The 230686-nt window shown below is 53.7% G+C and carries 199 protein-coding genes, 3 tRNA genes, 1 other RNA gene, 7 pseudogenes and 1 other annotated feature (2 of these 211 only partly in view); of the genes and pseudogenes, 98 read left to right on the top strand and 112 right to left on the bottom strand.

From position 1 onward, the window contains the following. Nucleotides 1–1721: the 5' portion of a transketolase gene (gene tkt, locus VRC33_RS10725; RefSeq protein WP_338563669.1), read on the bottom strand. The gene continues 277 nt to the left of window position 1, outside the view; 1721 of the gene's 1998 nt are visible here — the first part of the coding sequence; its start codon is at nt 1719–1721; the stop codon falls past the left edge of the window. A gap of 488 nt (nt 1722–2209) precedes the next feature. On the opposite strand from tkt, the gene VRC33_RS10720 reads away from it, so the two are divergent. The 4 genes from VRC33_RS10720 (at nt 2210) to VRC33_RS10705 (ending at nt 6798) form a co-directional block, all read left to right on the top strand. Further along, nucleotides 2210–2944 carry a GntR family transcriptional regulator gene (locus tag VRC33_RS10720; protein ID WP_338563666.1) on the top strand — a complete coding sequence of 245 codons (735 nt, stop codon included), beginning with the start codon at nt 2210–2212 and terminating at the stop codon, nt 2942–2944. A gap of 115 nt (nt 2945–3059) precedes the next feature. Beyond that, a complete protein-coding gene (locus VRC33_RS10715; protein WP_338564247.1) occupies nt 3060–4445 on the top strand; it encodes a glycoside hydrolase family 10 protein in 1386 nt (461 codons plus the stop codon). Between the two features lie 308 nt (nt 4446–4753). Then, nucleotides 4754–6094 carry an MFS transporter gene (locus VRC33_RS10710; protein WP_338563664.1) on the top strand — a complete coding sequence of 447 codons (1341 nt, stop codon included), beginning with the start codon at nt 4754–4756 and terminating at the stop codon, nt 6092–6094. Nucleotides 6095–6435: 341 nt separating this feature from the next. After that, complete coding sequence (locus VRC33_RS10705) at nt 6436–6798, top strand: hypothetical protein (protein ID WP_338563662.1); 363 nt, start codon at nt 6436–6438, stop codon at nt 6796–6798. 155 nt (nt 6799–6953) lie between these two features. Here the strand turns inward: VRC33_RS10705 and VRC33_RS10700 are convergent, their stop codons facing one another. Together VRC33_RS10700 and VRC33_RS10695 are read right to left on the bottom strand one after the other, a co-directional pair. Then, nucleotides 6954–7898 (bottom strand): hydroxyacid dehydrogenase, encoded by a 945-nt coding sequence (locus VRC33_RS10700; RefSeq protein WP_338564245.1) that lies wholly within the window; start codon nt 7896–7898, stop codon nt 6954–6956. Beyond that, nucleotides 7898–8590: an RraA family protein gene (locus tag VRC33_RS10695; RefSeq protein WP_338567654.1), complete on the bottom strand. Its 693-nt coding sequence runs from the start codon at nt 8588–8590 to the stop codon at nt 7898–7900. Before VRC33_RS10695 ends, VRC33_RS10700 begins: the two co-directional genes overlap by 1 nt. A 170-nt stretch (nt 8591–8760) precedes the next feature. Between VRC33_RS10695 and VRC33_RS10690 the strand changes: the two genes are divergently transcribed. Further along, complete coding sequence (locus VRC33_RS10690) at nt 8761–9480, top strand: IclR family transcriptional regulator (RefSeq protein WP_338563660.1); 720 nt, start codon at nt 8761–8763, stop codon at nt 9478–9480. A 151-nt stretch (nt 9481–9631) separates the two neighbouring features. Beyond that, nucleotides 9632–10696, top strand: a complete 1065-nt coding sequence (gene uxuA / locus VRC33_RS10685; RefSeq protein WP_338563657.1) for a mannonate dehydratase — start codon at nt 9632–9634, stop codon at nt 10694–10696. Nucleotides 10697–10792: 96 nt separating this feature from the next. Here uxuA and tssD read toward each other — a convergent pair whose 3' ends face one another. From tssD to VRC33_RS10670, 3 genes are read right to left on the bottom strand one after another with little or no spacing between them, the layout of a single operon-like run. Then, nucleotides 10793–11284 carry a type VI secretion system tube protein TssD gene (tssD, locus tag VRC33_RS10680; protein WP_338563655.1) on the bottom strand — a complete coding sequence of 164 codons (492 nt, stop codon included), beginning with the start codon at nt 11282–11284 and terminating at the stop codon, nt 10793–10795. A 1-nt stretch (nt 11285) separates the two neighbouring features. Next, the gene (locus VRC33_RS10675) at nt 11286–11549 is read right to left on the bottom strand and encodes a hypothetical protein (RefSeq protein ID WP_338567652.1); all 264 of its coding nucleotides are present in this window, start codon (nt 11547–11549) and stop codon (nt 11286–11288) included. Continuing rightward, nucleotides 11527–12045 (bottom strand): DUF2778 domain-containing protein, encoded by a 519-nt coding sequence (locus VRC33_RS10670; RefSeq protein ID WP_338563651.1) that lies wholly within the window; start codon nt 12043–12045, stop codon nt 11527–11529. Before VRC33_RS10670 ends, VRC33_RS10675 begins: the two co-directional genes overlap by 23 nt. A 64-nt stretch (nt 12046–12109) precedes the next feature. On the opposite strand from VRC33_RS10670, the pseudogene VRC33_RS10665 reads away from it, so the two are divergent. Further along, nucleotides 12110–12337: pseudogene (locus VRC33_RS10665) on the top strand (DUF4172 domain-containing protein); the annotation flags it as partial. 80 nt (nt 12338–12417) lie between these two features. On the opposite strand, the gene VRC33_RS10660 reads toward VRC33_RS10665, so the two are convergent. Next, the gene (locus VRC33_RS10660; RefSeq protein ID WP_338563649.1) at nt 12418–13053 is read right to left on the bottom strand and encodes a TetR/AcrR family transcriptional regulator; all 636 of its coding nucleotides are present in this window, start codon (nt 13051–13053) and stop codon (nt 12418–12420) included. 266 nt (nt 13054–13319) lie between these two features. Between VRC33_RS10660 and VRC33_RS10655 the strand changes: the two genes are divergently transcribed. From VRC33_RS10655 to VRC33_RS10635, 5 genes are all read left to right on the top strand, one after another. Beyond that, nucleotides 13320–14471 (top strand): Gfo/Idh/MocA family oxidoreductase, encoded by a 1152-nt coding sequence (locus VRC33_RS10655; protein ID WP_338563647.1) that lies wholly within the window; start codon nt 13320–13322, stop codon nt 14469–14471. Nucleotides 14472–14483: 12 nt separating this feature from the next. Further along, the gene (locus tag VRC33_RS10650; protein ID WP_338563644.1) at nt 14484–14735 is read left to right on the top strand and encodes a hypothetical protein; all 252 of its coding nucleotides are present in this window, start codon (nt 14484–14486) and stop codon (nt 14733–14735) included. After that, nucleotides 14693–15316 (top strand): sugar phosphate isomerase/epimerase family protein, encoded by a 624-nt coding sequence (locus tag VRC33_RS10645; RefSeq protein WP_338563641.1) that lies wholly within the window; start codon nt 14693–14695, stop codon nt 15314–15316. The genes VRC33_RS10650 and VRC33_RS10645 overlap by 43 nt, the downstream gene beginning before the upstream one ends. A 63-nt stretch (nt 15317–15379) precedes the next feature. Further along, entirely contained in the window at nt 15380–16621 is a 1242-nt protein-coding gene (locus VRC33_RS10640; protein ID WP_338563638.1) for an MFS transporter, read from the top strand. Between the two features lie 16 nt (nt 16622–16637). Beyond that, entirely contained in the window at nt 16638–17807 is a 1170-nt protein-coding gene (locus tag VRC33_RS10635; protein ID WP_338563636.1) for a dihydrodipicolinate synthase family protein, read from the top strand. 78 nt (nt 17808–17885) lie between these two features. On the opposite strand, the gene VRC33_RS10630 is transcribed toward VRC33_RS10635, so the two are convergent. Genes VRC33_RS10630 through VRC33_RS10605 form a run of 6 tightly spaced genes read right to left on the bottom strand, consistent with a single transcriptional unit; the run spans nt 17886 to nt 25230 of the window. Then, nucleotides 17886–19469 (bottom strand): cytochrome c, encoded by a 1584-nt coding sequence (locus VRC33_RS10630; RefSeq protein WP_338563633.1) that lies wholly within the window; start codon nt 19467–19469, stop codon nt 17886–17888. Next, nucleotides 19462–21066 (bottom strand): GMC family oxidoreductase, encoded by a 1605-nt coding sequence (locus VRC33_RS10625; RefSeq protein ID WP_338563631.1) that lies wholly within the window; start codon nt 21064–21066, stop codon nt 19462–19464. Before VRC33_RS10625 ends, VRC33_RS10630 begins: the two co-directional genes overlap by 8 nt. 17 nt (nt 21067–21083) lie before the next feature. Further along, entirely contained in the window at nt 21084–21587 is a 504-nt protein-coding gene (locus VRC33_RS10620; protein WP_338563629.1) for a sugar dehydrogenase complex small subunit, read from the bottom strand. Between the two features lie 55 nt (nt 21588–21642). Next, nucleotides 21643–23040, bottom strand: a complete 1398-nt coding sequence (locus VRC33_RS10615) for a cytochrome c (protein WP_338563627.1) — start codon at nt 23038–23040, stop codon at nt 21643–21645. Beyond that, nucleotides 23040–24668: a GMC family oxidoreductase gene (locus VRC33_RS10610; RefSeq protein WP_338563623.1), complete on the bottom strand. Its 1629-nt coding sequence runs from the start codon at nt 24666–24668 to the stop codon at nt 23040–23042. Before VRC33_RS10610 ends, VRC33_RS10615 begins: the two co-directional genes overlap by 1 nt. Nucleotides 24669–24690: 22 nt before the next feature. Further along, entirely contained in the window at nt 24691–25230 is a 540-nt protein-coding gene (locus VRC33_RS10605) for a sugar dehydrogenase complex small subunit (protein WP_338563620.1), read from the bottom strand. A 581-nt stretch (nt 25231–25811) separates the two neighbouring features. Here VRC33_RS10605 and VRC33_RS10600 point away from each other — a divergent pair. Both VRC33_RS10600 and VRC33_RS10595 read left to right on the top strand, forming a co-directional pair. Beyond that, nucleotides 25812–27198 (top strand): annotated as a pseudogene (locus tag VRC33_RS10600) (diaminobutyrate--2-oxoglutarate transaminase). A 14-nt stretch (nt 27199–27212) separates the two neighbouring features. Beyond that, complete coding sequence (locus VRC33_RS10595; RefSeq protein ID WP_338563615.1) at nt 27213–28682, top strand: aspartate aminotransferase family protein; 1470 nt, start codon at nt 27213–27215, stop codon at nt 28680–28682. 220 nt (nt 28683–28902) lie between these two features. On the opposite strand, the gene VRC33_RS10590 is transcribed toward VRC33_RS10595, so the two are convergent. From VRC33_RS10590 to VRC33_RS10575, 4 genes are all read right to left on the bottom strand, one after another. Next, a complete protein-coding gene (locus VRC33_RS10590) occupies nt 28903–29589 on the bottom strand; it encodes a DUF2931 family protein (RefSeq protein ID WP_338563613.1) in 687 nt (228 codons plus the stop codon). Nucleotides 29590–29599: 10 nt separating this feature from the next. Next, nucleotides 29600–30898 carry a DUF2235 domain-containing protein gene (locus tag VRC33_RS10585; RefSeq protein WP_338563611.1) on the bottom strand — a complete coding sequence of 433 codons (1299 nt, stop codon included), beginning with the start codon at nt 30896–30898 and terminating at the stop codon, nt 29600–29602. Beyond that, entirely contained in the window at nt 30899–31288 is a 390-nt protein-coding gene (locus VRC33_RS10580) for a hypothetical protein (protein ID WP_338563609.1), read from the bottom strand. 100 nt (nt 31289–31388) lie between these two features. After that, the gene (locus VRC33_RS10575; RefSeq protein WP_338563607.1) at nt 31389–34508 is read right to left on the bottom strand and encodes an efflux RND transporter permease subunit; all 3120 of its coding nucleotides are present in this window, start codon (nt 34506–34508) and stop codon (nt 31389–31391) included. A gap of 281 nt (nt 34509–34789) precedes the next feature. Between VRC33_RS10575 and VRC33_RS10570 the strand changes: the two genes are divergently transcribed. After that, complete coding sequence (locus VRC33_RS10570) at nt 34790–36739, top strand: TonB-dependent receptor (RefSeq protein WP_338576996.1); 1950 nt, start codon at nt 34790–34792, stop codon at nt 36737–36739. Here VRC33_RS10570 and VRC33_RS10565 read toward each other — a convergent pair. Both VRC33_RS10565 and VRC33_RS10560 read right to left on the bottom strand, forming a co-directional pair. Then, entirely contained in the window at nt 36723–38108 is a 1386-nt protein-coding gene (locus VRC33_RS10565) for a HAMP domain-containing sensor histidine kinase (protein WP_338563602.1), read from the bottom strand. The genes VRC33_RS10570 and VRC33_RS10565 overlap by 17 nt on opposite strands. After that, complete coding sequence (locus tag VRC33_RS10560) at nt 38108–38839, bottom strand: response regulator transcription factor (protein ID WP_338563600.1); 732 nt, start codon at nt 38837–38839, stop codon at nt 38108–38110. Before VRC33_RS10560 ends, VRC33_RS10565 begins: the two co-directional genes overlap by 1 nt. A 338-nt stretch (nt 38840–39177) precedes the next feature. Between VRC33_RS10560 and VRC33_RS10555 the strand changes: the two genes are divergently transcribed. Next, the gene (locus VRC33_RS10555) at nt 39178–40131 is read left to right on the top strand and encodes a hypothetical protein (RefSeq protein ID WP_338563599.1); all 954 of its coding nucleotides are present in this window, start codon (nt 39178–39180) and stop codon (nt 40129–40131) included. A 170-nt stretch (nt 40132–40301) separates the two neighbouring features. On the opposite strand, the gene VRC33_RS10550 is transcribed toward VRC33_RS10555, so the two are convergent. Then, nucleotides 40302–41327: an LLM class flavin-dependent oxidoreductase gene (locus VRC33_RS10550; protein ID WP_338563598.1), complete on the bottom strand. Its 1026-nt coding sequence runs from the start codon at nt 41325–41327 to the stop codon at nt 40302–40304. A gap of 415 nt (nt 41328–41742) precedes the next feature. On the opposite strand from VRC33_RS10550, the gene VRC33_RS10545 reads away from it, so the two are divergent. The 3 genes and pseudogenes from VRC33_RS10545 to VRC33_RS10535 all read left to right on the top strand — a co-directional run bounded on the left by VRC33_RS10545 (nt 41743) and on the right by VRC33_RS10535 (nt 44874). Beyond that, entirely contained in the window at nt 41743–42096 is a 354-nt protein-coding gene (locus VRC33_RS10545; protein WP_338563595.1) for a hypothetical protein, read from the top strand. Nucleotides 42097–42241: 145 nt separating this feature from the next. Beyond that, a pseudogene (locus VRC33_RS10540) lies at nt 42242–44061 on the top strand (glycoside hydrolase family 15 protein). Nucleotides 44062–44092: 31 nt separating this feature from the next. After that, nucleotides 44093–44874, top strand: a pseudogene (locus VRC33_RS10535) (OBAP family protein). 6 nt (nt 44875–44880) lie between these two features. Here VRC33_RS10535 and VRC33_RS10530 read toward each other — a convergent pair. Together VRC33_RS10530 and VRC33_RS10525 are read right to left on the bottom strand one after the other, a co-directional pair. Continuing rightward, on the bottom strand, nt 44881–46221 hold the full coding sequence (locus VRC33_RS10530) for an LLM class flavin-dependent oxidoreductase (RefSeq protein WP_338563593.1): 1341 nt from the start codon (nt 46219–46221) through the stop codon (nt 44881–44883). Between the two features lie 9 nt (nt 46222–46230). Beyond that, a complete protein-coding gene (locus VRC33_RS10525; protein WP_338563591.1) occupies nt 46231–47214 on the bottom strand; it encodes an LLM class flavin-dependent oxidoreductase in 984 nt (327 codons plus the stop codon). 241 nt (nt 47215–47455) lie between these two features. Between VRC33_RS10525 and VRC33_RS10520 the strand changes: the two genes are divergently transcribed. The 5 genes from VRC33_RS10520 to VRC33_RS10500 all read left to right on the top strand — a co-directional run bounded on the left by VRC33_RS10520 (nt 47456) and on the right by VRC33_RS10500 (nt 51751). After that, nucleotides 47456–48379, top strand: a complete 924-nt coding sequence (locus tag VRC33_RS10520; protein ID WP_338563589.1) for an ABC transporter substrate-binding protein — start codon at nt 47456–47458, stop codon at nt 48377–48379. Between the two features lie 15 nt (nt 48380–48394). After that, nucleotides 48395–48907: a GNAT family N-acetyltransferase gene (locus tag VRC33_RS10515; protein WP_338563586.1), complete on the top strand. Its 513-nt coding sequence runs from the start codon at nt 48395–48397 to the stop codon at nt 48905–48907. A gap of 10 nt (nt 48908–48917) precedes the next feature. After that, on the top strand, nt 48918–49826 hold the full coding sequence (locus VRC33_RS10510) for an amino acid ABC transporter permease (protein ID WP_338563584.1): 909 nt from the start codon (nt 48918–48920) through the stop codon (nt 49824–49826). A gap of 17 nt (nt 49827–49843) precedes the next feature. Beyond that, the gene (locus VRC33_RS10505) at nt 49844–50686 is read left to right on the top strand and encodes an amino acid ABC transporter ATP-binding protein (protein WP_338564243.1); all 843 of its coding nucleotides are present in this window, start codon (nt 49844–49846) and stop codon (nt 50684–50686) included. Between the two features lie 108 nt (nt 50687–50794). After that, complete coding sequence (locus tag VRC33_RS10500; protein ID WP_338564809.1) at nt 50795–51751, top strand: sulfonate ABC transporter substrate-binding protein; 957 nt, start codon at nt 50795–50797, stop codon at nt 51749–51751. Between the two features lie 90 nt (nt 51752–51841). Here the strand turns inward: VRC33_RS10500 and VRC33_RS10495 are convergent, their stop codons facing one another. From VRC33_RS10495 to VRC33_RS10480, 4 genes are all read right to left on the bottom strand, one after another. Continuing rightward, nucleotides 51842–52885, bottom strand: coding sequence for an acyltransferase family protein (locus VRC33_RS10495; RefSeq protein WP_338563582.1), 1044 nt, complete (start codon nt 52883–52885; stop codon nt 51842–51844). A 274-nt stretch (nt 52886–53159) separates the two neighbouring features. Next, a complete protein-coding gene (locus VRC33_RS10490; protein ID WP_338567638.1) occupies nt 53160–54353 on the bottom strand; it encodes a zinc-dependent alcohol dehydrogenase in 1194 nt (397 codons plus the stop codon). 83 nt (nt 54354–54436) lie between these two features. Then, complete coding sequence (locus tag VRC33_RS10485) at nt 54437–55345, bottom strand: SDR family oxidoreductase (protein WP_338564241.1); 909 nt, start codon at nt 55343–55345, stop codon at nt 54437–54439. 185 nt (nt 55346–55530) lie between these two features. After that, nucleotides 55531–56394: an MBL fold metallo-hydrolase gene (locus VRC33_RS10480; RefSeq protein WP_338563581.1), complete on the bottom strand. Its 864-nt coding sequence runs from the start codon at nt 56392–56394 to the stop codon at nt 55531–55533. Between the two features lie 512 nt (nt 56395–56906). Here VRC33_RS10480 and VRC33_RS10475 point away from each other — a divergent pair. The 5 genes from VRC33_RS10475 (at nt 56907) to VRC33_RS10455 (ending at nt 63472) form a co-directional block, all read left to right on the top strand. Next, the gene (locus VRC33_RS10475) at nt 56907–57125 is read left to right on the top strand and encodes a KGG domain-containing protein (protein WP_338564237.1); all 219 of its coding nucleotides are present in this window, start codon (nt 56907–56909) and stop codon (nt 57123–57125) included. 595 nt (nt 57126–57720) lie between these two features. Further along, entirely contained in the window at nt 57721–60693 is a 2973-nt protein-coding gene (gene fdhF / locus VRC33_RS10470) for a formate dehydrogenase subunit alpha (protein ID WP_338563578.1), read from the top strand. Continuing rightward, nucleotides 60693–61175 carry a DUF1641 domain-containing protein gene (locus tag VRC33_RS10465; protein ID WP_338563576.1) on the top strand — a complete coding sequence of 161 codons (483 nt, stop codon included), beginning with the start codon at nt 60693–60695 and terminating at the stop codon, nt 61173–61175. The genes fdhF and VRC33_RS10465 overlap by 1 nt, the downstream gene beginning before the upstream one ends. Then, nucleotides 61168–62532 carry a cytochrome ubiquinol oxidase subunit I gene (locus VRC33_RS10460; RefSeq protein ID WP_338576994.1) on the top strand — a complete coding sequence of 455 codons (1365 nt, stop codon included), beginning with the start codon at nt 61168–61170 and terminating at the stop codon, nt 62530–62532. The genes VRC33_RS10465 and VRC33_RS10460 overlap by 8 nt, the downstream gene beginning before the upstream one ends. Next, complete coding sequence (locus tag VRC33_RS10455) at nt 62525–63472, top strand: cytochrome d ubiquinol oxidase subunit II (RefSeq protein ID WP_338563567.1); 948 nt, start codon at nt 62525–62527, stop codon at nt 63470–63472. The genes VRC33_RS10460 and VRC33_RS10455 overlap by 8 nt, the downstream gene beginning before the upstream one ends. A 132-nt stretch (nt 63473–63604) precedes the next feature. Here VRC33_RS10455 and VRC33_RS10450 read toward each other — a convergent pair whose 3' ends face one another. Further along, on the bottom strand, nt 63605–63997 hold the full coding sequence (locus tag VRC33_RS10450; RefSeq protein WP_338563564.1) for a NirD/YgiW/YdeI family stress tolerance protein: 393 nt from the start codon (nt 63995–63997) through the stop codon (nt 63605–63607). Nucleotides 63998–64322: 325 nt separating this feature from the next. Here VRC33_RS10450 and VRC33_RS10445 point away from each other — a divergent pair, with 325 nt between their 5' ends. Beyond that, nucleotides 64323–65330 carry a putative FMN-dependent luciferase-like monooxygenase gene (locus tag VRC33_RS10445; RefSeq protein ID WP_338564799.1) on the top strand — a complete coding sequence of 336 codons (1008 nt, stop codon included), beginning with the start codon at nt 64323–64325 and terminating at the stop codon, nt 65328–65330. A 43-nt stretch (nt 65331–65373) separates the two neighbouring features. Here the strand turns inward: VRC33_RS10445 and VRC33_RS10440 are convergent, their stop codons facing one another. After that, nucleotides 65374–65583: a DUF2767 family protein gene (locus tag VRC33_RS10440; protein WP_338563561.1), complete on the bottom strand. Its 210-nt coding sequence runs from the start codon at nt 65581–65583 to the stop codon at nt 65374–65376. A gap of 349 nt (nt 65584–65932) precedes the next feature. Here VRC33_RS10440 and VRC33_RS10435 point away from each other — a divergent pair, with 349 nt between their 5' ends. Next, a complete protein-coding gene (locus VRC33_RS10435; RefSeq protein WP_338563558.1) occupies nt 65933–66826 on the top strand; it encodes an SDR family oxidoreductase in 894 nt (297 codons plus the stop codon). A gap of 27 nt (nt 66827–66853) precedes the next feature. Then, a complete protein-coding gene (locus VRC33_RS10430) occupies nt 66854–69001 on the top strand; it encodes a glycoside hydrolase family 3 C-terminal domain-containing protein (RefSeq protein ID WP_338563555.1) in 2148 nt (715 codons plus the stop codon). 29 nt (nt 69002–69030) lie between these two features. On the opposite strand, the gene VRC33_RS10425 is transcribed toward VRC33_RS10430, so the two are convergent. Together VRC33_RS10425 and VRC33_RS10420 are read right to left on the bottom strand one after the other, a co-directional pair. Next, nucleotides 69031–69732, bottom strand: a complete 702-nt coding sequence (locus VRC33_RS10425; RefSeq protein WP_338563552.1) for an N-acetylmannosamine-6-phosphate 2-epimerase — start codon at nt 69730–69732, stop codon at nt 69031–69033. Beyond that, nucleotides 69729–71291, bottom strand: coding sequence for a PTS transporter subunit EIIC (locus tag VRC33_RS10420; RefSeq protein ID WP_338563549.1), 1563 nt, complete (start codon nt 71289–71291; stop codon nt 69729–69731). Before VRC33_RS10420 ends, VRC33_RS10425 begins: the two co-directional genes overlap by 4 nt. Nucleotides 71292–71464: 173 nt before the next feature. Between VRC33_RS10420 and VRC33_RS10415 the strand changes: the two genes are divergently transcribed. The 7 genes from VRC33_RS10415 to VRC33_RS10385 all read left to right on the top strand — a co-directional run bounded on the left by VRC33_RS10415 (nt 71465) and on the right by VRC33_RS10385 (nt 77608). Then, nucleotides 71465–72295, top strand: a complete 831-nt coding sequence (locus VRC33_RS10415; protein WP_338563547.1) for a MurR/RpiR family transcriptional regulator — start codon at nt 71465–71467, stop codon at nt 72293–72295. 196 nt (nt 72296–72491) lie between these two features. Then, nucleotides 72492–73532, top strand: a complete 1041-nt coding sequence (idnD, locus tag VRC33_RS10410) for an L-idonate 5-dehydrogenase (RefSeq protein ID WP_338563544.1) — start codon at nt 72492–72494, stop codon at nt 73530–73532. A gap of 842 nt (nt 73533–74374) precedes the next feature. Next, nucleotides 74375–74851, top strand: a complete 477-nt coding sequence (locus tag VRC33_RS10405) for a ferritin-like domain-containing protein (RefSeq protein ID WP_338563541.1) — start codon at nt 74375–74377, stop codon at nt 74849–74851. Between the two features lie 90 nt (nt 74852–74941). Next, nucleotides 74942–75448 carry a DUF892 family protein gene (locus tag VRC33_RS10400; protein ID WP_338563538.1) on the top strand — a complete coding sequence of 169 codons (507 nt, stop codon included), beginning with the start codon at nt 74942–74944 and terminating at the stop codon, nt 75446–75448. A gap of 68 nt (nt 75449–75516) precedes the next feature. Continuing rightward, on the top strand, nt 75517–76428 hold the full coding sequence (locus VRC33_RS10395; protein ID WP_338563535.1) for a manganese catalase family protein: 912 nt from the start codon (nt 75517–75519) through the stop codon (nt 76426–76428). Nucleotides 76429–76476: 48 nt separating this feature from the next. Further along, a complete protein-coding gene (locus VRC33_RS10390; RefSeq protein ID WP_338563533.1) occupies nt 76477–76704 on the top strand; it encodes a hypothetical protein in 228 nt (75 codons plus the stop codon). 232 nt (nt 76705–76936) lie between these two features. Further along, on the top strand, nt 76937–77608 hold the full coding sequence (locus VRC33_RS10385) for an SDR family oxidoreductase (protein ID WP_338563530.1): 672 nt from the start codon (nt 76937–76939) through the stop codon (nt 77606–77608). 125 nt (nt 77609–77733) lie between these two features. Here VRC33_RS10385 and VRC33_RS10380 read toward each other — a convergent pair whose 3' ends face one another. From VRC33_RS10380 to VRC33_RS10370, 3 genes are all read right to left on the bottom strand, one after another. After that, nucleotides 77734–78936, bottom strand: coding sequence for a sugar transporter (locus tag VRC33_RS10380; protein ID WP_338563528.1), 1203 nt, complete (start codon nt 78934–78936; stop codon nt 77734–77736). Nucleotides 78937–79284: 348 nt separating this feature from the next. Further along, entirely contained in the window at nt 79285–81678 is a 2394-nt protein-coding gene (locus tag VRC33_RS10375; protein ID WP_338563524.1) for a membrane-bound PQQ-dependent dehydrogenase, glucose/quinate/shikimate family, read from the bottom strand. Nucleotides 81679–81914: 236 nt separating this feature from the next. Further along, nucleotides 81915–83081, bottom strand: coding sequence for a glycosyltransferase family 4 protein (locus VRC33_RS10370; RefSeq protein WP_338563521.1), 1167 nt, complete (start codon nt 83079–83081; stop codon nt 81915–81917). A gap of 564 nt (nt 83082–83645) precedes the next feature. Here VRC33_RS10370 and VRC33_RS10365 point away from each other — a divergent pair. Next, nucleotides 83646–84671: a glycosyltransferase gene (locus VRC33_RS10365; protein WP_338563518.1), complete on the top strand. Its 1026-nt coding sequence runs from the start codon at nt 83646–83648 to the stop codon at nt 84669–84671. A gap of 72 nt (nt 84672–84743) precedes the next feature. Here the strand turns inward: VRC33_RS10365 and VRC33_RS10360 are convergent, their stop codons facing one another. The 7 genes and pseudogenes from VRC33_RS10360 to VRC33_RS10330 all read right to left on the bottom strand — a co-directional run bounded on the left by VRC33_RS10360 (nt 84744) and on the right by VRC33_RS10330 (nt 92112). Continuing rightward, the gene (locus tag VRC33_RS10360; protein WP_338563516.1) at nt 84744–86411 is read right to left on the bottom strand and encodes a methyl-accepting chemotaxis protein; all 1668 of its coding nucleotides are present in this window, start codon (nt 86409–86411) and stop codon (nt 84744–84746) included. Between the two features lie 315 nt (nt 86412–86726). Beyond that, entirely contained in the window at nt 86727–87260 is a 534-nt protein-coding gene (locus tag VRC33_RS10355) for a PadR family transcriptional regulator (RefSeq protein WP_338563514.1), read from the bottom strand. A gap of 65 nt (nt 87261–87325) precedes the next feature. After that, nucleotides 87326–88120, bottom strand: coding sequence for a siderophore-interacting protein (locus VRC33_RS10350; RefSeq protein WP_338564235.1), 795 nt, complete (start codon nt 88118–88120; stop codon nt 87326–87328). Between the two features lie 124 nt (nt 88121–88244). After that, nucleotides 88245–89558: a sorbosone dehydrogenase family protein gene (locus tag VRC33_RS10345; protein WP_338563512.1), complete on the bottom strand. Its 1314-nt coding sequence runs from the start codon at nt 89556–89558 to the stop codon at nt 88245–88247. Next, nucleotides 89558–89992: a DUF2231 domain-containing protein gene (locus VRC33_RS10340; RefSeq protein WP_338563510.1), complete on the bottom strand. Its 435-nt coding sequence runs from the start codon at nt 89990–89992 to the stop codon at nt 89558–89560. The genes VRC33_RS10345 and VRC33_RS10340 overlap by 1 nt, the downstream gene beginning before the upstream one ends. 129 nt (nt 89993–90121) lie before the next feature. Further along, nucleotides 90122–90546, bottom strand: a pseudogene (locus tag VRC33_RS10335) (DCC1-like thiol-disulfide oxidoreductase family protein). A gap of 192 nt (nt 90547–90738) precedes the next feature. Further along, nucleotides 90739–92112 carry an NAD-dependent succinate-semialdehyde dehydrogenase gene (locus VRC33_RS10330; RefSeq protein ID WP_338563508.1) on the bottom strand — a complete coding sequence of 458 codons (1374 nt, stop codon included), beginning with the start codon at nt 92110–92112 and terminating at the stop codon, nt 90739–90741. A gap of 130 nt (nt 92113–92242) precedes the next feature. Between VRC33_RS10330 and VRC33_RS10325 the strand changes: the two genes are divergently transcribed. Next, nucleotides 92243–93103: a LysR substrate-binding domain-containing protein gene (locus tag VRC33_RS10325; protein ID WP_338563507.1), complete on the top strand. Its 861-nt coding sequence runs from the start codon at nt 92243–92245 to the stop codon at nt 93101–93103. Nucleotides 93104–93315: 212 nt separating this feature from the next. Here the strand turns inward: VRC33_RS10325 and fabV are convergent, their stop codons facing one another. Next, entirely contained in the window at nt 93316–94512 is a 1197-nt protein-coding gene (gene fabV, locus VRC33_RS10320; protein WP_338563503.1) for an enoyl-ACP reductase FabV, read from the bottom strand. Between the two features lie 206 nt (nt 94513–94718). Beyond that, nucleotides 94719–96377, bottom strand: a complete 1659-nt coding sequence (gene eptB, locus VRC33_RS10315) for a kdo(2)-lipid A phosphoethanolamine 7''-transferase (RefSeq protein WP_338563501.1) — start codon at nt 96375–96377, stop codon at nt 94719–94721. Nucleotides 96378–96894: 517 nt separating this feature from the next. Between eptB and VRC33_RS10310 the strand changes: the two genes are divergently transcribed. Then, nucleotides 96895–98169 (top strand): Glu/Leu/Phe/Val dehydrogenase, encoded by a 1275-nt coding sequence (locus VRC33_RS10310; RefSeq protein WP_338563499.1) that lies wholly within the window; start codon nt 96895–96897, stop codon nt 98167–98169. Between the two features lie 96 nt (nt 98170–98265). Here the strand turns inward: VRC33_RS10310 and VRC33_RS10305 are convergent, their stop codons facing one another. The 3 genes from VRC33_RS10305 to VRC33_RS10295 form a co-directional block, all read right to left on the bottom strand. Beyond that, on the bottom strand, nt 98266–98685 hold the full coding sequence (locus VRC33_RS10305; RefSeq protein ID WP_338563497.1) for a hypothetical protein: 420 nt from the start codon (nt 98683–98685) through the stop codon (nt 98266–98268). A 118-nt stretch (nt 98686–98803) separates the two neighbouring features. Then, nucleotides 98804–99250 (bottom strand): DUF441 domain-containing protein, encoded by a 447-nt coding sequence (locus tag VRC33_RS10300; protein ID WP_338563495.1) that lies wholly within the window; start codon nt 99248–99250, stop codon nt 98804–98806. Between the two features lie 84 nt (nt 99251–99334). Further along, nucleotides 99335–99970, bottom strand: a complete 636-nt coding sequence (locus VRC33_RS10295) for an aspartate/glutamate racemase family protein (protein WP_338563494.1) — start codon at nt 99968–99970, stop codon at nt 99335–99337. A gap of 248 nt (nt 99971–100218) precedes the next feature. Between VRC33_RS10295 and hpxO the strand changes: the two genes are divergently transcribed. Continuing rightward, entirely contained in the window at nt 100219–101376 is a 1158-nt protein-coding gene (gene hpxO, locus VRC33_RS10290; RefSeq protein WP_338563492.1) for an FAD-dependent urate hydroxylase HpxO, read from the top strand. Between the two features lie 153 nt (nt 101377–101529). On the opposite strand, the gene dcp is transcribed toward hpxO, so the two are convergent. The 5 genes from dcp to guaD are packed head-to-tail and all read right to left on the bottom strand — an operon-like array spanning nt 101530 to nt 109518. Beyond that, nucleotides 101530–103569: a peptidyl-dipeptidase Dcp gene (gene dcp, locus VRC33_RS10285; protein WP_338567630.1), complete on the bottom strand. Its 2040-nt coding sequence runs from the start codon at nt 103567–103569 to the stop codon at nt 101530–101532. A 59-nt stretch (nt 103570–103628) separates the two neighbouring features. Then, entirely contained in the window at nt 103629–104402 is a 774-nt protein-coding gene (gene xdhC, locus VRC33_RS10280; RefSeq protein ID WP_338563490.1) for a xanthine dehydrogenase accessory protein XdhC, read from the bottom strand. Next, complete coding sequence (gene xdhB / locus VRC33_RS10275) at nt 104392–106758, bottom strand: xanthine dehydrogenase molybdopterin binding subunit (RefSeq protein WP_338563488.1); 2367 nt, start codon at nt 106756–106758, stop codon at nt 104392–104394. Before xdhB ends, xdhC begins: the two co-directional genes overlap by 11 nt. Then, nucleotides 106748–108190: a xanthine dehydrogenase small subunit gene (gene xdhA / locus VRC33_RS10270; RefSeq protein ID WP_338563485.1), complete on the bottom strand. Its 1443-nt coding sequence runs from the start codon at nt 108188–108190 to the stop codon at nt 106748–106750. The genes xdhB and xdhA overlap by 11 nt, the downstream gene beginning before the upstream one ends. Then, nucleotides 108187–109518 (bottom strand): guanine deaminase, encoded by a 1332-nt coding sequence (guaD, locus tag VRC33_RS10265; protein ID WP_338563483.1) that lies wholly within the window; start codon nt 109516–109518, stop codon nt 108187–108189. The genes xdhA and guaD overlap by 4 nt, the downstream gene beginning before the upstream one ends. A 400-nt stretch (nt 109519–109918) precedes the next feature. Here guaD and ydfG point away from each other — a divergent pair, with 400 nt between their 5' ends. Then, nucleotides 109919–110665, top strand: coding sequence for a bifunctional NADP-dependent 3-hydroxy acid dehydrogenase/3-hydroxypropionate dehydrogenase YdfG (gene ydfG / locus VRC33_RS10260; protein WP_338563481.1), 747 nt, complete (start codon nt 109919–109921; stop codon nt 110663–110665). An 84-nt stretch (nt 110666–110749) separates the two neighbouring features. Here the strand turns inward: ydfG and VRC33_RS10255 are convergent, their stop codons facing one another. Then, nucleotides 110750–111082, bottom strand: coding sequence for a YnfA family protein (locus VRC33_RS10255; RefSeq protein ID WP_338563478.1), 333 nt, complete (start codon nt 111080–111082; stop codon nt 110750–110752). Between the two features lie 129 nt (nt 111083–111211). Between VRC33_RS10255 and VRC33_RS10250 the strand changes: the two genes are divergently transcribed. Together VRC33_RS10250 and VRC33_RS10245 are read left to right on the top strand one after the other, a co-directional pair. Next, nucleotides 111212–111559, top strand: a complete 348-nt coding sequence (locus VRC33_RS10250; protein WP_338563475.1) for a DUF1283 family protein — start codon at nt 111212–111214, stop codon at nt 111557–111559. A gap of 60 nt (nt 111560–111619) precedes the next feature. Then, entirely contained in the window at nt 111620–111913 is a 294-nt protein-coding gene (locus VRC33_RS10245) for a DUF1161 domain-containing protein (protein ID WP_338563472.1), read from the top strand. Nucleotides 111914–111963: 50 nt separating this feature from the next. On the opposite strand, the gene VRC33_RS10240 is transcribed toward VRC33_RS10245, so the two are convergent. Then, nucleotides 111964–113418 carry an MDR family MFS transporter gene (locus tag VRC33_RS10240; RefSeq protein ID WP_338563470.1) on the bottom strand — a complete coding sequence of 485 codons (1455 nt, stop codon included), beginning with the start codon at nt 113416–113418 and terminating at the stop codon, nt 111964–111966. A gap of 329 nt (nt 113419–113747) precedes the next feature. On the opposite strand from VRC33_RS10240, the gene VRC33_RS10235 reads away from it, so the two are divergent. The 4 genes from VRC33_RS10235 to osmV all read left to right on the top strand — a co-directional run bounded on the left by VRC33_RS10235 (nt 113748) and on the right by osmV (nt 117205). Next, nucleotides 113748–114461, top strand: a complete 714-nt coding sequence (locus VRC33_RS10235) for an ABC transporter permease (protein WP_338563468.1) — start codon at nt 113748–113750, stop codon at nt 114459–114461. Between the two features lie 90 nt (nt 114462–114551). Beyond that, complete coding sequence (locus VRC33_RS10230; RefSeq protein ID WP_338564233.1) at nt 114552–115409, top strand: glycine betaine ABC transporter substrate-binding protein; 858 nt, start codon at nt 114552–114554, stop codon at nt 115407–115409. Nucleotides 115410–115418: 9 nt separating this feature from the next. After that, nucleotides 115419–116066 carry an osmoprotectant ABC transporter permease OsmW gene (osmW, locus tag VRC33_RS10225; RefSeq protein ID WP_338563466.1) on the top strand — a complete coding sequence of 216 codons (648 nt, stop codon included), beginning with the start codon at nt 115419–115421 and terminating at the stop codon, nt 116064–116066. Continuing rightward, entirely contained in the window at nt 116066–117205 is a 1140-nt protein-coding gene (osmV, locus tag VRC33_RS10220; protein WP_338563463.1) for an osmoprotectant ABC transporter ATP-binding protein OsmV, read from the top strand. Before osmW ends, osmV begins: the two co-directional genes overlap by 1 nt. Nucleotides 117206–117252: 47 nt before the next feature. On the opposite strand, the gene bioD is transcribed toward osmV, so the two are convergent. From bioD to VRC33_RS10205, 3 genes are all read right to left on the bottom strand, one after another. Continuing rightward, a complete protein-coding gene (gene bioD, locus VRC33_RS10215; RefSeq protein ID WP_338563460.1) occupies nt 117253–117921 on the bottom strand; it encodes a dethiobiotin synthase in 669 nt (222 codons plus the stop codon). Between the two features lie 126 nt (nt 117922–118047). Beyond that, a complete protein-coding gene (locus tag VRC33_RS10210) occupies nt 118048–119265 on the bottom strand; it encodes an ROK family protein (protein WP_338563458.1) in 1218 nt (405 codons plus the stop codon). 117 nt (nt 119266–119382) lie between these two features. Then, nucleotides 119383–120294, bottom strand: coding sequence for a LysR substrate-binding domain-containing protein (locus tag VRC33_RS10205; protein WP_338563455.1), 912 nt, complete (start codon nt 120292–120294; stop codon nt 119383–119385). 93 nt (nt 120295–120387) lie between these two features. Between VRC33_RS10205 and VRC33_RS10200 the strand changes: the two genes are divergently transcribed. Continuing rightward, a complete protein-coding gene (locus tag VRC33_RS10200; protein WP_338563453.1) occupies nt 120388–121641 on the top strand; it encodes an MFS transporter in 1254 nt (417 codons plus the stop codon). A 31-nt stretch (nt 121642–121672) separates the two neighbouring features. On the opposite strand, the gene msrA is transcribed toward VRC33_RS10200, so the two are convergent. Both msrA and VRC33_RS10190 read right to left on the bottom strand, forming a co-directional pair. Next, nucleotides 121673–122203 carry a peptide-methionine (S)-S-oxide reductase MsrA gene (gene msrA, locus VRC33_RS10195; RefSeq protein ID WP_338563451.1) on the bottom strand — a complete coding sequence of 177 codons (531 nt, stop codon included), beginning with the start codon at nt 122201–122203 and terminating at the stop codon, nt 121673–121675. 30 nt (nt 122204–122233) lie between these two features. Continuing rightward, complete coding sequence (locus VRC33_RS10190) at nt 122234–122875, bottom strand: TetR/AcrR family transcriptional regulator (RefSeq protein WP_338563448.1); 642 nt, start codon at nt 122873–122875, stop codon at nt 122234–122236. Between the two features lie 302 nt (nt 122876–123177). Here VRC33_RS10190 and VRC33_RS10185 point away from each other — a divergent pair, with 302 nt between their 5' ends. Further along, entirely contained in the window at nt 123178–123432 is a 255-nt protein-coding gene (locus VRC33_RS10185) for a YdgH/BhsA/McbA-like domain containing protein (protein ID WP_338563446.1), read from the top strand. 530 nt (nt 123433–123962) lie between these two features. Then, a complete protein-coding gene (locus tag VRC33_RS10180) occupies nt 123963–126005 on the top strand; it encodes a choline transporter (protein WP_338563444.1) in 2043 nt (680 codons plus the stop codon). Between the two features lie 46 nt (nt 126006–126051). On the opposite strand, the gene VRC33_RS10175 is transcribed toward VRC33_RS10180, so the two are convergent. After that, the gene (locus VRC33_RS10175; RefSeq protein ID WP_338563442.1) at nt 126052–127122 is read right to left on the bottom strand and encodes an AbrB family transcriptional regulator; all 1071 of its coding nucleotides are present in this window, start codon (nt 127120–127122) and stop codon (nt 126052–126054) included. Between the two features lie 536 nt (nt 127123–127658). Between VRC33_RS10175 and VRC33_RS10170 the strand changes: the two genes are divergently transcribed. Both VRC33_RS10170 and tus read left to right on the top strand, forming a co-directional pair. Then, nucleotides 127659–128060 (top strand): H-NS family nucleoid-associated regulatory protein, encoded by a 402-nt coding sequence (locus tag VRC33_RS10170; RefSeq protein ID WP_306212757.1) that lies wholly within the window; start codon nt 127659–127661, stop codon nt 128058–128060. Nucleotides 128061–128214: 154 nt separating this feature from the next. Continuing rightward, on the top strand, nt 128215–129141 hold the full coding sequence (gene tus, locus VRC33_RS10165; protein WP_338563435.1) for a DNA replication terminus site-binding protein: 927 nt from the start codon (nt 128215–128217) through the stop codon (nt 129139–129141). Nucleotides 129142–129200: 59 nt separating this feature from the next. Here the strand turns inward: tus and fumC are convergent, their stop codons facing one another. Then, on the bottom strand, nt 129201–130598 hold the full coding sequence (gene fumC / locus VRC33_RS10160) for a class II fumarate hydratase (protein ID WP_338563433.1): 1398 nt from the start codon (nt 130596–130598) through the stop codon (nt 129201–129203). Between the two features lie 199 nt (nt 130599–130797). On the opposite strand from fumC, the gene manA reads away from it, so the two are divergent. Next, nucleotides 130798–131988, top strand: a complete 1191-nt coding sequence (gene manA, locus VRC33_RS10155) for a mannose-6-phosphate isomerase (RefSeq protein ID WP_338563431.1) — start codon at nt 130798–130800, stop codon at nt 131986–131988. 124 nt (nt 131989–132112) lie between these two features. Further along, nucleotides 132113–133612, top strand: a complete 1500-nt coding sequence (locus tag VRC33_RS10150) for a YdgA family protein (RefSeq protein ID WP_338563429.1) — start codon at nt 132113–132115, stop codon at nt 133610–133612. A 41-nt stretch (nt 133613–133653) separates the two neighbouring features. Here the strand turns inward: VRC33_RS10150 and malI are convergent. Then, nucleotides 133654–134683, bottom strand: a pseudogene (gene malI, locus VRC33_RS10145) (Mal regulon transcriptional regulator MalI). 195 nt (nt 134684–134878) lie between these two features. Here malI and malX point away from each other — a divergent pair. The 3 genes from malX (at nt 134879) to add (ending at nt 138820) form a co-directional block, all read left to right on the top strand. After that, the gene (malX, locus tag VRC33_RS10140; RefSeq protein ID WP_338563426.1) at nt 134879–136465 is read left to right on the top strand and encodes a maltose/glucose-specific PTS transporter subunit IIBC; all 1587 of its coding nucleotides are present in this window, start codon (nt 134879–134881) and stop codon (nt 136463–136465) included. Between the two features lie 75 nt (nt 136466–136540). Next, nucleotides 136541–137719 (top strand): MalY/PatB family protein, encoded by a 1179-nt coding sequence (locus tag VRC33_RS10135; protein ID WP_338576991.1) that lies wholly within the window; start codon nt 136541–136543, stop codon nt 137717–137719. 102 nt (nt 137720–137821) lie between these two features. Next, on the top strand, nt 137822–138820 hold the full coding sequence (add, locus tag VRC33_RS10130; protein WP_338563424.1) for an adenosine deaminase: 999 nt from the start codon (nt 137822–137824) through the stop codon (nt 138818–138820). A gap of 79 nt (nt 138821–138899) precedes the next feature. Here the strand turns inward: add and VRC33_RS10125 are convergent, their stop codons facing one another. The 5 genes from VRC33_RS10125 to VRC33_RS10105 form a co-directional block, all read right to left on the bottom strand. Further along, the gene (locus VRC33_RS10125) at nt 138900–139940 is read right to left on the bottom strand and encodes an oxidoreductase (RefSeq protein WP_338563423.1); all 1041 of its coding nucleotides are present in this window, start codon (nt 139938–139940) and stop codon (nt 138900–138902) included. Nucleotides 139941–140028: 88 nt separating this feature from the next. Next, a complete protein-coding gene (gene araC / locus VRC33_RS10120; RefSeq protein ID WP_338563422.1) occupies nt 140029–140946 on the bottom strand; it encodes an arabinose operon transcriptional regulator AraC in 918 nt (305 codons plus the stop codon). 12 nt (nt 140947–140958) lie between these two features. Next, the gene (gene araH / locus VRC33_RS10115; RefSeq protein WP_338563418.1) at nt 140959–141948 is read right to left on the bottom strand and encodes an L-arabinose ABC transporter permease AraH; all 990 of its coding nucleotides are present in this window, start codon (nt 141946–141948) and stop codon (nt 140959–140961) included. Between the two features lie 16 nt (nt 141949–141964). Then, nucleotides 141965–143488 (bottom strand): L-arabinose ABC transporter ATP-binding protein AraG, encoded by a 1524-nt coding sequence (araG, locus tag VRC33_RS10110; RefSeq protein WP_338563415.1) that lies wholly within the window; start codon nt 143486–143488, stop codon nt 141965–141967. 67 nt (nt 143489–143555) lie between these two features. Beyond that, nucleotides 143556–144539: an arabinose ABC transporter substrate-binding protein gene (locus VRC33_RS10105; RefSeq protein ID WP_338563413.1), complete on the bottom strand. Its 984-nt coding sequence runs from the start codon at nt 144537–144539 to the stop codon at nt 143556–143558. A 364-nt stretch (nt 144540–144903) separates the two neighbouring features. Between VRC33_RS10105 and VRC33_RS10100 the strand changes: the two genes are divergently transcribed. Together VRC33_RS10100 and araA are read left to right on the top strand one after the other, a co-directional pair. Then, nucleotides 144904–146601, top strand: a complete 1698-nt coding sequence (locus tag VRC33_RS10100; RefSeq protein ID WP_338563409.1) for a ribulokinase — start codon at nt 144904–144906, stop codon at nt 146599–146601. Continuing rightward, on the top strand, nt 146598–148103 hold the full coding sequence (gene araA, locus VRC33_RS10095) for an L-arabinose isomerase (protein ID WP_338563405.1): 1506 nt from the start codon (nt 146598–146600) through the stop codon (nt 148101–148103). The genes VRC33_RS10100 and araA overlap by 4 nt, the downstream gene beginning before the upstream one ends. A gap of 812 nt (nt 148104–148915) precedes the next feature. On the opposite strand, the gene yjfF is transcribed toward araA, so the two are convergent. The 4 genes from yjfF to ytfQ are packed head-to-tail and all read right to left on the bottom strand — an operon-like array spanning nt 148916 to nt 153444. After that, nucleotides 148916–149902, bottom strand: coding sequence for a galactofuranose ABC transporter, permease protein YjfF (gene yjfF / locus VRC33_RS10090; RefSeq protein WP_338563402.1), 987 nt, complete (start codon nt 149900–149902; stop codon nt 148916–148918). Beyond that, the gene (gene ytfT / locus VRC33_RS10085; protein WP_338564231.1) at nt 149895–150878 is read right to left on the bottom strand and encodes a galactofuranose ABC transporter, ATP-binding protein YtfT; all 984 of its coding nucleotides are present in this window, start codon (nt 150876–150878) and stop codon (nt 149895–149897) included. The genes yjfF and ytfT overlap by 8 nt, the downstream gene beginning before the upstream one ends. A 28-nt stretch (nt 150879–150906) precedes the next feature. Continuing rightward, nucleotides 150907–152433 carry a galactofuranose ABC transporter, ATP-binding protein YtfR gene (gene ytfR / locus VRC33_RS10080; RefSeq protein ID WP_338576990.1) on the bottom strand — a complete coding sequence of 509 codons (1527 nt, stop codon included), beginning with the start codon at nt 152431–152433 and terminating at the stop codon, nt 150907–150909. A gap of 54 nt (nt 152434–152487) precedes the next feature. After that, the gene (gene ytfQ, locus VRC33_RS10075) at nt 152488–153444 is read right to left on the bottom strand and encodes a galactofuranose ABC transporter, galactofuranose-binding protein YtfQ (RefSeq protein WP_338563396.1); all 957 of its coding nucleotides are present in this window, start codon (nt 153442–153444) and stop codon (nt 152488–152490) included. A gap of 496 nt (nt 153445–153940) precedes the next feature. On the opposite strand from ytfQ, the gene ydgT reads away from it, so the two are divergent. The 9 genes from ydgT (at nt 153941) to nth (ending at nt 161857) form a co-directional block, all read left to right on the top strand. Next, nucleotides 153941–154156: a transcription modulator YdgT gene (gene ydgT, locus VRC33_RS10070; RefSeq protein WP_338563393.1), complete on the top strand. Its 216-nt coding sequence runs from the start codon at nt 153941–153943 to the stop codon at nt 154154–154156. Between the two features lie 104 nt (nt 154157–154260). Next, nucleotides 154261–154701 carry a DUF2569 domain-containing protein gene (locus tag VRC33_RS10065; protein WP_338563390.1) on the top strand — a complete coding sequence of 147 codons (441 nt, stop codon included), beginning with the start codon at nt 154261–154263 and terminating at the stop codon, nt 154699–154701. 299 nt (nt 154702–155000) lie between these two features. Continuing rightward, nucleotides 155001–155582: an electron transport complex subunit RsxA gene (rsxA, locus tag VRC33_RS10060; protein WP_034895270.1), complete on the top strand. Its 582-nt coding sequence runs from the start codon at nt 155001–155003 to the stop codon at nt 155580–155582. Then, a complete protein-coding gene (gene rsxB, locus VRC33_RS10055; RefSeq protein WP_338563387.1) occupies nt 155582–156157 on the top strand; it encodes an electron transport complex subunit RsxB in 576 nt (191 codons plus the stop codon). Before rsxA ends, rsxB begins: the two co-directional genes overlap by 1 nt. Then, entirely contained in the window at nt 156150–158843 is a 2694-nt protein-coding gene (rsxC, locus tag VRC33_RS10050; RefSeq protein WP_338563385.1) for an electron transport complex subunit RsxC, read from the top strand. The genes rsxB and rsxC overlap by 8 nt, the downstream gene beginning before the upstream one ends. Next, the gene (gene rsxD / locus VRC33_RS10045) at nt 158844–159905 is read left to right on the top strand and encodes an electron transport complex subunit RsxD (RefSeq protein WP_338563383.1); all 1062 of its coding nucleotides are present in this window, start codon (nt 158844–158846) and stop codon (nt 159903–159905) included. Beyond that, a complete protein-coding gene (rsxG, locus tag VRC33_RS10040) occupies nt 159905–160534 on the top strand; it encodes an electron transport complex subunit RsxG (RefSeq protein ID WP_338563381.1) in 630 nt (209 codons plus the stop codon). Before rsxD ends, rsxG begins: the two co-directional genes overlap by 1 nt. Beyond that, nucleotides 160527–161228 (top strand): electron transport complex subunit E, encoded by a 702-nt coding sequence (locus tag VRC33_RS10035; RefSeq protein ID WP_338563378.1) that lies wholly within the window; start codon nt 160527–160529, stop codon nt 161226–161228. The genes rsxG and VRC33_RS10035 overlap by 8 nt, the downstream gene beginning before the upstream one ends. Continuing rightward, nucleotides 161225–161857 carry an endonuclease III gene (gene nth / locus VRC33_RS10030; protein ID WP_338563376.1) on the top strand — a complete coding sequence of 211 codons (633 nt, stop codon included), beginning with the start codon at nt 161225–161227 and terminating at the stop codon, nt 161855–161857. Before VRC33_RS10035 ends, nth begins: the two co-directional genes overlap by 4 nt. 137 nt (nt 161858–161994) lie before the next feature. Here the strand turns inward: nth and betA are convergent, their stop codons facing one another. From betA to betI, 3 genes are all read right to left on the bottom strand, one after another. Next, nucleotides 161995–163665 (bottom strand): choline dehydrogenase, encoded by a 1671-nt coding sequence (gene betA / locus VRC33_RS10025; RefSeq protein ID WP_338563374.1) that lies wholly within the window; start codon nt 163663–163665, stop codon nt 161995–161997. 65 nt (nt 163666–163730) lie between these two features. Further along, nucleotides 163731–165188, bottom strand: coding sequence for a betaine-aldehyde dehydrogenase (gene betB, locus VRC33_RS10020; protein ID WP_338564228.1), 1458 nt, complete (start codon nt 165186–165188; stop codon nt 163731–163733). Between the two features lie 26 nt (nt 165189–165214). Further along, nucleotides 165215–165811, bottom strand: a complete 597-nt coding sequence (gene betI, locus VRC33_RS10015; RefSeq protein ID WP_338563371.1) for a transcriptional regulator BetI — start codon at nt 165809–165811, stop codon at nt 165215–165217. A gap of 659 nt (nt 165812–166470) precedes the next feature. Here betI and dtpA point away from each other — a divergent pair. After that, nucleotides 166471–167964, top strand: coding sequence for a dipeptide/tripeptide permease DtpA (gene dtpA, locus VRC33_RS10010; protein ID WP_338563369.1), 1494 nt, complete (start codon nt 166471–166473; stop codon nt 167962–167964). Between the two features lie 52 nt (nt 167965–168016). Here the strand turns inward: dtpA and VRC33_RS10005 are convergent, their stop codons facing one another. Continuing rightward, the gene (locus VRC33_RS10005) at nt 168017–168901 is read right to left on the bottom strand and encodes a pyridoxamine 5'-phosphate oxidase family protein (RefSeq protein WP_338563367.1); all 885 of its coding nucleotides are present in this window, start codon (nt 168899–168901) and stop codon (nt 168017–168019) included. A gap of 2 nt (nt 168902–168903) precedes the next feature. Then, entirely contained in the window at nt 168904–169521 is a 618-nt protein-coding gene (locus VRC33_RS10000) for a glutathione S-transferase (RefSeq protein ID WP_338563364.1), read from the bottom strand. A 96-nt stretch (nt 169522–169617) separates the two neighbouring features. Here VRC33_RS10000 and VRC33_RS09995 point away from each other — a divergent pair, with 96 nt between their 5' ends. Together VRC33_RS09995 and gstA are read left to right on the top strand one after the other, a co-directional pair. Next, a complete protein-coding gene (locus VRC33_RS09995) occupies nt 169618–170526 on the top strand; it encodes a LysR family transcriptional regulator (protein WP_338563361.1) in 909 nt (302 codons plus the stop codon). A 109-nt stretch (nt 170527–170635) separates the two neighbouring features. Further along, a complete protein-coding gene (gene gstA, locus VRC33_RS09990; protein WP_338563358.1) occupies nt 170636–171259 on the top strand; it encodes a glutathione transferase GstA in 624 nt (207 codons plus the stop codon). Nucleotides 171260–171480: 221 nt separating this feature from the next. Here the strand turns inward: gstA and pdxY are convergent, their stop codons facing one another. From pdxY to anmK, 5 genes and pseudogenes are all read right to left on the bottom strand, one after another. Further along, the gene (pdxY, locus tag VRC33_RS09985) at nt 171481–172341 is read right to left on the bottom strand and encodes a pyridoxal kinase PdxY (protein ID WP_338563356.1); all 861 of its coding nucleotides are present in this window, start codon (nt 172339–172341) and stop codon (nt 171481–171483) included. Nucleotides 172342–172404: 63 nt separating this feature from the next. Beyond that, complete coding sequence (tyrS, locus tag VRC33_RS09980) at nt 172405–173679, bottom strand: tyrosine--tRNA ligase (protein WP_338563354.1); 1275 nt, start codon at nt 173677–173679, stop codon at nt 172405–172407. Nucleotides 173680–173814: 135 nt separating this feature from the next. Next, on the bottom strand, nt 173815–174471 hold the full coding sequence (pdxH, locus tag VRC33_RS09975) for a pyridoxamine 5'-phosphate oxidase (RefSeq protein ID WP_338563351.1): 657 nt from the start codon (nt 174469–174471) through the stop codon (nt 173815–173817). A 63-nt stretch (nt 174472–174534) separates the two neighbouring features. Further along, entirely contained in the window at nt 174535–174846 is a 312-nt protein-coding gene (locus VRC33_RS09970) for an MliC family protein (protein WP_338563348.1), read from the bottom strand. A gap of 16 nt (nt 174847–174862) precedes the next feature. Then, nucleotides 174863–175929: pseudogene (gene anmK / locus VRC33_RS09965) on the bottom strand (anhydro-N-acetylmuramic acid kinase). 336 nt (nt 175930–176265) lie between these two features. On the opposite strand from anmK, the gene slyB reads away from it, so the two are divergent. Next, nucleotides 176266–176733 (top strand): outer membrane lipoprotein SlyB, encoded by a 468-nt coding sequence (slyB, locus tag VRC33_RS09960; RefSeq protein WP_338563343.1) that lies wholly within the window; start codon nt 176266–176268, stop codon nt 176731–176733. A gap of 32 nt (nt 176734–176765) precedes the next feature. Here the strand turns inward: slyB and slyA are convergent, their stop codons facing one another. Beyond that, nucleotides 176766–177209 carry a transcriptional regulator SlyA gene (slyA, locus tag VRC33_RS09955; protein WP_338563340.1) on the bottom strand — a complete coding sequence of 148 codons (444 nt, stop codon included), beginning with the start codon at nt 177207–177209 and terminating at the stop codon, nt 176766–176768. Nucleotides 177210–177336: 127 nt separating this feature from the next. Here slyA and VRC33_RS09950 point away from each other — a divergent pair, with 127 nt between their 5' ends. From VRC33_RS09950 to VRC33_RS09940, 3 genes are read left to right on the top strand one after another with little or no spacing between them, the layout of a single operon-like run. After that, nucleotides 177337–177573, top strand: coding sequence for a DUF1656 domain-containing protein (locus VRC33_RS09950; protein ID WP_338563337.1), 237 nt, complete (start codon nt 177337–177339; stop codon nt 177571–177573). Between the two features lie 4 nt (nt 177574–177577). Further along, the gene (locus VRC33_RS09945; RefSeq protein ID WP_338563335.1) at nt 177578–178435 is read left to right on the top strand and encodes an HlyD family secretion protein; all 858 of its coding nucleotides are present in this window, start codon (nt 177578–177580) and stop codon (nt 178433–178435) included. Continuing rightward, nucleotides 178432–180453, top strand: a complete 2022-nt coding sequence (locus VRC33_RS09940) for an FUSC family protein (RefSeq protein WP_338563333.1) — start codon at nt 178432–178434, stop codon at nt 180451–180453. Before VRC33_RS09945 ends, VRC33_RS09940 begins: the two co-directional genes overlap by 4 nt. A gap of 5 nt (nt 180454–180458) precedes the next feature. Here VRC33_RS09940 and sodC read toward each other — a convergent pair whose 3' ends face one another. Next, entirely contained in the window at nt 180459–180977 is a 519-nt protein-coding gene (sodC, locus tag VRC33_RS09935) for a superoxide dismutase [Cu-Zn] SodC (RefSeq protein WP_338563330.1), read from the bottom strand. 125 nt (nt 180978–181102) lie between these two features. Then, nucleotides 181103–181342 carry a DUF1289 domain-containing protein gene (locus VRC33_RS09930; protein ID WP_338563329.1) on the bottom strand — a complete coding sequence of 80 codons (240 nt, stop codon included), beginning with the start codon at nt 181340–181342 and terminating at the stop codon, nt 181103–181105. 225 nt (nt 181343–181567) lie between these two features. Between VRC33_RS09930 and eptA the strand changes: the two genes are divergently transcribed. From eptA to rnt, 5 genes are all read left to right on the top strand, one after another. Beyond that, complete coding sequence (eptA, locus tag VRC33_RS09925) at nt 181568–183199, top strand: phosphoethanolamine transferase EptA (RefSeq protein ID WP_338563328.1); 1632 nt, start codon at nt 181568–181570, stop codon at nt 183197–183199. Between the two features lie 46 nt (nt 183200–183245). Next, complete coding sequence (locus VRC33_RS09920) at nt 183246–183839, top strand: TetR/AcrR family transcriptional regulator (RefSeq protein WP_338563325.1); 594 nt, start codon at nt 183246–183248, stop codon at nt 183837–183839. Nucleotides 183840–183882: 43 nt separating this feature from the next. After that, nucleotides 183883–184986: an alkene reductase gene (locus VRC33_RS09915; RefSeq protein WP_338563323.1), complete on the top strand. Its 1104-nt coding sequence runs from the start codon at nt 183883–183885 to the stop codon at nt 184984–184986. Between the two features lie 164 nt (nt 184987–185150). Further along, on the top strand, nt 185151–185558 hold the full coding sequence (gloA, locus tag VRC33_RS09910; RefSeq protein WP_338563320.1) for a lactoylglutathione lyase: 408 nt from the start codon (nt 185151–185153) through the stop codon (nt 185556–185558). 100 nt (nt 185559–185658) lie between these two features. Beyond that, nucleotides 185659–186318: a ribonuclease T gene (gene rnt / locus VRC33_RS09905; RefSeq protein ID WP_338563317.1), complete on the top strand. Its 660-nt coding sequence runs from the start codon at nt 185659–185661 to the stop codon at nt 186316–186318. A 46-nt stretch (nt 186319–186364) separates the two neighbouring features. Here rnt and VRC33_RS09900 read toward each other — a convergent pair whose 3' ends face one another. After that, complete coding sequence (locus tag VRC33_RS09900) at nt 186365–186703, bottom strand: Grx4 family monothiol glutaredoxin (RefSeq protein WP_338563315.1); 339 nt, start codon at nt 186701–186703, stop codon at nt 186365–186367. 370 nt (nt 186704–187073) lie between these two features. Here VRC33_RS09900 and VRC33_RS09895 point away from each other — a divergent pair, with 370 nt between their 5' ends. Then, nucleotides 187074–187895, top strand: a complete 822-nt coding sequence (locus VRC33_RS09895) for a C40 family peptidase (protein WP_338563313.1) — start codon at nt 187074–187076, stop codon at nt 187893–187895. A gap of 39 nt (nt 187896–187934) precedes the next feature. On the opposite strand, the gene VRC33_RS09890 is transcribed toward VRC33_RS09895, so the two are convergent. Next, complete coding sequence (locus tag VRC33_RS09890; RefSeq protein WP_338563310.1) at nt 187935–188024, bottom strand: YnhF family membrane protein; 90 nt, start codon at nt 188022–188024, stop codon at nt 187935–187937. Nucleotides 188025–188307: 283 nt separating this feature from the next. On the opposite strand from VRC33_RS09890, the gene purR reads away from it, so the two are divergent. After that, on the top strand, nt 188308–189333 hold the full coding sequence (gene purR / locus VRC33_RS09885) for an HTH-type transcriptional repressor PurR (protein ID WP_338563308.1): 1026 nt from the start codon (nt 188308–188310) through the stop codon (nt 189331–189333). On the opposite strand, the gene punR is transcribed toward purR, so the two are convergent. Beyond that, complete coding sequence (punR, locus tag VRC33_RS09880; RefSeq protein ID WP_338563306.1) at nt 189330–190262, bottom strand: DNA-binding transcriptional activator PunR; 933 nt, start codon at nt 190260–190262, stop codon at nt 189330–189332. The two genes, purR and punR, sit on opposite strands and share 4 nt — an antisense overlap. Nucleotides 190263–190374: 112 nt before the next feature. Here punR and punC point away from each other — a divergent pair, with 112 nt between their 5' ends. Together punC and cfa are read left to right on the top strand one after the other, a co-directional pair. After that, nucleotides 190375–191565 (top strand): purine nucleoside transporter PunC, encoded by a 1191-nt coding sequence (gene punC, locus VRC33_RS09875; RefSeq protein ID WP_338563303.1) that lies wholly within the window; start codon nt 190375–190377, stop codon nt 191563–191565. Nucleotides 191566–191859: 294 nt separating this feature from the next. Next, nucleotides 191860–193008, top strand: coding sequence for a cyclopropane fatty acyl phospholipid synthase (gene cfa / locus VRC33_RS09870; RefSeq protein ID WP_338563301.1), 1149 nt, complete (start codon nt 191860–191862; stop codon nt 193006–193008). Between the two features lie 46 nt (nt 193009–193054). Here the strand turns inward: cfa and VRC33_RS09865 are convergent, their stop codons facing one another. Next, the gene (locus tag VRC33_RS09865; RefSeq protein ID WP_338563298.1) at nt 193055–193705 is read right to left on the bottom strand and encodes a riboflavin synthase subunit alpha; all 651 of its coding nucleotides are present in this window, start codon (nt 193703–193705) and stop codon (nt 193055–193057) included. A 231-nt stretch (nt 193706–193936) separates the two neighbouring features. Here VRC33_RS09865 and VRC33_RS09860 point away from each other — a divergent pair, with 231 nt between their 5' ends. From VRC33_RS09860 to VRC33_RS09835, 6 genes are all read left to right on the top strand, one after another. Then, nucleotides 193937–195310, top strand: a complete 1374-nt coding sequence (locus tag VRC33_RS09860) for an MATE family efflux transporter (RefSeq protein ID WP_338563295.1) — start codon at nt 193937–193939, stop codon at nt 195308–195310. 151 nt (nt 195311–195461) lie between these two features. Further along, nucleotides 195462–195538 (top strand) — tRNA-Val (locus VRC33_RS09855). Nucleotides 195539–195542: 4 nt separating this feature from the next. Continuing rightward, nucleotides 195543–195619, top strand: a tRNA-Val gene (locus VRC33_RS09850). Nucleotides 195620–195627: 8 nt separating this feature from the next. Then, nucleotides 195628–195704 (top strand) — tRNA-Val (locus VRC33_RS09845). 378 nt (nt 195705–196082) lie between these two features. Beyond that, on the top strand, nt 196083–197495 hold the full coding sequence (gene pykF, locus VRC33_RS09840; RefSeq protein ID WP_338563293.1) for a pyruvate kinase PykF: 1413 nt from the start codon (nt 196083–196085) through the stop codon (nt 197493–197495). 305 nt (nt 197496–197800) lie between these two features. Beyond that, nucleotides 197801–198037, top strand: coding sequence for a major outer membrane lipoprotein (locus VRC33_RS09835; protein WP_013201929.1), 237 nt, complete (start codon nt 197801–197803; stop codon nt 198035–198037). 203 nt (nt 198038–198240) lie between these two features. On the opposite strand, the gene VRC33_RS09830 is transcribed toward VRC33_RS09835, so the two are convergent. From VRC33_RS09830 to sufA, 7 genes are all read right to left on the bottom strand, one after another. Next, nucleotides 198241–199275: a L,D-transpeptidase family protein gene (locus VRC33_RS09830; protein WP_338563289.1), complete on the bottom strand. Its 1035-nt coding sequence runs from the start codon at nt 199273–199275 to the stop codon at nt 198241–198243. 71 nt (nt 199276–199346) lie between these two features. After that, entirely contained in the window at nt 199347–199769 is a 423-nt protein-coding gene (gene sufE, locus VRC33_RS09825) for a cysteine desulfuration protein SufE (protein WP_338563287.1), read from the bottom strand. 27 nt (nt 199770–199796) lie between these two features. Further along, nucleotides 199797–201017: a cysteine desulfurase SufS gene (sufS, locus tag VRC33_RS09820; protein WP_338563284.1), complete on the bottom strand. Its 1221-nt coding sequence runs from the start codon at nt 201015–201017 to the stop codon at nt 199797–199799. Beyond that, nucleotides 201014–202291 carry a Fe-S cluster assembly protein SufD gene (sufD, locus tag VRC33_RS09815; RefSeq protein ID WP_338563282.1) on the bottom strand — a complete coding sequence of 426 codons (1278 nt, stop codon included), beginning with the start codon at nt 202289–202291 and terminating at the stop codon, nt 201014–201016. The genes sufS and sufD overlap by 4 nt, the downstream gene beginning before the upstream one ends. Continuing rightward, the gene (sufC, locus tag VRC33_RS09810) at nt 202266–203012 is read right to left on the bottom strand and encodes a Fe-S cluster assembly ATPase SufC (RefSeq protein WP_338563279.1); all 747 of its coding nucleotides are present in this window, start codon (nt 203010–203012) and stop codon (nt 202266–202268) included. Before sufC ends, sufD begins: the two co-directional genes overlap by 26 nt. 56 nt (nt 203013–203068) lie before the next feature. Continuing rightward, on the bottom strand, nt 203069–204562 hold the full coding sequence (gene sufB, locus VRC33_RS09805; RefSeq protein ID WP_338563275.1) for a Fe-S cluster assembly protein SufB: 1494 nt from the start codon (nt 204560–204562) through the stop codon (nt 203069–203071). Nucleotides 204563–204567: 5 nt separating this feature from the next. Then, nucleotides 204568–204942: a Fe-S cluster assembly scaffold SufA gene (gene sufA, locus VRC33_RS09800; RefSeq protein ID WP_338564787.1), complete on the bottom strand. Its 375-nt coding sequence runs from the start codon at nt 204940–204942 to the stop codon at nt 204568–204570. A 390-nt stretch (nt 204943–205332) separates the two neighbouring features. On the opposite strand from sufA, the gene VRC33_RS09795 reads away from it, so the two are divergent. Next, nucleotides 205333–205737, top strand: coding sequence for a hypothetical protein (locus tag VRC33_RS09795; protein ID WP_338563272.1), 405 nt, complete (start codon nt 205333–205335; stop codon nt 205735–205737). A 39-nt stretch (nt 205738–205776) separates the two neighbouring features. On the opposite strand, the gene VRC33_RS09790 is transcribed toward VRC33_RS09795, so the two are convergent. Both VRC33_RS09790 and VRC33_RS09785 read right to left on the bottom strand, forming a co-directional pair. After that, nucleotides 205777–206205, bottom strand: coding sequence for a hotdog fold thioesterase (locus VRC33_RS09790; RefSeq protein ID WP_338563269.1), 429 nt, complete (start codon nt 206203–206205; stop codon nt 205777–205779). Beyond that, entirely contained in the window at nt 206205–209258 is a 3054-nt protein-coding gene (locus VRC33_RS09785; RefSeq protein ID WP_338563267.1) for an FAD-binding and (Fe-S)-binding domain-containing protein, read from the bottom strand. Before VRC33_RS09785 ends, VRC33_RS09790 begins: the two co-directional genes overlap by 1 nt. Before the next feature lie 223 nt (nt 209259–209481). Between VRC33_RS09785 and ydiK the strand changes: the two genes are divergently transcribed. Both ydiK and rprA read left to right on the top strand, forming a co-directional pair. Continuing rightward, nucleotides 209482–210600 carry an AI-2E family transporter YdiK gene (gene ydiK, locus VRC33_RS09780; protein WP_338563265.1) on the top strand — a complete coding sequence of 373 codons (1119 nt, stop codon included), beginning with the start codon at nt 209482–209484 and terminating at the stop codon, nt 210598–210600. A 256-nt stretch (nt 210601–210856) separates the two neighbouring features. After that, nucleotides 210857–210966, top strand: an RNA gene (gene rprA / locus VRC33_RS09775) — antisense sRNA RprA. Between the two features lie 62 nt (nt 210967–211028). Here rprA and ppsA read toward each other — a convergent pair. Next, entirely contained in the window at nt 211029–213410 is a 2382-nt protein-coding gene (ppsA, locus tag VRC33_RS09770; RefSeq protein WP_338563262.1) for a phosphoenolpyruvate synthase, read from the bottom strand. A 462-nt stretch (nt 213411–213872) separates the two neighbouring features. On the opposite strand from ppsA, the gene VRC33_RS09765 reads away from it, so the two are divergent. Together VRC33_RS09765 and VRC33_RS09760 are read left to right on the top strand one after the other, a co-directional pair. Continuing rightward, entirely contained in the window at nt 213873–214706 is an 834-nt protein-coding gene (locus VRC33_RS09765) for a pyruvate, water dikinase regulatory protein (RefSeq protein WP_338563259.1), read from the top strand. 131 nt (nt 214707–214837) lie between these two features. Beyond that, nucleotides 214838–215884 (top strand): 3-deoxy-7-phosphoheptulonate synthase, encoded by a 1047-nt coding sequence (locus VRC33_RS09760; protein WP_338563256.1) that lies wholly within the window; start codon nt 214838–214840, stop codon nt 215882–215884. Between the two features lie 319 nt (nt 215885–216203). Here the strand turns inward: VRC33_RS09760 and VRC33_RS09755 are convergent, their stop codons facing one another. From VRC33_RS09755 to VRC33_RS09680, 16 genes are all read right to left on the bottom strand, one after another. Beyond that, nucleotides 216204–217643: a YdiU family protein gene (locus VRC33_RS09755; protein ID WP_338563254.1), complete on the bottom strand. Its 1440-nt coding sequence runs from the start codon at nt 217641–217643 to the stop codon at nt 216204–216206. Nucleotides 217644–217734: 91 nt separating this feature from the next. Further along, entirely contained in the window at nt 217735–218475 is a 741-nt protein-coding gene (locus tag VRC33_RS09750) for an EAL domain-containing protein (protein WP_338563252.1), read from the bottom strand. Nucleotides 218476–218868: 393 nt separating this feature from the next. Further along, nucleotides 218869–219327, bottom strand: a complete 459-nt coding sequence (locus VRC33_RS09745) for an NlpC/P60 family protein (RefSeq protein WP_338563249.1) — start codon at nt 219325–219327, stop codon at nt 218869–218871. A 71-nt stretch (nt 219328–219398) separates the two neighbouring features. Further along, nucleotides 219399–220139 (bottom strand): vitamin B12 ABC transporter ATP-binding protein BtuD, encoded by a 741-nt coding sequence (btuD, locus tag VRC33_RS09740; RefSeq protein WP_338563246.1) that lies wholly within the window; start codon nt 220137–220139, stop codon nt 219399–219401. Further along, nucleotides 220140–220685 carry a glutathione peroxidase gene (locus VRC33_RS09735; protein WP_338563243.1) on the bottom strand — a complete coding sequence of 182 codons (546 nt, stop codon included), beginning with the start codon at nt 220683–220685 and terminating at the stop codon, nt 220140–220142. It lies immediately after the preceding gene. Nucleotides 220686–220726: 41 nt separating this feature from the next. Further along, the gene (gene btuC / locus VRC33_RS09730) at nt 220727–221710 is read right to left on the bottom strand and encodes a vitamin B12 ABC transporter permease BtuC (RefSeq protein ID WP_338563241.1); all 984 of its coding nucleotides are present in this window, start codon (nt 221708–221710) and stop codon (nt 220727–220729) included. Between the two features lie 55 nt (nt 221711–221765). Then, nucleotides 221766–222065: an integration host factor subunit alpha gene (ihfA, locus tag VRC33_RS09725; RefSeq protein WP_004157378.1), complete on the bottom strand. Its 300-nt coding sequence runs from the start codon at nt 222063–222065 to the stop codon at nt 221766–221768. A 4-nt stretch (nt 222066–222069) separates the two neighbouring features. Continuing rightward, a complete protein-coding gene (pheT, locus tag VRC33_RS09720; RefSeq protein ID WP_338563238.1) occupies nt 222070–224457 on the bottom strand; it encodes a phenylalanine--tRNA ligase subunit beta in 2388 nt (795 codons plus the stop codon). A 15-nt stretch (nt 224458–224472) separates the two neighbouring features. Beyond that, nucleotides 224473–225456 carry a phenylalanine--tRNA ligase subunit alpha gene (pheS, locus tag VRC33_RS09715; RefSeq protein WP_338563235.1) on the bottom strand — a complete coding sequence of 328 codons (984 nt, stop codon included), beginning with the start codon at nt 225454–225456 and terminating at the stop codon, nt 224473–224475. An 80-nt stretch (nt 225457–225536) separates the two neighbouring features. Further along, nucleotides 225537–225661 (bottom strand) — a sequence feature (Phe leader region). Further along, on the bottom strand, nt 225612–225656 hold the full coding sequence (gene pheM / locus VRC33_RS09710) for a pheST operon leader peptide PheM (protein ID WP_001386830.1): 45 nt from the start codon (nt 225654–225656) through the stop codon (nt 225612–225614). (Overlaps the previous feature by 45 nt.) An 81-nt stretch (nt 225662–225742) precedes the next feature. Continuing rightward, entirely contained in the window at nt 225743–226099 is a 357-nt protein-coding gene (gene rplT / locus VRC33_RS09705) for a 50S ribosomal protein L20 (RefSeq protein ID WP_338563233.1), read from the bottom strand. A gap of 38 nt (nt 226100–226137) precedes the next feature. Then, nucleotides 226138–226335: a 50S ribosomal protein L35 gene (gene rpmI / locus VRC33_RS09700; protein WP_338563230.1), complete on the bottom strand. Its 198-nt coding sequence runs from the start codon at nt 226333–226335 to the stop codon at nt 226138–226140. A 90-nt stretch (nt 226336–226425) separates the two neighbouring features. Next, nucleotides 226426–226977 carry a translation initiation factor IF-3 gene (gene infC, locus VRC33_RS09695; protein WP_338564226.1) on the bottom strand — a complete coding sequence of 184 codons (552 nt, stop codon included), beginning with the start codon at nt 226975–226977 and terminating at the stop codon, nt 226426–226428. Nucleotides 226978–226980: 3 nt separating this feature from the next. Next, nucleotides 226981–228909, bottom strand: coding sequence for a threonine--tRNA ligase (gene thrS, locus VRC33_RS09690; protein WP_338563227.1), 1929 nt, complete (start codon nt 228907–228909; stop codon nt 226981–226983). Between the two features lie 269 nt (nt 228910–229178). Beyond that, entirely contained in the window at nt 229179–230561 is a 1383-nt protein-coding gene (locus VRC33_RS09685) for a TolC family protein (RefSeq protein WP_338563226.1), read from the bottom strand. After that, a protein-coding gene (locus tag VRC33_RS09680; protein WP_338563224.1) for a hypothetical protein crosses the window boundary here: on the bottom strand, nt 230558–230686 show its 3' portion. The gene runs 768 nt beyond the window's last position; 129 of the gene's 897 nt are visible here — the last part of the coding sequence; its start codon lies off the right edge, out of view; the stop codon is at nt 230558–230560. The genes VRC33_RS09685 and VRC33_RS09680 overlap by 4 nt, the downstream gene beginning before the upstream one ends.

The following is a 230686-nucleotide window of genomic DNA, read 5'->3' as shown; positions in this document are numbered from 1 at the left end:
TCTTCTTTCAGCGCTGCCGCGGTAGCCACGACCAGCTCCACTTCAGAACCTGAAGAGATCAGCAGGATTTCAGGTTGTTGTTCGCAGTCGATCAATACATAACCCCCACGCGCAATATTCGCAAGCTGGACTGGCGTGCGGGGTTGCTGTTCCAACGGTTGACGGGTAAGGATCAATGCCGTCGGCCCATCTTTACGCTCTACCGCCTGCTGCCAGGAAACGGCCACCTCTACCTGATCGCAGCCACGCCAGGTTTCCATATTAGGCGTCAGACGCAGAGAGGCCAGTTGCTCCACCGGCTGATGCGTGGGGCCATCTTCACCCAGTCCGATAGTGTCATGGGTATAGACAAATACGGTGCGGATTTTCATCAGCGCCGCCATGCGCACGGCGTTACGGGCATATTCCATAAACATCAGGAAGGTGCCGCCGTAAGGGATAAAGCCGCCGTGCAGCGCCAGACCATTCATAATGGCTGACATGCCGAACTCACGGACGCCGTAAGAGATATAATTCCCGTGCGGCTGTTCAGCGCTGAAATCGACAGAATTCTGGTGGCGCGTAAGGTTTGAAGGAGAAAGATCGGCCGATCCCCCCATCAGTTCAGGAAGCAGAGTGGAGAACTGGTTCAGGCATTTCTGGCTGACCTGACGGGTAGCCAGGTTTGCAGGATTGGCCTGCAGCTTCGCGATGTACTGATCCATCTCTTCACTCCAGCTATCAGGCAGTTCCCCGCTCATCCGGCGGGTAAACTCTGCCGCCAGTTCCGGCCATTCCTGCTGATAACCCGCGAAAAGTTCGCTCCATTGCTGCTCATTGCTGGCACCCTGTTCGGTAGCATCCCACTCTTTATAAATATCAGCGGGGATCTCGAAGGCTTTATAAGGCCAGCTAAGCTCTTTACGCACCAGAGCCACTTCGTCTGCACCCAGCGCTGAACCGTGGCTTTCATGGCTGTTGGCTTTGTTGGGTGAGCCAAAACCAATGACGGTTTTGCAGCACAGCAGGCTGGGTTTGTCAGTTACCGCTTTTGCTTCACGTACTGCGGCATCAACCTGATCAGCGTTATGACCATCAATGCCTTCGATCACATGCCAGCCATAAGCGCGGAAGCGTGCAGCGGTATCTTCTGAGAACCAACCTTCTACGTGGCCATCAATGGAGATGCCGTTATCGTCCCAGACGGCAATCAGCTTGCCGAGCTGTAAGGTCCCGGCCAGGCTGCACGCCTCATGGGAGATACCCTCCATCAGACAGCCATCCCCCATAAACAGCCAGGTGTGATGATCGACAATGTCAAAAGCGGGTTTATTAAACTGAGCCGCCAGCGCTTTCTCTGCAATCGCCATCCCTACCGCATTAGCGATGCCCTGCCCTAATGGTCCGGTAGTGGTTTCAATACCGGGGGTATAGCCATATTCCGGATGCCCCGGCGTGCGGGCATGGAGCTGACGAAACGCACGGATATCATCCATAGTCACGTCATAGCCGGTCAGGTGCAGCAGTGAATAAACCAGCATAGAGCCATGACCGTTGGACTGAACGTAACGGTCGCGATTGGACCACTGCGGATTCTTAGGGTTGTGACGAAGATGGTGACGCCAGATCACCTCTGCAATATCGGCCATCCCCATAGGGGCACCGGGGTGGCCGGAATTGGCCTGCTGAATAGCATCAATGCTAAGAAATCGAATGGCGTTGGCTAGATCTTTCCGGGTCATTATTTCTCTCTCTTAATCATTGTCTGCTTCAATTTGAGGTTTATTCAGGCGGCTTATGAGCCCTGAACATGTCTACACATACCCTGGCGTGTAGCGGGTGCTGCACTGCATAACTGGCTGTATTGCATCGTGATGGTCAGAAACGCCATTTCTCAGGCCTTCGGCATCATAGAAATTAAAGCCTTTATATACATGCTATTAAAACAACGTGCTGGCAACTTTACTACCGAATCATCTGCAGAAAGTGCTTAATTCCTTCACGTCTAGACAGCTTTAAGGTGTATAGTCATCTGGATGATGAACCTGGACGTGTAGAGATACAACCTGTAAAGTGCAAATTGCGCTGGACAGGGTCAACGGGAGTGCAAATTCGTTAACTTGATCACATCTCAGGCGCTCTGAGAGGTATTGATAACGCAAAGTCAGGCATACCTGTGCAGGCAGGGCTGAACCAGGCCCCTTTTATACAATTGGCGGGAAGAAAGCAGATGGTCGATGGCATCACAGAGAAGCAGAAAGAGGTTGTGGAATACATCCTCAGCAAAATCAAAAATGAAAGCCTCCTGCCGGGAGACAAGCTGGATACTGAGATTGCTATCGCCAAAAACATTGGGATCACCCGCGCCACCGTGCGTGAAGCTACGCGTATTCTGATTGAACAGCAGAGGATCTACCGGGTGAAAGGCTCCGGGCTTTTTGTGGGTTCCATCGGAATAAGTAACCAGTCGGGGAGATTCCATGCCCTCTCGCCTTTTGATTATCAGGCCCAGAAACACGGTTATAAAGGCGTCAGGAAGGTCATCTCTGTCAGCATTATGAAAGTCCCCTCGCCTGATATGGCGCAGGCGCTCCGCATCAAGAACAGTGACCAGGTGTATAAAATCTTACGCCTGATGTGCTTTGATGATATCCCGGTGGCGCTGGAGCATGTCCATCTGCCGGTAAGCCTGTTCAGCAGTATGGAGTTCAGCAAACTGGAAATATCGAAATACTCTTACCTTGAGCAGCTTACCGGTAAAAAAATCCAGCGCAGGGACCAAAATCTGACGGCAATCAACCTGACCGATCCTGATATTCTGCTTTTACTTAATCTGACGGAGAATGATGCCGTTCTGGAGATCAATGAAACCGTTTATCTGGACGATGAAACGCCCTGCGAGGTGAATATAGCGGTGATCAATACCCGGCTTTTCCCGTTGAGACAGAACTCGCAAAGGCCCTGACCCCGGCGGCCTTTACCCACGTAAGGCCGCTGCTGTTCTTCTGAGAGATTGACTTACGGTCTGATAAGAAGAGAATGTTTCTTTTTACGCATCTGCCTGAAAAAGGACATTTCTCATCGCCAGTTTCCCTCGCTTACCTGCTGTTTCCGCAGCCCTGAAATCTGGCGGACTGATTGTCGCTGCGCTTTTGCTTGCCCACTGCGCTTCAGAGCCACCGAAATCGCTGGTCACGCCGGTTACCCCTGTTGTTAAAGCCCCGCTTCCGGTCAAACCTCAGCCGGCCCATCAGCCGGTGCGTGGCGTCTGGTTGACCACCGTTTCCCGTCTGGACTGGCCACCGGTCTCATCCGTGAATATCAGCTCCCCGGCCCTTCGCATTAACCGGCAGCAGCAGGCGCTGAAAGACAAACTGGATAAGCTTAAAAGTCTCGGTATTAATACGGTGTTCTTCCAGGTGAAACCCGATGGCACCGCGCTGTGGTCATCCAAAATCCTGCCGTGGTCAGATATGATGACGGGCAATATCGGTGAAAACCCGGGCTATGATCCGCTGCAATTTATGCTGGATGAAGCGCACAAGCGGGGAATGAAAGTGCATGCCTGGTTTAATCCCTACCGGGTGTCAGTCAATACCAGACCCTCCACCGTTGCCGAACTCAATCGCACCCTGTCGTTAAATCCTGCCAGCGTCTATGTGCTGCACCGCGACTGGATCCGTACCTCAGGTAACCGCTTTGTACTGGACCCCGGCATCCCGGAGGCCAGGGACTGGATCACCAGCATCGTGGCTGAAGTTGTTGCCAACTACCCTGTGGATGGCGTGCAGTTTGATGACTATTTCTATACCGACTCGCCTGACTCCGCCCTTAACGACAACCAGACATGGAAAAAGTATGGCCAGGGATATAGCTCAAAAGCGGACTGGCGGCGTCATAATACGCAGCAGCTGATTGCCCAGGTTTCCCGCACTATCAAACAGCTTAAACCGGATGTTGAATTTGGCGTCAGCCCGTCTGGCGTATGGCGTAACATTTCTCACGATCCGGCAGGTTCAGAAACCCGTGGCGCGGCAGCTTATGATGAATCCTTTGCCGATACCCGTGGCTGGGTGCAACAGGGCCTGCTGGATTATATTGCCCCGCAGCTTTACTGGCCCTTTTCGCGTGATGCAGCCCGCTACGATGTGCTGGCAAACTGGTGGGCGAACGCGGTCAAAAACACCCACACCCGTCTCTATATCGGGATTGCGCTGTATAAAATTGGTGAACCTTCCAGGGTGGAACCTGACTGGATGATCAAAGGTGGCGTGCCCGAACTACAGAAACAGCTCGATTTAAATGACGCCCTGCCACAAATCAACGGCACGATTTTATTCAGAGAAGATTACCTCAACCAGCCCCAGACTCAGGAAGCGGTCGGCTATCTTCAAAGCCGTTGGGGAAACCCTACAGCTGAACAAAACGAGGATTTGCATGGCGATGCTGGAAAGCCTGGGGATTGAGTTAGTGGACTGAATTCTATTATGCAGCAGAAAGGCTTCTGCCGCTGACCATCGTTTCCCCCTCATCAGCCAGTCTGGCCTAAAGACTGGCTGGTACCCCCTCTGAAAGTAATAAACCCTCTGCAAATCACATAACAGACCAATGAACACAACAAATCTGTGACATTTAACACAACACTCTCACAATCATTTGGCGCAGATGACCGTTAAAAAGGATACTAATTTCACTGTGTACATCATAGTTTTACACAGTAAAACAGGCGGCTTTTTTTTCGGGTTGCATGCAACATTTAAATGTGGGGAACATCATGTCTGAAAAATTTCATGACAGCTCATCGGGCACTGATATAGAGCAGGAGACGGTAAAACGGGTTACCTGGCGGATCTTGCCTTTCCTTATCGTCTGCTATCTGATTGCCATCATCGATCGTGGCAATATCGGCATGGCTTCGTTACAGATGAACGAAGATCTGGGCCTCTCTAAAGCGGTGTTTGGATTTGCCAGTAGCTTATTCTTTATCGGCTATTTCATTTTTGAAGTCCCCAGTAATCTCGCCATGCAAAAAGTGGGCGCTAAAATCTGGATCTCACGCATCATGGTCAGCTGGGGCATTGTTTCAGTCTGCACCGCTTTTGTTGAAAGCGCCCAGATGCTCTATGTCCTGCGTTTTTTACTGGGTGCCGCCGAGGCAGGATTTTTCCCCGGCGTCATTCTCTATCTGACTTACTGGATCCCAGGTAAATACCGCGCACGCGTCATCGCTACTTTTATGGTTGCGATTCCAGCCGCTAACTTTATTGGCTCCCCCATTTCTGGCGCCATTCTTTCGATGGACGGCTGGTTTGGTTTACGTGGCTGGCACTGGTTATTTATCCTTGAAGGCATCCCTGCTGTTATCCTGGGCATTGCCGCCTTCTTCGTGCTCAGCAATCGTCCTGAAAACGCCACATGGCTGACTAAGCCGCAAAGAGAGTGGTTAAGTAACAAAATCGCTGAAGAAAACGCTTCACGTAAAGCTATTGGTCATATCTCACTGTGGCAGTTATTACGCCACAAACATATCTGGGTGATGGCACTGATCTACGCTGGCGCTTCTGCCGCAGGCTCCACGCTGAGCGTCTGGTCGCCACAGTTACTAAAATCCTTTGGTCTGGATAACTTTACTACCGGTCTTGTGAATGCCATTCCTTATGGTCTGGCTTCTGTGCTGATGATTGTCTGGGGACGCAGTTCAGATCGCACCGGCGAACGCCGCTGGCATACAGCACTGACCCTGTTCCTGATTTCGGCTGGCTTACTGTCTGCCTTCGTTCTGCAATCACTGGCTGGCAGCGTGATTATCCTGTCGATGATTCTGGTCGGAGCGTATTCAATGAAAGGCCCGTTCTGGGCACTGGCATCCGGCTGGCTTTCTTCCTCCACAGCGGCCGCAGGACTGGCCGCCATTGGTGCCATGGCTAACCTTATCGGAGGGGGATTGATGGTCAACGTTTACGGCATGATCAACGAACGTACTGGCAGCCATGCGCTGGCCATGCTCCCTCTCGCGGTGCTTTGTCTGGCAGGCGGCATTAGCGTACTGGTAATGGGAAGAAAAAAGGCCGTTAATATGGAGATCAAAAAGTCAGTTACCAGCACGGGCAAATAACGCTTCTTTACTACGTCTGTTGCAGAGGCCCCGGCATTCAGTGCAGGGCCTTTTTTCCAGCAGAGTAATGCTCCCACGGCCAGCGGACTCGGCTCTGCTGAGCAACTTTTCATAAACGCTCTCTGAACCTGCCAACAGGGTTAATATGATCGGATATCCTGAAGAAGAATCAGGGTAACCAGTCTGACTACCAGCAGGCGTTAACCAACCTGAGGCTGTACAGAGCTATTCTCAGCTTTTGTCTGATTCGGAGATCCGATCGCCTGATTTTAGTGGCTCATGAGAGATAAAAATGATTATCATTCGATAAGATTATCTAATCAAATGAAAGGGAATTTGTGATGCGCAGGATTTTGAAGATAGCTTCTGGATTAATTTTTGGACTCATCGTTGTAATGAGTCTGTGCGTACTGGCTTTATACATTGATATACGTCTGGGTTATAAGGCTGATGTGAAAGCCTGTCCGAACGTTAAACCTTCTGAAGCAATAGCGGCTGTCATCCGGGATGTCATCCGTCCCACCAATCAGGTCTTTGCGAAGTATCACTTATCTGCGAATGATGTCTCAGTTAATCTTAACGAAGTTCAGATCGGACCATCTGCAATACTGGTGCCTTTCCGCATCTCAAAAGCGCCCCAACGAGAATTTTTCGGCATGCCGCGCTGCTCAGTGCTGTCCAACATTGAATATGCTTCAGATTAAATAGCTTGATGTGCCTACAGAGGGTTATAAACAGATAGCTGCCCGCATCAATGATCCACCGCTACGCCAGTAATGTGTAGACCAGTCATCACGGCCGTGTTTGACGGAGATATTCACGCATGAGTCAATGCTGCGGGCCTTTCTTTAGTCAAACTTCATCCAGCGTTTACGGTGTCACTGGCTTCCAGCGTTTGAACAACATTGCTGGCGGCAACCGTGCCCATTTTCACATAAGAGTTATCGCTTACCCCGGCAATATGGGGTGAGAGGATCACGTTATCTACTGACTGCCAGAGATGTGGCGCTTCAAGAGGCTCCTGACTGAAACTGTCCAGAGCTGCCCAGCTAAGCGTGCCATTGTTCAGCGCCCGGACCAGAGCCTCGTCATCGATAAGTCCTCCGCGCGCCGTGTTGATCAGAATGGCCCCCTTTTTGAAGTGGGCCAGCAGCGAATCATCGATCATTTTCCTGTTTTGATTTGTCAGGGGGCAGTGAAGCGAGACAACATCAGACTGAGTAAGCAGATCGCTTAGCTGCTCTGCCACGCCACATTCTGCCGGGAAGCTTTTCGCCCAGGGATCATAAGCGATGACATTCATCCCCATGGCGCGGCCAATAGTGGCCACACGGGTGCCAATTGCTCCCAATCCTATCAGTCCAAGCGTTCGTCCTTCCAGCTCCAGTGATTTGTGTCTGGACTTATCCCAGTGTCCCTCACGTAAACGCCTGTCCAGAGGGATAACGGATTTTGCACAGGCCAGAATCATCGCCCAGGTATGCTCAGCAACGGCCGCTGCGTTAGCACCCGGAGCCGATTTAACACCGATATTACGTGCTGCTGCGGCTTGCTGATCTATGACATCTGTTCCACTGCCATGCTTAGAGATCACACGAAGTGACGGAGCGGCATCCATGATTTGCGCGCTGATTTTGCCGTATCGTACAATGATCGCTATAGGATCGTATTTTTTGCATAGTTGGATCAGGTCAGCTTCACCGGGCTGTTTCCCGGCGAAAATCAACTGATAGCCCTGTAATAGCTCAACGGCTTCTTCAGCTAAATCGCTGCCCGTTACCAGAATATAACGTTGCTCAACCATCACAGAGTTTCTCCTGATTTCAGCATACCCGCGTTGCGTAAAGCCTCTTCAAGCCATCCGGGACGAAGATTCCCCTCTTTAATAGCTGCTATCCGGCGAGTTTCGCTATCAAGTTTTTTCTGCGCCAGCTCAAGGACAGCAGCCACCTCATCACGGGGAATGATCACCACGCCATCGCAGTCAGCAACCACCAGATCGCCTGGTTCTACCGAAGCGCCTGCAACAGAGAGGGGGGAATTAACCCGGCCAGGTATGGCTTTAGTGGGGCCACAAGGATTCAGGCCTGCCGAAAAGACCGGAAACTTATTGGCAATCAGGGCGTCTGCATCCCTTACCGCACCATCAATAATGATGCCTGCTATCCCAGATGCCTGTGCCTGAGTTGTCATGATTTCACCAATCAACGCGCAGCTCAGGTCGCCTTTGCCATCCACCACAATCACGTCGCCAGGCTGAGCAATAGCCAGAGCGGCATGGATCGCCAGATTATCACCGGGACGCACTTCCACCGTGATCGCAGGACCAGCCACCTTCATCTCAGGGGAAACGGGTTTAATACGGCCATGTAAGGTGCCTCTTCTTCCCGCGACATCGGCAAGAATGGCAGCCTGAAACAGTGACGCCTGACGAATATGCTCTGCCGGCACGCGGGACACAGTACGATTGATAAACGGTTTTTCCTGAGCTGACATAGAGGACCTCACATTGTTTTACTCCGTACAACCATGTTGTACAATACGAAACTACTATATCTTTGCTCCGGCGGTATTTGCCAGTGTTAAGACTTTGTTTGTGATGTAAACACGATGTGACTCACATTTTTCAGGTAGACTTTGACCCGGTTTACACAAGGAGAAAGAGAATGGGAAACGAGGGCGTAATAGCCGTTGAGAAGGCGCTGTCTTTACTGGACTGTTTTAAACCTGGGGAAGAGAGCCTGTCGCTGACTACGTTATCTCAGCTCTCTGGCTATCATAAGACCACGGTTTACCGGCTGATGAATTCACTGGAGAGAATGGGCTACGTGGTACGCCATGAAAACGCAGCCTATACGCTGGGGCCACGCCTGCTCTATCTGGGCAAGCTTTATGAACAATCTTTCCATCTGGCAAGCATCGTTCAACCCGAGTTGCATGCCCTTGCCACAGCCACAGGTGAAAGTGCCAGCTGGTATGTGATTGATAATGGCCAGCGCCTGTGCCTGTTCCGCGCAGAGTCATCTGAAGGACTGCGTCACACGCGTTTGCCCGGAACCTATTTCCCTCTTGATAACTCTGCCATTGGCCAGGTTCTGAGGCACTGGGGAACGGATGAACAACTTTTCGATCGCAGTCCCCCTCTTCCTCTGTTCAGTTCTGGTGCCCGCGATCCGCACATTGCTGCCTTTGCCTTACCGGTTTTTGGCAATGATGAGAAACTGGTGGCGGCCCTGGCGCTGACGGGTCCCTCATCCCGACTGACTCCTGAGCGCAGTAATGAGGAGATCACCGCTCAGATGTTAAAGGCAGCCAGCAAACTTTCGCTGCAACTTGGTGCCAGTAAGGCGTTCTGCGATCGGTTTTATTCTGAACATTTTGCCTGAGATTCTGCCAGCCAGAAATTGCCTTTTCCCTGACGGCTAAAACAGCGTCAGGGAGAGTTTCTGTGACCCCCATCACCCCAATCTGCAGCGAGCTGGGTATACTGGTATGGTAGACTACCAGATAACCTGTTCAGTATAGCGAGATGACAGTATGCAAATGACAATGCGTTGGTTTGGGCCAGAAGAGGACAAAATTCCACTGGAGCACTTTCGTCAGGTTCCCGGTGTGGAGGGGGTGGTAGGGGCCCTTTATGATGTGCCGGTCGGTGAAGTCTGGCCAAAAGATAAAATTCAAAAACTGGTGGGTCAGGCTCAGGCGGCCGGGCTGACCATGGAAGTGATTGAGAGCGTCAATATTCATGACGCGATCAAAATTGGCAACGAGAGCCGCGATCGCTATATCGCCAACTATCAGCAGACCATTCGTCACCTCGCCGAAGCGGGTGTTAAGGTGATTTGTTATAACTTCATGCCGGTATTTGACTGGATGAAGACGGACATGAATTATGTCCTTCCGGACGGCTCCCTGACCATGGCGTTTGAGAAGAAGGGGATCGACAAAAGCCTTGATGAAGTTGTTAAAGAAGTTCTGGAAAACTCAAACGGCTTTGCCCTGCCCGGCTGGGAGCCAGAGCGCCTGGCGAAAGTGCAGGATCTGTTTGCACAATATAAAGACGTGGATGACAACAAACTGCGTGAAAACCTGGCTTACTTCCTGAAAGCGGTGATCCCGGTCTGTGAAGAAGTCGGCGTTAAAATGGCTATCCATCCCGATGATCCACCTTATTCTATTTTCGGCTTGCCGCGCGTGGTAAAAAACCGCGACGACCTGGACTGGATCTGTAATGCAGTGGATTCAGAAGCCAACGGTATTACTTTGTGCACCGGCTCGATTGCAGAAGATCCGGAAAATGATGTTTACGCTATTCTGGCTGAATTCTCGCGCCGCAACCGCATTCATTTCGCCCATGTGCGAAATATCAAAATTATTAAAGACAAAGATTTTTACGAGTCAGCGCATCCAACACAATATGGCTCGCTGAATATGTATAAAGTGATCAAATCCCTGCATGATAACGGCTTCGATGGCTATATCCGTCCCGATCATGGCCGCTTCATCTGGGGCGAGACTGGCCGTCCCGGCTATGGTCTGTATGACCGCGCCTTAGGCGTAACCTATCTTATGGGTTTGTGGGAAGCCGTCAGTAATCAGTAAATTCTCAGGGCGGGAAATTGTTCCCGCCCTGGTTATACTCTTTATACTACTCGAAAATATCAGGGATTATCAGAGAGCAGATGTCCCTCCTTATATTTAAGCGGTAGGGCGTTCGTTCCATGCATCTGAATGCTGGATATTTCCATCTACAATGCGCCATGTGATTTTTTCATACTGTAAGCTGATACTCTCGACGTGGTTCATCTTATCGTTGCCCGCTAATTTCACATTCGGTACACCACAATTAACGCTTGTAACCTTTACGCTTTCCAACAACACGTTGTAATAGCAAACTTCCTGCCCGGCATCATTGATATGGTAGAATCGAATTTCAGCGCTTTCAAGCGTCTGCCCAGTTGTAGCAGCTTTATAGAGGTAAGGTGTAGAGCTATCGACTTCCTTCTCTATCATCATGGAAGAGTGCTGTCGGGTGCCGGTTATCTTCCCATTGGCATTATCAACCGGCAGGTTAATTCCATGACTCAGGCCAATAATCTCAATGCTTCCTTCACGATCCTGAATATCTACAGAACCCTTAATGTCTGCACCGCCATCGTCTTTTAGCCACATATATGGAGGGATTGGCATTTCATTTTTTCCTTATTTTTTTGATTAAATCCATCGTTATTAAGTAAATAATTATGGTGATAGTCGTCACGCATGTAACATCAATGTAAAAATAAGCGTCATACATTGATTCAGCATTCACATCGCCGCTAATTGTCTGGGCAAGCAAGCCTGCAAAATCGCGATTGATATAAATTTCAGGACTGCCAACGGTTCGAGCCACGGCAAGCATGAGAAGTAAGAATATAGCGATTTTTATAGCCCTACGGGCAAGTGTTCGAGCCACTGGCAACGACCTCAATCCAGCCCAGAGCCATAAGGGAACGCATGCAGGGAACTGGCATCGGGGATGTGTTAAGTAAAGCATTACGGATTCGCGCAAAGTCCGTATTATGAGCAATCGTTATACACCCTTCTGACAGTACGCCTGGATGAAGTCTGAATAACCCACGATAAATACCCTTTATCCATGTGCCGTCGTCAATGCCCCAATCATCTTTATATAGAGCAAACCATTCATCGCGGCTAAATTCAGCCCCATAACGCACTTTATTCCATGTGTCCTGAATTTCAGCTTTTCGCTTTGAGAAAAAACCACCAGATCCACGCTCAACAATCCAATATTTACCAGGAGGGAGTGGACCATCGCCTTTGATAGCACCGCAGGCACCTTTATTCCTGTAAACACCATTACCAGAAAAAGCCATAAAGACGCCTACGCCATAAAGTTCAAAAGGAGCGTAATCAGCACCATTCAGAACCATTTTTCCTTGTAACGCCATAAACCACCTTTATCCTTAAAGTTTGCATGGTTTATGATACAGAAAAATAAATTTATGCACTATTTTAAGTCCTGAACAAACCAAAGTGGTGAACCGCCTGCTTGAAGGCGGCGAACAGGGATTTGAGGAGGGCATCAACGCCAGTCAGTATCAGAAAGTGGCAAAAGTCAGTAAAGCCACGGCAACCCGTCACCTGGCTGACCTGCTGCAGAAAGGCTGCATTGAGAAACTGGAAGGCGGCGGACGGAGTACCCGTTATCGAATAGCAAAAATCAACACTGCTGAAAAGTGACAACGTCACATCGGTTACCTTCCGAATTTTATGCCTTGTTGCCTGAGGCAGTTATCCCCTGATTTTCGCCCTGCTCCCTCTCAGGGCTTAATCCAGGCGGCGATACACTCTTTCATCACCCGTAAACGTTCGTCCAGCGCGGCTTTTTCGCCGAGGTCTTTCTGGTAGAGAATCGACAGGGTCGACTGGTTAATCAGATAAAAGAAACCTAATGCAGAGATATTGATATTCAGTTGCATCACATCGATATCTGCGCGGACATTCCCCTCCTGCCGGCCTCGCTCCAGCAGTGCCTGAGTAATGCCGATCCAGCTCTGGTTAATCTGCACCGTAACCTCAGAACCTTTGAGATGACGGGCCTTGAGCTGATTTTCGCTGTTAAGAAGCCGGATAAATTCAGGATTTTTCAGATAGTAGTGCCAGGTGAATTCAACCAGTTTCAGGATCGCTTCGCTGGCCGGAATAGCGTCCAGAGACAGGGCCGCTTCATGCTCGCGGATATCACGGTAGGCATCTTCCAGCACGCGGGTAAACAGAACGTCTTTATTGGTGAAGTAATAGTAGATGAGCTGCTTATTAGCCTCAGCACGCAGGGCGATGCTGTCCACTCTTGCGCCATCAAACCCCTTCTCAGCAAACTCAGCACGCGCCGCCTCAAGAATGCGCACCTGCTTATCTGCCGACTCGTTTTTATCCTTAACACGCCTGGTAGCCAAACCGGATCCCCTGATTTTATCGACTTTTCTCAGCATTATAGTGCCTCATTTCACAGGTAACACAAGGCGGATAATTTTTTCAACCAACTAGTTGGTTATGTGAAACCGATCAAAGTCAAAATTGAAACCGCGCTCTATAGTGAGTTTATCAACTACCTGGTTGAATGATTATTACCCACTCCCGGTCTGTGGGGCTGAGACAATCTGCGTTATGTGGTTTGACTCACAAACTCCCTGACTGACCCACTCTACTGCGAGGCGATTAAATGGCTCAGATTCCAGTTGGCATTATCATGCATGGCGTTACCGGACGAATGGGGAAAAACCAGCATCTGATTCGATCGATTGTGCAAATCCGGCAACAGGGCGGCGTGCAACTGGCCAACGGTGACCGCCTGATGCCCGACCCCATTCTCATTGGTCGTAACGCAGAGAAAATCGCCGCGCTGGCGGAAGAATTTGGCATCACCCGCTGGGGGACCAGCATTGATGAAGCGCTGGATAATCCTCATGACATCATCTTTTTCGATGCCGCCACTACCCAGGCACGCCCTGCTCTGTTGAAAAAAGCCATCAGCAAAGGCAAGCACGTTTACAGCGAAAAGCCGGTGGCGATGGGGCTGGATGAGGCGTTGGATCTCTACCATTTTGCCCGTGAAAAAGGCATCTGCCACGGCGTGGTTCAGGACAAACTTTGGCTGCCGGGTTTGCAGAAGCTCAGGCTGCTTAATGAATCCGGCTTTTTTGGCAAAGTGCTCTCTGTGCGGGGTGAGTTCGGTTACTGGGTGTTTGAGGGTAATCTTCAGCCAACTCAGCGCCCTTCCTGGAACTACCGCAGTGAGGATGGCGGCGGCATCATTCTGGATATGATTTGTCACTGGCGCTATGTGATCGACAATTTGTTCGGGGATATCAAAAGCCTCAGCTGTATTGGCGCCACCCATATCCCTGCGCGCTGGGATGAAGAACATAAACCTTATCAGGCCACTGCCGACGATGCCGTTTATGCCACTTTCGAACTGCACAACGGAGCCATAGTGCAGATCAACAGCTCATGGTGCGTGCGGGTCCGGCGTGACGATCTGGTGACTTTCCAGGTGGATGGCATCAACGGCTCTGCGGTCGCCGGGCTGACAGACTGCTTCACCCAGGCCAGCGTAAACACCCCCAAACCCGTCTGGAACCCGGACGTGCGCCAGACCCATAACTTTTTCGAAGACTGGGCGGAAGTGCCAGACACGCAGCACTATGACAACGCTTTTAAAGTGCAGTGGGAACTCTTCCTGCGCCATGTCTGGGGCGAAGGCGACTACCGCTGGGGCCTGCTGGAAGGGGCGAAAGGATTGCAACTGGTCGATCTGGCATTAAAAAGCTGGAAAGAGCGTCGCTGGATTGATGTGCCATCGCTGGAACGCTAAGGGGAACACCAGATGAACCATCCCGATCCGCAAAAACTCTCGATCAATACGGCAACCCTGCGCCAGCAATGGGATCTGCGGCAGATTATCGAAGGCTGCGTCCGTCATGAAATCCGTGGCATTTCACCCTGGCGGGATCAGGTCGCCGCCCTGGGCCTTAAAGAAACCGCGCGGCTGATCCGCCAGCATCAGCTCAGGGTAACCGGTTACTGTCGGGGGGCATGTTCCCGGCCGTTACCGCTGAGCAACGGCAGACCAGACTGAACGATAACTTCCGGGCCGTAGACGAGGCTCTGGAATTAGGCGCGGCCTGCCTGGTATTGGTTGTGGGCGGATTACCGGCGGGGTCAAAAGACCTTAACGGCACGCGCCAGCAGGTACGGGACGGCTTAAGTGCCCTGCTGGAATATTCCCGCCCGCTGGGGATGCCACTGGCCATTGAACCGCTTCACCCGATGTATGCCGCCGACCGCGCCTGCGTAAATACGCTGAAACAGGCCAACGATCTTTGTGACGAACTGGGTGATGAGGGGCTGGGGATCGCTGTCGACCTTTATCACACCTGGTGGGATGCCGATTTTCACCGTGAAATTGCCCGTGCGGGCCTGAAGCGCCTGCTGGCCTTTCATATCTGCGACTGGCTCAACCCCACGCAGGATATGCTGGAAGATCGCGGCATGATGGGCGACGGCGTAATAGATATCCGCGGTTTTCGTCAGGCCGTGGAAGCCCAGGGCTACACCGGTTTTCATGAAGTTGAAATTTTCTCCCGCCTTAACTGGTGGACTAAAGACCCCGATCAGGTGCTGCTGACCTGCAAAGCACGCCACCTTGAGCACGGTTAACATCATCCTGCTTATCAAGCCGAAAAGCTGTTTTCGTCGGTCAAGAGACATGTCGAGGAAGAGATGAATACAGATACCCGAAAAATGATCCTGGTGACCGTGCTCTGCGGGCTGGGTTACATGATGTACTCCGTTGACCGCATGACGGTCTCTTCAGCAATAGGGCTGATAGCCCCGGAATTTGGTCTGGGCAAAGGTGAGAGCGGCATCATCCTCTCCTCGTTCTTCTTTGGTTTTATTCTCTTTCTGTTTATCGCCGGAATTATTGCCGACAGACTCAGCGGCAAGCCGGTATTGATCCTCGGCCTGATGCTGTTCTCAGTAGCCACCCTGCTTACCGGCGTGGCGGGTAGCCTCTCCAGCCTGATTTTTTATCGGGTGATGACCGGGGTTGGCGAAGGGATTTTCTGGCCTGCCGCCTCGCTGGAGGTGGCGAACGTCACCAGTGAAAAACAGCGCACCACGGTGATGTCGCTCTACTGGATGGGCTATCCGATTGGGGGTTTCCTTGGCACCTGGATGGGCGCAATGCTCGGGCCGGTATTTGGCTGGCGGGTGGTGTTCTACGTTGCCGGTGCAATGGGGATTCTGGTGGCGATCCTTTATGCCGTACTGGTGAAAAACGATCGCAAACCGGCTCAGCTTGCCGCACGTCAGGCCGCAGAAAAAGTGCCGCTGCGCACGCTGTTCCACCATGCGCCGGTGATGATGATGGCCCTCTACTATTTTGTGCTGCTGGCCGGCTGGTGGATCGTGCTGCTGTGGGCACCTTCTTATCTGATGCAGGTTAAAAATTTGTCGATAGGAATGGCAGGCACCATTGCCAGCCTGCTGGGGCTGACCGGCGCACTGGGGGGCTTCCTGTTGGGCCGCTACTGTGACAAAGGGGACTTTCTCCGCCGCAGGAATATTTTGATGGTGATAACCATTGCCAGCGGGCTGTTGATGGCGGCTATGGCAATCAACCTCTCGGTGCCGCTGGTGGTGATGCTGGTGATGCTGTTGGGTTTTCTGGGCTACCCCATCACCCCCATAGTTCTGTCGGTAACGGCGGAGCTGGTTCCGCCTTCACTGCGCGGTTCGGCTATCGGATTTGTGATGAATATGGGCATGGCCGCCGGAGGCATCTCGCCAATCCTCGCCGGGTATCTGGCGCAGCACTACAGCCTGCAACCTGTCTGGCTCGCCGCAGCGGCGGTGATCCTTTGCAGCAGTTTCGTCCTGCTGGGCGTGCGTAAAGTGCCGGTTACCACAGCCAGTAAAGCGGGTGAGCCGCTACCCCAGGGCCATCTTGTAAAGCATTAACTCAGAGGAAGCTGCTATGACCATCAGCAATAAAGTGCGTTTATTAGACAGTCACGGAAATCCCTACAGCTACGTGGTAAAAGGGGAACGAAGCTGGAGTGTGCCACATAAACCCGTGTTTAACCGTCGCGTATTTGCCGCCGCTCATGTGGTGTCCGATCCTGCACGGATGCAAAACCCCCTGACGGATAAGGCCATCGACTGGGACGCGACGCTGGAGTATCGCCGCCACCTGATGTCGCTGGGCTTTGGCGTGGCCGAAGCGATGGACACCGCCCAGCGGGGAATGGGGCTGGACTGGGCCACCAGCCTGCAATTGATCCAGCGCAGCGTGGAACAGGCGAAAGATTTTCCCGGAATGCGTGTTGCCAGCGGCGCAGGGACCGATCATCTGACCGACTTCAGCGGCCTGACAGTGGACGATGTGATTGCTGCCTATGAACTCCAGATCGCCGCCATTGAGGCCTGTGGCGGCAGCATTATCCTGATGGCCAGCCGGGCGCTGGCCGCCATTGCCAAAGGCCCGGAGGATTACATCCGGGTTTATGACACCGTTTTACGCCAGGTGAAGCAGCCGGTGATCCTGCACTGGCTGGGAGATATGTTTGATCCGGCATTACGGGGCTACTGGGGTGAGGAGCAGATCCATAGCGCGATGGAAATTTGCCTGGCGGTAATCCGTAATAATGAGGCGAAAATCGACGGTATAAAAATTTCGCTGCTGGATAAGGATCGTGAAATTGAGATGCGCCGTCAGTTGCCAGCCTCGGTGAAAATGTATACCGGCGATGATTTTAATTATCCTGAACTGATTGCCGGTGACAGCCAGGGCTATTCTCACGCGCTGCTGGGGATTCTGGATGCGATAGCCCCGGCGGCGGCGGCGGCCCTTCATGCGCTGGCTCAGGGAGATAAGGATCGTTATCATCAAATTCTTGCGCCTGGCTTGCCGCTGGCACGGCATATTTTTGCCAGCCCGACGCAGTATTACAAATCCGGTATCGTGTTTCTGGCCTGGCTGAACGGCCACCAGCGGCATTTTACTATGCTGGGCGGAATGCAAAGTGCACGCAGCCTTACGCATTACTGCGAGCTGTTCCGTCTGGCCGACGAGGCGGGACTGCTGGAGAATGTTGATGTAGCGTCAGAGAGGATCTGGCTGTTGGCAAAGCTGCACGGGATTTAAAGGTATCCCTCCGCTTTACGATGAAAGCGGAGGGGGATTGTAATTCCTGCGATTCTGCACCCAGCGCAGAGATGTCGTTTAGCGCCGACGGCGCCACCACCAAACTGCTAATGCGAGGATGACGACTATCGCGCCCACCATCCCACCCTGGGCCAGCAGTAACAGCGGCGAAGGATCGCCACCCTTACGTAATGCCTTAACCCGTTCCGGGGTGATGCGCACTTTACTGTGGCCGAAATCCTCCATCAGGTAGTTAGTGACCTGGGCAATCTGGCTGTCGGTCAGTTCCCGATCGAAGCCGATCATCCCCTGCCCCTTTTCGGGCCAGACGCCCTGCAGCACCGCCATCGCCACGTTATCTGCCACAGGCTTATCCAGCACCGGGTGGCCTTTCAGCGCAGGCAAGCCGTTAAGTCCCTGCCCCTCCAGATTGTGGCAGGCCGCGCAGTTATTACGGTAGACGCGCTCGCCTTCACTCATCCGGGACAGGGCACGGGGCGTATCGTCACCGGTTATCAGCACGGGGGCGGGAGCCCGCGCGGACCGCTTATCCGCCTGAGCCTGAGCCTGAGCCTGAGCCTGAGCCTGAGCCTGAGCCTGAGCCTGAGCCTGAGCCTGAGCAGTGGAGGCTACCCCGTCCAGAGCTGGCGTGCTGGTCTGCTTTGCCGCTGACGTTACAGCTCCGGCCTGCTCTGGCTCAGCACTCCCTTCTGGCAGAAGATAGGCGACTATCGCCTGGCGATCGTCTGGCGTCATGCGCGCAAAGCTTTTGTCGATCGCTTCCAGCATCGGGCCGCCTGCCGTTGCACCATTATCCGCATGGCCCGTAGCCAGATAAGCCGCCAGATTCTCGCGCGTCCAGCGCTGCCTGGTCTGCAAGGCCGCAGCGGTGATAGCCGGTGCAAACCAGGTGCCGAGAGAAGCGCCCTGCAGGTTTTGCTTCTGCTGCTCCGCCATCAGGAAGTTTCTTGGCGTGTGGCAGGTGCTGCAGTGGGTTAATCCTTCCACCAGATAAGCGCCACGGTTCCACTCTGCCGACTGCGAGGGATCGGGCGTAAAGGGTTTGGCATCCAGGAACAGCAGATTCCAGGCCGCCATGCTGAAACGCAGGTTAAACGGAAACGGCAGATCGGTTTTTTCCGGCTGCGCATCTGAAGGTTTCACACCCTGCATAAAGTAAGCGTAAAGCGCGGAGACATCGCTGTCGGTGAGCCGGGCATAAGCGGTGTAAGGCATCGCGGGATAGAGGTTTGCCCCATCGGCACGAACACCTTTGCGCAGCGCATCCGCAAACTGCTGCTCGCTGTAGTGACCAATGCCTGCCGTGGCGGAGGGCGTAATATTGGTGCTGAAAATGGTGCCCAGCGGGCTGGCGATGGCGTGCCCGCCGCTGAACGGCGCTTTGCCTTCCTGAGAGTGACAGGCCCCGCAATCGCCCGCCGTAGCCAGATATTCACCGCGCCTGATCAGATCGAGGTTCTTATCCGTAGGGCCATTATCAACCTGGCTTGCAGACTGGTCACTGTGAACCTGATGCCCGGTCTGACTGACTTGCAGGCCATTTTTAGCCGTGACCTCCTGACCCTCAGCAAACGCCAGAGAGTGATTCAGACTCAGAATCAATGCGCTGAGAGGAAGTACGCATCTCAGTAAATTACCCATGCTGCGTCTCCTGCAGGATTTTGTCTGCGGTGCGCAGCGCCAGGGCCATCGCGGTCAGCGTCACGTTGCAGGTGCCGACCGTTGGCATCACGCCCGTGCCCACCATAAAGAGGTTTTCATGATCGTGAGCGCGGCCCCAGGCATCGGTAACACTGGTTGCCGGATCCAGCCCCATCGAAAGCGTGCCGGTGATGTGCTGACGGTTAGAGAACTTGCCACTTTTGCTGTGTTTGATATTAGTGGCACCGAGTTTTGCTGCGATGGCGTCATAGCATTCGCGGGTTTTCTCCGTGCCGCGGATAACATAGTCATCCACATTCCAGAACAGCGCAGGCGTGGGCAAGCCCAGCGGATCTCTGTTTTTGCTGAGCGTGACCCGGTTAGCCGGATCGGGTAGCTGCTCCAGCGCATTTTTGATGCTGAGGCGACGGGCTGCCCGGAAGCGGATCTGCTCCTCAAGCTTGCGGCCAAAGAAGCCCTCTGCCAGCGCTTCTTTGGTCACCGACGCCACCTGTGAAGCGTTAGAGATATCGATGCGGAAAGGCGAATGCTCGCGGCGGAAATCACCGTCGCGGAACTGACCAATAGAGCACGGGCTGACCGGCCCACGGCCTGGCCAGATCTCTTCATCCACATCGAAAGTCACCCCGATGGCGGGATGGTCACAGAGATTACGCCCCACGTTGTCATGGCTGTTGGCAATGCCCTGCGGGAAGCGATCGCTGACCGACATCAGCAGCAGCTTAGGGGTTTCGATAGCATTGGCGGCCAGCACGAAGGTTTCAGCGGTGACACGGTGGCTGACCTTGTTCCAGTCGTAGTAGTTTGCCGCAACAATCTTGCCCTGGCTGTCATGTTCAAGCTGATACACCACCGCTTCAGTGATGATCTGCACGCCGCTGGCTTCCGCTTCCTGTGCGGCCAGTCCGCCGTGATATTGCGCATCGATGGGGCACACCGGCATACAGTTGTTATTGCCGCAACAGGCGGGACGCCCGTCATAACTGCGGCTGTTGCGCCCGGTGCTGTCATCCAGCACGGTAAAGTCAGGAGCCAGACGGGCGGTAACCCGCTGTTGCAGCCAGGAAGCAGGAACCCGCTCCATAGGATAAGGCTTGCTGCGGGGCGAGCCGTTATCCGGCGATCCTCCCACCCCGGCAATCACTTCGGCCTGATAGTAATAGTCTTCCAGGTCCTGATAGCCAATGGGCCAGTCTTTGCCCACGCCATACGCGGAATGCTGACGGAAATCATTCGGCACAAAACGCCAGAGCTGCGCCGCCCAGTGCCAGCTGGTGCCGCCAAACATCCTGATGTACTGCGCGTTAAACGGATGTGGGCCAACCTGTTCTAAATAGTCGTTTGGCTCAGGCGTGTAGCGCGGGTGCGGCGCAAGAGGCGAAAACGGATAGGGCGACATAAAATCGGATTTAAAAGCGGATTCGCGGAAACGCTCAACCAGCTGGTCGCGCCCCACTTTCGGGCCGGATTCCAGCAGCAGTACGGATTTACCGGCTCTCGCCAGGCGGGTGGCCAGCAGCGACCCGTTCACGCCCGCGCCAATCACCACCACATCGGCAGTTCTGTTCTTATTCATCAAATGACTCTTTTTATTCAGGGCTGTTCAGCCCAGCTACCACAGGCACCGTAAGAGAAGCCCGGCGGAACCAGTTTGTCTTTCACCAGCTGGCTGGCAAGCGTGCTGGTATAGGTGACATACAGCGCTTTGTTACCTTTACCCACCACGCCGTTGTACCAGCCCGCCAGAATCGCTTTCGCCAGGGTTTCGCCAATGGCATCGCTTTTCGGGAACTGCAACCGATCCTGCTCTAACAGGTCTGGCTGGTTATGCAGCAGCGCCTTTAGCTGGCTCAGACCGACAATGAAATTTTTCTGCGTCAGGTTCAGCGCATAAAAGAGGGCGGCTCCCACCGTCTCGTTCAGGTGTGCCTGCTGCGTCAACTGCGAGGAGAGCTGCATAAAGTCAGCCAGCGCGGCCGCTCTGGGCCTGGGCTGGGCTGCGTTAAGTGCTGGAAGCGGCATCAGGTGCCCGGCAGCGCTGGTCACGGCGATCAGCCCCACCATTTTCAGCACGCCACGGCGTGAATAGTGCTTCATGTTTCTTTTCCGGTAGTCAGAGTCGCCAGCGAACCGGCGACGAAGTAAAGGGGGATCACGCAACAGCCTTGCGGCGTTTACGCCGCCAGAGGAGGTAGCCCACCAGGCCAGCCGCCGCCAGCGCGGCCACCGCCACGCCAGCCTGCGCCATCAGCACCAGCGGTGATGTCGCTCCACCTCGCCGGATATCGGCAACCTGGCTGGCAGTAACGGTGACGCTGGCATTGCCATACTTCTGCAAAATCCAGTTCGACAGCGTAGCCACCTGCTGATCATCAAGGTGATTCAGCGCTTCAGGCTGCCCGCCAAAAGGAGGCATAAACACGTCGCCCTCCGCCGTTTCGCGCTTCACGCCAAACAAAATGGTGGCGATCAGGTTTGAAGGGTTGTTTTCAGCGGTGGCGCTGTTGTGGAACAGGCTGGGATAGAAGCCATCAGCCGTTCCCTGCGCGCTGCTGCCATGACAGGAAGCACAGTTGCCGGAGAAGAGTCGTGCACCTTCATCAGGGGTGGGAGCAGCAAAAGCATCGCCACGGAATGCGACCAGATTATTGCCCGGCTTGCCCTGTCCGAAACGGGAGCTGCCCGCAGCCTGAGTTGTGTTGCCCTGCACGCTGCCGAGGTAGTCGGCAATCGCCGAAAGATCCTCAGCTGAAAGGTGCTGGAAGCTGTGGCTGATGGCTTCCGCCATGCTGCCTGCGGCCTGGGCTTTGCCCGCCAGACGGCCAGTGCGCAGATAGGTGACCAGATCCTGCTGCGACCACTCTCCAATGCCGCTGACCGGACTGGCGGTGATATCCGGTGCAAACCAGGCGCCCACCTGCGCCCCGCTGTAGGCTTCGTCCTGTTTTTCCTGCATCAGGAAACCACGGGGCGTGTGGCAGGTACTGCAATGGGCGGCCCCCTCCACCAGATAACGTCCCCGGTTCCAGCTTGCGGACTGCGAGGCATCAGGCGTGTAGCCGGGCGATTTCAGGAACATCGCATTCCAGAACATCATCGAAAAACGCAGGTTCAGCGGGAACGGCAGATGGGTTTCTTTAGTGGGTTCATCCACTGCTTTCACCCCGCTCATAAAGTAAACATACAGCGCATGAATATCTTCATCGGTCAGCGTGGCGTAGGCGGTATAGGGCATCGCCGGATAGAGATTCGCCCCGTCGGCCCGCACGCCTTTTCGCAGCGCATCGGCAAACTGCTGCTCGCTGTAATGGCCGATACCTGCGGTTTTTGACGGTGTGATATTGGTGGCGACGATCTCACCCACCGGCGATGCAATCGCGTTGCCGCCCGCAAAAGGTTTAGCTGCAGAGCCGGTGTGGCAGGCAGTACAGTCTGAGGCCACGGCCAGATACTCGCCTTTTTTCAGCAGTGCCGCCTCGTCATCGGCGCTGGCGGCCGGACCGCACAGCATTAACAGGGCGATCAGGCCGAGCTTCGTTTTCAGCTTCATCACACCGCCCTCGCCTGTTTAACGATCGCATCGGCAGCTTTAAACGCCAGCGCCGTCATGGTCAGCGTGCTGTTGCCACAGGCGGTGCTCGCCATCGCACCGCCGCCAGGCAAAAACAGGTTGGGATGATCGTGCGCGCGGCAGTCAGCATCCACTACCGAGCTGGCCGGATCGTTGCCCATAATGGTGCCGCCCATGATGTGTTTACTCTGGTTAAACTGGCTGGAGAATTTCTTCTCTGTCGCGCCCATCGCCGCGGCAATTTTATGAGCAATCGGCATTGAGTAGTTTTTCAGCGAGCGGCGCACATAGTCCCCCACGTCATAGTGGATGGCCGGTTTCGGCAGGCCGAGCCAGTCTTTTTTATCGGATAACGTCAGGCGGTTGTTGGCGTCCGGCAGGATCTCATGGGCCAGCACGATATCGGCGGTGCAGGCGGTCATCCGCCGGATCTCTTCATCCAGCGCTTTGCCCACCAGCCCTTTCTTCAGCGCGCCAAAAGTCACAAAGCGGTTGCGGGCGAAGTTATTGAAACGGAAATAGGCACCGGCATGTTCTGAACGGAAATCCCCCTGCGAGGTTTCCATAATGCCGCTGTTGACCACCGGGCCAACGCCTGCCCAGTAAGGCTCTTCCAGCGTGACGGTCATGGTGATCTGCGGATGGTCCATCATATTGCGGCCCACCTGATCGGAACGGTTGGCGATGCCGTTGGGATTGCGGGAATCTGCCGACATCAGCAGCAGTTTCGGGGTTTCCAGGCCGTTACAGGCAACGATAAACAGCTTGCCGCTGACGCGATGACTCTGTTTATGCTGGTCGTAATAATGTACCGCTTCGATATGGTTCTGCTGATTGGTTTCAATGCGCCAGACCACCGCATTGTCGCGGATGACGGCTCCCTTAGCCTCCAGCCGTGACAGCGCGGTTGAGGCATCGTACTTAGCCCCGACCGGGCAAACCGGCACACAATTGTTATTGGCGCAGCATGCCGGACGGTCGTCATAAGAGGTGCCGCTGTTACGTGCCTGAGCGGTGGGAATGTTGTGCAGGCCTAGCTGCTCTTTCACGACCTGGGTAAAGCGTGCTTCGCCCGGCCCAAACGGCAGTGCGGGCATAGGGTAAGGTCTGGATCGTAAAGGAGGCCACTGTAAAGCGGGATCGTCAGGGCCGCAAATGCCCAGCTTGTATTCCGCACGGGCGTAATAAGGCTCCAGGGTGTCGTACTCAAAGGCCCAGTCGCGCCCCACGCCGTAGCGCGTGCGTAGTTGCATATCCGCCGGGGTCAGACGCCAGCAGGTGCCCGCCCAGTGCCAGGTCGATCCGCCGGCATAACGCACGTAGCTCTGGGCATAAGAGTCTTCACCGCTGAGTTGCAGATAGCCTTTGCCGGGCCCCGCAGGTTCAGGATGAGGTGCCCACTCGCGCGAGGGATAGCATTCTATAGGATTCGCTTTCGCGCCCAGCGGCAGGTTGCGGTAATTTTCAACGATTTCAGCGCGGGAAACGCGCGGACCAGCTTCCAGCATCAATACCGGAATACCGGCATCCAGCAGTTGTTCAGCGATCACCACACCGACCACGCCGGTGCCAACGATCACCACAGGTGACTGAGAAGGGGCTGTCATAATTTATCTTCTTATAGGGGATTCAGAATGTCGGTAGCGGAAGAACCGGTGTGTTGATGCGTTGCCAGTTATTGGGACCACTGATGCCATAAGAGGGAATGGTGATCGTATCCAGCGTTGTCTGCCAGGTCAGCGCCTGCTCAAAGGCAAAGCTTTTTGCAGCGCGGGTAGGTTCAAGGCTGCCGGTGTACCAGCCAAAGATGATCTTGTGCGCCAGATCCTGGAGTTCCCCCTGCGGAATAGCCGGGAAAAAGTCCTCCACGATCCGGGCGTTGTGGGCACGGGCGATGGCAATCAGCTGGTTAAGGTTATCCGGCAGTCCCTTCTCTTGCGCGGCAAGCAGCCGGAGCATACGTTGCCCTACCGCCTCATCAAGTTGATGATTTACCAGCAGTCGTGAGAGCTGCATAAAAGGGGTGAAGTGTTCAGAAGCGTCTGCCAGGGCAAAGCGAGGCAATACGGAAGTCATCACCCCACCGGCCATGATAACGGCACCCGCGAGTAAAACCTGGCGACGACTTAGCTGAACGTTTCCTGAAGAAGGTTCATTAGAATTACGCATGGTATATCCCTGACTGTTCACATAGCTCAAAACCACCCGGCTGGCGGGGGTAGACATCAATTTTTAGTTTTAATCAGCCTGAAACGCACCGCACTACCATACTAAACGGCATGCTGGCGTCGCTCATAATCACACAGGTTACTATCTTAATAAACAGTTTTTAAACAAAACCTATACAAGAAAGCGAATGTTTGTTAATGAAATTCAACAGGAATGTTACTGAACAAAAAGGCGTGGGCGAATTAGCGGGATATTTGCCGGCTCGTTTTAAAAACTTATGCAGGCATTTTAAATAAGCGCTGAAGGTTTTAATGCAGCCTGCTTTCACGGCGGAAAGGGACTAAAAAGTGCTAAATATCAGTAGGCCACGGCCAATCCCACCCTTTAGTCAGGACATGATTGATTAATTACTCAACAACCCTATGATTCCTATAGAAAAAATGTTAGCAAAACTTAACAAAATTAATCATTGAGCTCGGGCGTGAAAAGTCCTATATTGGGCGCGCTTTTATACAGAGTTGCTACTTTTTTAACCACATTTTCAACCTGGGCGTAACAGACCCCCAGGTTGTAGGAGAGATATGATGACGGATAAAGTCCGTATTGACACTTCAGTTGCGAATTCTTCACATGCCAACAATGAAACCTATTTAGCCAGACAGGCTGAATTTGAATCGAATGTCAGAAGTTATCCCCGTAAGTTACCCTTTGCTATCGCTAAAGCGAATGGCGTATGGATTACCGACGTTGAGAACAATAGTTATCTCGACTGCCTTGCCGGTGCGGGAACGCTGGCTTTAGGACATAACCATCCGGATGTCCTGGAAAGTATTCAAAGTGTCATTACCAGCGGCTTGCCGTTACATACTCTCGATCTGACCACGCCATTGAAAGATGCGTTCTCAGAATACCTGCTCTCTTTATTGCCTGGTCAGGGCAAAGAGTACTGCCTTCAGTTCACCGGCCCTTCCGGCGCCGATGCGGTTGAAGCAGCCCTGAAACTGGCTAAAAAGCACACCGGCCGTACCAGCGTAATCAGCTTCTCCGGCGGCTATCACGGTATGACGCATGGCGCGCTGGCAGTAACAGGTAACCTCTCTCCTAAAGAAGCCGTTAACGGCATGATGCCGGAAGTGCAGTTTATGCCTTACCCGCATCTCTACCGCTGCCCGATGGGCATTGGCGGTGAAGCCGGCGTAAAAGCGCACAGCTACTACTTCGAAAACCTGATCAACGACGTTGAAAGCGGCGTTCGTAAACCTGCTGCGGTGATCCTGGAAGCCGTTCAGGGTGAAGGCGGCGTCAACCCGGCGCTCGGCCGAGTGGCTGCAACGCATCCGTAAAGTGACTCAGGAACACGGCATTCTGCTGATCCTTGACGAAGTTCAGGCTGGCTTTGCCCGTTCAGGCAAATTCTTCGCCTTCGAGCACGCCGGTATCGAGCCAGACATCATCGTGATGTCTAAAGCTGTAGGCGGCGGTCTGCCACTGGCTGTTCTGGGTATCAAAAAGCAGTTCGATGCCTGGGAGCCAGGTCACCACACCGGTACTTTCCGTGGCAACCAGCTGGCGATGGCGACCGGCCTGACCACGCTGAAGCACCTGAAAGAGAACAATATTGCCGATAAAGTGGCCGAAAAAGGCGCATGGCTGACCAGCCAGCTGGTCGCCATGCAGAAACGCTTCCCGGTTATTGGTAACGTGCGCGGCCCGGGTCTGATGATCGGTATTGAGATTGTTAAGCCAGAGCTGCCGCAGGATCACATGGGTTGTCACCCGGCTGACGGTCAGCTTTCTGCTCTGCTGCAGAAAAAATGCTTTGAGTCTGGTCTGATCCTGGAGCGCGGTGGTCGCAACGGTTGCGTTCTGCGCCTGTTGCCTTCCCTGCTGATCACTCAGGAAGAGATGGCTGTGTTCCTGGATAAATTTGAAAACGCCCTGCTTGCTGCTGGCGTGAAACCTGTCTGAACGGAGTGTCATTGATGTCCAGGGAAAACCCTATTCTGTCTGCTTCTGCGCAAAGCACGGAAGCCTATAAGCAGGCCATTGAGCAGAGTAGCCAGGCCGTGGTGCAGTGGCTGCAACAACCCGAGATGTATCAGGGCAAATCTGTTGCGGAGCTGCGCGAACGTATCACGCTGGATTTCAATCCTCAGGGCCTGGGTAACCAGGCCGCTATTGAGCGTGCCATTGAGTATTTCCTCAAAGACAGCCTGTCGGTGCATCACCCGCAGTGCGTGGCTCATCTGCACTGCCCAAGCCTGGTGATCAGCCAGGCGGCTGAGGTGTTGATCAACGCCACCAACCAGAGCATGGACTCCTGGGATCAAAGCCCTTCTGCCACCATCATTGAGATGAAGCTGATTGAATGGCTGCGTGCTCAGGTAGGCTTCCAGGCTGGCGATGCAGGCGTGTTCACCAGCGGCGGCACTCAGAGCAATCTGATGGGCCTGATGCTGGCGCGTGACGCCTTCTTTGCCCGTCAGGGACACTCGATCCAGCAGGATGGCCTGATCGGCAATCTGCGGAAGATTAAAGTGTTCTGTTCTGAGCACGCTCACTTCTCCGTGCAGAAGAACATGGCGTTGCTGGGTCTGGGCTATCAGTCGGTGACTCTGGTGAAAACCGATGAGTTTGCGCGGATGGATCTCAACGATCTCACTGAGAAACTGGCGGCGGCGAAAGCCAACGGCGAACAGGTTCTGGCGATTGTTGCCACAGCGGGAACAACCGATGCCGGTGCTATCGATCCGCTGCGGGCTATTGCCGGGCTGGCTGCAGCCCAGGATATCTGGGTGCATGTGGATGCAGCCTGGGGCGGCGCGCTGCTGATGTCTGAGAAATATCGTCATTATCTGGACGGTATTGAGCTGGTGGATTCCATCACCCTGGACTTCCACAAGCAGTTCTTCCAGACCATCAGCTGTGGCGCGTTCCTGCTGAAAGAAACCCGTCACTACGAGCTGATGCGTTATCAGGCGGCCTACCTGAACTCCGAGTTTGATGAAGCTCAGGGCGTGCCGAATCTGGTGTCCAAATCGCTGCAAACCACCCGCCGTTTCGATGCGTTAAAATTGTGGATGGGCCTGGAAGCACTGGGCCAGAAGCAGTACGCAGAGATCATCGATCACGGCGTTACTCTGGCGCAGGAAGTGGCAGAATATGTGACTTCACGGCCTTCGCTGGAGCTGGTGATGAAGCCGCAGCTGGCGAGCGTGCTGTTCCGTTTCCGTGCGGAAAACGCGGCGATGGATAATGCGGCTGTGGCTTTGCTTAACCAACGTATTGGTGATGCGCTGCTGGATTCCGGCAAGGCGAACGTGGGCGTGACTGAATCAGATGGCATCACCTGTCTGAAAGTGACCCTGCTGAACCCAACCGTGACTCTGGAGGATATCAAAGTCCTGCTGTCACTGGTTGAAAGCACCGGTCAGAGCCTGCTTCAGGCTTAAGCCACCTGCCCTGCAAACTGAACAGAAAAGCCGGTAACTTTGTTACCGGCTTTTTTTATTACCCGAAGCCAGCCCAATTCCACCGCATATGGTCTGCATGTATGATGCCCCTGCATATTGATATGACCGTGCTTGAGCGGTGGTTTGTTTACAGAGCCGGAGATGGCGCCCGAAAAAAAGATTTCAAGAAGACCCTTTTAATTTTGATGATCGTTATGCCTTACCACTCACCGTAAGGATAGGTTTTGCCCTTGATGAACCCGGATGTTTTTCCATAATAAACATATCCGTTAGGGTGCTTCGTTACCCCCTTACAAATCAGCATATCATTCCCCGTCATGGTGGACAGCCTGACAGGGCGCTGGAGGGCTACTGGATTACGGTTGTCCTTCAGCCATATTCTGACTTTCCCTCCAGGGGCCAGACCAATAATCATTTTGTTTCGGTAATACGTTTTTCCCGGACGCCAGGTATCAGGATAGGCAGCAAGCATCTGCTGCCAGGTATCCCGGCTGAACCAGATCTCCGTCTCATACGCTTTCTTGTCGATAACTGAGTCCCAGCACACCGTCATCCTGACCGGCAGCGCCTTACCGATATTAAAGTTGGCGGGAAAACCACCCACGCGCTCGCTCCATGCTCCCACGCTGCCCTGGCTGGGTTCGGTTGGATCAAGTCGCCGAAAGATACTCTCCCGGATATCCCCGTCTTCCAGATATACCTGCGTCACCAGTGCAGGCAGGTTAACGGGATAGAAAAAATTGAATTCCCAGTGATCATAAGGCAGCTTCTGGCCCCACTGCTTCACATCGTCCCCTAACAGCGTCTTCACGCCTGCCCGGCGGTCATGGCAGCCGGCAAGCAGCATTACCCCCAGCGCGGCCACCATCAGCTGTAATCGCCTCATCCCTGCCTCCTCAGAAAAAACCGTCCAGTGCGTCCGCGTTCGCACGCGCCCGGTCTTCCCACTGCTGCTGGTCGTCCATCCGCCATACCGTCCGCCCCCATCCCCTGCCCGGTGCCATAGGCCACACGAAAGAGCGCTCATTCGTCGGCTCAGAGTGATTTCGCAGAAAAACCTCCCCCGTTGACGGACTCACCCACAGACTCAGGTCGGAGTCGATATTCCAGTTCGCCGAACAGTGCAGGTAACGACCAATGATGTGCATTTCGTCGGCGGTAAAACTTAGCGGCTCACCTCCTCGTCGTACGGCACGGCCCTGTGCTATCGCTTTATCGCACAGGGGAAGCAGTTCCGCAGGGAGGGATGTGTCTGGGTTTTGCGGATCGATATCCCCGAACATAACACCAGCGTCCTGCGCCGCATCCAGCATCACCCGCATGCACACCTTTTCCCAGTCGTTCGGCACCGCTTTCCGCGTCATGAACACCGCCGCCCCGGCCTTTTTCTCAAAAAGAAACGCGCGCGCCTTGTCCCGGTTGACCAGCGGCCACGAAATCATTTTCGTCACCACCTCACCGTGCGGCATCAGGTACCTCAACACCGGAAGCGAATACAGCACCTGGCGCATCTTCTCCGCCTGACGGTACACTGCCGTCTGCGTCTCGTCCGCGCTGTCGCGTATCACCTCAAAATCCGGCATCGTCAGCAGCGAAATCTCATCCTCCACCGCGTTGTAGCCCCCGCCGATGTCCGAGTGTACGCCCGGCAGCGCAAGCTCCGGCCACATTCCTCTGATGCTGTTCAGGCTGAAGTTATACCGGCACTCGTGCATCGCGCTTATCTGAAACACCTTCTGCGCAACGGAGGGCCGCAGCTCCAGGTTTACGCCGGGATTACTACGCCCGTTGAGGTCGTAGAAGTTCAGCAGGCTGCCGATAGCGGCTACCGTGTCAAACAGCCCCAGAAACCGTACCTCTCCGGCGGCCTTTCCGTGGTGTCCCGCCATGCCCAGCCCTTTGTTTATCGCCGCCGCTATCGCGCCGTCCTGGTTCATCACCCGGTTGGCAAAGTGGCGGGCCGCCGCCGCCCCGCGGCTGAACCCGAACACGTCAAACTGCACCTTCGCGATCGCCACCTCTGTGCGATTAACGTCGATGAAGTCCTTAAGCGTCTTGCTGATTTTATCCAGAGCCTCATCGGTCTTCGTCACCACCCCCTCAAACTGCCTGATGAGGCTGCTGCCCAGCGCCATCCCCAGCACCGAGTCGCTTTCCCCGTCCGCCGTTCCGATGCCGCACACGTAGGCTTTCACCTATGCCTCTTTCTCGCTGTTTTTGAGTTCATTATGCTGCTGGTAAAGATCGAATAGTCGGGAAATATTGGTGGGACCGCCCTGCCAGCTTGAATTACCCAGCCCCTTTTCAAACCGTTTCTCAAATTCCGCGCACGCTTTTGCCCGCGCCTCATCCACCAGGTCGGCACAGTGGGCATACGCCAGCCGCAGGTCATTTGAGTTAGCACGGTTGTTACCCGTACCGTCAAAGAACACGCCAACCGTCAACGTAACGCCCCTGACCGGCACCTTCCGGCACTGAACGACTTTTTCGGTGCACTGAACGCTGGTCCGGTGAGTGTTTTCACCAATAATGTCATACCGGTAATAGCCGGTATCGCCCGGTGTTGCTTGATCGTCTGTGGTCATAAAATCCCTTTTTTATCGCTCAGTACCAGATCATCCCTGGTTGGAAGCAAGCCTGATGATGCAGCCTGTACGTTCGCGTACAGGCTGCATCTTTGCACTGCTACTTTTTAGTTTGTTGCTTTGAGGAGTGATGCCGCGTTAAGTAGCGCTTCACCAGAACAAAGAACAGCGGGACGAAGAACAAAGCCAGCACCGTTCCGGCCAGCGTGCCGCCAATAATACCAGTGCCGATGGCAATACGGCTGTTAGCACCCGCACCGGTTGCTACAGCAAGCGGAACCACGCCTGCAATAAACGCCAGTGAGGTCATCATGATCGGACGCAGACGCGTTCGGGCCGCCTGAAGCGCCGCAGCACTCAGTGAACGTCCCTGCTTCACCGCATCCTCCGCAAATTCAATAATCAGAATCGCGTTCTTTGAGGTCAGCCCCACGGTAGTGAGCAAAGCCACCTGGAAATAGATGTCGTTGCTCAGCCCACGCAGCGCTATCGCCAGCACCGTTCCCAGCACGCCCAGCGGAACGGCCAGCAGCACGGAGAACGGTACGGACCAGCTCTCATACAGCGCGGCCAGGCAGAGGAACACGACCAGTACCGAAATAGCGTAAAGCGCGGTTGACTGACCGCCAGCCTGCTTCTCCTGCAACGAAAGCCCGCTCCATGCGCCTGTGGTGCCAGCAGGTAAGGCATTTGCCAGCTGTTCCATCGTCGTCATGGCGTCACCGGAGCTGTAACCTTCGGCATTCTGACCCTGAATTTCATAGGATGCAGAGCCGTTATACCGGTTAAGACTTTCCGGCCCCATCGTCCAGCGCGTCGTTGCAAAAGCAGAGAACGGCGTCATGCCCCCTTCGCTGTTGCGAACAAACCATTTGTCGAGGTCGGCTGGTGCAGAGCGGTATTCGCTGTCACCCTGAACATAAACACGCTTCACGCGGCCACGGTCGATAAAGTCATTGATATAGGCCCCGCCCCAGGCGCTGGTCAGCGTGTCGGTCACGTCATCCAGCTGCAGCCCCAGCGCAACCGCTTTATTGGTGTCGATATCAATCTGAAGCTGTGGCGTCTGCGGCAGGATATTGGCCCGCACGCCAGAGAGTACCGGACTCTGCGAAGCCTGCTGCAACAGCCGATCGCGCAGGCTCTCCAGTTCGCCTCTCGTGGTGCCGCCGCTGGCCAGCAGTTCATAGGTAAAGCCATTGTTCTGGCCCAGACCTGGCACAGAAGGCGGCGTCAGCGCGAAGATCTGCGCATCCCGGATGCCTGAAAGTGCAACCGTAGCGCGGGCGGCTATCGCTTCGGCTGAGTTTTCTCTCCCTGCTCGCTGGTCCCAGTTTTTAAGCTTGATAAAAGCCATGCCAGCATTCTGAGCAGCCCCGCTGAAGTTAAAGCCGTTGATGGTGAACACGACGTCGATATTCTCTTTCTCTTCCGTGAGGAACCAGTCAACAATCTGCTTATTTACTGCCTCGGTTCTGCTGGCGGTAGCGCCCGCCGGAAGCGTTGCCTGAAGCATGATGCTGCCCTGATCCTCTGTCGGCAAAAAGCTGCCCGGCAGGCGGGTAAACATCACAAACAGCATCAGCCCCAAAGCGGCATAAATTGAGACCATAATCAGCGGGCGGCGCAGCGTGCTGAGCACCTTATGGCGATACTTACGCTCTGTCGCCTCATAAAAGCGGTTAAACCCGCCGAAAAACCCTGTCCGGTGCGGCTTAACGGGCTTCAATAACATGCCGCAAAGCGCGGGCGTTAACGTCAGCGCCACCAGCACGGAAAAGGCCATAGCGGCAATGATCGTGACGGAAAACTGCCGGTAAATTACCCCGGTGGAACCCGCAAAGAACGCCATCGGCAGAAACACCGCTGAAAGTACCAGCGCGATAGCCACCAGCGCGCCGGAAATCTCTTTCATCGACTTTTCTGTGGCCTCCCTGGCGGGCAACCCCTCGTCATGCATGATGCGCTCGACGTTTTCCACCACCACAATCGCATCATCCACCAGCAAGCCGATCGCCAGTACCATCGCAAACAGGGTCAATGTATTGATGGTATAGCCGCACAGTGCCAGTACGCCAAAGGTTCCCAGTAACACTACGGGAACCGCCAGTGCCGGGATCAGCGTCGCCCGAAGATTCTGCAGGAACAGATACATCACCACCACCACCAGCGCGATCGCTTCAATCAGGGTAATGACCACATCTTCTACGGAAATTTTTATAAAGTCGGTGCTGTCGAGCGCATAGGCAATTTCATAGCCGGCTGGCATGGAGTGCCTGTACTCTTCGACCTTCTGTTTTACCAGCGTCGCTGCATCCAGTGCATTCGCCCCCGGAGCCAGCATCACGCCGATACCTGCGGCAGGATGACCGTTGAGGCGCGTGGTCATATCATAGGATTCACCGCCCAGCTCAACCCTTGCCACATCGCCCACCCGGACGATCGCGCCGCTCTTATCGCTTTTGATAATGATGTTACGGAACTCATCCGGCGTTTGCAGGCGTGACTGCGCGCGGACGGTGGCAGTAAGCTGCTGATTTTCTGGCGAAGGAAGCCCGCCGATTTTCCCGGCTGAAACCTGAATATTCTGAGAGCGGATCGCCGTGGTCACATCGGAAGGCTGTAGCGCGTAGGCATTGAGTTTAAACGGATCAAGCCAGATACGCATGGCGTACTGCCCGCCAAACACCTGGATATCGCCCACCCCTTCGATCCTGGCGAGCGGCTCCTGCATATTACTGACCAGCCAGTCCCCGATGTCGGTGCTGTTGCTTTTACCGCTGGTGTCGTACAGCCCCATAACCAGTAAAAAGTTTGACTGCGATTTGGTGACCGTCACACCAAGCTGCTGAACTTCACTGGGCAACCGGGTAAGCGCCTGCTGAACTTTGTTTTGCACCTGCACCTGAGCCGTATCCGGATCGGTGCCCTGGCTGAAGGTCACCGTTACCGTCACATTGCCCTGTGAGCTGCTGCTGGAAGTGAAATAGAGCAGATTATCCAGGCCGGTAAGCTGTTGCTCAATGACCTGGGTAACGCTGTTTTCCAGCGTCTCTGCTGATGCGCCGGTATAAGAGGCGCTGATACTGACCGACGGCGGCGCCACGTCAGGGTATTGTTCAACGGGTAACAAGGTGATGGAAAGCGCGCCAAGCAGCATAACCAAAATGGCAATGACCCAGGCAAAGACCGGGCGATAAATAAAAAAGTGAGAAAACATCAGGTGCCTGTTCCTTTTATCGGGCGGGTACAAATTCTGCATTCCTGCAGGTTAATTCATGCGTTCCAAAAACACCGGGGAGGGGAAATTTATAGCGCAGCGACAACCCGGTGCTAAATTTTCGCCAAAATGGCTGGCCTCAATTCTGCCACTAAATCTGCTTTTCTGTACTAAATACCTTTCATGTATGCCGGTATCCAGCCTGAAAACCTGTCTCACTTTGTCCAATATTTACTGATGCGGATGAGTATTATTCGCGTTTTTAAACACGGACGACCGACATGACCGCTTCCCCCCTTAAGCTTCGTACCCTGGCTGAACTGATCGGCCTTGCCCTGCTCTTTCCCGCTGTCGCCCTGGCCGAAGAGCCGGAACCTCAACAGGAGACAATGGTGGTGACCGCCACCGGTTATGAGCAGCGTATTGAGGATGCTCCCGCTTCCGTTACCGTCATCCCCGGTGAAGAGCTGCGTAAAAGATCTGTGCAAAACCTCGGTGACGCGCTGCGCGATGTGGAAGGTGTGGTGGTGAACGGTGCGGCTAATGAAAATGATATCTCTGTTCGCGGCATGCCCGGCGATTACACTCTTCTGCTGGTGGATGGCAAGCGTCAGGGCGGTCGTGACTCCCGCGTCAATGGCAATGCCGGTTACGAACAGAGCTTCGTTCCTCCCGCTGCGGCCATTGAGCGCATTGAGGTGATTCGTGGCCCGATGTCTTCGCTGTACGGTTCGGATGCCATCGGCGGTGTCATTAACATCATCACCCGCAAAGTCTCAAAATCCTGGGGCGGAACGCTCTCCTGGGACTACTCCGCACGCCAGCATCGCGATCAGGGTAACGCCAGTAACTCTCAGTTTTTCCTGAACGGGCCGCTGGTTGACGATCTGCTCGGGCTCCAGCTCTGGGGCCGCTATCTTAATCGCCAGGGCGATGAGAATGTGCAGGAGACCAACGGCTTTACTCAGGCCGATCATAAAGACATCACCGCCCGCCTGGCCTTTACGCCGGATGCGCAACAGGACTATCTGCTGGAAGCAGGTGCCAGCCGCCTGAAAAATGGTGACGGGTTGAGCGCCAACTGGGCAACGCGTGAACAGAAAAATAACCGCGATCACTGGTCACTGTCACACGAAGGGCGCTGGGACTGGGCGACCTCCAGCCTGGCTTTTTCTCAGGAAAAAACCAGCCGTGAAGGGCTGGCAAGCGCCAGCCAGACCGATGTGCTGGGCCGTAAACCCACCATCAAAAACAGCGTGTTTGATGCCAAACTGGTGATCCCTACCCTCTATAACATCACGACGGTGGGCGCACAGTGGCAGGAAAATGAGCTTAAAGACTGGAATCAGGGGGACGGCACCCGCGAAGATCATCGCTACAGCGTGGTGCAGAGAGCGCTGTTTATGGAAGATGAGTGGCGGCTGGCGGAATCTTTTACCCTGACTGGCGGCCTGCGGCTGGATAACCACGAGCAATACGGTAATCACTACAGTCCACGGCTTTACGGCACCTGGTATGTCACGGATGAGTGGACGGTAAAAGGCGGCGTGGCACGAGGGTTTAAAGCGCCGGAAATCCGGGCGGTTATTGATGGCTATGCCGTGCTGCGTCGTAATACCTGGGCCATGCTCGGGAATCCGGATCTTAAACCTGAAACCAGCACCAATTATGAACTTTCCGCCATGTGGTCAAACCGGGATGACCTCTCAGCCAGCGCCACGGTCTTTTACAATGACTTCAAAGACAAACTCTCAACGCTGACCACCACCGACCGCTGGAACGGCTATCTGGTGATGGAAAGGATCAACATCGACGAAGCCGTGATCAAAGGGGCTGAACTGACCGGTAGCTGGCAGATCGCGCCGGCACTCTCGCTGAAAGGCAATTACACCTTTATCGACTCGGAACAGAGAAGCGGCACCAATTCCGGCGCGCCACTGGCGCTGACGCCAAAACATAAGGCGAGCGTTAAATCGGAGTGGGAGGTCACCGGCGATACGCAGTTGTGGGCTTCAGCAAATTATTACGGCAAAGAATATGGCACCACCGTCAGTGAAGAACCGGCCCCGGATTACATTACGGCGGATATTGGGGTCTCCCACAAGTTGACCCGCACCGTCACGTTAAACGGCGCGGTCTATAACCTGGGCGACAAACGTCTGGATGATGAAACCTATGGCACGGTGAACTACGGGCGAACCTTCTGGGGCGGTATCAGCATTGATTTCTGATGCCATCCGGCAGTAACACCACGGCACAAAGACCGGCGGGCGGGCGATTTTCCAGCGTCAGCTCGCCCCCGTGGGCATGAATGCAGGCGCGGGCAATGGATAAGCCCAGGCCAAGGCCGCCTCCGGAAGTGACGGATTGATTCAGCCGTTGTTCGCCGAAGCGGACGAAAGGTTCGAACGCCTGAAGAAGATTTTCGGCAGCGATACCCGGCCCGTGATCCAGAACCTCAATGCAAATTCCCTCTGGCAGGCTGGTCAGCACCAGAGTGGCGTCGCCCGCATAGGCCAGCGCATTATCAATCAGATTTCCCAGCGCCCTTTTCAGGGCCAGTGGACGGCAAATAATCTCTGTCTGTTCCGGCCCCTGCCAGCTTACCGCTTTGCCCTGTAACCGGTATCTTCGAACCATCTCCGCTAACATCAGGCTTAGCGAACAGCGCTGTGAACACTCCTGGCTGCTTTCGCCCCGGATAAAGTTCAGCGTTTCACTGACCATCGCACGGAGATCGTTCAGGCTTTCCAGCATATCCTCACGCGTCTGCCCGGCTTCCAGCAGCTCCACCTGAAGTCTTAACTCGGTGAGAGGGGTATTGAGATCGTGGCTCATTGCGGCCAGCATTCCGGTACGGCTTTCAATGTGCCGCGCCAGCCTGATCTGCATCAGATTAAAAGAACGGGTCAGATCGCGGGCTTCACTGGGCCCGGTAAGCGGCAGCGGGGTTGTCCACTCGCCGCGGCTTAACCGGTCAGTGGCGACCGCCAGCGTTCTGATTGGCCGGACTACCCGGAAGATAAAGAAGATGCTGATCAGGATCAGCGGCACGCTGGCTACCGGAAGCGACCACGAAAGCAGGCGGCCCCACTCATAGGCCTGGATCACCGGCTGAACCCCATTGAGAAAGCGACCGTCGGGCAGCTTCACGCTGCTGCGCAGACGCAGAGGAGACCAGCGTGAGGCGCTGAACACTGAGCTGCGGGCCAGACCGCCATCGGTGCGCTCCAGTTGCATGGTGACCAGGGTTGCAGAGGACAAGGCAAGCTGGCGCATGAGTTCCTCTCTTAACTGGCGCTCTTCGCTTCGCAGGGCAAAAGCCGGGACTTCAGGATCCTTTGCCAGCCAGAACCGCGCTCCATCCTCACGTTGTTCAGTGAGTCCGGGCAACTCATCCGCAGAAGAGAGCTGTCGTGCCATCTGATACGCCACGCTCAGCCGCTCCACGGCCAGCGATCTTGAAAGGGGATGCAGTAAACTGCCGGTCAGTTGCGTGCCGGTCACGGCTATCAGATTAGCCAGCAGTAACGCCACCAGCAGCAGCAACACCAGTTGTGCGACCATCTGACGTGGCCAGAATTTTTTCACCAGATCCATTATGCAACCTTAACCTCTGAGACCAGCGAATAGCCTTCTCCCCAGACGGTGATAAGCAGCATCTTATCCGGCAGCAATTGCAGCAGTTTGGTCCTCAGGCGGCTCACCTGCCGGTCAATGGCACGGTCAAAGACCTCATTACCCGGCGTAATACATTTGTCGATCAGGATTTCTCTGCTGAGCACGGTGTGAGGATGGTCAAGAAAGGCCGTCAGGAATTTGCCTTCCATCGTGCTGAGCAGCCTCTCTTCCCCTGTGTGGTGGGTCAGCCTGCGCGAGGCGGGGTCAAAGCTGAGGCCGGAGAAAGCGTAGTTGCGCACCGGTAAGGCAGAAGGCGCTGCAAGGGTGTTTTGCCCCGCTCTGCGTAATACGCTCTGAATACGGGCTAACAATTCCCGCGGCTCAAAGGGCTTGACCACATAGTCATCGGCACCGTAGTCCAGTCCGGCAATCCGGTCGGCAACCGTGTCCCTGGCCGTCAGCAATATCACAGGTGTTTTACTGCGGCGTTGAATTTGTTGGCAGAGCACCATGCCATCGCCATCTGGCAACATCACGTCCAGCACGATCAAATCAAAAGGCCTTGCGCGCAACATCAGCCACAGTGTTTCGGCGTTTTCAGCCGTCAGCACGGTGTAGCCCTGGCGACGCAGCCAGACAGCCAGCGGTTCACGAATTTTGCGGTGGTCATCAACCACCAGAAGATGAACAGGAGCAACCCTCTCCTTCATACCGGTATTACTCCCTGAAAACTTACGGAAAACAGACTATTTTTTTCATTTTACCGACGGCTAATTTACCTTATTTGAGAATGAGATTCATCTGCCTTCAGGACTGTTGGGGCCTGGGCAGTAGCGATCCCTATGTTGGGCGTTGGCAAAGCCTGAATTCGGAACCAGCAGAAGGTATAACCAAGGGCGCTGGAAAACATAACTGCTGGATAATCAGGCGCTGCAGGGCAAGAGCACATCCTGATAATTTTTGAGAACAACCCTAACGTTTAACTGCTGTTTATCCCGGGTCAGTAACGGTAAAATGGTCCCTTCAAAGCATTGCAGGATAGCGAGGTATGATGTCTTATCGTTTCACCCTGGCCGCGGTAACGGCCGCCATTACGCTCACCGGCTGCGCAAAACAGCAGACCTCGAGCGATCAGCCTGAAAACTATTTTCAGGGTCCATCGCAAATAACGGTATCACATGTGGTTACCCGTGCTGATGATGGGTCCGATATCTTTCTGACTATTGATGGTAATGACGCGGGCCCGCTGATTGCCGGTCAGTCTAATCAGATCAGCGTGCCTGCGGGAAAACATAAGGTGGGGGGCTATGCTGCCACCATGCTTGGCCTGGGTCGGGTGACTATTGAGCCGGTAGAGATCACCACTAAACCCGGTGAACTGACGCAGGTAGCCTATTCGGTGACCAAGACCAAGCCGGTATTTGTGAATGAAGGGGTCACTAAGCTCCCTGTTAAGCCAAAACCGGCACCGGAACCTGTTCAACCGGAAGCCCCGGCAGAAGCCAGTCAAAATGCGGCAACCGTTCAGGCGACACCGGGCGACAGCATAAGCGTGGCATCAGCTAATACTCCGCAGAGCACGTCCGTGACAACGTCACCTGCTGCTGCAACGACTGACAGCACTCAGGCTGCCTCGGGCGAAGTCATTCAGCGGGGAACCACGGCATCCGGAACCACGCAGCCGGCCACTACGACCACTGAGACTACCCAGAGCACCACCCAGCCGACTACGACTGAAACTACCCAGAGCACCACCCAGCCAACTACGACTGACACAACTCAGAGCACCACTCAGCCAACTACGACTGACACAACTCAGAGCACCACTCAGCCAACTACGACTGACACGACTCAGAGCACCACTCAGCCGACTACGACTGACACGACTCAGAGCACCACTCAGCCGACTACGACTGAAACTACTCAGAGCACCACCCAGTCGACGACGACTGAGACGACTCAGAGTTCAGCTACAGACAGCACCTCTACCGACGCCCAGTAGTCGGAAAGCGAGAATCCTCCTTTGCGGTGTCGGGAATCAGTCACTCCCGGCACCGGCTATTCGCCATGACAGGCAGCCATCCCCTGCCCTGAAAGGTGCCTTTCCTGCAAATTTTGCTTCATCTGCGCCAGCGCCAGGCTGGCGCATTATCACCGCAGCAGCAAACAGCTTTAGTCGCGCCAGCCCAGTGCTGGCGCAACATGTTTCAGGATACTTTCCATTACATGCGCACAGTAGTCGACGCCAAGCTGGTTCGGGATGGTCAACAGCAGCGTATCTGCTTCAGCAATCGCTTCGTCTTTGGCTAACTGCGCAATCAGCGCTTCTGGTTCAGCGGCATAGCTGCGGCCAAAGATAGCCCGGGTCTTCTCATCCAGATAGCCGATCTGATCGCCACCTTCACGGCTCGAACCAAAATAAGCGCGATCTGTTGCGTTCATCAAAGCAAAAATGCTGCGGCTGACCGAAACGCGCGGTGTACGTGTGTGCCCTGCTTCCTGCCAGGCTGCACGGTAAGCACGGATCTGCTTAGCCTGCTGAATATGGAAAGGCTCGCCGGTTTCATCATCTTTCAGCGTCGAACTTTGCAGATTCATCCCCAGTTTTGCAGCCCAGACAGCCGTTGCATCGGAGCCGGAACCCCACCAGATGCGATCGCGAAGCCCGGCAGAAAAAGGTTCCGGCCTCAGCAGGCCGGGAGGGTTAGGAAACATTGGCTGCGGGTTCGGTTTGGCAAAACCTTCGCCCTTCAGCACCTCCAGCAATCTCTCGGTATGACGACGCCCCATATCCGCATCGCTTTCCCCTGCCTGCGGTTCATAGCCAAAGTAGCGCCAGCCTTCCACCACCTGTTCCGGTGACCCCCGGCTGATCCCCAGTTGCAGCCTGCCGCCACTGATCAGATCGGCAACGCCCGCATCCTCCGCCATATAGAGCGGGTTCTCATAGCGCATGTCGATCACGCCGGTGCCAATTTCAATGCGGCTGGTTTTTGCGCCTACGGCGGCCAGCAGAGGAAACGGCGCGCTGAGCTGGCGGGCGAAGTGATGCACGCGGAAATAGGCGCCATCTGCGCCCAGTTCTTCGGCTGCAACGGCAAGATCGATGGATTGCAACAGCGCATCAGCCGCAGACTGCGTGGCCGACTGCGGTGAAGGCGTCCAGTGACCAAATGAGAGAAATCCAATATTTTTCATCCCGGTACCTTAATGATTGAGAGAGATCGAATCGACCCGGTAAGCATGAAACGAAATCAGGCTGGGCTGCAACTAATTACTGTTTCACGATTTTATAAAGCCTTGGCTGTAAAGCTGGCGGCTGTGCTTCAGGGCACTCTGCCCCCCCTGTGCCTGAAAGCGTTTCCACAGAAGAATCTGATTACCGTATTAAAGACCGAAATTAACTGGACTAAAGCTGAGGTTAAATTACAATCAGCAAAAAACAGAGCCTGTGGCAGACGCAAACGTTTACGCAGCGCATCTGTGCTCTCTTCGTCTTAGTTATCCAGTTGCCGGATTGTGCCGGTTTTATCAGGGAATTGCGCCAGTGCCTGGTTTTGCAGAGGAGTCTGCCCATTGCACTTCTGATAAAATGCTCTTTTCCCGGTGAAATATGGATAAAAATAACTTTTTCACTCGACTGGCGAGGTGGCCGCGGATCGTCTTCACTGACGTACAGATCCTGGCTATTCCGGCTGATAACTCACGCCTTTCCCCTCATGAGCTCTACGTTCGTGACCGATCCGAACCGCCCGCGCGGCTTTTTATCTGTCACCTGGCTAAAGAGGCTGATTTGATGAGGGTTGAACGCACCTACCAGCTCTGGCTGGAGGAATATACCCGGCCACAACCCGCAGTAGCGGAAAGAGCTGACAGCTCGCTGTATCCTCCCCAGCCAGCTCACCTTCTTCTCTCCCCTAAAAGAGCGCTGCCGGACCCCGTACAGGCGGTCTTCTTCAGCCGTTAATCTCCGCATCGGCGGGAAAAATTGTAAATATTATCTATACTTATCACTTGTTTCGGATTTGCGCTCTGCTGAAGCCTGAAGGCCGTTGCCATTGCAACGGCCTTTACAGCCGGCGTATGACTTTCCCTGATAAGGATGATGCCAGGTGGAAAATAAAACCTACCACTCCCCCTTCGCCAGGACGGCTATGCCGGACTCGGTGATTATGCCGCTATTGGTGAAGGCCGCTCGGTGGCGCTGATTGCACCGGATGGATCAATCGACTGGTGGTGCGCACCCAATCTTGACTCTCCCCCTCTTTTTGACCGGGTGCTGGATAAAGAGATCGGCGGCTACTTTCAGCTTGAGCCCGAACTGCCTTATACCGTAAAGCGTAAGTACCGTGAGGACAGCAACGTCCTTGAAACGCGGTTTGAAACCGCCACCGGCTCGATCCTGATCACCGAATCGATCAACAGCACGCTGGCTGGCCGTCTTCCCTGGAGTGAGCTGGCACGGCGCATTGAAGGCGTTGAAGGTCATGTGGTGGTAAACCTGCGTTTACGCCTGGGAACGGCAGCAGAAACCCGCTCTCCGTGGCTGGCAGATACCGAAAAAGGCAACGTCTTTCATGTCGCCGATTTGATGGCGATGCTCAGAACCAGTGAAGATATCGAACTGAGCCATTTTGATGATGAACAGGTGATCGGTCAGCTGATTACGGCACCTGGCTCAAGGTCGCTGGTCGCATTGCTGGCCACTGAAAAAGAGCCGCTGGCGGTACCGGAACTCGCCTCCATTGATCAGAGGATCGAAACCAGCCATCTTGCCTGGTGTGACTGGGTAAACAGTCTGAGTTACGACGGGTTGTACCCTCTGCACGTAAAGCGTTCCGCCCTGTCTCTGAAATTTCTCTGGTACTCGCCAACCGGTGCGCTTGCGGCGGCAGCCACCAGCTCTCTGCCAGAAGGTCTGGAGAGTGGGAAAAATTACGATTATCGCTACGCCTGGGTGCGGGATGCCTGTCTGATCATCAAATCCTTTGTGTTCCTCGGCGCGCTGGAAGACTGCAAGGCCGCTTTCTCCTGGCTGACCCACACTATTATCCGGCACGGCGTCAAACTTCGGGCCTGCTACACCCTGGAGGGCGGTCTGGTACCGGAAGAGCGTCTGATCCCCCTTGAGGGGTACAAGGGCGCACAGCCGGTACGGGTTGGCAACAACGCCCGCGATCAGATTCAGTTAAGTATGTACGGAGATATGCTGGCCGTTGCGCAGCGGTTTATTGAGGCTGGTCACGTACTGGATATCGCCACTTCCCGCATGCTGGGCGAGCTGGCTAACTGCTGTGCCGATCACTGGCGGCAGAAAGATTCCGGCATCTGGGAACTGCCTGAAGAGCAGCACTATACTCACTCGAAAATGGCCTGCTGGCTGGCGCTGGATCGGGCTGTGGCGATGGCGCAGAGCAAGCATATTGAACCCACCTGGCTGGGACGCTGGCAAAGGGAGCGGGATCGCATCCGCGACTGGATAGAAACTCACTGCTGGTCTGAGAGTAAACAGGCTTACCTGTTTTATGTCGGCAGCGAGGATCAACTGGATGCTTCTGTCGCCCTGGTTCATCACTATGGCAACAGCGTTAACCCCCAGCGGATGCTCTCCACCTATGAGGCTATTCTGCGGGAGCTGGGTCGCGGCACGCCGATGCTCTATCGCTACAGCGGCGTGGAGAAAGAGGAAAGCACCTTTGTGGCCTGCGCTTTCTGGCTGGTTGAGGCCTGGGCCTCAATGGGTGAAGTCACCCGCGCGGAGCAGGCTATGGAAGCGATCCTCAGCACGCTGTGTGACCAGGGCAACGTGGAGATATTCAATGAGATGTTTGATGTACGAACTCAGGACTGGTACGGCAATCTGCCTCAGGGGCTCAGCCATCTGGCACTGATCTGTGCCGCGCAGGCGGTATCTGACGCGAAAACCCAATAAGGAACCTCACGTGACTGGTAAATTGACCCTGATGGGCCTGGTTTCTCTGGCCCTGCTGACCGGCTGTAATGCCAACAACTCTTCCACCGATGTTAAGGCTCCGGGTGCGCCCACGTCCACGGGGATGAAAGTGCTGGATACCGGTGCTGATGCCCTGCAGTCCAGGCCGCCGATAGAGGCCATTAACGCCTATCTGGATGGTTTTCATTTCTATGACGGCGATAAGAATGGTCAGATGGAAGCTCACCATTATGTCACCGTATTGAATGAAGATGTGATGCAGGCGGTGATCTACGACGGCAATACGCGGGATGCGCATCTGATGGGCGTTGAATATATCATCAGCGCGCGTCTGTTCCGCACGCTGCCTCCGGAAGAGAAAAAGCTCTGGCACAGCCACCGTTATGAGGTGAAATCGGGATCGCTGATCGCGCCGGGCCTTCCTGCTGCGGCGGAACATGCGCTGATGACGCGCCTCTCTACCACCTATGGTAAAACCTGGCATACCTGGCACACCGATCGCGATAAAACCCTGCCGCTGGGCATTCCGGCTCTGATGATGGGCTTTACCCAGGATGGTCAGCTGGATCCCCGGCTGCTGGCTGACCGCGACCGCCGGTTTAAAGTGGATACCCGCGAAATCCGCAAATCGCGCGAGGATATCCCTGTTGAACCGGTGCTGAAAGGCGCAGATGCCTGGCAACAAGGCCAGACAATTCAACTGCGCCGGACGGAGGGGGTGGCGAGCATGCACACGGTGCCACCGGCTTTGGCACTTCCGAGCAGACTAAAAGCGGCAAGATTCCTGAATAAGGACGATCACTCAGCCAGCGCTTCGGGGCTGGCTGATTCGGTTTCCGTTACAGTGTAACGGTTAGCCCGGAATGGAATAGCCAGCCTGCCACGCAGAGTCGTTTCTGTTGAAGGCTGCCAGTAACCCCGTTCCGCCAGGATCGGCAGAACCTGGGTAGTGATATCCTCCAGCGCCTCCACCAGCACCGGCCCGCTGATAATAAAGCCACTGGCTCCTCCCTGCTCCACCCATCGGATAAAGGTCTCCGCAACCTGCTGCGGCGTGCCAAAGAATTCGCCTCTTGGCAGCGTTGTTTCAAAAGCGATTTGCCTCAGCGTCACGCCCTGCTCTTTTGCCCGCCGTTTGATGCTGTCGGTGGTTGAGCGGAAGGTGTTTTGCCCCAGCTCGCCCAGTTCCGGGAATGGCCCGTCGAGCGGATACTGGCTGAAATCATGGTGGTCAAAGAATCTGCCGAGATAGGCCAGCGCATCTTCTTCTGAGATCAGCGACAGCAGATACTGATATTTTTCTTCCGCTTCTTCTGGCGTTTTCCCGACGATCGGGCTGATACCGGGGAAAATACCCGGCACATCCCGGTGATTTTTACCGGCTTCTGCCTGTAATCTGGTGGCATAAAGCCGGGCCTCTTCCAGCGTGCGGGCATTGGTAAAGACCGCCTCAGCGGTTTTGCCTGCCAGCGCTATACCGGTATCGGAAGCACCGGCCTGGAAAATCACCGGCTGGCCCTGAGGAGAACGCTGGATATTTAACGGCCCTTCCACCGAGAAGAATTTCCCCTGATGGTTGAGCTTGTGCAGTTTCGCCGCATCAAAGAACACCCCGCTCTGACGATCGCGGATAAACGCATCATCCTCCCAGGAATCCCACAGCCCCTGCACCACGCCGATATACTCTTCCGCAATCTGGTAACGCAGCGCGTGTTCCGGATGATCCTTGCCGAAATTTTTGGAAGATCCGGCCAGCGGTGATGTCACCACATTCCAGCCCGCCCGGCCATTACTGATGTTATCTAACGAGGCGAGCTGCCTGGCGACGGTAAAGGGATCGCTGTAGGAAGTTGAAATTGTGCCGGCCAGCCCGATCTTATGCGTCACTGAAGCCAGTGCTGACAACAGCGCAATGGGTTCAAAACGGTTAAGAAAATGCGGCAGGGATTTTTCATTGATATGCAGCCCGTCCGCCACGAACAGAAAATCAAACTGCGCCGCTTCGGCCCGCTGGGCCAGATCGGTGAAGTAGCGGAAGTTAACGCTGGCATCAGCCGGCGCTTTCTCATGTCTCCAGGCGTTCATGTGCCCGCCTGCACCGTGCAGCATCAGGCCAAGTTTTATCGGGGTAGCACTCATAACATCTCCTTACTGCTGGTTGGCCAGCAATGCAATCGAACGCAGACGCAGCTCAGGATCGACCAGAGGCGTATGCAGAATAAATTCGCTGACGTTCAGACGCTGGTGCAGGGAAGCCAGACGTTGATGGACCTGGCTGGCGGTGCCGTGCAGGACGCTCAGCGCCTGCTTTTCTATCCGTGCATCGCTGGCACCGGACTGACGTACAAAAGCTTCAGCCTGTTCAGGAGTGCCCACGGTGACGTGCTTTTCGCCCAGGATCACGCGGTAGTTATGCTGTTCAGCGACCAGCGATGCCGCCTCTTCCTGAGTCTCTGCGGCCAGCGCAGCCAGGCTTATCACGGCCTTGCCCTGCCCGCTGGCGTACTCATGGTAGGCCAGTACGGATTCGGTCATCACCTCTTCAGAGGTGGCAATAAATCCGGCGAACACGAAGTGCCAGCCCAGGGTTGCCGCCAGCTTTGCGCTCTCTTTACTGGCACCCAGTAAAAATCGCTGTGGCGGCTGAGTGGGCGCCGGTAAGGCACGGGCTTCCAGACCCTGTGGATCGGGCTCTGTCGGGTTCAGATAGTGGGTAAGTTGAGCAAGTTGCCCGGCAAAATCATCCCGTTGTCCGCCTGACGAACCCCGCAAGGCCTGAGTGGAGAGAGGCAGACCGCCAGGCGCCTTGCCGACGCCAAGATCCACACGGCCGGGTGCCAGGGAGGCCAGCAGATGGAAATTCTCCGCCACTTTATAAGGGCTGTAATGCTGGAGCATCACGCCGCCCGAACCGATCCGCAGCCTGCTGGTCTGGGCCAGCAGCCAGGCAATCAGCACCTCCGGGGAGCTGCCTGCCAGCCGGTCGCTGTTGTGATGCTCAGAGACCCAAAGCCGGTGATACCCCAACCGCTCTGCCTCACGGGCAAAATTCAGCGTGGCTACCAGCGCCTGCTCCGGCGTCTGCCCCTCAGCCAGGGGACTTTGATCTAATAAGCTCAGTTGGTATGGCATTCAGGCTTTCCTTATTCAGTATTCAGCGAGAATTTCACAGTTCACGCCTGCAACTAAATAGAAAATCCGTCTTAGCATTGCAGCCTGGCAAATATCAGGTTCTTAATGTTTCCAGCTTATTTATCCCCACCGCCATTTGTTATTTCGCCCTTTGGTTATTTGTTTTTGTTGTTTTACTTCACCCTGGCCATCCGGAATAGTGCAGGCAGATTAAGTCGGTATAACAGGGACATAAAATAATATGATGAATAGCACAGGTTTCACCCCGCTCGCGCTGTTGCTGGCCCTCGCTGGCACGGCACAGGCCGCGCCGGGCATCGATTTAATAGCGAATGAGACACCGGTTCATGCACCGAAGAGTGACAAAGCAGCGGCGTTAATCCCGGCTGGATTTAAATTTGTCGAGCCCGGAACACTCACTGTCGCTACCGCCGTATTAGGCAGCGCACCGCCTTTTGGTCTGTTTGCCAGAGACAATAAAACGGTGATTGGCAGTGAAGCGGATATTGCCCGTCTGGTAGCTGACGGACTGGGGCTGAAATTAAAAATCGTCCCTTCATCCTGGGAGGACTGGCCTCTTGGCGTGGCTTCCGGAAAATATGATGCGGCAATTTACAATATTACCGTCACTAAAGAGCGTAAGGCGCGTTTTGACTTTGCCACCTACCGCCAGGACACGCTGGGCTTCTACGTGAAATCCACCAGCAAAATCACCAAAATTGATTCGGCAGCGGATATTGCCGGTAAGCGCATCATTGTCGGTTCCGGCACCAATCAGGAAGCGATCCTGCTGGAGTGGGACAAACAGAATCAGGCTAAAGGCTTGCCGCCGCTGCAACCGCTCTATGTGACGGACGATGCGGCCTCCACGCTGGCAATCCAGTCTGGCCGCGCAGATGCCACCTTCGGCCCTAACGTTACCGGAGCTTATAAAGCCAAACTGACCGGCACCACCCGGCTGGTCGGCGTGGTAGCCGGTGGCTGGCCTAAAACCGCCAACATTGCCGTGACCCTGAAAAAAGATAACGGGCTGGTGAATGCCGTGCAGGCCTCACTGGACAGCGCTATCGCCAGCGGCAGCTATCTGCAGGTGCTGGATCGCTGGGGAGAAAGCGTGGAGAAAATTGCCCAATCCCAGATTAACCCGCCGGGCCTCGGCGACTGATAACCGGAGACTCTGATGAGCGAAGATATCTTTATTCATACCCGCCCCGACGATCCCCTGATTGAGCCCATTCTTGACGGCCTGTTTGCCGAGTACCGGGATCGTTATGGCGACTATTTCGGGCATCAGGAAGAGGAGCCGCTGGGGCTTTATGCCCCGCCACAGGGGGCGTTTATCGTGCTGCTGAGGCACGAGACGCCAATCGCTATGGGGGCTTTTAAGCGTTACGACGCTGAAACCGCCGAGTTGAAGCGGATCTGGACTCACCGCTCCATGCGCCGTCAGGGACTTGCTCAGAGGGTGCTGCTGGAGCTGGAGCGGCTGGCGCTGCTTCAGGGTTATCAGCAACTTTTTCTGACCACCGGTTTTCGTCAGCCAGAGGCCGTGAGGCTCTATCTCTCTCACGGGTATCAGCCGCAGTTCGATACCTCACTGGATCCTGAGCATTATTCCCGGCCCCCTTTTGATGGCCGGTTACCCTTTACCAAAACCCTGACCATTAACAGCCCTGTGAAATGCAGCGCCTGAGGAATCAGCCATGAGCCACCTTTCCTCCCCAGAGGCCGGGCACCCCCGGCTGAAAGTGGTGCCCGCCCGCTATCCATTTCGGCTCGCCGGGGCGCTGTTCTCGCTGTTTATCCTGCTGGGGATTATTGAGTCTGTCGCCACCAATGCCCGCTGGGAATGGGGCGTATTTGCCCACTATTTCTTTGACCCGGCGATCCTGAGCGGCCTGGGGAAAACCCTGTTGTTGACGCTGCTGGGCACCCTTTTTGGCACCCTGATCGGCACTGCTCTGGCCCTCGCCCGCCTGTCCCAATCCTGGCTGCTGAATGCGCTGGCCTGGGGCTATATCTGGCTGTTCCGTTCCCTGCCGTTACTGCTGGTGCTGATCATCCTTTATAACTTCTCTTACCTTTATGACTCGCTCTCTCTGGGCATTCCGTTCACGTCCGTGACCTTTTTCAGTCATGCCACTACCGACCTGCTGGATCAGTTTTCGGTCGCCGTGCTGGGGCTGTCGCTGGTGCAGGGTGCTTACACAGCAGAAATCATCCGTGGCGGCATTGCAGGCGTTGAACAGGGGCAGCATGAAGCGGCAGCGGCGCTTGGTCTGCCACCGCATCGCAGGACGTTTCGCATCATCCTGCCGCAGGCGCTACGTGCGATCCTGCCCACCGGCTTTAATGAAGTGATCAGCCTCGCTAAAGGCACCTCGATTGTGTATGTGCTGTCGATGCCGGAACTCTTTTACACCGTGCAGGTGCTCTATAACCGTACCCAGCAGGTGATCCCCCTGCTGATGGTCGCCAGCATCTGGTATCTGCTGATCACCACCGTACTTTCCATTCTGCAGCACTATGTGGAACGTTACTTTTCCCGTGGTGTGGTGCGCCAGTCTTCCCCTCGCCGCTTTACCCTGTTTCGCCGCGCGGCGCGTGCCTGACCCCTGAGGAGTTAATGATGTCCGAAGCCATTGAACTGTATCCACAGCATGCCTCTGTTCACAGCACCTCCCGGCATCCGCATCCGGATACCGAAGCCCGTCAGGGACGGATTGAAATCAGCAACATCAGCAAGCGTTATGGCAGTTTTACCGCGCTGGACGATGTCAGCCTGACCATTGAGCCAGGCACGGTCACGGTGATCCTGGGGCCTTCCGGCTCAGGGAAATCCACCCTGTTGAGAACCATCAATCACCTTGAACGCGTGGATGAGGGGTTTATCCAGATTGATGGCGACTATGTGGGTTACCGGCGCAAAGGTGACCAGCTGTATGAGTTAAAAGAGCGCGCCATTCTTAAACAGCGCATTCAGGTGGGCTATGTCTTCCAGAACTTTAACCTGTTCCCCCATATGACCGTGCTTGAGAACATTATTGAAGCGCCGGTGGTTCATGGTTTGCTGACCCGAAAACAGGCCATTGAGCGGGCTTATGCGCTGCTGGAAACCGTAGGGCTGCGCGAGAAAGTGCACGCCTGGCCGCGCGAACTCTCAGGGGGCCAGCAGCAGCGGATTGCCATCGCCCGTGCGCTGGCGCTTAATCCTAAAGTGATGCTGTTTGATGAGCCGACCTCAGCATTGGATCCCGAACTGGTGGGTGAAGTGCTGGAGGTGATCAATAAGCTGGCCCGCTCCGGGGTGACGCTGGTGGTGGTCACGCACGAGATAGGCTTTGCCCGGCAGGTGGCCGACCGTGTGGTGTTTATGGTCGATGGAAAAGTTGTGGAATCTGGCAGCGCTGAAGAGGTTCTCAGCCGCCCTGCCCATCAACGCACGCGCCGTTTTCTGGAGCGGGTTCTCTGAGGCAGGCTGCATGAATATTTCAGCTAAGCTTATGATTATTCGTCGCTAAGCGCTTTTGCCGGTATTTGCTATGTTGCATCAACCTCCATTGTTGCTCAGGGAAATATCATGAAAAAGGTTCTGCTTAGCGGCCTGATTGCCGCTGTACTCTCCGGTTCCATCACACCTGCAATGGCCGAAGACGCGCCAAAAACCGTGAATATTGGTTTTCAGAAAGCCAATATTTTTGCGTTACTGAAGTATCGGGGGACGCTGGATGCGGAGTTCAAAAAACAGGGAATTTCCGTGCGCTGGGTGGAATTTCCCGCCGGGCCGCAGATGCTGGAAGGACTGAATGTCGGCAGTATTGATTTAGCCGCCACCGGTGACGCACCACCGACTTTTGCTCAGGCTGCGCAGGCCGATCTGGTCTATCTGGCGCACTCTCCGGCGAACCCTGAAACCGAAGCGATTGTGGTGCCAGAAAACTCACCCATCCATAACGTGGCCGATCTCAAAGGTAAACGTGTGGCGTTGAATAAAGGCTCGGACGTCAATTACCTGCTGGTCAGCGCGCTGGAAAAGGCCGGGCTGAGTTACAAAGATATCACCCCCGTCTATCTCCCCCCTGCTGATGCCCGTGCCGCTTTCCAGCGTGGCGCGGTGGATGCCTGGGTAATCTGGGACCCCTACTACGCGGAGGTGGAAACCAATGCCAAAGCTCGCCTGGTGAAAAACGCCGAAGGTCTGGTCCCGCACTACACCTTCTATCTGGCGAGCCGCAAATTTGCCGATACTTATCCGCAGACGGCTAAACAGGTTGTTGATCAGCTCGGCACGCTGAGTGACTGGGCCAACAAAAACCCGGCTGAAGCTGCCAGAATCTTATCCGCATCGACCGGACTGCCGCAGCCAATCTGGCAACATGCGCTGGATCGTATGCCGTTTGGGGCGGAAAGAATGACGCCGGAAGTGTTCAGCGAGCAGCAAAAGCTGGCGGATAAGTTTACCCAGATCGGCCTGCTGCCGGTAAAAGTGAACGTCAGCAGTGCAACCTGGTCGCTGGATAAGCAACAGCTAAAATAGGGAGCAGTAAGCCTTTGCTTACACGGTCACCCCCACACACGGCGGGGGTGACTGAACAGGACGATTTAGTATCCCCGGTATGGCTTTCTGCTAGGCCAGTCCCAACAGGCGTGACATGGAGTGGCTTTTTTTGATCAGCATCGAGAGTAAGAAACTCAGCACTATATTGAGCAGCACCGCGTAGGTTAAAAAGAGCACGGGATCCTTTGATAAAGCACTTTCACTCCAGACCCACCCTAAAAAAATTAGAATCGGCAGATGCGTTAAATAGAAAGGCAACGCCAGCTTCGATAAGGCTGATATGGCAGGGCTGTCTTTTATTTTAAGATTTTTGAAGGTGTAAAAAATAGCCAGGCACATGGCCAGAACTGCCACCACCCTGCTCAGGCTTAACGCTAATTTCATCTGACCTTCAAAAATAACGCTGCAAAGGTACCAGATAAAATAGATCGCAGATAACGCCAGAGCACTTCGTGCAGAAATATCTTTATTAAGAAAGTACAAAATCATACCAGTAAAAAAGTAAGGCGTGTACTGGATAAGATTAATTAACTCGGTCAGATCCAGTATCAGGGATGGCAGAGTATTACTCGCTACTTTGCTTATCACCACGCATGCACAGTTTACTGCCGCAAAAAGAGCGAAGATGCCGATCCAGCTCCACCGGTTAAGGTGCTGAGCCAGCCCCGATATGCCTCGTGTTATCCTGGCAGGGGAAGACATCAGCAGCAGGCTTAACTGGCAGAGCACCACCAGGAACCACAGGTGCTTGTAGCTCAGGTAATCAGACAGATCGGTGTCTTCGAACAAAAAATACATTTCTAATGCAATCAGGGGCAACGTAATTAAACCTGCAAGCAGCGTTGGCTTAATCAGTTTTTTCTTTCTGCTTTCGACAAAATGTTGTGGGCCTTTTTTAGTGATAATTAAAGCGGAAAAAAAGCCGGAGATAATAAAAAACAATCCCATTCTGAAAGGGTGCGTGAGATTGAGAAGATCAACTACAGATTCGTTTCGTTGCAGCTGGTAGTCAAATCCCCACGCTCCGCTATAGAGCATAGATGCATGGAAGGTGGGACCAAAGATCATAATAACAGATCGTAAAAGATCAAGACCGTTAAGCCTGCTGTTCATTTTTAGTAAACTTATAGTGGGAAGGACAAGCTATTATCAGGCAATCCCCACGCCTCTTCAATTAGCCAATATCTGAAAAAAAACAGACTGTCCGGCTCTTATTTTACTTAGTTCAATATCAAAGGTTAATTAACCCTTAGCCTGGCCAATTAGTGGCTATTACAATACCCGCCGCAACATGATGTTACTGACTGTTTTAGTTACTCTCTTTATCCTGAAGAGATGCACCTGAACCGGAGAGTTCAGGTGCGGTATTGCTTATGCAGAAAGAGACTCAGAATGTCGCTTCTTCAGACCGCATACCCGGTACCAGAATGACTTTACGGCACTCTTCCTGGCGCTTTTCGAAGATTTCATACCCGCGCGCGGCTTCCGACAGCGGCAGGTGGTGGGTAACGATCTCTTCCGGTTTAAGATGGCCACTTTCGATCAGTGCCAGTAACTCCGGCAGATAAGCATGCACATGCGTCTGGCCCATTTTGAACGTCAGCCCTTTATCGAAAGCATCACCAAACAGGAATCCATGAATAAAGCCGGCATAAACGCCCGGCACGCTAACGATGCCCCCACGCCTTACCGCGGCAATGCACTGACGCAGGGCCTTACCGCTGCTTCCCTCTATTTTCAGCGTGCTTAATACGGTCTCCGTCAGGCTGCCTTTCGCTTCAAATCCTACCGCATCAATTACCGCATCCACGCCACGGTGTCCGGTTGTATTGTCGATAATCCAGGCAGCAGGATCGTCATTCTGGTCAAAATTAATGGGGATGACGCCGTAGCACTGGCGGGCAAATTCCAGCCGGTAGTCATTGTGGTCAATCATGAAAATCTGCTCTGCACCGGCCAGCCGGGCACAGGCTGCACTCAAAAGACCGACCGGACCCGCACCAAAAATCGCCACGCTGGAGCCCTGCTTCACCTCCGCGTTTTTAACGGCCTGCCACGCGGTGGGGAGAATATCGGAAAGGAACAGGACTTTTTCATCAGGCAGGAAATCGGGCACTTTAAAGGGGCCGGTGTTGGCTTTCGGCACCCGGACATATTCCGCCTGCCCGCCCGGTATCCCACCATAGAGTTTACTGAAGCCAAAGAGCGCGGCCGGTGGGGTGATATTTTTTTTGTTAAGGATAGCCCCTCTGCCGCTGTTGGTGTTTTCGCAGGCGGCGTACTGGCTGAGATGGCAGAAGAAACAGTCACCGCAGGCTATTACAAAAGGGATAACGACCCGATCGCCTTTGGCGACTGCGGTCACGTCACGACCCGCTTCCACCACTTCGCCCATAAACTCATGGCCAAAGATATCGCCGTGGCCGGTGCCCGGGATTTTTCCACGAAAAAGATGCAGATCTGAGCCACAAATGGCCGTGGCGGTGACGCGGAGAATGATATCGTCTGAGGCTTCAATAGTGGGATCGGGCATCGTATCGACGCTGACTTTATGTGGGCCATGATAGGTTAAGGCTTTCATGTTTAAGCTCCAGAGGGTCAGAGAGAGGGCAATCACTCCCTGAAGTTGTGAAATCCTGAGGGAGTGAGCTTATAAAAAGTAAATTACAACGTACCCGTGCCGCCGTCAGAGCACCAAACCTGGCCGGAACAGTAGCTGGTTTCACTGGAAGCCAGGGTTACGTAGAGCGCGGCTATCTCGGCCGGTTGACCAGGACGGCCCAGCGGTGCCTGAGCGCCAAATTGCTCCAGCTTCTCCTGGGGTTGACCGCCACAGGCCTGCAATACCGTCCAGTAAGGCCCGGGGGCTATGGCATTAACACGGATCCCTTCAGGTGCCAGTTGTTGGGCCAGCGATTTGGTAAAAGCGGCAATACAGGCTTTGGTCTGGGCATAATCCAGCAGCGTTTCACTGGGCTGGTAGGCTTGTACAGAAGAGGTGTTGATGATTGATGCACCGCGGGGCAGCAGGTCCAGCGCGGCCTTGGTGATCCAGAACATGGCATAAACGTTTGTTTTGAAGGTGGCATCAAAATCTTCAGTAGAGAGGTCTCTTATCGACTCCCGGAACTGCTGACGACCGGCATTATTCACCAGGATGTCCATCCCGCCGAGTTCTTCCCCAGCTTGTCTGACGAGCTGCTGACAAAAAGCTTCCTCACGAATATCACCCGGGATGGCTACGGCCTTGCGCCCTTCAGCGCGAATAAGCTCAATCACTTCACGGGCATCTTCTTCCTCTTCAGGCAGGTAATTAATGGCAACGTCAGCCCCTTCACGGGCGAACGCTATAGCCGCTGCCCGACCAATCCCTGAGTCACCGCCGGTAATCAGGGCCTTCCGCCCCTGCAGACGACCGCTGCCCTTGTAAGAGGTTTCACCATGATCCGGACGGGGAACCAGTTTTGACGCAAGACCGGGGAACGGCTGCTTCTGTCGGTCGAATGGTGGCTTTGGATAATCTGCTGGTGAAATGCTGTTTTGCGAAGCCAGAATATCATTGTTGCTGCTCATCATTATCTCCTCGGAATTATGCGGTCTGGTTCTCAAGCATAGGACAGATTCAGGCTTTTCATCCAGGCGATGAATATTGATTGCCTGTTTATCTCTCTCCTTTGCTTTATAAAAAGATAAAAATCGACCGGTAGAAGCGTCCCCTGTTTTTAGAATGCGCGGTTTATTTCATTTATTATCCGCGATTACTGACCCTGATTTGAGCCAGCGGATGAAAAGGGATGAAGAGAGGCCATCTGTTTTAACTCCAGAGCATCATGACTGCAAAAAAGCGCGATCTCAGCACCATGCTGCCCGGAGAGTTCACGCAGACGTTGCTGGTTACGCCTTCTGGCCTGGTTATCCATTGCCATCATCCACTGATAAAAGCGCAGCCCGGGGGTGCAATGATGGTTGTCCGCCTCTTTTTCACCGCGATAAAACCAGGCGTCGCCACCATGAAGCAGCCAGCCGGTACTGGTCTGGATGGCGATACCTGCATGGCCCAGAGTATGCCCAGCCAGAGGGATCATAACTATTTCAGGGGGCAGCCCTTTTAACGCCGTGACCGCATCAAAACCGAACCATTTTTCACCGGCAGCCTGATATCCCACCCAGCCTGATGTGGCTCCCCACTGGCCCGGCCGATAGCGTGAACGCGTAAGCCAGCTATGACGCTGCCGGGAGGTATCAATTTCGCGCTGCATAAGATGAATTTGCGCCTGCGGGAAATCGCTGAGGCCCCCGGCATGATCAAAATCGAGATGAGTCAGAATAATATGCCGCACGTCAGAGGCGTTGAACCCCAGTGCCTGAATCTGTGATAAAGCGGTCAGTGAGCGATCGTACTGAATATTATTCATTATCTTAAAGAACGTCGCGATTCGACTCCCGGCGGGTCTGAGATCTTCACTGCCAAATCCCGTATCGACCAGTACCAGGCCGTGGCTCGCTGTTTCAATAAGCAGGCAGTGACAGACCAGATGAGCTTTAAGGCCTTTACTGAACCCGTCATATAACGCCCCGCCATAGGGGCACATACAGCCACAATTGAGATGGTGTACTTTCACGATGTCTCCTCAGAAATTCATAACGTCATTAATAAGCCTGAATAAGCTTATGCACGGTTGGCACAGCCTACGGGTGGGCACTCGCCCTGAAGAAATAATTATGCGAACCTGGTCACAATTAGCGGTAAAAAAAAGCGAATACTAAATAAAGGCTGGCCGCCCTGAAAAAATCAGGGGTATAAAAAACACTCCCCCAATAAAGCGGGCGTGTTTTATAGTTCAATGATAACTAATGAGTTTATTTTTAGTTTTCTGTAATAAAAAATATTTAAGTTTTTTAAAGGAAAATTAGCCTGAATTTTTCAGCTCTAATTTTAATTCTTTTTAAATTGTAAGAATTTTTATTTCCGCACAAATACCATTTATTCAGTTAGTTAGCCAGGCCGCTGCCGGATATTTTTCCGCAATACCTTTTCTTGCAAAATTTGGCTTATGGACCTAGCTTAAACAGTGTACTGACGGAGGAGAAAATTAAAGGGAATGTACATAAAAATCAATATGAGGGTTCAATTATGACTGGCCAACGCGGCGGAGCAGGAAATTTTGCAGACGACAAAGAAAAAGCGTCTGCAGCAGGAAAAAAAGGCGGACAGAGCAGCGAAAAAAATGCCAAAAGCGATACCGGAAAGAGTTCTCAATCAGATAAGAAGGAGGGAGGAAAGAGTGGAGGAAGCTTTAAAGATAATCCCGAAAAAGCGGCTGAAGCTGGCCGTAAAGGTGGAAAGAAATAGCGTTGACGTAAGAGATTATCGATGATCCACTACTCACTTTGGGGTTTGCATCAGACAGTAGCACTGGGCAAACCCCGAACGTAGCGCCAGCCCATTTGCTTCCTGAAGTTTTGTCCAGCCTGTCCTCAAAATTCTGTTCGCTACGCTTCCCAAATTTCTCTCCAGCCTGTCCTCGAAATTCTGTCCAATACGCTCCCCAAATTTCTCTCCAGCCTTTCCTCAAAATTCTGTCCAATACGCTTCCCAAATTTCTCACCAGGGCTACCCCCAAGCTTTTATCTGATTTGTTTCCCAAACTTTTTTCCCGCCAGTTACCTATTTTTCACTGGCCTCCTTTCACATCTGAATGACCTGGCGAGAATATCTCTGACTTTAATCACCTGTTAACCGGTGAAAGCGTTTAATTCTGCCCTGCCTTTTACGCTTTAGCTACGGCTATTTAATTCACACCTGGTTACCCATTTTTTACCGCCTGGTCCGTGACAACCCTTTAAACAGCACCCAGGCTAAATGCAGAGATATTATGAATAAAAAGCCAGTGGAAGGCACAAACAGCCGGGAAGCGTTAACGCAATGTCGTGTCAGAGAGAACGTAATGAGCGCAAAAACATGTACCCTGGTTTTTAATGGGGAACAGTTAACGGGTAATGAAGGTGAACCCTTAATTGATTTCCTCACCGCGCAGGGTAAAACCCTGCCGCACGTTTGTTATCATCAGGCACTGTCACCGCTTCAGAGTTGTGATGTCTGTTGGGTACAGTTTGAGGGGGAACTGGTGCGGGGATGCTCCCTGACTACCAGGCAAGGTATGGTCATCTCCAGCGTGCAGGAAACGGCTAAGGCGGCCCAGCAGGAGGGAATGGATCGCATTCTTAACCGGCATGAACTTTATTGCACGGTCTGCGAGCACAATACAGGCGACTGTACCCTGCACAACACCGTTGCCGATATGCATATCCCCATCCAGTATTATCCCTATCAACCCAAGCCTTATCAGAAAGATCACAGCAACCCCTTTTATACCTACGATCCCGATCAGTGCATCCTCTGTGGACGCTGCGTTGAGGCCTGCCAGACTGTGGAAGTCAACGAGACCCTTTCCATTGATTACACCAGCGATCACCCCCGTGTGTTATGGGACGGAGGCGAACAGATAGCGGGATCAAGCTGCGTCAGTTGCGGTCACTGCGTGACAGTCTGTCCCTGTAATGCGCTGCTGGAAAAAACGATGCAGCCCGATGCCGGCCCTTTTACCGCTATGCCCGCAGATCTGAAAAGGCCGTTGATTGATTTTGTAAAATCTCTTGAGACTACCATCGGGATGGAGCCGATCACCGGCGTTTCCAAGATTGATATGGCCATGCGCCAGCATGAAATCAAAAAGACCAAAACGGTCTGCACTTACTGCGGCGTGGGCTGTAGTTTTGAGATGTGGACCCGCGATCGCCATATCCTGAAGATACAACCGGTGGTGGATGCACCCGTTAACGGTATTTCAACCTGCCTGAAAGGGAAATTTGGCTGGGATTTTGTCAACAGCCCGACACGCCTGACCACCCCGCTGATCAGAGAAAATGGGCGCTTCCGGCCCGCAAGCTGGGACGAAGCGCTGAACCTGGTTGCCCGTAAACTGCGTGAAATTGCCGCCCGTGACGGGGGAGACAGCATTGGATTTATAGGGTCAAGCAAGGCGAGCAACGAGGAAGCCTATCTGACACAAAAAATCGCCAGGCTGATCTTTGGCACCAATAACGTGGATAACTCTTCTCGCTACTGTCAGAACCCGGCAACCGAAGGTCTGTTTCGTACCGTGGGCTATGGCGGTGATGCTGGCAGCATCACCGATCTGCAGAAAACGGCCCTGATCGTTATCGTTGGCAGCAATATCGCCGAGAATCATCCCGTTATCGCCTCCAAAATCAAACAATCGCATAAATTCCACGGGCAGAAATTACTGGTCGTCGATCCCCGTCGTAATGAAATGGCGGAGCGGGCTGACAGCTATCTGCGCATTAAGCCAGGCAGCGATATGGTCTGGGCTTCCGCGATGGCACGCTATATGTTTGACCACGGCTATGCCGATGAGGCTTTCCTGGCGGAAAAAGTCAACGATGTTGAGGCTTATCGCGCTTCCCTCGCCCCCTTCACCCTGGAATACGCCAGTGAATTAACCGGTCTCAGCGTGGAAGAGATGACCGAAGCCGCAGAGATGATTGGCCGGGCGCCCAGCATGTGTATTCTGTGGGCAATGGGCATTACCCAACACAGTCATGGGGCGGATCACAGTACCGCGCTCTCAAACCTGCTGCTGGTCACCGGAAACTACGGCCTGCCGGGAACCGGTGGCTATCCTATGCGCGGGCATAACAACGTGCAGGGTGCCAGTGATTTTGGCTGTCTGAGTAATGTCTATCCGGGCTATGAGAAAGTCACCGACCCGGCCATGCGTGAGAAATGGGCCAGGGCCTGGGGCGTGGATCCGCAGGCACTGTCGGATAAGGCGGGCGCGGATAACTTCAAAATGGTGCAGGAAGCCGCAGAGGGAAAAATCAAAGCGATGTATATCATCGGTGAAGAAACGGCCTTCTCCGATGCTGACTCGACGAATGTGCATCAGGCTTTCAGCGGTCTGGAGTTTATGGTGGTACAGGATATCTTTATGAGTCGTACCGCAGAATTTGCCGACGTGGTTCTGCCGGGCTGCCCCAGCGTGGAAAAAGAGGGCACGTTTGCCAATACGGAGCGGCGGATACAGCGGTTTTATCAGGTTATGCCCCCGTTGGGCCAGAGCAGGCCTGACTGGGAAATTCTTACCGATCTGGCCTCACGCCTTGGGCATCCCTGGTACTACACCGATCCGGCACAGATTATGGCTGAAGCCGCGAGCATAGCGACGATTTTTGCCGGTGTCAGCTACGCCCGGTTATCAGGCTGGCAATCCCAACAGTGGCCGGTTGACGCAGAGGGAAATGATACGCCCCTGCTCTATACCGACAGGTTCAAATTTCCCGATGGCAAGGCAAAGCTTCACCCTCTCAGCTGGAAATCACCAGACGAAGAAGCCGATGCTGATTACGACTTGATCCTCAATAATGGCCGTATGCTGGAGCATTTCCAGTCAACCAATCAGAGCGGCAAGGGAAACCGGCTGCTGTCGCTATCGCCTGACTGGTATGTGGAGATCGGCCCCGATCTTGCTAAAGCCCGCGATCTGCATGAAGGGGACTGGGTCTCCCTGACTTCCCGCAGGGGGACGGTAGAGGTGCCAGTTGTGGTGACAGAAAGGATGGCAGGCAATATTTTGTTTATGCCTATTCATCACGGTAAACCCGGTATCAACCTGCTGACCGGCGATCACCACGATCCTGACGTCAACACCCCCGCCTACAAAGAAATTGCCGTTTTTATGAAGAAACTGAACCGCTCACTGAAACGGAGTCCGCTGCCGCGAGATAACTTCCGCTACGGTAAGCGTACGCCCCTTACCCACCTTCCCATCGAGGATAAATGGCAGCAGGAGGGTTACACCCTTCCGCCTGAACACACCGACCACCCGGAGAAATTTTAATGGCTGAACGTATGCAATATGAGGTTCCCCCTACCCGCACAGAGCCCGATGCCGGTGAAGCTCTGGGCACGCTGCTGGAAAACCTGCACAAGCATGGTTTTCTCAGGCTGGCTAACGACCTGGTTTGCGCCAATACCGATATTGCCAAAGTGGTGGTAGGCGGATTAAATCAGCCCGGCTCTCAGGTGGCTGTGCAGAATATCTCCCTGTTACTGATGGCGCTTTCACGGGTGCCCCCTGAGCGTTTTAACCAACTGCTGATGGCGCTGACCGACGGAGCCAACGCGCTCAGCCGTCAGTCAGATTCCACCCAGCAGCAGGGAGCGCCGGGGATCAAAGGGATGATTAAACTGCTCAGGGATGAGGATCTCTGGCGGGCTGTAACGCCGTTACTCTCCGCCGTGCGTGCTTTTTCTGCCTCAATGGAAAAAGCGCCAGAAAAACCCATCACCCGCTACAGCGGCAAAGATACTCATGCATGAATCAGCACTGGCCCTGCTGCTCTCCCGGGGTCAATTTGCCTTTACCATAGGCCTGCACATCGTGCTGGCCGCTTTTGCGCTGGGGCTGGCTCAGTTTCTGGTTTTTCTTGAGGGGATGTGGCTGTTTCGCGGAAACAGAGTCTGTTACGACCTTTATCGCTTCTGGCTCAAGGTGTTTGGTTTTACCACCGCCGTTGGCGCCGTATCCGGAGTGGTCATGGAGTTCCAGTTTGGCACCAACTGGGCACCTTTTGCTTTCAGGGTTGGGGGCATACTTGGCCCGCTGATGCTGTATGAGGTGCTGGTGGCATTTTTTTTAGAATCCGCGCTGGCCGGGGTGATGATTTTTGGCCTGGGGCGGATCCGGCCAGGCATTCATTTTGCGGTCACGCTGCTGGTCGCTCTGGGGGCGCTGATCAGTGCCTTCTGGATCCTGGCCGCCAACTCCTGGATGCAGACCCCCACCGGCTTCACGCTGGATGATGCCGGGATCTTCCATCCCGAAAGCTGGCTGACTATTCTGCGTGCCCCCTCCTTTCCCTGGCGTCTGACGCATATGATCCTGGCCTCCCTGATAGCCACCGCTTTTCTGATTGCCGGCGTGGGTGCCTGGCGCCTGCTCAAAGGTATTCAGAGCAGTGGCGCCAGAGTCATGGTCTCCTGCGCCATGTGGCTGGCGGCGATCCTGCTCCCCGTGCAGATCATTACCGGTGACCTTCACGGGGAAAATACGCTGAAATACCAACCACAAAAAATGGCTGCAATTGAGGGAAGCTGGCGTCAGCCCCCGGCAGGGCAAGGAGAACCGATCCGGCTCTTTGCCCTGCCCGATCAGAGCGCAGCCGTTAATCATGCTGAACTGGCCATTCCACAACTGGGATCCCTCTACCTGCGGCATAATCTCCACGGGCATATCAAAGGGCTTTCCGAATTTCCTGCAGCCGATATCCCCCCGGTGCTTCCGGTCTTCTTCGCCTTCAGAATAATGGTCGGGCTGGGCATTCTGATGCTGATTGTCAGTGGTACGGCCCTGATTATGCGGTTACGCAACCGGCTGTTCACTTCACAGAGGATGTTAAAGGTGCTGGTCGTGATGTCTCCGGCGGGGTTTATTGCCATGCTCTCCGGCTGGGTGGTCACCGAGGTGGGTCGCCAGCCGTGGACCGTCTGGGGGATATTACGCACCTCTGAAAGCCATTCCACGCTTACGGCTCTTCAGGTTTTCACCTCCGCTACGGCAATCCTGATTATCTACGCTTTCGCCTTCTTTTCAGGGCTGCGTTACTTTATGCGTTACGTTGCCACCGCGCATGATGATGAAATCACCGGGCCAGAAAAGGAGCACGACCATGCCTGATCCCGTCAATTTATCTGCCGGTATCATCGGCTTCTCACTGCTGATGTATGTGCTGCTGGACGGCACGGATCTTGGCGTGGGGATGCTGTTTGCCTGGTTTATCGATGCGGATGACAGGCGCAGGCTGGCCTCTTCCATTCTGCCGGTGTGGGACGCGAATGAAACCTGGCTGGTGCTGGCGGGTGGCGCAATGCTGGCGCTGTTTCCTGCGGCTTACAGCCAGATACTGAGCGGACTTTACCTGCCGCTGTTCGCTATGCTGCTGGCTTTGATCCTCCGTGCTGTGGCCCTTGAGTACCGGGATCAGGCTTCACCCAGGGCGCAACGCAGGTTAGATACGCTTTTTATCTGCTCCTCCGCGCTGACGGCTTTTCTTCAGGGGATGCTGGCAGGGAGTATCTTCGGGGGCGTTGCGCCGGGGGGAACATTTTCATTCTTTACCCTGTTTACGGTGCTGTGCGGAGCCGCTGCGATGACGGGATATCTGCTGATGGGTTGCTGCTGGGTACGCTGGCGGCTGCAGGGAGAAACGGGGCGTCAGGCCAGTCTGCTGGCAAGCCTTTTTCTGGTGGCAACCCTGATCCTGATACTCTCCCTCTGTCTGCTTATGCCCGGCCGGTTTCTGGCAGCCTGGAGTCTGCTGGCAGGAAAGCTTCTGTTGCTGACCGGATTAGCCCTGGGTGTAGCTATTCCCTGCTTTCTGCACGGCAGCCGGCTGCTGATGCCTTTAATGGCAGTGCTACTGTTAATGACCTGCCTGATGCTGCTGGCGATGATGGCGCTTTATCCCTGGCTGATCCCGGAAACCTTAAGCCTGAAAGAGGCTGCATCCGGACCTGTGACCCAACAGTTTGTGCTGACGGGGCTGGCCATCATTATTCCGATGACGGTGGCTTATAACAGTTGGGCATTCTGGGTACTGAAAGGGAAAGTAAAATGAGGGGGGAAACTGACACCACCTGGGTCGCGGCCCGGATGTCAGATGGTGCAGGTCGGGGATCTCCCCGCCCTGAACCCGTCAATGGATTCAGGGCGCGGCGCCATCAGCGGCGCTATCTGAACACCAGCAGGCTTAAGGTTTTCTGATCTGCTGCGCCTGGATATGGCGAGCTTCACCCTTGCCTTTCACATAACCGCTAAGGCGCATCTTATCTTTAGCGGTGTACTCCTTGCCATCAAAGGCGGCGTGGGGAACGATAACTTTGATCGTGCCGGTGTTATCGCGGAAATCGTAACTATCCTTGCCGGTTTTTTTGATCAGATACCCTTCCATTGTGACCCACGCGTTGTCGCGCTGGGTGCGAACAGATTCCACGGAACTTTCAGCCGTATCTTCTGAGCCTTTATAGCCCTGGTCCTTTTGATGTGGCGGTGGCGGTGCTTCACCCGTTTTGTAGCCACCCTCTGCGGCCATAACATTGCCGCTGAAGGCCAGTATCGCAGCCAGTACCATCAACTTTTTCATTGTATCTCCTTAATGTTTCAGACTAAGCCGTTTTCTACGGTGTTCCCTTAAGCCTGGCACAGGTATGCAGACTTTCCTGGCACAAGCCTGATTTTATCTGACTGAGCCTGTCAGACGGGGGCCTGTGGGGCCATCAGAGGAAGATTGTTATCCGGTTGACGACAATCTTTAGCTGATTTCCTTACTTCACCCCCGGCATACAGACGCCTGATATTGACAGCTACAGCGCTGTTTTCACCGACCTTCAGGCAAGTATCAACCGCTCTGCCACCCTGAGTGATCTCCGCCACTCTCCTGACACTATGCCGTTATTAAAGGAAGCCTTATGAGCAAAAGAATCGGTTTTTTTACCCGTCTGCTGGATAAGACCAGCGCCAGGGAACGCTATCATCTGGCCACGCTGCAAATTCAACATGCCGAGCGGCTTGGCTACGATAACGCCTGGATTGCGCAACACCATTTTCATGAAAATGAAGGGGGGCTGCCTTCGCCGCTGCTGTTCCTCGCCAGCGTGGCGGCGCAGACTTCCCGAATCCGGCTGGGAACGGCCATCATTACCCTGCCTCTGGAGAATGCCTTGCGGGTGGCTGAGGATGCGGCTGTGCTGGATTTGCTGAGCAATCACCGACTGGAAATTGGCCTGGGTTCAGGGGGTACGCCAACCTCTTTTCTACCCTTTGGGCTGACTCTCGATCGGCGCGCTGAGGCATTCTCCCGCAATCTTGAAACGCTGCTTGCGGCCTGGCGTGGAGAGACGCTGGCGCACCCTGATAATCGTCTCTATCCTCCCGCGCCGCAGCTGGCGGAAAGGGTCTGGCAGGCGACTTTTTCCGTAGCGGGTGCCGCACGTGCAGGCGCCGCAGGTCATGGTCTGATGCTCTCACGCACTCAGCCCCGCCCGGCAGAACAGCCGCTGTTGCCGCTGGATGATATCCAGAATCCGATGATCGACGCTTACCTGGCCTCATTGCCCGCCGGTGTCGAACCCCGGATCCTGGCCTCCCGTACCGTGTTCGTCACTGATAATGGAGCAGAGGCGCGTGCTTTTGCAGTCAGTGGCCTTTCTGCTCAGGCAGCCCAGCACCGCGCGGCAGGTCACCTGATTTCAGGGTCTTCGCTGGATGATTATATTGCCGCCTTTGATGTCCATCTGGGTTCGCCTGAACAGGTCGTTTATTCACTGGGGCAGGATTCCGCCGCAGCCAGGGCTACCGATATCTCGTTCCAGGTTCACTCCATCGATCCTCCCCATGCTTATATCCTGCGATCGCTTGAGCTTCTGGCAACCGAAGTCGCTTACGCTCTGGGGTGGAAAACGGCCCGTCATGACTGACAGGCTGGGGAAGCGTAACGCTGAGGCCTGTTCAGGGGAAGCCTCATTCGGGCTTGATAAGACGGATAGCGTGCTCAAGGACTTTTTGCTCGTCGCGATCGGCATCTGCACGATCGTGGCGGGTTTTCATCAGCAGATTAGTCAGTGCCTCGCGATGGGTGTTGTAGCCGCTCTCTGCCAGCACAATCACCGCATCGCCAATCACCCGGCAAACTTCGTCGTAATACTCTTCACTCAGCACATCACGTTTCATACTTTTACCTTACTGTTAACCGCAAACAGAGATTTCACAGTTTTACCCTGGCAAAGATTTGACGCATAAACAAGCCGGTTCATATTTTGTAAAACTTATTATTATTTTGCAGAAGAAACGGTCCGTTCTTTAATAAAGCCCCAACCGGCGCGTTGAGAAAATCAGGCACAATATTGTCACGCGAAATTCCCCCTGGCGGAATATAAAAATATATTTCGCATTTCTTAGGTCGCCTGCCCAATTAATCGCCAGCTAAACGCTGAGGGGAATTTTTTTAGCAGATTAATGTGACATATTTCACAATTGTGCCAGGCTTATTATCACTTAAGCGATAACGAAGGAGTAAAACATGACAATTCAGGATAAAAAATCCCTCATATCCATTGAGTACCCGGTTCCGCCATTCCCGGAACAGCCACAGCCCGTTCCGGGTCTGGCAAGTAAAATGGTCCCGGTGCCGGACCACGGTGAAAAAAGCTACCGCGGATCGGGTCGACTTGCTGGCCGTAAAGCACTGATTACCGGCGGAGATTCCGGTATTGGTCGCGCAGTGGCTATTGCCTACGCTCGTGAAGGTGCCGACGTAGCCATCGGTTATCTGCCAGAAGAAGAGTCGGATGCTGCCGAAGTTATTAAGCTTATCGAAGCAGAGGGCCGTAAAGCTGTTGCCCTGCCTGGTGATATTCGCTCAGAAGAATTCTGTATCTCACTGGTTAAAGAAGCCGCCAGTAAATTAGGCGGGCTGGATATACTGGTTAATAATGCCGGTCGTCAGCAATTTAATGAATCTATCCGCACCTTAAGCACTGAAGATTTTGACGCGACGTTTAAAACCAACGTCTATGCCATGTTCTGGATAACCAAAGCCGCTCTGGATTATCTTCCACGGGGTGCTTCTATTATCAACACTTCTTCCGTGCAGGCTTATAAGCCCAGTGAAATTCTGCTGGATTATGCCCAGACTAAAGCCTCTATTGTTGCCTTTACCAAATCTCTGGCTCAACAGTTGGGTAAAGAAGGCATCCGTGTTAATGCCGTAGCTCCAGGCCCATACTGGACTCCACTACAGTCCAGCGGTGGCCAGCCTCAGGAAAAAGTGAAAGAATTTGGTGCTTCTGCGCCGCTGGGCCGTCCTGGCCAGCCTGCTGAAATTGCGCCACTTTATGTCACTATGGCCTCCAACGAGAGTAGCTATACCTCTGGTCAGGTATGGTGTTCAGATGGCGGTACCGGCACGCTTTAAGGATGTTTCCCAACAAGGAGTGAGTTGATGAAATATTGCTGGCAGCAAAAAGGCCTGACAGCCGATGAAAAAGCCAGGCTCGTTGTCGATGAGATGACGCAGGATGAGAAGTTCGCCTGGCTTTCCGGCCCGATGGCCATCCCAATGCATAACCAGCCCCTTCCTGAAGGGGCAATTGGTTCCGCTGCTTACTACCCAGGCATTCCCCGCCTGGGCATTCCCCCTTTACAACAGTCTGATGCCAGCCTTGGCGTCTCCGCGCTGGGCAACGTCAGGCCCGGAGACAACGCCACAGCGCTGCCTTCCGGCCTGCTGCTCGGGGCAACGTTTAATACTGTTATGGCTGAACGCACCGGTGAAGTAGTGGGACGTGAAGCCTTTGCCAAAGGATTTAACGTCCAGCTGGCAGGCGGAGCAAATCTTATCCGTGAACCGCGTGGTGGCAGAAATTTTGAGTACATCTCTGAAGATCCGCTGCTGACAGGAGTGCTGGCCGGGCATTCCGTAAAGGGAATTCAGTCTCAGCATGTGGTTTCTACCGTCAAGCACTTCGCTGTTAACTCACAGGAGACCGGCCGTGTGGTGGTCAGCTCTGATATCAGCGAAGCTGCCCTGCGTGAATCCGATTTGCTGGCGTTTGAACTGGCAATTGAGATCGGCAAGCCCGGCTCAGTGATGCCGGGGTATAACCTGGTTAACGGCGAATGGGCCTCTGAAAATGATTTCCTGCTGAACAGAGTGTTGAAGAGCGACTGGCAGTTTGCTGGCTGGGTGATGTCAGACTGGGGAGCGACCCATTCTGCCACGAAGGCCGCGCTGGCGGGGCTTGATGTGCAGTCCGGCGCTAACCTTGATGAAAAGGTCTGGTTCGCTGACCCGCTGCGCGAGGCGGTGGCAGCCGGTGACGTTCCGCAAAGCCGCATCGATGAGATGATTCACCGTATTCTCCGCAGCCTGTTTGCAGTGGGGGCCATAGATCAGCCAGCCATACCGGGGGGCAGTATTGATTACATGGCTCACCGGCTGCTGGCGCAGCGTGAAGCGGAACAGGGGATCGTACTGCTGAAAAATGCAGGCAATTGTCTGCCCCTGCGAAAAGGTGCCGCGAAGCTGTTAGTCACAGGCGCACATGCAGATGCTGGCGTGCTGGCAGGTGGCGGATCCTCCGCCGTGACGCCGGTGGGCAGCCTGAAACTGCCGGGCATCGATTTTATGGGTATTGCCACAGAGAAGGTCTATCACCCTTCTTCTCCCCTGCATGCCATCCGTGCGGAATCAGGCGCGGCTGAAGTTGTTTATCTCAGCGGTGAAAATGCCGCGGAAGCGATCGGGCAGGCCTCTGAAGCTGATGCGGTGATTGTTTTTGTCGAAGAGTGGCGTTCGGAAGCACTGGATGCCGAAGGCCTCTCTTTGAGCGAGGCGCAAAATCAGCTGATTGATGGGCTGGCCGCAGCCAACCAGACAGTGATTGTGGTGCTGGAAACCGGTGGCCCGGTGACAATGCCCTGGCTGGATAAAGTGGCGGGAGTGATTGAGGCCTGGTATCCGGGTTCTGGCGGCGGCGAGGCTATTGCAGGCGTCCTGTTCGGGCGGGTCAATCCCTCCGGACGCCTGCCGGTCACTTTTCCGGCGGATGAGTCGCAGTTGCCCACGCCGGAGCAAATTGACCCAACGACCACCACTTCGTTGCCCGGCGCACCGGTTAAAGGAGGGATACGTCATATTGATTATGATGTTGAAGGGTCTGATGTGGGCTACCGCTGGTTTGCCCGCACGCAACAAAAACCGCTGTTCCCGTTTGGTTTCGGCCTGAGTTATACCTCCTTTGCCTGGACAGCCTTTAGTGCTTATGAGGATAACGCCGGATTGCATGTCACTCTGACCCTGACCAACACAGGGCAGCGTGCCGGTGCAGATATTCCTCAGATCTATGTTCAGCCAGCCAGTCGGTCAGCCCCGCCCCGGCTGGCAGCGTTTGCCCGGGTTGAGCTGCAACCTGACGAAAGTCAGACCCTTGAGCTGACGCTGGAACCCAGAGTGATAGCAAACTGGGATAGCGACAACGCCGGGTGGACGATCAACAGTGAACAGGTCATCCTGACCGCCTCACGCAATGCCGGAGAAGCAGAACTCTCTTGCCTGCACCGGCTGCGTAAGCGCCGTTTTGGCTACTGAATAAGGCGCATGCCGCTGACTGTAGCAGGTCAGCGCATCCCGCCAGGCAACGCCGCCACAAACCGGGCGGTGATTTGCTGAGGCCGGGTAATGGCCCCGCCAACCACCACGGCATGTGCCCCCAGGGCCAGACATCTGGCCATCATCGCCGGGGTGGTAATGTTACCCTCGGCGATCACCGGTTTTTCCACCACGGACAGCACCTCGCGCAGAAAGGCAAAGTCATCCTCAGGCAGCATTTTACCGGACGTTTCGCGGGTGTAGCCGTGCAGCGTGGTGCCGATGCAGTCAAAGCCCAGCGCCGAGGCCGTGCGCGCTTCTTCAGGCGTGGCAATATCAGCCATCAGCAATAGCTGCGGATAAAGCCTTCGGATATCACTGACCAGCTGTTCCAGCGGCACGCCATCCGGGCGGGAATGGGAAGTGGCATCAAGGGCAATCATTTCTGGTGCAGCTACCATCAGCTCTTCCACTTCACGCAGCGTTGCGGTGATATAGACCTCACTGCCAGCATAATTCCTCTTCAGAATGCCGATCACCGGCAGATCCACCAGCTGCTTTATCGCTTTGATATCCTGCTGGCTGTTCGCCCGGATAGCGGCAGCCCCTCCCTGATGCGCCGCCAGGGCCATCCGGCTCATGATAAAATCACTGTGCAGCGGCTCATCTTCCAGTGCCTGACAAGACACTATCAGCTGCCCCTGAACAGTTTTCAGCATCGAACGATTCATATGGCTAACATCTCCTCAATTTCATTCTTGATTACCGTCACATGGGGACCATAAATAACCTGAATCCCTTTGCCATGCTGTACCACGGCACGCGCGCCGGTCTGTTTTAACTGCGCTTCATCCACCCGCCCGGCGTCGTGAACCGTCACCCGTAATCTTGTGGCGCAGCAGTCCAGCTCCGCTATGTTGGTTTCCCCGCCCAGGGCAGTAATCACCTGAGATGCGCGTGACCCTGTCACTTTTACGTTGGGCGCAGTGGATGAGGTGTCATCTTCCCTGCCCGGCGTTTTCAACCTGAAACGGGTGATCAGGTAGCGGAACGAATAGTAATAAAGAAAGAACCAGGGAATGCCGACCAGCGGCACCAGCATCCAGTGCGTCTTGGCTTCGCCCTGCAATACGCCGAACAGGATAAAATCGATAAACCCCCCGGAAAATGTCTGCCCGATGGTGATGTGCAGCATGTGTGCCAGCATAAAGGCAAGGCCATCGAAAAAGGCGTGCAGGACATAAAGCAGCGGCGCGATAAACAGGAATGAAAATTCGATGGGTTCGGTGATCCCGGTCAGAAACGAGGTGAGCGCCGCTGACAGTAACAGGCCGCCCACACGCTTTTTGTTCTCAGGCTTCGCGGTGTGATACATCGCCAGGCAGGCTCCCAGCAGGCCAAACATCATGGTAATAAAGCGCCCGGACATAAAGCGGGATGTACCGGCATAGAACTGGGTGGTGGTGGGATCGGCCAGTTGCGCAAAGAAAATCCGTTGCGTTCCCTCAACCAGATGGCCGTTAATCATTTCACTGCCGCCCAGCGCGGTGGTCCAGAACGGCAGATAGAAGATATGGTGTAACCCCAGCGGCCCCAGCATTCTCAGGATAAAGCCGTAGAGGAAGGTGCCGATATAGCCTGTTTGATCCACCAGCCCGCCAAGACCGAAGATGATTTTCTGAAAATGGGGCCAGATCACCACCATCACGCCACCCAGCAGAATCCCGGCGAAGGAACAGACTATCGGGACAAACCTTGAACCGCCGAAAAAACCCAGAAATTGCGGCAGGGACTTTTTGTTATAGCGCTGATGAAGCCAGGCACTGACCAGCCCGACAACCACCCCACCGAAGACGCCGGTCTCCAGCGTCTGAATCCCCAGCGTGGTGCCCTGACCCACCGCACCCGGGTTCGTGGCGGCCAGCTTTCCCGTCAGCGTCAGCAACGCGTTGATGGTGGCGTTCATCACCAGGAACGCCAGTAACGAGGCCAGCCCGGCCGTGCCTTTATCACTGCGTGCCAGGCCGACAGCCACACCCACGGCAAACAGCACGGCCAGATTGGCAAAGACCACGGTTCCGGCACTGCTCATCACCGCAAAAATACCCTGTAGCCAGGCGATATTGAGGAAGGGATAAGCGGTCAGGGTATTCGGATTGGAGAGCGCGCCGCCGATACCGAGTAACAAACCTGCTGCCGGTAGCACCGCGATCGGCAACATGAATGACTTGCCAAAGCGCTGTGCTTTTTCAAACCAGACACTCTCGCCACTGCTGCGAAATATCGACATGAAAATTTTCCTCAATGGAATTGACTGTGGTGATAATTTTTATCACACATCAATCATAAGAAAATAATTATTTTCATAGGATTTGATTATCTCCACAAAATGTATAATCCGCTGGAGAATCTCCTGCACGCAGGCCACACTTACCCTCCCATCAGGGAAGAAAAGAGGATCGGATGAACGACAAAGAGAACGTACTGTTGAACCTGAGGCTCGATATGCCGGGGCTCAGCCCGACGTTGCAGAAACTGGGCGGGTTTGTTGCTCAGCACGCAGAACGGGTGCTCTATATGACCATCACGGAACTTGCACGCGAGAGCCAGACCAGTGAGGCCAGCATTACACGGTTATGCCGGCATCTTGGCTGTAAGGGGTTTACCGAATTTAAAATGGCGCTGGCGTTTGATATTCAGCAATCTTCTCCGGCTCCCGTTGAGGGCGAACGCGATGATATTGCCACCCTGATTGATGAATGCGCCCTCTCGCTGCATGACACTGGCAAGCTGATTAAGCGCCAGGACCTGGAAACCGCGGCGGCACTTATCCATCATGCCCGCCAGATCCAGATTTTCGGTATTGCTGCCAGTGCGACCGTCGGCGATTACCTGCACTATAAGCTGATGCGTCTGGGTATTCCGTCTCAGGCATTTACCGATATCCATTCCGCCGCAATGAACTGTATCAGCCTGACGCAGGGCGATGTCACCCTCGCCATCTCCAGCTCCGGTTCCACCAGAGACGTGCTTTATGTCGTTGAGCAGGCGAAAAAACGCGACAGCAAAATCATCGTGATGAGCAATACCTCGCGCAGTCCGCTGGCGAATCTGGCCGATGTGGTGCTGGTTGCCGCAAAACCAGAAGGCCCCTTTACCGCCGGGGCGCTGAACTCCAAAGTGGGCGTGATGCTGCTGGTGGAGCTGGTAGTGATGTCGTTACTTAAATGCGATCCGGCCTATGCCAGGCGCAGCCAGGAAACCGCCAGCGTTACCCTGCCGATGCTGCTTTAATGCCCCCTCTTCCAGCCGCACGCCTGCGGCCCCCTGTAGCCCCGCCCTCCACTCCCCCTGCGGCTGGCAATACCTGAAGTCGAGCTGGCTTAGCTCTTTATCAGCCCGTAATCCTTGTGGGTTCACGTTATTGTCGACGGACTTCAACTACGCTTTTATGACTGCTGAACTCCCTGTCCGGATTTGAGGATTTGTCATGAAACAAGAGATTATTGCCAGTGTGGTTACGGCTGCTTATCAAGTTAGTAACCAGCAGCGTACGCTGGAATGCGGGGATGACCAGGTACTGGTCCAGGTGGAACGCGGCGGAATTTGTGGATCTGACATCCACTATTTCCAGCATGGCCGCGCAGGGATGTCGGTGCTTAAAGAGCCGATGACACTGGGCCATGAATTTGTCGGCCGCATAGCCGCAGCACCGCCCCAAAGCGGGCTTCAGCCAGGCCAGCGTGTGGCGGTCAATCCTTCGCATCCCTGTAATCACTGCGAATTTTGCCTCTCCGGTAAACAGAACCTTTGCAGAACCATGAAATTCATGGGCAGTGCGCAGTTCTTCCCCCATGTGCAGGGAGGTTTCGCCAGCTACGTTGCCGTTACCCCTGCCCAGTGTGTGACATATTCAGATCAAGCCGAGTCGAGGGTGATTGCCTTTGCCGAGCCGCTGGCGGTGGCCTTACACGCAGTTCACCAGGCGGGGGATTTGGTCGGTAAAAAAGTGCTGGTCACCGGTTCCGGTCCCATTGGCTGTCTGGTCATTGCCTCAGCTTTTGCCGCAGGTGCCTCTGAAATTGTTGCCACCGATATGAGCGAGCGCTGCCGTGCGCTGGCGCTTGAGATGGGCGCATCCAGCGTTGCCGATCCCAGCGATCTCTCCACCCTGAGCCACTGGCAGGAAAACGGCGGTTACTTTGACGTCTGCTTTGAAGCCTCCGGCTCGCCTGCGGCCATTGCCTCAACCGTGAGTTTTACTCGTCCTAAAGGACGAATCGTTCAACTGGGAATGGGTGCTGCCTCCGTTGATTTTCCCCTTGGATCGCTTCTTACCAAAGAGATTGAGCTGGCAGGTTCTTTCCGCTTTATCAATGAGTTTGAGATTGCGGTTCGCTGGCTGGAGAGTGGACGAATTAATCCCCTGCCGCTGCTTTCTGCGGAGTTTCCACAGCAGGATGTGGTTAAAGCACTGGAGATGGCCAGCGATAAAAGTCAGGCAGCTAAGGTGCAATTAACGTTCAGTTAACAGACAGTTAATCATCCCTGTTACGCCAGTCAAAACAGCGCATCACAGTTTTACTGGCGTATCACCGGAGGATAATATTTTCGTCAGAGAGAAAAAACTTTTCCGCTTTCCCTCTTTCTTTCTGTTAATTTTTTTTAATTCCCCACCGGTAGGAAATGTTTTCCTTCTGATCTCTCAAGCCTGTAGTCCCTTTTTACGCAAAGATAAAGTATCAGACTGAAATTTTTTTGGTCGAATGTTTTGTTAAGTTGCGCCAACAAAATCTCCCTTTCAACCTGAAAACAGCCACACCTTAAAAAACATTCGCTATTATTCCTGAATTGATTCAACTACCCATGCCGTATCATTCCTCCCATACTGATTATTTTATTTCAGGGGGATGCCTTCAGATAAACACCAACTAACTCAATTAATAAATCAATCACTTATATACCTGATTTAAAAGAAATTTATAGCCCCGCGATCATGCTAAATTGATACTTTTTCAACCCTCTTTTTTTGAGCAGATTATATTATTCATTAGCCCTGAACTTACACCTGCTTACATTCAGGGCACGATTTCCAGTCACAATAAGGTCAATATTCATCCGGACCTGAAAACAAGCCCTGCCGCTTACCTGTACAGCTATTATTTCGAGGTACAAGTTCCCGCCAGATTTGCATCGCCGTTCTCGCTTTCAAAAAATTGAAATATTATTTAGGCCGCTAGGAATAATCTTAATGTTACTTTTTTACCCCCATTACTCATCCGCTTCCGGCGTTATTGACTATTATTTTTGAGGTGATAGCCGATTATCTCGCTCTACCCCTTGCGTAATTAAAAACAGTTTTCGGAGAAGAAGATGACCATCAAAACATTAGAAGACTTATTTATTCACGACCTTTCAGACATTTACAGTGCTGAAAAGCAGATTACGCGTGCATTACCAAAAATGGCGCGTGCGGCAACAGATGAAAAACTGGTTGCCGCCTTTAAACAGCATCTTGAGGAAACCCAGGGCCAGATTGAACGTCTGGATCAGCTGGTTGAAAGTACCGATGGCGTGAAAATCAAACGGATGAAATGTCATGCGCTTGAAGGCCTGGCTGAGGAAGCTCAGGAAATTATCGACTCCGTGGAAGCCGGTCCGGTACGCGATGCGGGGCTGATTGGCGCAGCGCAAAAGGTCGAACACTACGAAATTGCTACTTACGGCACCCTGGTAGCGTTGGCCACCAAGCTCGGTTACACCCAGGCAGCTAAATTGCTCGCTGAGACGCTTGAAGAAGAAAAGTCCACCGACCAGAAACTCACGGTCATTGCTGAAAGCCAGGCTTAAGGCCAACACTTTTATCAGTGATCAGGCCCGCATTATCCGGATAACGATAACTTGTTACCTGAGTGGGCATTGTTAACTTAGAGGTAAATCATGACACACGAAGAGAACTATCTTGACTGGGTCAGAGACGCCCATGCCATGGAAAAACAGGCTGAAAGCATGCTTGAAAAAATGGCTTCCCGGCTGGAACACTACCCTGACTTAAAAGCCAGACTTCAACAGCACATTGATGAAACCCGCCAGCACCAGGCGCTTGTGCAGTCAGTTATCGACCGTTACGACACCTCCAGCTCCACGCTTAAAGACACCATGGGCAAACTGTCCGCTTTTGGTCAGGCGATGGGCGGCATGATGGCTGAAGATGAAGTGGTCAAAGGCGCGATCAGCGGTTACGTTTTTGAAAATCTTGAAATTGCCAGCTACACCTCGCTGATTGCAGCGGCTGAGCTGGTTGGCGATCGTGAAGGTGCACGGATTTTTGAGCAAATCCGTGAGCAGGAAGTTGCTATGGCCGACTGGGCGCTACAGCATCTTCCTGATGTCACTGAACAATTTATGGTGCGCTCTGCCGCAGACGGTGTGGAAGCTAAAAAATAAACCGCGACACCGGCGGAAGGCCTGCCATGAGGCAGGCCAGTGGTACTTATAACCTATTGGAGTGAGCTATGTTCAGACACGTAAAACAATTGCAGTACACCGTACGCGTGGCCGGTCCCAATCCGGGCCTTGCTAATTTATTACTGGAGCAGTTTGGTGGCCCGCAGGGTGAACTGGCTGCAGCCTGTCGCTATTTCACCCAGGGGCTGGGCGATGATGATCCAGGCCGGAAAGATATGCTGATGGACATTGCCACTGAAGAGCTGAGCCACCTGGAGATCATTGGTTCACTGGTCGGCATGCTGAATAAAGGTGCTAAAGGCGATCTGGCTGAAGGCACGGAGAAAGAAGGCGATCTCTACCGTTCGATTACCGGCAATGGCAATGACAGCCACCTTACGGCGCTGCTTTACGGCGGTGGTCCACCGCTGACCAACTCAGCCGGTGTACCCTGGACTGCAGCCTATATCGATACCATTGGTGAAGTCACCGCAGATTTGCGCTCAAATATTGCGGCCGAAGCCCGTGCCAAAATCCTGTATGAACGCCTGATCAATATGACGGACGATCCCGGTGTTAAAGATGCCCTTGGCTTCCTGATGACCCGTGAAGTCGCCCATCAGATGTCCTTCGAGAAAGCGTTGTATTCGATCCGCAACAACTTCCCGCCGGGTAAACTTCCTCCTGTCGAGCAGTATGCAGGGGTTTACTACAATATGTCTGAAGGCGGTGAGGTGCGTGGTAGCTGGAATTCGGATCAAAACTTTGACTACGTTGCTAACCCTGCCCCGGCGGTGGATGGCGGTGACGGCAGTGCAAGCGTGATGCTTCCGGCCGATCAAAAAGCTAATCTGGACGCCATGGCGCTGCGTACAGCTTCAGATCCTTCCGTCAACCCAGTGACCGGCACGGATCTCGGATCTGTTCCACCGATCGAGAACGAAGCGGCCAGTACAGATCTGACCAAACCGCAAAAATAATTTTCTTTTTAGTGGCGGTGGCAAACCGCCTGAATACAGAGACAAGTCATGTTCAGATTGATAAGAAGCCTGTTCAGCAGTCCTGAACGCTTGCTTGACGTCATGTCGCGAGCGGATATGCGAGAGGCTCAGGAAGAAGGCGAAAGGATCCTCATTGATGAGGACGGTAATGCTTCGGTAAATTTCAGCAGTCCTGAAGTGCACAAGGATTTTGAACGGCACGTTAATGCCCTTAAAAAGGTCATTTTGATCCCTTCAGAAACCAAACAACGGTAATCAGCGACTGTAAACCCTGAAATTTATTGAACTTCTTTCAGCCCTGACTGACAAACAATAGAGTGATTGCCACTGTAACGAATCTTTAAACCTCCTGATGGAGGTTTTTTTTGGCCGTCTGTTGCCTGCTTTGCAGGGATAGCATCGCTGGGGCGTCGCTCCTGAGGACAAACCCGCTTTCGATAACCTGCTACAGTGTTGGCAACGTTTTTTCTCACTGAAAGGATAACTTATGGAAACTTCAAAACAGGCGTTAATCATCGGTGCTTCGCGTGGGATTGGTCTGGGACTGGCGAACACGCTGGCTCAGCGCGGCTGGAATGTCTCAGCAACTACCCGTAATTCGGCCCCGGTTTCAGATTCAGGGATCCACTGGCTGACCGTGGATATTAATGAACCCACTCAGCGTGAGACACTTAAAAATGAGATTGAAGAGCAGTCCTTTGATCTGATTTTTATTAACGCGGGTATGTTTGGTCCGGACCACCAAAATCTTGATCGGGCGAAAGATGATGAGCTTAGCTCACTGTTCCTGACTAACGCTATCTCTCCGGTGCGTTGCGCTTCAGAGCTTCTTCCCCTGCTCTCTCAACAAAATGGCACTCTGGCGCTGATGACGTCTCAGCTTGCCAGCCTGACTGAAAACCCCACCGCTACTTACCCCCTCTATTCAGCCAGTAAAGCGGCACTGAATATGCTTTCGCGCGAGCTGAAAGATCGCCTCTCCAGCGGGCAGACTTTGCTGAACATTCATCCGGGTTGGGTGCAGACAGATATGGGCGGCGAAAGCGCCACGCTGACCGTTGAGCAGAGCACCAGCGGCATTGTGGACCAGATAGCATTGTGGTCTGGAAAAGGCGGCCATCATTATATTGATTATGCCGGTAATCAGCTTAGCTGGTAACAGGGGCTGTTCAGAGAACTCATCCAGCCAGATTTAACGATCGGTAATCCCGTAAAAATATCAAACAGGATTACGGACTGCGCTTAAAATGGCTCCTCATGGTTTTCATGAGGAGCCCATCAGGGTCAGGATTCAGTGGCAGTGCTGGAAGCCGCCGTTGAGGGCCATTTGCGGAACATCACTCCCGCCCAAATCAACCCGGCAATCGCCGGCACGGCAGCCACATACCCCACCGAAGAGACACTCATCTCCAGGCTGACTTTGTTACCCATCAGCGCACCGGCACCAATGCCAATATTGACGATGCCGGAATATAACGCCATAGCGACGTCAGTGGCATCCGGCGCTAACGTCAGCACTTTCATCTGTAAACTCATGCCGATAATCATAAAGGCCATGCCCCACAGCATACTCACTGTTGCCGTACCCGCGTGGCTGGCTGAGGCCGGAAGCAGGACCAGCAGACAGACTGAAAGTACCGCAATAGATGCCGTCAGCAAATTAGAGGGGTTGCGGTCGCCCAACCGGCTGAAAATCAGGCTGCCTGCAATCCCGGCAATGCCGATCAGGAACAGCAGCAGCGTGGCAAAACCTTCAGTGAACCCGGCCACGTTAACCACAAACGGCTCGATATAGGTGAACGCGGTGAAGTGTGCCGTTACAACCGCCACCGTCAGCGCATAGATTCCCATCAGCGCAGGACGACGCATCAGCGCAGGTAAATTCTTCAGCGAGCCTGAGTGTTCTGATTTGACCGAAGGCATTACCCGGACGATGGCAGCCAGCAGGATCATCGCCGTGCCGCCAATAATCAGGAACGTTACGCGCCAGCCAAAGAGTTGTCCGATAATCCTGCCCAAAGGCAGTCCCAGTACTGACGCCAGTGCAGTAGCCATTGCCAGCAGGCTCAAAGCCTGTGCGCGTTTCCCTGCCGGAGCCAGCCTTACCGCCAGCGAAGCCGTGATTGACCAGAACAGCGCATGAGCGAGGGCTACCCCTGCGCGGCTGATTAGCAGCACATCAAAGTTCCAGGCAAAAAACGACAGCAGATGGCTACCTGCGAACAGGGCAAAAAGCACCATCAGCAGCGACCGGCGGTTAATGTGGCTGGTGGCCAGCATCAGCGGCAGTGACATCAGTGCCACAATCCAGGCATAGAGGGTCAGCATTATGCCAGCCTGAGAGGACGCCATCCCGAAGCTGGTGCCAATGTCAGTCAGCAGCCCTACGGGAATATATTCGGTGGTGTTAAAGATAAATGCGGCGACGGCCAGGGTCAGAACCCTGGACCAGGCAACTTTGCGCGATACTGCTAATAAATCAGACATAGATGCCGCTCCTGGCGAAGGCTTTCAGAAAGCGGCTAATTGTAGGGAGAACTGGCTGTAATTCAATCCGAATGTGACCTGGATCACACCTTTTCATAACAGGAATTTATGATAAGCGGCAAAACTTCAACCAGAAATGATTATACATTCTGTTTTATAAGTTTTTTAAACGCTTATCTCAGCGATTAGAAACCAGCCCGGATGGTCTTCCCTGCTCAGAAATAGATACGAGCTCGCTTCCCTGCTTTATGATGAATAAAAGCTCCATGCACTGCATAAAAAAAGGCCGGTTTCCCGGCCTTTTCATCTACATCAGTGCGGCAGTGACTTTGCCGCCCCTCACGTCTTTTACTTCAGACGGTATGCCACCACGGCATCACCTTCTTTGGTGCCCAACGAACCGTGGCCACCCGCCGCGATAACAACGTACTGCTTGTTGTCCGCACCCATATAGGTGGATGGCGTAGCCTGGCCGCCTGCAGGCAGTTCGGTCTGCCACAGCAGTTTGCCGGTGCTGACATCGTAAGCGCGGAAGAAGTTATCTGCCGTTGCGCCGTGGAAGACCAGGTCACCTGCCGTGGTCAGAGGACCACCATGTGCCACCATACCCATCGGGAAACCAATCGGGAAACGGCCCGGCAGGAAGGTGGTTTTCAGGTTTTTGGTAGTGCCCACGCGGCGCAGCCATTCGGTTTTGCCGGTTTTCAGATCCACGCCCACCATACGGCCCCACGGCGGAGCAATACAAGGGATCCCCAGCCCGGAAGCCAGCTGCTGGATATGGATTGCATAATCACCCTCAAAGTTTTCATTCCAGTAAGGAGTGCCGTCTTTGGTGAACAGACGTTGCTGAGAAGTCTCTGGCGTACGCTTAATCAGATTGTATTTGTAAGCCAGGCGCACCGGCGAGGCGATCAGGATCTGGCGCTGAGGATCGACAGCAACAGAACCCCAGTTAAAGACCCCGATATTGCCAGGGAAGATAATAGAGCCCCCTTCGGTAGCTGGCGTCCAGGGATTACCATCGTAACGCAAAGATTTAAAGTCAATGCGGCAAGCCATCTGATCAAATGGCGTCAGGCCCCACATGGATTTCTCGCTGAGCGGGTCCGGGATAAAGTTCAGGGCAGAAACGGGCTGCGTAGGCGAATATTTCTCACCCGCAATGCCTTTAGTGGACACATCAACCTGGTTAATCGGATAGACCGGCTGACCGGTCAGACGATTCAGCACAAACAGGTTACCGGTTTTGGTGGGCAGAATGACTACCGGCTGCTTTTTACCCTGATAATCGATATCCAGCAGTGAAGGCTGGGAAGGATTATCACGATCCCACAGGTCATGTTTAGAGGACTGGAAACGCCATTTAAAGGTGCCGGTTTTCAGATCCAACGCCACCAGGGTGTCACGGAATTTTTCGGTGTTGCTGTCTGGATCGCGCTTAATCCCCAGTTCGTCCGGGGACGCGTTACCAAAAGGCACATAGACCAGACCATTTTTAATGTCAGCACTCAGCGTACCCCAGGCCACAGGGGTATCCTGCGGATAGTTTTGCCCTGCTGCAATCGGCTGGGTGTTGTCCGGATTGGCCGGATCAAAATTCCACACCAGCTGACCGCTGTTGACGTCGTAAGCGCGGATCACGCCTGAGGGATTACCGGCATTAAAGCCGTTATCCATTACCGATCCCCCCACAATGACCAGGTTACCGGCAACCAGAGGCGCGGCAGTCTGCATCAATGCATGAGGACGGAGCGTGCCCATATTAGCGCGCAGATCTACAATGCCGTTGTTACCGAAGTCTGCACAGAGCTTACCGGTGTCAGCATCCAGCGCCAGCAACCGGGCATCGGTGGTGGCGTTGAAGATACGTTTGCGGCAGATAGCAGGAGCGTCAGCTACCGCGGCAGGCTGAACAACGTTCTGTGCTGGTGCAGCGGGTTCTTCATAGTAGCTGACGCCACGACAGGTCTGGTGCTGTTGCAGATATGAGCGATCTTTAGCTGGCGCATATTTCCACTTCACCGCGCCCGTTTCCGGGTTCAGTGCATGCACTTCGTTGTGCGGCGTACAGAAGTAAAGGGTGTTGTTTACTTTCAGCGGCGTTGCTTCGAAAGTGTATTCCGTCGCATCTTCTTTAGGATCGCGAACGTCACCAGTGTGGTAAGTCCAGGCCACCTGCAGATTGCTGACGTTATCGGAGGTGATCTGTTTCAGGCTGGAAAAACGGGTGCCGTTACTGGTCCCGCCATAAGCCGCCCAGTCATTGCCTGCCACGTCAGTCTCAGAAGTCTCACGCTGGTTGGTGAGGTTACCCTCTTTCGGGTAGGGATCGTAAAACATCATGCCGACGACAATAGCCAGAATGACGATCACTGTAGTGCCAAGGAAAGGATGGAATTTTGACCGGCTGGCGGGATTCTGGGCCTTATAAAGCGGGCGAACGATCCACGGCATGGCCAGCCATACGCCGATAACGCCAATCAGATCGCCACGCGGGATCCACTGCCATTTATCGAAGCCGACTTCATAAATCATCCACGCCAGCACGATCCACATCAGTACCGCATAGAGTGATAAAGCCATTTTTTTATTTTTAAACAGCGCAACTGCCGTAATCAGCAGTCCGATTGCCATAACGGCATAAAAGGGTGTGCCCCCCAGCATCAATAGCTGGCCACCCATGTAAAGCATAGCGAGACCCACAATCGCTATAACAATACTGGTTAGTTTGTTAATCATCTGATTCTCTCAATGTATACAAATGGATAATTACTATCCTTACGAATAATTACAATTCGACAACACAAATTTAACTGCAAACGGATCGAAAAAAAAACCTATTTATTTTATGTATATCAGGTGATTATTTCGTTCCGATTACAGATTGCAGCGCCCTTGCAGGCCAGGAAATAAAGTATGGGCAAAAAAAAGCCTCATTCTCAGAGGCTTAGAGGGTTGACTTACCAGAGGGGTTGCTACAATGAAGCGCCCTGACGGGCATAAAGCGCCTGCAGTTTTTGCTGATAGGCGGAAATATCATGCTCGGTTTTAATTCGTTCGATAGCTGCCGCCGCCTTCACACCGATCTGTTCCGGGTCCTGGACAATCGACAGAATAGTGGTTTTAAGCTGTGTGATAATGCGCTGACGCAACGCATCACGCACCTGAACAGAGGTCACCCGGTAATCCAGATCCTCATCCAGAGGATTGATAACCTGCCAGCCCGCCGTCACAGGGTTGATCTCCGGCAGAGCGCGGACGTTAGAGGTGATCACCGGGCATCCACAGGATTGCATCTCCAGAACTGAGAACCCATAGGTTTCGGCCCATGTTGGCAACAGGCCCACGTCTGCACGTTGCAGCAGGGAGAGCACCTGGTCATTCGGCATAAACCCCTGATGTTCAAACAGGCTGTGCTGAGAAATCAGCTTTTCAGTCTCTTTACTGAAGAACGGATCATCCTGATGCTGACCGTGAGCATAGTTAACTCTTTTCTCCAGATCGCCAATCAGCGTTACTCTGACCTGCTCAGGTTGCAGTAACCGTTCTTCTACAAGTTCACTAAAAGCGCGCACCACCTCGCCCCCTCCTTTACGGTAAAACTCATTACCAATAAAGACGAAATGCAGCGGATTTTGCGCCAGTCGCTTCTCGCGGTGGGTAACATGCAGGGCCTGTGGCGGATGCATCACCACGGTTTTGCCCATGATCGCTTCCCCCACTTCCGGAAGACGTTCAAACAGCCGCTTTTCCATCTGGTATGCCGCACCGGAAAGTGCAATCAGCGCTAAACAGTTATTCGCCACCAGCGCGGGTGCAAGCCGGTCCAGTTCAGGGAAATTGTCGCTTTTATTACCGCTTTTTTGCGGCAGGATACGCGGTAACTCCGTTTCAAAGGTGGCAATCCATTTGCGGCTGGTTAACGCAACTTCATTAAAAAGATGGAAAATATCAACCCGATCTTTGCCCGTTGTCCGCAGGGGCTTAAAGATGAAATTCTTTCTTTTGTGCAAAACCTTCATATTAAGAAGATTAATGTAGTAATAAAAGTTATTGGTTTTAAAGTTTACGTATTCAACATTATTGTTAACAATAATTGTCCGCTTCTCCGGATACTTATCATTAGAAATGCCCACGATCATTGTTGCCGCCTCAGTAAGGATAGCGCTTTGAGCACCGTTTGATTTAAAGGTGACGGGTACGTTTATTTTTATTCTTGCGCTTAGCTCACCATGAAAACCCCGGCCTGTAAACACCCGTTTATTCCTATAGTGATTACGTTAGCCGGGCAGTAAATTCATCAAGTGGCTGCACAGTATTAATTTATCTTTTATTAATTCAGGTGAGCCTTTAGAAATGTGAACCATTCTGAAGAGCGGGATCCCTCCGGGTCCTGATTACCTGTTTGTGTATTCATTGAAGACAAAGGGCTTTATTTTTACATGTTTAATTTCAATGATTTAAAATAAACCCCCTTGTCGCAACCGGGTGCTTCCTCTACCGGGTGCGGCTGACGTATATCCAGCCTGGCGTGGCATAACTCTGATTAGCGCGAATAATCTTATGAATAAGTATTAGTAAAATTAAGGAAAGATTTCCTCTGCTTGCGATTCCTCTGATTATAAATTGCCCTCCTGAGTATTTATTGACATATTTATTCCTTTGGCGCCTGATAGGTATATTAAAAACTTTCAGGCTGACTTGCTATGAAGCTCTCCGTTATCATTCCTGCCTATAATGTCGAAAACTATATTGTAGAGTGTATTGATTCTCTACTGATGCAGATTCCTGCTCCTAATGAATTAATCGTAATTAATGATGGATCTACAGATAATACGTTGGCACTGATTGAAAGCAAATATCACCACGTCAGTAACGTGCATATTTTCACCGTGGCTAATGGTGGTCTGGGCCAGGCTCGCGACTACGGTATAGCCAGAGCCAGTGGGGAGTTTGTTTTCTGTTGCGACCCGGATGATGTGCTGGCCCCCGGCTTTTTTAATGAGCTGAGCCAGGTCAGTAATGAACATCCGCAGCTGGATATGTTCTGTTTTAACTCCGTGATGTTTGATGATGATGCCGAAGCACGCACGCAGCCTAAACTGACCCATCAGCGCCTGGGTTTACTGCCGGCAAAGCAGGTGTTTACCTCCCTGCTGGAGACCGAAACCTATACCTCAGCCACCTGGAATTATGCGTTAAAGCGGGAACTCATTGTGCGTAACGGCATGAAATATTCCCGCCGCCTGCACGAAGATCATATTTTTACGGTGGAGGCTTATCTGCGCAGTGGTCTGGCTTTCGTCAGTAAGCATGTTTACTACAAACAGAGGATCAGAAGCGGTTCGCTGACTAACAGCGTTCGTGACGATCGCTTCTACCGTCAGCGTTATGAGGCCTTTTTAGGTTCGTATAACATGCTGATGATTTTACTGGATAAGGATCCTGACCGGGACTATCTGAAACGTCTGTATGCCATCCACTCTTTCAAGCTGATGATGTACCTGTACATTTGGGATAATGCCGCCCCGCCGCACTATATTCTGGAGGCGGTTAAGTATCTCGGCCGTGATTTTAAGCCGGGCAGCCTGATCAATCTGATCCTGTTAAAACACCCCGGATTGTATGCCTCACTGATCCGCATGAAGCTTAACCGTCGCCTGGCTAAAGAGCAGAAGATGCTGGTTGCAGAGAAGCGTGGTGCTTCTGCTGCCAGCCATAACATGCACTGACGGCCCAAAAAAAAGCCCCTCCTCTCTTCAGCTCAGGGCTGAGAGCAGGCGGGGCTGAGGGTCAGACTCTTATCAGAATGCTTCCCAGTTCTCTGATGAATTACCCGGGGCGGCCATCACCGGCGATTTCATGGCCCGCACCGGGGCGGATTTAACCGGAGCCCTGCCGATCCCAGCCTCAGGTTTCAGGCGGAAGACGGCTACTGCACTGTTCAGACGAGCCGCCTGCTCTTCCAGCGACTGTGCAGCAGAAGAGGATTCTTCTACCAGCGCGGCATTCTGTTGCGTAACGCGATCCAGTTCCGATACCGCCAGCCCTACCTGACTGATCCCTTTACTCTGCTCCCCGGATGCCGAAGAGATTTCATCCATAATGTCCCGAACCTGCTTAACTGAGATCACAATCGCCTGCATGGACTCTTCAGCCTGACCGGCCAGTTTCGATCCGTTCTGAACGCGGGCAGAAGATTCAGCAATCAGGCTGTTGATGTCCTTAGCGGCTACGGCACTACGCTGTGCGAGGTTACGCACTTCTCCGGCTACCACGGCAAAGCCACGGCCATTCTCACCGGCGCGCGCGGCTTCTACTGCGGCGTTCAGTGCCAGAATATTGGTCTGGAAAGCAATGCTTTCGATTACGCCGGTAATTTCGGCAATTTTCTTTGAACTGCTCTCAAGACCGAAGATGGTTTTGATGACGCCATCGACAATTTCGCCGCCCTTCTCTGCGGTATCTGATGCGGAGAGCGCAAGTTTAGCCGCTTCAAGCGAGTTTTCTGCATTCAGCTTCACCGTGGCCGTGATCTGCTCCATGCTGGCAGCCGTTTGCTCCAGCGATGCCGCCTGCTGTTCCGTGCGGGCAGAGAGATCGTTATTGCCTGCGGCAATTTCACTGACGCCGGTGAGGATAGTGTCAGAACTGTCACGGACGTTGCCTACGGTTTTAACCAACGCCAGCTGCATGCCTGCCAGCCCGTTAAGCAGCACGGCCATTTCGTTACGCGCCTTGCGCTCAACGTCTATCGACTGAGTAAGATCCCCCTGTTCGATAGCCCGGATATGCCCCAGCGCCAGCGTTAACGGCTGGATCAGCACGCGCTTCATCACCTGCCAGCAAAGCCCGATAAAGAACAGCACCACCAGCATGATGCTGCCCAGCAGCCAGAGCATCTTGCCGTAGGCCAGATTGCTGCGGTTGGAAGCCTCTTTCGACAGATGGCTGATGGCATCGCGCCAGTGGTTATAATCCTGCTCCATAGCGAGCTGGACAGGGGCGATATTCAGGCCAAACAGCCCCGGCATATCCCGGTTGGCGGCAATGCCAATCAGGCTGGTCAACTGCGAAGAATAGACCTGATAGGTCTGAGCCAGACGGTCGTTCAGCGCGGGATCGAGCCCCGGAATAGCGGGACCGGACTGATATTCCCTGAACCAGCGGTCTGCCAGCGCTATCTGTTCCCTGCCATGCTGAACCATGCCTTCAACTTTACCGCTTGAAGGCCCTTCCTTTTGCAGCCAGACCAGCACGCGGTTGCTGTCAGAACGGGCAGCATTCAGGGCATACCAGGCGTTGGTGAGTGCCATCACTTTGTCATTCGCGGATGACGCAGTCTGAAAGCTGTCTTTGTTATCGCTAAGTGAAGAGAGGAACAGAACGCCGGCAACAAGCTGGAGTAACCCGAAGGCCACAATACTGCACAGCAGAAATGATGAAGTTTTAATACGGTTAAAAACTGACACGGCACTACCCTTTTAAACGTGACTCAAGTCACATTTATCGGCAGAGTTACCGGTAACATTAGGGCCATATCACATTTAACAATGAGGCGACTTCTTGATTAACAGGGATTAAGCTTCACCTGAACAGACAGATTCAGCGTTGCCAGCCTTAATAAGAATCAGCAGACGACTGACGAATCCAAAGCGATGGGAGCCTGTGCCTTGAACAAAGCATCACGGGCCATGTATGGCCCATGCTGAGCTGGATGGCGCTTTTTGCGTCTTTGTGAGAGGCACAGGCTTCCGGAGCCTGCACTTTGTCAATCATCTCAGCTTTCAGCTTCGCTCAATTTTCTTTGCAGCTTCATCCAGCGCATCGATAATATCGTACAGCGTTTGCTGCGCGAGATCCGGCTGGGAAAGGCGGGCGTTGAGCGCCATTTTCATATTCAGGATGGCGCGTTCCACTTCAGGGATACTGCGGTTATTCACCAGCACCGCCATAGAAGTGAGTCGGCCAATAATGGCCTGCAACACCGGCTGGTTCAGACTGAGTTGCCGCTCGCCTTCCGCTTCAAGCCGGAACGCCTTGCGGGCAGCCTGAGGATCCTTCACGCGGATGCAGTCCATCTCCTCAAGCAGGGTCAGGTTAGGATAAATAATGCCCGGACTGGGGCTGTATTCTCCCCTGGATAACTCTTCAATTGATTTAATCAGCTCATAGCCGTGGGCCGCGCCCTGCGAGATAAAGTGCAGGATCAGCAAACGGATATCGCTGGCATCCAGCATTTTTTCACGCCGCTTTCTGCGCACTTTGGCACAGGCTTCCTGCGGTGTGGGCTCCTGAGAAGAGTGGGAAGAAAATTTCATCGCCTGCCTGAGCATGATTCAAGGGGGGACGATAGTAAATGACCCCCCGGTAAATTTCAATAAACCTACTTTTGGTGCCAGTAAGCCACGGCACGGACAAAATCGGTCTCCCGCTCGCGGGCCCCTGTAAAGTAGTCGCTTAAGCTTTTAACCGCGGCGCCCTCGCCCGTCAGCCAGATGAAATAGTCCTCATCGGGCAACGCCAGCTTATCAAGTTCAGAAATCAGTGCCGTCACGCCCTGGCTGTTCATGGAGCCGCTGCCAAGCCAGGTCACCTCGACATGATCAACATCGCCCAGATAAGCCTGACCGGTGGCCCGATCGGCCCAGGCGTAGAGCCTGATGCGGCTGCCGCTGAGCGTTTGCAGGCGTCGTTTAAAGGCCGGAAGCCCGGTTTCATCACAGACATAGAGCTGGAAATCATAATCTTCCGGCACCACAAGAGAGCCACGCGGCCCGCCGATGGCCAGTTTGTCACCCGGCTGCGCTCTGGCTGCCCAGTCGCTGGCAATGCCGGACTGGTGGAGGTAAAAGTCCAGGGTCAGACTGCGTTGACCATCGAAAAACAGCGGCGTGTAGTCGCGGGCAACAGGTCTGATGCCCTCTTTCCATACCACCCCGTCTTCGGTGATCTCCGGCAGGTGAAATTCACCGGTTTTCGCATCGGGGAAAAAGACTTTGATATGGTCATCAAAACCCGCTGAGGTGAAGCCTTCCAGCGCTTCTCCACCCAGTTCGATACGGTAGAAGCACTCTGCGATTAACGTTTTGGCCTTCACTTCCACCGGACGAAAACGCAGTTCATTTCTTACCCGTCGCGGGACGCGGCGGCCTGATTCAACACTCTCTGACAAAATTATTCTCCCTGATAAAAGCAGGCGAACCCGTAATTGTCTCGCCTTATTGAATGCCCTGAAATATATCTATGATATATCTTGATCGCAAGAACATTTCGCCGGGAGCGCATTACGGGTTGCCTTTCCGTTAAGGCGTTTCTGCCGCTGAGACCCGCCAGACAACGTTTCCGCCATCATCAGCTATCAGCAGCCCACCCTGTTTGTCCATTGTCAGCCCTACTGGCAAACCACGCACTTCCTTCTGATCCTCAGTAAGGAAACCTGTCACTACGGGTTTTGGCTGGCCCACCGGCTTACCGTCCTTAAAGGCTACCCAGGTAACCTGGTAGCCATTCAGCGGCTTACGGTTCCAGCTTCCGTGTTCACTGATAAAGGCGCCACCCCGGTATTGCGGCATATTGTCGCCGCCATAGAACCAGAGTCCCAGCGGCGCAACATGGGAGCTGAGGGCATAGTCAGGTTTGATCGCTTTTTTTACCAGGTCCGGGCGCTGAGGAGTGACGCGCTCATCAACATGCTGGCCGAAATAGCTGTAGGGCCAGCCGTAAAAACCGCCTTCCTGTACCGAGGTCAGATAGTCAGGCACCAGATCGGCACCGATTTCGTCACGTTCATTGACCACTGCCCAGAGCTTGCCCGTTTGCGGCTCCCACTGAATACCCGTGGGGTTACGCAATCCACTGGCATAAATACGGCTGGCCCCGGATGCCGCATCCACTTCCAGAATATCGGCACGGCGGTATTCGGCACCGATGCCATTTTCGGTGATATTGCTGTTAGACCCGACGCCCACATAGAGTTTGCTGCCATCAGGGCTGGCGAGCAGCGATTTGGTCCAGTGGTGATTTATCGGGCCGCCCGGCAGTTCGGTCAATTCCGTGCCCGGATCGGTGATTTTCGTTTCACCGGTCTGATACGGATATTTTCTCAGCGCATCGGCATTGGCGACATAAAGCGTATTGCCAATAAGCTGCACGCCAAACGGCGAGGAAAGATTCTCGAGGAAGGTGTGTTTTTCCCAGGTTTTCCCGTCGCCATTGCTGTTTCTCAGCAGCGTGATGCTGTTACCGCCAGCCCCGCCTTTTCCGGAAGCGCTTTGAACGAGCCCGGTAATCAGCTGCTTAGGCTGCGTTACCGGCGATTTTGGCCCGCTGGCTTCCACCACCAGAATGTCGCCATTGGGTAGCGTGTAAAGCTGACGCGGATGCTTCAGTCCTTCCGCAATCTTCTCTATTTTCAGCCCTTCTGCCACTTTGGGCATTTCACCCTCTTTCCAGTTTGCGCCACTGGGCACCTTCATTGGGGGGATCAAAAAGTTTTGTGCCGATGGCAGTTCGGGATTGGCACCAGTCTGACGGGAAGGATCAATTTTTGCACTGTTATCACAACCGGCAATAACCAGCGGAACTGACAGGGCCAGGAGCATTAGCGGCTTATTCATCAGATAACCTCCTGAGTACGGCTGCGCAGGCCGAGATGGACGTTCGAGAACAGCAGCAGTAAAACCACCAGCGTGGAGAGGATCACGCCAGCAGGCACCACGGCAAATGCATCACGGCTGTGAATAAAGGCGTTAAAGATCGAAAGAATGATAGCCAGTAGCCACGCCCAGAAATGGGCTTTAGTGGCAGGTCCCTGAGGATAAGAACGGCCAATCCAGACCTGCACAAGATTGATCAGACGAGGAATAATTGCGATCAACAGGCCAAAAGTAATTAACCAGCTGGCAGCTTTGATCCACATAATTTCCGTGCTGAAAATATAAATAATATCGAATATCCACGCGGCAACGAAAAAACCGAGCGGGACCGGATTAAACAGCGAATAGAGTGCCACGGCCACCGGGGAGTGGCGCGAGGATGTCGGGGATGTCATTCATGATCTCCTTTTACAAAACGTACGTGAAGGGGGGCTTGCCAGCCGCCGGCTTCACACCTGACTGTAAAAGGTTAGTAAATTTAATGACTATCTGTATGAGAATGTGAACAAAAAAGCCCGCACCCTCTATTCCAGAAACCGATCGGGGTGGTCAGCTCTGGGCTGCTGATACTCGCTGTAGCGCCCGAACAGACGATAACGATTACTGGCAATCAGGTTGTAACAGCGGTTACTCAGGGCTTTGGGCAGATAGCGCAGTACGCCAAACATCCGCCAGGGGAAAGGAAGCCATTTCATTACGCGGAAAATTGCGTCTGCCCGGAAATAGGTTTTCCCCCCTCCATCAGGACGATGGTATTGACATTGTCTGGCGACATCCCGGCCCGTACCAGCAGCTCGCGGCCCTTGCTGGTCTGCACGGCGGCCAGCCTGACGCGGTGTTTTCTGTCGTGACGGATCAGGAAATTAACCCAGCCGGTACACAGCTTACAGACGCCATCGTACAACACGATATGTTCAGTCGGCTCAGGGGAAGCTTCAGGTTGACTCATGGCATTATCCGTTCCGCTCAGAAGATTGTTAAAAAAGGGTTAGCTGCCAGCAGCATTGCTCTATTTTAGCGTAGTTTACTTATCTGACATCGCTGACTTGCCGGGGCATGAGGGGGGCGGGGATTTCAGGCAGCCGGCCCCTTGCTGCTGAAGGGGCCGGATCAGGTTCAGGGTTATTGTCAGTTCGCTGACTCAGCCTTCCTGCCAGACCGTCTGGGCGTTGGTGAATTCACGAATACCGAAATGAGAAAGTTCACGGCCAAATCCGCTGTGCTTCACGCCGCCAATGGGAACGCGCGGGTCAGAGAAGCTGGGTGAGTTAATAAACACGCCGCCGGTTTCAATCTTCGCGGCCAGTTCTCTGGCTTTCGCCACGTCACGGCTCCAGAGGCTTCCACCCAGGCCGAACTCTGAATCGTTAGCCATCGCAATCGCCTCATCAGCATCTGACGCCCGGATCAGTGAAGCGACCGGGCCAAACAACTCCTGACGGAAACTGGTCATGCCCGGCTTTACATTGCTCAGCACGGTTGGCGCGTAGAAGTTAGCCTCGCCGGGAATAACGTGGCCGCCGAGCAGGCATTCTGCCCCCTCTTTTAACGTGGCCTGCACCTGCGTATCCAGCTCATCACGCAGATCAAAACGCGCCATTGGGCCGATATAGGTCGCTTCATCGCGCGGATCGCCCAGCTTCATCGCCTTTACCGCTGCGACGAATTTATCACGGAAGGTGTCAAAGACGGCGGCTTCCACAATGATACGTTTAGCGGCAATACAGATCTGCCCACTGTTCATAAAGCGCCCTGAGATCGCCCCTTTTACCGCCGCGTCGATATCTGCATCGGCAAGCACGATAAAGGCATCGGCACCGCCGAGCTCCAGCACGCTTTTCTTGATAGCCGCACCGGCCATCCCGGCAATGGCTGCCCCGGCACGCACGCTTCCCGTTAAAGTGACAGCGGCGATACGACGATCGTTGATCATTGTTGCCACCGAGTCGTTATCGGCGTTGAGCACGTTAAACAGCCCATCCGGCACGCCTGCTTCGATCAGCACAGATTTCAGCAACATCGCGCTGCCCATGACGTTAGGTGCCGGTTTCAGCAGGTAGCTGTTGCCTGCCAGCATAATTGGCACGGCACCGCGCAGAACCTGCCAGATCGGGAAGTTCCACGGCATCACTGCAAGGATCGGCCCCAGTGGCAGATACTGCACAAAGGCTTTTTCAGTCAGGGTGGGTTCCGGCTTCAGGAACTCAGGCCCCTGCTCTGCATACCATTCACACAGGTTGGCACTTTTTTCCACTTCCGCCAGCGACTGGGTAACGGGCTTGCCCATTTCGTCGGTCATCATCTCTGCCAGTTCACGGGCGTGCTTACGCAGACCGCCGGCAATCTTCAGCAAAAGCTGGCTGCGTTCGGCAATTTCACTGCCACGCCAGGCGCGGTAAGCACTCTCCGTCTGCTGCAAAGCCGCTTCCACTTCGGTTGAGGACGCGAAAGGCGTGTGAAGCATCACTTCACCGGTGAAAGGATTACGGGATACGGCACCGTTTAAAGTTGTCATAAAATTCTCCTGAATCGCAGCGGGTAAACCACGGGATAAATGAATTAACAGAATGCGCTCATCATAGCCTTGCGGATGATTCATGAAAAATGAATAATAATGAAAATATCTTACTCATATTGAGAATGTAATGGATCTGACCCAGCTGGAAATTTTCCGCGCCATTGCCGAAGAAGGCAGCGTTACAGCGGCCGCTGAACGTCTGCATCGTGTGCCCTCCAATATCTCAACCCGACTGCGACAGCTTGAAGATGAGCTGGGCGTTGAGCTGTTCAGCAGGGAGAAATTACGGCTGCATATTACCGATGCGGGCCGCACGCTGCTTGACTACGCCGGCCGGATTCTGGCTTTAACGGAGGAGGCGCGAGAACGTGTGTCCAGCCAGACGCCCTCCGGCGTCTTCACGCTCGGGGCAATCGAAAGCACGGCGGCTGTACGCCTGCCGCCGCTGATTGCCCGCTATCATCAGGCCTGGCCCGGGGTAGAACTGGATCTCTCCACCGGCCCGTCGGGTGAGATGACCGAGGGGCTGCTTTCTGGCGAGTACAATGCCGTGTTTATTGATGGCCCGCCCAAACATCCCCAGCTGGAGGGTATCCCGGTTTTTGCCGAGGAGATGGTGCTGATCTCGTCGCTGAGTCATCGGCCCGTGACGCGTGCCGCTGATATTAACGGCGCCACTATTTATGCCTTCCGCGCTAACTGCTCTTACCGTCGGCTGTTTGAAAACTGGTTTGCGCAGGATGAGGCTGCTCCCGGCAAAATTTTTGAAATGGAGTCCTATCATGGCATTGTTGCCTGCGTCAGTGCCGGTGCGGGGCTGGCAATGATCCCGGAGAGTATGCTGCAGAACATGCCGGGCAGAGACAGCGTGCTTGCCTGGCCACTGGCTGAACAGCGGGGGCATCTGAATATCTGGCTGGTGTGGCGTAAAGGCAGGAGTTCGGCCAACCTGCGGGCCATGGTGGAGATGCTGGAGAGCAAGCCATAAAAAAGCCTATCCGGAGACAGGCTTACAGAGTGCTGACGAAACCCAAAGCGATGGGAGCATATGCCCTGAACAAAGCATCACGGGCCATGGACGGCCCGTGCTGAGCTGTCATGGACGGCGCTTTTTGCGTCTTTGTGAGAGGCATATGCTCCCTGAGCCTGCGCTGTTCTCAAGCCTGTCCGGGGACAGGCTTTTATTCAGCATCAGCGTGGTTACATCTGGATCAGATTTTTGATCTTCACGTCCGGATTAACGTCAGCTTCATAATCCACGCCCTGCAGGCCAAAGCCAAACAGGTGCATGAACTCGGCTTTATAGCCCGCGAAATCGGTCAGTTCGTTCAGGTTCTCGTTGGTCACTGTAGGCCACAGTTTTACCACTTCGTCCTGCACTTCCGGCTTCAGCTCTTTGTAGTCGGCACGCAGACGGCCCACTTCATCCAGAATTGGCGAAGCACCGTACAAACTCTCTTTAAACAGGCCGTAAACCTGCTCGATGCAGCCTTCGTGGGTGCCTTTCTCTTTCATCACTTTAAACAGCAGTGACAGATAAAGTGGCATCACCGGAATAGCAGAGCTTGCCTGAGTTACAACGGCTTTCAGCACGGAAACGCGCGCATCACCGCCCTTTTCAGCCAGCGTCTCACGAATATTCAGTACACGCTTGTCCAGGTCTTTTTTGGCTTCGCCAATCGAACCGTTCCAGTAGATATCGTGAGTGATCTGCTCGCCCAGATAGGTGAAAGCGGTGGTTTTTGCGCCATCGGCCAGCACGCCAGCCGCGTTCAGGTCATCGATCCACATCTGCCAGTCATCGCCGCCCATTACCGCTACGGTGCCGTCGATCTCTTCCTGAGTCGCCGGTTCCAGGGTGATGTCAGTGATGGTTTCTTTATCGGTGTTCAGACCGCGAGTGGTCAGCGTTTTACCCACTGGCTTCAGGGTGGAGTTGAACACTTCACCGGTTTTCGGGTGAGTACGGCGGGGAGAAGCCAGGCTATAAACCACCAGATCAACCTGACCCAGATCCTGTTTGATCAGCTCGATGGTTTTCTGCTTAACCGCGTCGGAATAAGCGTCACCGTTGATGCTTTTCGCATACAGGCCTTTGGCCTCTGCCAGCTCTTCAAAAGCGGCAGAGTTGTACCAGCCAGCCGTTGCCGGTTTGGTCTCTTCGCCTGCACGCTCAAAGAACACGCCAAGGGTATCAGCTTCACAGCCGAAGGCCGCAGAGATGCGTGCTGCAAGGCCGTAACCGGTAGAAGCACCGATCACCAGCACTTTTTTCGGGCCGTTGGCAATTTTGCCCTGGCTGGTGACGTACTCGATTTGCTTCTCAACGTTAGCTTTGCAACCCGCCGGATGGGCAGTAACACAGATAAAGCCACGGATGCGTGGTTTAATAATCATGTCGACCTCAATGGATACTGTCTCAGTAAATATGGGCAGTAGAATACCCGCTTGTGCCGGTTCAGGCAAAGCTAACGGCCAGATGTTGGCTTTTCGCGCCGCCGTTTGCTCACTCTTCGCGCAATTAACCCATGCGTAAACAGCCAGTTATCCTACTGTCAGAGGCAACGAGGGCAGCCCAGGGGCCGCCCTCGTCTCCCGGATAATCACTTAGCGACGTGACACCAGTTACGCAGTTCGTTGATACCGCCATCTGGCGAAGTGTAGCCCATGCAGCCCAGGATGCTGTCGAACAGCTTTTCGTGGAACACCGGCGTTTTGTCCTTAGCCAGGGTTTTCAACTGCTGGAATGCGCTGGCATTGTAGGGCTGCTGCAGGAACTTATCAGAGGCCCAGACCATAATAGGTACGGTGCGTTGAGCCATCGGCGCTTCGTTACGTGGCGTGCCGTGGAAATGCATGTTTTTCGAGATCGATTCACCGTGGTCAGAGGCATAAAACACAATGGCATTTTTGTCTCTGAGCTGGTTAAACACCTGTTCCAGCACATGGTCGGTATACAACAGGCTGTTATCGTAGGAGTTCACCATCTCTTCGGTTGAGCACTGATCGTCTATCCCTTCGCACTCTGGCTTATAGCGGGCAAACGAGCGAGGGTAACGTTCGGTATAGAGATAATGAGAACCTTTGGTGTGCAGCACCACCAGATGTTTCCCCTGGGGATGCCGCTCGATAGAATCCTTCAGCTCGCTGACCAGCGCCATATCATCTATCGGCTTGCCGACGTTACGCTTTTCAGACTGGATGGTTTCACGCAGGGCGTAGTCATCCGTCATGACTTTGTTATAGAACCAGGCTTCACTCTGCATGGAGAACAGCTCAGAAGAGAAGCCCTGCTTTTTCAACACCGAGAAAACGTTCATCTCTTTCAGCGTGCGCTGTGGCGCTTCAGATGCGCCCCCTTCCCTGACAAACATGCAGCGCAGCGAGAGTTTGGTGGAGGTATCACAGGAGTAACCCTGCAGTGCGGCCAGGTTCGGCTCTTTGTCCAGATTCGGGGTGTTATCACGGTCATAACCGTACAGACCCATGTGATCGCGTCGGGCACTCTCACCGATAACAAAGACCACATAGAGGTCTTTCACATCCTTTGGCGGGGTATAGGTAAAGTGTGCAGCGGGATCGAACAGGTTCCGGCTGTCTTCTGCCTGGCTCCAGGAGCTGTAGGCCAGCAGGCCCATACCGGACAGCCAGTTTGACGGGGAGTAAGTGCCGGCTACCACGCCGCCGTAACTCGCCATCATCCGGTTATGCTGTTTATCCATCTCATCCTGATGGTTGCCCATCACCTTCAGCGGCACCCAGCAGCAAAGAGCGGCCGCCAGCATGACACCGGCACGGCGCAGAAACGCCAGGCTGTTTTTGCGACGCACTGAGGCCTCCGGCATGGGTGAAAGCCAGAGCATCAATACCGGTAATAAACTCACCAGCACTACCCATAACGAAAAATGCCAGCCTACGGATTCTTTTGACAGGTCCAGACTGTCGGTGGCCATTACGGCAGCGATGATGCCGTAGCCAATATCGACGTTGAAGAAGATCATGTAATAGCTGGCTGCTACCGAGAACACCACCAGCAGCGTGATTAAAATTCTGAACAGCCAGCGACCGGCCAGCGACGCCAGCAGCGTGGTAAACAGCACCAGCATAAAGGCCGCCACCATTTCGATACCGGTGGAGAGGGCTGCGTCATAGTGGAGTTGATGAAAGCGGCGGATAAAAATGGGCAGGTTGAGCAGGATCCCGATATAAAAAGCGATAAAACAACACACCCGAGTCTGGGTCAAAAAATGCAATTTTTTCATCTGGTTCTTCGTAATTGCTGGTGAATGTCATGCCAGAAACAGCGCGTTAGCGATCTGCAAGCTGCCACAGTAATGCGTAAGCAGAGTGTCAGACAAAGTAAAGAAACAGGAGTTTAACGAAACGGAAAAAAAGCGGGTGTTATAATGTAACGAAAAGTGAGTGAGCCCCTCTGCCTTGAACTGGCCCTGCTTATAAACCTTCAGCCACCCCGCTGTTTCAGCCGCGTTTCTTCAGAGTTTGATCGCATTCAAAGTTTTAGAAAATAAAGCCGTAGCACCGGCTATGCACTTAGATTGCATAATTATAAGAATAATTCTCATCTGGCCTGCTGTCGGGCTGCAAAGATTAACTATTTATTCGGCGTTTCCCTCCCCCACACTCATTCACCATTAAAATTCACATGAAATTAACCAAATAGTTACATGAATTAGTGGTAGATTCCGTTTCGCAGAAGTCAGATGCACCAAATCCTCCCTGGTTTAGCAGTACATTTAACTAATTAAAGAAAGGTTTGTTATGGATAAGCTATCTTACATTTCGGAAGGCAGCACAACGGCCTGGTCAACTTACTTACAGCAAATCGACCGCGTGGCACCCTATCTCGGCGAACTTAACCGCTGGATCGATACCCTTCGTCGGCCTAAACGCGCGCTGATAGTCGATATCCCGCTACAGATGGACGACGGCACCATCCGCCATTTCGAAGGTTTCCGCGTACAGCACAACCTCTCGCGCGGGCCGGGGAAAGGGGGCGTCCGTTACCATCCCAATGTGGATCTGAATGAAGTGATGGCGCTGTCAGCCTGGATGACCATTAAATGTGCTGCGGTAAACCTGCCTTATGGCGGGGCTAAAGGCGGGATTCGTGTCGATCCTTTCAAGCTCTCCGAAGATGAGCTGGAACGCCTGACCCGCCGCTATACCAGTGAGATCGGCCTGATTATCGGCCCGCAGAAAGATATTCCCGCACCGGATGTCGGCACCAATGCCAAAGTGATGGCCTGGATGATGGATACCTACTCCATGAACCACGGCACCACTATCACCGGCGTTGTCACCGGTAAACCTATTCATCTGGGCGGGTCTCTGGGACGTGAAAAAGCCACCGGACGGGGCGTCTATATCACTGGCCGTGAGGTCGCGCGTCGCTCAGGGATTGAAGTTGAAGGGGCGAAGATTGCCGTGCAGGGCTTTGGTAATGTAGGAAGTGAAGCGGCACGTCTGTTTGTTGAAGCTGGCGCGCGCGTCGTGGTGATTCAGGATCACTCCGCCACCCTTTACAATGCCGGGGGCATAAACCTGACCGCGCTGAGCGAATGGCAGCACAAAAATAAGGTCATTGCTGGTTTCCCTGGTGCAGAAGAGATCGACAGCGAAGCTTTCTGGACTACACCGATGGATATTCTGATCCCGGCCGCGCTGGAAGGTCAGATCACCCGCGAGCGTGCCGAAGTGCTGAGCTGCAAGCTGGTGCTTGAAGGTGCCAATGGCCCGACCTATCCCGACGCCGATGATATGCTGACGTCACGGGGCATCACCGTGGTGCCGGACGTGATCTGTAACGCCGGTGGCGTAACGGTCAGCTACTTCGAGTGGGTACAGGACATGGCCAGTTTCTTCTGGAGCGAAAGTGAAATTAACAATCGCATGGACAAAATCATGACGGAAGCCATGGTGCATGTCTGGGACAAAGCCGGAGAGAAAGAGTGCAGCCTGCGCACCGCAGCCTATATTGTGGCCTGTGAACGTATTCTGATGGCCCGTAAAGATCGCGGTATTTATCCGGGTTGACTGGGTGAGAAATGGGGCGGAGCAATCCGCCCTTGTTTGCCAATGTCCACAACCTGCCCATTGCACCACCGCGACAGGTCATCAACACCCTGCCCGTTATTCCGCCTGAGCGGCAGCTTCGGCAGCGTCGTATTCGGTTTTGAAAACTTCGTTTTCTTCCGTTAAGCGGATGGCGGCTTCAATCATCTCATTCTGCATCAGCGTGGTTGAACCGCCACTGGTGCGCCAGTGGATATACAACACGCACAGCGCCGCAACCTGGAGCATATCGTTTTCACGCCCTGTGCCCTCGAAGCCATACTCTTCATCTGACCAGCGATAAACCTCTGCCACAAACGGCATCGCGCCGTTCTCATCCAGCTCGGGCAAGGTGGCAAACAGTTCCAGCATCTCCGGGGTGGCAACATAACTCTGGCGCCCTACCGCATCCAACTGCTTGCCACGCGCGCGCGCATTGTTAGCCTGTTTCGCTTTCACTTTGGCGCGTTTTGCACGTTTGTCCTGTTTATTGCTCACTGGTGATACCCCGTATAAAAAAAGAGCGCAATCATAGCAGACGGGCCCGTAGAAATCAGTGCGCGCCTCTACCTGGGTATGACCACCCGAACCAGGATTTTAAAAACGTGCCGGCCGTTTACATCTTGCCGATAAACAGGGAAACCAGACCCGCGGCAATCAGTGGCCCAACAGGCACGCCACGAAACAGGGATACCCCAATGATGGTGCCTATCAATAAACCGCCGACCACGCTGGGCTGGCTGCTCATCAGCGTAACGCCGCGTCCGCCTACCCAGGAAACAAAAATGCCAATGCCGATAGCCAGCAGGGATTTCCAGTTGAGAAATGAATGCATCAGCGTGGTCGTTGGGATGGCCCCGCTGGCGATGGGCGCCATTACGCCGATGGTAAGAATAATGATCCCCACCGTGACCCCCTGCTTTTCAATCCAGGGAAACATGGCGTTCAGAGGCGTCATTCGCACTACAATCAGCGTCAGTAAGGCTATGGCTACGGTCATGTTGTGGCTGAAATAACTCAGGCCAGCCAGAAAAAGCAGGATAAATAAAGTCAGATCGAACATGGGATTTCCTGGTGAAGCAGAACCTAACGTATTGGACATTCAGCTTAAAACACTTTTCCCCTGCTGTTCTGACTTTTTTGCAGGTCACCAGGTGGCTTCGATTGCCGCCTGCAGCACAACCTGCGGCCCGGTCAGAACGGCCAGCGTACTGTGGATATATTTTTCTGCCCCGGCCATCGAAGCCTGAGCCAGCACGATACAGCCCAGCGCACACTCAGGACGCTGCTGAATATAGTGGGCAATCTCACGGTGGTAGGCTTCAATGTCGCCGTCATTAAAGTATGCCCAGGCTCGGGGGATTAGCTCCACGGCCAGCCTGTCGCCGGTGACAAAGGCAGCGAAGAGATGTGTAGTGGATTCCAGGGTACTTTGCGCGGTGCACAGCACCAGAACAGAGCCGTGATAACGTGACGCCGCTTTTGCCAGCGTGGCATCGATCCGCAATACGGGTTTGCTGAACTGCCTGGCATCCCAGGCGACCACACCCAATGTGGTGCAGGTGACAATCACCGCATCAGCGTGCTGGCATAACTCTTCAATGGCCTGCCGGACATGTTCCGCAATTTCAGGCGTGACTTCGCTGGCTTCTACTGCCTGGTCCAGCCACTGGCTTTCGACCCGATGCAGCAACTCAACATCCTCAAATTCAAGCGCATTCAGCGCTTCTTCAAAAACAGCGATGTTACTTCTTGCAGCATGCAGACAGGCAATAATGGCCATAATGGCGTCTCCGGATAAGCTGGAAAGTCACTGTGACAAATATCCTTCTCTTTGCCAACTTGTTGCTGCACTTAATTGCAGTCGTTTCATTATCAGCTCACCAACATAGTGCAATGCCTCCTGATAATGCAGGGATTGCATGAAACCATCGTTTCATAGCGCTGAAATCCCCCATGTAATCAAGCTCCGGAGAACTTCGGAAACTGGTACAAAAATTGCTTCATCCTTAAGAGATAAAGGAGAGACAGATGAAAGCAATAGTAATTGGTGCCGGTATCGGCGGCATGTGCACGGCAATAGCCCTGCAGCGTTTTGGCATAGAGTCTGAGGTGTATGAAGCCGTTAAGGAGATCAGGCCGGTTGGTGCGGCGATATCCGTCTGGCCAAATGGCGTCAAGTGCCTGAATTTTCTCGGGATGAAAGAAAAACTGCGCCAGCTTGGCGGCCCGATGCACTCTATGGCCTATCACGACTGGCAGACAGGCACAACGCTGACCCGGTTCAGTCTTGAACCTCTGGTTACCGATTCGGGTGAACGTCCTTACCCTGTTGCACGGGCCGCGTTACAGGCAATGTTGCTGGATACTTATGGCCGCGAAAAAGTGCAGTTTGGCAAACGTGTTGCCCGCGTGGAGCAGGACGAAAATGGCGTGACGGCATGGTTTGAAGATGGCAGCCGGGCCCAGGGCGATTTACTGATTGCCTGTGATGGCACCCACTCCGTGGTACGCCAATATGTGCTGAACCGAACCGTTGAACGCCGTTACGCCGGCTATGTGAACTGGAACGGGCTGGTGGACATTGATGAAAGCATCGCCCCGGCACAGCAATGGACCACCTTTGTCGGTGAAGGAAAGCGGGTTTCGCTGATGCCGGTGGCCAGTAATCGTTTTTACTTCTTCTTTGATGTGCCGCTGCCTGCGGGGCTTGACGAAGATCGCAGCACCGTCCGTGAAGATCTGACCCGCTACTTTACTGGCTGGGCCGGACCGGTACAAAAACTCATTGAGCAGATCAATCCCGACACCACCAACCGGGTAGAAATTCATGATATCGATCCCTTCCCGGAACTGGTTAAAGGCCGGGTAGCGCTGCTGGGGGATGCAGCCCACAGCACCACGCCCGATATTGGTCAGGGGGGATGTGCGGCGATGGAAGATGCGGTGGTGCTGGCCAATAGTCTGCAGACGAATTCGCTGGGCATTGAAGACGCCCTGCTGCGCTATCAGTTTAAGCGCGCTGACCGGGTGAAAGATCTGGTGCTGAAGGCCCGTAAACGCTGCGATGTGACCCACGGCAAAGAGATGGACGTCACGCAGCAGTGGTATGAAGATCTGAAAAGTGAAACCGGCGAACGTATTATCAGCGGCATGTGCGACACCATTCAGGGTGGCCCGCTGGCCTGAATTCTGGGGAAATGACCGGTGATTGTCACTATGGCGAACTGGCCTTAATAACAGGAAGAAATGCAGCATTATTCATTGTTGCGTGCTGGCCTGAAGCTACCGGGGCGAAGTGCCGCCCCGGCTTTTACTTTCCAGCCTTTAACGCAGGGCTGATTACTCTTTCAGCCCACGGTTAATCAGCATCGGTTCAATCTCCGGATCATGACCGCGCCACTCTGCATACAGCTGCCTGAGATCCTCGCTGTTACCCCGTGAGAGTATTTTCTCCCGGAAAATCTGACCGTTTTCGGCGGTCAGACCGCCCTGCTCGTTAAACCACTCAAATCCATCGTCTGCCAGCATCTGCGTCCAGATATAGGCGTAGTAGCCTGCGGCATAGCCATTTCCCCAGATATGCTGGAAATAGCTCGAACGGTAACGAGGGGGGACCTGCGGCAGATCGATGTTATCAGCCTGTAAGGCACTTTTTTCAAAGCTGGCCACTTCCTGTTGAGGGGCATCAGCCGGCAGGCTGTGCCAGTGGAGATCCAGCAAGGCGGCGGCCAGCAGCTCGGTCATGTCGTAGCCTTTATTGAACCTGCTGGCTTTCACCAGCTTGTCCCGCAATGCCTGAGGCATGGGTTCGCCGGTCTCACAGTGGCGGGCATAGTGGCTAAACACCTGCTCATTGCTGGCCCAGTGTTCATTGATTTGCGAAGGGAATTCGACAAAATCCCGGGGTGTATTGGTGCCGGACAGGCTGGGATAGCGCTGCTCAGCAAACAGGCCGTGCAGGGTATGACCGAATTCGTGAAACAGGGTGATCACGTCATCCCAGGAGATCAGTGCAGACTGGCCTTCCGGAGGTTTGGTGTAGTTGCAGACATTATAAATCACCGGTTGCGTGCCGAGCAGGCGGGACTGGTCGACGAAGTTACTCATCCAGGCCCCGCCGCCCTTGCTCTCTCTTTTGAAAAAGTCGGTGTAGAACAGCGCCATCGGCAGACCATTTTTGTCGATGATCTCATACACGCAAACGTCCGGATGCCAGACAGGAATATCGCTGCGCCGCGCGAAGGTGATGCCAAAAAGCTGCGTGGCAGCGTAGAACACGCCGTTTTCCAGCACGCTGGTCACTTCAAAATAGGGTTTGATCTGACTTTCATCCAGATCGTATTTCTCAGCACGAACCTGTTCGGCATAGAACAGCCAGTCCCAGGGCGCCAGGCTGAAGCGCTCTTTACGATCGATTACCGCCTGAATATCTGCGGCCTCTCTTGTGGCACGACGGGTGGCCGCGGGAACGATAGCCCGCATAAATTCCAGCGCTGCCTGAGGCGTTTTCGCCATCTGATCCTGCAATTTCCACTCAGCAAAACTGCTGAAACCAAGCAACTGCGCCTGCTGCGCACGGACAGCGGCGAGTTGCACTATCAGCTGGCGGGTGTCGTTAGCATCGTTTTTTTCAGTGCGTCGCCAGGCATGATCGAACAAGGCTTCACGCGTTTCCCGGTTTCCAAGGTTCTGCAAAACGGGCTGCTGCGTAGTGTTTTGCAGTGCCAGCCACCACTGGCCCTGCAATCCACGCTCGGCGGCGGCCTGGGCCGCCACGGCCAGCTCAGCCGGACTCAGGCCAGCCAGTTGCTCCTGATCGGTAATAATCAGTCCCCCGGCTTTGGTCCCGGCCAGCAGACGGTTAGTGAACTGCGTGCTCAGCGTGGCAGCCTGCTGATTCAGGGCTTTCAGTTCGGTTTTTTGCTGTTCGGCAAGACTGGCACCCGCAAGCTGAAATTTTTGCCAGATGACCTCTGTCAGCCGCAGCGCTTCACCGGATAAACCTGCGGCATCGCGCTGCTGGTAAACCTGATCAAGGCGGCTGAAAAGCTTGCTGTTAAGGTGGATTTCGTCATTCAGTGCCGCAAGCCGGGGCGACATCTCTTCATCCAGCGCCTGTAAAGTGGCATTGGTGTTGGCGGAAGTCATGGCACCAAAGACATTTTCCACGCGCCGCAGCATTAACCCGCATTTTTCCAGCGCCTCAAAGGTATTTGCAAAACAGGGAGCCTCAGGATTATCCGCCAGCTGCTGCACTTCTTCGCGCTTCTGGCGTATCGCTTCTTCCAGCGCCGGACGATAATCCCGATCGCTGATCTTATCAAAAGGCGGTGCCTGGTAAGGCAGAGTACTGGCCTGACTGAACGGGTTGGCTTGCATCGCTGATCTCCTTGTACTGGTTGAACTCCAGCATAGGCTGATAATCCCGTCAGGCCAACTCAATCAGCCCGTTGATAACAGGCAATGATTTCTCCCGCTATCGCTACCGCAATCTCGGCCGGGAGTTTACCGGTCACATCCGGTAAACCAACCGGGCAACGCATAGTGTCAAGCTGCTGGCGGCTGAAGCCTTTGCCCTCCAGCCGGTATTCAAAGCGCTGGCGTTTTGTCTGCGATCCGATGACGCCAAAATAGCGGTAATCGCCACGTTTAAGGATATGCTCACAGAGTTCAAGGTCACGGGGATGATGATGAGTCATCACCACATAATAGCTGCCCTTGGGCATCAGGCTGACCTGCTCGGTGGGGTCTTCAGAACAGCAGACAGTTACGCCATCAGGCACGCTGGAGAACTGCTCAGCCCGTTCATCCACCCAGGTTATGTGACAGGGTAACGTCGCCAACAGCGTCACCAGCGCCTGTCCGACGTGGCCCGCGCCGAACACCACGATTTGGGGCTGTGCCTGTAAAAGAGGCTCAAACAGCACGGTGGTCATGCCGCCGCAGCACTGTCCCAGCCGCGCACCAAGGTTGAAATGTTCGCTGCGTGTTGTGGACTCACCGGTTGCCAGCATCTCTCTGGCGGTGGCGATACACTGAAATTCCAGATGCCCTCCACCAATTGTCAGCCAGGTTTTGTCCGCCGTAACCACCATTTTGCTGCCACGGTCACGCGGCACCGATCCTTTTTCATCCAGCACCGTCAGCAGAACGCAGGGTTTGCCTTTTTGCTGAAGCTGGGTCAACACGGTTATCCAGTTATCAGGATGCATCAGACACCTCCTGCCTCAGCCTCTCTGCTCCCCAGAACACCCTTTCCGGCGTCGCCGGGGCATCCAGCAAAGGATGCTGCTGATAATTGCCCACGCTGGCAACCGCATCCTGCAGGGCGCACCAGGCGGCAATCCCCAGCATAAAGGGGGGCTCACCCACGGCTTTGGAGTGAAACACAGTCTCTTTCGGGTTTTTACGGTTTTCTACCAGCGTTACACGCAGATCGGCAGGGACATCGCCAATGGCCGGGATTTTGTAGCTGGCCGGGCCGTCAGTCATCAGCCGCCCTTTCTCGTTCCACACCAGCTCCTCACAGGTCAGCCAGCCCACCCCCTGCACGAAACCGCCCTCCACCTGACCGATATCAATTGCCGGATTCAGTGAAGCTCCCACATCATGCAGAATATCCGCGCGCAGCAAACGATATTCGCCGGTCAGGGTATCGATAATGACCTCGACACAGGCAGCGCCAAAGACGAAGTAGTAGAACGGCGTGCCGCGCCCGGCCTGACGATCGTAGTGAATGCCGGGGACTTTGTAATAGCCGGTGGCGGAAAGCGGCACCTGATTCAGCCAGGCCATTTGCGCCACGTCCGGGAAGGTAAAGTAGTGCTCTCTGACCCTGACGATCCCATTGCTGAAGCTTACGTCATCAGGCTGGCACTGGTGCAGCCTGCACAGCATTTCTGTCAGCCGGTCACGCAGGATCTCAGCGGCATTCTGTGCCGCCTTGCCGTTCAAATCGGCACCGCTGGAAGCCGCTGTCGGCGAGGTATTGGGCACTTTGCCGGTGTCAGTCGCGGTGACCTGAATCTGGTCGACGTCGATTTGCAGCACTTCGGCCACAATCTGCGCCACCTTGGTATTCAGCCCCTGACCCATTTCTGTGCCGCCGTGGTTCAGTTGAACCGTACCGTCGGTATAGATCAGGATCAGCGCGCCCGCCTGGTTCAGGAAACTGGAAGTAAAGGAGATGCCAAACTTCACCGGCGTCAGTGCCAGGCCGCGTTTCAGCCAGGGACTGCCGCTATTGAACGCCTGTATTTCCTTGCGCCGGGCCGCATAAGAAGAGCTGGTTTCCAGCGTTTCGGTCATCTCGTCTAACAGGTTGCCCTCAACCTGCTGGTGGTAATGGGTGATGTTGCGATCCTGCTTGCCATAGTAGTTCCGCTTGCGGATTTCCAGCGGATCAAGCCGCAGTTCACGGGCAATATGATCCATAATTTGCTCAATCGCCACCATGCCCTGTGGGCCGCCAAACCCGCGATAGGCGGTGTTCGAGGCGGTGTTGGTCCGGCAGCGATAGCCGGTAATCAGAGCATCACCGAGGTAATAAGCGTTGTCCGCGTGGAACATGGCGCGGTCGATAATTGAGCCGGAGAGATCCAGCGAATAGCCGCAGTTTCCCGCCAGGTCTATTTTTACGCCGCAAAAACGACCGTCCTGATCCACGCCAACGTCGTAACGGACATAAAACGGATGTCGTTTGCCGGTCATCTGCATATCATCCCGCCGCGCCAGGCGCATTTTCACCGGACGGTTAGTGAGCCTTGCCGCGACGGCGCACAGGCAGGCCACACCAGCCGCCTGAGTCTCTTTGCCGCCAAATCCGCCGCCCATGCGCCGCATATCAATGGTGACTTTGTTCATGGTCAGCCCCATGACTGAGGCGACCAGCTTCTGTACCTCGGTCGGGTTCTGGGTGGAGGAGAAAACCTGAAGTGACCGGTCTTCGCCGGGGATCACCATCGCCACCTGAGTTTCCAGGTAAAAATGTTCCTGGCCGCCAATATGAAATTCTCCCTTCAGCCGGTGAGTTGCCCGCGCCAGCGCGGCCCCCGCATCTCCCCGCTGATGAACATGCGGCTGCTGGACGAAGTGCTGCTTTTCCAGCGCCTCTTTCACATCCAGCACCGGCGTCAGCACTTCATACTCAATGATTGCCGCTTCGGCAGCCTGACGGGCTGCGTCTGGCGTTTCAGCCGCCACCACCAGCACCACCTGGCCGACATACTCCACCAGCTCCTTCGCCAGCAGCGGATCGCCAGGCTCCAGCGGGCCGATATCCAGCTCGCCCGGCACCTGTTGCCAGGTCACTACCTGCACCACACCCGGAATGGCGTAGCAGGGTTCAGTATTGATGCCGAGGATGCGGGCATGAGCGTGAATACTCAATTTTGGACAAAGGTGAAGCAGGCCCGGCAGTTCCAGCTTGTCATCGATGTAGAGGGCTTCACCCGAGACATGTTTGTCCGCGCTCTCATGCTTATTGCTCTTGCCCACACCGCTCTGGATCCCTTCGCGGTACTGGCGGGCAATCACTTCTGCGGCAACCTCTGGTCGGTTATGAGACATAGCGTGATACCTCCAGTACGTTGAGTTCATCTGTCTGCGAGGCGTAATAGCGGCGTAACAGATTTTTAGCGATTTGCAGGCGATAGGCGGCGCTGGCCCGAAAATCGCTCAGCGGGGTGAAATCCTGTTCCAGTGCGGCACAGGCCTTTTCAACGGTCGCGAGCGTAAAGGCTTTGCCGGTAAGCGCATTTTCACACTGGGTGGCGCGGCGGGCGGTTTCAGCCATACCGCCGAAAGCAATTCTCGCCTCTGTAACGATGCCCGAAGCGTCAGTATCCAGTAGAAACGCGGCAAAAACGGCAGAGATATCATCTTCCAGCCGTTTAGAGACTTTCCAGGCACGGAAAGATTGTGACGCGGTCACTTTTGGAATGCTTACGGAGCGAATAAACTCCCCGGGTTCCAGCGCTGTTTTGCGGTAAGAGAGGAAAAAATCACTGAGCGGAATCCGGCGAATCTGCTGCCCTTTCTGTAAATCGACAGAGGCATTAAGCGCCAGCAGCATCGGCGGGGTGTCACCTATCGGCGAACCGTTAGCAATGTTCCCTCCCAGCGTTCCCTGATAGCGGATTTGCAGCGAAGCGAACCTTTCCAGCATCGCTGCAAATTCTGGAATTTCATCCGCAAGCAGCCGGTAACAGTGATGCAACGAGGCACCCGCCCCCAGTATTATGCCGTCCGGGGTGATCTGGCAGGCTTTGAGTTCATCGATCTGCTCCAGAGCAATAATCATGGGTAACGCTTTATAATGCTGTGTCACCTGCAGCGCCAGATCGGTCCCCCCAGCAAGCAGCGTGGCCGTGGGATTTTCTGCCAGCAGGTCCGCCAGTTGTGCCACCGTTTTCGGCAGCAAACAGGTGTTTCCATTCAGCGTCAGGGTCTGGACATCTGTGGTTTTAAGCGCGTTGAGCCGCGTCACTGTGGCAGCTTCCTGCTGTTGAAAACGATCGACTAAAGGCGCTTCACAAACCTGACGCGCCGCCTCAACAATGGGACGATAGCCGGTACAGCGGCAAAGATTTCCCGCCAGCGCCTGCTCTGTCTCCTTATGCGAACCGCTACTGTTTTTTTGCAGGGTGAAGATCGACATCACAAAGCCTGGCGTACAGAATCCACACTGTGAGGCGTGGCAATCCACCATTGCCTGCTGAACGGGATGCAGCTCATCTCCCTGCTTTAAATCCTCAACGGTGATCAGCTGCTTCCCCTGCAGAGTGCTGACAAATGTCAGGCAACTGTTGGCGGTCTCAAAGACCATTTTTCCGTTTTCCACATGGCCCAGCGTCACGGTACATGCGCCGCAGTCGCCGGAAGCACAGCCCTCTTTGGTACCGCAGCGCCGCTGATTCTGACGAAGGTAGTTCAGCACGGTAAGATTGGGATCGAGCTCGTGTTCGGTCACTAAGGTCTGGTTCAACAGAAACTGGATCATGCGGCTTGCTCCTGACGGTGAGTCTGCCAGACGCACTGGCCATTAACCCAGGTTGCGGCAATATTGCGGTCGTCGCCCAGCGTCATCAGGACAAAGAGCTTTTCCCAGATATCCCGGCTGTTGGCATGGCGCATCTGTTGCAAAGCGGAGACTGCCGGATCCAGTACGACAAAATCGGCCTCTTTACCGGCCGCGAAGTTACCAATGCAGTGATGCAAGTCCAGCGCCTGCGCGCCGCCCAGCGTGGCGTGGTAAAATGCCTCACAGGCGCCCAGCTTATAATTTTGCAATTGCCCCACCTTGTAGGCTTCTCCCAGCGTTTCCAGCATGTTGAAAGTGGTACCCGCGCCCACATCCGTGCCGATACCCAGCTTCACGCCTTTATCCCAGCAGGTTTTCAGGTTGAACAGGCCGCTCCCCAGAAACAGATTTGATGTCGGGCAGAAAGCCACGGCAGATCGCGTCTGGTGCAGGCAGTCCCACTCCTGATCCTCCAGATGGATGCAGTGCGCGAAAACGCTACGCGGACCCGTCAGGTGATACTGGTGGTAAACATCGAGATAGCTTTTATGCTCCGGAAACAGGGATTTAACCCACTCGATCTCCTGCGGGTTTTCGCTGAGATGGGTGTGCAGCCAGGTATCCGGATACTCCTCTTTAAGCTGCCGGACTTTCTCCAGTAGCGCCGGGGACGAAGTGGGTGCAAAACGCGGCGTGAGGGCATAACTCAGGCGACCGCGATTGTGCCAGCGCTCAATCAGCTCACGGGTTTGCTGGTAGCTTTGCTCAGGGGTTTCGGTCAGGTAGTCAGGGGCGTTGCGATCCATCATCACTTTGCCGGCGATCAGCCGCATTCCCAGCTGGCCGGCAGCGCTGAACAACGCATCAACCGATTCCGGATGGACAGTGCCAAACACCAGCGCGGTGGTCGTGCCGTTGCTTAACAGCTGGTGCAGGAAAAATGCCGACATTTTGGCGGAGTGCTGCGGGCAGTGATACTGGCTCTCTACGGGGAAGGTGTACTGCTGCAACCACTCCAGTAGCTGTTCACCAAAGGCCCCGATCATTTCTGTCTGCGGATAGTGAATATGGGTATCAACAAATCCCGGCACGATCAGTTTGCCAGGGTAATGCTGGAGGGCACTCTCATCGGTCAGTTGATGCCGCCCCGCCTCCCAGGTTTGCAGCGAGACAATCTTCCCGCCATTGAGTAACAGCAGACCATCTTCAATGTAGCGGGCGTGTTCGGGTAACTGCTGTGGTGTCTGCACAACCGCTTTAATATCAAAAAAACTGCCGCGAATAGCCTGAGTGTATAGTGCTGACATAACGCTTCCTGTAGAGAAGTTCTCTCATTTGTTATTGCAGGTGATGACCTTTAATTCAAATTGCAAGAGTTATGCCAGGTGGGAATTAACTGTAAATCCGTTATTTTTCATAAGCTTATATTTTATTTATTCAGATAGTCCGCACTTAATCCAGGTAATCGTATGCGCAACCGGTTGCCTACCTGCGCAAACGGTTGCACTGAGAAAGTATTTTCAGGCAGGGTGTGAATTTTACTTTTCATCAGGGAAGCAGCGCCCTTAAATAAAGCATTTACCGCAATTAACGCACCAGCAGTGTGCAACCTTTTCAGGTTTATAAATCATAACCTTTTGGTCCTTATCAGCCTCCTGGGGAAATGGTATGGTGGCTGAAACCCAAAATATGTTGAGGAACAGTGAGATGATTGTATTTGTTACTGGTGCTACTGCGGGCTTTGGTGAAAGCATTACCCGTCGCTTTATCGCTCAGGGGCATAAAGTGATTGCCACAGGCCGCCGCCAGGAGCGTTTGCAGGCCTTAAAAGAGGAGCTTGGCGAATCGCTTTATACCCTGCAACTGGACGTGCGTAACCGTGCCGGTATCGAAGAAGCGCTGGCCAGCCTGCCTGCAGACTGGCGCAACATTGACGTGCTGGTAAACAATGCGGGTCTGGCGCTGGGGATTGAACCTGCGCACCGGGCCAATATTGATGACTGGGAAGCAATGATCGACACCAATAACAAAGGCCTGGTTTATATGACCCGTGCTGTACTGCCTGCAATGGTGGAAAGGGATGTCGGCCATATCATTAATATTGGTTCTATTGCCGGAAGCTGGCCTTACGCGGGCGGAAACGTCTACGGCGCAACCAAAGCTTTTGTGCGTCAGTTCAGCCTGAATCTGCGTACCGATCTCCACGGCACCGCGTTGAGAGTGACCGATATTGAGCCAGGTCTGGTGGGCGGTACCGAGTTTTCCAACGTCCGCTTTAAGGGTGACGATGCCAAAGCAGACAGCGTGTATGACGGTGCAGTGCCATTGACCGCAGAAGATGTCACCGAAGCGGTATTTTGGGTAGCGACATTACCCAAACACGTCAACATCAATACGCTTGAAATGATGCCTGTAGGTCAGACGCTGGCCGGTCTGAAGGTTCATAAGGGCTAATCGGGCCTATTTTCCGGGGGAAGAAACAGTTTTCCCCCGCTTCCTTTCCCAGATACCCACGTTGATTTCTGCCTCTTTAAAACACTAAGCCTTTCCCCAGCCCGCAACGATAATCAGCATACCGGTGAAAGCCACTCCTGCCCCAAGCCAGTCATAGTGGCTGAGCCTGATACCGTCGACGAAGCGTAACCACAGCAGCGCCGTCACCACATATACGCCACCATAGGCGGCATAAACGCGCCCGCTCGCGGCAGGATGCAGGGTCAGCAGCCAGACAAACAGCACCAGGCTGATGGCAGCAGGCACCAGCAACAGTACAGATCCGCCTTTTTTGAGCCACAGCCAGGGGAGAAAACAGCCGGTGATTTCGGCCAGTGCGGTAAGAAAAAACAGCAGCGTCGTTTTACAAAACAGCATAAAAACTCTCTGAAACTTCAATGAAGATAAGGGCCGACTGGTGAGCCCTTTCCAGCAGATGATATACTTATTATTGCAGTTGCAATGGCTACATGAATAGTGGTTAACAACCGAAACAAGGAAATGACGATGAAACAATGGCAAAAACATCTGAGCAAGGCCGCTCTGCCGCTGGTGCTCTTTGGCGCCTTGTTCAGTATGCAGCAGAGTGCTCAGGCCCGCACCGACCGGCTGATTATTCAGGATGGCGATAACGCCCTGAGTAACGAGGAAGCGCGTCAGGACAAAGAGCAGTGGGATGAAACCCGCCGTCTGCGTAGCAAGGTTAATACGCGCGTTGAAAAGAATTTTGATAAAGCCGATCGGGCAGTGGATACCCGCGATGCCTGCGACGAGAGCCTGAACGTCAATGCTTACTGGGAACCTAATACGCTTCGTTGCCTGGATCGTCGCTCAGGACGTCCGGTTACGCCCTGAACAGGGTGGACTGCTATAGTTAACGCAACGTCGATCGTATTTGCTACATAGGATGTCAGGATGAAATACAAAAAGTTACTGGCCGCTGCTTTGATCATGGCCGCACCGCTGGCCGCTCAGGCCTCTTGTGAAACGGTCAAAGCGGATATCAATCAGAAAATCATTAACAATGGCGTGCCGGCGGGGGATTTTTCGCTGGAAATTGTGCCGAACGATCAGGCCGAACAGGCGGGTGGTCAGGTGGTTGGCCATTGTGAAAATGATTCACAGAAGATTGTCTATAAGCGTAACGGTGCGGACAACGATGCCGTGCCAGCCAGTACGGGAACGTCTCAGGATGCGCCCTCCTCATAAGCAAAGGGGGCGAGCCTTTCGCCCCCCGCAGCCCCTTCTGTTATCCAGACTCAGTGCGGCTTAACCGCCGGGATCATCCTGGCAACCAGCAAACTCGCCACAGCAATGCCTACCGATACGGCAAATACCCAGTGCAGCGAAAAGGCAATTTCACTCACCATCTGATGCAGATTAAGGGTGCTCAGCGCTTCCCGCTGAGGCTGGGACATGATCTGCTGTACCGGATCGTTGTAATGCGGTAACCGCACCATCAGGTTGTAATTCAGCACGGCTCCCATTATGGCGGTACCCAGCGCGGAACCCAGCATCCGGCTGAACATGATCGAGGCGGTACAGATGCCCCTGATATGAAACTCTGCCGTGTTCTGTACGGCAATCAGAAATGTGGTGCTGGTCATCCCCATGCCGGTGCCGATCACGAAAGCTGAAAAACCGGCGTGCAGCACGGAACTGTTGTGGTGCAGCGTCAGCAGCATTGCTGTGCCGATGATCAACAGGACCGAGCCCAGCTGCGCGGTAAAACGGTATGAGGTTCGCTGCATCAGTCTGCCGCTGAGCGTACTGGCCAGCGGCCAGCCAATGGACATCATCGCCAGCGCAGTACCCGCCTGTAACGGAGTGCCGCCATTCACCCCCTGGATCCAGGTAGGCAGGAAGGCGCTGATCCCCATCATCGCCGCGCCAATAATCAGATTACCGGCGTTGCCTGCCACCAGCGTGCGGTTACGCCAGATCGCCAGCGGGAACAGCGGCTCACGGCTGACTTTTTCATGCCGCACCAGGGCATACCCCGCCACGAACGCCAGCGCCAGCAGCGCCACAACCCAGTAGCCTAAAGTTTCCGCCTGTAATAAGGCTGTCAGCAAAGCAGTAACGGTCAGCATTAACCAGGCGCTGCCGGTCAGATTAAGCTTTTGTGTTTTTCCTTTATGGGATTCCGGAAACCATCTTGCCAGCATCAGCATCGAAATAATGCCAACCGGCACATTGACCCAGAAGATCAGCGCCCAGTTAAAATGCTGCACAATCCAGGCGCCGGTCAGAGGCCCGGTGATGGCCGCAATGCCCCACACGCTGGAGAGCCAGCCCTGAATACTGGCGCGCTCTTTGGGAGGATAGACATCGGCAATAATGGTGGAGGTCAGCGGCATAATAGCCCCTGCGCCCAATCCCTGAACGGCACGAAACAGGATTAACCAGCCCATATGTGAAGCAAATCCGCACAACACAGATCCGATCAGAAACAACGACGTGCCGATGAAAAAGACCCGTTTTCTTCCCCATAAGTCCGCCAGCCGCCCATAGATCGGCACGCTGACGGCCTGGGTTAGCAGATAAATAGAAAACACCCAGCCAAACTGCGAAAACCCACCGAGTTCCGCAATGATGGTCGGCATAGCTGTGGCGACAATGGTGACTTCAATGGCCGCCATAAACATTGCCAGCATTGCGGCAACCAGAATCCAGTGGCGGTGTGTAACCTGGTGTTGGGCTGTTTCAGACATAGTTATCCTTTATTCGACTCCTCTTATTGTGGCCTGGATTTACCGGCAGAGTTTCCTGATAGTGCTTTTTTTAACAAGATAATTGTGACAACGTCACTGACAGGTCGATGAAATATTTTCATTGAAGGCAGGCCAGTGCCGGCAAGGGTTTTAAGCGGATAGGGTAAAAACTATCTTACTGATTTCTGGCCTGAAACTGGCAACTCTATGGAGAGGCTGCTATAGATTTAAAGGCGCTTTCTGACTCTTTATCCATAAAAAGCGTTTAACGTGGTCTTTTTTACCGTTTCCGGCACCTCCAGTGCGGATTTTCAGGGAGAATGGAATTCATGCAAAACAAGCTCCTGCGGAAGGCAGCACTTGCCGTGCTTTTCCTTGCCGTAATTATTGGCTTACTGGTTTACGGCCTTGGGTTAGAGACCATCAAAGCCCGTCAGGTCGATCTGCTTTATCTGGGTAAGCAACATATGCTGCTGGTGTTCTGGTCTATGCTGTTCGCCCTGCTGGTTGGCATTCCCAGCGGCATCGCACTCAGCCGCCCTGCTGCCCGTAAATGGGCGGAATACGTGATGCAGATTTTTAACATCGGTAACACCCTGCCGCCTCTGGCCGTGCTCGCCCTGGCTATGGTGATTATTGGTATCGGCGAGCGTCCTGCCATCATCGCCCTGTTCCTCGCTTCCCTGCTGCCCATTGTACGTAATACCTATGCCGGCCTTTGCTCTGTGCCCGTTTCTTTAATCGAAGCCGCCAACGGCATCGGCATGACTAAAATGCAGCGTCTGCGTCAGGTTGAACTGCCTGATGCCTGGCCTGTGATGCTTTCCGGTATCCGTGTGGCTACTGCCATCAATGTGGGTACCGCTCCCCTGGCATTTCTGATTGGCGCCAGCAGCTACGGCGAGCTGATTTTTCCCGGTATCTACCTCAACGACTTCCCCACCTTGATTCTGGGTGCTGCGGCTACGGCGCTGTTCGCGCTGGTGCTGGATATGCTGCTGGCTGGCCTTGGCCGCCTGTTAAGCCCTCACACGGCCGTATAGAAGAACAACAAGGAGCTGAATATGGCTAAGGCCTTCACTTTTCCCCGCTGGATCCAGCATACCGCCCTTGCGCTGGGTGCAACGCTGGCGATGAGTTCCACCCTCTTTGCCGCTGAGCCCATCGTGATGACCACAAAGAGCTTCACTGAGCAGCACATCCTTTCTGCCATGACCACGCAATATCTGCGTAAGAAAGGTTTTCAGATCGAGCCAAAGACCAATATCGCGACCACTATCGGTCGTAACGCGATGATCAACAAACAGGTCGATATGACCTGGGAATATACCGGCACCTCGCTGATTATCTTTAATCACATCAGTAAGCCGATGTCCTCCAAAGAAGCTTATGAAACGGTCAGGAAGCTTGATGCCAGACTGGGTCTGATCTGGCTGAATCCGGCCCCGATGAACAACACCTACGCTTTTGCTATGCAGCGTAAACGGGCTGATGACGAGAATATTGATACCCTGTCTCAGCTGGTGGCCAGAATTGAACAAGTTCGAAAAAACGACCCGGATAATAACTGGATGCTGGGTCTGGATCTGGAGTTTGCAGGGCGTTCCGACGGGCTGAAACCGCTGCAAAAAACCTACAATATGCCGCTGGATCGGCCACAGATTCGTCAGATGGATCCGGGGCTGGTTTACAACGCGATTCGTGATGGCTTTGTGGATGCCGGCCTGGTCTATACCACTGATGGCCGTGTGAAAGGGTTTGATCTCAAGGTGCTGAAGGATGACAAAGGATTTTTCCCAAGTTACGCCGTAACGCCCGTGGTCACCCAGGCCGCGCTGGATTCTCATCCGGGCCTGGCCGATGCGCTGAATTCGCTCTCTCCTTATATTACCGATGAGGCGATAACGGAAATGAATAAGCGCGTTGATGTTGACCATCAGTCTCCGCAGAAAGTGGCGGGTGATTTCCTGAAATCCAAAGGCTTACTCTAAGGAGGCAGTATGGACACTATCCATTATATTATTGATAACTGGAGTTATTTAGCCTCACTGACCTTTCATCATCTCTGGCTGGTGGGCCTGGCAGTGGGGATGGCTATCCTCATCGGCGTGCCGCTGGGCATTCTGATTGTCCGCTACAAATGGCTGGCAACGCCGGTACTGGGTCTGGCAACTATCGTACTGACCATCCCTTCTATTGCACTGTTTGGCCTGATGATCCCGCTGTTTTCGATGGTCGGTCAGGGGATTGGGGTGTTGCCTGCTGTCACGGCCGTATTCCTTTATTCACTGCTGCCTATAGTCCGCAACACCCATACTGCGCTGGAGAATATTCCACCCGGATTGCGTGAAGCAGGACGCGGCATTGGTATGACTTTCTGGCAGCGTCTGAGCTGGGTTGAGATCCCTATGGCGTTGCCGGTCATTTTTGGCGGCATCCGTACTGCTGTGGTGATGAATGTTGGCGTGATGGCGATTGCGGCCGTTATTGGTGCGGGTGGGCTGGGGCTGCTGCTGCTGGATGGCATCAGCGGCAGTGACATCCGTATGTTGATTGCAGGCGCTCTGATGATCTGCCTGCTGGCAATTATTCTTGACTGGCTGCTGCACCGTTTGCAGCTGGCGCTGACTCCGAAGGGGATTCGATAATGATAAAACTGGAAAACCTCACCAAAACCTTTACGCAGAAGAACGGCACCTCTCTGAATGCCGTCGACAACGTCAGCCTCAACGTGCCGGAAGGTGAAATGTGTGTACTGCTCGGCCCTTCCGGCTGTGGTAAATCCACTACCCTTAAAATGATTAACCGCCTGATCCCTTCCACCAGTGGCCGCATTTTGATTAACGGAGAAGATACCAGCGGCCAGGACACGGTGACCCTGCGCCGTAACATTGGTTATGTTATTCAGCAGATTGGTCTGTTCCCGAATATGACCATCGAGGAAAATATTACCGTGGTTCCGCGTATGCTGGGCTGGGATAAAAAACGCTGTCGCGACAGAGCCAGTGAGCTGATGAGTATGGTGGCACTGGATCCTAAAACCTTTTTGCAACGCTATCCGCGTGAGATGTCGGGTGGCCAGCAGCAGCGTATCGGCGTTATCCGCGCGCTGGCTGCGGATCCACCGGTTCTGCTGATGGATGAACCTTTTGGTGCGGTGGACCCCATTAACCGTGAAGTGATCCAGAATGAGTTTCTGGATATGCAGCGCCAGCTGAAAAAAACGGTCATGCTGGTCAGTCATGATATTGATGAAGCGCTAAAGCTGGGCGATCGCATTGCGGTATTCGGTCAGGGAAAAATCGTGCAGTGCGCCAGCCCGGATGAGTTGCTGGCAAAACCGGCGAACGAATTTGTAGGCTCCTTTGTGGGTCAGGACCGGACGCTGAAACGCCTGCTGTTAGTCAATGCCGGAGATGTCACCGATCAACAACCCACCATCACCGTCAGAAAAAGCACCCCGCTTACCGAGGCCTTTGGCATGATGGACGAGAATGACATGCGATCTATTACCGTGGTTGATGATGACGGTAAGCCACTGGGCTTTGTGAAGCGTCGTGAAGCGCGTGGCGCTCAGGGTCAGTGTTATGAAATGCTGAACAAATTCACCGTTACCGGACGGGCGGAAGAAAACCTGCGTGTCGTGCTGTCAAAACTCTATGAACACAATCTGGTCTGGATGCCGATTGTCGATGAGGATGGCCGCTACAGCGGAGAGATTTCGCAGGATTATATCGCAGACTATCTGAGCTCTGGCCGTACCCGCCGGGTTCTGAACGCAGGTTGATTCTGATCTAAAGCAGGCAGCGGCGATCCCGTCGCCGCTGCTGTTCATCAAAGGCCCAGTGGGCCAAAGTGCAGATATTTTGCCAGTTCACGCGTTTCTGCCTTGGGCAGATAGGGTAATTCACCCAGGATCGGAGCCGGAATTTTACCGATCAGCACATCAATAATTTCCGCATAGTGCGCCAGTCCGGGATTAATGCGGTTGGCGACCCACCCCATCAAAGGCAATCCGTCGTTGATTATCGCTTCTGCCGTCAGTAATGCATGGCTGATACAGCCCAGTTTGATGCCCACCACCATAATCACCGGGAGTTTCTCTTCTGCTACCCATTCTGACAGTGGCCTCATATCGTTCATCAGGCTGCGCCAACCCCCCGTTCCTTCTACTACGACATGATCAGACTGTGCAGACAAAGCCCGCAGTCCGTTGCTCAGCGTCAGGAAATCGACTGACGTTTCACGGCTTGTACTCACTTCATCATCCACAACCGTGACCGGATTGATCGCGGTATAGGGCAAAACAAGCGAGGAGGAGGATTGCAGAACCAGCGCATCTTTATTTCTTGGCCCCTCTTCCGTCTGCTGGCTGCTCTTGGCAACGGGTTTGTACCCTGCCGTCCGTTTCCCTCCCTCTGAGAGCTTTTGCAGGAGTGCACGGCTGACCACTGTTTTCCCCACCTCGGTATCGGTGCCAGTGACAAATATCTGCTTCAACATGCTGCGCTCCACCGGCTGATGCCGACCATATTGATTAAAAAGTGTTAACTGTCAGGAGCGGCTATGGTAAGTCACGGAGGAGAGAACCGGTTTGCGTTAGCGCAACATTTTGACACTCTTTGCTTATCAGCCCTGCAGCAATTTCACCAGAAGAGTGCCGTTATACAGGGCATCTTTCACCAGAGCAGCGCCGGGCATGGTGCCGACATTGTAAAATTGCGTCGGTTCGACTTCTATTTGCTGGCTGTAATCGGGTAAAGACTGGCGCTGAATGCAGTCGGAAATGGCAGGAAACAGAATTTCACTGGCCTGGTTCAGGGGAGAACCAATCAGAATTTTTTGTGGATTAAACAGATTAACCATGATCGCCACGATACGTCCCACACTTTGCCCCACGCCGGCGATCAGTTCTCTGGCCAGCGGATCGCCCTTGATTGCGGCATCACAAAGTGAATCAAGTGTAAGCGGCGCTTCACTCAGCAGGGTATGTGTGGCAGTGAGTAAACGCTGATTCGCCAGTTCCAGCAAATTTTCGCTGCTGGCTACGGTTTCCAGGCATCCGTGATTCCCGCAGTAGCACTGCTTACCCTGTGGATCGACCTGAATATGACCGATCTCCACCAGCGTACTGCTGCCGTTATGCAACAGCCTGCCGCCGCTGATAACCCCGGCCCCTACCTGATGATCAATCACCACCTGAATGACGTTTTTAGCCTCCTGCGAGGCGCCAAACAGTGATTCGGCAAGGGTCCAGGCGCAGACATCATGCTGGATATAGACCGGTAGTCCGCTGCGTTTTTCCAGCTCTGGCCCCAGGGGCATATCGGTAACCTGGTAGAAAGGCATACGGTGAACGATGCCGGTGCGGGCGTTCAGAATGCCGGGTAAGGTGATGGCAATCGCGGTCAGGCGTTCCAGCCTTTGCTGATGGCGAATAAAAAAGGCGTCAATCACGGCAACGATACGGGTGAGCAAAGGATCGCTGGCTTCAACGGGTAACGGGCAGAGATCCTCAACCACCAGCTGGCTGCTTAAATCCCTTAAGGCCAGGGTAATTTCCCCATTGCCAATGCGCACTGAAAGATAGTGCCAGGCTTGAGTATCCAGGATTAGACCCACGGCAGGCCGCCCACGACTTCCGGCTTCCTGAAACTCGGTTTCCTGCACCAGGTGGGCTTCAAGCATCTCGCGAACAATTTTAGTGATGCTGGCGGGCGCCAGCAGCGCTTTTTTGGACAATTCAATACGCGAAATGGGACCAAACCGATCGATCAGCCGATAAACTGCCCCTGCGTTTGTCTGTTTGATCTGGTCGATGTGGCCAGGCTGACCGTCCGCTATCACACCCCTGCTCCCACTTATTTTCGCGCATCAAAATAAAGCTGTCAGCCATGGTGAAACACTTCTCTTATGGCGTCAAATATTTGATTCGGAATGTGATTTACAGCACATAAAAGGCGCTCAGCCGGCGGATATTCCAGCATTTGTCTGCTTAAGAAGCAGCGCTTTCATGCGTTTCACTGCGGCGGTAGCTTCCCGACGTCTTGACCAGACCAGCCAGACTTCAGACCAGGCATCCTGCTCTTTCAGAGCCACCCAGCTGACATCCTCCAGCCGGATACGGCTGAATGAGGCTGGCAGGATCGAAACGCCCAGGCCAGTTGCCACCAGGCCAAGAATGGTCATGGCTTCGCCAACCTCCTGAGCAACATTCGGCGCAATGCCATAGCGATGGAGCAGCGCCAGAATCTCTGTGTAAAGCGCGGTACCCACCTGCGGGTCAAAAAAGACAAAGGGTTCCTCTTCCAGTTCCTTTACGGAAATAGCCGCCCTGCCTGCCAGCCGGTGCTCCCGGGGTAGCACTGCACAAAGGGGCTCGCGCAGCATCAGCTCATGGTCAAGGGTTTCCGGCAGCGGTGTATTACGCATTACGCCAAGATCCAGCCGGCCTTCATGCAGCGGCTGCAGCTGCTGGCGCGTATTGATTTCCTGCATCTGAATATGGACGCCAGGGTGCTGGCGGCGAAAAGTGTACAGCGCATCTGATACCGCAGTAATAAAAGGCGCGGACGAGGTGAACCCGATCCTCAGCTCGCCCTCGTCCCCCCGGTGCAGCCTTGCGGCCTTATCGGCGGCCTGAGCCACACTCTGCATTATTTGCCTGGCATCGGTTAAAAACTGTTCGCCCGCAGCCGTTAATCGCACGCTGCGGTTAGTGCGGGCGAATAACCGGGCACCAATCTGCTGTTCGAGAATTTGAATTTGCTGGCTCAGCGGCGGTTGTGAAATATTCAGCCGCTGTGCGGCGCGGCCAAAGTGCAACTCTTCCGCCACCGCAATAAAGTACCGTAAATGACGCAGCTCAATAGTCATATCTTAAACGTCTCATTCGAGATTATTAATAGATTAGACATCATAATAATCCCTTATTACAGTTAACGTAATGTTAACTACAAGGTATTTACCGTGAATCGCCTGGCACCTTCTGCGACGCTTGATGACAGCGCCGATCGCTTCTCCCCTTCTGTTCCTGTCACTGATGGCTATATCCGGCGGGGCACGCCGCAGTTTATGCGGGTCACTCTGGCCCTTTTTACCGCAGGACTGGCAACTTTTGCTCTGCTCTATTGCGTACAGCCTATATTGCCGGTGTTATCCCAGGAGTTTGGCATCTCACCGGCCGCCAGCAGTCTCTCCTTATCCATTTCAACCGGCCTGCTGGCGCTCGGCTTACTGGTCACTGGCCCGCTCTCTGATGCAATAGGCCGCAAGCCGGTAATGGTGACTGCACTGTTGCTGGCGGCAGTCTGTACGCTGCTTTCAGCGACCATGACCAGCTGGCATGGCATTCTGATTATGCGGGCGCTGATCGGGCTTTCACTAAGCGGCGTTGCTGCTGTTGGCATGACTTATCTCAGTGAAGAAGTGCATCCGGGGGTGATCGCTTTTTCAATGGGCCTCTACATTAGCGGTAACTCAATAGGCGGTATGAGCGGGAGACTGTTAAGCGGTGTGATAACCGACTTCACTTCGTGGCGCATCGCCGTAGCGGTTATCGGCTGTTTTGCCCTGGCATCGGCGCTGATGTTCTGTAAAATCCTGCCGCCCTCACGCCATTTCCGCCCCGCCTCGCTGAAACCGCGTAGTTTGCTGATCAACTTCAAGCTTCACTGGCGAGATGGTGGCCTGCCGTTGCTGTTTGCCGAAGGTTTTCTGCTGATGGGTGCCTTTGTGACGCTGTTCAATTACATCGGTTATCGTTTGCTTGCTCCTCCTTATTCACTCAACCAGGCCATCGTGGGGTTACTCTCGGTGGTCTACCTGACCGGGTCCTGGAGTTCCCCCAAAGCGGGCGCGATGACTGCCCGGTTTGGGCGCGCTGCCGTGCTGCTGTTTGCGACTGGATTCATGTTGGTTGGGGTGCTGATGACGCTGCTCAGTTCTGTCTGGCTAATCCTGCCCGGCATGATGCTGTTCACGGCAGGCTTTTTTGCCGCTCATTCGGTTGCCAGCGGCTGGATTGGCCCACGGGCAAAACGGGCTAAAGGCCAGGCCAGCTCGCTCTATCTGTTCAGCTATTATCTGGGATCGAGTGTTGCAGGTACGCTCGGCGGGGTGTTCTGGCATCAGTTTGGCTGGCACGGCATCACCGCGTTTATCAGCGGACTGTTGCTGGTGGCTCTGCTGGTGGGAAATCGTCTGAGGAGTAAAAAGCTGTAAGGAACGGGCATTGCGCCCGCTCCTGCACTGACTATTTAGTGCGGTCGGCAAAACGTTTATGCAGTTTCTGCAATTTAGGAGGGATCACAGCCATACAGTAACGGTTTTGCTGCCCTTCACCCTCCCAGTAGTTCTGGTGGTAATCCTCTGCAGGATACCATTCAGCCGGGCCTTCAATAGTAGTCACAATCGGGCTGGTATGATCTTGCTGGGCACGAATGATAGCTGCTTTGGCTTCTTCTGCCTGTGCTTCATCAGCCGGGAAGATGGCGGAACGGTATTGCGTGCCAATATCGTTGCCCTGACGATTTAACTGTGTTGGATCGTGAGTGGCAAAGCTGATATCCAGCAGATCGCCATAACTTACCTGCTGCGGATCGAATCCCAGACGGATAGCTTCGGCATGCCCCGTGTCGCCTTCACAAACCTGACGATAAGTGGGATGGGTGGTATGGCCACCGATATAGCCACTTTCCACGGAAACAACGCCCGTAATCTGTTTGAAGACGGCTTCGGTACACCAGAAGCAGCCTCCGGCGATGGTTGCATATTCAATAGTCATGGTGACTCCTTTTTTGCAGGTCTGCCGGGGTCAGTCGCAGCCTGTCCGGCTTAATATCGGCCATTGCAGCATAAGCGTGTCAATAATGCCATCCAGTTCTGCCCTGCCTGCCCCTTCACGGGCCCTTACGGACATCCCCTGAAGCAAGCAGCCCAGATAGGCAGACAGCGCAGCAATGTCAGTTTTCTGGTCAAGTTCACCCGCGGCCTGACGGCTACGGAGAAACTCTTCCAGATGATTATCCTGAGTAGTGTGGCGTGCCCGCAGCATATCTGCCACCTCGGCAGAATCCGCCGAAAGCGCCGTTGAAGTACAGATAAAGAAACAGCCAGCAGGTTTCCCACCGTCCGTGAAGCAGGCAGCAGTGGAACGGAAATAACTTTCCACGCCGCTTGCGACGCCACTGTCAGGACAGACCAGCGCCGCATGACGCTGCTCGCCAAACTTTTCTATATAGCGATCGACTACTGCGCGGAACATCCCTTCTTTATTTGTAAACTCCGCATAGAGCGTCGGAGCTTTTGCGCCGGTGGCCTCCACCAGGTCAGCCAGCGAGGTAGCTTCATAACCATGACGCCAGAACAGTTCCAGTGCTTTGTCGAGTGCGGCTTCACGATCGAAGGTTTTTGGCCGTCCCCGTCCCTTGCGTGTAATCAGTTCCTGTTCGGTCATAAATCCTCTCCCGGGTTACTCTTTGAGGAATAAATTACCGATCATTATAAAAACATTACCCTGCGCCTGTCGAGTCTGATGATCACATTCCTGAAGCAGGGCTGACAAAGGTTGACTTTTCAGCCTGAACACCGTCAGGAAAAAAATTTTTAAAATTAAAATTGCGGTTAATCAAGTGGTTGATAATTAAATTAACGATCGATAATAAATTGGTGTTGACGTAACAACGCCACAGGCATACCATTTAGTTATCGATCGTTAATAAATAACGACGCAACCTGATAACTGACTGAGAGACTACAATGAAAACCCTGAAAATGACCCTGGCCGCCCTCGCCCTGACCTCCGTATCCTTTGCTGGTTTTGCTGCTGATATCGTGAATGCAGAACCTGTAAACCAACAGCAGGTGGGCGTGGTAAGCGCATCTGGTACTAACCTCTCCTCGCTGGAAGCCCAGTTAGCGGCCAAAGCTGATGCTGCAGGTGCAAAATCATTCCGCGTTACCTCCACTACAGGTAACAACCGTATGCACGCTACCGCAGAAATTTATCAGTAAATTAGCCCGATTGAGCTTTTGCCGACGCTGACCTGCGGGTCAATCCCTGAGGCTCAACCTGCTAAGTGACTCCTTCTGCTAATGCCGTCAGCTAATCACTGACGGCATTTTTGTCTCTGCCATTTCAGTTCTGATAAATTTATTGGCGTGAAAGCGATAATATTCCTGAGTAAATTTGTCTTAATCAGATAAATATCCTCTGCTAAAAGTCCTGGTAAATAGACACTTCATCGAGAATAAAGCGGCAAATAAAGCCACTCTTTGTGTGGAAATAAACCCCACAGTCCGGCTGTAAAATTTATTTTTAATTGAATGCTCAATCAATAAAACCTATCATGGGTGCCTGAAAGCTCATTAAACGTGCTCAGAAGGTGAAAAATTGACTAATTAGCAGTGAAATATCAATAGACTAAATTACACCTGATTGTTCCTCAGTGTAGTTAGCGGATATGCGGTGGAGTTTTCCCAGTATGCGCTAAGGCACGCTTTGCGAAGATCGGATCCTCTCTTGATCATTTTTCGGAGATGTTATGCCGACGACTGAATTACCCAGGAAAGAACAGCAAGACCGTATAAATCCAGTGGTCTTTTACACCTCAGCAGTGCTGATTTTGCTATTTTCTCTCACCACGATTTTCTTCACGGATTTATCCGATCGGTGGATCAACAACGCCCTCGAATGGGTATCTAATACTTTTGGCTGGTATTATCTGCTGGCAGCGACCGTTTATATTGTCTTTGTCGTGGTCATTGCCGCCTCGCGCTTTGGTTCAATCAAACTCGGTCCTGAACAATCCAAACCTGAATTCAGCCTGATGAGCTGGGCGGCGATGCTGTTTGCCGCAGGGATTGGTATCGACCTGATGTTCTTCTCCGTGGCGGAACCCGTCACACAATATATGATGCCACCGGAAGGCCAGGGCCAGACCATGGAGGCCGCTCGTCAGGCAATGGTCTGGACACTGTTCCACTACGGTCTGACCGGTTGGGCAATGTATGCGTTGATGGGGATTGCGCTGGGCTATTTCAGCTACCGCTATGGCCTGCCATTGACCATCCGCTCTGCCCTGTACCCTATCTTCGGAAAGCGGATCAACGGCCCTATCGGCCACACTGTGGATATTGCCGCGGTGATTGGAACCATCTTCGGCATAGCCACTACCCTGGGTATCGGGGTAGTACAGCTCAACTATGGGCTGAATGTCCTGTTCCATGTGCCTGAAGGATTGACGGCACAGGCAGCACTGATTGCTCTTTCAGTGATCATGGCGACCATCTCCGTGACTTCGGGGGTGAATAAAGGCATTCGAATTCTGTCAGAACTCAATGTCCTCTTAGCCCTGGGACTCATCCTGTTTGTGCTGTTTGTGGGAGATACCAGTTTCCTGCTGAATGCGCTGGTGCTGAACGTGGGTGACTACATCAACCGCTTTATGGGCATGACGCTGAACAGCTTTGCGTTCGATCGTCCCACTGAGTGGATGAACAACTGGACGTTGTTCTTCTGGGCCTGGTGGGTTGCCTGGTCGCCGTTCGTAGGCCTGTTCCTGGCCCGTATTTCCCGTGGCCGTACGATTCGCCAGTTTGTCGTGGGCACGCTGACTATTCCGTTTATCTTCACCCTGCTGTGGCTGTCGATCTTCGGTAACAGCGCGCTGAATGAGATTATTCATGGCAACCTGGCTTTTGCTCAGGAAACGCTGGCGCACCCGGAGCGTGGATTCTACAGCCTGCTGGCGCAGTACCCTGCTTTCTCCTTCAGTGCTTCCGTAGCCACCATCACCGGCCTGCTGTTCTATGTTACCTCAGCGGATTCCGGTTCACTGGTGCTGGGTAACTTCACCTCACGGCTGAGCGATATCAATAACGATGCACCAAACTGGCTGCGCATCTTCTGGTCACTGGCGATCGGATTGTTGACGCTGGGTATGCTGATGGTCAATGGCGTATCCGCCCTGCAGAAAACCACGGTCATTATGGGGCTGCCCTTCAGCTTCGTGATTTTCTTTGTGATGGCCGGGTTATATAAATCCCTGCGGGTTGAAGACCACCGTCGCGCCAGCAGTGTTGCGAGCACGCCACCCATTCCGGTTTCCCGCGACGATCGTCTGAACTGGAAGCAGCGTATCTCCCGTGTGATGCACTATCCCGGAAGCACACACACCAAAAAGATGCTCGATACCGTTTGTCTGCCAGCCATGCAGGAAGTGGCGGTGGAACTGGAGCGCCGTGGCGCACAGGTTCAGGTTAGCGAACTTCCCCCTCTGGAAGATGAACGCCTGAATCATCTGGAGATGCTGGTAACCCTGGGTGAAGAGCAGAGCTTCCTCTATCAAATCTGGCCGCAGCGTTATTCCGTGCCGGCGTTTACCTACCGTGCGCGCAGTGGTAAGTCAGATTATTTCCGTCTGGAGACTTTCCTGCTGGAAGGAACCCAGGGTAATGATTTGATGGATTACACTAAAGAGCAGATCATTAATGACATACTCGACCAGTACGAACGTCATCTGACCTTCCTGCATATTCACCGGGAGGCGCCGGGTAATACCATGCCCTTCCCTGAAAGCAGCTGATTGAAATGAAATAACCAGGCCAGGCTAATCAGCCTGGCTTTTTTTATCATTCACCCTGTTTTTGATCTCGCGCCGCCATCGAATTAGCAACCCAACGAGCCAGTGCCGGGCCCGTTAACAGCACAATAATAAAGCGGCCAGTCTGCATCGACATAACAAAGGACATATCTACATGACTGGAGGAAGCGATAATAGCTACAGAATCTGCACCACCCGGGCTGGTCGCCAGATAAGCCGTTAGCGGATCTATGCCGGCAAAATGCACCAGGCCAAACGCCAGCAGTCCACATATCGCCACCAGGCTCAAAACAGCCAGCAGCAGCCGCGGCAGCGCTTTTGCCGCATAGGCAAGAATCGCGCGATTGAATCGTAATCCTATACTCCAGCCAATCAGAGCATAAGCGGCCATTAATAACACAGGAGGCAATTCAATGTTAACCAGGCCAAAATCCTGAAAAAGCACGCCTCCAGCCAGGGTTAATAATAATGGCCCCGCGGGAATACGAAACAACCGGCTGGCGATCAGTCCTGCCAAAATTAACAGCAAAGTCAGACCGAAATCCCCCCAGGCCACCGGCTGAATTAAATGAAAGCTGGAAACAACGTTGCCCTGAGGCACTTCAGGTGCCCAGATACGGGAAATTACCGTAGCCGCTACTGCCACAATCACCACGCGAAGGTATTGCATAAAAGCCACCAGGCGCACATCCGCACCATAGCTTTCTGCCATCAACGTCATTGCTGTAGCCGCACCTGGCGACGATCCCCAAATAGCCGTTGAGCCGGGTAATATCTTCCAGCGCGTCAATACCCATCCCAGGAAAGCACTGGCAACAATCACCGAGAAGATGCTGAAGATAAATAAAGGCCAGTTTTTTGCCATTTCAACAAATACTGAGGCAGGGATGGTTCTGGCAATCATGCAGCCCACTACGCCCTGCGCCAGCCAGAAAAGAGTGCGGGAAATAACTAAAGGTTTGTCACGTGAGGCGAAGATAATCGCTACTGCCATAGGTCCCAGTAACAGTGCAGCAGGAAGCTTCAGGCTTTCAAGTCCCAGCACTGCCAGCGCGGAAAACAGAATCAGCCATAACCAGCGCAAGGGCGGTATTTTCATTCTTTACTCCAAAACAGGTTAACGTCCAACGCGAATATATTATCAGCTCCCCCTCCTGCTGGCAGGCCTTCTTACAGTTTAATCAGTGTCCCATTTTTTAACCTGGTTGAAGCGACGAAGTGGTTTTGAATACCCATTAGTATGTTGTAACTAAAAACCTGCACTTGCGTCAGGGTTACCGGTAAAAATGACGCTGCTTATTACACCTGAAGTGGATAACCATCCCATATTAAAATGGCTCTGCTTCTGTCAGATAAATATAATATTGTGACAAAATCCGTGACTAAAGGATTACCGCCGTGCTGAGAATTGTTCAATTGCCCAACCTTTCCTCTCCGGAATGCGTTAAGAATTGTCTCATTAATGTAAATATAGGCCAGACGACCCGGATAAATTTGCCGTTAAACAAGGCAAAAAGATAAAATAAATAAAGAAATTTACTTTCAGGTGTTCTTTACCAGCATTTTTCTATGTACACTGGTCTCCGATACATACACAGATTAATTTTAAACCACCTTAACGCTACGGATTCCTTTATGAGCGAAACTCTGAAAGTATTAAATAACATTCGAACCCTTCGTGCACAGGCTCGTGAAGTTTCTTTAACTGAACTTGAAGAGATGCTGGAAAAACTCGAAGCGGTAGTTAATGAACGTCGTGAATCAGAAGCGGCTATCGCTTCTGAGGTCAAGGAAAAAGAAGAGAAGCTGGCGAAATATCGTCAGATGTTACTGGATGATGGTATCGATTTAAGCGAACTGACCGCTGCTGAAACCACTACCGGTAAATCGCGTGCTAAACGCGCTCCTCGCCCGGCAAAATATCAGTACACTGATGAAAACGGCGAAACTAAATCCTGGACCGGCCAGGGCCGTACCCCTGCTGTAATTAAGCAGGCGCTGGACCAGGGTAAAAAACTGGAAGACTTTTTGATCTAATCTTCCTGCCACGTCAGATAAACTGGCGTGGCAAACTCCCCTTCCCTGATTTGTCTCGCAGTTTGAATTAACTCTTCCCGATCCGTTGCTCTTAAAATTGAACTGAATCCTCCAACCCGGCAAATATACAGTATGTTGTAACTAAGAGGTTTATATGCGATATGATGCGGTTGAGAACTTACATCGTTGCGTTACGGATTTGCAGACCGCTCTGTCAGCCCTCACGCAGGGTTTGCCCTCCCTGCGGCTGCTGATGGCGAGGATTTTTGAACTTCCGGCCATTCATAAAGGTCAGGAACACGATCCTCTGACTGAAATAACCGTGACGCAGCATCTGGCAAAACCTGCACTGAATCTGGCGCTGGCCCACTATGGCCGGTTATTTATCCAGCATCAGTCTGAATCATTAAGCACTAAAGCTGCTGTACGGCTGCCGGGGGCAATATGCTTTGAGGCCAGCCCGGAACAGGCGGCGATTGTACGAGAGCAGGTCAGGGTAATAAATAATCTTAAACTGCGGCTTGAAGAGATAATTACCCTTGAGTCAGGCGTTCCCAGCGAAGAACGGTTTGAATTTGTTCATACTCACATGCGTGGCCTGATAACCCTGAATGCTTATCGGGCTATTACCCTGCTTGAGGCACCAGACTCACTGCGTTTTGGCTGGGCGAATAAACACATTATAAAAAATGTCACCCGGGAAGAAGTGCTCGAAAAACTGAATAAAAGCCTTAACTCAGGACGGGCAATGGCGCCCTGGAGTCGTGAGCAGTGGGCTGAAAAAGTGACAGAAGAAATTGAGCGGATTAGTTCTTTACCTTCATCGGCAAAATTGAAGATAAAACGGCCGGTCAAGGTTCAGCCCATTGCCCGCGTATGGAATAAACAACAACAAAAGCAGACACAACTTGCCTGCCCTTCTCCTTTACTGGTTCTTTGTCCCGATTCTGCCAGCGTCCCAAAACTGGGGGAGTTGCTGAATTACGATGCCACTAATGTGGCACACCGATATAAGCCTCAGGCAATACCGCTGTTCTCCGTTATCCCCCGGTTGCATCTTTATAGCGACCGTGAGCATTAGCCATGAATTTCACGCAAAAAAAAGAGCGGAAACTTTCCGCTCTTTTTTAGCTGGCTGGATCAGGATTTCATACTGCCGACCATCTCTTCCGGGCGCACCCAGGCATCAAACTCTTCTTCCGACAGATAACCTAATTTAAGCGCGGAACCTTTCAGAGTAAGTCCCTCTTTATGCGCCTTTTTCGCAATTTCTGCTGCTTTATCGTAACCGATGTGCGTATTTAACGCGGTAACCAGCATTAATGACTCATTCAACAGTTGGGTAATGCGATCGCGGTTTGGCTCAATACCCACCGCACAATGGTGATTAAAGCTGTCCATGCCGTCCGCCAGCATACGAATGGATTGCAGGAAATTATGGATAATCATCGGGCGATAAACATTCAGCTCGAAATTGCCAGACGCACCGCCCATATTTACCGCAACGTCATTGCCCATCACCTGACAGCACAACATCGTCATGGCTTCACACTGGGTAGGATTCACTTTACCTGGCATGATTGAACTGCCGGGTTCATTTTCGGGAATGGCAATTTCACCAATACCACAACGCGGACCGGAAGAGAGCCAGCGAACATCATTGGCAATTTTCATCAGTGAAGCCGCCAGGCCTTTAAGGGATCCATGAGCATGAACCAGCGCATCGCAGGTTGCCAGGGCTTCAAATTTATTCGGTGAGGTGACGAAGGGCTGTTTCGTTAATTCAGCAAGCTCAGCGGCCACACGCACAGCATATTCAGGATGGGTGTTCAGCCCGGTCCCTACGGCTGTCCCCCCCAGCGCCAGTTCGGCGACATGAGGAATACTCTGCTCTATATGCCGGAGGTTGTGGTTCAGCATGGCTACCCAGCCAGAAATTTCCTGTCCCAGCGTCAGCGGCGTGGCATCCTGCAGATGGGTACGGCCTATTTTGACGATGTCTTTAAAAGCTTCTGCTTTGTCGTTAAGCGTCTGCTGCAGAATTTTCAGTTGAGGGATCAGGTGTTCCTGCAGTGCCAGCACGGCGGCAACATGCATCGCCGTAGGGAATACATCGTTAGAACTCTGACTTTTGTTCACGTCGTCATTAGGATGAACCAGGCGCTCCATCCCCCTCTCCCCACCCAGTATTTCACTGGCGCGATTGGCGAGCACTTCATTCATATTCATATTGGTCTGGGTACCGGACCCGGTCTGCCAGATGGCCAGTGGAAATTCTGCACCGTGCTTGTCGGCAAGAACTTCATCTGCGGCCTCAATAATGGCTTCTGCACGTTCAGCCGGTAACAGGCTTAAATCGCTGTTAACCCTGGCCGCTGCGCGCTTGGTCAGGGCGAGCGCCCGCACCAGCTCAACGGGCATTTTTTCGGTGGAGATGCGGAAATGTTCAAGGGAGCGCTGCGTCTGCGCGCCCCAAAGTTTATCCGCGGGAACTTCGATGGGACCCATTGAATCTTTCTCAATGCGGTTGGCGACCATGACTCTCTCCTTTAGCACAATGATATGAATTTCAACCCCTTCACCTGCCCCTCCGGGCCTTCAGCGCGGGCCGTGATATTTAAAACAATAATTTAACATTATGGAACTCATTCGTTGTTATTGCACCCCGGATTGTCTTTTAGGCGCGGTTTTCTGTTTTAATACACCCCAGTTATTATCTGAATATGTGTGGGTGAACATGCAAAAATTGATTAATACGCTGCAAAATTACGCCTGGGGCAGCCCTACGGCGTTGACTGAACTTTATGGCATCCCTAATCCTGAACGGCGCCCCCTGGCCGAGCTGTGGATGGGTGCTCATCCGAAAAGCCCTTCTTCTGTTGAGATCGAGGGAAACAGGCTTTCGCTGCGCGAGGTTATTGAGGCAGATAAAGAAAGCCAGCTCAGCAAAGCGGTGGCCGATCGGTTTGGTGAGTTACCTTATCTGTTTAAAGTGCTCTGCGCGGATCAACCCTTGTCCATTCAGGTGCATCCCAGCAAATCCGCTGCTGAAAAGGGGTTTGCCAGAGAGAATACGGCCGGTATTCCGCTTTCTGCTGCGGAACGCAACTATAAAGATGCTAATCACAAACCTGAGCTGGTGTTTGCCCTGACGCCGTTTAAAGCTATTAATGGCTTTCGTGAACTGCATGAAATCATCTCTCTGCTACAGCCGGTAGCCGGTGCCCACCCCGCCATAGCCCATTTCCTGCAAACGCCAGCAATGAGCGGGCTGGCAGAACTTTTTGCGGCGCTTCTGTCGATGGAGGGTGAGGAAAAGAGCCTTGCGCTGGATGTGCTGAAGAGCGAGCTGCGCGGCCAGCAGGCTGAACCCTGGGCTACCGTGGCCCAGATTGCTGAATTTTATCCGCAGGATAGCGGGCTGTTTTCACCGCTGCTGCTCAATGTGATTGAGTTACAGCCCGGTGAAGCGATGTTCCTGTTTGCCGAGACGCCCCATGCCTATCTCAAGGGTGTGGCGCTGGAGGTGATGGCCAATTCCGATAACGTTTTACGGGCCGGGCTGACGCCGAAATATATCGATATTCCTGAACTGATGGCTAACCTGCAGTTTGAAGCTAAACCTTATGCCAGCCTGTTAACTCAGCCGGTTAAAGAGGGTGATACGCTGAACTTTCCGGTGCCGGTAGAGGACTTTGCTTTCTCCCTCCATCAGTTGAGTGCCCAGCCAGAGCCTGTTCAACAGCAAAGTGCGGCCATTCTTTTCTGCGTGGACGGTCAGGCTTTAGTCAGCCATGACGATCAACAACTTACCCTTAAGCCGGGGGAATCCTGTTTCATTCCCGCAAAGGATTCCCCCGTCACCCTGGCAGGTAACGGACGACTGGCACGCGTCTTTAACGATCTGCAGGATTTACGGCTGACGTAAACCGGGACAATTGCTATTATTAATCAAATTATTAAGCAAAACGCCTCAGGGCGTTTTTTATTCGCCAGGCATTTTTCCCCAGGATCGATTTGCCGGCGCCAGTGACTAAAGGACGACTTTACAGATGAAGAAGACAAAGATAGCGATTGGCGTAGTAGTCGCACTCGGCGTGATTTGGACCGGAACCGCATGGTTTACCGGGAAGCAGCTGGAAAAGAACATGGATCAACTGGTGCAAAATGCGAATGCCCAGATGAACAATATGGCTCCGGAAAGCCGTCTTAAGCTGAGCTATCAGGATTTCCAGCGCGGCGTGTTCAGCAGCACCGCCCGCTTTGTTCTGCAGTCCAGCTCCCAGACTGAAGACAATGCCATCATCAAGCCGGGCCAGAGCGTCGTTTTTAACGAAAAAATCGACCACGGTCCCTTTCCGTTCGCCCAGCTGAAAAAATTCAACCTGATCCCAAGCATGGCTTCGGTGCATACCGAACTTGAAAACACCGATGCGGTGAAAAAACTGTTTGAGATGACCAAAGGCCAGTCCATTATTCAGGCGGATACGCGTGTGGGTTACAGCGGGGCTACCGCTTCTGAGATCCACCTGCTGCCTGTGGATTACAACAACGCCCAGACCGGCGAACGCTTTGCTTCTAACGGCGGCACGGTCAACGTCAGCGCGGACAAAAAAGGCGATAAGGTCGATTTCAACGGCGAGATGGAGAGCCTGGTACTGACCACCAAAAATCAGCTGGATATGCCGGTCATGTTTACCGCTAACGGTCTGAAGGTGGATGCCAGCACGCATCTCAGCCCGGAAGGCCTGCGTATTGGCGATCAGGGTATCAACCTGAAGAAACTGACCGCAGCGGTGGATGGCAAAGAGGCGTTTATCGCTGAAGGCCTCAACGGTAAATCTTCGTTCAATTCCGAGAAGAGCCTGATTTCCGGCAATATCGATTACGCGCTGGATTCCCTCAAGGTGCAGAACCAGGACTTTGGTCAGGGTAAGCTGGCGATCAAATTGTCGCAGTTTGATGCCAACGGCATGAAAGCCTTCTCTGAAAGCTACAACAGCCAGGTACAGGCGCTGATGAATGAGCCGGGGATTAATGAGAATCCGGAACTTTACCAGCAGCGTATGAGCCAGATCCTTTCCACTAATCTTCCTCTTTTACTGAAAGGCGATCCGGTAGTGAACATCGCTCCCTTCAGCTGGAAGAACGACAAAGGCGAAAGCAGCTTTAACCTGGCCGTACACTTCAAAGATCCGGCGACCAGCACCGCTCAGCCGCAGGATATTGGTCAGGCAGTGGATAACGTGCTGAAGACGCTGGACGGAAAGCTGACCATCTCGATGGATATGGCGACCGAACTGATGACGCATGTCGCGATGGCTGAAGGCTACAAGCAGGAAGATGCCGCTAAACTGGCTGACCAGCAGGTGAAAGGCGTCGCGGCTATGGGCCAGATGTTTAAACTGACTAAGCAGCAGGACAACAACATCGTTACCAGCCTGCAGTACTCTACCGGTCAGGTCACCATGAATGGCGATAAAATGGCGCTGGATCAGTTCCTGGCGCGTTACATGCTGGGCGGTATGGCTCCGGCTGGCATGCCTCAGTAACGTTAATAAATGACCAGGGGCGCGTTTATCGCGCCCTTTTTTTATGCCGATCCCCGTTCAATCAGCACCGGGGGCAGGATGACGTTTTGCACGGCACTAAGTGGTTCGGCCATTCTCTGTAACAGCCTTTGCGCCGCGCTGCGCCCAAGCTCCCGCGCTGAGCTGGTGATAAAGGTCAGGGGGGATCGGTGAGTTCCGCTTCCGGTGCATCGCCAAACCCCACCAGCGCCATCTGACTGCCGTAATAGCTGTCCAGGCCGCCTTTACCAATGGTTCTGCCGGTGCGTTGCAGACCAAAATAGCAGCCCAGCGCCACCGACGCGTTATGACAAAGGATGGCCGTAATAGTGGGATGCTGGTGAATCAATTCTGCCGTGACTTCGGCTACGTCCCGCTGATAGCGCCCACTTTCGATAATCCATTCACTGCGAAAAGGCAGCCCGTACTGCAATAACGTGGCGCAGTATCCGCCAATCCTTTCTGCCCTGGTCAGGGATGATCCAGACCCACCCAGCCATGCAATACAGTGATGACCGCGTTTTATCAGATACTCGGTGGCTATTTTTGCCGCGTGGAGATTATCCGGGCGAATGGAGTCGGTCTCTTCAAGGCTGCTGGCGCGCGAGGCACAAATCAGGGCGATCCCCTGCTCCCTGGCTTTCCCCACCAGATGCGAGGCGTTTTCAGCACCGCCCCCAGCACTATCCCCTCCACGCCCTGCGCGACCAGGGTATCAAAACAGCGATCGATATTCTGGCCTCGGGCTCCACTCTGCGTCAGGAACAGAACCTTGCCATTTTGTTCCAGACCTTCGCTCAGCCCTGCGGTCATCTCAGCGTAGAAAGGCTGACAGAGGTCGCGAACAATCAGCCCCACCACCCCGCTGCCACCTCCCCGCAGCATGGTAGCGGAACGGTTAGGCACAAATCCCAGAGCGCTGACAGCCTGGCTGACGCGCTCTGCGGTAGCCGGAGAGATACGCCCCTTTCCGGACAACACCAGGGAGACAGTGGTAACAGATACCCCTGCCTCAAGCGCAACATCATTAATGGTAATTTTTTTCAGTGACATAGTTTAATCAGCCAGCCCAAGCCGGCCTGCACATCCTGGTAGACTGAAGTCAGATAAAACGTTACACCGCATAGCCTTAAAATAAAACCCAAACCCCCGATAACATTGTGACTTGCCGCTCATTAAAGCCTGATAAAACGTTTTATCATTTTTTACCTCAGCAGCGGCTGAGCTTTTTTAACGCCAGGAGAGCACATGTCGGCCACCAAACAAAAAATTACCCTCTGGGAGTTTTTCCAGAGTCTGGGCAAAACCTTTATGCTTCCCGTCGCCCTGCTGTCGTTCTGCGGCATCATGATGGGCATTGGCAGCTCGCTGAGCAGCCATGATGTGATTACGCTGATCCCCTTTCTGGGCAATCACCTGCTGCAACCGATCTTTATGTGGATGAGCAAGGTCGGTTCCTTTGCCTTCAGCTATCTGCCGGTGATGTTTGCCATTGCCATTCCGCTGGGTATGGCGCGCGATAATAAAGGCGTGGCAGCCTTCTCCGGGTTTGTCGGCTTCGCGGTGATGAACCTGGCGGTAAATTTCTGGCTTAATGCCAAAGGGATCCTGCCGACCACCGATACTGCCGTGCTCAAGGCTAACAATATTCAGAATATTATTGGCATTCAGTCAATTGATACCGGGATCCTCGGTGCGGTTATCGTCGGGATCATTGTCTATTATCTGCATGAACGCTTTCATACCATCCGCCTGCCTGATGCGCTGGCGTTTTTTGGCGGAACCCGCTTTGTGCCGATTATCACCACGCTGGTGATGGGGCTTGTGGGCCTGGTGATCCCACTCCTCTGGCCGTGGTTTGCCGCCGCCATTACCGGCCTGGGCTGGATGATTAACGGCGCTGGCGATTTTGGCCCGATGATCTTTGGTACCGGCGAACGTTTACTGCTGCCCTTTGGTTTGCAGCATATTCTGGTGGCGATCATCCGCTTCACCGATGCGGGCGGCACGCTGGACGTTTGCGGTCACAGCGTCAGCGGCGCGTTAACGATTTTCCAGGCCCAGCTTTCCTGCCCCACCTCTGGCGGCTTCTCAGAGAGCGCAACGCGCTTCCTGTCGCAGGGTAAAATGCCTGCCTTCCTCGGGGGACTTCCGGGTGCTGCACTGGCAATGTACCACTGCGCACGTCCTGAAAACCGTCATAAAATTAAAGGCCTGCTGATTTCCGGCGTGGTTGCCTGCGTGGTGGGGGGAACAACCGAGCCGGTTGAATTCCTGTTCCTTTTTGTGGCGCCAGTGCTGTATGTGATCCATGCGCTGTTAACCGGTCTGGGCTTTACCCTGATGGCTGTACTGGGCGTGACCATCGGTAACACTGATGGCAACGTGATCGACTTTGTGGTGTTTGGCATTCTGCACGGCCTGGCAACCAGATGGTACTACGTGCCGGTAGTAGCCGCAGTGTGGTTCGTGGGCTATTACCTGATTTTCCGCTTTGCCATTACCCGCTTTAATATCAAAACGCCGGGGCGTGAAGTGGATACGCGCAGCGTGGAGAAAGCCTTTACTGCCACCGTGGGCAAATCAGGCTATGACACGCCAGCGATTGTCGCCGCGCTGGGCGGCATGGAAAACATCACCTCGCTGGATAACTGCCTGACCCGTTTGCGCCTGACGGTGAAAGAGATGAGCCAGGTTGATGATGCGGCACTGAAAGCTAACCGGGTGATTGGCGTGGTGCATATCAACGAGCACAGCCTTCAGGTAGTGATTGGCCCGCAGGTTCAGTCGGTAAAAGATGAGATGGTCAGCATGATGGAAACTTTCGCGGGCTGATCCTGAAGTAATCCGGGGGAAGAAAGGCAGAACGCCGGACTTCCCCCACCTGCCAGAGGTTTCTGAGAGGTTGTTATGTTTGATTTTGATCGGGTGATCGATCGGCGCGGAAGCTGGTCCACCCAGTGGGATTTTGTGGCCGACCGGTTTGGCCACGACGACTTACTGCCCTTTACCATTTCGGATATGGATTTCGCCACGGCACCCTGCATCACTGAGGCGTTGCAGCGGCGGATTGCGCATGGCGTGCTGGGCTACAGCCGCTGGCAGCATCATGATTTTCTGTCTGCGGTATGCCACTGGTACCAGCGCCGTTTCCACCTCAGCGTCGATCCGGAGCAGATAGTTTACGGGCCGTCAGTGATGTATATGGTGGCCAGCCTGATACGCCTCTGGTCTGGCCCCGGCGATGGCGTGCTGATCCATACTCCCGCCTATGATGCTTTTTACAAAGTTATTGAAGGGAATCAACGCAGGGTGCTTTCTCTGCCACTGCAACGCCAGAATGCTGACTGGCACTGCAATATGCAGGAAATGGAAGCCCTGCTGCAACGAGAAGACTGTAAGATTCTGCTGTTATGCAGCCCGCATAACCCCACCGGCAAAGTGTGGCGTAGTGCAGAGCTGCAACAGATCGCAAGCTTATGTGAACGTTATGATGTTCGGGTGATCAGCGACGAAATTCATATGGATATGGTGATGGGCGAGGCGCGACATCTTCCCTGGAGCGCGGTGGCAACCGGCCGCTGGGCCCTCTTCACCTCCGCGTCGAAGAGCTTTAACGTTCCGGCGCTGACCGGGGCTTACGGGTTTATCAGCGCTGAGCAGGATCGTCAGGCCTGGTTTCAGACGCTGAAAAGTGCCGATGGCCTCTCTTCGCCCGCCGTGCTCGCCGTAGCGGCCCATATAGCTGCTTACCGTGAAGGCGAAAATTGGCTGGATGCCCTGCGGGACTATATCAAGGCTAACCTGCTGCATGTCGCCTCGCGATTGAATCAGGCTTTCCCGCAGCTCAACTGGCAACCGCCACAGGCAACTTATCTTGCGTGGATTGACCTTACCCCCCTGGGGCTGGACGATGATGCGCTGCAACGCGAACTGACTGAACAGCAAAAAGTGGCGATTATGCCGGGCTATACCTATGGTGCGCAGGGTAAAGGTTTCCTGCGGCTGAATGTTGGCTGCCCGCGCAGTAAAGTTGATCAGGGGCTGGACAGGTTGATCGCCGCGCTGCAAAAGCTCTCTCCAGCATAAATATTCGGCACTTGACGCGGCGTTTGCGCAATTCGCTGGCGGAGTTGCGCAAAATGTTTTTATACTGTTATGCACTTTATTAAAACAACAGAGTGCGCCGACATGATCGATACCCAGCTCCCCCTTACCGATATTCATCGCCACCTTGACGGCAATATTCGTGCACAAACCATTCTTGATTTAGGCCGGGAATTTAACCTTACTTTGCCCGCTACCACGCTGGAACTGCTTCGTCCGCATGTTCAGGTTACCGAAACGCAACCCGATCTGGTCAGCTTTTTAAATAAGCTCGACTGGGGCGTCAAAGTACTGGGCTCGCTGGAGGCCTGCCGCCGGGTAGCGCTGGAAAACGTTGAGGATGCCGCCCGTGCCGGTATTCACTATGCGGAACTGCGCTTTTCACCTGGGTATATGGCAATGACCCATAACCTGCCCGTGGCGGGCGTGGTGGAGGCGGTGATTGATGGCATCCGTGCCGGTTGCCAGCAGCACAACATTGACGTGCGCCTGACCGGGATCATGAGCCGGACCTTTGGTGAAGAAGCCTGCCTTCGCGAGCTGGAAGGCCTGCTTGCACACCGTGACCACATCACCGCGCTGGACCTGGCAGGAGACGAGCTGGGCTTCCCCGGCAGCCAGTTCCTCAGCCACTTTACCCGCGCCCGCGATGCCGGTTTCCGTATTACCGTCCACGCAGGCGAAGCGGCAGGCCCGGAGAGCATCTGGCAGGCGATCCGTGAACTGGGTGCAGAGCGTATCGGGCACGGCGTGAAGGCGGTTGAAGATCCGGCCCTGATGGATTTCCTGGCAGCGCATGAGATTGGTATTGAATCCTGCCTGACTTCGAATATCCAGACCAGCACCGTCTCTTCACTGGCACACCATCCGCTGGCAAAATTCCTCGCGCACGGCATTCTGGCAACCATCAATACGGACGACCCTGCCGTTCAGGGCATTGAGCTGGCGCATGAATATGAAGTGGCGGCCCCGCAGGCTGGATTGAGCCAGGCACAAATCCGCACCGCACAGGATAACGGTATGAAAATCGCCTTCCTGAGTGAAGCAGAGAAACAGGCCGTTCGCGCGCGCGTCGCAGCTTAATTGCCTGCCGATAGCGGCATAAACAAAAACCCCGCCAGAAAATCCTGCGCGGGGTTTTATATTACTGTCGGCTGGAAAGCTATTTCAGCGTCAGCGTCTGACGTTTTTCGGCAGACTGCAGGCCAAGCTCAATCAGTTCCATCACCTGAATCGCTTCTTCTGCAGTTACCGGGTTTTTACCGTCGCCATTAATGGCATCACGGATGCCGGCATAATAGGCCGGGTAATTACCTGGAATAGTCAGCAGGGTCTCTTCTGCCATCATATCGCCATTCGCCAGGGTCACCACGCCATCACGCATATCGTAGCCCCAGTCTTCCTGCGGAGGACGGGCGCCCGCTTTCAGGCTGTCTTCCTGCGGATCCAGACCGTACTTCACGTAACTGCCACGGGTACCGTGAACCTGAAAACGCGCCGATTCCGCTGCCACCAGCATGCTGCCATGCAGCACCACACGACGCTGAGGATAAGTCAGCACGGCATGGAAGTAGTCGGTGGTTTGCGCGCCAGGGCGCAGTTCCGCAGTATCCACATTGATCGCCACTGGGGCACCAAAGAGTTGCAGTGCCTGATCGATCACATGCGGCCCCAGATCGTACCAGATGCCGCTGCCCGCGCCTTTCTGTTCACGCCAGCGGTTACGCACTTCCGGCCTGAAGCGGTCAAAATGCGATTCAAAATAACGCACTTCACCCAGCGTGCCTTCGTTCAGCAGCGCTTTCAGCGTCAGGAAGTCACTGTCCCAGCGGCGGTTGTGGAACACAGAAAGCATCAGCCCTTTGGCCTTAGCCAGCGCATCCAGCTCGCGAGCCTGTGACAACGTCACGGTAAACGGCTTATCCACCACCACATGTTTACCGGCGTTCAGCGCAGCTTTAGCCAGCGGGAAGTGGGTATCATTGGGGGTAGGAATAACGACCAGTTGCAGCGTGGGATCGTCAAACAGGGTTTGTGGATTGGAAACCACCTGCGTGGATGGCCAGTCTGCGTGCACTTTACCGGCATCGCTGCTGGAGACAGCCGCCAGTTCCATCCCGGAGGTTCCGGCGATTAAAGGCGCATGAAAGGTCTTGCTGGCGAAGCCGTAACCGACCAGCCCTACACGAATTTTGTCGCTCATTTGCACTCCTCTTGTCACTTACCCTGATGATTTAAGACTATCAGCAGGGTAAGAACAAGGCGGAATTCACTGAATTGTCCCGTTTCGCTTAACTGTTGGCACTTCTGGGTAAATCCCAGGTTTCCTGAGCCACCAGCGCATCATGCGCATCCAGCGTGCGGCGGCGGAAATCGCTGGGGCTGACGCCCACACGTTTACGGAAGACCCGCGAGAAATAAAGCTGATCGTCATAGCCGACAATCCGCCCGATAGTGGCGATCGGCTCCTGGGTGGTTTGCAGCAGCAGTTTGGCACGGATAACCCGCTGATCTTCACGCCAGCGCAGCAGATTTACCCCCATCTGCTCCCGGAAAAGGTGGGCAAGCCGTGAAGGCGAAAGGCAGACATGGTTCGCCACTTCATCAATCTTCAGTTCGCCCGCCAGATTGCTGGTGACGAACTGACAGGCTTCGATAACCCGCGGGTCCCGGATCTGCTGATGGCTGCGGGGATCTTCCTCCACCGCCCTGAGCAGTAGCCGCTCCAGCAGGTTCATCGCCAGTTCTTCAGCGAAGCGCCTCCCTGAAGTGTGAGTCTGTTCGATATTGGCGAACAGTCGCTCAAACTCTCCGCGCAGACGCTCAGGTAATCTTAACCTTCCCACGCCCTGTTTCTCATCCTGCCACGCCAGCCAGTCGCTCCAGTAGGCACGCGGGCGGAAGTATATCCAGCGATGGTGCCAGCAGTCGCTCTCCGGCGAGCGACCATAATAGTGAGGGGTTTTCGGCTGAAACAGCAGCAGGTCGCCCGGTTCACAGTCAAAGGCGTGCTCATCATTAAAAACCTGCCCCCGGCCTTTGGTGGTCAGGTTAATGATGTAACCTTTCATGCCCTGGGGACGGTCAATAAAGAAATCCAAACCATCCCCGGCATTGATTGGCGTCAGGCCAGCCACCAGCCAGGCGTTAAACTGATAGCCTGGCAACAACGGATTAGATTGCGCCACGGGCGCTAAGCGATGGTACATAACGCCTCCTTATCAGGCTGTTTTGGCTTTCTGTTTGTAGCGGTCGAAGATCACCGCGGCTAACAGTATCAAACCGCGCACCACATACTGTGAGAAAGGCGAGATATTCAATAAATTCATCGCGTTCTCAACCGTTCCAAGGATCAGCACCCCGGCCACCACGTAGGAAATTTTGCCGATACCGCCCTTCAGCGATACGCCGCCCAGCACGCAGGCAGAGATAACGATCAGCTCGTAACCCAGCGAGGTCATGGGCTGTCCGCTGGTCATACGGGAAGCCAGAATAATGCCTGCGGCAGCGGAGACCAGGCCAGAAAGGATAAAGATGATAATCCGCGTGCGTACCACCGGCACCCCTGCCAGGCGGGCTGCTTCTTCGTTACCGCCGATTGCCAGCGTGTTGCGACCAAAGGTGGTTTTATTTAACAGAAAGCCAAAGATAATCATCGTACCGATGGTCAGCCAGACCGGCGCAGGCACGCCGAACCAGTTGGTATAGCCCAGCGCAAAGAAGCGTTCATCCTCAATGCCCACCGCCTGGCCGTTGGAGAAGATATAGGCCAGCCCGCGCACAATCTGCATCGTCGCCAGAGTGGTGATCAGCGCGTTGATTTTCAGTTTGGCAATCACAAAACCATTGATAAACCCGCAGGCCACGCCCAGCAGCAGCCCGGCAAAAATGCCAATCCACAGGCTTTCGGTCATGTTGATCACCACGGCAGTAGTCACACCTGCACAGGCAATTACCGAGGCGATGGAGAGGTCAAAATCGCCGGAGGCGAGACAGAACAACATGCCGCAGGCCACCATGCCGGACATCGACATGGCCAGCCCCAGGCCTTTCATATTGATCAGCGTGCCAAAGTTTGGCACGAAAATAGTGCAGCCGATAAACAGCACGGCGAACACCACCAGCATGCCGAAGTTATCCCAGATCCGGCTCAGATTGATCCGGTTGCCCCGCGTTGGTGGCGTTGCAGAAGATGTGGTGGAAGATGACATCAGGTATTCCTTCTAATCAGGCCACGGCTGCGGCACGTTGAGTCGTTTTTGGCATGGCAAGGCTCAGGGTTTGCGCTTCGGTGGCCTGGTCATGGCTCAGCTCACCGGCAATCTCGCCCTCTCTCATCACCAGGATGCGGTCTGCCAGTCCCATCACTTCAGGCAGGTCGCTGGAGGCGAACAGCACCGCAATGCCCTTCTCCGCCAGCGCATAAATCAGCGTGTAAATTTCATTTTTGGCTCCTACATCAATCCCGCGCGTGGGTTCATCCAGCAGGATCACTTTCATCTCCTCCGAGAGCCAGCGGCCCAGAATGGCCTTCTGCTGATTGCCACCGGAAAGGTTCATGATCAGCTGATCGGCTGAAGGCGTTTTGATATTGAGTGAACGGATGTGCGCGGCGGCATTTTTGTTTTCCCACTGGTTATCGATCAGACAGCCTGCGGTCAGGTTATTGCGCCGGGCGCTGATATTGATGTTGTCCCGCACCGAGTGAACCGGAATGATGCCATCCGCTTTACGATCTTCCGGACAGAGCAGGATCCCGGCGCGGATAGCATGTGCAGGCTCTTTGATCACAACAGGCTCGCCATCCAGCCGCAGTTCGCCGCCGGTGAGTTTGGTCGCGCCAAACAGCCCCTTCATCAGCTCGCTGCGGCCTGCACCGACCAGGCCAAACAGGCCAACAATCTCCCCGGCGTGCACTTCAAGCGAAATGGGCTTCCGCACGCCTTTGGCCTGTACCTCATTTAGCTGCAGGCGTACCGCGCCCGTTTTACGCGGGGAGTAACCATAAATATCGCCGATTTCACGGCCCACCATCGCCTGAACCAGCTCATCGTGCGAGGTGTTGGCAACGTCATCAAAGGTACGAACAAAGCGACCATCTTTAAATACGGTGATGGCATCGCTCAGCGCGAAAATTTCTTCCATTCGGTGTGAAACATAAAGCACTACCCGCCCCTGTTCACGCAGCTGGCGGATCACCCGGAACAGGTGTTCAATCTCACGCGCGGAAAGCGAACTGGTTGGCTCATCGAAAGCGATGACCTTGGCATTCCGCGCCAGCGCTTTGGCGATCTCGACCATCTGCCACTGCCCCAGAGAGAGCGATTTTAATGGCGTATCCGGATCGATATTCATGCCCAGATTTTTCAGTTGCTCCCCGGCTTCATAGCGCAGCAGTTTACGGTTAACGAATCCGGCACGCTGAGGTAGCTGGCCGAGATAGATGTTCTCCGCTACTGACATTTCCGGCACCAGATGAAGTTCCTGGTAAATAATGGCGACACCCGCATCCAGCGCATCGGTGGTATGGATAAAGCTGACGGGCTCTCCCCTGAGGCGGATTTCGCCACTGGAGGGCTGGTAACTGCCGCTGAGGATCTTCAACAGTGTGGATTTACCGGCGCCGTTCTCGCCCATCAGCGCATGGATCTGGCCTGCGCCACATTCGAAGCTGATATCCTGCAACGCTTTCACGCCGGGGAAGGTTTTGCTGATGCCATGAAAGCTCAGGTAAGCGGGTTGCGTGCTCATATTCTCTCCTGCCAGGTTGCCGTACATCGCAGGGGGGCGGCACTGAGCACCGTCCCCCACGGGCTGGTTACATCAGGCCTTTTTTCGCCAGTTCTGTTTTGAAGTTGTCGCGGGTAATCAGTACCACGTCGGTAACTTCAGTGAACTTCGCCGGTTCGGCATCTTTAGTCACCCAGTTGTAAAGCATCTGGATGCTCTTATAGCCATGCACGTCCGGGCTTGGCAGCAGGGAACCGTAGAAGCCGGTTGCCTGGCCTTTCGACAGTTCATTCACCGCATCCACACCGTTGATGCCGATGCCAATCACGTCAGGCGCTTTAAAGCCCTGACCTTCGGTAGCGCGAACGCCGCCCAGCACGGTGTTGTCGTTCATGCCCAGGATCAGCCAGTGCTTCACGCCGGGATGCTGTACCAGCAGGGAGTTACCGGCATCAAACGCGCCAGGAATATCGTTGGATTTGGTAGGCACTTTATAGATTTGCGCCGCAGGGAATCCAGCCGCTTTCAGCGCGTCCATTGAACCAGAAGTGCGGCGACGGGCGGTATCAAGTTCGTCAGCCGTGATAGCCATCACGCCGGTGTCTTTCGCTTCCCAGCCGCGCTTTTTCATCTCTTTAAACAGTTCCTGCCCCTGACGTTCGCCAATTTTGGTAGCGGCCATCATCACCAGCGGCACGGTATCCATCGGTTTGCCTTTGGCAGTGACAAACTGATCGTCAACGGCAATCACTTTCAGATCGTAGCTGCGGGCCTTGGCCACGATGGCTGAACCCAGTTTGGGATCCGGGGTACAGATAACGAAACCTTTGGCCCCGCTTGCCGCCAGGCTGTCGATGGCGTTAAGGGTTTTTTCACCATCCGGCACGGCGATTTTGATGACTTCAAAGCCCATCTCTTTGCCAGCTTTGTCGGCGAACTTCCACTCTGTCTGGAACCAGGGTTCTTCCGGTTGTTTAACCAGAAAACCCAGCTTCATGGTTTCGGCCATAGCTGATTGTGACATAACGGCTGCAAGGCCAATGGCGGCCAACGCGTAGGGTATTTTGTGCATGAGGCTCTCCGGCTCAGTACCCGCTTTCAGGCGGTGTGATGTAAACGGTATCAGTCAGTGTGATGCCTGGTTAAGGGCTTAAATCGGCAAGTATTTCGGGAAAGGCGGTGAGGCCTGAACCGATGAACGCTAGTTTTAACGGGAACTTAGCCCGGAAAGGGAGAGCCATATCACACCCTGTGATTACAGTGATTCTGTCCATAGATTCAGCCAGATTAACCTTCATGTAACATTTGAGCTCTGTCACATAACACTCATCCATGACAGAAAAGTGCATATTTGCAGCGTCCTTTACCTAACTCCCGGACGCCAGCCTTCATAGGCTATTCAGACAGGTTCTTACATACCGTCTGGAGAGAAGAGAATGCAGTTGGGTGCCATTACAATAGGTCTGGATTTTGGCAGCGATTCGGTTCGCGCACTGGCAGTAGACTGCGCCAGCGGAACGGAATTGCATTCACAGGTTGTGGCTTACTCCCGGTGGCAAGCCGGGCTTTACTGCCAGAGCCGCATCAACCAGTTTCGTCATCATCCACAGGACTATATCGACGCCTTTGAACAGGCCATTCGTGACGTTGTCACAAAACTTTCCCCTGAACAGCGCCTGAACGTGGTGGGAATTGGTGTGGATTCTACCGGCTCAACCCCTGCCCCAATCGATCGCGACGGTAACGTCCTGGCGCTGCGGCCAGAGTTTGCCGAAAACCCCAATGCGATGTTTGTATTGTGGAAGGATCACACCGCCATAAAGGAAGCCGAAGAGATCACCACGCTGTGCCACAGTGGCCAGTTTGAAGATTACTCACGCTTTATTGGCGGCATTTACTCTTCTGAATGGTTCTGGGCGAAAATTCTGCACGTCAGCCGGGAAGATCGGGCGGTGCGTGAAGCCGCTGTTTCCTGGATTGAGCTTTGCGATTGGGTGCCTGCGCTGTTGAGCGGCACAACCGCGCCGGAAGCTATCCGTCGTGGTCGCTGCGCCGCCGGGCATAAATCTTTGTGGCATCCGGAATGGCAGGGTTTACCTACCAGCGAATTCCTCAATGCGCTGGATCCCCTGCTGACTCAGCATCTGGACACGCCGCTGTTCAGCGAAACCTGGACCGCCGATTTGCCGGTTGGCACGATCACCGCTGAATGGGCCGGTCGTCTGGGCCTGCCTGAAACGGTGATCCTCTCTGGCGGAGCGTTCGACTGCCATATGGGCGCGGTGGGTGCCGGAGCAAAACCCTATACCCTGGTCAAAGTGATTGGCACTTCAACCTGCGACATCCTGATTGCCGATCGGGATCGGGTTGGCGATCGCGCTATCAAAGGGATTTGCGGCCAGGTCAACGGCAGCGTGATGCCGGGGATGGCTGGACTTGAAGCTGGCCAGTCCGCTTTTGGTGATATGTATGCCTGGTTCAGCCGTTTGCTGAGCTGGCCGCTTGAACAGGCGGCGAAGCGCTACCCGGATCGGCAGCCTGAATTAGCCGCCATCCAGAAAACCCTGCTCAACGATCTGACCAAAGCCTGGGCAGAAGATCCGCAACTGGATCATTTGCCGGTGGTGCTGGACTGGTTTAACGGTCGCCGCACCCCCTTTGCGAATCAACGCCTGCAGGGGCTCATTACCGATCTGAATCTGGGGACCGATGCGCCAACGCTGTTTGGCGGATTTATCGCCGCTACCGCCTTTGGTGCCAGAGCGATTATGGAGTGCTTTGAACAACAGGATATTCCGGTCGAAAGCATTCTGACGCTGGGCGGCATAGCCCGCAAATCCCCGGCGATTATGCAGGTGTGCTGCGATGTGATGAACCGTCCGCTGGATATTGTCGCTTCTGATGAGTGCTGTGCGCTGGGTGCCGCCATTTTTGCCGCCGTGGCAGCAGGTATTTATCCGGATGTGCCGTCCGCCCAGCAGCAGATGGCCAGCCCCATCGCCACTACCCTGCAACCGGACGCCAGCCGCGTCGATCGTTATCAACAACTTTATCAACGTTACCTTCAGTGGTGTGAAGTGGCCGAACCGCAGTTTGCCGCTCAGCCTTCCAAAATTTCAGGAGAAGTAAAATGACTCAACCCAATGCGCTTAACGTCTGGTTTGTGATTGGTACCCAGCATCTTTACGGCGCGGAAACGCTGCGCCAGGTGGAACAGCATGGTCAGCAGGTGGTGGACGGTCTCAATCGTGATGGCCGCCTGCCGTTCACCCTGGTCCTGAAACCGCTGGTTAAAAGCCCGGATGAAGCGCTGGCGTTATGTCGCCAGGCCAACCACGCAGAAGAGTGCCTGGGAATTATCACCTGGCTGCACACGTTTTCTCCGGCGAAGATGTGGATCGGCGGCCTCTCTATCCTGAATAAGCCGCTGTTGCAGTTCCATACCCAGTTCAATGCGGAGATCCCGTGGGACAGTATGGATATGGACTTTATGAACCTGAATCAGACGGCGCACGGTGGCCGCGAATTCGGCTTTATCGGCGCGCGGATGCGTCTGTCGCACAGCGTGATCACCGGTCACTGGCAGGATAAAGTTGCCCAGGAACGCATCGGCAAGTGGATGCGTGCAGCCGCTGCGAAGCAGGCGAGCCAGAATTTAAAAGTGGCGCGTTTTGGCGACAACATGCGTGAAGTGGCGGTAACCGAAGGCGATAAAGTGGCGGCGCAGATCCAGTTTGGCTATTCGGTCAACGGCTGGGGTGTGGGCGATCTGGTTGAGGTGATCAACGGCATCAGCGACGGCGATGTGAATGCGCTGGTTGATGAGTATGAGAGCCTGTATGACTTTACCCCTGCTGCGGCGGTAAACGGCGAGAAGCGCCAGAACGTGGTGGATGCGGCGAGAATTGAGTTGGGCATCAAAGGCTTTTTGCAGGCTGAAGGCTGCATGGCGTTCACCACCAATTTCCAGACCCTGCATGGCATGACGCAGTTACCGGGGCTGGCGGTTCAGCGTCTTATGCATCAGGGCTACGGATTTGCCGGTGAAGGCGACTGGAAGACCGCAGCCTTGCTGCATATTTTCAAAGTCATGGCCACCGGCCTGCCGGGCGGCACTTCCTTTATGGAGGATTACACCTATCATTTCTCGCCGGGAAATGAGCTGGTGTTAGGTTCGCATATGCTGGAAGTTTGCCCGTCGATTGCCAAAGAGAGCCGTCCGTTGATCGACGTGCAGTTCCTGGGCATTGGGGGTAAAGCCGATCCGGCGCGTCTGATTTTCTCCACGCCTGCGGGACAGGCGGTGAATGCCAGCGTGATTGATATGGGCGATCGTTTCCGTCTTCTGGTGAACGTAGTGGATGCGATTGAGCAGCCAAAACCGCTGCCGAAGCTGCCGGTAGCCCGCGCACTGTGGCACGCGCAGCCTTCACTGGCGACAGCGTCTGAAGCATGGATTCTGGGCGGCGGCGCGCATCATACGGTGTTCAGCCAGGCCCTGACGGTAGACGATATGCGTCAGTACGCCGAGATGCACGGTATTGAAGTGGTAGTCATTGACAACGAAACTACGCTGCACGGTTTCAAGGACGCATTACGCTGGAACGAGGCTTATTACCGCCTGAATCAGCGTTAACTCTTTTATGCGGAAGTGAGTGTTGCTCCCGCACGGTCACCGGTTAAAGCCTTCCCTGTGCTGGGAAGGCTTTTTTATTGGCGTTCCGAAGTTAAAACCGGTTTCTGTTGAAAGGAGTACATAACTGAACACGCCCTAAGATCTAAACCTGGGGCGATGGAAAGGTGTCGCCAGGGTTTAAGGTCAAAAGCTGGTGCTGTGCTAAGGCGTTATCTGGGTTTAAGGTCAAAAGCTGGCCCGGTGCTAAGGCGTCACCTGGGTTTAAGGTCAAAAGCTGGCCCGGTGCTAAGTCGTCACCTGGGTTTAAGGTCAAAAGCTGGCCCGGTGCTAAGGCGTCACCAGGGTTTAAGGTTAAAAGCTGGCCCGGTGCTAAGGCGTCACCAGGGGGCCTGTTATCCGGGACGTCGTGAATCCGTCCCTGGAGACTTCGCAGCCACGTCCATGTGGCTGAGACCCGGCTAACAGGCCCCCTGGCGCCACCCCTCATCTTCAGTGTCGTTGGTTAATTTAGTGGTCGCACAGGTTGAAAGCTGGTTAGTTTTGAAATGCCCCGTCTCCACCACACAAAACAGAAGCTTAGGGGCGGGGAGAGTGGGCTGATAAGCAAAGCGTCCCGGCACATGGACGTGCCGGGCCGAGCTGTCATGGATGACGCTTTTTGCGTCTTTGTGTTCAGCCCACTCTCCCCGACCTTGCCGCCTGAACAAACAGGCAACAGCCTTAGAACTAACAGCTAAATACTCTCCCCGACCTTGCCACCTGAACATACAGGCAACCAGGCAACCAGGTAACCAGGCCCCGAAGTATTAAGATCACCCAGCCAGCCGCTTAACCGGCGCATTTTGCTGACGATCCCACATCACGGTCAACAGACGCTGTAGCGCTATAAAGGCGAACAGTAAAATACCGATGGCGATTTTCGTCCACCACGAACTCAGGGTGCCGTCGAAATTAATCCAGGTCTGAATCAGCCCCTGAATCAACACCCCGAACAACGTGCCCAGAACCGTGCCCACCCCACCCGAAAGCAGCGTGCCGCCGATCACTACCGAAGCAATCGCATCCAGCTCCACGCCCATCCCCGCAAGGGCATAACCCGCCGAGGTATAAAGCGAAAACACAATGCCGGCCAGCGTCGCCAGCGCGGAAGAAAGCATATAAATTCGCACCGTGGTGCTGCGGGTTGAAATACCCATTAACTGCGCAGAGGTAACATTACCGCCAATTGCATAAACCTGATTACCAAAGCGGCTACGGTGCGCCAGAACAATCCCGAAAACCACCACCACCAGCATAATCACCGCCAGAAGACTTAACCGCCCTCCTCCGGGGATCTTCCAGGCCAGACTGGAAAGCGTGGTATAGAGCGGATGATCGATCGGAATCGAACTTTCTGCCACCAGATAGCTGCATCCCCGCAGGAAAAACATTCCCGCCAGGGTAATGATAAATGCTGGAATTTTTAGCGCATCGATCAGCCAGCCCATAAAAGCACCGAACGCAGAGCCCATCACCATCACCAGCGCAAAGGCCAGCCAGGGATCAAGATGAAAATCGCCAATCGCCCTGGCAAGAAAAACCCCCGTGAAAGCAATCACCGCGCCTACCGACAAATCGATGCCGCCTGACAGGATCACAAAGGTCATCCCTACAGCGATGATGCCGAGGAAAGCGTTATCAGTCAGAATATTGGCAATAACCCTGGTGGAGGCGAAGCCCGGAAACTGACTCAGACAAAACAGATACCCTGCCACAAACACCAGCAGCGTGATCATCAGGGGAAGATGACGTTTAACCACCTTTGCGTCCTCGCTTGAACAGTTGAATAAACCGTGGAGACTGAATTAACAGCACCGCCATCACCACCACCGCCTTCACCACCTGATTCAGCTCAGGCGGGAAGCCCGACAGCAGAATACCGGTGTTCATCGCCTGAATAATCAGCGCAGCAACCAGGGAAAGCAGCAGATTAAAACGCCCGCCCATCAGCGAAGCACCGCCAATCACTACCGCCAGGATCGCATCCAGCTCCAGCCACAGCCCGGCGTTGTTGGCATCCGCCCCGCGAATATCTGCCGCCACAATCAATCCCGCTACTGCTGCACATAATCCACTGATGGCGTAAGTGGTCATCACCACCAGCCAGCCATTCACCCCGGCATTTCGCGCCGCCCGCAGGTTAATACCCACCGCTTCGATAAACATCCCCAGGGCGGTTTTTCGCGTCAGCAGCCAGACCAGCAGCGCCATGCCCAGGGTAATCCACACCGGTACCGGGAAGAACCAGAGCGTGCCGCTCCCTAATCTGGCCAGCGAATCGCTGTCAAAGGTGACAATCTGGCCCTGAGTGATCAACTGGGCAATACCGCGCCCTGCCACCATCAGGATCAGCGTGGCAACAAACGGCTGAATTTTTAGCAACGCCACCAGAATCCCGTTCCATAAACCGCAAAGAAGACCGGTTCCTAACGTGGCGAGAATAATCACCGGCAGGCTGTGCCCCGCTACGGTCAGCGTGGCTGCGGTTGCTCCAGCAATGGCCATAACCGCACCCACCGAGAGGTCAATTCCCCCCGTTGCAATCACCAGCGTCATCCCTATGGCCAGCAAAGCCACCGGCGCGGCGCGGTTCAGAATATCGATCGGGCTGCCAAACAGCCTGCCGTCCTGCAAATGAATGGCAAAGAAATTATTGGCAACCAGACTGTCGACAAACAGCACCAGTAGCAGCGCGGCGATTTGCGGCATCCCCGCAGGCAGTTTGCGTTTGAACATGCGCGTTTTCCCCGGCACCAGATGTGACTCAAGCATGTTGCGCCCCTCCTGCCGCAATGGCGTTGACAATAGAGGCGACGGAAAGCTGCTCAAGCGGGATTTCCGCCACCTGCTGACGATCCCTGAGGATCACCACCCGATCCGCGTAACCCACCAGCTCCTCCAGTTCAGAGGAGATAACCAGTAATGCCAGCCCGTCGGCACAGAGTGTCTCAATCAGGCGGATGATCTCCGCATGTGCACCCACGTCAATCCCGCGCGTGGGTTCATCGAGGATCAAAAACTGCGGTTTGGTCACCAGCCAGCGTGAAAGCAACACTTTCTGCTGATTTCCACCGGAGAGCAGTTCCACCGGCTGATCGGCATTGGGCGTGCGGATACCCAGACTTTTAATAAAACGCGCAGCTATCTCCTGCTGCTCGCGGCGTTTAATCGGTCGCAGCCAGCCACGCTGGGCCTGTAGCGCCAGAATAATGTTCTCACGCACCGATGCCGCACCCACTACTCCGTCAGTTTTTCGGTCTTCGGGACAGAAACCCATGCCAAGCCGGGAAGCCTGGGCTGGATTGCGTATAGTGCGTTTTTTTCCCCTGATGAAGGCGGTGCCGCTGTCGGCACGTTTGATACCAAATAACAGCTCGGCTGTTTCAGTCCTGCCGGACCCTAACAGGCCAGCCAGACCCACGGCTTCGCCGGGACGGACGCTGAGACTGAAAGGTTCCAGAGTGCCTTTTTTACCGTAATCTTTAAATTCCACTACTGGCTGATTGCTTTTCAGCGTGCTGCCCGCCCGTTGCAGTGCGGTTTCCAGCAGCTCGCGCCCCAGCATCAGTTTGATCAGTTCAATCTGCGGCAGATCGCGTGTCTCACGCGTGGCCACAAACTGGCCGTTGCGCAGCACGGTGATGCGATCGCTGACCTTGTAGACCTGGTCGAGAAAATGGGTGACAAAAATCAGGCCCATCCCCCTGGCTTTCAGCTGATTCATCAGCGTGAACAGCATCTCCACTTCACTGGCATCCAGGCTGGCGGTAGGTTCATCGAGGATCAATACCTTCGCTGAAAGATCCACCGCGCGGCAAATAGCGATAATTTGCTGCATAGCTACCGAGTACTGTCCCAGAGGCCGGGTAACATCCAGCTCAAATCCGTAACTGTGCATCAACTCACGGGCTTTGCGTACCATCGTTTTACGGTCGATCAGACCAAAACGCCGGGGTTCGCGTCCGATAAACAGATTATCGGCTACGGACATGTTGGGCAGCAGATTCACTTCCTGGTAAACCGTTCCTATACCGATAGCCTGGGCCTCAGCGGTGCTCTGGGGATCGATCGCTTTGCCGTCCAGCGTGACGCTGCCGCTGTCACGTTTATAGACACCGGTCAGCACTTTAATAATGGTGGATTTCCCGGCGCCGTTTTCGCCCAGCAGCGCCATGATTTCGCCAGCGCGCACATCAAAGGAGACGGTATCCAGTGCCTTAACACCGGGGAAGGCTTTGCTGATGCCGTTGATACTCAGCAGGGGCTCAGGTGACATCTTCAGAGAGCTCATACGACTTTGCCTCAACCATGAAAAAAGCCGCCTGAGGATCAGGCGGCGCGGTGGTTAGTAACCCATGCCTTTTTTCTTGTCTAACTGAGCCTGTGCATCGGCAGGCAGGTAAAGCTTCGATTCCGTTTTGATAATTTTTGGCGGCATAGTGCCGTCTTTTTTGAATTTCTCGAGCGCATCGAACGCCGGGCCCGCCATATTTGGTGTCAGCTCAACGTTGGCATTAGCCTCACCGGCCAGCATGGCTTTATAAATATCGGGTACGCCATCGATAGATCCGGTCAGAATATCTTTGCCTGGTTTAAGCCCGGCTTCTTTAATAGCCTGAATGGCACCGATAACCATGTCATCGTTATGGGCATAGACCATGCAGATGTTTTTACCGTTATTTTCTGCCTTGATAAAGCTCTCCATGACCTCTTTCCCTTTACTGCGGGTAAAGTCACCGGACTGAGAACGGATGATTTTAATACCAGGGCCACTGGCAATAGCTTCCGCGAAGCCTTTTTTACGATCGATAGCCACGCTGGCGCCCACGGTGCCCTGTAATTCAACCACGTTACAAGGTTTACCTGCCTGCTGTTTCACCAGCCAGTCACCAATCAATTTGCCTTCAAGAACGTTATCAGCAGTGACAACTGCCATATAAAGCGACTTGTCTTTTACCACGATGGCGCGATCAAGCAGGAAGACCGGGATTTTGGCATCTTTTGCTTCTTCCAGTACCGGTTCCCAGCCAGTCTGCACCACCGGCGCGATAAAAATGGCATCAACACCCTGGGCGATAAAGGAGCGTACCGCCTTGATTTGGTTCTCTTGTTTTTGCTGTCCGTCAGCAATTTTCAGCGTGATGCCGCGCTTCTGGGCCTCGCTTTTTGCCACGCTGGTTTCTGCCGCACGCCAGCCAGATTCGGAGCCTACCTGCGAGAATCCCACCGTCATGGATTCGGCCAGGGCCGTGCCGGACAAGCTGGCGCTTATAAGGGTGGTCAAAAGTAAACGCTTCCACATGATCATTGTTCCTCTGAAGGGATTTCGAAGTCTGGGGTCAAACGCCACTAAATCCTGGACTATCCGGCGCCAAACATTTACGACAGTGCTCACAAAACGCAACAATTAAAAGAGCTTACGCGATCGGCTGCCTCACCCTGTTCCCGGCATGATATGGAGAAAACGCCTGAATAAATTTGCTGGTGTGTTAAATAACTGTAATAAACATAAGCGCTTATCATTCGTTCTGATGGAAGCGATTACAGCACCACGTCAGGTTCTGTCACCGGGCAGCAAGATTTCAGGGGGGCAACGAATTAACAGAATTGTGACTTACGCCTCATCTGCTATAAACCAATTGAAAAGGAGAATTTCACCTGGCCGAAATATGGCCTTATAAATAGGCAAAATCCTTACTCAGTATTCTGATTTTACTGGGGTTTAATCTTTGGACTATAGACAGACAATACGCCGGCAATATACTGGAGCCTCCCAATTCTCATCCCTGACGGCCATCATGACAGTTCAAGAATATCTGTTGAAATTTCGTAAAGTAAGTTCGCCGGATACGCTGGAAAAACTCTTCGACCATTTGAATTATTCACTGACCGATAATACCGAGATCGTTAATATGTATCGCGCTGCCGATCATCGTCGCGCGGAGCTGGTTTCGGGCGGTCGCTTGTTTGATCTCGGACGCGTGCCTAAATCCATCTGGCATTATGTAATATAACTTTTTCGTTAAAATTGAAGTCGCTTTCCGTATACTCCCCTACACCTGTTGTAAATGGCTTATTTGCTCAGCAAAAAGTCTTTCTAGTTGTATAAGGATAACGAGTGGCTGCTCAACCCACACCGCGCATTGCCGGTCTGCTTCTGGTCCCGCTGGCCTGGTTAATTATGACCATGCTTACCAGCGCCGTCGTGGTAGCAATGTATTTAAGCGCGTTACTGACCCCGGAATTACGCAGTGCCCTGTTTAATAACACCCACTCATTTACCCTGCAGTGGAGCATTTCCCTGCTCACTTCATTGGTTGTGTGGTGTTACAGCATCTGGGTGACGTGGATTTTCTGTAAACGTTCGCGCCGTTTGCCCCGTCATTACATTATCTGGCTACTTGTTACGGTATTACTGGCGATCAAGACCTTTGCTTTTTCGCCCGTAAGCGATGCTGCCGCTATCAGGACATTACTGATTGCCCTGCTGGCCGCAGCGGTTCTGGTGCCCTATTTCAAACGTTCACAACGGGTGAAAACCACTTTTATCGAACCGTGATTTTTCAAAGCCGTTGTTCATGTCCCTGAGCTGAAGTGAGTACAGCACCGGCTGATTTCACGTGACACATCCCTGGTGATGCCAGGGATTTTTTCCAAAACACCCGCCTGCGCCGTCTGAAAACCCGTGCGAAGAGAGTCTGAGCCCGAAAATGGGGGGATTCTTTAGTGAATATGCTGAAAAAAACAGCTAATTTTTAATCCTGCGTGCGCCAGGGGAATATCCTTACTGGTGATGAGTTGTCGTCAGGCTCCCAATGTCCGATAATAAGCGGCTTTCATTTTTTATCAGGCGTAAACATGACCGACTACCTGCTTCTTTTTATTGGCACAGTGCTGGTGAACAACTTCGTTCTGGTGAAGTTTCTCGGCCTCTGTCCCTTTATGGGCGTTTCCAAAAAACTGGAAACGGCGATTGGCATGGGACTCGCCACCACTTTTGTTATCACCCTGGCCTCGATCTGTGCGTGGCTGGTGAATCACCTTATTCTGTTACCGCTGGACCTCGTTTACCTGCGTACCATGGCCTATATCCTGGTGATCGCCGTCGTGGTGCAGTTCACCGAAATGGTAGTGCGTAAAACCAGCCCGGATCTTTATCGCCTGTTGGGCATCTTTTTGCCGCTGATCACCACCAACTGTGCGGTGCTTGGGGTGCCTCTGCTGAGCGTTAACCTCAATCATACTTTCCTGCAGGCAGCGCTGTTTGGGTTCAGCGGGTCACTGGGCTTTTCTCTGGTGATGGTGCTGTTTGCCGGCATCCGCGAGCGCCTGGTGCTTGCTGAAGTCCCTGCCCCTTTTAAAGGCTCATCGATTGCCCTGGTGACCGCAGGTCTGATGGCGCTGGCGTTCATGGGCTTCAGCGGACTGGTGAAATTCTGATGAGTGCCGTCTGGATTGCCATTGCCGTATTAAGCGCGCTCGGGCTCATTTTCGGTGGCCTGCTGGGCTATGCCTCCCGCCGTTTTGAAGTGGAAGAAGATCCCATCGTTGAGCAGATTGATGCGATCCTGCCGCAAAGTCAGTGCGGACAGTGTGGCTACCCCGGCTGCCGCCCCTATGCGGACGCGGTGGGTAACAATGGGGAAATGATCAACAAGTGCGCGCCCGGTGGCGAGCAGACCATGCTTAAACTGGCCGCCCTGTTGAACGTTGATCCCCAGCCGCTGGGTGAGGAAGCCGTTGCCGAACCGCAGCGCACGGTCGCCTGGATTGATGAAGAGAACTGCATCGGCTGCACCAAATGTATTCAGGCCTGCCCGGTAGACGCTATCGTGGGGGCTACCCGCGCGATGCATACCGTGCTCAGCGACGTCTGTACCGGCTGCGACCTCTGTGTTGCTCCCTGCCCAACTGACTGCATTGAGATGCGCCCGGTTGCCACTACAACGGCGAACTGGAAGTGGGATCTGCAAACCATCCCGGTCAGAGTTATTCCTGTGGAACGTCATGCGTAATCTGTTCAAATTATTTAAAAAAGAACCGCTATGGGATTTTCAGGGTGGCATTCATCCACCGGAAATGAAAACCCAGTCTTCCGGCACGCCGCTGCGTCAGCTGCCGCTTCCTGCCCAATTTATTATTCCTGTAAAGCAGCATATCGGCCATGAAGGTGAGCTGCTGGTCAGCCCCGGCGATAAAGTGCTGCGCGGCGAGCCTCTGACCTTCGGACGTGGCCGTATGCTGCCGGTACATGCTCCAACCTCAGGCAGGGTGGAAGAGATTGGCCCGCATATGACGGCGCACCCTTCAGCGCTGGCAGAGATGTGTATTTTTATCACCCCGGACGGTGAAGACCGCTGGTGCGAGCTTCATCCGGTTGCTGACTATCGTCAGGCTGACCGTGGTGACATTGTTAATCTTATCCATCAGGCTGGTGTTGCGGGTCTTGGTGGGGCGGGCTTCCCTACGGCCACCAAGCTGAAAGGCGGTTTGCGGGGCGTTAAAACGCTGATCATCAATGCCGCTGAGTGCGAACCCTATATCACTGCTGACGACCGTCTGATGCAGGACTGCGCTGAAGAAGTGATTGAAGGCAGCCGCATCCTCGCGTGGGTGCTGCAATCCGAACAGGTCCTGATCGGAATTGAGGACAACAAGCCGGAAGCGATTGCTGCGCTTAAACAGGCGCTGGGAAAAGCGACAGATATTCAGGTACGGGTTATCCCGACCAAATACCCTTCCGGTGGCGCAAAGCAGCTGACTAAAATCCTGACCGGGCTGGAAGTGCCACACGGTGGACGCTCAACGGATATTGGCGTGCTGATGCAGAACGTCGGCACCGCTTATGCGGTTAAGCGCGCCATTATTGATGGTGAGCCACTGACCGAACGTGTGGTCACGCTAACCGGTGAATCCATCGCTAAACCTGGCAACGTCTGGGGCCGGTTGGGCACCCCCATCAGCCATCTGCTGCACAATGCCGACTTCAGCCCCGCCTCCGGTCAGATGGTGGTGATGGGCGGCCCGCTGATGGGCTTCACCCTGCCGACGTTGAACGTGCCGGTGGTGAAAATCACTAACTGTATTCTGGCCCCTTCCCCCAGCGAAATGGGTGACAACGAGGAGGAGAAATCCTGTATTCGTTGCAGCGCCTGTGCGGATGCCTGTCCGGCGGCGCTGCTGCCACAGCAGCTCTACTGGTACAGCCGTGGTGCCGACCATGATAAAGCGCGCGAGCATAATATTGCTGACTGCATCGAATGCGGTGCCTGCGCCTACGTCTGCCCAAGTAATATCCCGCTGGTGCAATATTACCGTCAGGAAAAAGCCGAAATTCGGGCTATCGACCTTGAAGCCGAGCGTGCCGCTCAGGCGAAAGCCCGCTTTGAAGCGCGTCAGGAGCGACTTGAGCGTGAGAAACAGGCGCGTGAAGCGCGTCATCAGCAGGCTAAGCGGACCTCCAGCACTAACGATCAGGGTGAGATTGCTGCTGCGCTGGCAAGGGTGAAAGCGAAAAAACAGCTGGAAGATCAGCCTGCAGAGGCTGACAGCCCCACCCTTTCAGCCCAGCGTACCGCAAGGCATGCTCAGGCAGTCGCCCATGAAGCAGAAAGGCAATCTGAAACCGAACCAGCCACCCGTCAGGTTGGCGACCCGCGTAAAGCGGCGGTGGAAGCGGCGATTGCCCGCGCCAAAGCGAAGAAAGCGGAACCTGATGCCTCTGGCGATCCGCGCAAAGCAGCGGTAGCGGCTGCTGTTGAGCGCGCCAAAGCGAAAAAGGCCGCGCAGGCTGCGGAGAAATCCGCTGGGGCGCCGCCGGTGGAAGCTGAAGCCGGACAGGTTGCAGCTGAATCGGTGAAGGCCGAAGCCGGAGAGGTTGCAGCTGAAGCACCGGTCGATCCGCGTAAAGCGGCGGTGGCTGCTGCTATTGAGCGTGCTAAAGCGAAGAAAGCCTCGCAGGCGGCGGAGAAATCCGCTGGGGCCGCACCGGTAGAAGCCAGTGCCGAACCGGCGAAGGCCGAAGCCGGACAGGTGAAAGCTGAAGCACCTGTCGATCCGCGTAAAGCGGCGGTGGCTGCTGCTATCGAGCGTGCTAAAGCGAAGAAAGCCGCGCAGGCAGCGGAGCAATCCGCTGAGGCGGCACCGGTGGAAGCCAGTGCCGAACCGGCGAAGGCCGAAGCTGAAGCCGGAGAGGTTGCAGCCGAAGCACCGGTCGATCCGCGTAAAGCGGCGGTGGCTGCTGCTATTGAGCGTGCTAAAGCGAAGAAAGCCGCGCAGGCGGCGGAGAAATCTGCTGAGGCGGCACCGGTGGAAGCCAGTGCTGAACCGGCGAAGGCCGGAGCCGGAGAGGTTGCAGCTGAATCGGTGAAGGCCGAAGCCGGAGAGGTTGCAGCTGAAGCACCGGTCGATCCGCGTAAAGCGGCGGTGGCTGCTGCTATTGAGCGTGCTAAAGCGAAGAAAGCCGCGCAGACGGCGGAGAAATCCGCTGCGGCGGCACCGGTAGAAGCCAGTGCCGGGCCAGGTGAGGCTAGTGCCGAACCGCCGAAGGCTGAAGCCGGAGTGGTGAAAGCTAAAGCACCGATCGAAAATCATTCTGAAGGATCGCCAGCCACGGCTGAGGATCCCCGAAAAGCGGCAGTGGCGGCGGCCATCGCACGTGTTAAAGCGCGCAAGGCGCAGCATTCTACGCAAGAGGATTAAATGGCTTTTCGTATCGCTAGTTCGCCCTACACACACAACCGACGCAGCACCAGCACCATTATGCTGCTGGTGCTGGTTGCCGCCCTTCCCGGCATTGCCGCCCAGTGGTATTTCTTTGGCTGGGGCAACCTGATTCAGGTACTGATTGCGGCTGTTGCAGGGGTAGGTGCAGAGGCCGCCATCCTGAAGCTGCGCAAAATGCCGCTGGCCAAAACGCTGGGCGATAACTCCGCCCTGTTGACCGCCCTGCTGCTGGGGATCAGTATTCCTCCGTTAGCGCCCTGGTGGGTCATCGTTATTGGTACCGTGTTTGCGGTGGTCATTTCCAAGCAGCTGTATGGCGGTCTGGGTCAGAATCCGTTTAACCCGGCGATGGTCGGCTATGTGGTGCTGCTGATCTCCTTCCCGGTGCAGATGACCAGCTGGTTACCGCCTGATGCATTACAGTCGGTCACCCCCAGCTTTATGGATACGCTGAGTATGATTTTTCACGGTCATACCCTGAATGGTCATTCCATGCAGCAGTTGCAGATCGGCGTGGATGGCGTCAGTCAGGCCACCCCGCTGGATACGTTTAAAACTGGCCTGCGTGCCGGTCACAGCGCGGAACAGCTGCTGGCTCAGCCGATTTATGGCGGCGTTATTGCCGGGATCGGCTGGCAGTGGGTGAACATTGGCTATCTGATTGGTGGTCTGTTCCTGCTGTTTACCAACAGCATTCGCTGGCATATTCCCGTGAGTTTCCTGCTGTCGCTGACTCTGTTCTCCACGCTGGGATGGGCATTTTCCGCTGACAGCCTGGTGTCGCCGTGGATACATCTCTTCTCTGGCGCAACCATGCTTGGGGCCTTCTTTATCGCCACCGATCCGGTTACCGCTTCTACCACCAATAAAGGCCGCCTGCTTTACGGCGTGCTCATTGGTCTGCTGGTGTGGCTGATCCGCAGCTTTGGCGGCTATCCTGACGGCGTGGCCTTTGCGGTCCTGCTGGCTAACATTACCGTGCCGCTGATCGATTACTACACGCAGCCGCGCGTTTACGGCCACAGGAAGGAGAAGTAATGCTGGATGCCATTCGTAAAAACGGCGTCACGCTGGCGCTGTTCGCCGCCGTGACGACAGGCGTTACCGCAGTGATTAACGCCGTGACCAAGCCGACTATTGAGCACCAGACTGCAGTGCAACAGAAAATTCTGCTGGATCAGGTGGTGCCACCGGAGCTGTATAACAACGCCATACAGCAGGAGTGTTATCTGGTCAGCAATCCGGCACTCGGCAATGGTCAGCATCATCTCTACCTGGCGCGTAAAGATGATAAGCCGGTAGCCGTGGCCATTGAGACTACCGCCCCGGATGGTTATTCTGGTGCGATTCAGATGATTGTCGGCGCCAACTTTACTGGCCAGGTGCTGGGGGTTCGTGTGGTTGAACACCATGAAACACCCGGCCTTGGCGACAAGATTGAGCTGCGGATTTCTGACTGGATTAACAGCTTTAACGGTGTGCAGCTGCACGGCAAGGACGATGCGCATTTTGCCGTAAAAAAAGACGGTGGCGATTTTGACCAGTTTACCGGTGCCACCATCACGCCGCGTGCCGTGGTAAACGCGGCGAAACGTGCCACGCTTTATATCGAAACGTTGCCGGGGCAGATTGCCTCGCTGCCAACCTGTGGAGAGTCCAATGAGTGAAGCAAAAACCCTGCTGATTGGCGGGCTGTGGAAGAATAACTCCGCGCTGGTTCAGCTGCTGGGGCTCTGCCCGCTGCTGGCAGTGACCTCGACCGCCACCAATGCGCTGGGCCTGGGCCTGGCGACAACCCTGGTGCTGACCTGTACCAACAGCGCCATTTCCGCCTCACGCCGTTGGGTCCCTGCCGATATCCGCATCCCGATTTACGTGATGATCATTGCAGCGGTAGTGAGCTGCGTTCAGATGCTGATAAATGCTTACGCCTACGGTCTGTATCAGTCGTTGGGGATTTTTATTCCGTTGATCGTCACCAACTGCATCGTGGTGGGACGTGCTGAAGCCGTAGCCTCAAAAAGCAGCGTGCCTCTTTCAGCGCTGGACGGCATGGCTATAGGATTGGGCGCCACCAGCGTAATGGTTGTGCTGGGTTCCCTGCGCGAGATTATCGGTAACGGCACCATTTTCAACGGCGCGGATCAGTTACTGGGGCCGTGGGCCAAAGTGCTGCGCGTGGAGGTGGTGCACTTTGATTCTCCGATGCTGCTGGCGATGTTACCCCCCGGCGCGTTTATCGGTCTGGGCATGCTGCTGGCGGCCAAATACCTGATCGACAATAAAATGAAAGCGCGGGCGGCTCTGAAAGCGGAGCAGGAAGCGAAAACCCTGCCAGAAGGAAAAGCGAGTGCGCTGTGAATAAGGAGAAACGTCAGCAAATTTTAAGCCGACTGCGGGACAACGATCCGCATCCCACCACGGAACTGGTGTTCACTTCCCCTTTTGAACTGCTGATTTCCGTGCTGCTCTCGGCGCAGGCCACGGATGTCAGCGTGAATAAGGCCACCGCGAAACTCTACCCCGTTGCCAACACCCCTGCGGCCATCCTCGCGCTGGGCGTGGAGGGCGTAAAAGAGTACATCAAGACCATTGGCCTGTTTAACACCAAAGCCGGGAACGTGATCAAAACCTGCCGCATGCTGGTGGAAAAACATCAGGGTGAAGTGCCGGAAGATCGCGAGGCGCTTGAAGCCCTGCCCGGCGTGGGCCGTAAAACGGCTAACGTGGTGCTTAATACCGCATTTGGCTGGCCTACCATTGCGGTGGACACGCATATTTTCCGCGTCTGTAACCGCACAAATTTCGCCCCTGGCAAGAATGTTGAACTGGTGGAAGAGAAGTTACTGAAAGTGGTGCCGAAAGAGTTCAAGGTCGACTGCCACCACTGGTTTATCCTTCACGGACGTTATACCTGCGTGGCGCGCAAGCCCCGCTGCGGCTCCTGCCTGATTGAAGATCTTTGCGAGTTCCCGGACAAAACCGATTAGTAGACCCGTTAATATCAGCCTGTTTAGCAGGGGTTGATTTCACAGTGAGTTACCATGAAAAAGGGGCGGAATATTTTCCGCCCCTTTTTTACAGAGATCGCTGTACAGCCAGTCGAATCCCTTTGTCCTGCAAGCTTTTAGCCAGCCGTCACGTCAGCTTTTTCACGCTGCAACTGGTAATACTCGGCGGTGGAAAGAGCCAGTGGCGCTTTACCGCGGATCAGATCCGCCATTTTCTCAGCAATCATTACCGTCGGCGCGTTGAGGTTACCGGTGGTGATTTGCGGCATGATGGACGCATCCACCACTCGCAGATTCTGCATACCGTGAACGCGGCCTTCTGCATCCACTACCGCCATCTCATCGTTGCCCATCGCGCAGCTGCCGCAAGGGTGATACGCCGTCTCTGCGTGCTCGCGGATAAAGGTATCGATATCTTCATCGCTCTGCACATGCGCGCCTGGCTGGATCTCTTCGCCACAATATTCTGCCAGTGCCTGCTGCTGCATGATTTCACGGGTCAGACGCACTGCGTTACGGAACTCCACCCAGTCACGCTCTTCAGACATATAGTTGAAGAAGATCGAAGGAGCAGCATAGGGATGCTTTGAGGTCAGCTTCACGCGACCACGGCTCATCGAACGCATTGGACCAACGTGCGCCTGGAAACCATGTTCTTTCACCGGGCTGCTGCCGTTGTAGTTGATCGCTACGGGCAGGAAATGATACTGCAGATCCGGCCAGTCTGGCTGGTCATCGCTGCGGATAAAGCCGCCCGCTTCAAACTGGTTGCTTGCGCCAGTGCCGGTACCGTTAAACAGCCACTCGGCTCCAATTGCAGGCTGGTTCCACCATTGCAGCGAAGGATAGAGGCTCACCGGCTTTTTGCAGCGGAACTGCATGTAAACTTCCAGGTGATCCTGCAGGTTGCGACCCACACCCGGTAAGGCGTGGACCACATCAATATCCAGCTCGCGCAGCCACTCTTGCGGACCAACGCCTGAACGCTGAAGAATTTGCGGCGAGGCGATAGCACCCGCACACAGCAAGACTTCGCGCGAGGCTTCTGCCTGCTCTTCTTTGCCATTGCGTAACCAGGAAACGCCCGTCGCCGTTTTGCCGCTGAACAGGATGCGATCGGTCTGCGCATGGGTCACGATGGTCAGGTTCGGACGCTGTTTTGCCACGTCCAGATAGCCACGTGCCGTACTGGAACGGCGACCCTGTGCGGTCACAGTGCGATCCATCGGGCCGAAACCATCCTGACGATAGCCATTCAGGTCATCCGTTTCGTGGTGACCTGCCTGGGTTGCCGCATCAATAAAGGCGCGGAACAGCGGATTGTTGCCCTTTTTGGGCGTGGTCACGCTGAGGTAGCCTTCACCACCGTGATAGTCGTTTTCACCGATATCGCGCTTTTCAGCCTTGCGGAAATAGGGCAGGCAGTTCAGATAGGACCAGTTTTCCAGCCCTTTTTTACTCGCCCAGTTGTCATAGTCCATGGCATTACCACGGATATAGCACATACCGTTGATCAGCGAGGAGCCGCCCAGACCTTTGCCGCGGCCACACTCCATGCGGCGGTTGTTCATTTTTGGTTCAGGATCGGTTTCAAACGCCCAGTTATAACGCTTGCCCTGCAGCGGATAAGCTAAAGCGGCTGGCATTTGGGTACGGAAGTCCCAGCGGTGATCTTTCCCGCCCGCTTCCAGTAAAAGTACCGATACGTCAGCATCCTCAGTGAGTCGTGTTGCAAGCACGTTGCCTGCTGAACCAGCGCCAATAATGATGTAATCAAATTTCTGCATTTAAACTCCAGAGAGCCGCGGCGTTGACCGCGGCAAATAATCAGTAAGACATTAATTCCGGCAAATCAGAATGCGGATGGATAGTCGCCCATCTCGATCAGGATTGATTTGGTGCGGGTGTAGTGATGCAGGGTTTCAAGCCCGTTCTCACGGCCCACGCCAGACTGCTTGTAGCCGCCGACAGGCATTGGAGCCGGTGATTCACCCCAGCTGTTCACCCAGCAGATACCCGCTTCCAGCTGGTGGATCACCCGGTGAGCACGGTTCAGGGAAGCAGTGAATACCCCCGCTGCGAGGCCGTACTGGGTATCGTTAGCGCGGTCGATCACTTCCTGCTCTTCATCGAATACCAGCACGCTCATGACCGGGCCAAAAATCTCTTCCTGCACGATGCGCATGTCGTCATGGCAATCCGTGAACACGGTCGGCTCAACGTAGCAGCCTTTAGCGAAAGCCCCTTGCGTCAGACGGGAACCACCTGCCAGCACACGAGCGCCCTCTTCTTTACCAATATTCAGGTAAGAGACCACTTTCTGGCAGTGTTCTTCGCTGACCAGTGGACCGAAGTTCACTTCAGGATCCCGCGGGTCGCCACATTTGATACCGGCCATTTTCTCCTGCAGACGTTTTTCAAACGCGGGCAGCAGTGAACGGTGGACAAATACACGGGTGCCGTTGGTGCAAACCTGACCGCTGCTGTAGAAGTTAGCCATCATTGCGCCATCTACCGCACGCTCCAGCTCTGCATCTTCAAAGACGATCAGCGGAGATTTGCCGCCCAGTTCCATAGTTACTGACTTCAGGTTGGCCAGCGCGGCATCCGCCATCACGCGTTTACCGGTGTTGATTTCACCAGTAAAGGAGACTTTGGCGATTTTTGGATGCTGGCTCAGGCCCTGGCCTACGGCCGCAGCACCCTGTACCACATTGAAGACACCGTCTGGCAGGCCAGCTTCGGTGAAGATCTTCGCCAGTTCCAGCACGCTCAGCGGCGTCACTTCGCTTGGCTTGAAAATCATGGCGTTGCCGGTAGCCAGCGCAGGAGCGCTCTTCCACATGGCAATCTGAATCGGGTAGTTCCAGGCACCGATTCCGGCACAAACACCCAGCGGCTCGCGACGGGTATAGACCAGCGCGCTGTCACGCAGGGGGATAGATTCACCCTCTACGGCTACAGCCAGACCAGCGTAATACTCCAGCACATCGGCACCGGTCACGATATCGACAGCGGAGGTTTCACTGATGGGTTTACCGGTGTCCGCTGTTTCCAGCTCGGCCAGTTGCTGATTACGCTCACGCAGCAGAGCAACAGCCTTCAGTAATACGCGGCTGCGCTCAACCGGCGTGTATCCACGCCAGATGCGCTGGCCCGCTTCTGCGGATGCCACAGCACGATCGATATCCTGCTGGCTGGCAGAGGTAATTTCCGCCAGCACTTCGCCATTGGCGGGATTGATGGTGGTGAATGTTTCGCCATGACCGTGCTCTTCACGGCCATTGATATAAAGTCCACGGCGTTGCATATCTGCCATGCCTCCTCCTTTGGGGGTTAGTGTGCCGGGCCTGAAAGCCACAGCGCGAGATTTTGGTAGCAGAGTTCACGGGCACTCTCCAGCCCCTGCTCCATGGGTTGTGGCGCTAAGGTCATACGCAGCCACAAGCCATCAATTAATGCAGCAAGGCTTGCACCGGCGGCACGGGCCTGCTCTTCAGGCAATACCCTCGAAAATTGCGCCGAAAGGTTGGAAAAGAGTCGGCGGTCATTTATCCGCTGCAGCCGGTGTAAATTGGGCTGATGCAGACTGTTAGTCCAGAAGGCCAGCCAGGTTTTCAATACCGGCCCGGCCATCTGGGTCACATCGAAGTTGCCATCAATAATGGCGCGTATCTGCGACGCCGGTTCGGCATCTGCCTGCTTACGGTGATGATCGACGGCCAGATATAAGTCGGAAAGGATTTGCCGCATACAGGCATCCAGCAGGCCATTCTTGTCACCAAAATAGTGGCTGACAATCCCTGTGGAGACCCCGGCCTCTTTGGCAATCAACGCGAGGCTGGCATCGGCCAGTCCTACTCTGTCTATCACCGTCAGAGTGGCCTGGATCAGCTGCGCCTGACGGATGGCTTTCATTCCTACTTTTGGCATCGTTTCATCGGTTTTAGCTATTGAATGAGGGTAATGATAGCGTTTTTATATTGAACGTTCAATCAATAATAAGAGAAGCTTCTTTTTCTGGTCCTCTCCCGGTGTGAAAAAAGTGACATTTGGGGAAAATTGGCCGTGGTAATTGAAAAAAAATTTCCCGTCAGGCCTGGCGGGGCACAAATTGCTTAGTGGTTATTTTTCAATGATTAATATCTCTTTTTGATGTGAGCTTTGTCACATATATACCTTCCGCGGTGAGCAGAGGGCAAAAATACCGCATTACCTGGCGTCAAAAGCGGTCAATAAAGAATCTGATAGTGAATCATTTTGCACAAAAGCTATCAGGCGATATATTGACCTGAAAAACCACCCAGAGTGGGTTATGCTTCTGGATGATTAAATCATCCGCCACCCGCAGTGAGTTACGCTTAAAGAGATTTTTTTAACAGAACATTCATCCATTTAATCCAATTTAACCCTCAGTTAACACCGATTCAGTGCTTTCTGACAGTATTTGAAAAAACACTTGCCTGACGGGGCTCGATCGGCGAAATTAATCGCCGATTTTCCTTTCTTATAACCATGCGGCGAATGCCCACCCAAGTATAACGACGACTTAATTTTTGGGTCGAATCAGGATACGAACTTCAGAGGTACCAGTGTCAACTGCAAACAAACAACCCGAGGCGAGTAGCCTCAACGCGTTTAAGCAACCCAAATCGTTCTATCTGATTTTCTCAATCGAACTCTGGGAACGTTTCGGTTATTACGGCCTGCAAGGCATCATGGCGGTCTACCTGGTGAAAATGCTGGGAATGACTGAGGCCCAGTCCATTACGCTTTTCACCTCCTTCAGCGCGCTGGTCTATGGCCTGGTTGCCGTGGGCGGCTGGCTGGGTGACAAAGTGCTGGGCACCAAACGCGTCATTGTGTTAGGAACGCTGGTGCTGGCCCTGGGCTACGCGCTGGTCGCCTGGTCTGGTCACGATGTGGAGATGGTCTATTTAGGGATGGCGACGATTGCTGTGGGTAACGGGCTGTTTAAAGCTAACCCCTCCTCCCTGCTCTCAACCTGCTATGAGAAAGACGATCCCCGCCTTGATGGCGCTTTCACCATGTATTACATGGCGATCAATATCGGTTCCTTCTTCTCCATGCTGGCCACTCCCTGGCTGGCGGCGAAATTTGGCTGGAGCGTGGCGTTCTCGCTGTCGTTTATCGGCATGCTGCTGACCCTTGTAAACTTTATGTTGTTCCGCAAATGGGTGAAGCAGTACGGCTCGAAACCCGATTTCCAGCCTCTGCATGTCGGTAAACTGCTGGCTACGCTGGTTGGGGTTGTGGCGCTGATCGTGCTGGCTACCTGGCTGCTGCATAATCAGGGTATTGCCCGCCTGGTACTGGCCGTCATTGCTGCGGGTATCGTGCTGATTTTTGCTAAAGAAGCGTACGCTCTGAAGGGTGCCGCCCGACGCAAAATGATTGTCGCCTTCCTGCTGATGCTTGAAGCCGTGGTGTTCTTTGTGCTGTATATGCAGATGCCGACTTCCCTGAATTTCTTTGCCATCCGCAACGTTGAGCACAGCATTCTGGGTATCGCCTTCGAACCAGAGCAGTATCAGGCCCTGAACCCGTTCTGGATTATGATTTTCAGCCCGATTCTGGCCGCTATTTACAACAAGATGGGTGACCGTCTGCCGATGCCGCATAAGTTTGCGCTGGGCATGTTGTTATGCTCTGCGGCATTTCTCGTGCTGCCGCTGGGGGCGAAATTCGCCAGTGATGCAGGCATCGTCTCGGTTAACTGGCTGATCTTCAGCTATGCACTGCAGTGTATTGGCGAACTGATGATCTCCGGGCTGGGTCTGGCGATGGTGGCACAACTGGTACCACAGCGCCTGATGGGCTTTATCATGGGTTCATGGTTCCTGACCACCGCAGGTGCGGCGATGATTGCCGGTAAAGTGGCAAACCTGATGGCGGTGCCGGAAAATGTCACCGACCCGCTGCAGTCGCTGCACGTCTATAGCGATGTGTTTATGCAGATTGGCATGGCCACCGGCGTGATCGCTATTCTGATGATGCTGACGGCGCCTAAGCTTAACCGCATGACGCAGAGTGATGAGTCAGTGCTGAAAGAAGTTAAAGCCTGAAAGAGCTGACATAAAGAAAGGGCGACAGCAATGTCGCCCTTTTTGTTGCCTGCTATCCGGCAGCGATTGTGGAGTTAGCGTACTCTACCTGCAGTCCTGCTGCCGGTAAGAGTTGCCTGATACGCCAGACCTTATCTATTTCTACCGTCCAGTAACGCTCTGTCAGCCCAGCGGCTGTCGTATCCCAGTCGATCGCTGCACGTCCCTGAATATGCAGCGCCGCTCCCTGAGAGAAATCCAGCAACAGCAGCGCACAGCGCGGGTCAGTCAGCAGATTACCCAGGGTGTTCATATAGCGGTTGCCTGAATAATCCGGGATGCGTAATTTACCCTGTTCCAGAGTGATAAAACCCGGTAATCCCCCGCGATGTGAGATATCCACCCCATCCCGGCCCTCATGGCCCTGTGCCGCACTGGCAACCATCAGGGTATCCGTTGCCGCGATCAGGTAACGGGCATCTGCATCCAGCGATTCCAGTAGTTCTGTTTCAGCCGGACAGCTTGAGACCACCTGCGGCAAATCGCGTCGTTGAATATATTGCGGACAGTTGCCATAGCTCTCTTCTACGTGGATACCCAACCTGCCACCCGCCGTACCAGCTACTTTGCCATTGACCCGGTTTCGTCTTCTGTTAGCAAAGTCGATACCCAACCCGCCAACCGGGCTTCCGGGGATAAGCGGAGGCAACAGTGGCGCGCCCTTGATCGCAGCGAGGTCAACTTCCAGCAGCTTTTCCTCTCTGGCCAGGAGAAACCCCGGCTCGCCCTGAATGACCGTCGCCACAGGAAAGCCTTTCTCATCCAACGCTGCAAGGAAAAAGTACCGCAGGCCCTGATAAAACAGCCGGTGTTGTTCCGGCATGGCTGGCCAGACAGCCGCTCTTACCCGGCCATATCCCGCTTTTTCCTGCGCCAGTAACTCCCCCGGATGGAACATGATTACTCTCCCGCTGGCAAAGGCAATGGCGGTATAGCAACGAAGCCCGGCAGCGCCTCAACATTTTTCAGCCACTGCTGAATCGCGGGATAAGGAGTTAAGGCTATGCCGCCTTCAGGCGCGCAGGCGACGTAACCGTAACAGGCCAGATCGGCTAAGGTTGCCTGCTCCCCAACCAGCCAGCGTTTGCCGGAAAGATGCTGCTCCATCTGCGGCAGGAATTTCGCCGCCACGGCTTTAGCCGAGTCATAATTTTCAGGGGTGGAAAACTGTTTAATAAGCCTTGCTGATGCAACCCCATAACGGATCTCACCGGCCGCTTTCGCCAGCCACTGATGAACCTCCACTTCCTGCTGCAAATCTGCTGGCAGCCACTGACTGTCCGGCGCATAGCGCTTTACCAGCCAGATCAGGATCGCATTGCTGTCGGCAATCACCTTGTCCCCGTCTTTTAATACCGGGATCTGGGCAAAGGGATTGAGTGCGAGGAACTGTGGGCTTTTACGCACCTCCGCACCTGCTTCAATTTTTTCGCAGGGCAGATAGAGCATGTTCAGCAACAGCGTGACACGGTGAGCGTGGCCGGAAAGGGGCGTGGTATAGAGCGTCAGTGAAGTCATAGCGGGTCTCCTGTGTAAGAACTCCAGCATACTCTTGCACAAAACGGTGTAAATCCTGGAAAATAGCAATTCATAATTTCATTAACCGGAACAATCATGGACAAACTGGATGAACTTGAGGTGTTTGTCACCGTGGTTCAGCTGGGCAGCCTCTCCGCTGCCGCACGGAAATTACGCCGTTCGCCACCGACGATTACCCGGACGCTGGCTTCCCTCGAAACCCGCTTCGCCACCAGCCTGATAGAAAGAACCACCCGCAGTCTGGCGCCTACGCCTGCTGGTATGCAGCTTTTCGAGCGGGCAAAGGCGCTGCTGAATGACTATCAGCTGACGCTTCAGGACGCCACCAGAACGCAGCTTAACGGGCTGTTGAGGCTGACCGCGCCGGTTCAGTTTGGCCGCAAGCATATTGTGCCGCTGATGATGCAGTTTATGGACAGCTACCCGGATATTCAGATTGAGCTGCTGCTGAATGACAGTTATCAGGATTTAATTGAACAGGGGCTGGATATGGCGATCCGCATAGGTCAGTTACGGGATTCATCGCTGGTAGCTTATGAGCTGGGCAGCGTGCAGCGTATTCTGGTTGCCAGCCCTGATTATCTCGCCAGTGCAGGCTCTCCAGCTTCGCCCTCAGCCTTAACCAGCCATAAGCTTATTGCGGGATCTTCGATCAGTTCCGCTCGGGAGTGGCGCTTTGGCCCGGCCGAGAATCAGGATCGGGTGAGGATCCAGCCCGGTATTATGGTTAATGAAGTGGAATCCCAGCTGATTGCGGCCAGGGCAGGCAAAGGCATCACCCGCCTGCTCTCTTATCAGGCCTTTGACGATCTTAAATCAGGGCGCCTTTGTGAAGTGCTGTCAGAGCAGCGGCCGCCGGCTCAGCCTGTCCAGCTGGTGACGCAAAACGTGCAGTATATGCCAGCCAGGGTACGGGCCTTCTGGGATATGGCACGCCAGACTTTGCCGGGCCTCGATTGTTTTCAGCCCCTGAAAAGAGAATGATGATTAAAAAATACTCTATTTTAACAGGCGGGCCCGCCTGAAACGCTGACTTTTTAGCCAGTGAGCATTAAGCTGATAGAAGGTTTTGCCAATCCGCTAAGGAGCACCCATGAAACTCTACTGCCACTCAGGGATGTGCTCGCTCGCGCCTCATATTGTCCTGCGCGAATCCGGGCTGGATTTTACTTTGATATCGGTTGATCTGCAGACCCAACAGACTGAGCAGCATGAAGACTATCTGAGGATCAATTCCAAAGGGCAGGTTCCCGCCCTGCAACTGGATGATGGCACGGTACTGACCGAGGCAGTGGCTATTGTCCAGTATCTGGCTGACCTGAAACCGGACCGGCAGCTACTGGCACCCGCGGGCAGCCTGACCCGTTATCAGACGCTGGCCTGGCTTAACTTTATTGCCGCTGAATTGCATAAACGCTTTGAACCGCTGTATCACTCTGGCGTGCCGGAGGAGTACCGGTTGATGGTACGTGAGCAGCTACAACAGAAGCTGAACTGGGTAAATGGAGAACTGAAAGGAAAACACTGGCTGATGGGGCTGAGATTCAGCGTGGCAGATGCCTATCTCTATACCATCATGCGCTGGGCAAAAGAGACCGGGCTGGATTTTTCAGGCATGGCCGGGCTGGAAAACTGGTATCAGCAGGTGGAAGAACGCCCTGCGGTCATCGCGGCTTTAGAAGCTGAAGGGCTCAAGACTGAACACCAGAATGCTTAAATACCTGCACGGCTGAATGTCCCGATGACGGTTAAAGGCATTTTTCAATGAAACCCTCTGAATGCTTTCAGGCATCAGGCATTCAGTGGGTCTGATGCTTTAAGGCAACCGGCATTCAGTGGGCCCGCTGCTTTCAGGCAACCGGCATTCAGTGGGTCCGATGCTTTTTTGGTATCCGCCAGGTTTCCCTCAGCCAGGCTGAATGGGAAGAAGCCTTCCGCTTACAGTTTTACCGCGGCAAAATGCTGTTGAGGGTTAGCAATGCCCTCCTGAGCCGCAACCAGTTGCAGTTCATACTCGCCCATTTCATGCGTTTTGAGCATCACTTCATACACTGCGGCGGTCACGTGTTCCAGCGCGGCCTGCAAAGCTTTACCCTGCAGCAGATCCACCAGCAGCAGACCACTGGTCAGATCGCCCACGCCCACAGGCTGGCGTACGCCAAAATCGACCAGCGGACGGCTGATATGCCAGGCTTCATCCGCCGTGACCAGCAGCATTTCAAAGCGATCGCTGCGCAGACCTGCCCGCGCCAGATGCTTAACCAGCACCACTTTCGGCCCTCTGGCAATCAGTTCACGGGCAGTTGCCACGGCCTGATCCACATCACTGACCGCGTGGCCGCTGAGTATTTCCAGCTCCAGCAGATTAGGCGCAATGATGTCGCTGGCTGGCAGTGCCGCGTTGGTGTGAAACTCTGCCACGCCTGGCGCCACAATACAGCCTTTTTCAGGGTGCCCCATTACCGGATCGCAAAAATACCAGGCGTCCGGGTTGGCGGCTTTTACCTGACGCACGATCTCAAGGATCTGCTCGCCCTGTTCCGCCGAGCCCAGATAACCACTCAGCACCGCATCACAGGTTTTCAGGCGGTCAATTTCAGCAATACCTTTGACGATCTCAGTGAGATGCGTGGCGGGCATTACCACACCGGCCCAGTGTCCGTACTGGGTATGGTTGGAAAACTGGACGGTATTCAGCGGCCAAACGTTTGCGCCCATGCGGCGCATAGGAAATTCGGAAGCACTGTTCCCTGCATGGCCGTAGACGGTATGCGACTGTATAGAGAGGATGTTTTTCATAACAAGACCCTGGACCTGCCAAAAAGAAAGGCCGGCAAGACCGGCCTTCAGTAATGAATGTGTTTATTTCCAGACGATCAGACAGTAGTTTTTCTTGCCGCGGCGCAGCAGCGTGAAGCGGCCAAACAGGCGATCGGCATCCGCAAAGGTATACTCTGTGTCCAGCTGCTGTTCACCATTAATGCTCACGGCTTTTGAATCAATTAGTTTGCGTGCCTGCCCTCTTGAAGGAGCCAGATCGCCATCCACCATCGCCTGCTGGAGATCCTGTCCGGCTTCCAGCTCTACAAACGGCATTCCGTCCTGAGCCAGCTGGCGGAAGTCCGCTTCGGTCATGTCGTTCAGCGCGCCTGAGAACAGGCTTTTGGTAATACGTTCTGCCGCGGCCAGTCCTTCTTCACCGTGAACCAGTTTAGTCACCACTTCAGCCAGGACGTACTGAGCACGAGGCGCTTTGCCGCTGTTTTTGTCTTCTTCTTCCAGCGCGTTGATCTCTTCAAGACTCATAAAGGTGAAGAACTTCAGGAAGCGGTAAACGTCAGCATCAGCGGTGTTGATCCAGAACTGGTAGAACTTGTACGGACTGGTTTTGCTGGCATCCAGCCAGACCGCGCCGCCTTCGGTTTTACCAAACTTGGTGCCGTCTGATTTGGTGATCAGCGGCACAGTCAGACCAAAGACCTGATTCTGGTGCAGGCGGCGGGTCAGATCGATGCCGGAAGTGATGTTACCCCACTGATCGGAACCACCAATCTGCAACGCCACGCCGTGACGTTCATTGAGGCAGGCAAAGTCATATCCCTGCAGCAGGTTGTAGGAGAACTCGGTAAAGGAGATCCCCTGGTCGTCACGGTTCAGGCGCTGTTTGACCGCTTCTTTGTTGATCATCTGGTTTACAGAAAAGTGCTTACCGATGTCACGCAGGAAGGTCAGCACGTTCATGTTGCCAAACCAGTCATAGTTGTTTGCGGCGATGGCGCTGTTGTCGCCACAGTCGAAATCCAGGAACGGCGCGACCTGATGGCGGATTTTTTCCACCCATTCGCCTACCGTTTCGCTGGTATTGAGCTTGCGCTCGTCCGCTTTAAAGCTTGGATCACCAATCAGACCCGTTGCTCCTCCTACCAGCGCGACCGGGCGGTGACCCGCATCCTGGAAGCGTTTCAGGCAGAGCAACGGCACCAGATGGCCCAAATGCAGGCTGTCGGCAGTTGGATCGAAGCCGCAATAGAGTGCGATTGGCCCCTGCGCCAGTCGTTCTGCTAACGCCTCTTGATCCGTTACCTGGGCAATCAAGCCCCGCTCTTGCAATTGTGTGATCAGGTTACTGCTGGCCATCTGTGACTCCATGTAAAAAAGTCTGCACCTTGGCTGGTACACAGCTTTCCGCTACTTGCGGAAGAAAAAAATAAGGCATATAGAATAAAGCGCTGGCGCACTCTGTGCCAGCGCTTAACGGGATTATTTCGTGGATTACGGGGCGAGACGGTCGATTTTCCAGCCAGACTCTTCACGCTGGTAGAAAAAACGGTCATGAAGACGGTGTTCACCGCCCTGCCAGAACTCCATTGAGTCGATTTTGATGCGGAAACCGCCCCAGAAACTGGGGAGGGGCACTTCACCCTGCAGAAACTTCTGCTTCAGCTCAAGGAATTTGCCTTCCAGCACGCCACGGGCAGAGATACGGCTGGACTGTTTTGAGACCCAGGCACCAATCTGACTTTCACGCGGGCGGCTGTGGAAATACTTCATCACCTCAATTACCGACAGCTTTTCAACCGTGCCCAGCACCATGACCTGGCGCTCCAGCATATGCCAGGGGAACAGCAGGCTGATACGCGGATTGTTCTCCAGATGATGGGCCTTGCGGCTGCCAAGGTTGGTGTAAAACACCATGCCGCGCTGATCAAAATGCTTCAACAGTACGATGCGCTGATAAGGCTGACCCTTTTCATCCACCGTGGCTACGCTCATTGCGGTGGGATCGGGCAGCTGAGCCTCCACTGCCTGACCCAGCCAGTGTTCAAATAACGACAGAGGATCTTCAGGAAGATCGTTACGACGCAGGCCGCCACGAGTATATTCACGGCGCAGATGGGCAATGTGCTGCAGGGTATCGTTCTCGTTCATTTTCAGGTTTCTGCAGAAATGGGATGCGGCATTGTGCGCCTCACCCCGATGAGTTTCAACGGGTTAACTGCGATCCAACAGGCAGTCATTGATAATAATTTTATCGTTACGCTCGATAAATGCCCCGTCACCTTTTGACCAGAAAACATAATTCCCGTCGCTGTAGCGCGTTCCGGAAGCGGCTTCCTGCTGTTTCAACGTCAGCGGGTTACCATCCAGAATAAGGTTAACCTCCTGACGGGCATTATCAAGACTTACCGTCAACGGCATAGTTCCACAGGTGTAGTGCAGCATTTTCTGCTGCTCTGGCGCGGGGTGGAAATAGCTGCATCCCGATAAAAGGGCCAGCGTGGTGAGTAAAAATAGACGATTCATTTTTTCTCCTGAGTGGTTACAACTGGCGGTAATGGCGCGTATTGGCGGGATAAATGGCCCCCAGCACCGAGGCTTCTTTTGCACCGGTGACCGAAGGCAAATTCCCTGGCTGACCCGAGAGCGTGCGCCAGGCAAGCCAGGCAAACGCCAGCGCTTCCATGTCGTCGCCGCTGATCCCCGCCTCGTCGGTGCTGCCCACTTCGGTGCCGGGCAATTTAGCCGCCAGGCGGGCCATCAGTAACGGATTCCTGCTGCCGCCGCCGCAGGCTAACAGCCGCTCACAGCCGCCGTTCAGCATGACCTGTTCGGCAATGGTGGTCGCCGTGAGTTCCACCAGCGTGGCCTGAACATCCTGAGGTGCCAGGCCCGGGAAAAGTGACAACAGCTGCTCAAGCCAGGACATATTAAAGTATTCACGACCGGTAGATTTAGGTGCAGGCAGGGAGAACCAGGGATCGGAAAGCATCTTTTGCAGCAGGGGTAAAACCACACTGCCCTGGCTTGCCCATTGGCCATCCTTGTCATACCCCTTAGACTGATGCCGCCAGATCCAGGCGTCCAGCAGCATATTGCCCGGACCCGTGTCATACCCCCCACCGGCTTACCAGGGATAAGCAGTGACAGGTTGGCAATGCCGCCGATATTCAGCACCATGCGACGCTCTTCAGGATGCATCAGTATCGCCTGGTGGAATGCCGGAACAAGAGGCGCGCCCTGTCCACCCAGCGCCATATCACGGCGGCGAAAATCCCCAACCACCGTAATACCGGTGGCCGCGACAATCTGATTGTTATCCCCTATCTGCAGGGTGTTAGGAAAATCGCCCTGAGGCTCATGCCAGACAGTCTGACCGTGGCAGCCAATGGCGGTGATATCCTCTTTTTCCAGTCCCTGTCGTTGGATCAGCGTTTGCACGGCTTCGGCAAACAGCCGCCCAAGCTGCGTGTCGATCTGCCCCAGTTCTGAGAGCGTCAGGGACTGCCCCTGACAAATGTTCAGCACAGCCTGGCGCAGGGAGGCTGGCATCGGATGACAATAGCTGGCCTGCTGGGCCACCATATGTTCATCGATCGCGGCCAGCACCACATCAACACCATCCAGGCTGGTGCCGGACATAACGCCAATATACCGTCCTGATTTCATGGTTTTGCCTTTCGCTGTGGGTGTGCCTGAGTTCCGTTCTACAGCGTCGCAAAATTACCCCATCAATTCTATGATTAACTATTCAAATTTTGCTACAGGCAGAGTTTTCTGAGTCTGTTTGCTCAATTTACCGGCTGATTGATTCCTGGTTTATTTATGTTGCACTACGCTGTGGGTAACAGTTTTTTCCCCATTAATACGGCTTGTGCCATATAATTACCCTATTGATCGCTGCACTACGTTCTGCAGCACCTGGATAACTAAGGAGTTTTGACGATGATAAAGCGTTTATTAATCGTGGCACTGACCGGCGTGACTTTGGCAGGATGCTCTAACACTGACACGCTTTCCGGTGACGTATACAGTGCTTCTGAAGCCAAGCAGGTTCAGAACGTGACGTACGGTACGCTGGTTTCAGTGCGTCCGGTGCAGATTCAGGGCGGCGATGATAGCAATGTGATCGGAGCGATTGGCGGTGCGGTGCTGGGTGGTTTCCTGGGGAATACGCTCGGCGGAGGAACAGGCCGCAGTCTGGCAACAGCAGCAGGTGCAGTAGCGGGCGGCGTTGCGGGTCAGGGCGTTCAGGGCTCGATGAATAAAACTCAGGGCGTTGAGCTGGAGATTCGTAAAGATGACGGCAACACCATTATGGTGGTGCAGAAGCAGGCCGCCAGCCGCTACGCGGTTGGACAGCGTGTGACCATGGCCTCCAATGGTAGCCAGGTCACCGTTTCACCCCGTTAACTGAGCAAAAAAACCGGCGAAAGCCGGTTTTTTTATTCGTCGCGATGCTGAAGTTCCAGGATATTTTTTTCCAGCCGGGCGATGAGGGTCACCAGCTTGTCGATTTCACTTTGAGAGATACCTGACAGGATATCATCCCGCGTGGCATCGATAACATGCTCAACCTGGGTAATCACGGGCGCGGCTTCCTCAGTAAGCTTGATCCGTTTTGCACGGCGATCGCTGGCACAGGTCGTGCGGGTGATTAACCCCTTCTCTTCCAGCTGATCCAGCGTTCGCACCAGAGAAGGTTGCTCAATGCCGATCGCTTTGGCCAGCTGAATCTGCGACTGTTCAGGCGGCAACTGATGAATGTTGTGGAGGGTGACCCAGTGAGTCTGAGTCAGCTCCAGCGGCTTAAGGCGTTGGTCAATCAAAGAGCGCCAAATCCGCACTAATCTTGCGAGGTCCGTTCCTAATGGGGTATCCAATTTCATCTCCTTATAATTAGCTTGCTAGCTATTATGCCTCATTCCAGGGTATTCTGCGAGTATACAGGACAAAATACAAATCATCCGTCACGAAACCTGTTGTTCGCCCAGCCCGGTAACAAGGATTTTTCCCGTGGATAACACACTTTTTTCTTCATCCGCCCCGCTAACCGACCTGGTTTTTGGTGCCTCGGTCTACTTCCCCCCACTGTTCAAAGCCGTCATGTTGGGATTCTTCATCTGGCTTCTGCTCCATCCGCTGCTGCGCGGTTGGATCTACTCCGGTGAGATCTGGCATCCGACGTTGCTGGATCTCTCGCTGTTTATTCTTTGCGTCAGCGGTTCGCTGTGGCTTCTTATCTCCTGGTGATCAGATGAAATTCAGCACGTTAAAATACTTCTCTACGGTGATTTTCTTTGCTGCTGCCCTGGCTGCCGGCTGGTGGCTGTGGAATTACTATATGCAGTCTCCCTGGACGCGCGATGGCAAAGTCCGCGCCGAACTGGTCAGTATTACGCCGCAGGTTTCTGGCCGCATTGAGCAACTGCCGATCAGGGATAATCAGTTTGTGACTAAAGGCACACCATTACTGGTGCTGGATGATGAGCCTTTCCGGATTGCCGTGCTTAATGCCGGGGCTCAACTCGCCAAAGCCCAGTCGGACCTGTTGAAAGCACAGCATGAGGCACACCGTCGCCAGAGTCTGCCACGGAATGTGATTTCTGCAGAAGATCTGGATGCGGCAAACCTCAGCGCCAAAGCGATGGAAGCGGCAGAAAAAGCAGCCCAGGCCGGGCTGGACCAGGCCCGATGGAATCTCTCCCAGACGAAAATCACCGCCCCTGTTGATGGCTGGATAAGTAATCTTGAGGTGCGGCCGGGCAATTACGCTACCAGCGGCACGCCCCTCTTCGCCCTGGTCGACAGCCATTCATTTTATGTCATGGGCTATTTTGAGGAGACCAAGCTGCGTCATATTCGTCCGGGCTATAAAGCTTCCATCCGGCTTTACAGTGATAATCGTGAACTTCATGGCGAAGTGGAGAGCATTGGCCGGGCGATCTATGACCAGAGCGTGGAAACCGACAGCGGCCTGGTGCCGGATATCAAACCTAATGTGCCCTGGGTTCGCCTTGCTCAGCGGGTGCCGGTGCGTATTCGCCTGACCGGCGTGCCGGACGATCTGTCGCTGGTAGCCGGGACAACCTGCACCCTGTCCATCCAGCCATGAACCTGCGCTGGCTGGAGTGGCAGAACCTGCCCTGGATAAAAGCCACGGGTGCACAGTGGCGTTATGCCTTACGCAACAGCATCGCTATGTGCCTGGCTCTGAGCATCGCTTATGGTCTGCAACTCGATGAGCCTTACTGGGCAATGACCTCCGCAGCGGTAGTGAGTTTTCCTACCGTGGGTGGCGTCATCAGTAAAAGTTTAGGGCGCATCGCCGGCAGTCTGCTGGGCGCCAGCGCTGCCCTGCTCATTGCCGGCCACACGCTTAACGAACCCTGGCTGTTTGCGCTGGCTATGTCTGCGTGGCTGGCGCTTTGCACCTGGGTCGCCAACCATTATCAAAATAATGTCGCTTACGCTTTCTCTCTGGCTGGGTATACCGCCGCCATCATTGCTTTTACCTCAGTTAACATCACCGACATCAACGAGCTGTGGGACATTACGCAGGCCAGAGTCTGCGAGGTGATCTCCGGGATCCTGTGTGGCGGTCTGATGATGATGATCCTGCCCAGTACCTCCGATGGCGACACGCTGATCACCTCGTTAAAAGAGATGCATACGCGGTTGCTTGAGCACGCCAGTCTGTTGCTCCAGCGTGAAACCACAGACAACGTACGCAGCGCACATGAGAGCGTCATCAGCCAGATTCTGACCATGAACCTGCTGCGCATCCAGGCATTCTGGAGCCACTATCGTTTCCGTCGTCAGAACAACCTGCTCAATTATGTGCTGCACCAGCAGCTTCGGCTGACCAGCGTTATCTCAAGCCTGCGTCGGATGCTGCTCAACTGGCCCAATCCGCCCGAGGTACTGTTCAGCACCCTGCAGGCGTTACTGAGCGAGCTGGCCAAAAGTGACTGTAATAAATACCGGCTGGCGCAGATCCTCAGCGCGGCGGCTCCTCAGGATAAAACCGATTTCCGGCATCAGGCTTTCTGGCACCGGTTACGCTATTTTTGCTGGCTTTATCTGAATATCAGCCGCTGGCTGCGCCTGTTTGAACGTGCTGACGCTGATACCAGCCTTTCTCCTCCCAGAGTGCCTGCTCTTGCCCGCCATGCGGACAGTACTGAGGCCAGCTGGAGCGCCCTACGCACCTTCGTCGTTATTATGCTGGGCTGCGCGTTCACTATCACCACGCAGTGGGATTCCGGCGAAGCGGCAATCACGCTGGCGGCAATCAGCTGCGTGCTTTACTCGTCGGTTCCCTCTCCCACCAGCAGCGTTTCACTGCTGCTGAAGACCCTCGTGCTGCTGTCAGTTTTCAGCTTTATCATTAAATTTGGCCTGATGGTGCAGGTCAGCGTGCTGTGGCAGTTTTTGATTTTCCTGTTCCCGTTGCTTATCACACTGCAACTTTTCAAACTGCAACAGAAAAAGCGGGCCAGCCTCTGGGCGCAGCTGATTGTCTTCGGCGGCTCTTTTCTGGCGGTGACCAATCCTCCCACTTATGACTACCAAACCTTTCTGAATGATAATCTGGCCAAAGTCTGTGGCGTGATGCTGGCGTGGCTGGCTTTCCAGATCCTGCGCCCGGGTTCTGATAAACGCCGGGGTCGCAGGCATATCCGGGCGCTGCGGCGGGAATTTCTTGATCAATTGAGCCGCCACCCACATCTCAGCCAGAGCAGCTTTGAATCGCTGATTTATCACCGGGTAAATCAGTTAAATAGCAGTAGTGACGATCGGGCCCGACTGTGGTTGTTACGCTGGGGAGTTGTGCTGCTGAACTGTTCACATATTGTCTGGCAGCTTCGGGAATGGCACACCGATTCTGCCACGCTGGCTGGAATGCGGGATGCCACGCTGCGGGATCTGCACCGGATTATCAGCGAGCGCGGAATACACCAGGGTTCACTGACTGAAACGCTGGATGAATTACAGGAGATGGTGACCTCGCTCGCAGCGGAAGGCCGCGGGCAGGAAACAGAGCTGGCCGGGATTATCTGGCGACTGTTTTGTTCGTTGTCACAACTTCAGCAGGCGCTGCCGGAAGAAGCTCGCTCCGTCAGCGCCTGACCCCGTCAGATTACGCCGCAGGCAAACCGATCGCCCCCGCCGCCCAGCGGTGAAGGGCTGTCGGAATGGTTGTCGCCGCCGACATGAATCATCAGCGCTTTGCCTTTAATTTCTGACAGCTTTTTGATTCGCGGTGCCAGCACGGGATAGGTTGCCATGCCGTCATCAGTGACAAATAATGCTGGCAAATCACCGAGATGCCCGTTCTGCCAGGGCCCCAGATGCTTGCCGGTCTTGTCCGGATCCAGATGGCCTCCCGCAGCGCCAGCCGGCACGACTTTACCCTCTTTGGTTTGAGGTTCACAACTGCCATTAGCGTGCACATGAAAACCATGAATGCCAGCAGGAAGGGATTTCAAATCGGGGGTAAAGGTTACGCCATAGGGCGTTTCTTCAAGGGTTATCATGCCCAGACTCTGACCAGCCCCTTGAGGTGTAGCCAGCTTCATTTCAACCTTTTCACTGGCTGCATGAGCGATGCCCCCTGCGGCCAGTAACAGCACCAGTACGGTTAAGCGTTTCATACACTCTCCTTCATTATTCTTCCCAGAGTAGAGCCTTAAGTCTGGTCAGTTTCGGGAAAAATGCCTGAAAAAATGCGCTGGCTGACGCATCTTTACGGTAAAGCCTGGCCGGAAGCGTACCCGCTTCAGAACAATTCAGGTTGCTCTGGCTCGTCGGGAATATCGGCTTTGCTGGCCCGTTGCAGGCGAAGAAAACGCCGGTGACAAAGGCGGATAACCTCCCGCTTTTGCGCATCGGTAAATTTCATCCAGTTAAAGCGTTCGTCACGGCTTCGCATACAGCCGCGACAATATCCCCGTTCATCTGCCTGACAGATCCCTTTACAGGGACTGGGCACCGGGAAAAACTCAAGTTGTTCTGCCACCGCCCCTCCTGATGGAATATCTGTACTCTATTGAAGATCGGTTATTGGCTGCCCGCAAGTCTGTTGGGCAATATTTGCTCATCCTTTCCGGTACTGGCGCTGTAACTGTCGAAACTTTTAGTTAAATATGAGCAGAACTTCATTTCGTAATGTTGAGGAGAGGTTAAGGTTTCACTAAGGTTGTCTCGCTATCCTGAACGCTGAATTATTCATTAATGGTCAGCCATGAAACCTGTGATAAAGTTACGTTGTAACGAGCCCGCTTTTAACATCTTCGCTGCGCTTTTCTTTACCTTTATCCTGAATGCCGTGTTCTTAATGCGCGCCTGGGAGACGATTCCCTATACTTCGTTCCGGGATACTCTGTTTGCTGCAACGCTGCCTGTTGTGCTGTTCAGTGCTTTTTTATTCCTGTTTAATCTCTTCGCCCTGCCGTGGATTCGTAAACCGCTGCTAATCATTTTGCTGCTTATCAGCGTGGCGGCAAACTATTTTATTTACAGCTTTGGCACCGTTATCGACACCAACATGATCCAGAACGTGTTCGAAACCGATGCTCAGGAAGCCACCTCCCTGTTCAGCCTGCATTATCTGCTGTGGATGACAGTAGCGGGGGTAATTCCTGCCATTATTATTGCTGTAGTCAAAATCAACACTAATCGTCCCTGGTGGATGAATATTGCCCGACGTGTGGTAACAGCGCTGGCCGCTGTGGTCATTATCCTGCTGGTTGCCGCGTTATTTTATAAAGATTATGCCTCGCTGGTGCGTAACAATAAGGGTCTGGTCAAGATGATCACTCCGGCCAACGTGGTCAGCGGCGTGGGCCACTATGCAGATAGTCGCTGGTTTGCCGGCGATCAGACTCTGGTAAAAATTGGGCTGGACGCCCATAAAGGGCCACTAATCAGCGCAGAGAAAAAGAAAACGCTGGTGATATTTGTGCTGGGAGAGACGGGCCGGGCAGAGGACTTTTCCCTGGGCGGTTACGCCAGAGAAACCAACCCCCGGCTGAAAACGGATAACGTCATCTATTATCCGAATGCCACTTCCTGCGGAACAGAGACGGCCATTTCGGTACCCTGCATGTTCTCTAATATGCCCCGAACGCATTATGACGCCAACCTCGCGCATCACCAGGAAGGCGTTCTGGATGTCATGGCGCATGCCGGCGTGAATGTGCTGTGGCGTGAGAACGACGGCGGCTGTAAAGGCGCCTGCGACCGCGTGCCACACACGGACATGACTAAATGGAAAGTCAGCGAACTGTGCAGAAGTGACTACTGCCTGGATGATGTTTTACTGCATCGCCTGAATAATTACATCGACAGTGTGAAAGACGATACGGTGATTGTGTTGCATCAGATGGGCAGTCATGGCCCGGCTTACTATCTGCGCTATCCTGCTGAAGAGCGTAAGTTCACGCCGACCTGTGACAGCAACCAGATCCAGGACTGCGATCATCAGGCGCTGGTGAACACCTATGACAACTCGATTCTCTATACCGATTCTATGGTGCACGACACCATCAGCCTGCTGAAATCCTGGAGCGGTAAATTCAATGTTGCACTTGTTTACCTTTCCGATCATGGAGAGTCATTGGGTGAACATGGCATGTATCTGCACGGTGCCCCTTATCTGTTCGCGCCCACTCAGCAGACGCACATCCCCCTGTTGCTGTGGATGTCGCCGGATTATGCCAGCACTTTTGGGATAAATCAGGGCTGTATGCATACTGCGGCAAAAACCCAGTCAGTCTCGCAGGACAATATTTTCCATACCCTGCTGGGAATGATGAATGTGCAGACCAGTGAGTATCAACCCGCGCTGGATATGATCAAATCGTGCCAGACCTGAGCCATGAGATTTGTACCAGACCGATCGGTCTGGTACTGTACCCGGTATGAAAACACCCCGCTTTGATACCAGAGAACATATCCTGCTTACCGGAGAAGAGCTGTGCATCCAGCGCGGCTTTAACGGTATGGGATTGATCGAACTGCTGAAAGTAGCAGAGGTGCCTAAAGGGTCGTTTTACCACTACTTCCCTTCGAAAGAGGCGTTTGGAGTAGCGATGCTTGAACGTTATTTTGCCGTTTATCACCAACGCTTCAGTCACTGGCTTGGCGATCATCAGGGCAATCAGCGTCAACGTGTCCTCGACTATTATCAGCAATCGTTGAATACTTTCTGTCAGGAAAGCTCATTCGCCGGTTGTCTGTCAGTGAAGTTGTCTGCTGAAGTTTGCGATCTCTCCGAACCTATGCGCATCGCTCTGGATGCCGGTTCTAAGGCGTTGATCGCCACGCTGACATCCGCACTGGAACGCGCTGTGCAACAGGGGTCGCTGAAGCTTGAAAATACCCCTCATGCCTGTGCACAAAATCTTTATATGCTGTGGCTTGGTGCCAGTCTGCAAAGCAAAATCTCCCGTGACAGCACACCGCTGGTGAACGCGTGGCAGGAGATGAACCGTATGCTGCCAGAGCCACGTTAAAAAAAACTCAGTTACTAGTCGACCGGTCTACCAGGAGTAAGTAATGGAATTGAAGAAGCTGTTTACCCCGTTAAAAATGGGTGCGATCACCGTTCCTAACCGCGTATTAATGGCGCCACTCACTCGCCTGCGCAGTATTGAACCGGGTGATGTCCCTACGCCGCTGATGGCTGAATATTACAGCCAGCGCGCCAGTGCCGGGTTGATCATCAGCGAAGCGACACAAATCTCTGCCCAGGCCAAGGGCTATGCCGGTGCGCCGGGCCTGCACTCTTCCGAACAGATTGCTGCGTGGAAAAATATCAACGACGGTATTCATGCCAACGGCGGTCACAGTGCCGTGCAGCTCTGGCACACAGGCCGTATCTCCCACACCAGCGTGCAGCCTGAAGGTAAAGCCCCCGTTTCCTCTTCGGCCATCAATGCTGAAACGCGCACCTCGCTGCGTGATGAGCAGGGCCAGGCGATCCGTGAAGCGACCTCCACGCCGCGTGCGCTTGAGCTGGATGAAATCAAAGAGGTGGTTAATGACTTCCGTCAGGCCGTGATTAACGCCCGTGAAGCCGATTTCGATCTTGTTGAACTGCATTCCGCACATGGCTATCTGATCCATCAGTTCCTCTCTCCGGCGTCAAACCAGCGCACTGACATTTACGGCGGCAGCGTTGAAAACCGTACCCGTTTCGCCCTGGAAGTGGTTGATGCAGCGATCGATGGCTGGAGTGCCGACCGTATCGGCATCCGCATTTCGCCACTGGGACCGTTCAACGGCCTGGACAATGGCGAAGATCAGGAAGCAGCAGCACTCTACTACATCACGGAACTGGCAAAACGTAATCTGGCCTTCCTGCACATCTCAGAACCGGACTGGGCCGGTGGTAAGCCCTACAGCGAAGCTTTCCGTAAAGCTATCCGCGCTGCGTATCCGGGCGTGATTATCGGCGCTGGTGCTTATACCGCAGAAAAAGCTGAAGAATTGATCGAAAAAGGGCTGATTGACGCTGCTGCCTTTGGCCGCGTGTTTATTGCCAACCCCGATTTGGTTGAGCGTTTCCGCATAAAAGCCCCCCTGAATGAGCAGCGTCCTGAGCTGTTCTACGGCGGTGGCGCTGAAGGCTATACCGACTATCCTACGCTTGCGGGTTAATTTACCCTGAGCGTTGAAACCAGGCTGCGCAGTGCGCGGCCTTTTCTGTTCTTGCTTTCAGCCGGGATTCTTAGCCCTCAGGGGCTGCCCTGCAGTAAAATCATCGCTATACTTAATTTTTTTACTCGTCATCGGATGATGACGCTTTTTACCAAGAGGATGTTATGCGCTTACTTCACACCATGCTTCGCGTTGGCGATCTGCAACGCTCCGTAGATTTTTACACCAAAGTTTTAGGCATGCGCCTGCTGCGTACCAGCGAAAACACCGAATATAAATACACTCTGGCCTTTGTTGGCTACACCGAAGAGAGCGAAGGTGCAGTGATTGAGCTGACCTACAACTGGGGTGTGGACAGCTACAATCTGGGCGATGCCTATGGCCATATCGCGCTGGGTGTTGATGATGTGGCAGCAACCTGTGACCGCATCCGCGCTGACGGTGGCAACGTCACCCGTGAAGCGGGTCCGGTTAAAGGCGGCACCACCATCATTGCCTTTGTTGAAGATCCGGATGGCTACAAAATTGAACTGATTGAGAACAAACACGCTGGCCACGGCCTGGGTGCTTAATTTTTTCAGGGGTGTCCGGTGGACACCTCCCTTCCCCTGCTGCATCTCGCGGTGAAATTTGCCATAATGCGCGCTGCATTTTTTCGCCAATGAGATCCTGATGTCTGAATCGAACGAACTGAACGCCCTCAGCAGCCGTTTTCGCGGTTTTTATCCGGTAGTGATTGATGTGGAAACCGCCGGGTTTGATGCGAAGACCAACGCATTACTGGAAATTGCCGCCGTCACCCTGAAAATGGATGAGAATGGCTGGCTGGAGAAGGATGAAACGCTCCATTTCCACGTAGAGCCGTTTGAAGGTTCCGTTCTGCAACCTGAAGCATTGGCCTTTAACGGCATAGACCCTGCCAATCCGCTGCGCGGCGCGGTAAGTGAATATGAAGCCCTGCATGCTATTTTCAAGATGGTACGCAAAGGCCTTAAAGATCATGGCTGCAACCGCGCGATTATGGTGGCCCATAATGCAACCTTCGATCTCAATTTCACCAACGCTGCCGCTGAGCGTGCGGGTTTGAAACGTAACCCTTTCCACCCCTTCGTCACCTTTGATACTGCTGCATTAAGCGGGCTGGTATTGGGTCAGACCGTGCTGGCTAAAGCCTGCGCCGCAGCGGGAATGGCTTTTGACAGTTCTCAGGCTCACTCTGCCCTGTACGATACGGTGCAAACCGCAGACCTGTTCTGCGAACTGGTTAACAGGTGGAAGCGTTTGGGTGGCTGGCCATTACCTTTGCCGGAAGATGCGGAAAACGAAGCGTAAAAAAAGGCGGAGATTTGCATCTCCGCCTTTTTTATTTTACTGCCGCTTATTCAGCAGCGTCAGAAGGGTATTTCTGAGCTGTCTCTTTGATCAGCTGCTGCAGTTCGCCCTGCTGATACATCTGAATGATGATGTCGCAACCACCGACCAGCTCACCATCAATCCATAACTGCGGGAAGGTTGGCCAGTTGGCGTATTTTGGCAGCTCAGCACGAATTTCCGGGTTCTGCAGAATATCTACATAGGCAAAACGCTCGCCGCAGGCAGAGAGTGCCTGAACGGCCTGGGCAGAAAAGCCACAGCTTGGCAGTTTTGGTGAACCTTTCATGTAGAGCAGAATCGGGTTTTCTGCTATCTGGCGCTCAATTTTCTCAATAGTACTCATAAATGGCTTCCTTAAACGGATACTTCGTGTCTATTTATTGTAGCGACTCTGTCCCTCTGATGAAAACGACATTTTCAGCAGGATGATGCGCCGGCGAACCTGAAAACCTGCCCACTGAACAATAAAGTAACATTTTGCTGCTGTTTTCGTCGGATTAATCATTAAGATAAGCCTTATGATTGCGCAGATAACCAGCTGATTCAGCTTATTTTTACAGGTTTTACTTGTTCTGTATCATTGAAACAAAAAAGACCTTACCTTTTGTTAATAAGTTAGATTAGAATTGCGAAATGTCCCTGCTGAAAAGCAGAATCCCCTGTTTCTGACGCGTTCCGGCCACCCGCCTGAGCACAAATGGTTAATGGTAACGATGCGTTTACTCATCACGCTTTTCATGCTGGCCTTTGCCCAGCTGTTTTTTAACATGGCGCACGCATCGCCACATGCGCCTGTTAATGCAAATCACCATAAAGCAGATGCCGCCACCCCTGCCCGCGAAGATGAGCGACGTAAACGCCGGACGGTAAAAACCAGCGCTACCAAAAAAGTTAAAGAGTCCACCAGCAAGAAACCCCGCGACGTTACCGCTAATAAGCCCCGGCTTAAAAAGAAAGCCCCTCAGCAGACAACTACCCTCACCGCCGGCAAATATAAAAAGAAAACTGCGCTGCACGATGAGAAAAAACGCTACGGGCGTCGTGGCAAAATAATTAAAAAATCTGAAGAGCTGACCGCAGGCTCGCTTTCTGCCCCGCTTAAATTGAGCAAAGCTCACCGTGCCCGCTACCAGAAAGCACGCGAAACGGCGATGACCAAGCTGATGGGCCAGTTGGGTAAACCTTATCAGTGGGGTGGGACTTCACCTAAAACCGGTTTTGATTGCAGTGGGCTGGTCTGGTATGCCTATAAAGATTTAGTGAAGTTTAAAATCCCGCGAACGGCGAACGAGATGTATCACCTGCGTGATGCCGCTAACATCAAACGGGATGAACTGGAAAAAGGCGATCTGGTCTTCTTCCGCATCAATGGCCGGGGCACGGCAGATCATGTTGGTGTCTATCTGGGCGGTGGGAAGTTTATCCAGTCTCCGCGTACGGGCAAAGATATTCAGGTCAGCGCGCTGGGCGAAGATTACTGGCAGCGTCACTACATTGGTGCCCGCCGGGTGATGACGCCAAAAACGATTCGTTAAGCGCTGAAAACAAGGGCCGGGCAATCGGCCCCTGAAGGTTTAATGCATAACGGCGGTAAAGCTGAAAGCAATAATGACCAGCAGTGCTCCCAGCGTGGTCATTAACGATAACTTCAGATCGGTGTCCATATGTGCTCCTGAATAACCCTACAATTAATGGTGTCATTGATTTTCCCATACTTGTCAGTAAAAATCTCGTTTTCTCTGCTCAGCCTTGTTAGAATCCTTTTTTTGTTGCGCAACGGCCCGCGCCTTGTGGCGTTCCGCGGTCGGCAGGCAATCCCCTTTCCTTTCTGACGTCTCCGTAAGCATCAAAAAAACGTCGTATGACGTCAGATTTTCATCCTTACCAGGCAAACGATTAACAACAGACTTATCATCAAGTTAAGATAAGCGCAGGAGTAGCTATTTCATGGCAACGATAAAAGATGTGGCCAGACAGGCAGGCGTGTCTACCACCACCGTATCGCATGTTATTAACAAGACGCGTTTCGTCGCAGAAGAGACACGTGAAGCAGTATGGGCCGCAATCAAGGCGCTTCACTATTCACCCAGCGCCGTGGCCCGCAGTCTCAAAGTGAATCACACTAAAACTATCGGGCTGCTGGCAACGTCCAGCGAAGCGCCCTATTTTGCTGAAATTATTGAAGCCATAGAGAATCGTTGTTTTGCCAAAGGCTATACGTTGATCCTGGGCAATGCGCATAACGAACTGCAAAAGCAGCAGGCCTATCTCTCCATGATGGCGCAGAAGCGTGTGGATGGCCTGCTGGTGATGTGTTCCGAATATCCTGAACCTCTGATCAGGATGCTGGAAGAGCATCGCAATATACCGATGGTCGTCATGGACTGGGGTGAATCCCGTGGCGACTTCACCGATACCGTTCTGGATAACGCTTTTCAGGGTGGCTATCTGGCCGGGCGTTACCTGATTGACCGCGGGCACCGTGATATTGGCGTGATCCCTGGCCAGTTGGAACGCAATACGGGCGGGGGTCGCCATGCTGGTTTTCTGAAGGCTTTGTCAGAAGCAGGCATAACTTTGCGCCCGGAGTGGCTGGTTCAGGGAGATTTTGAACCTGAGTCCGGTTATCAGGCCATGCAGAAAATTTTATCGCAGAAGCAGCGCCCCACGGCAGTATTTTGTGGTGGCGACGTCATGGCAATGGGCGCGATTTGTGCTGCAGATGAGCTGGGCTTACGCGTGCCCCAGGACATTTCCGTGATCGGTTATGACAATGTGCGCAACGCCCGCTATTTCACACCGGCATTGACCACCGTCCATCAGCCTAAAGAACGCCTGGGCGAAACGGCTTTTGATATGTTGCTGGACCGTATCACCAGCAAGCGCGAAGATCCGCAGACCATAGAGGTTCATCCATCATTGATTGAACGCCGTTCAGTAGCAGATGGCCCCTTCCTGGACTATCGACGCTAACCGACGCTGTCGCCTGCTGAATTATCCTCGCGCAGCCATTCACTGTTTAAGGTGTCGCTTTCACCCAGGTAGTCCAGCAGCCAGCTCAATGCGGGCGAGGCCTGTTGTTCAGACCAGCTTACGCAACAGGGACTGTCGGGAAACGCCGTCTCAAGCGTTAACTCATGCAGCGCGCCGCTTTGTAACAGGGGGCGTGCGAAATGACCCGGGACCATCCCCACGCAAAGCCCGGCCAGCAGGCAGTCGAAGCCGCTTTCCCATTCCGGCACCACCAGACGACGCTGATTATCCAGCGTCCAGGTGGTTCTTTTAGGTAAGGCACGGGAGGTGTCCTCAATCACCAGCGAGGGCCATTCCCGGATAGCTTCCTCACTGACCTCACCCGTTAATGCAGCCAGCGGGTGCCCGGCCCCCACCACGCAACGCCAGTTCAACGCGCCCATATTGCGAAAGGCAAAACGTCCACCCACCGGAATAGCCTGAGTGGCACCAATAGCGACATCCACACGGCCATCTGCCAGCGCATCCCAGACACCATTAAACACCTCCGCAGAAAGATGCAGCTCCATGTCCGGAAAATGGCGGTAAAAATCGACCACTAACTGCCGTGTGCGCCGGGGCTTAACTATGCGATCCACGGCGATATTTATCTGCCCCCGCCAGCCGTTGGCGACCTGCTGACACTGACGGCGGGTGGCGAGCATTTTTTTGATAACACTTCGCCCCTCCTGGATGAACACCGCGCCGGCTGCGGTTAATACCACATCCCGGTGACGGCGCTCAAACAGCGGAACGGCCAGCCACTCTTCCAGTTGCCGGACGGTATAACTGATGGCTGAAGGCACGCGATGCAGCTCAGCTGCTGCTGCGGTGAAACTGCCGCTACGCGCCACTGCATCAACCACTTCAAGAGAATGTTCTGACCACATAATCTGCCTGCAATATTTTTGAACGCAACCTGCAAATATTACCGTTTCACAACATAAAGGGCACGCGATTACACTCTGCGGCGTTTCATTCATCTGAATAAAAGAGCTACTCATGCCCGCTAAAGGATTCATTGTCTACCTCGCGCTGCTAAGCATTGCCGGTTTTCTCGCCACCGATATGTACCTGCCCGCTTTCGGCGCCATGCAGCAGGACCTGCAAACAGACGCAGGCGCAATCAGCGCCAGCCTCAGCCTGTTTCTCGCGGGCTTCGCCAGTGCCCAGTTGTTCTGGGGGCCGCTGTCAGATCGCATCGGTCGCAAGCCGGTTTTACTGATGGGGCTGAGCCTGTTTGCGGTGAGTTGTGCTGCTATGTGGTGGGTGGAATCTGCAACCCTATTGCTGGCGCTGCGTTTCATCCAGGCAGTGGGGATTTGTGCGGCGGCTGTAACCTGGCAGGCGCTGGTAGTGGATCGCTATCCTGCGACGCAGGCTAACCGTGTCTTTGCCTCTATTATGCCGCTGGTAGCGCTCTCTCCTGCTCTTGCGCCGCTGCTTGGCGCGTGGTTGTTGAATCACTTTAGCTGGCGGGTCATTTTTCTTACGCTGATGCTGGTGGCGGTGGTATTGCTGATTTCCACGCTCTTCATAGCCTCCTCCGGGAAGAAAAACCCTGCTGCACCGGTTTCAGCAACCGGTTTTTTCAGTCTGCTGAAATCCCCGGCTTTCACCGGCAACGTTTTGATTTACTCCGCCTGTTCGGCCAGCTTTTTCGCCTGGTTGACGGGGTCCCCTTTTATTTTGGGTGCGCTGGGTATGTCGCCGGGCGATATCGGTTTGAGCTATGTTCCTCAGACTCTGGCCTTTTTGATCGGAGGTTATGGCTGCCGCTCACTGCTTAAACGTACCGAAGGGCATTCACTGCTTCCCTGGCTGATTGCGGTTTACTCGCTGAGTATTCTGGCCTTCTTTATTGCTGCGCAGAGGGATACCCCTTCACTGTATGGATTGCTCATACCTTTCTGTGGAATTGCACTGGCGAACGGAGCGATTTATCCGGTAGTGGTATCGAATGCGTTACTGCCCTTTCCGGAGTCCAGTGGTAAGGCCGCAGCTCTGCAGAACACGTTACAGCTGGGGTTATGCTGCGTTGCCAGCATGATAGTCTCTGCTTTTATCTCCACGTCACTGCTGACCACCTCCCTGGTGATGGGATCCACTGTTGTTTTGGTGGGTATCGGCTATATTTTACAACGGGTGAAGTCTGAAAAGCTGGCGCTGGCGGGCAGTCATAACGGTCATTAAGGCGTCAAATCAATTGATTAGCATCCTAACAATAATCAATTGAATATTGCCTGACGTGAGCATATACTCCTTTCAGGCATCAAAAAAACAACAGGTTACAACCTTTTTTTATCCTGACAGGGTGGTCAGCATTTTCTTTGCGCAACGTTCGTTGCGCAACTCTGCAGGTATTCAAATCAATTCTCTGTAACGCCGGATTTCAGGCGCACGGGAAAGCCGTGCGTGTTCTCAAACCCTGTAGAAATTGTCTATTCTATTTCTCAGGTTTCAATCACACAGAGTGATGGGGAAGCTATGAGTTCATCGATTATAGAAGAAGCGAGCCTTGAAGAAAATCAGTGGTACCGAATCGTTCAGGAGATGTTGCGCAACGCTGATATTGAAATGAATGGCACGCGCCCCTGGGATATCAAGGTCACCAATCCGGCGTTTTTCAAACGCGTCATACAGGAAGGTTCGCTGGGGCTGGGTGAAAGCTATATGGATGGCTGGTGGGAGTGCGAGCGGCTGGATATCTTTTTCCAGCATGTTTTGCAGGCCAAACTTGACCAGCAGCTCCCTCACCATTTCAAAGATACGCTAAGAATTGCTGCAGCCCGGTTAACCAATCTGCAATCACGCAAGCGGGCGTGGATAGTGGGTAAAGAACATTACGATCTGGGTAATGACCTTTTCTCACTGATGCTGGATTCCCATATGCAGTATTCCTGCGGTTACTGGAAAGAAGCAGAAACCCTTGAGCAGGCGCAAACCGCTAAATTAAAAATGATCTGCGATAAGCTGCAATTAATGCCGGGTATGACTTTGCTGGATATCGGCTGCGGCTGGGGTGGGCTGGCTGAATTTGCCGCCCACCATTATGGGGTCAGCGTCGTTGGCGTGACTATTTCTGCTGAACAGCAAAAAATGGCCCAGCAGCGGTGTGAAGGCCTGGATGCCACTATTCTTCTGCAGGATTATCGCGACCTTAATCAACAGTTCGATCGCATTGTGTCGGTCGGAATGTTCGAGCACGTGGGTCCCAAGAATTACGCCACCTATTTTGACGTGGTAAACCGTAATCTGAAACCTGATGGGATTTTCCTGCTGCATACTATTGGCGCTAATACCACCAATGAACATGTCGATCCCTGGATAAATAAATATATTTTCCCCAACGGCTGCCTGCCTTCAATTCGCCATATTGCTGAGGCGCATGAACCGCATTTCGTGATGGAAGACTGGCATAACTTTGGTCAGGATTACGACACCACATTAATGGCCTGGCATCAGCGCTTTCTTGCCGCCTGGCCCCAGCTGGCTGAGAATTACGGCGAGCGGTTTAAACGGATGTTCGTTTATTACCTGAATGCCTGTGCAGGTGCTTTTCGCGCTCGCGATATTCAGCTCTGGCAGGTGGTCTTTACCCACGGGATTGAAGGCGGTCTACGGGTGCCTCACTGAATCAGTGAAGGTTAAGGCCGGCATGTTGTCGGCCTTTTCATCCGGTTTATCTATGCGATTCTGGCTCTGCAGCGGCCAGTAAGGCAGCTTCCCGCTGCGCCAGAACACGCTCCACGGTTTCCACAATAGCCTGGGTATGCGGATCGATCTCGATGTTCACTCTTTCGCCAAGCCGTTTAGCGCCCAGCGTGGTGCGTGCCAGCGTTTCAGGAATAAGATGGACGCAGAATTTGGTTCTGGTCACTTCCCCCACGGTAAGGCTGATACCATCAATACCGATAAAACCTTTATGCAGAATATATTTCATCTGCAGCGCATCCTGAGGTTTAAACCAGATTTCGCGGTTATTCTCAGACGTCACTATTTTACTGATTTCGGCAGTGGTCATGATATGGCCGGACATTAAATGCCCGCCAATCTCATCGCTGAATTTAGCCGCGCGCTCAACGTTTATCGTATCGCCCACCTTTAAATCACCCAGATTGGTGATCCGCAGAGTTTCTTTAACCAGATCAAAACTCACCCGATTGCCCTGCACTTCCGTTACTGTCAGGCAGCAGCCATTATGAGAAACAGAGGCTCCCAGTTCCAGACCTGGCAACATTTCTGCCGGTAGTCGGACAATATGCGTACGAAAATTCGGCTTCTCTTCAATCGCCAATACTTCAGCGGTGCCCTGCACAATACCGGTAAACATAATTCTGGCCTCACAAGTAAAAATTCTTGCTCTAGTTTGCCCTGGCGACGGGATAAATCCAAATGCAGCCCCACTATTCTCGTGACACAAAGAGCTTTTTTAAAGGCGAATCATTGGCTATTTACACTGCGATCATTACACTGAGCGGCCTGCCCTGCTGTCTGAGCGCATAAATAACGTTTTTTGCTTTTACGGCGCTTTCCTCTTCCTATAAAACTTACAGGTGTATGTGTGCAGAAGTACCTGACAGAAGCGCGTCAATTATTAGCGCTGGCAATCCCGGTGATCCTTGCGCAGGTTGCGCAAACATCCATGGGCTTTGTTGATACCATTATGGCCGGCGCTGTCAGCGCCACGGATATGGCTGCCGTTGCCGTAGGCACTTCCGTATGGTTGCCTACCATTCTCTTCGGTCATGGCCTGTTGTTATCACTTACGCCCGTGGTTGCGCAATATAACGGTTCCGGTCGACGAGATCGGGTCGCCTTTCAGGTACGTCAGGCATACTGGCTTGCAGCGATAGTGTCAGTGCTGATCATGGTGGTGCTTTATAACGCCGGGTATATGATCCGCTCTATGCATAATGTTGATCCACGTATGGCCGAAATTGCGGTTGGCTATCTCCATGCCCTGCTCTGGGGAGCGCCTGGCTATCTGTTTTTCCAGGTTGCCCGTAACCAGTGCGAAGGGCTTTCCAAAACCAAGCCCGGTATGGTGATGGGGTTTATTGGCCTGCTGGTTAATATTCCGGTGAATTACATCTTTATTTATGGGCACTTTGGCATGCCCGCGCTGGGCGGCGTGGGTTGTGGCGTCGCGACGGCTTCGGTTTACTGGGTGATGTTTGCCGCAATGAAATACTGGATGAGTCGTGCCACTTCAATGCGGGATATTCGACTGACAGAGCGTTTCAGCCGCCCCGATCGCGCCACGCTGGTGCGCTTAGTCCAGCTTGGCCTGCCGGTGGCACTGGCTTTGTTCTTTGAAGTCACCCTGTTTGCGGTAGTGGCGTTGCTCGTTTCACCAATGGGCATAGTCAAAGTAGCCGGCCATCAGATCGCCTTAAATTTCAGCTCGCTGATGTTCGTTCTGCCGCTTTCACTGGGGGTGGCCACCACCATTCGCGTTGGCTATCGTCTTGGCCAGAGATCCACCGAGGCCGCAAGAGTATCGGCCTGGACCGCACAGGCTGTGGGCATCTGCCTGGCTTTATTGACAGCTGTATTCACTGTGACTTTCCGCGAGTCTATTGCGCGGCTTTATACTGATAACCCGGAAGTCATCACCCTCGCCGCCCAGTTAATGCTGCTGGCAGCCATCTACCAGTTCTCCGATGCTGTTCAGGTTATCGGTAGCGGTATTCTGCGGGGTTACAAAGATACGCGTTCGATCTTCTTCATTACATTTATTGCTTACTGGGTTTTGGGATTACCCAGTGGCTATATTCTGGCGCTGACCGACTGGGTTGTGCCGCCTATGGGCCCGGCTGGGTTCTGGACAGGCTTTATTATTGGCCTGACCTCGGCTGCAGTCATGATGGTATGGCGGATGAGACGTCTGCAGCGCCAGCCATCGGAAGTGATTCTGGCGCGTGCAGCACATTAATTTTACGGCGGTTTTCAGCCGCCCATGCTCAAAATTGCTGCGCTTCGCACAGATGCGCAGCAATCACCAAGAAAAAAGACGATTTCCGCTTGCCAGGTGCTGAGGCTGTCGTTAATATTCGTCCCCGCTGTTACCAAGACAGCAACGGTAAGCGTTCATAGCTCAGTTGGTTAGAGCACCACCTTGACATGGTGGGGGTCGGAGGTTCGAGTCCTCTTGAACGCACCACAGTGCGTCCGTAGCTCAGTTGGTTAGAGCACCACCTTGACATGGTGGGGGTCGGTGGTTCGAGTCCACTCGGACGCACCAATAGTTTTGCGTTCATAGCTCAGTTGGTTAGAGCACCACCTTGACATGGTGGGGGTCGGAGGTTCGAGTCCTCTTGAACGCACCATCTCGTCTTCCTGAGTTTAATCCTAAGCCTCCCTGCCCGACATTTTTTGCAACAAGCTGATCTGCCACAACCTTTACCCCCTCCCTCACTGCTTTTTAATTGGTATTCGCCTGCTGAACGACTATAATACGTGACGTTGTTTCACTTGAATGGTTTCAGCGTATGGTTGACCCTTTAGCAAAAACGATAGCTTGTTGCGCAACCCATGATTGCGCTTGCGCTGAAACCGCGTCTCAACTTCCCCTGCACGCTTTATCACAGTCACCTATTCTTACTCTGTATCGCAATTCGCCAATCCGGCACGCATTCTTATCCGGTGCTTATCAGCCTCCGGGATCTCGTATTTCTCATCCATCACAACTTAATAGATAACTCGTCATGAAAAAGACCAAAATTGTTTGTACCATCGGCCCAAAAACCGAATCTGAAGAGATGTTGACCAACCTGCTTGATGCGGGCATGAACGTAATGCGCCTTAACTTCTCCCACGGTGATTACGAGGAGCACGGTAAACGTATCTCTAATCTGCGTTCCGTAATGAGCAAATCAGGCCATCAGGCGGCTATCCTGTTGGATACAAAAGGCCCTGAAATCCGCACCATGAAACTGGAAGGTGGCAATGACGCCTCCCTGAAAGCTGGCCAGACCTTTACTTTCACCACCGACCAGTCAGTGATTGGTAACACCGAACGTGTTGCCGTTACTTACCCGGGTTTTACTGCCGATCTGAAAATCGGTAATACCGTGCTGGTCGATGATGGCCTGATCGGTATGGAAGTGACGGAAGTGAACGAAAACACCGTGGTCTGTAAAGTGCTGAACAACGGTGATCTGGGCGAGAACAAAGGCGTTAACCTGCCAGGCGTTTCCATCCAGCTGCCAGCGCTGGCTGAAAAAGATAAGCGCGATCTGATCTTCGGCTGTGAGCAAGGCGTGGATTTTGTGGCGGCTTCCTTTATCCGTAAACGTTCAGACGTTCTGGAAATTCGCGATCACCTGAAAAAGCACGGTGGCGAACACATTCAGATCATCTCCAAAATCGAAAACCAGGAAGGTCTGAATAACTTCGATGAGATCCTTGAAGCCTCTGATGGCATCATGGTCGCTCGTGGTGATCTGGGCGTTGAGATCCCGGTTGAAGAAGTGATCTTCGCACAGAAGATGATGATCAAAAAATGTAACCGCGCCCGTAAAGTGGTGATCACCGCGACCCAGATGCTGGACTCAATGATCAAAAACCCGCGCCCTACTCGTGCAGAAGCGGGTGACGTGGCCAACGCCATTCTTGACGGCACTGATGCCGTTATGTTGTCTGGCGAGAGCGCTAAAGGAAAGTATCCGCTGGAATCTGTGACCATCATGGCCACAATCTGCGAGCGTACCGACCGCGTAATGAAGAGCCGTATTGACTCTCAGCAGGACAACCGCAAGATGCGCATCACCGAGGCTGTCTGCCGCGGTGCTGTTGAAACCGCACAAAATCTGGAAGCACCACTGATTGTGGTCGCGACCGAAGGCGGTAAATCAGCCAAGTCTGTACGTAAATACTTCCCGAACGCGACTATACTTGCGTTGACTACCAATGCACAGACTGCACGCCAGCTGCTGCTGAGCAAAGGCATCATCACTTCCGTAGTCAATGAAATCGCCTCAACCGACGATTTCTATCGTCTGGGTAAAGAAGCGGCTATCGCCAGTGGCTATGGTCTGAAGGGTGATGTGGTGGTGATGGTTTCTGGTGCATTAGTACCAAGCGGAACCACCAATACCGCCTCAGTGCACGTGCTGTAACAGAAGTTTATGCCCTGAAGTCAAAAAGCGCCCTGAGTGGCGCTTTTTTTACAACTTGAGTAACCTGCTTTCATAAAATTTCCAATCGAAATTAACTATTCAATTTCCTGAAAAATGATAATGGGTCCGATTAAACCCATCTGTTTTCGCTAATTTTTTTGGTTAAAACTGGAAAGTCGGTGCATCTTTGAGCGAACGATCATATTTAAGCACGTTCTCATCAAAAATTTATTCTCATTAGAAAAAACTTTGTGTAATACTTGTAACGCTACATGGAGATTAACTCAATCTAGAGGGTATAAATAATGAATCGTACTAAACTGGTACTGGGCGCGGTAATTCTGGGTTCAACTCTGCTGGCTGGTTGCTCAAGCAACGCTAAAATCGACCAGCTGTCTACCGATGTTCAGACTCTGAACGCTAAAGTTGACCAGCTGAGCAACGACGTGAACGCAATGCGTTCTGACGTTCAGGCTGCTAAAGATGACGCAGCTCGCGCTAACCAGCGTCTGGACAACCAGGCTCACTCTTACCGTAAGTAAGAGTTCTGGTTATGAAAATGGCGCACATTGTGCGCCATTTTTTTATGCAGAATCAGTGTTTCCCTGCCCTCTGGCTTCCATTCTCCCCCTTTCCGTATACATCCCTGTTAGCTTCCTTGCTAAGCCTCAGGTGTTAGTTTTTAACTAACGCGTTTCTGTTATTCGTTGCCGTAACACATATCACTCATCTGAACGCGTCAGATTCAATTCTGCGGGCTTTGGACCTCTGCCTGAGTCACAGTGGCAGGTTGAGCTGAAGGGGCCTCAGAATCGTTTTGTTGCATCACAGCAGGCATTGGCGTGTTATCACTTACCGGCTCTCCCGTATTCACCAGCACCGGCATGCCTGAACGGCGTGCAATAACCTGCTTCGCTATCTCTGCATCACTGTGCTCGCTTTTAACAAACTTTTTACCCGCAGGGGTCAAAGCCAGAGGCATGGTCTGAGGATCGTCATTTTCACTGTGTGACAGCGGCTGATGCACTTCAAGATAGCGTTTGCCGTCAGGCTCCACGGCATATTTAAGCGGCTGATTGATAATCTGAACCCGGGTGCCTTTGGGCACGCTGGTAAACAACGCCTCAATATCGTCCGGTCGCAAACGGATACAGCCTGAACTGACGCGCATGCCGATGCCAAAATCGGCATTCGTGCCATGAATCAGGTAATGCCCTTTGCCATAGGCCAGACGCATGGCAAACAGCCCCATAGGGTTGTCCGGCCCAGCGGGCACCGTCACCGGCAGGGTTTTACCCTCGGCGGCGTAGCGTTTACGAATATTCGGTGTCGGAGTCCAGGTAGGATTGGGGATTTTTTGGCTGATGCTGGTGACCATTGGCGGCGTGTTCGCGCCAAGCTGGCCAATCCCGATAGGATAAACAATGACTTTGTTCTCGCCTTTGGGATAGTAATAGAGCCGCAGTTCAGCCACGTTCACCACAATCCCTTCCCTTTTGGTATCCGGCAGCAGCATTTGGGTAGGAATAGTCAACCGGGTTCCGGCTTTGGGTAGCCAGGGATCGGTGCCGGGGTTTGCTTCCAGCATGCCTAACAGACCAATTTTATAGTGCGCGGCAATTGCCTCCAGCGAACGACCATCCTCAGGAACAGTAAAGGTGGTGTTCTCGCCAATCAGACGACTGTTTTCTGCCGGCAGAGGATATTCAGTGGCAAGGGCAGAACAGGTTGTGGCAAGCAGCGTAAGGAATAAGGTGACAAGAGGAGACAAGGGTTTCATGCGGGTTTCTCGGTTAGGATGAAGAAACTTCCCGCCAGCGAAGCGGGAAGCCTGTCGAGAAGTGTAGCAACTTAGCCCTGTGAGAGGGACTGCGCTTTGTAACGGATGGCGCGGATCATCGCTTCCAGACCCTGAGAACGGGATGGCGTCAGATGTTGGGTCAGCGCCAGTTGTTCAAACCAGGGGCGGACATCAAAGGCCAGAATTTCTGCCGGAGTCATCTTCTGATAGAGAATAAAGACCACGGCGATCAATCCTTTAACGATGGCAGCATCGCTGTCACCCTTCAGGATCACCTGACCACTTTCATTGGTGTCCATCAGGATCCAGACCTGACTCTGACAGCCGGAAATGGTGTTCTCCGGCTGATGCAGGGATTCAGACAATTCTGGAAGCATTGCACCCAATTCGATCACGTACAGGTACTTCTCTTCCCAGTTCGCGCAACGGGTAAAGTTGCGGACCAGTTTTTCTTTCTCTGGCAAGGTTGCCATTCGTTCCTCCGTTATCGCCAGGCGAAATCAGCCCAGCAGGCGGTGTATACGGGTCAGGCCAGCCGCCAGGCGGTCAGCCTCTTCTTCGCTATTATAGAGAACGAAGGAGGCACGGCACATCCCCGGCACGCCGTAGTGGGTCATTAACGGCATGGCACAGTGGTGGCCAGTACGAATGGCAATACCATACTGATCGAGGAAACTGCCCACATCGTAGGCATGATGCTTGCCCAGATTAAAAGCGATAACGCCAGCACGGTTCTGCGGCCCGTAAATGACCAGGTCGGGAACTGAGGCCAGCTTATCCAGAGCATAACGCATCAGCGCCTGCTCCCGCTCGTAGATAACATCCAGATCCAGCGCCGAAACCCAGCTCAGTGCAGCCCCCAGACCGATAATGCTGCCGGTATTAGGGGAACCAGCCTCAAAACGCCAGGGCGCTGCGGCAAAGGTAGTCCCTTCCGTCAGGCTGACGGTGGCGATCATCGATCCGCCCCCTTCCCACGGCGGCATCTGATCCAGCAGCGCTTTGCGGCCATACAGGATGCCAATCCCCGACGGAGCGTAAATCTTATGGCCTGAGAAGACGTAAAAGTCGCAGTCCAGATCCTGCACGTCGACTTTTTCATGCATCACCGCCTGCGCACCATCAATCAGCGTGACCACACCGGCCGCTTTTGCCTGAGCAATGATCTCTTTTACCGGGTTAATCGTGCCAAGCACGTTAGAAACATGGGTAAGAGCCAGCACGCGGGTCCGGCTGTCGATCAGCGAAGGTAACACGGTAAGATCCAGCTCACCGGTTTCGGTCAGAGGGATGAAGCGGACTTCAGCCCCTGTGCGTTTAGCCACCATCTGCCAGGGAACGATATTGGCGTGGTGCTCCATCTCGGTGATGATAATGTTATCACCAGCCTGCAACTGGCTTCCGCCCCAGCTGCTGGCTACCAGGTTGATCCCCTCGGTGGTGCCTTTTACAAAGACAATCTCCTCAGGGGATGCCGCATTCAGAAAACGCGCAGCCTGGGTGCGCACGTTTTCCATTTCTGTGGTCGCTTCAGCACTCAGGGTATGAATACCCCGGTGAACAGCGGCATAGCCATGCTGATAAAAATGGCTTTCCGCATCAATCACCACCTGCGGCTTCTGGGCGCTGGCGGCGCTGTCAAGATAGGCCAGCGGTTGGCCATTCACTTCTCGCGCCAGAACGGGAAATTCAGCCCTGACGCGTGTCAGGTCAAAACTCATTTAATGCCTCCGGGGAAACGCTGGGCAATCCGCTGCATCACCGCTTCTTTCAGCACTTCATCCGTAATCGCTTCAGTGAGTTCTGCAGCAAAGGCGTAAATAATCATGCGCTGTGCAGACTCTTCGCCAATCCCACGGGCGCGAAGATAAAACATCTGCTCATCATCAATGCGGCCAATGGTCGCGCCGTGGCTGCACTTCACGTCATCCGCGTAGATTTCCAGCTGTGGCTTGGTATCCACTTCGGCCAGGCGGCCCAGCAACAGGTTGTTGTTGGTCATCTGTCCGTCGGTTTTCAGTGCATGCTTAGCAACGGTAATCATGCCATTAAACACCGCACGGGCTTTATCACGCACGATGGTTTTATGCAGCTGGCGGCTCTGGCAGTGACCTTTATTGTGCTCAAGATAAGTACGGCTGTCGCAGACTTCTTTCTCTACGGGCAGCATCAGGCTGTTAATACCCAACTCCGTACCTTCACCATTCAGCTGCACGCTGGTGTTATGGCGGGTCAGACCCGCACCCAGCAGGAAGCTGTGGCTCTGGACATTGGCGTCACGCTCAATAACCAGATCGTTATGCGAGAAGTGGTAACTGCTGTTGTGCTCAAAAGCCAGCTTGTAATGCTTCAGGCGGGCATTGTTACCCACGGTTGCCGTAAAGCGCGCGCCGGTGAAATGGCTGGCGTCATTCAGGCTGACGTAGTGCTCAATAACCGTCGCTTCCGCGCCATCATCCAGTTGCAGATGATGACGGTAATGCGTGGTGTTCATCCCGGCCGGTGCGCTGCTGCTGATATGCAGCATATACAAGGCACGGGCAGCCGACTTACCCCGGGCAAGGCGAATGGTGGTGACCTCTTCTGCCAGGCTTTCGGTAAGATGCAGGAACACTTCCGGCTGAACCGGTGCGTTCATTTCACGACGATCTCCAGCCTGAGAAATCTGGATATCAAACAGATCAAAAACCTTGTCGCTGAGCTCAGCACTGAAGCGGCCATCAACGAAGACCATTTTGACCGCGTCAATGTCCAGCGCCAGCGCCTTAACCTGCCCGGCATTCAGCACAGGTGCAGCCGGAGCAGTAAACTGATTATCCAGCAGCCCTTCCAGCGGCGTGTATTTCCAGTTTTCCTGCTTACGTCCTGGCAAGCCTAAATGCAGCACCTGTTGCCAGTGCTGCTGCGCCTGCAGGGAACGGTCGCCCTGAATTTCAAACAAGTGATGCCACTGCTGCAGGGCATGATCACTATTCCTGGTCGGTAAGCCAGCCATAGCCTTGCTCCTCCAGTTGTTTCACCAGCGAGAAATCACCGGATTTAACGATTTTGCCCTGATACAGTACGTGCACGAAGTCTGGTTTGATGTAATCCAGAATACGCTGGTAGTGAGTAACGATAATGAAGGCACGTTTGCCATCACGCAGCGTGTTAACGCCGTTAGCCACGGTTTTCAGGGCATCGATATCCAGCCCGGAGTCCGTTTCATCAAGAATGCACAGTTCAGGTTCCAACGCGGCCATCTGCAGGATGTCATTACGCTTTTTCTCGCCGCCTGAGAAGCCTACGTTCACTGAGCGGGTCAGCAAATCTTCAGGCATTTTCAGCAGCTGAATTTTGTCTTCAATGAAGTCCTGGAAATCAAAACGATCCAGCGCTTCCTGCTCACGGTATTTGCGCACGGAGTTCACTGCCGTCTGCAGGAAGAACTGATTGCTGACGCCAGGAATCTCTACCGGATACTGGAACGCCATAAAAATCCCTTCACCGGCACGATCTTCCGGGGAGAGTTCCAGCAAATCTTTGCCCTTAAAGTTCACCGTTCCGCCGGTGATTTCATACTCTTCACGTCCTGCCAGAGTGGCAGACAGGGTACTTTTCCCTGAACCGTTTGGTCCCATGATGGCGTGAACTTCACCCGGCTTTACCTCGAGGTCCAGTCCGCGCAGGATCTCTTTATCTTCAATGCTAACCTTTAGATCTTTAATACTTAACATAGTGTTTCCCTGGCAGTGCTGTCCGGCACTGCGCTGAATGACCGTTGGCGCGGGCGTTAGCCCACGCTGTGTTCAAGGCTTATCGCCAGCAGTTTTTGCGCTTCCACCGCAAATTCCAGCGGCAGTTCGGAGAAGACGTCTTTACAGAAACCATTGACGATCATGGAGATAGCATCATCTTCGCTGATCCCGCGCTGCAGGCAGTAAAACATCTGATCTTCACCAATTCTTGAGGTCGTCGCCTCATGCTCCAGCTGTGCACTGTTGTTACGCACTTCCACATACGGGAAGGTGTGCGCACCACAGTCGGCGCCAATCAGCATTGAGTCACACTGGGTGAAGTTACGGGCATTGGTTGCCGTAGGCATAATTTTCACCAGGCCACGGTAGGTGTTCTGACTTTTGCCTGCCGAGATGCCTTTAGAGATGATCGTCGACTTGGTATTTTTACCAATGTGAATCATCTTGGTGCCGGTATCGGCCTGCTGATGGCCGCTGGTCAGCGCCACAGAGAAGAATTCACCGACAGAATTATCACCACGCAGGATAACGCTTGGGTATTTCCAGGTGATGGCTGAACCGGTCTCGGACTGGGTCCAGGACATCTTGCTGTTTTCGCCTTCACAAAGCGCACGCTTGGTAACGAAGTTCAGGATGCCGCCTTCAGATTCGCCGCCGGAGAACCAGTTCTGCACGGTGGAGTACTTCACTTCAGCATCTTTATGAATAATGACTTCCACTACCGCCGCATGCAGCTGATAGGTGTCACGCACGGGGGCTGAACAACCTTCGATGTAGCTGACGTAGCTGCCTTCATCGGCAATCAGGATGGTGCGTTCGAACTGGCCCGTTTTCGCCGCGTTGATGCGGAAATAGGTCGACAGCTCCATCGGGCAGCGAACGCCTTTCGGGATGTAGACGAACGTGCCATCGGAAGCCACGGCCGAGTTAAGCGCGGCAAAGAAGTTGTCATTGGCCGGCACCACTGTTCCCAGGTACTGTTTTACCAGTTCCGGGTGCTCGTGAATGGCTTCGCCAAAGGAACAGAAAATAATCCCCTGCTCTGCCAGCTTGCCACGATAGGTGGTGGAAACAGATACCGAGTCAAAGATGGCATCCACAGCCACTTCCTGACCTTCACGAACAGGGACGCCCAGCTGTTTAAAGGCGTTCTCCACTTCTTCAGTCAGATAGTTGGCAGGCGTTGCCCCCGAAGTCTGCTGAGCACCGGGTTCAGAAGCGCAGCTGTCGTCGCAGTTGCCGCAGGAAGGGGCTGAATAGTAACTGTAATCCTGATAGTTCAGGGACTTATAGTTCGCTTTCAGCCAGTGTGGCTCTTCCATTTCCAGCCAGGCAGCATATGCCTTAAGGCGGAATTCAAGCATCCACTCAGGCTCGTTACGCTTGGCAGAAATGGCGCGCACAACGTCTTCGCTGAGGCCGTGTTCAAACTCTTCGGTTTGCAGTTGGGTGAAGAAACCTTCTTTGTACTTCAGATGGTTACCTTCCCAGACCTGCACATCATCCGATGTATCAGTGTTTCGGGACATAAGATTTACTCAACGCCAAAGCTCTCACCACAGCCACAGGCGTGTTGAGCTTTAGGATTATTAAATTTGAAAATCTGGTTCAGACCTTCACGAACGAAATCTACTTCGGTACCGTCGATAAAGGGCATCGCCTGCAGGGGGACAAAGAGATGCGCGCCCTGATGTGAAAAGACCAAATCATCGTCGGCAGGCTCTTTGATCAAATCCATGGTGTAGCCAAAACCGGCGCAGCCAGACGTCTTCACGCCCAGCTTAAGCCCCTTCACATGAGGGTCATTAGCGGCCAGCGCAATGATCTGTTTTGCGGCGCTGTCTGTAAGCGTCAGTCCTTTCCAGACATAGTCGTCGGGAGAAAAAGAAGCTGTAGTTGCTGATGGCATAACATTACCTCGTGAGTCGATAGCCCTGCGGGCTAATGCCCCTATGTTAGTGATAATGAATATCGCTTCAACCTCTTGTTTTGCAGGGATTAAGGTTAAATGAGGTTTTTAAGCCCTCTTTTTTAAGTTTAGTCTCTGCAGAGAGGATTGCGATCTGTGTCACACGCCGTTTTAACGAAATGGTAACACATTGAAAACAGGTCAGTAAATCCGGAGAGCGCATACCTAAACAGGAATAACCTCTATTTTAACGCTTTGAGCCACCCCGGTTATCGTTCTTATCAATTTTTCTAAGAGGCAGCATTTATCGATAAAATTTATCCGGCGGCATTGAAAAACAGGCCAGTTAATTTATGATAATGATTATCATTAGCGCAAATGGGTCAAAAAATGAATCTGTCGATGAGTGCCTGGCTGCAACACAAGATTGACGAATACAAATTTTCAGTTCGTGATATCACCGTCGATTACTACATGGCACAAGCCAAAGTGAACCGCCCGGAGTGCACTCTCGAACAACTGCGCAAATTCAATGATACCTGCCTCGATATGGCAGAACTCTGCCAGCTTAACGGAGACGACCAGAGCTACCTGCATGCTATGGGTAAACTTCATCATCGTCTCGTTCAGGAGTTAGCCAACAGCGAACGCGACAGATTATTCCGTATGCAAGCCTGGCAACTGGCCCGTCACTCGCTTACCCGCCTGTGCCATCAACTGGCCATGAGCGGGGAGTGGGATAAAGCAACCCGACTACAGAGTGAGTTCGTTAAGCACGCATCCTGGATTATGTAAGGCTTCCGGGATCGGTTTTAAAGGCGGAAGAGTATATCACTATTTTGCACTGGCTGACATCACCGCCGTGGTCAAACGGGAGGTGCAGCACAGGCGTTGTTGCGGGTCAAAAACCTCAATCTGCCAGACCTGTTGACGCCGGCCCAGGTGAAGGGGCCGGCATACCCCCTTCACCTCCCCTTCCCGCACTGCACGCAGGTGGCTGGCATTGATATCCACTCCCACGATGTTCTCTTCGCCTTCGGTACAGAGATAGCCCGCCATTGACCCCAGCGTTTCAGCCAGCACTACAGAAGCTCCGCCATGCAGCAGGCCAAAAGGCTGGCGTGTGCGGGGATCAACCGGCAGCGTTGCCGTTAAGCTATCGTCATCCAGAGCGGTGAAAACAATGCCCAGGTGTGAGACAAGCGTCCCCTGGCTCTGTTGATTAATCTGCTCCAGGGTGACCTGACGTTTCCAGATAGCCATTATAAAAGCTCCAGCAAAGCCTGAAGAGGATGACGCATCCCGTTCCCCTCCACGCGTTTTACCTGACTACGGCAGGAATAGCCGGTGGCGAGGCAGCGTTGACGAGGCAACCTTTGCAACGCCTGGTGCCACGACAGTTCATAAATCCCCAGCGAATTCGCCAGATTTTTACTTTCGTGACCGTAGGTACCGGCCATACCGCAGCACCCGACGCTGACATTCTCAAGTTTTGCACCGAATCGGGCAAATATGCCTTCCCACTGTTTCACCGACGCAGGCAGCGCAGTCACCTCAGTGCAATGGCCAAACAGATACCACGCATCGCCGCTGACCGGCGGTTTTTCCTGTTCCGGCAGCGCCTGCTGCAGCCATTCATGCACCAGCTGCACATGGAAGTTACCCCGCCGCTCAGCCAGAATTTCTTTATATTCTTCGCGATAGCAGAGTACCAGGGCCGGATCCACCCCTACCAGGGGCAGTTCCAGTTTTGCTACCCGGTTCAGGAAATCTGCTGTTTTCTTAGCCGTACGTGCAAAGCTTTGCAGGAAGCCTTTCACATGCTGCGCTTTGCCGTTGGGGGAGAACGGCAGGACCACAGGCCTGAAGCCCAGCTTTTCAATCAGCGAGACAAAATCTGCCACCAGCTGCGCTTCGTAATAGCTGGTAAAGGGATCCTGTACCACCAGCACATAGCGTTCACGCTCTGTCGGGCTCATGCTTTCAAGCTGCTCCAGCGTCGTGGTCAGCGCTGGCTGTCCGGAGAGCTGCTTTTTAAGATTAGGCGAGGAAAGCAGCGGCAAATCTACCATTCCAACATGCCGTTTACTCATCTCCCTCATCAATGGCTGACGCAGGAAGAAATTGAAGAATTTGGGTGCTTTAGCCATCAGCGGCGCGTAACTTTCCACACTGCCTACCAGATAATCACTGGCCGGACGCAGGTAGCGGGTGTGATAAAGCTGAAGGAAGCGGGAGCGGAATCCCGGCACGTCGATTTTGATTGGGCACTGAGTGGAACAGGCCTTGCAGGCCAGACAGCCCGACATCGCCTCTTTCACTTCGTGTGAGAAGTCATACTCACCGCGCCGGGCATACCAGCTGTTACGGGTACGCTCAATCATGCCCCGCAGCGAGACTTTGCTCTCAGGCAGACGTTTTTCCAGCTCAAGCGGATCAACGCCCTGCTCCGCCAGCAGGCGTAACCATTCACGGGTCAGTGTTGCGCGGCCCTTTGGCGAATGGATACGGTTACCGGTTATCTTCATCGACGGGCACATCGGGCTGCGGACATCAAAGTTAAAGCAAAGCCCGTTACCGTTACACTCCATGGCACCCCGCCAGTCGGTACGGACATTGACCGGGATCTGGCGGTCAAAGGTGCCCCGCTTAACCGCATCCACTTTCATCATCGGATCGTCTACGCCAAACGGCGCGCAAATTTTACCCGGGTTCAGCCTGTTGGCCGGGTCAAAGGCGGCCTTAATGCGACGCAGGTCGTTAAACAATGCCTCGCCAAAGAATTCCGGGCTGTACTCTGCCCGGAACCCCTTGCCATGCTCTCCCCAAAGCAGACCGCCGTAACGGGCCGTCAGGGCGACCACTTCGTCGGAGATCTGCTTCATCAGCATCTCCTGCTGAGGATCGCACATATCCAGCGCAGGCCGCACATGCAGCACGCCCGCATCAACATGACCGAACATGCCGTAGCTCAGATTATGGCCATCCAGCAGCGCGCGGAACTCGACAATATAATCGGCAAGGTGCTGAGGGGGCACACAAGTATCTTCAACAAAGGGGATCGGTTTGGCACGACCTTTAGCATTACCCAGCAGGCCCACAGCTTTTTTACGCATCGCATAAATACGCTCAATGCCGCCCGGATCGTCACAAAGCTGGTAACCAATCACGCCAGACTCCCTGGCGGCAATCAATCCATCCAGACGCTGACACAAGGATCCCAGTTGCTGATCGATCAGCTCTTTGTCATCCCCGGCAAATTCAACGATGTTCAGCCCCAGCATCTCCTGATTGGGCACATCGGTGATCAGCTCACTGACCGAATGCCAGACGATGTCTTCGCGGGCCAGATTAAGGACTTTGGAGTCGACGGTTTCTACCGACAGCGCTTTCGCTTCCACCATAAAGGGGGCGCTTCGCAGAGCGGAATCAAAGGAGTCATATTTGATGTTTACCAGCCGACGAACTTTGGGGATAGGGGTGATGTTCAGGCGGGCTTCGGTGATAAAGGCCAGCGTGCCCTCTGCCCCACAGAGGAGAGGCGTCAGATCGACGTGTTTAAGATCGTCACTGACCACGTGCCGCAGATCGTAACCGGTAAGAAAACGGTTCAGTTTCGGGAATTTATCGATAATTTGCTGATGACGATCGCGGCAGCGCTCCAGCACTGTGCGATAAATAATGCCTTCCTGGCTCTGCTCCTGAGCCAGTTCTTCAGCCAGCGAGACCGGAAGGCGTCGTGTATCCAGAATATCCCCACCCAACAGCACGGCACGCAGGCCGGTGACATGATCGGAGGTTTTTCCGTAGACCAGAGACCCCTGTCCGGAGGCATCGGTATTAATCATGCCGCCCAGGGTGGCACGGTTGCTGGTTGAAAGTTCCGGTGAGAAAAAGTAGCCGAAGGGTTTCAGATAAGCATTGAGCTGATCTTTGATCACCCCCGCCTCTACCTTGACCCAGCCCTGTTCAACGTTGATCTCCAGGATGCGGTTCATATGGCGCGACATGTCCACCACAATCCCCTGATTAAGCGACTGACCGTTAGTGCCGGTGCCGCCGCCTCTGGGAGTAAAGACCAGGCTACTGAAACGCTCTTCTCCCGCCAGCCGGGCAATCAGTGCAACGTCGGCAGTGGAACGGGGAAAGAGAACGGCATCAGGAAGTAGCTGATAGATACTGTTGTCGGTGGACATCGTAAGACGATCGGCATAGCTGGTAGCGGTATCGCCGGTGAAGCCCTGCTGCTCTAACGCCTGCAAAAAATTCAGCACCAGTTGAACGAGGCCCGGCGCCTGAGAAATCTGTGGGATCATTATCGGGTGACCAAAATGTTGGGGGAACGTTTGCTCTTGCTCTCCTTTTTTTATCACATTTTTTTATGGCCTGTCGCGGTTTCAAAACAGGGGGCAAAAGAATAGCGTGCCGTTTCTGTCGAAAATGCGTTTAATGCATCATGCTTTGGGTGGTGAGCGGGAAGACAGGGGTCTTTCAGGGATAACCCGTAATGGACTTTTATCTGATGTTAGGGTGTCAACCATGAAGAATATGCAAAAAGGCTGGGATTTGCCGCAAATCATCTTCTCCCTGTTATTTATCACGCTGCTGATTGTGGCCTGTATCTGGGTGGTTCAGCCTTTCGTGCTGGGCTTTGCCTGGGCCAGTATGGTGGTTATCGCCACCTGGCCGCTGATGATTAAAATCCAGGGATTACTGTGGGGACGCCGTTCGCTGGCCGTTATTGCCATGACGCTGATCCTGCTCCTGCTCTTTATTTTCCCCGTCGCACTTCTGGTCAACAGCCTGATTGAAAACAGCGGTCCCGTGGTGGCATGGGCATCGGCCCGACATCTTGATTTACCGGATATGCACTGGCTGAAAAGCATTCCGCTGGCGGGTAAAAAAATCTACTCGGCCTGGTTTAATCTCGTCCAGGGCGGCGGCAGTGCCATGATGGCTAAAGTACAGCCCTATATCGGCCGCACAAGCGGTTTCCTTTTTGCCCAGGCCGGACATTTTGGCCGGTTCATGATGCATCTGGGCCTGATGCTGTTATTCAGCGTGCTGTTGTACTGGCGGGGTGAGCAGGTGGGTCACGGTATCCGTCATTTTGCTTTCCGCCTGGCTTCACGCCGTGGCGATGCTGCCGTTTTGCTGGCAGGACAGGCCATTCGCGCGGTGGCACTGGGCGTGGTCGTTACCGCGCTGGTGCAGGGGGTGCTGGGGGGTATTGGGCTGGCCATTGCGGGTATTCCTTATGCTACGGTGCTGACGGTGGTGATGATCCTGGCCTGTCTGGTGCAGCTGGGTCCACTGGTGGTGCTGGTGCCCGCCATCATCTGGCTCTACTGGAGTGGCGATAATACCTGGGGCACCGTGTTGCTGATCTGGAGTTGCGTGGTGGGCACGCTGGATAACGTGCTGCGGCCTATGTTAATCCGGATGGGCGCTGACCTGCCGATGATCCTCATCCTTTCAGGCGTTATTGGCGGCCTGTTCGCATTTGGCATGATTGGCCTGTTTATCGGTCCCGTCGTGCTGGCAGTCTCCTACCGTCTGGTGTTGGTGTGGATGCATGAAGCCCCGGCCCCGGAAGAATCGCCCGAAGACGTGGTGGAAGAGCTGGCAGAGATTGAACAGGATATAGCCGCAAAATAATCTCTTTTCGCGGTCAGGACTCCTGGCCGCGGCTAATGTAAAAAAAATTTCCGTCACGTCTTAACTCACTTTGATTAGGAAACTTTATAAGAAAAGCGCATTTTTTGTGCTTTTTAGCAGTGCAGAGGGGCTATTGATTACATTCCATACAGTTTAATCCTGGGCATTCCACTGAATCTGTCACAAAAGGTTATGGCTTTTAAACTAATAAGAGGATTCTTAATGACTAGCCCCGCCCGTCTGAATAGTATGAATCACATGTTTACGATCAAACCGCTGATTTTTAAACAACCTTTTTCCCCCGAATAATGTAAAGAATTGCTGTGTGTAGTCTTTGCCCATCCCATGTGATGGGCTTTTTTTTGTCTGCAGGAAATGCAAAAAGGCCAGATTAACTGGCCTGATTGCGGTTATGACAGTGAACTCTGCTATTTAGCCGGTATTTCTGCCAGGCTTAACCAGGTCTGAACGACCGTATCCGGGTTAAGAGACAAACTGTCGATACCCTCATCCATTAGCCAGGCAGCGAAGTCTTCATGATCCGAAGGACCCTGACCACAGATCCCCACGTATTTTCCTTCTTTTTTTGCCGCACGTATCGCCATAGAGAGCAGTGCTTTCACAGCATCATTACGTTCGTCAAACAGTTCAGACACTACGCCAGAATCCCTGTCCAGCCCCAGCGCGAGCTGAGTCATATCATTCGAGCCGATAGAGAAGCCGTCAAAATACTGCAGGAACTGCTCAGCCAGCAGGGCATTAGACGGAATTTCGCACATCATAATCAGCTTAAGGCCGTTCTCGCCGCGCTTCAGTCCCTGGCGCTCAAGTTCTTCAACCACGGCTTTAGCCTGAGCCACGGTGCGGACAAACGGCACCATAATCTCAACGTTGGTCAGCCCCATATCGTTACGCACGCGCTTGACGGCAGCACACTCCAGTGCGAAGCAGTCACGGAAGCTGTCAGAAACATAGCGTCCTGCACCCCGGAAGCCCAGCATCGGGTTCTCTTCTTCCGGTTCGTAACGCTCGCCGCCCACCAGATTGGCGTATTCGTTAGTTTTAAAATCAGATAAACGAACAATGACGCGCTTCGGCGAGAATGCGGCCCCCAGGGTGGCAATACCTTCGGTAAGACGGGCGATATAAAACTCGACCGGATCGTCAAAACCTTTCATCAGGCTGCGGATCTGCTTTTGCAGCTCAGGTGTCTGCTTATCGAACTCCAGCAGCGCTTTCGGGTGTACGCCAATCATGCGGTTAATAATAAATTCCAGACGCGCCAGGCCTACCCCTTCATTGGGCAGACAGGCGAAATCAAAGGCACGATCCGGATTACCAACGTTCATCATGATCTTCAGTGGCAGCGACGGCAATTCATCCACCTGAGAACTTTTCACTTCGAAATCCAGCAGTTCATCATAAACGTAGCCGGTATCGCCTTCAGAACAGGAAACCGTTACCTGGTGACCCTCTTTAAGCAGATCCGTAGCATTACCGCACCCTACCACCGCAGGAATACCCAGTTCACGGGCGATAATCGCCGCATGGCAGGTTCGTCCCCCGCGATTGGTCACAATGGCTGAGGCCTTTTTCATGATCGGTTCCCAGTCCGGGTCGGTCATGTCGGTGACCAGCACGTCACCTTTTTCTATGCGATTCATTTCACTGATGTCGTGGATAACTTTTACTTCACCCGCGCCGATTCGGTGACCGATAGCACGGCCTTCCACCACCACTTTCCCCTTGCCCTGCAGGGTATAGCGTTCCATTACCTGACCATTTGAACGGACGGTTTCAGGACGGGCCTGCACGATAAAGAGTTTGCCGGTATGGCCATCTTTCGCCCACTCAATGTCCATAGGACGCTGGTAATGTTTCTCAATCTGTACTGCCTGAGTAGCCAGAGCTTCAACTTCTTCGTTAGTCAGACAGTAACGATCCCGCTCCTCTTCCGGAACGTCCTCAATACGGACCTGTTCACCGTGCTCCTGAGAGTCGGCATAGACCATACGGATTTTTTTCGATCCCATATTGCGGCGCACAATGGCAGGCCGACCGGCCGCAAGAGTGGGTTTATGGACATAGAACTCGTCAGGGTTTACGGCACCCTGCACCACCATTTCACCCAGACCTAACGCCGCGGTGATAAAGACCACCTGGTCAAAGCCCGATTCCGTATCAATGGTGAACATGACGCCTGCAGAACCCAGATCCGAACGCACCATGCGCTGGACCCCGGCGGAGAGTGCCACCCCACGATGATCGTAGCCCTGATGCACGCGGTAAGAGATGGCGCGATCGTTAAACAATGAGGCGTAAACATGCTTCACCGCGATCAACACTGCGTCATAACCCTGGACGTTCAGGAAGGTTTCCTGCTGGCCGGCAAAAGAGGCATCCGGCATATCTTCAGCGGTGGCAGAGGAGCGAACCGCAAATGAGGCTTCAGCATCGTCAGACGAGAGTTGCTCATAGGCCTGATGAATAGCCTGTTCCAGTTCGGGCGTAAAAGGGGTGTCCACAATCCACTGACGGATTTGCTTGCCCGCTTTAGCCAGTTCATCAACATCATCAATATCGGTCTTATCCAGCAAATCGTAGATACGCTGATTGACGCCGCTTTGATCGAGGAACTGATTGAACGCATCTGAGGTCGTCGCAAAGCCATTAGGGACAGAAACGCCCAGCGAGGACAAATTAGTAATCATTTCACCCAGAGAGGCATTTTTGCCTCCCACCCGATCAACATCGTTCATGCCAAGCTGGTTATACCAGAGCACAAGCGGCAGTTCGCCTTTATTGGACATTGAAACAATCCTTTTGAATTTAATTAATGGGGAGCAGTGCATTTTGAGCCTGGCATATTCCCGTGCCAGAAAGAAACTGTTGAATCGATAAAGCGGATTAAAAATGCGTTTTTAAGAAAACTCCGCCATGAAACAGGGCGTTGCGCAAGCGGGTGAATAGGATAATTCTTTATCTTTCAGGAGCCTGCTCACAGTTTTGCAATTACCTCACCCACCTTGTTGCGCAATTCATTTTGATGAATAAACCGAATGCTTTTTCTTCTAAGCTCTATTTTTAGGAATAAAAAACGGAAACATCATTTCATTAATTCCTGAATTCAGTGAGACGACCAGCTTATAAAAATGAAAAGTTCATATCATTAACTTATGAATCATTTAATTTGTTTTGCAGGCGATATCACTATTTGCTTTCCAGCAGTGAATTAATTTAGTCTGCAGTGATGCACAGTGTCGGGAGAAAAAATGGACGTGAACAGTGAGCGAAGTGTTTTTTATATCTCGGATGGCACAGCGATAACGGCAGAAGTGTTAGGGCATGCGGTGCTTTCTCAATTCCCGGTGGGCATCAACAGCGTGACGCTGCCTTTTGTTGAGACTGTACAACGCGCGCTGGCGGTTAAGGCGCAAATCAATGCCTTATACCTGAAAAGTGGCGTACGCCCGGTGGTGTTTATCTCGATTGTGACCCCGGAAATCCGCGATATTATTTTGCAAAGTGACGGCTTCTGTCAGGATATTGTGCAGTCGCTGGTGGCACCTTTACAGCAGGAGCTGGGCATTGCACCGGCCCCGGTGGCTAACCGCACTCACGGACTGACGGCCAGCAACCTCGGAAAATATGATGCCCGCATTGCCGCTATCGACTACAGCCTGGCGCATGATGACGGTATTTCTTTGCGGGGACTCGAAGATGCGCAGGTGATCCTGCTCGGCGTTTCCCGCTGCGGTAAAACACCCACCAGCCTCTATCTGGCGATGCAGTTCGGTATCCGCGCCGCTAATTACCCCTTCATCGCCGATGATATGGACAACCTCAAACTGCCTCCGGCGTTAAAACCTTTTCACAATAAGCTTTTCGGGCTGACTATCGATCCCGAACGTCTGGCCGCCATCCGTCAGGAACGGGCAGAAAACACCCGCTATGCTTCTATGCGCCAGTGCAGGCTGGAAGTAGGTGAAGTAGAAGCGCTGTTCCGCACCACTCAAGTCCCCTATCTCAACAGTACCAACTATTCTGTTGAAGAAATCGCCACCAAGATCCTCGATATCATGGGGCTGACGCGCCGGATGTATTAAAAAGTGATATTTATCGCGTTACGCCCGTTTAACGGGCGTTTGCGGTTGAAATCATCGCTGGTTGGTTTATTGTGATCGGCATCACTTCCCGGCACTCCTGCCGCTGCGAAGAAAAAATTTCAGAGATGGTTATGAACAAAACAGATGAACTGCGGACCGCGCGCATCGAGAGCCTGATTACGCCTGATGAACTGGCTAAGCGGCACCCGATTACACCGGCCATTGCAGCCAACGTCACCGACTCCCGCAAACGCATTGCCCGTATCCTTTCCGGCGAAGATCCCCGGCTTTTAGTGGTGATTGGCCCCTGCTCTCTGCACGATCCTGAAGCAGCTGTGGCCTATGCTGGCAAACTCAACGGCCTGCGTGAGAAGTATCAGTCGCGTCTGGAAATTGTGATGCGCACCTATTTTGAGAAACCAAGGACTGTTGTTGGCTGGAAAGGGCTGATTTCAGATCCCGACCTGGACGGCAGTTTCCGGGTGAATCATGGTCTGGAAGTGGCCCGTAAGCTGTTACTGGATATCAATGCGCTGGGCATGCCGACTGCCACGGAGTTTCTGGATATGGTCGTTGGTCAGTTTATCGCTGATTTGATCAGCTGGGGCGCAATCGGTGCCCGCACCACCGAGAGCCAGATTCACCGTGAGATGGCTTCTGCCCTCTCCTGTCCGGTTGGGTTTAAAAATGGCACTGACGGCAACATTCAGATCGCAGTGGATGCTATCCGCGCAGCAAGAGCCAGCCATATGTTCCTCTCCCCGGATAAATTCGGTCAGATGACCATTTATCAGACCAGCGGTAATCCGTCAGGCCACGTAATTATGCGGGGCGGCAGACAACCAAACTATCATCCCGAAGATATTGCCGCTGCGGCGGCCAGCCTGCGGGAGTTCAAACTGCCGGAACAGCTGGTGATCGATTTCAGTCATGGTAATTGTCTGAAGCAGCACCGGCTGCAGAAGGAAGTGGCGACTTCCGTGGCTCAGCAAATTCGTGGCGGATCCAGGGCCATAGCTGGCGTGATGATTGAGAGTTTCCTGCAGGAAGGTACGCAGAAAGTAGAAGCCGGTAAACCCCTGGTGTACGGCCAGTCGATCACCGACCCGTGTCTGGGATGGGAAGACAGTGAAGCGGTGCTGGCGCAGCTGGCGGATGCGGTTGACGCCAGGTTCTGATCGGCTGAGGGATTAAGATTAAGGCTGGTTTAACGTCTGACGTCACGGGGAGCAGGTCAAAACCGCTTCGGGGTCTGGCGTCACCGGGGAGGCTGTCTGTTGCAGGTCAAAACCGGTTTGGTGCCAGGCGTCACAGGTGAGGCTGTTAGCCGGGACGTCGTGAATCCGTCCCAGGAGACTTCGCAGCCACGTCCATGTGGCTGAGACCCGGCTAACAGCCTCACCGGCGCCACCCTTAAGCTATAACATTGTGGGTGAGTGAAGTGGATACACAGGTCCAATGAAGGTACAGGACCTGCGCCACTGTCATCACTTAAAGTCAGCTTGAACAGCTCACTTCCAGCTTTTTGCCCCACTCCGGCGGACGCTTTGTCAAATCGGCAAACTCTGGCGCATCGTCAAACGGATGACTCAGCGCCTGATGTAACCGGCTTAACAGGCTGATATCGTCGTTTTCTGCCAGCTCAATTGCCTGTTGAGCAAGGTAATTGCGCAGCACGATAGCCGGGTTTGCCCCTTTCATCTGATGCTGTCGATCCTCATCGCTGCGCCCTTCTTCCAGCAGACGCTGTCGCCAGATGTTGTACCAACTGTCGAAGGCTTCACGGTCGATAAACTCATCGCGTAAAGGGGAAATCGACTGCTGTTGCTCCGTCAGGGAGAGCTGGCGGAAAGTCCAGGTATAATCACTGCCCTCTTTGGTCATCATTGCCAGCAGGCCGGTCAGGATAGCGTTATCGTGCTTATCCTGTGTCACCAGCCCCAGCTTCGCGCGCATTTTCTCACCCCAGGCCTGCATTAATTCTGGCTCGTACTCTGCCAGCGCCTGCTTAAGCTGATCCGTGGTCATAAGATCAGACAGCGAATGCGCCAGACGATTGAGGTTCCACAGCCCGACCATCGGCTGATTTTCAAAGCTGTAGCGGCCCTGATAGTCGGAGTGGTTACAGATAAAGTCAGGCTTATAGTCATCGAGAAAACCAAAAGGACCATAATCCAGTGTCAGGCCGAGAATCGACATGTTGTCCGTATTCATTACACCATGAGCGAAACCAATGCTCTGCCAGTGCGCAATCAAACGCGCAGTTCGCTTTACCACATCGGTGAACCACAGCAGGTACCGCTCCTGCTCATCTTTCAGGTGGGGCCAGTGATGACGGATGGCGTAATCAGCCAGTTGCCGAACTTTTTCCGGCTGCTGAGCATAATAGAAATGTTCAAAGTGGCCGAAGCGAAGATGACTTTCGGCTACCCGAAGTATCATGGCTCCCCGTTCAGCGGTTTCACGGTAGACGGGTTCATCACTGGTCACCACGGTCAGCGCACGGGAAGTGGGCACGCCCAGATGATGCATCGCCTCCGAGGCCAGGAACTCACGTAAGGAAGAACGCAACACCGCGCGTCCGTCTCCCATTCGGGAATAAGGCGTCAGCCCTGCCCCTTTGAGGTGCCAGTCCATTTTGCGGCCATCTGAGAGCTGCTGCTCACCCAGCAAGATGCCACGACCATCACCTAATTGTCCGGCCCAGACGCCAAACTGATGCCCGCTGTAAACCTGAGCCAGTGGCTGCATGCCGGGTAACAGGAGATCGCCACTCCAGACACCCGCTTTTTCGGGCGTAAACCAGCTTGCATCAAGTTCCAGCTCATCGGCCAGCGAACTGCTGTGAAAGAGTAAACGAGGATTTTTCAGTGGCGTGGGCTGGAGGGCGGTATAGCACCCCTCCAGCTCCTGATACCAGGTATTAGTAAATTGCATAAGATCCCCTTGGGATTTGCCAACATGGGCAGTAAGTCTGTTTAGTGTAATCCTCCGGGCAGAAGGTTAACACGGACTCACAAAGGGGTTATTAGTGTGAATTTCCGGCCAGTTCTTTCGGTGGATGTATCAGAGTGGGGAGTGCATCTTCGCCTACCGGCGAGAATAATGAGCTCTGCACCCCATCAAAATCGTAATGGCTGATGGTTTCCAGTCCGGATAAATCATCAATTCCCTGAACGATTACCTGCTGGCAATGTGGTTTGATATGTTCCAGAAGCGTACTTATAAATGGCCTGAAAGAGAGCCGGTTGATATTGTGTTTAATAAAACCCCGGTCCAGTTTAATGCGGTAGAAAAGATTATCGTAAACAGCTTTGGAGGATGTTTTGCCCGCGCCGTAGTTTTCAAGGCTCAGGTCGAACCTCTGGCTTAAAGCCATCAGTCCGGGATGATCTTTACCCAATTTTAAATCCGGATAGCTTTCGTTTATTTCCAGCTCCAGCCATTCCAGTCCTTCCAGCTTACGCAGCAATATTTCGCTTTCCAGAATAACCTGTGAAGTCACTTCATCAATCTTAAGTGTCACCTTCACGCCCTGCTGGCGGAAGAAGTCATGGTGCTTTTCAATACTTTTAATCTGGTTCTGAAGTAACAGAATACGCTGATCGCTGTCCATTTGTGGCAGCACCATCTCCTGAGGAATGGCTACGTTAGCGGTAGTATGGGAGAAATGCGTCATTAACTCGACAGCAATCAGCAGGCCGTCAAAGCTGTATACGGGGTAAAATGCTGTGTAACTTTTATAATCCGCTTCCAGATGGATTTTCATTTCTTTTCTGCCGTGATGAAGACCAATACGTGCATCCTGTCTCACCAGTCAATGGCCTTCTGTAGTGCCATTATTAATTGATTTATCGGCAAGATTTTGAAACTGCAGGATGTGACCCTTTGTGTTGCAGTAAACTATCACATATTTGACATGAAAGATGCTAATCAATTAAACCCGGCACTGCCCTGATTTCATCAGTGTGCTCTATACTTCATCTTATCTTTACTAAAAATTGACTTAATGCTCACATCAGGCTGACATGGAGCGGATTTACCGGGAAAGAGAAATAATAAAGCCGGCAATTGCTGACGATTTCTAATTATCACTCCTTTAATCAAATGCTGAAGAATTGACCCTGCAATTTATTACTTAGCTTGCTAAATATTTTGGCACTCAGATTCTTCTTGCCTGCCAGAACACTTTTTTCCAGTAAACATTATTCAAAGAGGATCGGATTACGCCCTGGCTGGTCGAAGCATGAATAAACTGGTCGTCCGTATCATAGATCCCGACATGTAAACCATTCTCGCCACTGCCCGTTTTGAAAAATACCAGGTCGCCCGGTAGCAAGTCATCTTTATCAATACGCGTACCAATGTCCGTTTGGGCAACGGTAGTCCGGGGAAGCTGCAAATCAAAACGATCGCGATAGGTCAGAAAAACAAACCCAGAACAGTCGACCCCTCCGCGTCCCATGCCGCCATAGCGGTAAGGTGTGCCCCGCCACTGGCTGAGTTGCTCGTTCAGTTGGGCGATGACGGTAATAGAATCGGACAGGCGCCCGTTGGGAGGTGGCGCATGTCTGCTACAGCCTGTAAGAATAATCATAATCAATAAAAGCCAGTAGCGCATAACAAGGTCCTTCGTAAATGACAGGTTACTTTACAGGCGAAACGAGTTTTCAGACAACTGTCACCAGACGGTCAAAGAAAGGTTGTCAGGATTTCGTGGTTCTCCACCCTTATTCGCCGGAAAGGGACGTCAAAAACAGTCGACAACTGGTCTGGCTGAAGCACCTCATCCGCCGTACCCTGCCGGACAAGTTTGCCCTCTTTCATTAACCAGACATGATGGGCATGGTGCAGACTGTGATTGATGTCATGGCCGCTCATTATCACCGTGAGTCCGTTCGCAACGTGGGAAGCCAGATAGTGATCAAACGCGGCCTGCTGGGCCAGGTCTACACCGGTCAGCGGCTCATCAAGCAACAATAGCTTACCTTCAGGCTGCGACATCTGTAACAGCACCGCGGCCAGACGTACACGCTGCCATTCCCCTCCTGAAAGCTGGCTCAGGGGCCGTGCCAGTTTGTCAGTGAGCTGAAAGGTCTGGCATAACAGGGTTAATGCCGCTTCGTCAGTATGAACACCGCCAACCTGATGCAGCCGGAGGAATTGCCACACGGGCATTCTGCCTGCTGGAAGCTGCTGTTGTGCCAGATAAGCGCGTTGACGCGCAAGCTCGGTAGCAGGCCAGGCAGACAGCGATCGTCCGGAGAGCCGGACAACACCTTTTGCGGGCAGCAAACCTGCCAGACAGCCAAGAAGCGAGCTTTTCCCGGCGCCGTTTGGCCCCAGAAGATGTATCAGCTCGCCCGTATTGACCTCAGCATCAAACGACGCCAGGCGTTGCTCAAGGGCAACGCCTTCACACTGTAAAAGCATTTACCGGCTCAAAGCCTGTTTAATGGCATTCACAACGACAGGATCGCGGGGCTCCATATCAGGAGAGAAGCGTTGAACCACTTCACCCTCAGGATTAATCAGAAACTTTTCGAAGTTCCACAAAATATCACCCGGCTCTTTTGGCGCGCGCCCTTTGCTGCTCATGCGCTCCATAAAGCCGCTGTTCTCCGGGGCGACAGCTTCTGGCCTGGCAGCGACCAACTGCTGATATAGCGGGTGACGTTCTGGCCCGTTAACGTCGATTTTACTGAACATCGGGAAGGTCACGCCATACGTTGTGCTGCAAAACGTTTTGATCTCATCTGCACTGCCGGGCTCCTGGCCCAGGAATGCATTACAGGGGAATCCCAGCACTGAAAAACCCTGATCCTGCCACTCTTTTTGCAGGGTTTCCAGCTGCTCATACTGAGGGGTAAGGCCGCATTTCGACGCCACGTTTACCACCAGTAAAACGTTACCCTGCCATTTCGCCAGAGTCGTTTCTTCACCTTCAAGCGTTTCCAGTCTGGTATCAAAAATAGTCATCGGTTTTTCCTGTTCAGTTGAGTGAGAAAATAGGCCGGCCCTCAGGGCCGGTTGCGTAACAGTAACCAGATAAAGATCGGGGCGCCCAGCGTAGCCGTCACCACCCCAATCGGTAATTCAGCTGAGGTTATTGCTATCCTTGCCAGCACATCAGCAGCCAGCAGTACCCCGCCTCCGGCCAGTGCGCAAGCGGGAAGAAGCGCCCGGTGATCGCTGATGCCGTTCAGCCTCAGAATATGCGGGATGACCAGCCCAACGAAGCCAATTGCGCCCGCCAGAGCTACACTGACGCCCGTCAGCCAGCCGATACTCAGCACCAGCAAATTGCGCCACAGCAATAAAGGCAGCCCCAATTGTCGGGCCGATATCTCACCAAGGGCAATCAGGTTTAGCACTTTCCACTGAGCACAGAGCCAGAGCAATACGGGCAACAGCGCCATCATCAGCCAGCGATAGCGCCAGTCGATGCCGCTGAAGCCGCCCAGCATCCAGTACATCAGCTGCCGTAAATCCAGGCTGGTGCTGAAATAGACGGCCCAGGTCATCACAGCGCTACAGATTATTCCCAGCGCCACGCCAGCCAGCAGCAGGCGGCTGTTAGAGAGATACTGGCGTGAAAAGCGCAGCAGAATAAAAGTGACGATCAGTGCGCCGATAATCGCGCTGAGGCTGATTTGCCCTAAACCGGTGGCGCCAGCGAAAATGCTCAGCACCAGCCCTACTCCGGCCCCGTTGGAGACGCCTAACAGGCCGGGTTCCGCGAGCGGGTTTTCGAACAGGGCCTGCATCACTGCACCTGCAACCGCCAGCGAAGCGCCAACTAACAGCACAGCCAGCGTTCTTGGCAGACGCAATTGCCAGACATAGAGCGAGGCTTCCTGAGTGAACCAGTCACAGGGAAACAGCCAGCTGTCACCTGCTGAAAGGCTCAGAGTGACCATCAGCAGGCTAAAAATAATCAGCCCGGTCAGCCAGCGCCAGTGATGGCGCCGGGCAAGTTTCATGTGTTCAGAAAACAGGTTCATGGTTCGCTTCATATGAAAAAGGCCGCACTAAGCGGCCTTTTTGACTGGCAAAAAATCAGTCTTCTTTCGGTGTTGCGTTCTCAACCCGACTTTTGAGTTTCTGTCCAGGCCGGAAAGTCACCACACGGCGCGCCGTGATCGGGATATCTTCACCCGTCTTGGGATTACGCCCCGGACGTTGGTTTTTGTCGCGAAGGTCGAAGTTGCCAAATCCTGACAGTTTCACCTGTTCACCGTTTTCCAAAGCGCGGCGTACCTCTTCGAAAAACAGCTCTACCAGCTCTTTGGCATCCCGTTTGCTAAGCCCCAGCTTCTCAAACAGGTATTCAGACATCTCAGCTTTTGTAAGCGCCATAGGTTCAATCCCTCAAGGTTGCCTGGAATCGCTCTTTCAACGCCGCAACACATTTGGCGACGGTTGCAGCGATCTCCTCTTCTTCGAGTGTCCGATCGGTATCTTGCAAAATCAGGCTGATAGCGAGGCTCTTAAAACCTTCATTTACGCCCTTACCGCGGTACACGTCAAACAAGTTTACGCCAACTACCTGATTTACGCCAACTTTCTTACACTCTGCGATGATATCTGCTGCGGGAACGTTTTCAGCCACCACAACGGCGATATCACGGCGGTTTGCAGGGAACCGTGAAATCCCGCTCGCGTCAGGCAGGACGCGGTCTGACACCTTGTCCCACAGCAGTTCAAACACCACAGTGCGCCCGTTAAGATCCAGTTTCCGCTCAAGTTCCGGATGCACCACACCGATGAAACCGATGCATTCATCCTGCAAATAAATTGCTGCGCTCTGTCCGGGGTGCAGAGCAGGATTTGCCTCAGCGCGGAACTGAATCTCAGACAATTTACCGGTCAGGTCGAGTACGGACTCCAAATCACCTTTCAAATCATAGAAGTCAACTGCCTGACGCGCCAGATCCCAATGCTCTTCATAACGGGTGCCGCTGATCGCTCCAGCCAGCATAACATCCTGACGAATACCCAGGTTTGCCTGAGTATCAGGAACAAAGCGCAGTCCGCTCTCAAATAAGCGTACCCGGCTTTGCTGACGATTTTGGTTATACACGACGGCCGAAAGCAGGCCTGTCCACAGTGACAACCGCATTGCAGACATCTCAACCGAAATTGGGCTTGGCAACACCAGGTTCTCTTCGCCCGGGTGCAGCAGCGCCTGAAGCTTGGGATCAACAAAGCTGTAAGTGATAGCTTCCTGATACCCTTTATCCACCAGCAGCGCTTTAACACGCTTTAATGACAGGTTAGCTTCGCGGTGCCTGGTCATCACCAGACCCGCCTGAACCGGCACGTCAGGAATGTTGTTGTAGCCGTAAACACGGGCCACTTCTTCCACCAGATCTTCTTCGATTTCCATATCGAAACGCCAGCCTGGCGCCACTGCCTGCCATGAACCTGGCGCTTCAGTCACTTCACAACCCAGACGACGAAGGATATCGCTGACATCCCGATCGGCAACCACATGACCAATCAGTCGATCCAGCTTTTCACGACGCAGGGTAATGGTTGCCCGCTTGGGTAAGGTAGCTTCACAGGTTACATCGATAACCGGACCGGCTTCACCGCCACAGATATCCAGCAGCAGACGGGTGGCTCGCTCAATAGCCTTATGCTGCAACTGAGGATCCACACCGCGCTCGTAGCGATGGGAAGCATCGGTATGCAGACCGTGACGACGTGCGCGGCCCGTAATTGAGAGCGGGCTGAAGAAGGCACACTCGAACAGCACGTTGGCCGTCTCTTCGTTAACGCCGGAATGCTCGCCGCCAAAGATGCCGCCCATTGCCAGCGCTTTGTGGTGATCGGCAATCACTAAAGTGTCGGCATTCAGTCGGGCTTCCGTGCCATCCAGCAGCGTCAGAGTTTCGCCCTCTTCTGCCATACGCACCACGATGCCGCCGTCAATACGATCCAGATCGAAAGCGTGCATTGGCTGACCCAGCTCAAGCAGCACAAAGTTTGTGATGTCGACGACCGGGTCGATCGAGCGGATACCGCAGCGACGCAGCTTCTCTTTCATCCATAATGGCGTGGCGGCCTTAACGTTGATTCCTTTGACCACACGGCCAAGGTAACGCGGGCACGCTTCGGTAGCATCAACCCGGATTGGGAAAGTGTCCTGGATAGTTGCCGCTACCGGAGAGATTTCCGGTTCAGTCAGGGTCATTTTGTTCAGTACGGCAACATCGCGGGCCACACCAATAATCCCCAGGCAGTCAGCACGGTTAGGCGTGACGCTGATTTCGATCGTGTTGTCATCCAGCTTCAGGAAGTCGCGGATGTTTGTGCCCACAGGTGCGTCCAGCGGCAGTTCAATGATGCCGTCGTGGTCATCAGAGATGCCCAGCTCGGAAAACGAACACAGCATCCCCTCAGAAGGCTCGCCACGCAGTTTCGCCGCTTTGATTTTAAAATCACCCGGCAGCACGGCGCCTACGGTAGCTACAGCTACTTTCAGCCCCTGGCGGCAGTTTGGCGCGCCACAGACAATATCCAGCAGGCGATCGCCACCGACGTTAATTTTTGTTACGCGCAGTTTATCGGCGTTTGGATGCTGTCCGCATTCAACCACTTCGCCCACTACCACACCGTTAAAGGCGCCGGCGACAGCATCCACGCCGTCCACTTCGAGGCCAGCCATAGTGATCTGCTCTGACAGCGCTGCACTATCAATGGCCGGGTTAACCCACTCACGTAACCAGAGTTCGCTAAATTTCATTGGTACAACCCGCCCTTATTTAAACTGTTTGAGGAAACGTAAATCATTTTCGAAGAAGGCGCGTAAATCCGTCACACCGTAGCGCAACATGGTCAGACGCTCCATTCCCATGCCGAAAGCAAAGCCCGAATAGACTTCCGGATCGATGCCCACGTTACGCAGGACGTTAGGATGCACCATGCCGCAGCCCAGCACTTCCAGCCACTTACCGTTTTTGCCCATCACATCCACCTCAGCAGAAGGTTCAGTAAACGGGAAGTAAGACGGACGGAAACGTACCTGCAAATCTTCCTCAAAGAAGTTGTTCAGGAAGTCGTGCAGCGTGCCTTTCAGATTGGTAAAGCTGATATTACGATCGACAATCAGCCCTTCCATCTGATGGAACATTGGGGTGTGCGTTTGATCGTAATCGTTACGGTACACACGGCCAGGGGCAATGATGCGGATTGGCGGCTGCTGGTTTTTCATGGTGCGGATCTGCACGCCAGAAGTCTGGGTGCGCAGAAGGCGGGTCGCATCAAACCAGAAGGTATCATGGTCAGCACGCGCCGGGTGATGGCCAGGAATGTTCAGCGCGTCAAAGTTATGGTAGTCATCTTCAATTTCGGGGCCGGTTGCTACGGCAAAGCCCAGCTCACCAAAGAAGGTTTCAATACGGTCAATAGTGCGGGTGACCGGATGCAGGCCCCCGTTTTCAATCCGACGACCCGGTAATGAAACATCAATGGTTTCTTCCGCCAGGCGGGCATTCAACGCAGCAGATTCCAGCGACTCTTTACGCTCGTTCAGCGCTTCCTGTACCTGCTGCTTGGCCTCATTGATGACCGCACCCGCTGCCGGGCGATCTTCCGCAGGCAGTTCACGCAGTGTGGTCATCTGTAACGTCAGATGCCCTTTTTTCCCCAGATATTCAACGCGCACCGTATCTAATGCGGCAACATCGTGAGCATCAGCAATGGCCGCTTTCGCGTTCGCCACCAGTTCTGCGAGATGTGACATGCTTTCCTCTTCTTCCAGCCCCCGTGGCCGGTCTGTTTTATTATAAGGACGAGAGTTCGTCCGATATCATTAACGCCAGAAACAAAAAAGCCTCCACTGGGGAGGCTTTAAGCGCGATTTTTCGTTTCTTTTCTTTGCGCACAAGCCCCTGTTGTTCAGGTGCTAAAGTAAAAAAAGAAACGGAAAATGGCAGCATTCATGCTTGCGATACCTTGTACGGGAATGAAAACCTGATGCCCGGGTGGAAAAAATAAAAGAGGGAGACAAGCTCCCTCTTTCACCTGACTTACGCCAGAGCTGTTTTCGCTTTCTCAACCAGTGCCGTGAAGGTCACTTTGTCGAAGACTGCGATGTCAGCCAGAATCTTACGGTCGATCTCAATAGAAGCCTTTTTCAGGCCATTAATGAAACGGCTGTAAGAAATTCCGTTGGTGCGGGCCGCTGCGTTAATACGCGCGATCCACAGCTGACGGAACTGACGCTTCCGCTGACGACGGTCACGGTAAGCATACTGACCAGCTTTGATAACAGCCTGGAAGGCTACGCGGTAAACACGTGAACGTGCACCGTAATAGCCTTTAGCTTGTTTTAAGATTTTTTTGTGACGTGCGCGAGCAACTACACCACGTTTTACACGAGCCATTTAGCTCTCCTGTTTAATATTCTGTTAAAAAAATAGACTTATGCGTACGGCAGGCAAGCAACAACACTCGCCAGGTCAGCCTGACAAACCATGCCTTTAGGGCGCAGGTGACGCTTACGTTTAGTAGATTTTTTAGTCAGAATATGACGCAGGTTAGCGTGTTTACGCTTGAAGCCGCCAGAGCCGGTCTTCTTAAAGCGCTTGGCCGCGCCACGTACAGTTTTAATCTTCGGCATTTAAAACATCCACTTCGCATTGTTAATAAAATGAACCAGACAGGCGAATAAAAGCCCGGGCCGAAGCCCGGACTTCGATTACTTTATGGCCTACTGTTTCTTCTTCGGAGCGAGCACCATAATCATCTGACGACCTTCGATCTTCGAAGGGAAGGACTCGACAATCGCCAGATCACTATCTTCACACAGATCTTTACGGACGCGGTTAAGCATTTCCATACCGATCTGCTGGTGCGCCATCTCACGACCACGGAATCGCAGCGTGATTTTGGCTTTATCGCCCTCTTCGAGAAAGCGAACCAGGTTGCGTAGTTTTACCTGATAGTCGCCATCATCGGTTCCAGGACGGAATTTAATTTCCTTAACCTGAATAACTTTTTGCTTTTTCTTCTGTTCCTTAGAAGATTTGCTTTTTTCGTAAAGGAATTTGCCGTAATCCATGATGCGGCAAACGGGCGGCTCGGCGTTAGGGCTGATTTCAACTAAATCAACGCCTGCTTCCTCAGCTTTTTCCAAAGCCTCATTCAGACTGACAATACCAATCTGCTCGCCATCGACGCCAGTCAGTCGTACTTCTGTGGCGCGGATTTCTCTGTTAATGCGATTAGGACGCGCCGGTTGAACTCGTTTTCCGCCTTTAATACTTTATTCCTCCAATTGATGAAGATTGCGACTGCGAATTTCATCCTGCAGTTTCGCGATCACTTCGTTTACGTCCATGCTGCCCAGGTCTTTACCACGGCGGGTGCGAACGGCAACTTTGCCAGCTTCCACCTCTTTATCACCGCAGACCAACATATAAGGGACACGACGTAAAGTGTGCTCACGGATTTTAAAGCCAATCTTCTCGTTTCTCAAGTCCGCTTTTACACGAATGCCCGCATTCTGCAGTTTTCGGGTCAATTCTGCAACATATTCGGACTGGCCATCGGTGATATTCATCACCACAACTTGTACTGGAGCCAGCCAGGTTGGGAAGAACCCGGCATACTCTTCGGTCAAAATACCGATAAAGCGCTCCACTGAACCCAGAATTGCACGGTGGATCATCACCGGCACCTGACGCTCATTATTTTCACCAATATAGGAAGCACTCAGACGGCCCGGCAGAGAGAAGTCGAGCTGTACGGTGCCACACTGCCATGCACGATCTAAACAGTCATGCAGGGTGAATTCAATTTTAGGGCCATAGAATGCCCCCTCACCCGGCTGATACTCGAACGGAATGTCGTTCTCTTTCAGCGCGGCAGCCAGATCGGCCTCAGCACGATCCCACTGTTCGTCAGTGCCGATACGTTTTACCGGACGGGTAGACAGTTTCACCACGATTTTTTCAAATCCGAAGGTGCTGTACATGTCATACACCATGCGGATGCAGCTGTTCACCTCAGTACGCACCTGCTCTTCAGTACAGAAGATATGGGCATCATCCTGAGTAAAGCCACGCACACGCATCAGACCGTGCAGAGCACCTGAAGGCTCATTACGGTGGCAGCTACCAAATTCGGCCATACGTAATGGCAGGTCGCGGTATGATTTTAGACCCTGATTGAAAATTTGCACGTGGCCAGGGCAGTTCATAGGTTTGATGCAATATTCACGGTTCTCTGAAGAGGTGGTGAACATGGCTTCTTTGTAGTTTTCCCAGTGACCTGTTTTTTCCCACAGCACGCGGTCCATCATCAATGGGCCCTTCACTTCCTGATAGTCATATTCAGTCAGCTTGCTGCGCACAAAGACTTCCAGCTCGCGGAAGATAGTCCAGCCATCGTTGTGCCAGAACACCATACCCGGTGCTTCTTCCTGCATGTGATATAGATCGAGCTGCTTACCGATTTTACGGTGATCGCGTTTGCCCGCTTCTTCCAGACGCTGCAGATAGGCTGCCAGCTGCTTTTTATCAGCCCAGGCGGTGCCATAGATACGCTGCAACATTTTATTGTTGCTGTCGCCACGCCAGTAAGCGCCAGAAATTTTCTGCAGCTTAAAGTGATGGCAGAAGCGCATATTAGGCACGTGAGGCCCACGGCACATATCAACATACTCTTCGTGATGATACAGGCCAGGACGATCGTCATGGCTGATGTTCTCATCAAGAATAATCATTTTGTAAGGTTCATCACGGGCGGCAAAGGCTTCACGCGCTTCATGCCAGCTCACCGTTTTCTTAATGACCTCGTAATTGGTTTCGGCCAGCTGATGCATACGCTTTTCCAGCTGCTCAATGTCTTCCTGGGTCAGGGTACGGTCAATATCCACGTCATAGTAGAATCCGTTATCAATCACCGGGCCAATCGCCATTTTCGTGTCTGGCCACAGCTGTTTGATCGCATGACCTAACAGGTGAGCACAGGAGTGGCGAATGATTTCCAGACCAGCGTCATCTTTTGCGGTGATGATAGCAACGTGAGCGTCTGTGGTAATCGGATCGACCGCATCCACCAGCTCGCCATTTACACGGCCTGCGATACAGGCTTTTGCCAGCCCCGGACCGATGTCCTGAGCGATGTCCATCACGCTGACTGCGTGGTCAAAAATACGCTGACTTCCATCAGGAAGAGTAATTACGGGCATATTACATCCTTAGTTGCAGTGGTAACCCATACGCCAGGCTACATACAAAAATATTTTTATCGTTATACAACAGGCTGACAGCACTTGAAACCGACTCACAGTTGTCAGTTTGGTACACAGCCTGGTACGCAGGATCGAAAGTCTGTTTGATACAAAAACTTACGATGGCCGAACATCTTACACGCAATGGGCTCTTCATCAAAGCCTCATCAGAAGGAGTTGTAATCTGGTTTCCAGAAATGAAGGGTCCGGAGTGAAGTATTTATCACTCATCCCCCAATGGCTTTAAGTAACACAATCGTATTGGTCATCACCTGTTGCCGGTGACTTTCAAGATCAAATTGCGACGAAGTCAGTAAGTCGATCGCCTCATAGAGGTTGTATAAGTCACCATACCCGGCTTCGTAACGTGTGGTCAGTTTGCTCAGATTTTGTCGGTGAATATCAACTTCGTCCATTAACGTGGCCGTTGTCTCTTCACTGGCACGCAGATTATTGGTTGAGTCCTGAATATCCAGCAACCCCTGAGCCACGATCTTGCGGTAGGCAACTACCGCCAGTGCCTGTTGTGAATGCGCATAATTCAGATTGGCGTAATTTTTTGGCCAACGAAAAATGGGGATAATCACCGACGGCGTTAAGGTCCAGTTATCGGTCAAATTGCCAAGAACACGATCGAAAGAGTCAGAGGTGTGATAGGCATTAGCAAACAGATTAAATACAGGTAAAAACGCGGCGCGCGCCATACCAATAGTGCCATTTGCCGCTTTAATTTTAGCTTCTGCGGCTATCACATCAGGCCGGTTGAAAATGACATCAGACTGGATACTTTGTGGAACCGTCTGAATGGCATAGTCCCCGGAAAGATTTTTCCAGCTCTCTTCATTCAGCCAGGGGGATCGGTATCCGGAAAGATATTCCAGCTTATGGATCCTGTTGAGGATCTCTTTCTGCAGGTTTTGCTGGTTAGTGACATCACTGGTTTTGCCCCGCATAAACTTGGAGAGCAGCAGCGGATCCAGCCTTTCCATTTCGTTCACGCCTTTCAGACGGGTATGAATGTCATCCAGCATGACAATTTTTCCGGTCAGCATATGCCAGATTTTTATCATCGACAGGGTTTCATACCAGGTATTGGCAAGATCGGACATTAATGTTAACTGCAGAGCGGCAACCAGGCTCTGATCCCCTTTGCTCTCTTCACTCAGTGAATCAATTTCGCTTAATTTTTTCCCCCAGATATCCACTTCATAAGAATCAAAGCCCAGGCTGCTTTGGTATGTTTTAGTTTTTTGCTTCACATCCTTGCCCGTAAAGGGGGACGTCATTTCAGACATGCTGGTGCTTTTAGTGCCTGTGAAGCTCACGCCGGGTATCAGGTCAAAGATTGAGCTGTACATTTGTGCACGGCTCATCTCTACACGCATCAGGCCATCCTGTAAATCGTAGTTATTAATTTGAGCCTGTTTCAGAACTTCTGCCAGATGTTCGTCCTGAGCGAACATTTCGCGGAAGGAATAGTGATGACTGCCTTGTGCTGCTTTAAGTTGCTTATTACCGTCTGCAACCGTGTCAGGTTTCACATAGTCAGGTGAAAGTGAACAGCCAGAGAGCACGACGGAAAAAATAAAGAGTGGAATGTTCTTTATCATGATTTTTTACTGGCATGGGAATATTTAGCATTAAGGCGAAGAAACTGCGCCTGATTCTTTTTGTAAACTGCCTGAATACGCGAGAAAGGAATATGGTAATAGGTATCCAGATTAGCAATGAAGTG

It is taken from the genome of Erwinia sp. E_sp_B01_1 (genome assembly GCF_036865545.1).
In the GTDB taxonomy this organism is placed as follows: domain Bacteria; phylum Pseudomonadota; class Gammaproteobacteria; order Enterobacterales; family Enterobacteriaceae; genus Erwinia.
The sequence above is the reverse complement of the archived record's forward strand: the minus strand, read 5'-3'. Positions and strand labels throughout refer to the sequence as shown.

Bases quoted from the DNA above. Each gene is read 5' to 3' on its own strand.
- VRC33_RS10720 (WP_338563666.1), top strand. From the start codon at position 2,210: ATGGTCGATGGCATCACAGAGAAGCAGAAAGAGGTTGTGGAATACATC.
- VRC33_RS10710 (WP_338563664.1), top strand. From the start codon at position 4,754: ATGTCTGAAAAATTTCATGACAGCTCATCGGGCACTGATATAGAGCAG.
- VRC33_RS10705 (WP_338563662.1), top strand. From the start codon at position 6,436: ATGCGCAGGATTTTGAAGATAGCTTCTGGATTAATTTTTGGACTCATC.
- VRC33_RS10700 (WP_338564245.1), bottom strand. From the start codon at position 7,898: ATGGTTGAGCAACGTTATATTCTGGTAACGGGCAGCGATTTAGCTGAA.
- VRC33_RS10695 (WP_338567654.1), bottom strand. From the start codon at position 8,590: ATGTCAGCTCAGGAAAAACCGTTTATCAATCGTACTGTGTCCCGCGTG.
- VRC33_RS10690 (WP_338563660.1), top strand. From the start codon at position 8,761: ATGGGAAACGAGGGCGTAATAGCCGTTGAGAAGGCGCTGTCTTTACTG.
- uxuA (WP_338563657.1), top strand. From the start codon at position 9,632: ATGCAAATGACAATGCGTTGGTTTGGGCCAGAAGAGGACAAAATTCCA.
- tssD (WP_338563655.1), bottom strand. From the start codon at position 11,284: ATGCCAATCCCTCCATATATGTGGCTAAAAGACGATGGCGGTGCAGAC.
- VRC33_RS10670 (WP_338563651.1), bottom strand. From the start codon at position 12,045: ATGGCGTTACAAGGAAAAATGGTTCTGAATGGTGCTGATTACGCTCCT.
- VRC33_RS10655 (WP_338563647.1), top strand. From the start codon at position 13,320: ATGGCTCAGATTCCAGTTGGCATTATCATGCATGGCGTTACCGGACGA.
- VRC33_RS10650 (WP_338563644.1), top strand. From the start codon at position 14,484: ATGAACCATCCCGATCCGCAAAAACTCTCGATCAATACGGCAACCCTG.
- VRC33_RS10645 (WP_338563641.1), top strand. From the start codon at position 14,693: ATGTTCCCGGCCGTTACCGCTGAGCAACGGCAGACCAGACTGAACGAT.
- VRC33_RS10640 (WP_338563638.1), top strand. From the start codon at position 15,380: ATGAATACAGATACCCGAAAAATGATCCTGGTGACCGTGCTCTGCGGG.
- VRC33_RS10635 (WP_338563636.1), top strand. From the start codon at position 16,638: ATGACCATCAGCAATAAAGTGCGTTTATTAGACAGTCACGGAAATCCC.
- VRC33_RS10630 (WP_338563633.1), bottom strand. From the start codon at position 19,469: ATGGGTAATTTACTGAGATGCGTACTTCCTCTCAGCGCATTGATTCTG.
- VRC33_RS10625 (WP_338563631.1), bottom strand. From the start codon at position 21,066: ATGAATAAGAACAGAACTGCCGATGTGGTGGTGATTGGCGCGGGCGTG.
- VRC33_RS10620 (WP_338563629.1), bottom strand. From the start codon at position 21,587: ATGAAGCACTATTCACGCCGTGGCGTGCTGAAAATGGTGGGGCTGATC.
- VRC33_RS10615 (WP_338563627.1), bottom strand. From the start codon at position 23,040: ATGAAGCTGAAAACGAAGCTCGGCCTGATCGCCCTGTTAATGCTGTGC.
- VRC33_RS10610 (WP_338563623.1), bottom strand. From the start codon at position 24,668: ATGACAGCCCCTTCTCAGTCACCTGTGGTGATCGTTGGCACCGGCGTG.
- VRC33_RS10605 (WP_338563620.1), bottom strand. From the start codon at position 25,230: ATGCGTAATTCTAATGAACCTTCTTCAGGAAACGTTCAGCTAAGTCGT.
- VRC33_RS10595 (WP_338563615.1), top strand. From the start codon at position 27,213: ATGTCCAGGGAAAACCCTATTCTGTCTGCTTCTGCGCAAAGCACGGAA.
- VRC33_RS10590 (WP_338563613.1), bottom strand. From the start codon at position 29,589: ATGAGGCGATTACAGCTGATGGTGGCCGCGCTGGGGGTAATGCTGCTT.
- VRC33_RS10580 (WP_338563609.1), bottom strand. From the start codon at position 31,288: ATGACCACAGACGATCAAGCAACACCGGGCGATACCGGCTATTACCGG.
- VRC33_RS10575 (WP_338563607.1), bottom strand. From the start codon at position 34,508: ATGTTTTCTCACTTTTTTATTTATCGCCCGGTCTTTGCCTGGGTCATT.
- VRC33_RS10570 (WP_338576996.1), top strand. From the start codon at position 34,790: ATGACCGCTTCCCCCCTTAAGCTTCGTACCCTGGCTGAACTGATCGGC.
- VRC33_RS10565 (WP_338563602.1), bottom strand. From the start codon at position 38,108: ATGGATCTGGTGAAAAAATTCTGGCCACGTCAGATGGTCGCACAACTG.
- VRC33_RS10560 (WP_338563600.1), bottom strand. From the start codon at position 38,839: ATGAAGGAGAGGGTTGCTCCTGTTCATCTTCTGGTGGTTGATGACCAC.
- VRC33_RS10555 (WP_338563599.1), top strand. From the start codon at position 39,178: ATGATGTCTTATCGTTTCACCCTGGCCGCGGTAACGGCCGCCATTACG.
- VRC33_RS10550 (WP_338563598.1), bottom strand. From the start codon at position 41,327: ATGAAAAATATTGGATTTCTCTCATTTGGTCACTGGACGCCTTCACCG.
- VRC33_RS10545 (WP_338563595.1), top strand. From the start codon at position 41,743: ATGGATAAAAATAACTTTTTCACTCGACTGGCGAGGTGGCCGCGGATC.
- VRC33_RS10530 (WP_338563593.1), bottom strand. From the start codon at position 46,221: ATGAGTGCTACCCCGATAAAACTTGGCCTGATGCTGCACGGTGCAGGC.
- VRC33_RS10525 (WP_338563591.1), bottom strand. From the start codon at position 47,214: ATGCCATACCAACTGAGCTTATTAGATCAAAGTCCCCTGGCTGAGGGG.
- VRC33_RS10520 (WP_338563589.1), top strand. From the start codon at position 47,456: ATGATGAATAGCACAGGTTTCACCCCGCTCGCGCTGTTGCTGGCCCTC.
- VRC33_RS10515 (WP_338563586.1), top strand. From the start codon at position 48,395: ATGAGCGAAGATATCTTTATTCATACCCGCCCCGACGATCCCCTGATT.
- VRC33_RS10510 (WP_338563584.1), top strand. From the start codon at position 48,918: ATGAGCCACCTTTCCTCCCCAGAGGCCGGGCACCCCCGGCTGAAAGTG.
- VRC33_RS10505 (WP_338564243.1), top strand. From the start codon at position 49,844: ATGTCCGAAGCCATTGAACTGTATCCACAGCATGCCTCTGTTCACAGC.
- VRC33_RS10500 (WP_338564809.1), top strand. From the start codon at position 50,795: ATGAAAAAGGTTCTGCTTAGCGGCCTGATTGCCGCTGTACTCTCCGGT.
- VRC33_RS10495 (WP_338563582.1), bottom strand. From the start codon at position 52,885: ATGAACAGCAGGCTTAACGGTCTTGATCTTTTACGATCTGTTATTATG.
- VRC33_RS10490 (WP_338567638.1), bottom strand. From the start codon at position 54,353: ATGAAAGCCTTAACCTATCATGGCCCACATAAAGTCAGCGTCGATACG.
- VRC33_RS10485 (WP_338564241.1), bottom strand. From the start codon at position 55,345: ATGAGCAGCAACAATGATATTCTGGCTTCGCAAAACAGCATTTCACCA.
- VRC33_RS10475 (WP_338564237.1), top strand. From the start codon at position 56,907: ATGACTGGCCAACGCGGCGGAGCAGGAAATTTTGCAGACGACAAAGAA.
- fdhF (WP_338563578.1), top strand. From the start codon at position 57,721: ATGAGCGCAAAAACATGTACCCTGGTTTTTAATGGGGAACAGTTAACG.
- VRC33_RS10465 (WP_338563576.1), top strand. From the start codon at position 60,693: ATGGCTGAACGTATGCAATATGAGGTTCCCCCTACCCGCACAGAGCCC.
- VRC33_RS10460 (WP_338576994.1), top strand. From the start codon at position 61,168: ATGCATGAATCAGCACTGGCCCTGCTGCTCTCCCGGGGTCAATTTGCC.
- VRC33_RS10455 (WP_338563567.1), top strand. From the start codon at position 62,525: ATGCCTGATCCCGTCAATTTATCTGCCGGTATCATCGGCTTCTCACTG.
- VRC33_RS10450 (WP_338563564.1), bottom strand. From the start codon at position 63,997: ATGAAAAAGTTGATGGTACTGGCTGCGATACTGGCCTTCAGCGGCAAT.
- VRC33_RS10445 (WP_338564799.1), top strand. From the start codon at position 64,323: ATGAGCAAAAGAATCGGTTTTTTTACCCGTCTGCTGGATAAGACCAGC.
- VRC33_RS10440 (WP_338563561.1), bottom strand. From the start codon at position 65,583: ATGAAACGTGATGTGCTGAGTGAAGAGTATTACGACGAAGTTTGCCGG.
- VRC33_RS10435 (WP_338563558.1), top strand. From the start codon at position 65,933: ATGACAATTCAGGATAAAAAATCCCTCATATCCATTGAGTACCCGGTT.
- VRC33_RS10430 (WP_338563555.1), top strand. From the start codon at position 66,854: ATGAAATATTGCTGGCAGCAAAAAGGCCTGACAGCCGATGAAAAAGCC.
- VRC33_RS10425 (WP_338563552.1), bottom strand. From the start codon at position 69,732: ATGAATCGTTCGATGCTGAAAACTGTTCAGGGGCAGCTGATAGTGTCT.
- VRC33_RS10420 (WP_338563549.1), bottom strand. From the start codon at position 71,291: ATGTCGATATTTCGCAGCAGTGGCGAGAGTGTCTGGTTTGAAAAAGCA.
- VRC33_RS10415 (WP_338563547.1), top strand. From the start codon at position 71,465: ATGAACGACAAAGAGAACGTACTGTTGAACCTGAGGCTCGATATGCCG.
- idnD (WP_338563544.1), top strand. From the start codon at position 72,492: ATGAAACAAGAGATTATTGCCAGTGTGGTTACGGCTGCTTATCAAGTT.
- VRC33_RS10405 (WP_338563541.1), top strand. From the start codon at position 74,375: ATGACCATCAAAACATTAGAAGACTTATTTATTCACGACCTTTCAGAC.
- VRC33_RS10400 (WP_338563538.1), top strand. From the start codon at position 74,942: ATGACACACGAAGAGAACTATCTTGACTGGGTCAGAGACGCCCATGCC.
- VRC33_RS10395 (WP_338563535.1), top strand. From the start codon at position 75,517: ATGTTCAGACACGTAAAACAATTGCAGTACACCGTACGCGTGGCCGGT.
- VRC33_RS10390 (WP_338563533.1), top strand. From the start codon at position 76,477: ATGTTCAGATTGATAAGAAGCCTGTTCAGCAGTCCTGAACGCTTGCTT.
- VRC33_RS10385 (WP_338563530.1), top strand. From the start codon at position 76,937: ATGGAAACTTCAAAACAGGCGTTAATCATCGGTGCTTCGCGTGGGATT.
- VRC33_RS10380 (WP_338563528.1), bottom strand. From the start codon at position 78,936: ATGTCTGATTTATTAGCAGTATCGCGCAAAGTTGCCTGGTCCAGGGTT.
- VRC33_RS10375 (WP_338563524.1), bottom strand. From the start codon at position 81,678: ATGATTAACAAACTAACCAGTATTGTTATAGCGATTGTGGGTCTCGCT.
- VRC33_RS10370 (WP_338563521.1), bottom strand. From the start codon at position 83,081: ATGATCGTGGGCATTTCTAATGATAAGTATCCGGAGAAGCGGACAATT.
- VRC33_RS10365 (WP_338563518.1), top strand. From the start codon at position 83,646: ATGAAGCTCTCCGTTATCATTCCTGCCTATAATGTCGAAAACTATATT.
- VRC33_RS10355 (WP_338563514.1), bottom strand. From the start codon at position 87,260: ATGAAATTTTCTTCCCACTCTTCTCAGGAGCCCACACCGCAGGAAGCC.
- VRC33_RS10345 (WP_338563512.1), bottom strand. From the start codon at position 89,558: ATGAATAAGCCGCTAATGCTCCTGGCCCTGTCAGTTCCGCTGGTTATT.
- VRC33_RS10340 (WP_338563510.1), bottom strand. From the start codon at position 89,992: ATGACATCCCCGACATCCTCGCGCCACTCCCCGGTGGCCGTGGCACTC.
- VRC33_RS10330 (WP_338563508.1), bottom strand. From the start codon at position 92,112: ATGACAACTTTAAACGGTGCCGTATCCCGTAATCCTTTCACCGGTGAA.
- VRC33_RS10325 (WP_338563507.1), top strand. From the start codon at position 92,243: ATGGATCTGACCCAGCTGGAAATTTTCCGCGCCATTGCCGAAGAAGGC.
- fabV (WP_338563503.1), bottom strand. From the start codon at position 94,512: ATGATTATTAAACCACGCATCCGTGGCTTTATCTGTGTTACTGCCCAT.
- eptB (WP_338563501.1), bottom strand. From the start codon at position 96,377: ATGAAAAAATTGCATTTTTTGACCCAGACTCGGGTGTGTTGTTTTATC.
- VRC33_RS10310 (WP_338563499.1), top strand. From the start codon at position 96,895: ATGGATAAGCTATCTTACATTTCGGAAGGCAGCACAACGGCCTGGTCA.
- VRC33_RS10300 (WP_338563495.1), bottom strand. From the start codon at position 99,250: ATGTTCGATCTGACTTTATTTATCCTGCTTTTTCTGGCTGGCCTGAGT.
- VRC33_RS10295 (WP_338563494.1), bottom strand. From the start codon at position 99,970: ATGGCCATTATTGCCTGTCTGCATGCTGCAAGAAGTAACATCGCTGTT.
- hpxO (WP_338563492.1), top strand. From the start codon at position 100,219: ATGAAAGCAATAGTAATTGGTGCCGGTATCGGCGGCATGTGCACGGCA.
- dcp (WP_338567630.1), bottom strand. From the start codon at position 103,569: ATGCAAGCCAACCCGTTCAGTCAGGCCAGTACTCTGCCTTACCAGGCA.
- xdhC (WP_338563490.1), bottom strand. From the start codon at position 104,402: ATGCATCCTGATAACTGGATAACCGTGTTGACCCAGCTTCAGCAAAAA.
- xdhB (WP_338563488.1), bottom strand. From the start codon at position 106,758: ATGTCTCATAACCGACCAGAGGTTGCCGCAGAAGTGATTGCCCGCCAG.
- xdhA (WP_338563485.1), bottom strand. From the start codon at position 108,190: ATGATCCAGTTTCTGTTGAACCAGACCTTAGTGACCGAACACGAGCTC.
- guaD (WP_338563483.1), bottom strand. From the start codon at position 109,518: ATGTCAGCACTATACACTCAGGCTATTCGCGGCAGTTTTTTTGATATT.
- ydfG (WP_338563481.1), top strand. From the start codon at position 109,919: ATGATTGTATTTGTTACTGGTGCTACTGCGGGCTTTGGTGAAAGCATT.
- VRC33_RS10255 (WP_338563478.1), bottom strand. From the start codon at position 111,082: ATGCTGTTTTGTAAAACGACGCTGCTGTTTTTTCTTACCGCACTGGCC.
- VRC33_RS10250 (WP_338563475.1), top strand. From the start codon at position 111,212: ATGAAACAATGGCAAAAACATCTGAGCAAGGCCGCTCTGCCGCTGGTG.
- VRC33_RS10245 (WP_338563472.1), top strand. From the start codon at position 111,620: ATGAAATACAAAAAGTTACTGGCCGCTGCTTTGATCATGGCCGCACCG.
- VRC33_RS10240 (WP_338563470.1), bottom strand. From the start codon at position 113,418: ATGTCTGAAACAGCCCAACACCAGGTTACACACCGCCACTGGATTCTG.
- VRC33_RS10235 (WP_338563468.1), top strand. From the start codon at position 113,748: ATGCAAAACAAGCTCCTGCGGAAGGCAGCACTTGCCGTGCTTTTCCTT.
- VRC33_RS10230 (WP_338564233.1), top strand. From the start codon at position 114,552: ATGAGTTCCACCCTCTTTGCCGCTGAGCCCATCGTGATGACCACAAAG.
- osmW (WP_338563466.1), top strand. From the start codon at position 115,419: ATGGACACTATCCATTATATTATTGATAACTGGAGTTATTTAGCCTCA.
- osmV (WP_338563463.1), top strand. From the start codon at position 116,066: ATGATAAAACTGGAAAACCTCACCAAAACCTTTACGCAGAAGAACGGC.
- bioD (WP_338563460.1), bottom strand. From the start codon at position 117,921: ATGTTGAAGCAGATATTTGTCACTGGCACCGATACCGAGGTGGGGAAA.
- VRC33_RS10205 (WP_338563455.1), bottom strand. From the start codon at position 120,294: ATGACTATTGAGCTGCGTCATTTACGGTACTTTATTGCGGTGGCGGAA.
- msrA (WP_338563451.1), bottom strand. From the start codon at position 122,203: ATGACTATTGAATATGCAACCATCGCCGGAGGCTGCTTCTGGTGTACC.
- VRC33_RS10190 (WP_338563448.1), bottom strand. From the start codon at position 122,875: ATGACCGAACAGGAACTGATTACACGCAAGGGACGGGGACGGCCAAAA.
- VRC33_RS10185 (WP_338563446.1), top strand. From the start codon at position 123,178: ATGAAAACCCTGAAAATGACCCTGGCCGCCCTCGCCCTGACCTCCGTA.
- VRC33_RS10180 (WP_338563444.1), top strand. From the start codon at position 123,963: ATGCCGACGACTGAATTACCCAGGAAAGAACAGCAAGACCGTATAAAT.
- VRC33_RS10175 (WP_338563442.1), bottom strand. From the start codon at position 127,122: ATGAAAATACCGCCCTTGCGCTGGTTATGGCTGATTCTGTTTTCCGCG.
- VRC33_RS10170 (WP_306212757.1), top strand. From the start codon at position 127,659: ATGAGCGAAACTCTGAAAGTATTAAATAACATTCGAACCCTTCGTGCA.
- tus (WP_338563435.1), top strand. From the start codon at position 128,215: ATGCGATATGATGCGGTTGAGAACTTACATCGTTGCGTTACGGATTTG.
- fumC (WP_338563433.1), bottom strand. From the start codon at position 130,598: ATGGTCGCCAACCGCATTGAGAAAGATTCAATGGGTCCCATCGAAGTT.
- manA (WP_338563431.1), top strand. From the start codon at position 130,798: ATGCAAAAATTGATTAATACGCTGCAAAATTACGCCTGGGGCAGCCCT.
- VRC33_RS10150 (WP_338563429.1), top strand. From the start codon at position 132,113: ATGAAGAAGACAAAGATAGCGATTGGCGTAGTAGTCGCACTCGGCGTG.
- malX (WP_338563426.1), top strand. From the start codon at position 134,879: ATGTCGGCCACCAAACAAAAAATTACCCTCTGGGAGTTTTTCCAGAGT.
- VRC33_RS10135 (WP_338576991.1), top strand. From the start codon at position 136,541: ATGTTTGATTTTGATCGGGTGATCGATCGGCGCGGAAGCTGGTCCACC.
- add (WP_338563424.1), top strand. From the start codon at position 137,822: ATGATCGATACCCAGCTCCCCCTTACCGATATTCATCGCCACCTTGAC.
- VRC33_RS10125 (WP_338563423.1), bottom strand. From the start codon at position 139,940: ATGAGCGACAAAATTCGTGTAGGGCTGGTCGGTTACGGCTTCGCCAGC.
- araC (WP_338563422.1), bottom strand. From the start codon at position 140,946: ATGTACCATCGCTTAGCGCCCGTGGCGCAATCTAATCCGTTGTTGCCA.
- araH (WP_338563418.1), bottom strand. From the start codon at position 141,948: ATGTCATCTTCCACCACATCTTCTGCAACGCCACCAACGCGGGGCAAC.
- araG (WP_338563415.1), bottom strand. From the start codon at position 143,488: ATGAGCACGCAACCCGCTTACCTGAGCTTTCATGGCATCAGCAAAACC.
- VRC33_RS10105 (WP_338563413.1), bottom strand. From the start codon at position 144,539: ATGCACAAAATACCCTACGCGTTGGCCGCCATTGGCCTTGCAGCCGTT.
- VRC33_RS10100 (WP_338563409.1), top strand. From the start codon at position 144,904: ATGCAGTTGGGTGCCATTACAATAGGTCTGGATTTTGGCAGCGATTCG.
- araA (WP_338563405.1), top strand. From the start codon at position 146,598: ATGACTCAACCCAATGCGCTTAACGTCTGGTTTGTGATTGGTACCCAG.
- ytfT (WP_338564231.1), bottom strand. From the start codon at position 150,878: ATGTTCAAACGCAAACTGCCTGCGGGGATGCCGCAAATCGCCGCGCTG.
- ytfR (WP_338576990.1), bottom strand. From the start codon at position 152,433: ATGAGCTCTCTGAAGATGTCACCTGAGCCCCTGCTGAGTATCAACGGC.
- ytfQ (WP_338563396.1), bottom strand. From the start codon at position 153,444: ATGTGGAAGCGTTTACTTTTGACCACCCTTATAAGCGCCAGCTTGTCC.
- ydgT (WP_338563393.1), top strand. From the start codon at position 153,941: ATGACAGTTCAAGAATATCTGTTGAAATTTCGTAAAGTAAGTTCGCCG.
- rsxA (WP_034895270.1), top strand. From the start codon at position 155,001: ATGACCGACTACCTGCTTCTTTTTATTGGCACAGTGCTGGTGAACAAC.
- rsxB (WP_338563387.1), top strand. From the start codon at position 155,582: ATGAGTGCCGTCTGGATTGCCATTGCCGTATTAAGCGCGCTCGGGCTC.
- rsxC (WP_338563385.1), top strand. From the start codon at position 156,150: ATGCGTAATCTGTTCAAATTATTTAAAAAAGAACCGCTATGGGATTTT.
- rsxD (WP_338563383.1), top strand. From the start codon at position 158,844: ATGGCTTTTCGTATCGCTAGTTCGCCCTACACACACAACCGACGCAGC.
- rsxG (WP_338563381.1), top strand. From the start codon at position 159,905: ATGCTGGATGCCATTCGTAAAAACGGCGTCACGCTGGCGCTGTTCGCC.
- VRC33_RS10035 (WP_338563378.1), top strand. From the start codon at position 160,527: ATGAGTGAAGCAAAAACCCTGCTGATTGGCGGGCTGTGGAAGAATAAC.
- betA (WP_338563374.1), bottom strand. From the start codon at position 163,665: ATGCAGAAATTTGATTACATCATTATTGGCGCTGGTTCAGCAGGCAAC.
- betB (WP_338564228.1), bottom strand. From the start codon at position 165,188: ATGCAACGCCGTGGACTTTATATCAATGGCCGTGAAGAGCACGGTCAT.
- betI (WP_338563371.1), bottom strand. From the start codon at position 165,811: ATGCCAAAAGTAGGAATGAAAGCCATCCGTCAGGCGCAGCTGATCCAG.
- VRC33_RS10005 (WP_338563367.1), bottom strand. From the start codon at position 168,901: ATGTTCCATCCGGGGGAGTTACTGGCGCAGGAAAAAGCGGGATATGGC.
- VRC33_RS10000 (WP_338563364.1), bottom strand. From the start codon at position 169,521: ATGACTTCACTGACGCTCTATACCACGCCCCTTTCCGGCCACGCTCAC.
- VRC33_RS09995 (WP_338563361.1), top strand. From the start codon at position 169,618: ATGGACAAACTGGATGAACTTGAGGTGTTTGTCACCGTGGTTCAGCTG.
- gstA (WP_338563358.1), top strand. From the start codon at position 170,636: ATGAAACTCTACTGCCACTCAGGGATGTGCTCGCTCGCGCCTCATATT.
- pdxY (WP_338563356.1), bottom strand. From the start codon at position 172,341: ATGAAAAACATCCTCTCTATACAGTCGCATACCGTCTACGGCCATGCA.
- tyrS (WP_338563354.1), bottom strand. From the start codon at position 173,679: ATGGCCAGCAGTAACCTGATCACACAATTGCAAGAGCGGGGCTTGATT.
- pdxH (WP_338563351.1), bottom strand. From the start codon at position 174,471: ATGAACGAGAACGATACCCTGCAGCACATTGCCCATCTGCGCCGTGAA.
- VRC33_RS09970 (WP_338563348.1), bottom strand. From the start codon at position 174,846: ATGAATCGTCTATTTTTACTCACCACGCTGGCCCTTTTATCGGGATGC.
- slyB (WP_338563343.1), top strand. From the start codon at position 176,266: ATGATAAAGCGTTTATTAATCGTGGCACTGACCGGCGTGACTTTGGCA.
- slyA (WP_338563340.1), bottom strand. From the start codon at position 177,209: ATGAAATTGGATACCCCATTAGGAACGGACCTCGCAAGATTAGTGCGG.
- VRC33_RS09945 (WP_338563335.1), top strand. From the start codon at position 177,578: ATGAAATTCAGCACGTTAAAATACTTCTCTACGGTGATTTTCTTTGCT.
- VRC33_RS09940 (WP_338563333.1), top strand. From the start codon at position 178,432: ATGAACCTGCGCTGGCTGGAGTGGCAGAACCTGCCCTGGATAAAAGCC.
- sodC (WP_338563330.1), bottom strand. From the start codon at position 180,977: ATGAAACGCTTAACCGTACTGGTGCTGTTACTGGCCGCAGGGGGCATC.
- eptA (WP_338563328.1), top strand. From the start codon at position 181,568: ATGAAACCTGTGATAAAGTTACGTTGTAACGAGCCCGCTTTTAACATC.
- VRC33_RS09920 (WP_338563325.1), top strand. From the start codon at position 183,246: ATGAAAACACCCCGCTTTGATACCAGAGAACATATCCTGCTTACCGGA.
- VRC33_RS09915 (WP_338563323.1), top strand. From the start codon at position 183,883: ATGGAATTGAAGAAGCTGTTTACCCCGTTAAAAATGGGTGCGATCACC.
- gloA (WP_338563320.1), top strand. From the start codon at position 185,151: ATGCGCTTACTTCACACCATGCTTCGCGTTGGCGATCTGCAACGCTCC.
- rnt (WP_338563317.1), top strand. From the start codon at position 185,659: ATGTCTGAATCGAACGAACTGAACGCCCTCAGCAGCCGTTTTCGCGGT.
- VRC33_RS09900 (WP_338563315.1), bottom strand. From the start codon at position 186,703: ATGAGTACTATTGAGAAAATTGAGCGCCAGATAGCAGAAAACCCGATT.
- VRC33_RS09895 (WP_338563313.1), top strand. From the start codon at position 187,074: ATGCGTTTACTCATCACGCTTTTCATGCTGGCCTTTGCCCAGCTGTTT.
- VRC33_RS09890 (WP_338563310.1), bottom strand. From the start codon at position 188,024: ATGGACACCGATCTGAAGTTATCGTTAATGACCACGCTGGGAGCACTG.
- purR (WP_338563308.1), top strand. From the start codon at position 188,308: ATGGCAACGATAAAAGATGTGGCCAGACAGGCAGGCGTGTCTACCACC.
- punR (WP_338563306.1), bottom strand. From the start codon at position 190,262: ATGTGGTCAGAACATTCTCTTGAAGTGGTTGATGCAGTGGCGCGTAGC.
- punC (WP_338563303.1), top strand. From the start codon at position 190,375: ATGCCCGCTAAAGGATTCATTGTCTACCTCGCGCTGCTAAGCATTGCC.
- cfa (WP_338563301.1), top strand. From the start codon at position 191,860: ATGAGTTCATCGATTATAGAAGAAGCGAGCCTTGAAGAAAATCAGTGG.
- VRC33_RS09865 (WP_338563298.1), bottom strand. From the start codon at position 193,705: ATGTTTACCGGTATTGTGCAGGGCACCGCTGAAGTATTGGCGATTGAA.
- pykF (WP_338563293.1), top strand. From the start codon at position 196,083: ATGAAAAAGACCAAAATTGTTTGTACCATCGGCCCAAAAACCGAATCT.
- VRC33_RS09835 (WP_013201929.1), top strand. From the start codon at position 197,801: ATGAATCGTACTAAACTGGTACTGGGCGCGGTAATTCTGGGTTCAACT.
- VRC33_RS09830 (WP_338563289.1), bottom strand. From the start codon at position 199,275: ATGAAACCCTTGTCTCCTCTTGTCACCTTATTCCTTACGCTGCTTGCC.
- sufE (WP_338563287.1), bottom strand. From the start codon at position 199,769: ATGGCAACCTTGCCAGAGAAAGAAAAACTGGTCCGCAACTTTACCCGT.
- sufS (WP_338563284.1), bottom strand. From the start codon at position 201,017: ATGAGTTTTGACCTGACACGCGTCAGGGCTGAATTTCCCGTTCTGGCG.
- sufD (WP_338563282.1), bottom strand. From the start codon at position 202,291: ATGGCTGGCTTACCGACCAGGAATAGTGATCATGCCCTGCAGCAGTGG.
- sufC (WP_338563279.1), bottom strand. From the start codon at position 203,012: ATGTTAAGTATTAAAGATCTAAAGGTTAGCATTGAAGATAAAGAGATC.
- sufB (WP_338563275.1), bottom strand. From the start codon at position 204,562: ATGTCCCGAAACACTGATACATCGGATGATGTGCAGGTCTGGGAAGGT.
- sufA (WP_338564787.1), bottom strand. From the start codon at position 204,942: ATGCCATCAGCAACTACAGCTTCTTTTTCTCCCGACGACTATGTCTGG.
- VRC33_RS09795 (WP_338563272.1), top strand. From the start codon at position 205,333: ATGAATCTGTCGATGAGTGCCTGGCTGCAACACAAGATTGACGAATAC.
- VRC33_RS09790 (WP_338563269.1), bottom strand. From the start codon at position 206,205: ATGGCTATCTGGAAACGTCAGGTCACCCTGGAGCAGATTAATCAACAG.
- VRC33_RS09785 (WP_338563267.1), bottom strand. From the start codon at position 209,258: ATGATCCCACAGATTTCTCAGGCGCCGGGCCTCGTTCAACTGGTGCTG.
- ydiK (WP_338563265.1), top strand. From the start codon at position 209,482: ATGAAGAATATGCAAAAAGGCTGGGATTTGCCGCAAATCATCTTCTCC.
- ppsA (WP_338563262.1), bottom strand. From the start codon at position 213,410: ATGTCCAATAAAGGCGAACTGCCGCTTGTGCTCTGGTATAACCAGCTT.
- VRC33_RS09765 (WP_338563259.1), top strand. From the start codon at position 213,873: ATGGACGTGAACAGTGAGCGAAGTGTTTTTTATATCTCGGATGGCACA.
- VRC33_RS09760 (WP_338563256.1), top strand. From the start codon at position 214,838: ATGAACAAAACAGATGAACTGCGGACCGCGCGCATCGAGAGCCTGATT.
- VRC33_RS09755 (WP_338563254.1), bottom strand. From the start codon at position 217,643: ATGCAATTTACTAATACCTGGTATCAGGAGCTGGAGGGGTGCTATACC.
- VRC33_RS09750 (WP_338563252.1), bottom strand. From the start codon at position 218,475: ATGAAAATCCATCTGGAAGCGGATTATAAAAGTTACACAGCATTTTAC.
- VRC33_RS09745 (WP_338563249.1), bottom strand. From the start codon at position 219,327: ATGCGCTACTGGCTTTTATTGATTATGATTATTCTTACAGGCTGTAGC.
- btuD (WP_338563246.1), bottom strand. From the start codon at position 220,139: ATGCTTTTACAGTGTGAAGGCGTTGCCCTTGAGCAACGCCTGGCGTCG.
- VRC33_RS09735 (WP_338563243.1), bottom strand. From the start codon at position 220,685: ATGACTATTTTTGATACCAGACTGGAAACGCTTGAAGGTGAAGAAACG.
- btuC (WP_338563241.1), bottom strand. From the start codon at position 221,710: ATGAACCTGTTTTCTGAACACATGAAACTTGCCCGGCGCCATCACTGG.
- ihfA (WP_004157378.1), bottom strand. From the start codon at position 222,065: ATGGCGCTTACAAAAGCTGAGATGTCTGAATACCTGTTTGAGAAGCTG.
- pheT (WP_338563238.1), bottom strand. From the start codon at position 224,457: ATGAAATTTAGCGAACTCTGGTTACGTGAGTGGGTTAACCCGGCCATT.
- pheS (WP_338563235.1), bottom strand. From the start codon at position 225,456: ATGTCACATCTCGCAGAACTGGTGGCGAACGCGAAAGCGGCCATTGCT.
- rplT (WP_338563233.1), bottom strand. From the start codon at position 226,099: ATGGCTCGTGTAAAACGTGGTGTAGTTGCTCGCGCACGTCACAAAAAA.
- rpmI (WP_338563230.1), bottom strand. From the start codon at position 226,335: ATGCCGAAGATTAAAACTGTACGTGGCGCGGCCAAGCGCTTTAAGAAG.
- thrS (WP_338563227.1), bottom strand. From the start codon at position 228,909: ATGCCCGTAATTACTCTTCCTGATGGAAGTCAGCGTATTTTTGACCAC.
- VRC33_RS09685 (WP_338563226.1), bottom strand. From the start codon at position 230,561: ATGATAAAGAACATTCCACTCTTTATTTTTTCCGTCGTGCTCTCTGGC.